Source organism: Micromonospora sp. NPDC047467 (assembly GCF_040643095.1).
GTDB lineage: Bacteria > Actinomycetota > Actinomycetes > Mycobacteriales > Micromonosporaceae > Micromonospora.
Genome location: NZ_JBEYTO010000005.1, coordinates 1 through 227085, shown reverse-complemented (window position 1 = coordinate 227085; position 227085 = coordinate 1). Strand labels below are relative to the sequence as shown.

Sequence of the window (227085 nt, the reverse complement as noted above, 5' to 3'; positions counted from 1 at the left end):
GCCGGCATCCCCGAGGCGTGTGCCGAGTTCGTCGACGTACCCGACGACGAACTGCGCGTCGCCCTGCTCACCCTCGTCCGACGCGGAATCACGCCCGTCGATGCAACTCTGCCCCAACCATCCACGACCGAGGACAAGGACTCCTGATGGCCACCCTGCTCTACCGGCTCGGCCGGGGCGCGCTGCGCCGGCGACGGCTCGTCGTCGCGCTCTGGCTCGTCGTACTCGTCGCCGCCGGTCTGGCCGCGGCGACCCTGCGCGGCCCGACGGCGAGCAACTTCACCATGCCCAGCACCGAGAGCCAGCGCGCCCTCGACCTGCTCGCCGAACAGTTCCCGGTAGCCAGCGGCACCACCGGCACCATCGCCGTCAAGGCACCGGCGGACGGCCAACTGGCCGGCGCCGAGGGCCAGACCGTGCTGCGGGAGCTGGTCCGGGAGGCCTCCGCGCTGCCCGGCGTGGTCGGCGCGGTCGACCCGCTCCAGGTCGGCGCGGTCTCGCCCGACGGCCGGTACGCGCTGGTCCAGGTCCAGTTCGCGAACGGCTTCGACGGGGTGACCGACGAGCAGCGCACCGCGTACGAGGAGGTCGGTGCCGCCGCCGAGGCGCAGGGTTGGCAGGTCGCACCGGGCGGCGAGGTGCTGGGTGGTGAGCCGGAAGTCGGCTCCACCGAGGCGCTCGGCGTACTGGTGGCCGCGATCGTTCTGGTCATCACGTTCGGCTCGCTCGTCGCCGCCGGGATGACCCTGCTCAACGCCCTGATCGGCGTGGGCGTCGGCATGGCCGGTCTGTTCGCGCTGAGCGGTGTCATCGAGCTGACCAGCACCGCGCCGATCCTGGCGCTGATGCTCGGTCTCGCGGTCGGCATCGACTACTCGCTGTTCATCACCTCCCGGCACCGGCAGAACCTGATCGACGGCCTCTCCCCGGAGGAGGCGGTCGGCCGGGCCGTGGGCACCGCCGGCTCCGCCGTGGTCTTCGCGGGCGCCACAGTGGTCATCGCCCTGGCCGGGCTGGCCGTGGTGAACATCCCGTTCCTCACCGTGATGGGTCTCGCCGCAGCCGGCACCGTCACCGTCGCGGTGCTCGTCGCGATCACCCTCCAGCCCGCGCTGCTCGGCTTCGCCGGCCGCCGGGTGCTCCCCCGCCGGCTGCGCTCGGCTACCGCTGCCGCGCCCGGCCCGGACCTCGACGACCACCAGCCCGCGGCCGCGACCGCGCCGACCGAGGACCGGTCCGCCTTCGGCTTCCGCTGGGCACGCCTGGTGACCCGGTTCCGGGTACCGGTCATCCTGCTCAGCCTGCTCGGCCTGGGGCTGCTCGCGCTGCCCACGCCGGACATGCGGCTGGCCCTGCCGGACCCGTCGACGGCGGCCGTCGGTTCGCCCGAACGGGTGTCCAGCGACCTGACCACCGAGGGCTTCGGGCCGGGCTTCACCGGCCGGCTCGCGGTGGTGGTCGCCGGTGACACGCCGCAGGCCACCTCTGCCGCCGTGCCGCAGGTCACCGCCCTCATCCAGGGCACCGAGAACGTCCTCGCGGTGGCGCCGCCGCAGGTCAGCCCGGACGGCCGGACCGCGCTGCTCGGGGTGGTGCCCAAGACCGGCCCGACCGACGAGGCCACCGAAACCGTGGTGAACGACATCCGCGACGCGGTGCGCGGGATCCCCGACGCCGAGGTGCTGCTCACCGGCGTCACCGCCGTCGGCATCGACGTCTCCGAGAAGCTCTCCGACGCGCTGCCGGTCTACCTGCTGCTGGTGGTCGGGCTCTCGATCCTGCTGCTGATGCTGGTGTTCCGCTCGCTGCTGGTGCCGATCAAGGCCGCGCTGGGCTTCCTGCTCACCGTCGCCGCCACGTTCGGCATCACGGTGGCGGTCTTCCAGCAGGGGCACCTCGCCAGCCTGGTCGGCCTGGACAGTCCCGCCCCGCTGATCAGCTTCCTGCCGATCCTGCTCATCGGCATCCTGTTCGGCCTCGCCATGGACTACGAGGTCTTCCTGGTGTCCCGCATGCGGGAGGACTACGTGCACGGCGAGACCGCCGGGCAGGCCACGATCAGCGGCATGGGGCACGGTGCCCGGGTGGTCACCGCCGCCGCCCTGATCATGATCTCCGTGTTCGGTGGCTTCGTCTTCCTCGAGGACCCGGTGATCAAGTCGATGGGCTTCGCGCTCGCCATCGGTGTGGCCATCGACGCCTTCGTGGTCCGCATGACCATCGTCCCCGCGGTGATGTCGCTGCTCGGCGACCGGGCGTGGTGGCTGCCGCGCTGGCTGAACCGCGCCCTGCCCAACGTCGACATCGAGGGCGAAGGCCTGCGCACCGAACTGCCAGACCACGTCCCAACCCGGGTCTAACCCCACCCCTGTCGATCATGGAGTTGTGGTGCCTGTTGTGCCCCGATCCGGGCCCTTCGTCCCGCACCACAACTCCATGATCGACACCAGCCTTGATCACACCCCGGCTGGGTAGGTTTCCATCTCTCCTGGGACGGCGGGAACAGCCAGCGGGTGCAGGGCGGTGGTCTCGTCGCACCAGATGAAGGCGTCGTAGCGTTCACCGAGCCGCGTCGGCACGTAGTTGCCCCAGGACTCGAAGGACGGGTCGTAGACCACCCCGATCGCCCGGTGGTCCGCGGTGTCGGTGACCCAGCCCGGCTGGTCACCGCCGAAGACAAGCACCGCCCGCTCCGGCATCAGCTCGTGCAACCGCCGCTCGACCGAGCCCTCCCGCGCCGGCGGCACCACCATCGCCTCCGGCGGCGAGCCCCACCGGGGAGCGGCGATCACCGTGCCCCGGTAGCTGCCGAACCCGATCAACGTCACCGCGTCGTCGCCGTACCGTTCCCGGGCCAACTGACCAATGTTGACCATCCCGTCCGCGGCCATGTCGGTGGCCCGCGCGTCACCGACATGTGTGTTGTGCGCCCAGACGATCCCGCGGGCCTCCGGGCCGTACCGTTGCAGCAGCCGGTCCAGGGTGTCCTGCATGTGGGTGTCGCGGATGTTCCAGGAATCCGGGCCACCGCCCACCATCGCCCGGTAGTAGCGTTCCGCGCCGGCCACCACCTCGGCGTTCTGCCAGGCCGAGAAGCGGCCCGGGCCGTCGGAGAGCGCATGCTCCCGGGTCCGCGCCAGCAGCCGGATCACCTCCTCCTCACACCGGGCGGAGACGAACCGGCTCGCCGCGCCGTAATCCTCGACCCGCTTGCCGTACGGCTCGAAGCACCGGTACGCGTCCTGCGCCGCCTCCAGCGAGGTCGGATCCTCCTCCCCCAGGTAGTCGAAGATCGCCTGCATCGACTCCCAGAGGCTGTACACGTCGAGCCCGTGGAAGCCGGCCCGCTGCTGCTCCGGCCGCTCCAGGTTCCACGCCCGCAACCAACTGCAGAAGCGCGCCACCTCGGCGTTCGCCCACATCCAGGTCGGCCACCGCTCGAACCGTTCCAACGCGTTCTGTGGATCCAGCGCCCCGCCCGGCGCGGCGGTGACCGAGCGGTGCACCCGGTCGCAGTCCGGCCAGTCGCCCTCCACGGCCACGAAGGAGAAGCCACACTCCGCGATCAGCCGGCGGGTGAGCTGCTCGCGCAGCCGGTAGTAGTCGTAACTGCCGTGGGTGGACTCACCGATCATCACCACCCGGGCGTCCCGGACGCGCTCCAGCAACGGGTCGAAGTCGCTCGGCGCGCCGAGCCGCTGAACCAGCATGGCAGCGGCTACCCGGCGACCGCTTCGACAAACCGTCGGCGCGCCGCCCACCGACACGCCGTCCACCCGGTCGCGCAGACCGGGCCGCCGGTCGCGCCACCCTTCGGCCGCGCGGTCTGTGGGCCGCGTGGGCCGGGCCGCCGGTCGCGCCGTCCGTGGGCCGCCGCCGGGTGGACGACACCGCCGACCGTCCCGGTGTACGCCCGGAGCGAGCGGGTAGCCGGCCGGCATGACCGTCACCGGGGTGCAGTTGCAGGAGTACCTGGCCGGGCTCGACTACCCGGTCTCCCGCGAGGACCTGGTCCGCTGGGGGCAGGAGAACGGGGCCAGCACCGCCCTGTTGCAGATGTTGCAGGCGTTGCCCGTGGAGCAGTTCGAGTCCCCAGACGAACTGGCCGCCGCGCTGACGACCCTGTCCTAAACCCCCACCGCCCCGCCCTCTGGGCCGCCCACCCCGACCACTCCCGTTGATCATGAAGTTAGTGTCCCGACACGCCGTGCCGGGCGTCGCTAACTTCATGATCAACGGGGTGGGGGTGGGGGTGGGGGCGTTAGGGGAGGGAGATTGTGCGGGAGGTGGTTCGGGCGGCTTCGGCGGCGGAGATGATGTTGACTACCTCGCGGCCGAAGCGGACGTCGCAGCGGTGGTCGCGGGTGCCGGCCTGCACCTGCTCGATGAGCTGGTCGATGGCCACACCGAACGCCGTGGCGGCGTCGTACTCGCCGAGCGGAACGGTCTCGATGCCGTTCTCGCCGTAGAACACGAACTCCCGGGCCATCGCCTCGGTCGGGGCGTCCAGGGAGAGCGAGGCGCTGCTGGTGGCGCCGCCCTCGTGGGTGAGCAACAGGTGCACCATCCCGCTCGGCCCGTCCATGGCGGCGACCTGGGTCACCCGGCCGAGCACCGGCAGGAGGATCGAGAGCGCGTGCGGGGCGATGTCCCAGAGCGCGCCGTGCTCCCGACGCCACAGCGACCCGCCGTACGGGCTGCCCTCCTGAAAGATCGACGCGAACGCGGTGGTCCGACCGTGCTGCCAGCCACCGGCGGCGGCGGTCGCGGCGAGGAACGCGGTGACGTTCGGCTGGAACCGCTGGGTGAAGAAGACGACCGAGGCGACCCCGGACGCGTCGGCGGCGGCGACCACCCGGTCGGCGTCGGCGTCGGTGAGCGCCAGCGGCTTGTCCAGCAGGAGGTGGCGGCCGGCCGTGGCCGCCCGGACCGCGATGTCGGCCTGGATGTCCGGCGGCAGCGCGACGGCGACCGCCTCACACTGCTCGATGAGGGCGTCGATGTCGTTGAACGTCGGCACCCCGTACATCTCGCCCAGGGAGGCGGCCCGCTCCGGGTTACGCCCCCACACCCCGACGAGTTCCGCGTCCGGGTGTGCGTGCAACGCCTTCCCGTGCGTCTCGATCGCCCAGTGACCGGTGCCGAACAAGCCGAACCGCAGCACGTGTACCTCCGCCGTCTTCCCGCGCCGCGGCGACGCCACGGGCGTGATCCACGCTAGTCGCCCCACCAGGCACGGCGGCGGCGGGTTGACCAACCGGAGTGTTCACGATGGCGGTGCCGGGCAGGCGGAGCCGACGCCGGCCGGGCCGCCCCGGCAGACGACAGCGAGGCAGCATCGAGGGGTACTACGACAGTTAGTAGGCTGTGCCGGTGACCGAGGCAACGACCAGGTGGGGCCGATGACCAGCGCTGCGGCGGCCAACTCGCCGGTGGACGGGCTCCTCGCGACGGTATCTATCGTGCTGTCGCTGCTCGTCGCGGTGTGGGCGCTGGTCATGGCGGTACGTCACCGGCCACCGGACCGGGTGCAGTTCGCCGGCCTGGCTCTCCTGGAACTGGCGCTGCTCGCGTTGGGCGTGCTCGCGCTGGTCGCGATCGGTGGCGGCGACCGCCCCGGTGAGCCGGGCGCGTTCTTCGGCTACCTGGTCACGCTGGTCTGCCTGCCGCCGCTGGCCTGGGTGCTGGCCCGGATGGAGCCGACCCGGTGGGGTTCCGGGATCGTCTGCGCGGTCTGCCTGGTGACCCCGGTCGTGGTGGTCCGGTTGCAGCAGACCTGGGAGGTGCTTGGTGGTTGAGACACAACCGGCGCGTCGTACCACGAACAGCGGGCCGGGTCGCCTGCTGATCGCCGTCTACCTGATCTTCGCTATCGCGGCGACCAGCCGGGCCGGCCTGCAGATCGCCACCAAGTTCGACGAGGCGCCGGTGGCGTACCTGCTCTCCGCGGTGGCCGCGCTCATCTACATCGTGGCCGCGGTGGGGCTGGCCCGCGCCGGGCACGCCGGTCGGCGGGTGGCACTGGCCTGCTGCACGGTGGAGCTGGTCGGGGTCGTCGTGGTCGGCGTCCTGAGCCTGGTCGACAAGGAGCTCTTCCCCGACGAGACGGTGTGGTCGCAGTTCGGCAGCGGGTACGGCTACATCCCGCTGGTGTTGCCGGTGCTCGGCCTGTTCTGGCTCTGGCGGACCCGCCGCGACCCGGCCTGACCAGGCGACGAGGACGCTCCCTGGTGGATGGAGCGCCCCCGTCGGGAGTACGGGTCAGGCCCGGGGGCCACCGGCGACGTAGATGACCTGGCCGGAGACGAACCCCGCGCCCTCGCTGGTCAGGAACGAGATGGTGTGCGCGACGTCCTCCGGGCGACCCGGACGGCGCACCGGAATCTCGGCGGCGGCGTGCTTCTGGAGATCCTCGAAGTCGACCTTCATCCGGGCGGCGGTGGCGGCGGTCATGTCGGTGACGATGAAGCCGGGGGCGACCGCGTTGACGGTCACCCCGAACGGCCCCAGCTCGATGGCGAGCGTCTTGGTGAAGCCCTGCAGGCCGGCCTTGGCGGCGGCGTAGTTGGCCTGGCCCCGGTTGCCCAGCGCGGAGGTGCTGGAGAGGTTGACGATCCGGCCCCACTTCGCCTCGACCATGTGCTTCTGAGCGGCCTGGCTGAACAGGAACGCGCCGCGCAGGTGCACCCCCATGACCGTGTCCCAGTCGGCGTTGGTCATCTTGAACAGCAGGTTGTCGCGGAGTACGCCGGCGTTGTTGACCAGCACGGTGGGCGCGCCCAACTCGGCGGCGATCCGCTCGACGGCCGCTTCGACCTGCGCACGGTCGGACACGTCGGCACCCACGCCGCAGGCGCGGCCGCCCGCGCCTGCGATGGCGTCCACCGTCTCCTTGGTGGCCGCCTCGTCGATGTCGACGACGGCGACGACCATCCCGTCGGCGGCCAGCCGCCGGGCGGTGGCCGCACCGATACCGCGTGCGGCTCCGGTGACGATGGCGACGCGGGGCTCCTCCGACATGACTACCTCCGGGTAACTTGGGGTGATCGGAGGAGCTTAGCGTCAGAACCCCCGACCCCGGCATAGGCGAATCCACCGGTATCCGTGCCCGGCGACCTTCACCGCGCCGAGCTTGCCCAACTCGCCGTAGCCACGGTCGGAGAGCACGTCGATCGGCATGTCGGCTTCCGGTTCGAGGCTGCTCAGGTCCACCTCGACGTCATCCGTACCGAGGTTGTGGACGAACACCATGGTCCCGGTCGGCCCGTCCGCCCGGTGGGCCAGCACTCCGGCCGGCATCGCGACATCGATGTGGGTGGTCGAGCCGGAGCCGATCTCCGGCGCCTCGCGCAGCGTCCGGATCATGCGTTCGAACCAGGCGAACAACGACTTCGAGTCGCTGCACTGGGCCGTGACATTGACCTTCTGATAGCCGAACTCACCCTTGTCGATGACCGGGCGGACCAGCTTCTCCGGGTCCGCCGTGGAGAAGCCGGCGTTCGCCGCGTACGACCACTGCATCGGCGTACGGATCGCCTCCCGGCCGGGCAACGACAGGTCCTCGCCCATCCCGATCTCCTCGCCGTAGCGCAGCACCGGCGTGCCGCGCATCGAGAACTGCAGGGCGTACGCCAGCTCGATGTGCCGCCGATCGTTGTTCAGCATCGGGGCGAGCCGGCGACGGATCCCCCGGTCGTAGATACGCATGTTCTCGTCCGGGCCGAACTGCGCGTACACCTGGTTGCGTTGTTCGGTTGTCAGCCGGGACAGGTCGATCTCGTCGTGGTTGCGCAGGAAGGTGGCCCACTGCCCGCCGACCGGCAGCTTCGGGGTGTCGTGCAACGCGTCGATCAGCGGCTCCGGGTCCTGCCGGGCCAGGGCGAGCACGAGTCGACCGTTCAGCATGAAGTCGAAGAGCATGTGGATCCGGTTGCCGGAGCCGCCGCCGTCGCCGAAGAACGTCGCCAGTTCGTCGGGTTCGACGTTCGCCTCGGCCAGCAGGACGGCGTCGCCGCGTCGCCACTGCACGTGCTGGCGTAGCTCGCTGAGGAACTCGAAGTCCTTTGGCGAGTTCGGGTTGCCCGGCTCGGTCAGCTCGATGATGAACGGCACCGCGTCCATCCGGAAGCCGGCGACACCGAGCTGGAGCCAGAACGACATGATCTTTTTAATTTCCGCGCGGACCTGCGGATTGGCGAGGTTGAGGTCCGGCTGGAACTTGTAGAACCGGTGGTAGAACCACGCCTTGGCGGTCCGGTCGTAACTCCAGGTCTCCTTCTGCTCGCCGGGGAAGACCATGCCCTGGTGTCGGTCACTCGGCTCGGTGTCGGACCAGACGAACCAGTCACGGTACGGCGAGTCCGGCGAGGAGCGGGCGGACTGGAACCACGGGTGCTCGTCGGAGGTGTGGTTGACCACCAGGTCGATGATCACGCGGATGCCCCGGTTCTGCGCCTGGTGCAGCAGCTCCGCGAAGTCGCCGAGGGTCCCGAAGCGCGGGTCCACGTTGTAGAAGTCGGTGACGTCGTACCCGTCGTCGCGGTTGGGTGACGGGTGGATCGGGTGCAGCCACAGGCAGGTCACGCCCAGCCGGGCCAGATAGTCCAGCCGGCCGATCAGGCCGCGGATGTCTCCGACCCCGTCGCCGTCGGAGTCGGCGTACGTGTCGATGTCGAGGCAGTAAACGACGGCTTCGGAATACCAACGGTCACCCATGCCGTCCAAACATCTCCGGTTGATCATCGCCGCAAACCCGACCGGTACCGTTCCCGTCATGGAGTTCGACCTCGTACCGCCGAGTGAACCGCTGGACTGGGCCCGGGGCGCCTGGCTGCACCCGCCCGTGCGCGTCGAGCACTCCCCGGCCGGGGAACTGGTGGTCGAGCCGGCGGCGGAGAGTGACCTCTGGCGGCGGACCAGCTACGGCTTCGTACACGACGACGCCCCGGCCCTGCTCGCGCCGCTGCCGGTCGGCAGCGCCATGGAGGTGAGCTTCGCCCTCGACCTGCACGAGCAGTTCGACCAGGCCGGCGCGCTGGTGTGGGTGGACGAGCGCACCTGGACCAAGGCCGGCGTCGAGATGAGCGACGGCGACCTGCAACTCGGCGCGGTGGTGACGCGGGAGTTCTCCGACTGGTCGGTGGCGCCGGTGCCGCAGTGGGCGGGCCGGGAGGTCACGATCCGGGTCAGTCGGGCCGGCGACGCGCTGACCGTCCGCGCCCGGGTGGACGACGAGCCGTGGCGGCTGGTTCGGCTGACGCCGCTGGACCCGGCGGCGCAGGTCACGGCCGGTCCATTCTGCTGCGCGCCGTCGCGGGCCGGGCTCACCGTGCGGTTCAGCGGCTGGCGGCAGGGGCCGGCCGACACGACGCTGCACCCGGAGGACTAACGGCCGGACGCAGCCGGGTGGTGTGCGTCGCGCGCCGATGGGTATGAGGATCTGATCCCCGTTGCCGCCACGGAAGGACGACCAATGGCGTACGCCCAGGCTGGCGACCCGTCCCAGTTCACCGGGCTGACCGGCTGGGTGGCCACGGTGATCGAGGGGACGGGTCCGCTCGGCGTGGCCCTGCTGGTGGCCCTGGAGAGCATCATTCCGCCCATCCCCAGCGAGATCGTGCTGGCGATGGCCGGCTTCCTGGCCCACGAGGGCCAGTTCAACGTCTTCCTCGTGGTGCTGGCCGCGACTGTCGGTTCACTGGTGGGCGCGCTGGTGCTCTACTGGTTGGGCGCGGCACTGGGCGAGGAGCGGCTCAAGCGGTGGCTGGATCACATCCCGCTGGTGGACCGCGACGACCTGGAGAAGGCCGACCGCTGGTTCGAGCGGCACGGCCGGTGGGCGGTGCTGATCGGCCGGGTGGTGCCGGTGGTCCGCAGCCTGGTCTCCGTTCCGGCCGGGGCCAACCGGATGCCGCTGGGCGAGTTCATCCTGCTCACCACGATCGGCAGCGGCGTGTGGAACGGCCTCATCGTCGGCGCCGGATACCTGCTGGGCAGCCGCTGGCAGGACGTCGAGCGGTACAGCGACTGGTTCAACTACGCCATCGTCGCGGTCTTCGTCGTCATGCTGGCGAGTTGGGTGGTCCGTAAGCTCCGCCGCCGCCGGGAGCGCGACGACCGGCGGTCGGTGACCGCCGGTCGCTGATCCGCGTCCCGTTCAGCCCGGCGGAGCGCCGGGCGGGTTGCGACGACTCAGGGCAGGGTGTCCAGGTGCGGGGCCACCGTGCGGGCGAAGCCGTTGCCGTTGCTGACGTCCCAGTTCACCGACCAGGTCATCGCGCCCCGGATGCCGGGATAGGTGCGCGGCGGCCGGAAGCTGCCGCAGTTGGTGCCCCGGGCCAGGCAGTCCAACGCGGCGTTGACCACGCTGGGCGCGACGATGCCGCCACCGGCCGCACCCGGGCCGGCGGGCAGGCCGAGACCGACCTGGTCGGGGCGCAGCCCGGCCTCCAGTTGGATGCAGGCCAGCGCGACGATGAAGTTCACCGTGCCCTGGGAGTACGCGGCGTTCTGGTCGCAGCCGAGCATCGCCCCGGAGTTGTAGAACTGGGTGTTGACCACGGTGAGGATGTCCTTGATGTCCAGGGCCAGCTTGAAGTAGCCGCCGGCCGGGGACTGCATGTCGATGGTCTGTGGGGCCATCGCGATGATCAGGCTGGCACCGACTTTGGCCCGGAGCGCTCGCAGCGCCTGCGCCATGTACGTCGGGTTGAGCCCGTTCTCCAGGTCGATGTCGATGCCGTCGAAGCCGTATCGGGCGATCAGTGCGGCGGCGGTGTCAGCGAACACGGTGGCCGACGCCGCGTCGTTGACCGTGACCCGGCCGACCTCGCCGCCGACGGAGAGAATCACGTGCTGACCGCGGCTGCGCAGCGTACGCACGTCGGCGGTGAAGTCCGCATCGGTGTAGCCGCCCAGCGCCGCGGAGAGCCCGGGGTCGACGCCGAAGGTGAGCGCGCCCGGTGTGGCGGTGGCCTCGGCGAAGGCGACCGCGACCAGGTCGTACTGGATCGGGACGTCGCGCAGTCGCAACTCGACGGCGGGGTTGTCGAAGTTGTGCCAGTAGCCGGTGAGCAGGTGCTTCGGCAACCCTCCGGTGGGCGGCGGCGTGGTCGGGGGTGCCGTGGTGGGGGGCGGCGTGGTCGGGGGTGCCGTGGTCGGGGGCGGGGTGGTCGGTGGGGTGCCGCCGCCGCACGGTGCGCCGTTGAGCTGGCAGCCGGTCGGCGAGCCGGAGCCGCTGGCCAGGAAGCCGAAGGAGACCGACGCGCCCGGAGCGATACTGCCGTTCCAGGAACGGTTGGTGAAGGTGTGCCGCTGGCCGGCGGAGGTGAGCAACGCGTCCCAGTAGCTGCCCAGGGTGGTGCCGGACGGCAGGTCGAAGACGAGGCTCCAACCGTTGATGGTCGAGCCGCCGCCGTTGGTGATGGTGTACTTCCCCTCCCAGCCGGCACCCCACTCGGCGGTCTTGACGAAGCTGGCGGTGGCTCCGGCGGCGAACGCGGGCAGCGCGACCCAGGCCGCCCCGAGCGTCGCGGCGAGTGCGGTGACCAGGGACAGGACAAGGGATCTGGCAGGCTTCATGCGGCCCTCCACGCCCGATTGGGCATCCATGGATGTCAACGTAGGCGCTAATTATTAAGACAGTTAACTGTTCCTGTCCAGAGGGCACGGTGTGAGGGCCCCCGCCCGAAGCAGGGGCCCTCACGCTCCTACGCGGTCTGCGGTGCCGTTGCCTGCGGGCGCCGGAGCACCACCTGCTCCAGCGCCGACCAGGCAGTCGTGGTCAACAGGTAGATCACCGCGGCGAGCGGCAGCACCAGCGCCACCAGCACGGTCGCGAACGGCAGCAGGGGCAGCAGCCGGCCGAGCGTGGCGGCGCCCGGCCCCTCCGTGGGCGTACCGGCCACCGTCCCGACCGCCGCCGACGCCCGGCGCGCACGCCGCGACGACCACCAGGCCAGCACGAGCAGCAGGACCAGCAGGACGGCGAAGAGCGGGCCGGCCGCCCCGGTCAACCCGTCGCTGATGTGGTGGCCCAGCGGCACCCCGGCCAGCCGCTCGTCCAGCAGGCCGGTGCCGCCCTCGCTGGTGCTGAAGAGCCGGTACAGGACCAGCAGGAACGGTGCCTGGAGCAGCAGCGGCAGGCAGCCCGCGACCGGGTTGGCGCCGGCCGACCGGTACAGCGCGAACACCTCACCCTGAAGCTTCGCCGGGTCGTTCGCGTACCGCCGCTGAAGGTCGCGGACCTGCGGGGCGAGCGCCGCGCGGCGCCGCTCCCCGCGGACCTGCGCCACGGTCAGCGGTGAGATCAGTAACCGCACGGCGATGGTGAACAGGACGATGGCGGCGGCGGTCGCCATGCCGCCGGCCAGCGGTTCGAGCAGATCGGTGAGCCAGGACAGCGCCGCGCCGGCCGCGCCGACGACGTTGTGCAGTGGTGCGAAGGCGAGCATGGGAAACCCCTCGGTCCGATTCCGGTGGGGTCCTCCCCCGGCGGCGTCCGCCGGGCGAAAGGACCGGTGACGGCGGGATCGGCCGCGTGGCGGTGTGGCGCTACGCGGCCGAGGGGTGCCCGGGTGCGCGGGGGCGGGGTCGCCCGGCGGCGTCCGGGTCGATCTGACGGGGCATCCGGCGGCCACGGGATCGGGCTCGCAGCCCGGCCCAACGGCGTGCGAAGCCCGGCCCACCGGAGGCGCCGGGCACCCGCGCCGCGAGCAGCGCGGTGAGCAGCACCAGTGCGGTCAGCGCGGCGCCCGCCAGCAGGTCGGTCGGGCGGTCCGCGAGCAGGGTGAGCTGGGTGAACGCGGACATCCACGCCACCCAGAGGAACCCCAGCGGTACCGGCACGGGCTCAGCATAGGACCCGGTGTCACACCAGCCGGCCAAACCGCGACGAGCGCTCGCAGGCACGCCGTTTGCCACGTTTCCCGGCATCGCCACTGCGGGTAACCAACCGACTGACCGACGCGGACCGACCGCGAACGGCTGGAACGGACGGTGGTGTCGCGATGACGGGCCAGGTGACGGAGGCGCCCAGCGGGACGACCGCGGGGACCGAGTTGCTCACCGTGGGTGTCGAGGAGGAGTTCCTGCTCGTCGACCCGCACACCGGGGCCGCGGTACCCGCCGTCGACCTGGTGCTGGAGCAGGTGCCGGCGGAGTTGCGCGGGCAGGTGGAGCGGGAGTTCCAGACCAGCCAGATCGAGATCGGCAGCCCACCTGGCCTGGAGCTGTCCTCGATCCGGCACTCCCTCGGCGTGCTGCGCAACGCGCTCGCCGACGCCGCCGAGCGGGCAGGCGTACGGCTGTTGGCCATCGGCACCGGGCCGGTGGACGGGCCGGTGCCGCCGGTGGTGGACAAGCCGCGCTTCGACCGGATGATCGAGCGGTTCCGGCTGCTCGTTCCCGGCCCGGGTAACAACGGCATGCACGTGCACGTGGGCGTCCCCGACCCGGAGACCGGTGTGCAGGTGCTCAACCACGTCCGGCCGTGGCTGCCGATGCTGCACGCGATCACCACCAACTCCCCGTTCGCCCGGGGCGAGGACACCGGCTACGCCAGTTGGCGTTCGGTGGAGTGGGAGCGCTGGCCGTCGGTGGCGCCGACACCCTGGCTGGAGTCGCACGAGCACTACCAGCGGCTGATCCGCCAGTTGATCTCCAGCGGGGTGATGCTCGACGAGGGGATGCTCTACTGGTACGCCCGGCTGTCGGCGAAGTACCCCACCGTGGAGCTGCGGATCGGCGACGTCTGCCCGTCGGTGGACGACGCGGTGCTGGTCGCCGCGCTGGTCCGCGCTCTGGTGGCGACCGCCATGGCCGACGTCGACGCCGGCCGCCCGGCCCTGCAGACCGATCATCACCTGCTCGTCGGCGCGCACTGGCGGGCCGCCCACGACGGCCTGGAGGGCCAGGGCGTCGACGTGACCACCGGGGAGCTGCGCCCGGCCTGGGAGCTGCTGGACCGGTTCGTGGAGCGCATGCGGCCGGCGCTGGAGCAGCACGGCGACTGGGACGAGGTGACCGACCTGCTGGGCGGACTGCGCCGGCACGGCACCGGCGCGGCCCGGCAGCGCGCCGTGTTCGCCCGCACCGGACGGCTCGTCGACGTGGTGCAGGACGTCGCACGGCAGACTCGCGGCTGATCAGCGTGACAGGATGAACCCGTGGCGCAACGTTTGATCGTCATTGGCGGGGACGCTGCCGGCATGTCGGCGGCGTCCCAGGCCCGACGCCGCCGGGACCGCACCGACCTGGAGATCGTGGTCTTCGAGCGGGGGCACTTCACGTCCTACTCGGCGTGCGGCATCCCGTACTGGATCAGCGGTCAGGTGCCCGGCCCGGAGCAGCTCATCGCCCGGACCCCGGAGACGTTCCGCTCGAAGTTCGCCATGGACGTGCGGATGCGCCACGAGGTGACCGCCATCGACCTGGAACGCCGCGAGGTGGTCGCACGGGACCTGGAGGGCGGCGGCGAGGTCCGCGAACACTTCGACGAGCTCATGTACACCGCCGGCGCCGTGCCGGTGAAGCCGCCGTGGGCGCAGACCGACGCGGGTGGCGTGTTCGGCATGCAGACCCTCGACGACGGTGCTGCGCTGCGCGACTGGCTGGACGGTACGCCGCAGCCGCGCCGGGCCGTGGTGGTCGGCGGCGGGTACATCGGCGTCGAGATGGCCGAGGCGCTCATCCAGCGCGGCCTCTCCGTCACCCTGGTCGAGGCGTCCGACCAGGCCATGTCGACCGTGGACGGCGACATGGCCGAGCTGGTCGTCGAGGCGATGCGCGGCCTGGGCGTCACGATCCGCACCGGCCTGAAGGTGACCGGCCTGGAGCAGCAGGACGGCCGGGTGTCCGCGGTGGTCACCGCCGAGGGGCCGATTCCGACCGACGTCGTGGTCCTGGGCCTTGGTGTACGCCCGAACGCCGCGCTCGCCGAGGCTGCCGGGATGCCCATCGGCCCGACCGGCGGGATCCGGGTGGACCGCCGCATGCGGGTGCCGGGGCTACCCGGGATCTGGGCGGCCGGCGACTGCGTGGAGACACTGCACCGGGTCAGCGGAATGCCCGTGCACGTGCCGCTGGGCACGCACGCCAACAAGCAGGGCCGGGTGGCCGGAATCAACATCGGCGGCGGGTACGCCACCTTCACCGGCGTGATCGGCACGGCGGTGACGAAGGTCTGCGACCTGGAGGTGGGCCGGACCGGCCTGCGTGAACGGGACGCGACCGAAGCCGGCTTCGACTTCATCTCGGTGATCGCCGAGTCGACCAGCCGCGCGGGCTACTATCCCGGCGCCCGACCGATGACCGTCAAGCTGATCGCCGAGCGGCCCAGCGGCCGACTGCTCGGCGCGCAGATCGTCGGCTGGTCCGAGGCGGCCAAACGGATCGACACGCTGGCCGTGGCGCTGTGGAACGGCATGACGGTGGATGACATGACGGCACTGGACCTGGGCTACGCTCCGCCGTACGCGCCGGTCTGGGATCCGGTGTTGATCGCCGCCCGAAAGGCGGTCGACGCGCTCGCCGCCGTCGACCGCTGACCCGCGCCCGCCGTGGAGGACCACCCCGTGACCCAGACCCCGACCCGGCCGACCGCGCGCCGCCGCCCGACGATGGTCGACGTCGCCCGGCACGCCGGGGTCAGCCTGAAGACGGTCTCCCGGGTCGTCAACGACGAGCCGGTGGGTCAGGAGCTGCTCGGGCGGGTGCTGGCCGCCATCACCGAGCTGGGTTTCCGACGCAACGACATCGCCCGCAACCTGCGCTCCCGGCAGCTCAACGCCACCGTCGGGCTGCTCATCGAGGAGATCGCCAACCCGTTCTACGCCACCATCGCCAGCGTCGCCGCCGAGATCGCCGCCGCGCACGGCACCATGTTGATCACCGCCTCGTCCGAGGAGGATCCGGAGCGGGAACGCGCCGTACTCCAGGATTTCACCCAGCGCCGGGTCGACGGGCTGCTGGTGGTGCCCGCCGGCCCCGACCATTCGTTCCTGCGCCGCGAGGTCGAGTTGGGCATGCCGGTGGTCTTCCTGGACCGGCCCCCGCAGGGGCTGCTCGCCGACGCCGTCCTGTTGGACAACCGTGGTGGCGGCCGGGCCGGGGTCGGCGCGCTGCTCGACGAGGGGCACCGGCGGGTGGCTCTCCTGCTCGGCGCGCCCAGCGTGTCCACCATGCGTGAGCGGCTGACCGGCGCACGGGCGGCGCTGGCCGACGCCGGCGTCGAACCGGACGAGTCGCTGATCCGCGACCGGCTGATCGCGCCGGAGGACGCCGCCCGCGCGGTCGCCACGCTGCTCGACCTTCCGGACCCGCCCACCGCGTTCTTCTGCGGCAACAACCGGCTCACCGTCGGCGCGCTTCAGGAGCTGCACCGGCGGGGTAACGACGCGGCGCTGGTCGGCTTCGACGACTTCGAGCTGGCCCACCTGATGCCCCGGCCGCTGACCGTCGTCGCCTACGACACCCGCGAGTTGGCCCGGGTCGCCACCGAGCGGCTGTTCCAACGGATCGCCGGCGACGACTCCCCGCCGTCGACGACCGTACTCCCCACCCGCCTACTGCGCCGCGGCCTGACCCCGCCGACCGCCGCCTGACCGTCCCGCACGGGCCGCCGCACGGGCCGCACGGGCGTTGATCGACTCCAGATCGCCGATGTTGCGGTATCCCCCAAAGGAGACACCGCAACATCGCCGACCTCGTGTTGATCAATCGGGAGCACCGCGCCTCACGCCACCACGACGTGCCGCCGCACGGGCCGCACGGGCGTTGATCGACTCCAGATCGCCGATGTTGCGGTATCCCATCAAGGAGACACCGCAACATCACCGACCTCGTGTTGATCAGGCGGGAGCACCGCGCCTCAGGCCACCGCGACCGCCAACCCCACCGCGCCGACCGCGCCCGAGGACCGGGCCCGCCACAGGACCGGGCCAGCCACAAGACCGGGCCACCCGAAGACCAGGCCAACCGAAGACCAGGCCGACCGAGCGCCGGGCCGCCCCGAAGACCCGGGCGGGCCGGCGCGGGTGGGCTCAGGTCGCGGGGTGGAGCAGTGCCTCGACCTCGGCACGGCGGGGCGGGTCGGCGCCACGGCGGGCGCAGGTCAGCGCGGCCACCGTCGCCGCCTGCCGGAGTACGGCGTTCCACTGCGGCTCGGTCACTGCGGCGAGCCGGTCGGCCGGCCGGTCACCGAGCGCGTCGAGGTCGGCCAGCGCGGCCAGCAGGCCGCCGGTGAACGAGTCGCCGGCACCGACGGTGTCGACCACGACGGTGCGTACCGCTGGTTCCTCGTGCAGTGATCCGTCCGGGGCGAGCAGCCAGGCGCCGTCCCCTCCTCGGGTCACCACCGCGCAGGACACCCCGGCCTCGCGCCATTCGGCCATCACGTCGGCCACCGACCGGTCCGGGTGGAGCCAGGCCAGGTCCTCGTCGCTGGCCTTGACGACGTGGGCGAGGCTCACCTGCCGGCGTACTCTCGCCTGCTCCGCCGCCCGGTCCGTGACGATGCTCGGGCGGAGGTTGAGGTCGATCGAGATGGTGAGCGCGTCCCGCTGACGCTCGCGGGCGAGCAGATCCTCCAGGACCTGCGCGCCGGGTGCCAGCGCGAGCGCGAGCGACCCGGTGTGCAGGGCGGTCGCCGACGACCCGGTCAGGTCGGGCAGTTCCTGCGGGGTCCACTGCCAGTCGGCCGCTCCGGCCAGCCGGAACTCGTAGCTGGCCTGGCCGGTGGCGTTCAGGGTGGCGACCGCGACCGAGGTGGGCTGTTCGGCGCGGACCGCCCAACCCAGGTCCACCCGGTTGGCGCTCAGGTGCTCGGTGAGCTGCCGGCCGTACTCGTCGGTGCCGATCCGGGCCAGCAGTCGTGCCGGCTGGTCGAGCCGGGCCAGGGTGACCGCGACGTTCGCCGGCGAGCCACCCGGCACCGCCCGCTGCCCGTCGGCGGTGACCACCAGGTCGATGAGGGCTTCGCCCGCCACCACGATCATGCGGTCACCTCGCCCGGGGTGAGCGGGCCGGGGCCGCCGAGCCCGTCGGCGGAACGGGACAACAGCACTGCCTGGTACGCGTGATAGACGTCCGGCCGGCCGTGCCACACCGTGTCCGAGGGCAGGTTCTGCGTGTCCAGCTCGTGCCGCCACCCGGTGCCGTCGATCAGGTTGCGGCGGGCGTACGCCCAGAAGACCTGGTACCAGTCGGCGTAGACGGCGTCCCCGGTGCGCCGGTGCAGGGTGACCGCCGCGCCGATGGCCTCGGCCAGCACCCAGTGCATCCGGGAGCGGACCACGGGCCGGTCGTCCCAGTCGATCGTGTAGACGAAGCCGTCGGCACCGTCGACCGCCCAGCCGCGTCGCACGGAGGCGGCGAACAGGGCACGGGCGTCGGCGAGCAGCCAGCGGGGCGGCTGCGGCAGGACGGCCTCCAGCTCCAGCAACAGCCGGGCCCACTCCAGCCAGTGCCCGATCGTCGAGCCGTACGGCCGGAACTGGTCGGCGGGCTGGTCCCGGTTGTAGTCGGGTAGCGGCGTCCAGTCGGCGGTGAAGTGTTCGGGCAGCCGCCAGTCGTGTCGGGCGGCCTCGCCGTGCACCAGGTGGGTGGCGATCCGCAGGGCGCGATCGGCCCAGCTCGCGTCGCCGGTGGCGGCGCTCGCGGCGAGGAACGCCTCGACCATGTGCATGCTGCTGTTCGCGCCCCGGTAGTCCTCGGTGACGGTCCAGTCCCGGTTCCACGATTCGCGGACCGCGCCGGCGTCGTCGTCCCAGAACCGGTCCCGCACCACGGCGAGCGCGTCGTTGAGCAGCTCGTCCGCGCCGGGCCGTCCGGCTCGGGCCGCGCCGGACGCGGCGAGCAGCACGAAGGCGTGGTCGTACCCGGCCTTGCGCTCGTTGGTCGGCTCGCCCTGCTGGTCCACGGCAGCGAACCAGCCGCCGTACCGGTCGTCGCGCAGAAGCGTGCGCAGCGCCGCCACGCCGTGGTCGACCAGGGCGGCGGCGTCCGGGTCACCGTTGCGGTGGGCGAGCGCGGCGACGTGGGTCATCCGGCAGGTGATCCACGTGAACAACGGTTCGTCGCGGTCGGGGGTGCGCTCGTCGGTCAGCCACCAGAAACCGCCCTCGGGGCGGAGGGCTCGGCGGGCCGTGTCGAGCAGCGTGCGGGTCTGGTCGGCGAGGAACACGTCGAGGTCGGGCAGATCTGGTGACCCTGGCGGGGCAGGGGCCGATTCGGCTTCGGATCGGGGCACGTCGGTCATCTCAGCTGCTCACCGCCGGGTAGGGAAGGGGCATACGGCCAGGATCGGCGGACGAACCGGGTTCGCGCCGGAAAACGACCCATGACATCGGGTACGCGAGGGGAGAACATGCATCATTTCCCCCTTTTGTCCGTTGACATCGTTGTCACCGCTCAACCCTGCTCCGGCAGCCGGCGACTGTCAATTCCGGTTACGTCACACCGAACCGCGAGCGACGTCAGCGACGTCCGATCGCACATTTGATTGACACGGAAACTATCTTGATGGATCGTTGCATCGATACGCATCGCTCCGGTCCAGCGCCGAACCGGGCGTCGGTCCCTTCCTCGAACGCCGTCCCGGAAGGACACGCATGCGAACATTCACCCACCGAATCGCCGCAGGTCTCGCCGTCGCCCTGATCACCACGTTGACCGCGACGCTACCGGCAGCGCCCGCAGCCGCTGGCGAGCCCTTCCAGAGCCCCGACAAGGGCCTGGTCTTCTACTCGAGCTACCCGACCGAAGTGGCCGGCAGGCAGGCCGCACCCGACGGCGTCTGCCGTCAGATCCCGGCCGACGCGACCTGGCTGCTCGCCTGGAGCGGCGGCTTCCGCAGCGTCCCCGGCTACCGGACCCCCGACTGCAGCGGCCAGGCATCCGAGCTCAACAACTTCCACAGCTGGCCGAAGGGCCGCTACCTCACCTACAGGGCCAGCTGACCAGGGTTCTCGGTGGTCGTTCGGGGACGACCACCGACGGACCGGAGCGATAGCCTTCCGTCATGGCGAGCGAACTGGATGAGTTGATCGTCGTCGACGGCGACGCGCTGCGGGCGTGGTTGTCGGTCAACCACGACACGTCGCCCGGTGTCTGGCTCGCCCTGACCAAAAAGGGCGGCACGGTCACGACGCTGACCTGGCAGCATGCGGTCGACGAGGCCCTCTGTTTCGGCTGGATCGACGGGCAGGCCCGTAAGCGGGATCAGGAAACCTCCTGGATCCGGTTGACCCCGCGCACGCGCCGCAGTTCCTGGTCACAACGCAACGTCGCCCACGTGGCCCGGCTGGAGGAGCAGGGGCGAATGCTGCCCCCGGGCCGCGCTGCGGTCGAGGCCGCGAAGGCGGACGGCCGATGGGCGGCCGCCTACGCCCCGCCGTCGGAAGCCGAGGTGCCGCCTGACCTTCTCGCCGCCATCGCCGCCAACCCCGCCGCTCAGGCCATGCTCGACGTCCTCACCAAGACCAACCGGTTCGCCCTCATCCACCGGCTCAATGCCGTCAAACGGGCAGAGACCCGCGAGCGGAAGATCGGCGAGTTCGTCGCCATGCTGGCCCGTCACGAGACGATCTACCCGCAGAAGGCCAAGCCTCCGAGCACGCCGTGACGGGTGCGGTGAAGCCCGAGGATGGCCGGATGGATCTGCCCGAGGGGCTTGACTGGGTACGCGGATCATCAGCCGGCCGCGTCTGGCTGGCCACACTCCCGACCTGGCTGGCGGAGTGCGCCGAGCGGTGGTCACTACGGCTCGGACAACCCTTCGAGTACGCGTACGCCTCCCTCGCGGTCCCCGCCGACCTGCCGGATGGCACGGCCGCGGTGCTGAAACTCCAGTACCCGGACGAGGAGAGCCGGCACGAGGCCGACGCACTGGATCACTGGGACGGCGAGGGCGCGATCCGGCTGCTCGCCCACGACCCGGAACGACGCGCCCTGCTGGTGGAGCGCTGCCGACCCGGCACCGCCCTGCACGAACTGCCCATGGATCGGGCGCTGGACGTGACGGTCGACCTGCTGCCTCGACTCTGGCGACCGGCCGGGGAGCCGTTCACCACGCTGGCCGAGGAGGCCGCCGGCTGGATCGACCGGATGCCGGGCAACTGGGAACGGACCGGCCGGCCGTACCAGCGACGGCTGCTCGACGCCGCCCTCGACCTGCTCGGCGGGCTGGTGTCGAGCCAGGGCGAGCAGGTGCTGGTCAACCAGGACCTGCACGCCGGCAACGTACTCGCCGCCGACCGCGAACCCTGGCTGGTGATCGACCCGAAGCCGCTCACCGGCGAGCGGGAATTCTCGGTGGTGCCGATGGTGCGTGGCCGGGAGTTGGGTCACTCACCGACGGCCGTCCAGCACCGGCTCGACCGGCTCAGCGGCGAGCTGGGGCTGGACCGGGAGCGGGTCCGGGCCTGGACGATCGGCCACACGCTGGCGTGGAGCATCGCCGACGACGCCGTCTTTCCACACCAGATCGAGGTGGTCCACTGGCTGCTCGACGGCACCCGACCCCGGGCATGATCGTGCTCGATCCAGGATTTAGTGGTCTGCCGCGCTCTGGGAGGCCACTAAATCCTTGTTCAAGCACGATCAAGCGCGCGGCACGCCGGGGTTCAGCCGGGCTGGCAGGTACGGCACCAGTAGAGGTTGCGACCGGCCAGCTCACCGCGGCTGACGTCGGTGCCGCAGATGTGGCAGGGCGCGCCGGGGCGGCGGTAGACGTACACCTCGCCACCGTGCCGGTCCACCCGGGCTGGCCGGCCCATCGCCTCCGGCAGGTGCGCGTCGCGCACGGTGTCGATCCGGCCGTGCTCGACCGCGAGCCGCATCAGCGCGACCAGGTCGCCCCAGAGCGCGTTCCAGCCGGCGCGGGTCAGTTGCCGGCCCGGCATCGTCGGCGGCAACCCGGCCCGGAACAGCGCCTCGGTCACGAAGATCAACCCAGTGCCGGCCACCACCGACTGGTCCAGCAGCAACGCGGCCAGCGGCGTCGGGCTGCGGGAGATCCGGGCGTACGCCCGCTCGGGGTCGGCATCGACCCGCAGCGGATCTGGCCCGAGACGGCCTCGCAGCGCGGCGACCTCGGGCGGGGTGAACAGTTCGCAGGCGGTGGGCCCGCGCAGATCCAGCCAGTGACGGTCGCTTGCCAGTCGCAGCCGCAGCTGGCCGACGGGCTCGGGTGGCTCCCCCGACCCGTCGGTGAACTTTCCGTACAGCCCGAGGTGCACGTGCAGGATCAACTCGCCGGCGTAGTGGTGCAGCAGGTGCTTGCCGTACGCCTCGGTGCCCTCCAGCACGCTGCCGGAGAGCCGGGCGGCGCCCTCGGCGAAGCGGCCCTGCGGGCTGGAAGCGTGCAGCTTGTCCCCGGCGAACAGCTCGGCGTGCCGGGCCGCCAGGCGATGAATCGTGTGTCCCTCTGGCACGAGGGCCAAGGATAGCCAGCCCGCTCGGAGCGGACGCCCGAGCCGCGTCAGCCCTGGCGCTGCACGCCGATCACGAACGCGGCGCCGTCAACCCCAGGCGCTGGCCCGCACGCCGGTCACAGACGCCGTGCCATACCCCCAGGCGCTGGCCCGCACGCCGGTCACGGACGCGGCGTCGTCACCCCCGGACGCCGGCCACGCACGCCGGTCACGAACGCGGCCCAGGCGGCCGGGGCGAAGGCCAGCGCCGGGCCGGTCGGGGCCTTGCTGTCCCGTACGCCGACGACGCCGGAAAGGTTGTCGGCCACCTCGACGCAGTTGCCACCGCTCCCGCCGCTGCGGGTGCTCTTGCGCCAGACGGCACCGGCAAGGTCAGTCATGATGCTCCTCGATGATCGAAGTGATCATTTTCTCTGATTCTGCCTCACTCGACGCGAGCGCTTCCAGATCAGACCAGACATGTTCGTAGGCGGCCACCTCCGCGGGCTTGTCCAGGTAGAGCGCCCCGGTGATGTTCTCGACGTAGACGGTGGTCGGCTCGCACGACGCCCTCCCGAACGCCTGAGGGAAGCCCAGCAGGACGAAGGTGCCCGTCTCGCTGGCCAGTGGTGGACCGGCGGCGAGCGGGAGCACCCGCAGGCACACGTTCGGCAGGGCCGCCACGTCGAGCAGGTGCCGCAACTGCCCCGCCATCGCCCGGCGGTCGGGGATCGTGCGCCGGAGCACGGCTTCGCTCAGGACGACCCGCAGGGCGGGTGCGGGGGGCAGCCGACGAACGAGGATGCCCTGCCGTTGCAGCCGGACCTCCACCAACTTCTCCCGGGCCTCACCGCTCATCGTCGGATTCTTCCGGCGGAACAGTTCGGTGGCGTACTCACGGGTTTGCAGAAGTCCAGGAATTAGCTCCGCGTCGTATTGACGCAGCGTGGTGGCGGACGATTCCAGGCCGACGTACAGCGAGAACCACGACGGGACGACATCGCCGTACGAATGCCACCACCCTGTGGCGCGAGTTTCCTTCGCGAGCCCGGCGACGATTTCCTTCATATCTTCCGGTACGCGATAGAGAGCGCACATGGCACGGGCGTCCACCACGCGCACCGGGACCAACCCCTTCTCGATGCGCCACACCTTCTGGCGCGAGCAGTCCAGCGCTTCGGCGGCGGCTTCCAGCGTCACCGAAGCGTCCTCGCGAAGCTGCGTGAGCAGCCGCCCGAGCTGCCGCCGAGGGACCGTGGACCCGCTTGTTTCATCCGTCATGCAACATCGCCGCGCCCTTCCTGCAACACCGCGTGTTTCGCTCCGCAACCATTTGTCTTCCATTCATCGTGCGTCAATACGGGCTGAGATTAGAACGGCTTGGCGCGTTGCACAAGGTGGCCAGCGTGGAACACGCTGTCACGCGTCGGAGCCTCCCGGGCAGTGGCACCGGAAATAGCGTCGGCAATAGTCCACTGTCGCAGCTGTCCGCGTTAGCGCGGTTGGCCGGGCGACGCCATTCTCCGGAAGGACGACGCGTTGCGGGTGTCGTACAACGAATATCTCTTGGTCACCGCGCTGACCCTCGCGCGTCGGCATCGACCCGTCTGGAGTTGGGCGCGCTGGCGCAGGGTGTGCCGCTGCGGCGCGGAGTTGCCCTGCCGAGCCCGCCACCGCATCCCGATCAGCCGTGGGCACTGGCCGACGTGACCGAGCTGAAGCCCGGCGACCTGCTGCTGATCGGCGAGGGGTGCTCAGTCCAGTTCGCCGGCGACCGGGCGCTACGCCTGCGGTTGGTGAGCGTGGACTCTCGCCCGACGTACCCGGGCTGGGTCTGGTTGACCGGCTACGTGCTCGACGGCAAGGGCCTGGCCGTCGACCGCCGAGAGGTGTACGTGCGGCGGGCCGGAGTGCGGGTGGTCCCCGCCGGGCCGTGATCGACACGGTTTCACAGAACCCGGGCTGTCCCTGCGACCGGGAAACACCGACTTCCAGGAAACCGAGTCGATCAAGGCCAGCCAGGCCGAGCAGGAGCTGGCCTGGGCCGAGAAAGGCCAGCACAGGCCGGGGAAGAGCCGGACGTACCCGGTATTGGTGTCAGGAAACGCCCAGCGGGGTATTTCACGGCGGTACCGCGTGGGTGCCACCCGATCCGTCGGCCACCACGCATTAACCAGGAGGTGTGTAGTGGTCAGGATTCCTTCGCTGTCCCGCCGGTCCGAGCCGGCGCAGGACGAGAACCTCGACGGCCGCGTCGACGGCCGCGACACCCAAGCGGTCAACGACCGGGGGAACACGGTGATGACCGGAGGCCGGTCGAATGACGGCGGCGCCGACCGCCCGGTGGTCGCGGACCGGGACGCCGACCAGACGACGTACCGCAGCGCCGCCGCGCCCACCGAGCAGGCCGGCGAGGCCGAGCGGCGGGCCGCCAAGCGGGCCGCGGTGGCCCGAGCCGCCACCGCCCGCCCGGCAGAGACCGAGCCGCGGCCGGGCACCGATCCGACCACGGCGCGCACCACCGACGGGGACACCGACCTCACCAGCACGACCCGGCGACCCGACACGACGGACCGGGCCGTGACGGACCGGAGCGTGACGGAGCGTCCCGTCGACTCGACCCCCGACCGCACCGAGGCCGAGCCGGCGGTGACGCGCGGCCCCAAGCCTCGGGCCAGCCTGCTCGCCACCCTCGGTCTGATCGTCGCCGTCGCCGGTGCGCTGTTCGTGCTGACCGGCACCCTGGCCGGGTACGGCATCGGGCTCGGCGCGTTCGGCGCGGTGCTCTCGGTGCTCGGCCTGATGGCCACCCGCCGCCGGCACGTCGCCGGCAAGACCGACGCGCTCTTCGGCGTGCTGATCGGGCTCTCCGCCGTGGTGATCGGCGTGCTGGCGATGACCGGTCAGTTCGTCTGGCCGACCACCGACGGCGACTGGGTGCAGCGCTTCCGCGAGTGGCTTGACTCACAGTTTGTCGACCGTTTCTAGCGGGCACTGTTCGGCTCGCCGGCGGTGCGCCGGTGAAAGACCCGGCGGTTCGCCGGCAGCCCGAACATCCGGTGGTTCACCGGTCGGGCGCCACTCTTTCAGGGGCGGCGGTTCGCCGCCCCTGAAGTGTGTCCGGGGTCCGGCAGGGTTCGGGCAAGCAGAGCAAAGGCCGCGCAAAGCCCCCCGCGACCAGCGCCCGACACGCCAATCAGGTGGCCCGAAACACAAACCGGGCTCACCAACCCCCGTGACGCAACGAATCGCAGCCGCAGACCGCTCAAACGCAACGAATGTTCGGTCCGCGCAACTCTCAGTGGTGGATCCTGCCGCTGACGCCGCATAACGTTGAGCAACGGCGCCAGCCCGTGGGCCACGGTGGCCGGGCGCGCCCGACCCCTGGGAGCAGGACAATGACGATGGACGCCACCAGCCAGCACCTGTTGATGTGCCGGCCGACGTACTTCGCCGTCGACTACGCGATCAACCCCTGGATGGACCCGAGCGCTCCGGTCGACGCCGCGCTGGCCGTCCGGCAGTGGGAGCAGCTGCGCCAGATTTACCGCGACCTGGGCCACACCGTCGAGGAGATCACTCCGGTGCCCGGGCTGCCCGACATGGTCTTCGCCGCCAACGGTGGCATCGTGATCGACGGTAAGGCGATGGCCGTGCAGTTCCGCGACCCGCAGCGCGCCGACGAGGCGCCCGCCTACCGGGCCTGGTTCGAGGCCGCCGGCTTCGAGATGTACGACCCGAAGCACGTCAACGAGGGCGAGGGCGACGTCCTGCTGGCCGGCGAGCACCTGCTGGCCGGCACCGGCTTCCGCACCGCCCACGCCGCGCACGCCCAGTTGCAGGAGGTCTTCGGCTACCCGGTCGTCACCATGCAGCTGGTCGACCCGCGCTTCTACCACCTGGACACCGCGCTGACCGTGCTCGACGAGCGGACCGTGGCGTACCTGCCCGAGGCGTTCTCCCCCGGCAGCCAGGCCGTGCTGCGCCGGCTCTTCCCCGACGCGGTGCACGCCACCATGGCCGACGCCGAGGTGCTGGGGCTCAACGCGGTCAGCGACGGGCGGCACGTGGTGCTGCCCGCGCAGGCCACCGACCTGGCCGCCAAGCTGCGCGACCGGGGCTACGAAACCATCGGTGTCGACCTCTCCGAGCTGCGTAAGGCCGGCGGCGGACCGAAGTGCTGCACGCTGCGACTCCGTCAGGGAAAGGCAAGCAAGTGATCGTGGATGACATCCTGCGGACGCCCGGGGCGGTCCGGGACGCCGAGCGCTGGACAGCGCACAACTACCACCCGCTGCCGGTGGTGATCTCCTCAGCGGAGGGCGCCTGGCTCACCGATGTGGACGGCCGCCGCTACCTGGACTGCCTGGCCGGCTACTCGGCGCTCAACTTCGGCCACCGGCACCCCCAACTGATCGCCGCCGCGCACGCGCAGCTGGACCGGCTGACGCTGACCAGCCGCGCGTTCATCCACGACCAGTTCGCCGACTTCTGCCGCGAGCTGGCCGAGCTGTGCGGCAAGGACCTCGTGCTGCCCATGAACACCGGCGCCGAGGCGGTGGAGACCGGGATCAAGGTCGCCCGCAAGTGGGGCTACCAGGTCAAGGGCGTGCCCGCCGGGCAGGCCAACATCGTGGTCGCCGAGGGCAACTTCCACGGCCGGACCACCACCATCGTGAGCTTCTCCACCGACGAGGACGCCCGCGCCGACTTCGGGCCGTACACCCCGGGCTTCACCGTCGTGCCCTACGGCGACCTGGCCGCGCTGACCGCCGCGATCGACGAGAACACCGTGGCGGTGCTGCTGGAGCCGATCCAGGGCGAGCAGGGCGTGGTGGTGCCGCCCGAGGGCTACCTGCCGGGCGTACGCCAGGTCTGCACCGAGCGCAACGTGCTCTTCATCGCCGACGAGATCCAGTCCGGCCTGGGGCGTACCGGCGCGACCTTCGCCTGCGACCACGAGGGCGTCGTGCCCGACATGTACCTGCTGGGCAAGGCGCTCGGCGGCGGCATCGTGCCGGTCTCCGCCGTGGCCGCGAACGCCGACGTGCTCGGCGTCCTCAAGCCCGGCCAGCACGGCTCCACCTTCGGCGGCAACCCCCTCGCCTGCGCGGTGGCGATCGAGGTGGTCCGGCTGCTCGCCACCGGCGAGTTCCAGCGCCGCTCGGCCGAGCTGGGCGAGCGCCTGCGCGCCGGCCTGGAAGGGCTGGTCGGCAAGGGCCTGGTCGCGGTCCGCGTGCGCGGCCTGTGGGCCGGTCTGGACATCGACCCGGCACTGATGAGCGGCCGGGAGGCGTGCGAGCGGCTCGCCGTGCGCGGTGTGCTCGCCAAGGACACCCACGGCTCCACCATCCGGCTCGCCCCGCCGCTGGTGATCACCGAGGAGGAGATCGACCTCGCGGTGGCACAACTCGCCGCCGTGCTGGCCGGCTGAACCGCAACGCGACAGGAGGCGGGCGTCGGGGTTCCGGCGCCCGCCTCTGCGCGTCAGGGGCGGGGCGTCAGGGGCGGGGCGTCAGGGGCGGGGCAGGCGCATCGCCATGGTGGGCGCCTCGGCCATCACCGACGTGGGCGTGAACGGGGCACCGGTGGGCAACTCCTCGGCCCGACCGATCTGCACCCCCGGGTAGAGCTCCACCATGTCGGCCTCACCCAGCACCCTCGACTGCTGCGGGGCCAGGGGGATCCGGTCCGACTCGGCCATCGAGCCGGACGGCCGGATGCCGGAGCCGTTGGTGCTGATGTCGGTGACGATGACCTCGCCGACCCGCAGCTCGAAATGGACGTGACCGCGGCTGATCCACCGCCGGGCCTCGTCGTTGAGCCACTGCCCGAGCATGATCCCGCCGTCCTGCTCCGGAGCACGACCGGCCACCACCGGCTGCTCCTCGGTGAGCACGAACCGCCGCCGGACCAGGCCGCCGACGCGCACGGCGAGCACCTCGCTGCGCGGCCGTGGGCCGCCGTCACCGAGGCGTACGCCGTGCCGGGGGCAGGTGGGCACACCGTTGCGCAGCGCGGGCGGTGGCTGCGCCGCCGGGCTGCGGTCCGCCCCTCCGGTCAGGTCGGCGAACGCGCCGCCACCACCGCCACCGCCGAACAGCGCGCAACCCGACTCCGGGCACCGCCACTGCCGGGCCAGCAGCTTCACGCCGGTCGGCGAGCGCTTGCCGGCAACGGGTGTGTGCCCGCCGCCGACGTGCGCGATGAACACCGGCCCACCAGCGCCGGGCACCGGGGCCACCACCCGACCGGGCTGCTCGACCAGCCAGGGGAACCGGCCGCGCAGGCCGTCGAAGCGGACCCGGCTGAGCACGGGCAGCCCGAGCAGGTCGGCGACCTCAAGCATCCGGTCACCGGGGTTGTCGAGCACCTCGACAAGCCCGTCGTCGGCCCAGCGGCGAACCACCATGCGCTCGTTGGAGGTGAGGTCCGCGTCGGAGAGCAGGGCGCGGTGCACCACGGCGTACACCTGGACGCTGTCCTCCTCCAACTCGCGGGAGAGCGCGTCGATGACCATGCCGAGGCGCAGCAGGCTGGCCGGACGGCCGCCGTCGATGTCCTGGTAGCGGATCACCTCGGCCAGGTCGAGCACGGCCCGGGCCAGCGACGGGTCCGTGCAGACCCGACCCTCGATGGCGTCGAGCACCTTGCTGATCTCGAACCTCACGAGGCGCTCCGAATGATCGCGTCCATGCGCCGACCCTACCGGTGCCGGCCGACGGCATCGACCAGCGGTAGCGGGGTGTCGATCGGCCCGACACGACGAGGTGGGACGGTGCCTCGTGGCACCGCCCCACCTTGTCGACTGCCAGCCCGGACGCTTATCCGCGCAGCGGCCGCCCAACCTCGTGCAGGTGACCGAGCGCCTGCCGGTACGACTCGACCAGCCCGGTCTCGGCGTACGAGACGCCCTGCTCGGCGCAGTACGCCCGAACGATCGGCTGCGCCCGGCGCAGGTTGGACCGGGGCATGTTCGGGAACAGGTGGTGCTCGATCTGATAGTTGAGCCCACCCAACGCGGTGTCCACCAACCGGCTGCCCCGCACGTTGCGGGAGGTCAGCACCTGCTTGCGCAGGAAGTCCAACTCCTCCTCGGCGGTCGGCATCGGCATGCCCTTGTGGTTCGGCGCGAACGCGCAGCCCATGTAGAGGCCCCACAGCCCCTGGTGCACGGCGGCGAAGAGCAGCGCCTTGCCCGGCGACATGACCGCCAGCAGCAACGCCACGTAGCCGGCGGTGTGCGCGACGAGCAGCCCCGCCTCGACCGCGCGGTGCCGCATCGGCGTGGTGTACCGGCCGTCCGAGCCCCGGCCGACGATCGCCCGGATGCTCGCCACGTGCAGGTTCAGCCCCTCCAGGAAGAGCATCGGGAAGAAGAGGTACGCCTGCCGCTGAGCCATCCAACGGCCGAACCCACGGGTCTCCAGCGCCTGCTCGGGCGTCCACACCAGGGCGCCCGCGCCGACGTCCGGGTCCTCGTCCTCGTGGTTCGGGTTGGCGTGGTGCCGGTTGTGCTTGTCGACCCACCAGCCGTAGCTGATCCCCACCGTCATGTTGCCGGCGACCAGCCCCACCAGCTCGCTGGGGCCACGCCGACGGAACATCTGGCGGTGCCCGGCGTCATGACCGAGGAACGCGACCTGGGTCGTGGCCACCGCCATCACCGCCGCGAGCGGCAGCTGCCACCAGGAGTCGCCGACCAGGAACACGGCGACCCAGCCGGCCACGAAGGCACCGAGGGTGAGCACGATCCGGGCGACGTACGAGGAAGGGCGCCGCTCCAGCAGGCCGGCCTGGCTGATCCGTCGGGACAACTGTGCGTAATCACTGCCTCGCCGTCGTACCGGCGGTTCTGCCACCGCTCCGAGCGCCATCGCTGCTCCCCGTTTCCGATCACACCCGTACCGGGGTGGCCCGGGCTCACCTTGAGTCTCCGGCAAATAGTTGCGCTGAGTAACCCTGGCAACCCCCGAGTGGGGGGTAGGGCGAGCCCTACCCCCCACTCCGGCTCGCGCTCAGCCCAGCCGGGCCACCGCGGCGCGCAGCCGGGCCAGGTCGCGACGACGCCGCTCGTAGCTGGCGGCGAGCCCGATCAGCGCCAACCCGCCGGCGCCCAGGTAGATCCACCGGGGCAGCAGGTCCCAGCCACGGGCCAGTTCGTGCAGCGCCAGGACCGCCAGCACCACGCCGCCGAGCAGCACCGGGGCCTGCCAGCGGCGGTTGGCTCCGGCCAGCACCGCGCCGAGGGCCACCGCACCGAGCAGCAACCGCCGCCACGGCTGCGGGTCCGACCCGACCACTACCGACACCAGGCTCGGCAGCAGCGCCGCGACCAGCCCCGGGCCGAGCGCCGGCCAACTCGTCAACCCGGGCCGGGTGCGCAACGCCAGCAGGCCCGCGCCGAGGGCGAGCGCCGCCGCCGGCACGGTGTACGCCTCCAGCACGGTCACCCCGCCGGCTGCCAGCAGCACCCACGCCCCGAGCAGCTCGCTGCCGGCCGCGACGACGGCGAACACCCACCGCCGGCCAGCCGACTCGCCCCGGCGCAGCAGCCGCAACGCGACGGCCACACCCCAGAGCACACAGATGGTCGCGAAGTGCCGCGCCGTCTCGACGGCCAGCAGCGCCGCCACCACCGCCACCGCCTGCGCGGCGGCGTCCAACACGGGACTGACCAGGGCACGCGGTGCCGACGGTGGGACAGCGGAAGCCACGGCCACCCCTCCGGGCCGCGGCCGTGCGGTGACCGCGGCGACGGCGAGGACCACTGCGGCCACCGCCAGCAGCGGGTACGCCGCCGCCCGCAACGGCAGCCCGCCAGCCAGCGGAGCGGTCACCGCCAGCGCGCACGCCGCCCCGACCGCCGCGAGGCAGCCGACGACGCGTACCTCGACCATCCGCGCCCCGACGGCGATAACCACCGCCGCCACGAGCAGCACCCCCTCCGCGGCGAGCGTGCCCGCCCGGTTGGCCAGGAGCCCCACCACCCCGGCCGCGACCAGCACCACCCCCACGGGTACGGCGATCGACGCGAGCGCCGGCCGGGGCGTGGCCAGGGCGGCGAACACCAGCGCGGCCACCCCGCTGAGCAGCACGGCGGCCGGCAGCACCGGCCAGGGCGCGCCCACCGCGACGAGCAGCACCGGCAGCGTGGCCGCGGCGAACGGCAGCGCGGGCAGCCACGTCGGGCGCACCCGTCGACCGACCAGTACGGCGACCATCGTCACCGCGACCAGCGCCAGCCCGGCGGGGAACCGCTCCGGCTCGGCGACGACGGCCGGCACACCGGACCAGACCCTCCCCCACCTGTCGTACGGCGCGACGAGTGCGGTCACCACCGCCGGCAGCGCGGCCAACACGGCGACCCCCGCCAGCACCACACCCGCCGCCGACAGCACCCCCGAAGGGCCGGCCGCCGGCTGCCCCCCGACCGCCGACGGCCCCCCGACCGCCGGCCCCGCACCCGACGTCACACCGGCTGCGGCCTGCTCCCCCGAGCCGACCGGGCCCGCACCGGACGTCGACAGGTCCCACCTGGCGACGAGCGCGACGCCCAACGCCGCCAGCGCGGCGTACAGCGTCACGGGCTCGTCCCCCGCCACGACCAGCGGCGCGAGCCCGGACGCGCCCACCGCGATCACGGCGCCGGTCACCGCGTACCCGGTCAGGCTCGTCCGGTGACGACGCACCGCGAGCACCCCGACCAGCGCCACCCCGGCGGCGACCAGCGCGGCGCGGGCCTGCCACCAGGTCGGCGCGCCCGCCGCGAACAACGCCACCACGGCGATGCCGGGCAGCGCGAGCTGCGCGACCAGCAGACCGGCACCCGCCACCCACTGGTACGCACCGACGGCCCGCCGCACCGCCAGTGCCACCCCGAGCACCGCGATGGTGCCGAGCACCACCAGGAACCCGGTCGGGGCGGCCAGGGCCACCAGCAGCGCGTGCGCGAACAGGACAGCGCCGCCGAGGGCCCAACTGAGCAGGGTGGCCGGGCGGGTGGCTGGGCGGGCCAGCACGGCGAGCAGCAGCACGACCCCGCCCGCCAGGTCCACGGCCACCACCGCCTGCCACGACGCCGTCCAACCGACGGGCACGGCGAGCAGCACCGCGACCGCGCCAGCCGACGCGAGCGGCACCCACACCCCCCGGGGCAGCAGCAGCGCCGCCGCACCGAACGTCAACGCCACGGCCGGGGCGACCTGCCAGCCCCAGGCCAGGTCCGGCCCCAGCCCGGCCCCGTCCCACGGCGGCAGCGACCGGCCGGCGGCGACGAACGCCAGCGCGACGGTGATCAGCAGCGCCGCCTGCGCCGTAATCGCCGAGACCAGTAGCGACCCGACGCGCGGGCCGGTCCGCCAACCGGCCGGCAGCAGCCGCACCGCACCGGCCAGCCCGAGCGCCACCGCCGCCGCCGCGACCAGCAGCAGCGACGACCGCAGCTCGCCCACCGGACGCAGCAGCGCGGCGGCGAGCACCGGCACCAGCAGCCCCGCGGCCACGGCCCGCAGCGCCAGGCCACCGATCAGCTGGGCCGCCCCGAGCGCGGCAAGCGCGACCAGCAGCATCGGCACCCCGGCCAGCAACGACGAGCCGGCCGCCCGCCCGACCAGCAGCGGCACCAGGGCAAAACCGGTGGCACAGACCAGCGCAGCGACGTGACCGATCCCGGCGACGACCTGGCCGACGAGCCGGGCCGACCCCGCCCCGCCGCGCAGCTTGAGCAGCACCGCCAGGTTCAGCGAGGCCACCCCGAGCAGGACAAACGTCCAGCCGGCCGCATCGGGACCGGCCCCGGCGGCGAGCAGCGGCAGCACCGGTTGGACGGCCAGCAGGGCCGCGAACCAGGGCCCGGTCAACCCGCTCCACCGGCCGTACCCCACGGCGACCGCCGCGCTGGCCCCCCCGACCAGCGCGGCGTACCGGCTCCCCGGCCAACCGGCCACCCCACCCAGGTTCACCGACCAGGCCGCGTACCCGTCGAGCAGCACGAGCAGCAACCCCACCGCGGCGAACGTCTCCGCCGTGCCACGCAACCCTCGACGGACCGCCACCAGCGGGACGGCGAGGGTGAGCGCGGTGACCGCCGCGAGGATCAGCGCCCGGCCGCCGACCCCCACCGACGCCCAGGCCACCGCCGTGAAGACCACCGCCGCGGTGCCGAGCAGGAGTCCACCCAGGACGAACAGCAGGCCCTGGACCGTCCGGGTCGAGGTCTCGGCCGCACCCGGGGTCGAACCCATCGTGACCACCGGCGCCGGCGCGAAGGGCCGCCCCGGCGCGGGCGCGACCGGCAGCCCTGGCGCGACCTGCGGCGCTTGAGCGACCTGCGGCCCCGACGCGACCATCCGCGCCGCGCGAACGACCGCCGCCAGCTCGGCCCGCCGCCGCGAGGCGGCCGTCAGCTGTCCGGCCAACTCGGTGTACGTCCGGCGAGCCCGCTCCACCTCCGGCTCCAGCCGGGCGACCTCCCGCCCCAGTCGGACCACCTCGGCCGCGACCGGGTCGGGTGGGCGGCGGCAGCCGGTGCAACCGGCCTTCAGATCAGCCGAGGCACCGCAGGCGGGGCAGGGGTAGCGGGTATCGTCCACGCGGCCATCATCCAGGCAAGATCGAAGGCTGCCCAGAGTGCGCGTACCTAGGGTCTTGTGTGATCGTGCACCCAGGTGGCGTACCCGGGGTCGCCGCTCTCCACCCTGGACACCAGGATCTCCGGCACCTCGTACGGATGGCTGGCCCGGATCTGGTCCACCAGCGCGGTGAGCCGATCCGGTGCGGTCTTGAACTGCACGGACCACTCGGTGCTGGTGTCCACCCCGGAACGCCACCAGTAGGTGCTGTCCACCTGACCACCGACCTGGGCGCAGGCGGCGAGCCGCCCGGCGACGGCCGCGGCCGCCAGCACGTCGGCGACCGAACGCGCATCCACCACCGTCGTCACCACGCAGATCTGGTCCACGACCGAACCCTACGCGGGACCGTCCCGATTGGCCGCGATCCAGGTGTCAATCTGCGCCCACCAGTCATAGAGCCAGTCGATGCGCTGCTGACGGCCGGTCGGCACCTCCTCCGGGGGCACCGACCAGAACCGCATCACGATCCGCTTGTCCATGGGCAGTTCCCGCCACACATCGGCGACGGTGAGCATCCGGTCCAGGCCGGTGTGGGCGACGAAGATGACCCCGGCGTCCGGGGCGGCGTCCAGCGCGGCGAGCATCCCGCCGGGCTGCGGGGCGAGCACGTGGCGCATCCGTTCGGCCCGCAGCGCCATCCGCTCCAGGCCGAGGGAGCGCAGCCGGGCGATGGCGCGCAGCCGCCGCTTGGGAGTGAAATTCCCACCCTCCGGGAAGATCACGAAGGCGTCGTTGTCGTCCAGGCCGGCGGCCAGGTGCCCGACCATGCGGACGGTCTCCTCGCCGCGCTCCGGCGTGGGGGCGATGAACCGGTTGGGCAGGCGGTTGAGCAGCACGTCGATCGCCGGGTCCCACTGGAGGCTGTCCTTGAGCACGATCCGCGGTTCCCGGTCGAACCAGTTGAACAGCCCGTGGATCAGGATGAACGAGTCGCCCGGCCCGGCGTGCCGGCACAGCACCAGCTCGGGCCGGCCGGGCAGCGCGGTGTCCGGATCCGTGCCGACCACGTCGATGCTGAGCCGCAGCGCCCAGCGGGCCTGCCAGAACAGCACCCGCAGGAACCAGCCGGCCAACACGTAGTGTGCGCGCTGGAAGGCCGGCGAGCGGGTGCGCCAGCCGAACCCGGAGGCGACCCACATGATGAAGAGCGCGAGCAGCGCGGCAGCGTCCCAGACCAGGTAGACGCAGCCGATCCAGAGCAGGCGCAGCGGGCGCAGCCGACCCTTGACCAGCGGAGACGCGGCCGCGGCGAGCAGCGCCCAGACCGGCAGCGTGGTCACCACGGCTATCGCCAGCAGCACCACGGCGGGGGCGATCAACAACCGGCGCAGCCACCTCGGGGGCAGCGGCATCACCGCTCCACGTTGGCGGCGAGGTACCGGCGGGACGCGGTGTACGCGCGGCTGATCCGCCGTCCCACCGCCGCCATGTCCCGGTACGCCCACGGTGTGTCGTCGCGGGGATTCAGCCCACCGGTCGGCAGGACGTGCACCTCGACCCCCTCGGGCAGCGCGGCCATCTCCCGGAAGAAGCGGTGCCGGCGGGAAATCTCGAACGCGACCTGCGCGATCTCCCACGGCCGCCGGGGCGGCGTCAACTCCCGCTCGATCCGACCCACCTGCAGGACGAAGATCTGGGTCGCGCCGACGGCCACCGCCTCGCCGATGGGGATGGAGTTGACGATGCCACCATCCACATAGTGCGCCCCGTCGATCTCAGTGGGTGGGAGCAGGCCCGGCACCGAGGCCGACGCCAGCACGGCCCGCACCACCGGGCCGCTGGTGAACCAGTGCTCGGCGGCCCGCTCGATGTGCGCGGCGCAGCAGCGGAACGGCACCCGCAGGTCGGCGAAGGTGGTGTCCACTCCCAACTCGGACTCCAGCAGCCGGCGCAGTGGCCGGGGCGAGTGCAGGTGGGTACGGGCGGCGAAGCGGCGCAGTTGCCGGGCGACCGAGTCGCCGTACACCTCGCTGGCCTCCGGTGACGCCCAGAGCCGGACCAGCCGGTCGGTCACCGCCTCGGTCGGGTCGGCGGCGACCAGCGCGCCGTTCACCGCGCCGATCGAGGTGCCGAGCACGATGTCGGGTTGGATGCCGGCGCGGAACAGGGCGCGCAGCATGCCCACCTCGACCGCGCCGAGCACTCCGCCGCCGCCGAGGACGAACGCCACCGGTCCCCCCGCCATGCCTCTCATCCTGGCACGGGCCCGCCGCCGGCCGGTGGGCCACCGTCGCAGGACGGTCGGCGCGCAGCGGGCACCACGCGCCGACGACTCGTGTGGTCGCCGTTGACAGGCAGGACACATTCGCGCAACCTGATACCGCTCCCACCCCAGAGGGCAGGTGCGATCCGTGAACGCAGCACTGCATCCGGGCCGATTGCTGGCCCGTAGGTACCGGCTCGTCGACCAGATCGGGGCCGGCGGCATGTCAGTCATCTGGCGTGCCCGCGACGAGGTGCTCGATCGGGTCGTGGCGCTCAAGGTGCTCGCGCCGTCGCTGGCCGCGGACGCGCGTTTCCGGGGCATGGTGCGGGAGGAAGCCCGAGCCGCCGCCCAACTGGTGCACCCGCACGTGACGTCGGTCCACGACTACGGCGAGACGGTCGACCCGGACGGGTCCATCACCTCGTTCGTGGTGATGGAGCTGCTCAGCGGCGAGGAGCTGGAGCTGCGGCTGACCGAGGGGCCACTGCCGTGGCCCGAGGCGGTCGCGCTCGGCGCCCAGGTCGCGGACGCGCTGGCCGCCGCGCACCGGCTCGGCATCGTGCACCGGGACATCACCCCGGCCAACGTCATGATGACCGGGGCGGGCGTCAAGGTGCTCGACTTCGGCATCGCCACCCGCATCGGCGCGCCGGACGAGGACGAGGACGGGGAGACCTTCGGCACCCCGGCGTACGTGGCCCCGGAGCGGCTCGACGGCGCACCCGCCCAGCCGGCCACCGACGTCTACTCGCTCGGCGTCCTGCTGCACGAGGCGCTCACCGGCCGGGTGCCGTACCCGGCGGACACCTGGGAGCAGCTCAGCGACGCGCTGGCCAACGGGCTGCCGCCGACGCTGGCCGAGCTGCCCGAGCTGCCGCCACCGGTGGCCCGGATCTGCCTGCGCAGTCTCTCCCGGGACCCAGCCGACCGGCCGACGGCCCGGCAGGTTGCCACTGTGCTGCGCGGCCACCTGTCACCGGCCGATCCGCCGACCGCCGCCGTCCGGGTACCCACCCTGACCATGCCAACGGCACCGGCCCTGCCGGCCACCGACCCGACGGCTGGGCAGGCGACCGGGGCTCCGGCAGAGACCGCGACCGGCGCGACGGTGGCGGCAGGTTCGGGTGGCGACGAGCCCGGCCCGTCGCGCCGACGCCTGGCGCTGCTGCTGATCCCGGCGGCCCTGGCGGTCGCTCTGACGCTGGTCGGTGTGGCCCTGCTGCCCGATCGGCAACCGGATCACCGGACGCAGCCCTCGACCGGCCCGGTGGCGCCCGCGCCGACCGACGCGCCGTCCGATCCGCCGGCCAGCGAGCCGTCCCGGCCGTCGCCGTCGGCGCTGCCGGCCACCGGTGGCCCCACCTCGGCACCGGGCACTCTCGTGGAGGCCGCCAACCGGGTCGATGGCCTGATCGAGGCCGGTCTGAGCGCCGGCGAGATCCGCTCCGACATCGCCCTCGACCTGCGCAACGAGCTGCGCAACCTGACCGCCGCGGTCAGCTCCGGCCGGGACGGGCTGGCCCCGCCGGTGGCCCGGCTGCGCGAGAAGGTCACGGTCCGGCTCGGCGAGGGCGGAATCAGCCCGGCGTACGCGCAGCGGCTCGACGCCGCCATCGCCGAGCTGGGCGCGGCCCGGGTCTGATCCCGGCCCGCCGCTACGGAGTGGGTCAGCGGGCCGCGACCTGGGCCGTCTCGCGGACCTCGGGCCGACCGAGGGCGACGCGCCGGAAAATGTCCTCGTAGCCGTACGCCATCCGCTCCACCGAGAAGTTCTCCGCGACGTGCGACACGCAGTCGGCGGGGTTCAGCTCGACCGACGCCCGCAGCGCGGCAGGCAGCTCGTCGGGCCGCTGGCAGACCAGCCCGGTCATACCGGGCAGCACCAGTTCGGGCACCGCGCCGCGGTCGAGCGCCACCACCGGCGTACCGGTCGCCATGGCCTCCAGCATCACCATGCCGAACGGCTCGTCCCACTGGATCGGCATGATCAGGCAGCGGGCGTCGACAAGCATCCGCAGTGTCTCGGCACGGTCGGCGTTGAGCACGACTGTCACGTCATCGTCGACCAGTGGCGCGACGACCTGATCGTAGTAGCGGCGCTCGGCCGGCTCGTTGCACTTGCCGGCCAGCAGCAGCGGCAGCCCAGCCTCCCGGCAGGCACGGATGGCGACCTCCGGGCCCTTGTCCGGGCTGAACCGGGCCAGCCACAGCACCGGCCCGGGGCCGGGCTCGGTCTTGCGCGGAAAACCGCGCAGGTCCAGTGCGTTGTGCACGGTGCCGGCCCAGGGCAGGGTCGAGTTCAGCCGGCGTTGGGCGTGCGAGATGGCCACCAGTGCCACGCCCTCGTCGACGTCGCCGAGCACATCGCCGTACTCCCCCACCGGGTTGCCGTGCACGGTCGCGACCGTCGGTACGGCCCGGCGGCCGGCCACCAACGGGCCGATCGTCGTGTGGTCGTGGATCACGTCGAAGTCGGACGCGCTGATCATGCGGTTGACCCGGGCCAGGTGGGCCAGCTCCGGCAGCGACTCGCCGAGCCGCTCGTACTGGACCTCGGCAACGGTGGAGACGAAGCCGTCGGCGTCGGTGCCGTGCTGGTCACCGGCACCGAAGAGAGTCACCGCGTGCCCGTGCGCGGTCAACGCGTCCACCAGGGCGGCGACCACCTGCTCCAGGCCGCCGTAGCCGGGTGGCGGCACGGACAGCCACGGCGGGACCACCATCGCGATGCGCAACGACCGCTGCGGCGGGCGGTCGGCAGGCGGGTGGTTCACGGCCACGAGTCCTCCCCGTTGATCCCCGGTCAGGTGTCGCCGCCGGTCGGCGCGTCCGCGGCGGTTTCCCCATGGCGTCGTCGGTAAACCGGACAAGACGGACGCTCACCCGCCCACCAGGAGCTGATCGTGGACGACCCGGACCCCCGGTGCGGACGAGGCCACCCGCTCGACCTGGTCCCGCTCCCACCAGGAACGCACCACCCCGGCGAGGACCAGCGTGTCGCCATCCACGTCCACCGTCACCCGATCGGCGCCGAGCGTCCGCGCCAGCGCCCGCTGGACGTCCTGCCGCAGCTCCTCGCCGGCCGGTGACGCCGACGGTCGTACCTCGACGAGGTTCGTGATGCCGCGTACGCCGTCCAGGCGGCGCAGCTCTCCCTCGGCGGCGCGGCGTTGCCACCCGAACTCGACCTCGCCGCGCAGCATCAGCCAGCCGTTGGCCACCGTCACGTCCAGCGCTTCGGCGGGCACGAAGCTGTCCCACTCCAGTGCCCGGGAGGCGGCGATGGCGAGATCGGCGTCGGTACGCCCTGGTGTCCCCGGCAGGCGTACCTCGATGGTGTCGGCCACCGCGCGGACCCCACGGACCCGCTGTGCGCAGCGGATCGCGGCCCAACCTCGCGCGGCGCCGTCCACGAACCCGGTCAGGGTCACCACGCCCCGGTCGACGGCCACGCCGATCTCGTTCGGTTGCAGCTGTGGATCCCAGGCCAGCTCGGCCAGGACATCGCGCTGGATCCGCTGGTCGTCGCGAACACCCACCGCCACCGTGCTCATGGCCCCCACCCCCGTACGTCGCCGGCTCGCCTGCCGAACGTGCCGGGCCAACGGGTGACGGCGGTTCACCCGATCCGGGTGAACCGCCGTCCAGGGCGAAAAAAGCGGCGGGTGACGGAGCCAACCCCCTTGGCTCCGCCACCCGCCGCCGGAGGGAGGCAGGTTGGTGTATCGGTTAGGACGTCTCGGCGAGCGTCACGGTTGCCGACTTCTCGGTGCCGTTGCGCTTGAACTGCACCTCGACCCGGTCACCGACCTTGCCGGCCTGGACCGCGCCGACCAGGTCGTCGGAGTCGTTGACCGCCTTGTCGCCGAAGCGGGTGACCACGTCGCCGCGCTGGAGGCCGGCCTTGTCGGCGGGGCTGCCAGGGGTGACCGAGGCGACCAACGCGCCGCCGCCCTCGGCCTGGTTGACGCCGACGCCGAGCGACGGGTGGCTGACCTTCTCGCCGCGCTGGAGCTTGCCGGCGACGTCCTTGGCCTTGTTGCTCGGGATGGCGAAGCCGACGCCGATGTTGCCGGTGCTCTGACCGGAGGTGGCGATGGCGGTGTTGACGCCGATCACCTCGCCCCGCGTGTTGACCAGCGCGCCACCGGAGTTGCCCGGGTTGATCGGGGCGTCGGTCTGCAGCAGGCCGGAGATGGAGCTGACCGCCTGGCCCTGCTGGCTCGGGTCCTGGGGCTGCTGGTTGTCACCGGCCCGGATGGTGCGGTCCCGGGCGCTGACGATGCCCGCGGTCACCGAGCCCTGTAGGCCGAGCGGGCTGCCCAGCGCGAGCACCTGGTCGCCGACCTGCATGGCGTCGCTGTCGCCGAAGGTGGCCGGCTTGAGGTCGCTCACGCCGTTGGCCTTCACCACTGCCAGGTCGGTCTTCGGGTCGGTGCCGACGATCTTCGCCTGGGCGTTCTTACCGTCGGCGAAGACCACCTGGACCATGTCCCCGGCGGCGGAGGCCACCACGTGGTTGTTGGTGAGCACGTATCCGTCGGCGCTGAGCACCACGCCGGAGCCCTCACCGCTGTTGGTGGCGATGGAGACGACGCTGTCCTGAACGGCGGCGGCGATCTTCGGCAGGTCGGCGCTGTTGAGCACCGGGGCCGCCGTGTAGGTGCGGGTGACGCCGTTGTCGCCGTCGAGCGCGAGCGCGAGCGCTCCACCGGCCACGCCGGAGCCGAGCATGAGGGCGAACACCGCGACACCCGCGCCGACGAACTTGGCGATCCGGCCCGGCCGTGGCCCGGTGCCGGGCGGCGTGACCTGCGGACCCCACGGCGGCACCGGCTGCCCCGGGTGCTGCTGGTGCTGCTGGTGCTGCTGGTGCTGCTGGTGCTGGGCGTGCTGCTGGTAGGCCATGCCCGGCTGGCCCCCGCTGGCCCAGCCGGACTGCTGACCCGCGTACCAGGCTGCGGCGGGGTACTGGCCGGCGGGCTGCTGCGGATAGCCGAGCTGGCCGTGCGCCGGGTGGCCGGAGACCGGGTACGGCGCAGCGGAGGGGGTGGCCGTCGGAGGTTCGTAACCGGTCGGTTGGCCGGCGTACCCGGGGGTGGGGGCCGGCGCGTCGGCAGCGGCGGAGGTCGCGGTGGTGTTCTCCGCGTCGCCGCTGGTCGGGACGGGGGTGGTCGGAGAGTCGGACTGCGCGCGCACGTCGCGTGGCAGCTCGGCGGTGGGGTGCGACGGCTCGGCGTCGGTAGGTGCCGGCCGGCGCTGCGGGTCGGACTCGAACTCGGTCATGGAACTACCTTCTCCCCGGGCACTGCGACCAACCTGGAATCGTCCTGGAAGTTGGCTGAAAGTCACTCCGCCCCGTCGTCGACCTGTGGCACCTGCGGCAGCCGGACCCGGAAGGTGGCCCCGCCGCCCGGCGTCTCGACAACCTCGACCGAGCCGTGGTGAGCGGCTACCAGCGCCGCGACGATGGCCAGGCCAAGGCCGGTGCTGGTGATCCCGTCGGCTCGCCGGGTCCGCGCCGCGTCGGCCCGATAGAACCGCTCGAAGACCCGCTCCGCCTGTTCCGCGGAGAGACCGGGGCCGGTGTCGGCCACCTCCACCACGGCGAGGTTCCCCGGTTCGGCGCGCAGCCGCAGGCTCACCTGGGCGTCGGGCGGGGTGTGGGTCAACGCGTTGGTCACCAGATTGCCGATGACCTGACGCAACCGCGCGTCGTCGGCGAAGACGACCAACGGCCCCGAACCGGGCTCGATCTCCAGCTCGATCCGCCGGTCCGGGGCGATCACCCGGGCCGCCTGCACCGCGTCGGAGGCGAGCACCGGCAGCTCCACCGGGGCCAGCGAGAGCGGCCGCTCCTGGTCCAGCCGGGCGAGCAGCAGCAGGTCCTCCACCAGCAACCCCATCCGGGCCGCCTCGTCCTCGATCCGGCGCAGCAGGCCGGCGGTCTGCTCCGGTGCCCGCGCCGCGCCCTGCCGGTACAGCTCGGCGAAGCCACGGATGGTGGTCAGCGGCGTACGCAGTTCGTGTGAGGCGTCCGCGACGAACCGCCGCATCCGCTCCTCGGAGCGTCGCGCCCGCGCCTCGGACGCCTGGGCGGCGGCAGCCGCGTCCCGGGCGCTGCTCTCCGCCGAGCGGGCGGCGCTCTCCGACGCGGCTCGGGCGGTGAACGCGGCCTCGATCTGGGTGAGCATCGCGTTCAGCGCGCGGGACAACCGTCCCAGTTCGGAGGTGGGACACTCCTGCCCCTCCTCCGGGTCGGGCACCCGGCGGGTCAGATCACCGCCCGCGATGGCGGCGGCGGTCCGTTCGATCTCCACCAGCGGTTTGAGGCTGGTCCGGATGATCGCCGCGCCCACCGAGGCGAGCAGGATCAGCACCGCGCCGCCCACCAGCAGGTCTATCCAGACGAGCTGCTTCACCGCCCGGTCCACCTCGGTCAACGGCAGACCCACGGCCAGCACCGAACCGTCCGGTTGGGCCGCGTAGTAGACCCGCCACCGGGTGTAGCCGTCACGGGACACGACCGTCCGCGGCTCCCCCTCCAATTCCTCGAAGCCATCACGGGTGGGGGGGAAGGTGGGCAGCTGAACGGGATCGAGACTGATGTCGTCGTAGATCGCCGGGTAGACCCGCTGCTCGTCAGCCACCGACACGACGTAGTCGCTGGGCAACATGGCGTTGACCTGTCCGCTGCGCAGCTTCGGAAGCAGCTGACCGACCCCCTGAGCGGTCGACCTGATCTGCCCGTCCACCTGGCCTTGCAGGTAGTTGCGCAAGAAGTACGCGGTCAGCGAGCTGATCACCAGCAGCGCGACGGCGACAAGCGTGAGCACCGAAGTGACAAGCTTCACCCGCAGCGGCACGCTGCGGACCCGCCCTTTCGCCTGCTGGACCGCGTTCACGCCGCCGGCTTGCGCAGCACGTACCCCACGCCGCGGAGGGTGTGGATCAACCGGGGCTGAGTTGTGTCGATCTTGCGCCGCAGGTAGGAGATGTAGGACTCGACGATGTTGTCGTCACCACGGAAGTCGTAGTTCCAGACGTGATCGAGGATCTGCGCCTTGGACAGCACCCGGTTGGCGTTGAGCATCAGGTAGCGCAACAGCTTGAACTCGGTCGGCGAGAGCTGCACCCGCTGCCCGGCCCGGTGCACCTCGTGGGTCTCCTCGTCCAACTCCAGGTCGGCGAAGGTGAGCCGGGACGGCGCCTGCTCGCCGGTCGTGGTGCGGCGCAGCACGGCGCGGATCCGGGCCGTCAACTCCTCCAGGCTGAACGGCTTGGTGACGTAGTCGTCGCCGCCCAGGGTGAGCCCACGGATCTTGTCGTCGGTGGCGTCCCGCGCGGTCAGGAAGACCACCGGGGTACGCGTACCGCCCTCACGGAGCATCCGGATGACCTCGAAACCGTCCAGATCCGGCAACATCACGTCGAGCACCACCAGGTCGGGCCGGTGGTCCTTGGCGGCGTTCAGCGCCGCGCTCCCACTTGTCGCGGTGGCCACGTCGAAGCCCGCGAAGCGCAGGCTCGCGGAGAGCAGCTCGAGGATGTTGGGGTCGTCCTCGACAACGAGCAGTCGCGCCTCGGTTTGGGTAGCCGGCATGGGCCCATCATCGGCGACCTCACTGCGCCACCGCTGGACGCTTCCTGAAAAATGCCTGTGAGTAACCGGTCGGCCCACACGCCGGCGGCGGCGCCGCCGTCAGCGCAGCAACCGGCGGAGCCCGTCCAGGGCGCCGTCGAGGAGCCGGGTCGCGGTGCGCAGCTGGGTGTCGCTGAACTGCCGGGCGCGCACCAGCTGGCGCACCTCGCCGGTGAACGCGGCCAGCCGCTTGTCGAACTCGTCGACCAGCGCGTCATGCGGCCCGGCGGTCGAGGCCGGCCCGGGCAGCGGCGCTGACACCTCCCACCGGGTACGCCGAGTCTGTCCGGTGGCCTCACTCAGCTCCCGTTTGAGGTCGCGGACCGGGCCGCGTACCTTGCTGCTGATCTCGCCGGCCCGGGTGGAGAGGTCCGCCACCGTGGCCGCGATGTCCGCCTCCAGCACGGTCAGTTCGTCGGCCCGCTGGCGCAGCTCCGCACGACCGGCGTCGGTGATCTCGTACGTCTTCCGGCCACCGGCGGCGGTGTGGCTGACCAGGCCCTCGACCTCCAGCCGTCGGAGGCGGGGGTAGATGGTGCCGGCGCTGGGGGCGTAGAGCCCGAGGAACCGGTCCTCCAGCAGGCGGATCAGCTCGTAGCCGTGCTTCGGGCCGTCGTCGAGGAGCTTGAGCAGGTAGAGCCGGAGCCGTCCGTGGCTGAACACGGCGGTCACGGCAGCTCCTTCTCGTCGGCCTCCACGGTGTGAGCGAGGAGCGCGATGCTCCCGGACGTCGCGAAGGCCCAGAGTTTACCCATCCCGGTGTTTCACGCCGCCAGATCCAGCTCGCTTCCCATGACGGGCGGTTCGACGACCAGCGTCAGGTGGGGTGCCGCGTGTCCTCGGCGGCCCACCGCGCCGTGCGTCGCCGGCAGCAGGTGTACGGCCGACTCTGCGGCCCGGGCCAGCAACCGCCGGTCGGCGTCACGGGCCGGGTGCAGCGCGGCGGCGATCGTCACCGAGACCACCAGTTCCCGCGCCGCGACCACCCGCCCCACCGACCGCAGCAGGGTGTCCGCGCCGAGGAAGGCGGCTGCCGTGGTGGTGGACCCGTTGGCCTCGCACCGGTAGGCGATCCGCAGCGGCACCACCGGGCTGCCCGAGTCGATGGCTGCCTGGAACATCGCCGGCCGGAACCCGCCGCCGGGGCGACATTGCGCCGCACGGTCGCCGGCACACCAGGTCGTACCCTCCGGGAAGACCGCGACCGACCGGCCGGCGCGCAGCGTGTCCGCGAGCCGGCGCACCGTGGTTGGCAGCGCCCGCGGCCGGGACCGGTCCACGAAGACCGTGCCTCCCGCCGCCGCGAGCAGGCCGAGCACCGGCCAGGAGCGAATCTCCCGCTTCGCCACCAGGCGGGTCGGCGCGACCGCCAGCACGGCCAGGATGTCCAGCCACGAGACGTGGTTGGCGACCAGCAGCGCACGCCGCCGGGGCAGCCGACCCTTGATCACCAACCGGACGCCGAACGCCCGCACGGTGGCCCGCGCCCAGCCGCACAGCAACGCCTGCCGTTCACGCGCCGGAAGCACCGGCAGCGCCACCGCCACACCCACCCCGGCCAGCAGCATGCCGGTCGCGGCGACCAGCCGGAGCACCCGGCGGGCGACCGGCACGGTCGGTACCTCACCGGCCGCCGGCAGGCACTGCTCGCCGCAGCCGGACGACGGCCGCCACAGATCGAGCGGTACGGCTGTCACTGCTCCGCCCCGCCCAGGAAGTGCCGCAGGTAGCGCGGGTTCATCCGGTCCAGGGAGAAGAGCACGTAGAAATCCGCGCACCCGAAGTCCGGGTCGTACGACGGCTCGCCACAGATCCACGCGCCGAGCCGCAGGTAACCCCGCAGCAGCGGCGGAACCGCGACGCGACCGGCCGGTCCGGCAGCGGCCGACGGGTCGAGCGCGGCCGGCTCGGCGAACCAGGGCCGCAGCGGCCGGACCCGCAGCGGCGGCGGCGACAGGTGCCGCGCCTGTGCCTGTGCCCACACCTCGGCGACCGTCCGACCGCCGTCGGCTACCGGGACGGAGGCGCAGCCGCCGAGCCAGCGGGAGCCACGCAGGTGCAGGTACCGGGTGATGCCCGCCCACATAAGGTTGATCACCGCGCCCGAGCGGTGGTCCGGGTGCACGCAGGACCGGCCCGCCTCGACGAGGTCGTCACGGAGCGGGTCGAGCGCGGTGAGGTCGAACTCGTCCTCCGCGTACCGCCGGTTGGTGCGCCCGGGCGGCAGCAACCGGTACGTACCGACCACCTCGCCGGTGCTCTCGTGGCGGACGATCAGGTGATCGCAGTGTGCGTCGAAGGGGTCCACGTCCAACCCGGCCCCGCCGGGGCGGAGGGTGGCGCCGAGTTCGGTGGCGAACACCTCGTGGCGCAGGCGTTGCGCGGCCGCGACCTGGGTGTGGTCGTCGGCGATCAGCAGGGTGTATCCGCTGGTCGTCAAAGGTGCGCCAGCGACATGCAGAACGGCCATGGGATCTGTGTAGGTGCCCCGGGTTGCCAACCTCGGTGACCACCGGTGTCGATCGGGTGAACGCCGGCCGGCAGGTGAGCCCCACCACGATCGTGCGAGGCTGCGGGACGGACCGGCGACGCCGCCGGCCATCGCCCCACGGAGGTCGACCATGCGTATCGAGTCCCGCTACAACGGGCCCACCGGCTCCGGCAACGGCGGCTGGAGCGCCGGTGTCTTCGCCGCCGCCGCGGGTGCCGCCGGGCCGGTGGAGGTGACGCTCCGTCGGCCACCACCGCTGGAGACCACGCTGAGCCTGGTCGACGGCGAGGTCCGTGACCCGGCCGGCGAACTGGTCGCCGAGGTCCGCCCGGCCGGCGACGTGGACGCCGTCGTACCCCCGGTCGACCGGGAGACCGCGCTGGCCGCGGCGACCCGCTACCCCGGCCTGGTCGAGCATCCGTTTCCCGGCTGCTACGTCTGCGGCCCGCAGCGGGCGGACGGCCTGCGGATCTTTCCCGGCCGGCTGGCGGACGGTCGGACCGCCGCCCCGTTTCGCGTACCCGAGCAGGTCAGCGGCGCTACAGTCTGGGCGGCGTTGGACTGCCCCGGCGGCTGGACCGTGCTCGCACCCGGCCGCCCGTATCTGCTGGGCCGGATAGCGGCGGTGATCACCGCCCTGCCGGCGCCGGGCGACGACTGCGTGGTGACCGGCGCGTTGATCGCCGTCGACGGCCGCAAGGCACTGGTGCACACCAGCCTGTACGGCCCGGACGGCACTCTGCTCGGCGCGGCCCGAGCCACCTGGATCGGCCGCTGACCTGTGCCGTCGTCCAAAGGTAGGACGCGCCTCCACCGCGAGGCGGACCACGCCGTACGGACCGCGCCTGATTGACCTTGTTGCAATGGGCGGTCACGCTGTGCCACGGCGTACCTCGACGCCACACACGGGAGGAGAACGATGACTGACGGGCAGCGAAGCCCCACCAGCGACGGTCAGATCGTGGTGTCCGGTCTGACGAAGCAGTACAAGAACGTCCGGGCGGTGAACAACCTGTCCTTCACCGTGGCACCGGGGCGGGTGACCGGCTTCCTCGGCCCGAACGGCGCCGGCAAGACCACCACGCTGCGCATGCTGCTGAACCTGGTCACGCCCACCGCTGGCACCGCCACCATCAGCGGTCACCGGTACGCCGACCTCACCGACCCGCTGCGGCACGTCGGCGCGGTGCTGGAGGCTTCCAGCGCGCACAAGGGCCGTACCGGCATCAACCACCTGCGGGTCATCTGCGCGGCAGCCGGGCTGCCTAAGCAGCGGGCCGACGAGGCGCTGGCCCTCGTCGGGTTGACGCCTGCGGCGAAGCGCAAGTTCAAGGGCTACTCGCTGGGCATGAAGCAGCGTCTCGGCATCGCCGCGGCGATGCTCGGCGACCCGCGGGTGCTGGTCCTGGACGAGCCGGCCAACGGGCTCGACCCGGAGGGCATCCGGTGGATGCGCGGGTTCCTCAAGAACCTCGCCCACGAGGGCCGCACGGTGCTGGTCTCCAGCCACCTGCTGTCCGAGATGCAGTTGCTCGCCGACGACGTAGTGATCATCGCCGCTGGGCAACTGGTCCGGCAGGGTCCTGTCGACCAGGTTCTCGGGTCGATGGCGCAGAGCGCTCAGGTCCGGGTCCGCACCCCGCAGGCCGAGGCGCTGACCGCCGCGCTCAAGGCCCAGGCGGCCACCGTCACCACCGACGAGCACGGCACCCTGCTGGTCGCCGGGGTGGACGCCCCGACCATCGGCCGGGCCGCCCTCGCCGCCGGCGTGGAGTTGCACGAACTGACCACCGAACGGCCCGACCTGGAACGGGTCTTCCTGGAGCTGACGGCCGGAAAGGCGGGCATCCGATGAACCTCGTCCGATCCGAGCTGCTCAAGATCCGTACGACGAACACGTGGTGGGTCTTCGCGCTCATCAGCCTGCCGCTCTGGGCGCTCACCCTGCTCATCAACTGGTTGCAGACCGACGTCCTGGCCAGCGAGGAGTTCGGCGAGGTGCCGGCCGACCAGGTCGACACGCTGACGGCCGCGGCAAGCCCGGACGCGCTCTCGTCGAACCTCTTCACCACCGGGCAGTTCTTCGGCCTGCTGATCGTGATGCTGCTGGGCATCATCGTGGTGACCAGCGAGTTCTTCCACCAGACGGTCACCACCACGTTCCTGACCAACCCGCACCGCACCGCGGTGATGGGCGCCAAGCTCGTCGCGGCGGGCGTGCTGGCGCTGCTGTTCTGGCTGGTCACCACCGCTTTCAACCTGGTCGCCGGTTCGGCGATCCTGAACTCGGTCGGGTTGGGCTCGCAACTGGGCAACGACGCGGCTTGGCGGGCGATCGGGTTGAACCTGCTCGCGTACCTGCTCTGGGCCGTGTTCGGCGTCGGCATCGGGGTGCTGATCCGCAGCCAGATCGGCGCCACGGTCACCGGCATCCTGCTCTACCTGGGCGGCTCGATCGGGGCCATCTTCGTGATCGCCGTGTTGGCCGACCGCTGGGGTGACTGGATCAACAACCTGCAACTGCTGGTGCCGTCGCTGGCCTCGTCGCTGATGGTCACCGGGGCGGACATCCCCGGCAACCCGCCGCGCTGGGCGGGCGCCGCCGTGCTCATCGGGTACGCGGTGGTCACCGGCGTGGTCGGCACGCTGCTGATGCGTCGGCGCGACATCTCCTGACCGGACGGCCCGGGGGTGGCGGCACGGCCGCCGCCCCGGGACGCTCCGGCCGTCGGTCTTGCTCCACACATCCGCACCGGTACTCAGTTGCTTACCAGTCGGTGACCGCTCACGCAGCGGTTACTGAACTTCTGGCATCTTCTGTGAATCCGACCACGCTACCGAGGCGGAAATGCCTTGTGGATTCGTACAGCGTAGCCTGGGAGTCGTCCTGTCCGTGCTTCCCCACTGGGCTCGGCGGACGCCCGCGTGACATCAACCCGCGTGAAAGAGGCGATTACCGGCCGTGTCGACCCAGCAGACTTCGCAGGAGAACCCACTGGCGGGTTTCGGCCCGAACGAGTGGATCGTCGAGGAGATGTACCAGCGGTATCTCGCCGACCCCACGAGTGTCGATTCGGCCTGGCACGACTTCTTCGCCGACTATCGACCGGCGCCGGGTGCCGGCACACCACGCGGGGCTGAGGCGTCGGGCAAGCCCGCCGCCACGCCGGAGCCGGACGGGCAGCCGGAGGCGACCGCCACGGTCAGCCAGCCGAGCGCCAGCAAGCCGGCCGCCGCGAAGCCGGCACCGGCCAAGGCCGCACCGGCCGCCGCTGCCAAGACAGCCCCGGCCAAGGCAGCCACACCGGCCAAGCCGGCCGCGAAGGCCGCCGCGCCGAGCGCGGACGGCCCGCAGACGACGCCGCTGCGTGGCGTCGCCGCGAAGATCGTCCAGAACATGGACGCCTCGCTGAGCGTGCCCACCGCGACAAGCGTGCGCGCGGTCCCGGCCAAGCTGCTTGTCGACAACCGCATCGTGATCAACAACCACCTCGCCCGTGGGCGCGGTGGCAAGGTCAGCTTCACCCACCTGGTGGGCTACGCGATGGTGCGGGCGCTCGTCCAGCACCCGGAGATGAACAACTCCTTCGCCGAGGCCAACGGCAAGCCGGCCGTGGTCCGCCCGGCGCACGTCAACCTGGGCATCGCGATCGACCTGGCCAAGCCCGACGGCAGCCGCAACCTGGTGGTCCCCTCCATCAAGGGCTGCGAGCAGATGGACTTCCGGCAGTTCTGGCAGGCGTACGAGGACGTGGTCCGGCGGGCGCGGCGCAACGAGCTGACCATGGAGGACTACTCCGGCACCACGATCTCGCTGACCAACCCGGGCGGCATCGGCACCGTGCACTCGATGCCACGGCTGATGCAGGGTCAGAGCGCGATCATCGGCGTCGGCGCGATGGAGTACCCGGCCCCCTACCAGGGCATGTCCGAGACCACTCTCGCCGAGCTGGCGGTCAGCAAGATCATCACGCTGACCAGCACGTACGACCACCGGATCATCCAGGGCGCGCAGTCCGGCGAGTTCCTCAAGGTGATGCACGAGCTGATCCTGGGTGAGCACGGCTTCTACGACGAGATCTTCACCTCGCTGCGCATCCCGTACGAGCCGGTGCGGTGGATGCGCGACGTGGCGGTCAACTCCGAGGGTCAGATCAACAAGACCGCCCGGGTGCACGAGCTGATCCACGCGTACCGGGTGCGCGGTCACCTGATGGCCGACACCGACCCGCTGGAATTCACCATCCGCAAGCACCCCGACCTGGACGTCCTCCAGCACGGGCTGACCCTGTGGGACCTCGACCGCGAGTTCCCGGTCAACGGCTTCGCCGGCCGCAAGCGGATGAAGCTGCGCGAGATCCTGGGCGTGCTGCGCGACTCGTACTGCCGCCGGGTCGGCATCGAGTACATGCACATCCAGGACCCGGAGGAGCGGCGCTGGGTCCAGGAACGGATCGAGCGCAAGTACGAGAAGCCGTCCCCCGACGAGCAGAAGCACGTCCTCAACCGGCTCAACGCCGCCGAGGCGTTCGAGACCTTCCTCCAGACCAAGTACGTCGGCCAGAAGCGCTTCTCGCTGGAGGGCGGCGAGTCGCTGATCCCGCTGCTCGGTGAGGTGCTGGAGTCCTCCGCCGAGGGTGGGCTGGACGAGGTCGTCATCGGCATGGCCCACCGGGGTCGGCTCAACGTGCTGGCCAACATCGTCGGCAAGCCGTACGAGAAGATCTTCTCGGAGTTCGAGGGTCACCTGGACCCGCGCTCGACGCAGGGCTCCGGCGACGTGAAGTACCACCTGGGCCAGAACGGCAAGTTCACCACGCCCGGCGGCGACCACTCGGTCAAGGTGTCGGTGGTGGCCAACCCGTCGCACCTGGAGGCTGTCGACCCGGTGCTGGAGGGCATCGTCCGGGCCAAGCAGGACCGGATAGACCTCAAGCTGGAGGGCTACACCGTGCTGCCGCTGGCGGTGCACGGTGACGCCGCGTTCGCCGGGCAGGGTGTGGTCGCCGAGACGCTCAACCTGTCGCAGTTGCGCGGCTACCGCACCGGCGGCACCGTGCACGTGGTGGTCAACAACCAGGTCGGCTTCACCACCGCCCCGGAGTACAGCCGGTCCAGCCTCTACAGCACCGACGTGGCCCGGATGATCCAGGCGCCGATCTTCCACGTCAACGGCGACGACCCGGAGGCCGTGGTCCGGGTGGCCCGGCTGGCCTTCGAATACCGGCAGACGTTCAACAAGGACGTCGTGATCGACATGGTCTGCTACCGGCGGCGCGGGCACAACGAGGGCGACGACCCGTCGATGTCCAACCCCCAGATGTACAAGATCATTGACTCGAAGCGCTCGGTCCGGAAGCTCTACACCGAGGAGCTGATCGGTCGCGGCGACATCACCGTGGAGGACGCGGAGGAGCTGCTGCGCGACTACCAGGCGCAGCTGGAGAAGGTCTTCAAGGCCACCCGCGACGCCGCGGCGGCGCCGCGTCAGCTCAACCGGCCGCGCCGCGAGGAGGAGCCGGAGCCGCAGGTCGACACCGCGACCGACGTCTCCGTGGTGAAGGCGATCGGCGAGGCGCACGTCAACCTGCCGGAGGGCTTCACCCCGCACAAGCGGATCCAGCAACTGCTCGATCGGCGGGCCAAGATGTCCGCCGATGGCAACATCGACTGGGGCTACGGCGAGATCATCGCGTTCGGGTCACTGCTGCACGACGGGGTCACCGTCCGGCTCGCCGGTCAGGACTCGCGGCGGGGCACGTTCGTCCAGCGGCACGCCTCGGTGGTCGACGCCCGCACCGGCGACGACTACCTGCCACTGAAGTCGCTCACCGGCGACGGCGAGCGCTCCCGGTTCTTCGTGCACGACTCGCTGCTCAGCGAGTACGCGGCGATGGGCTTCGAGTACGGCTACTCGGTGGAGAACATCAACGCGCTGGTCGCCTGGGAGGCCCAGTTCGGTGACTTCGTCAACGGCGCCCAGTCGGTGATCGACGAGTTCCTCTCCTCCGGTGAGGTCAAGTGGGGCCAGCGTTCCGCGCTGACCCTGCTGCTGCCGCACGGCCACGAGGGTCAGGGCCCGGACCACACCTCCGGTCGCCCGGAACGCTTCCTGCAGATGTGCGCCGAGGACAACATGCGGGTGTCCATCCCGACGACCCCGGCGAACTACTTCCACCTGCTGCGCCGCCAGGCCCTGTCGCCGAAGCGCAAGCCGCTCGTGGTGTTCACGCCGAAGTCGCTGCTGCGGCACAAGCTCTGCGTCTCGTCGGTGGAGGACTTCACCACCGGCACCTTCCAGCCGGTGCTGCGCGACACGGCCGCCCCGGCACCGGAGGCGGTGAAGCGGGTGCTGCTCTGCTCGGGCAAGGTCTACTACGACCTGTTCCAGGCCCGGCAGGAGCGCGGCGTCACCGACACCGCGATCATCCGGATCGAGCAGCTGTACCCGCTGCCGGTGGAGGAGATCCGGGCCGCCCTGGCGCAGTTCCCGAACGCGGAGGACTTCGCCTGGGTGCAGGAGGAGCCGGCCAACCAGGGCGCCTGGTCGTTCGTCGCGCTCAACCTGCTGGAGCACCTCAGCGACGTCCGGCTGCGGCGGATCTCCCGCCCGGCCGCGGCCGCCCCGGCGGTCGGCTCGGCCAAGACCCACGAGGTCGAGCAGAACGCGCTCATCGAGGCGGCACTCCCCCGCCCGTGACCTGACCGCACCGCGAGAGCCGGGGCAGGGCCGTCACCACGGCCCTGCCCCGGCTCTCATTGGACCCACCGACCACCGCCCGGCCGCGCCGGGCCGAGCATGAGGACGTACGCGATGTACTTCACCGACCGTGGCATCGAGGAACTGGTCGAGCGCCGGGGCGACGAGCAGGTGACCCTGGAGTGGCTGGGCGAGCGCCTGCGCGACTTCGTCGACCTCAACCCCGAGTTCGAGACCCCGATCGAGCGTTTCGCCACCTGGCTGGCTCGCCTCGACGACATCGACGAGGACTGAACGGTCCCGGAGTCGACGGACGGCTGACCGGCGCCGGCCGGTCAGCGGGTGCGGGAGGCGATCGGTTCCAGGCCGGTACGTCGCAGTTTCTGCCAGCCCAGCCGACCGCCGGTCAGTGCGGTGACCACCGACTGGATCATCACCAGGTACATCAACTGCCGGTAGACGAACTGCTGGAGCGGTAGCACCCACAGCACACCGAGCTTCTCCCGGTCCAGCCGGAACGCCACCACCGCGGTGAGCATCTGCACGCCGAGCATGGCCAGCCAGGCCACCGCCGTGGCCTTCCGGTCGAGGAAGAACAGGCCGTACAGGGCCAGCAGGTCGATCACCGGCGCGAGCAGCGGCAGCAGCACCCCGAAGAGGCTGAGGAAGAACAGGCAACGCCGGGTGAACCGCCCCGACGCGCCCCGGTCGAACACCGAGCGGCGGTGCTTCCACATCGCCTGCATGGTGCCGTAGCTCCACCGGTAGCGCTGTTTCCAGAGCTGGCCGATGCTCGACGGCGCCTCGGTCCAGGCGCGGGCCGTCTCCTCGTAGACGATCTTCCAGCCGGCCCGGCCCAGGGCGATGGTGACGTCGGTGTCCTCGGCCAGGGTGTCCTCGGTCATCCCGCCGGCGTAGCGCAGCGCCTCCCGCCGGAAGGCGCCGATCGCCCCGGGCACCGTCGGCATGCAGCGCAGCGTCTCGTAGAGACGCCGGTCCAGGTTGAAGCCGATGACGTACTCGATGTGCTGCCACTTGGCGATCAGGCTGCGCCGGTTGCCGACCTTGACGTTGCCGGCCACCGCGCCCACCCGCGGGTCGGCGAAGGGCTGCACCAGCCGGCGGACGGAGTCGCGCTCGAAGACGGTGTCGCCGTCGACCATCACGATCAGGTCGTGCCGGGCCAGCGCGACGCCGGTGTTCAGCGCGCTGGGTTTGCCGCCGTTGGGCTTGCGGACCACCCGGACGTTGGGCAGGCGCAGCGCCTCGACGATGTCCGCGGTCCCGTCGGTGGAGCCGTCGTCGACGACGACAACCTCGATCCCGCCCGGATGGTCGCCGCTGGCGAGCGAGCAGACCGCTGCGGCGATCCCCTCCTTCTCGTTGTAGGCGGGGACGATCACCGAGACCGGAGCGGTGACCGGTGGCCCCCACGTCCAACCCTTGGCCCGGCGGCGGCGGGCGTGCCGGCCGGCGAGCACGAACAACGCGGCGGTACGCCCCACCGTGAGCACACCGACGAGCACGAAGAGGATCCCGAACACGCTCAGCGTGTGGTCGGCGCCCCGCACCGCCCAGACCAGCATCCGGCCGCGCCAGCGTTCCCCGACGGAGGCGGCCACACCGACGTCCATCCGTTGCTCGGCACCGGCGGCGGCCAGGGCGAGGTTCAGTCCCTCGGTCACGGTGACGAAGCGGTATCCCCGTTCCTTCATCGTCGGGATGAACCGGTCGAGGGCGGCGACGGTCTGCGCACGGTCACCACCGGAGTCGTGCCAGAGGGTGATGGCGCCGGACGTGCCGTCCGGGGTCGCGTTCATGACGATCTTGTCCACACCGGGCAGCGCCCAGTCCTGGCTGTCGGTGTCGTTGAGCACCGTCAGGTAGCCGAGGTCTCCGGCGGCCTTCACCAACGGCCAGTCGTGGTTGTCGATGGCGTCGGCGTGCGAGGAGTACGGAAACCGCACCAGTGAGGTGCGTACGCCGGTGACGGCGGCCAGGGCGAGCTGCGTCTGGGCGTACTCCAGCTCTCGCCGCCATCCGGGCAGCTCGCTGAGCTGGGGGTGGGTGAAGGTGTGCACACCGAGTTCGTGGCCGCCGTCGACGAGCTTCCGGGCCGTGTCGAGGTGCCGGGACACCTGCGAGCCCAGCACGAAGAAGGTGCCCTTGACCTGGTGGGCTTCCAGGACGCGCAGCACCTCGGGGGTCCAGACGGGGTCGGGACCGTCGTCGAAGGTGAGCGCGATAGTCCGGTCCGGCAGCCGGTACGAGCGGACCTGCTCGCTGTTGGCGCTGATGATCGGTCCGCCGGTCACCACAGAGGTGGGGACCTCCCGTTGCCCTCTGCTGCTCTGCTGGTGATCCGGGGTGAAGGAAGCGTTGGTGTACGCGTTGACGAAGAGCACGCTGCCCAGGACGGCCAGCAGCATGCCGAGCAGGATCCAGCGTGGCTGCGGTACGGCCCGGCGGCGGGTCGACGGGGTGGTCGGCTCAACCATCGACGCGGAGGCCGCCGGCCTGGTCTGGCAGCGTCACGGGGGGCGACAACGGGTCCTGGGTCGGGACCGGAGCCGGGGCCGTCGGGGCCACCGAACCCGTCGGCCTGGGACCGGGCGAGGCCGGCGGGCCGGCGGGGTTGACGCTCGGCGGTCGGGTGGCGTTGGGCGGCCGGGTGGCGCTCGGCGGCCGGGTGGATGCGACCGAGCGGGGAGTCGGGACGACGGTGGGGGCCACCGTCGACGCCGGCCTGTGTGGGACGGCCGTCGACGGGTCAGGGTCGGCGACGGTCGCCTTGGGGGGCGGCGCGGGCCGCTCGGGCTGCTTGACCTCGTCGACGAAGGGCAGCACCGTGTGCGGTTCCACCACGCCCGCGAAGCTGATGCCCACCAGCCCGGTGTAGGTCAGGCCCAGCAGCCCCGCGGCGTACGCGAGCCAACGCAGGCGGGAGCGGCGTCGACCGCTGGGATCGACGAAGACCGGCGGCGGCTGGCGTACGGCGGCGATCAGCGCGGTGGGGCTGTCGGACCGGCCGATGACCATGGTCGGCCCGTCGAGTGGGCCGGTACGATTCGAGTCGGCGGCCGATCCGCGGCCATTCATGCCTGCGGGCATCGATCTCGCGATCGACGCATCGTCGCTGCTCACACGGTGGGCAGTCATGGGACGTGAGTCTAGGTGTGAGCCTTCCTCAGCTTTTCTGACATCCCGCAGGTGAGACGCCGAGCGCATCGCCGCATCCCCACGAAGACTGCCGTCATCTGACGAACACGAGCAGTGATCGACGGATCATCCGGTTGAGCGTCGGGCGTGAAACGACAGTCACGGCCGACCGACCGAAGCGGGGCCACGTCCCGGCGACCAGTCGACCCACCTGCTCGACCGGGCCACCCCGACCGCCCTGCCCGGCAGCCGGGCGAGCCGAACCGCCGCACGTTCCCGTCGCCTCGGATGGTTCGCACCCGATTTCCGGACTGTCCATTCGGCAGTTCAGGGTCGCCGGACCCGCGCGGGTCCGGCGGTGATCTTCTAGGGTGGGTGCGTGGCCCGCAGCGTTTATCTGACCAGCGTGGGGTCCGGAGGGGGCAAGTCGACCATCGCCCTCGGCCTCGCGGAACTCCTCTCCCGGCAGGTCGAGCGGATCGGCGCGTTCCGACCGCTGGTCTCCGGCACCCGCCCCGACCCGATCCTCGCCCTGCTGCACGACCGCTACCGGGTCGACCTGCCCGAGGCCGAGCTGACCGGCATGACGTACGCCGAGGCGGCGGCCCTGGTCGCCGACGGCCGCCGGGAGGAGCTGATCTTCCGGATCGTCGAGCGGTACCGGGCGATCGAGCGGCGCTGCCCGGCGGTCGTCGTGGTGGGCAGCGACTTCGCCGACGGTGGCGATGGCGCCGGCCCCCGCGAGTTGGCCTTCAACGCCCGGCTCGCCACCGAGTTCGGCAGCGTGGTGGTGCCCGTGATCGACGGCTTCGGGCAGGAACCGGAGACGATCGCGGCGGCGGCGCGTGGGGCGTACCACGATCTGGTGGACCTGGGCGCGACGGTGCTGGCGGTGATCGCCAACCGGGTGTCCGGGCCGATGACGCTGCCGGAGCTGCCGGTCCCCGCGTACGCCATCCCGGAGGTGCCGACCGTGTCGGCGCCGACGGTGGCCGAGGTCGCGGCGGCGCTCGACGCCACCCTGCTGGCCGGCGACGAGGCCGCACTCGGCCGGGACGTCCTCGATTACGTGGTCGGCGCCGCGCACGTGCCGATCCTGCTCGACCACCTGACCGAGGGGGCGCTGGTCATCACCCCCGGCGACCGCGCCGACCTGCTGGTCGCGGCGAGCACCGCGCACATCGCCGGGCAGGTCTCGCTGGCCGGCGTGGTGCTCACCCTTGGCGAACAACCCGACCCCCGGGCAATGCGCCTGGTCGAGCGGCTCAACACCGGCTTCGCAGTGCTCTCGGTGCCCAGCGACAGCTACGACACCGTCGCGGCGTCCAGCCGGATCGAGGCACGGCCCAGCCCCGCCAACCCCCGCAAGGTGGAGGCCGCGCTGGGCGCGTTCGAGGACAACGTCGACACCGCCGACCTGGCCCGCCGGCTGCGGGTCACCCGCTCCGAACGCGTCACCCCGATGATGTTCGAGTACGACCTGATCGACCGCGCCCGGACCAACCGCCGCCGGCTGGTGCTGCCGGAGGGCACCGACGAGCGGATCCTGCGCGCCACCGAGATCCTGCTCCGCCGGGGTGTCGCCGACCTCACCCTGCTCGGCCGCTCGGACGACGTCGCCCGCCGCACCCGGGAACTGGGCATCGACCTGACCGGCGCGGACGTGGTCGACCCGGCCGGCAGCCCCTGGCGGGACGAGTTCGCCGCCGAGTACGCGAAGCTGCGCGCCCACCGGGGTGTCACGGTCGAGCTGGCGTACGACATCGTGGCGCAGCCCAACTACTTCGGCACCATGATGGTGGCCACCGGGCACGCCGACGGGATGGTCTCCGGAGCCACCCACACCACCGCCGCCACCATCCGGCCGGCGTTCGAGATCATCCGTACCGTGCCGGACGTCTCGGTGGCCTCCAGCGTCTTCTTCATGCTGCTCGCCGACCGGGTGCTCGTCTACGGCGACTGCGCGGTCAACCGCGACCCGGACGCCGCACAGCTCGCCGACATCGCGATCTCGTCGGCCGACACCGCCGCCCGGTTCGGCATCGAGCCCCGGGTGGCCATGCTGTCGTACTCGACCGGCAGCTCCGGCGCGGGCGCGGACGTGGAGAAGGTCGCCACGGCCACCGCGCTGGTCCGGGAACGCCGACCCGACCTGCTGGTCGAGGGGCCGATCCAGTACGACGCGGCGATCGACCCCGCGGTGGCGGCGACCAAGCTGCCCGGGAGCCCGGTGGCCGGCCAGGCCACGGTCTTCATATTTCCGGACCTGAACACGGGCAACAACACGTACAAGGCGGTGCAGCGGTCCGCCGGGGCGGTCGCCGTCGGCCCGGTGATGCAGGGCCTGCGCCGGCCGGTGAACGACCTGTCCCGCGGTGCCACCGTGCCGGACATCGTCAACACGGTGGCGATCACCGCCATCCAGGCGGCCACCGAGGAGGCCTCGTGAGTCGGGTACTGGTGCTCAACTGCGGGTCGTCGTCGGTGAAGTGGCGGCACTACGACGGTGACCGGACCCTCGGCCAGGGCACCGTGGAGCGGGTCGGCGAGCCCGGCGGCGGCGCGGCGGACCACACCAGCGCCGTCCGGCAGATCCTGGCCGACCTGGACCTGACCGGGCTGACCGCGGTCGGGCACCGGGTGGTGCACGGTGGCCGGAAGTTCAGCACGCCGGTCCTGATCGACGACGCCGTGCTCGCCGCGATCAAGGACCTGGTGCCGCTCGCCCCGCTGCACAACCCGGCCAACCTGGCCGGCATCGAGGTGGCCCGGGCGGCCCTGCCGGACGTCCCGCAGGTCGCCGTCTTCGACACCGCGTTCCACCACACCCTGCCGGAGGCCGCCGCGACGTACGCGATCGACCGGGACACCGCGCAGCGGTACGGCATCCGCCGGTACGGCTTCCACGGCACCTCACACGCGTACGTCTCCCGACGCACCGCCGAACTGCTGGGCCGCCCGTACGAGCAGCTCAACACGATCACCCTGCACCTGGGCAACGGGGCGAGCGCCTGCGCGGTGGCCGACGGCCGCAGCGTGGCCACCTCGATGGGGATGTCGCCGCTGGAAGGGCTGGTGATGGGCACCCGCAGCGGTGACCTGGACCCGACCGTGATCTTCCACCTGCGCCGCGAGGCCGGGATGTCGGTCGACGACATCGACGACCTGCTCAACCACCGCAGCGGCCTGCTCGGGCTGACCGGCGTCAACGACATGCGCGAGGTGCTCCAGCGCCGGGCGGCCGGGGATCGGGCCGCCGCGCTGGCCTTCGACGTGTACTGCCGGCGGATCACCGGGTATGTCGGCGCGTACTACGCGCTGCTCGGCCGGGTCGACGCGATCACCTTCACCGCCGGCGTGGGCGAGCACGCCGCGCCCGTGCGGGCCGCCGCGCTGGCCGGGCTGGCCCGGCTCGGCATCACCGTGGACGAGACCCGCAACAACGGCGACGGCGATCGGATCATCTCGCCGGACGACGCCGAGGTGAGCGTCTGCGTCATCCGCACCGACGAGGAACGGGAGATCGCCCGCCAGACCCGGCACGTGGTCGACGGCGGCAGCCCACAGCGCTAGGCGACGAGCCAGACGACGAGGGCCACCAGGAGCACGACGACCGCCGCCGCACCGATGATCAGGGGGAGACGGGACGGCGACTCCGTCGCCCCGCCGGTCTCCGGCGTCTGGGTGAACGCGCGGAACGCCTCGGTGTTGCCGCTGGGGTCGGTGTAGTTCTCAGCCATGCGGGTGACCCTAGCGAAGACCGCGTCGGCGTACCGTCCCCGACCACACCGCCCGCCCGTGTCAACCCGGCCGGCGGAGTCGACCCAGCCGGGTGGCGGGCGCAGCCGGGCCGGAAGACGGGGTCGCGGCGCACCCCGGGCACCTACGGTAAAGCGATGGGGGCGGGGCGGCTGATCGCCGTACTGGTGACAGCGCTGCTGGCTGGCTGCGCGCCGGCCACCGCCGCGCCGGGCGGGTCCAGCGGCCCGCAGGCAGCGCGTCGGGCGCCCGAGGGGTCGTACGCCGTCGGCGTGCGTACGCTCACCCTCGATCCGCGCTCGGCGCGCCCCCTGCCGGTGACCATCTGGTACCCGGCGTCGACCGGCGAGGTGGCCGCCGGCCGGTTCCCGGTGGTGGTCTACAGCCACGGATTGCACAGCCGGCCCGAGCTGCACGCCGAGCTGACCACCCGCTGGGCGGCGGCCGGTTTCGTCGTGGCGGCCCCCGCGTACCCGCACACCCGGCAGGGTGCCGCCCGGTTCACCCGGGCCGACGTCCGCAACCAGCCCGCCGACGGTTGGCGGCTGATCCGGCACCTGAGCCGCCTCGACAGCGACCCCACCGATCCGCTCGCCGGCCACCTGGACCTCACGTCGATCGCCGCCGCCGGGCACTCGGCGGGCGGCTTCACCACCAGCGGCATGTTCACCGAAGGCCACCCGGCACGGCTGCGCTCCGGCATCGTGATCGCCGGCGGTGGGCTGCCCGGCAGCTTCGCCGGGCCGATCGCGCCGCTGCTCTTCGTGCACGGCACGGCCGACGCTGTGGTGCCGGTGACGGTCGGCCGGGCCGCGTACGGGCGCGTACCGGGGCCGGCCGCGTTCCTCAGCCTGCTCGGTCAGGGCCACGGCGAGTACCTGACACCGGGCAACCCGGGCTTCGCGCCGGTCCTCACCACCACCACCGACTTCCTCCGGTGGACCCTCTACGGCGACCGGGCGGCGGGCACACGCCTGCCCACCGGCGCCCGCACGCCCCTGACCCGCTACGAGTCCCGTCCCGCCCACTGACACCCGCCGGGCAGTCGGTGCCGACTCAGGGCCGGGCGGATGTACCCGCTGCGGATGCCGGGACGTCCCCGCCGCCCGAAGGACGCCGCTGATCCGGCTCAGCTTCGCGTCGGTCCTGGTCGAGCAGGTCCTCGTACAACCCGACCTTGAACGTGATCAGGTCAAGGCACTGGGCGAGCCGGCCCATCTGACCGGTGACGCGCTCGTGGTGCTCGCGCAGGAGCGCGAGCCGCTCCCCCTCGTTGCCGGCACCGTCGCGGACGAGATCGGCGTAGCGCCGGAGCGCCGGCAGCGGCATGCCCGAGGCACGCAGGATGATGCACACGGTCAGCCAGTCCACGTCGTCCTGGCTGTAGACGCGACGCCCACCAGGCCCGCGGCGTACGGGGCTGACGAAGACGCCCTCCTGCTCGTAGAAGCGCAGCGCGTGCACGCTCAGGCCGGTGCGCTCGGCCACCTGTCCGATGCTCAGAATCGCTGTGACGTCAGCCATGTCGTGCAGGGTAACGAGGGTTGACCTAGAGCCGGCTCTAGCTCCTACCGTGCCGTGTGATCGTCACCGAATCACAGAGGAGCATCGCCATGCACTACCGCGCTCTCGGCGGCACCGGCATCGAGGTGAGCACCCACTGCCTCGGGACCATGATGTTCGGTGCCGTCGGCAACCCCGACCACGACGACTGCGTCCGCATCGTCCACACCGCCCTGGACCAGGGCATCAACTTCGTGGACACCGCCGACATGTACGGCCAGGGCGAGTCCGAGCAGATCGTCGGGAAGGCACTGCGGGGGCGGCGGGACGACGTCGTACTCGCCACCAAGGTGCACTTTCCGATGGGTGAGGGGCGCAACCGCGGTGGGAACTCCCGGCGGTGGATCCTCACGGCTGTCGAGGAGAGCCTCCGGCGTCTGGACACCGACTGGATCGACCTCTACCAGATCCACCGCCCCGACCCCCGCACCGACATCGAGGAGACCCTCTCGGTGCTCACCGACCTCGTACGCCAGGGCAAGATCCGCGCCTTCGGCTGCTCGACGTTCCCGGCCGAGGAGATCGTCGAGGCGCACCACGTCTCCGAGCGTCGGGGCCTCGGCCGGCTGCGTACCGAGCAACCGCCGTACTCGATCCTGGCCCGGGGAATCGAGGCCGCGCTCCTGCCGGTCTGCCAGCGCTACGGCATGGGGGTGCTGGTCTGGAGCCCACTCGCCTTCGGGTTCCTCACCGGCAGATACCGCAAGGGTGAGCCCGTCGACCTGTCGACAGGGCGGGCCGTCCTGCGCCCGGCGCAGTTCGACCCCACGATCGCCGAGAACACCGCCAAGCTCGACGTCGTCGAACAGCTCGTCGACCTCGCCGCGCAGGTCAGCTGCACGCTGCCGCAGCTCGCCATCGCCTTCACTGTGGCCCATCCCGCGGTCACGTCGGCGATCATCGGGCCACGGACCAGCGGGCAACTGGAGGATCTGCTCAAGGGCGCGGCGCTCACCCTCGACGACGCCGTCCTCGACCGGATCGACGAGATCGTGCCGCCCGGAACCAACATGTACAACCCCAACGCCGCCTTCCCGCCGCGCACACTCACCGACACCACGCGCCGACGGCGACCGCGCTCCGAACGCGCCGCAGCGTGAGGTGGGTGGGTGACGGTGTCGGCACAGCACGCCCAACCCGGTGACCCCGGCAGGGCACAATGAGCCTCATGTCTCGTCGCGTCACCCCCACGCTGCTGGCCACCACTCTGCTCATGGCTAGTCTGGTCGGCTGCTCCTCGGACGCCCCGAAGAACGAGAGCGCACCGGCGCCGGCCACGTCACCGCCCGCCGCCACCGCCACACCGACACCGCAGGTCCCCGCCGGGACCGCGCCGGAGACCACCTTCGCTGTCGGCGTACGCCAGCTGAAGCTGAACCGGGACGGCCGTGCGCTGCCGGTCACGCTCTGGTACCCGGCGGCCGGGAAGGCCGGCGGCGTGGCGAAGCGGTCCGCGACGGCCGCCGAGGGCCGCTTCCCGGTGGTGATGTTCAGCCACGGCTTCACCGCCCACCCGGACGACTACGCCCCGTTGCTGACCCGATGGGCGACCGCGGGATTCGTCGTGGCTGCGCCGATCTTCCCGCACACCTCGCGGGGCAGCGACGGCAAGCTCGTCGACGTGCTCAACCAGCCGGCCGACGTGTCGTACGCGCTGACCCAGGTGCTGGCGCTCGACGGCAAGGCCGGCGACGGGCTGCGCGGCCGGCTGGCCACCGACCGGGTGGCCGCGGCCGGGCACTCGGCCGGCGCGGTGACCACCATCGGCCTCTTCACGGGCGGCCGGGACGAGCGGCTGGTCGCCGGGGTGGTGTTCGCCGGTACGGCCGTCGGCGTGGGGACCGCGTTCGCGGGGGTGTCCGCGCCGCAGTTGTTCGTGCACGGCGAGTTGGACGAGGTGGTCGAGTACGCGGCGGGCAAGGCCGCGTACGAGAAGGTGCCGTGGCCGAAGGCGCTGCTGAGCCTGCCCAAGGGTGACCACGGGCGGGCGCTGCTCAGCGACGCCAAGACGCTGCGGGTCGTCTCGGACACGTCCATCGAGTTCCTCCGCTGGTCGCTGTACGGCGACGCCGCAGCCAAGGAGCGCATCTCGACCGGGGCCACGCGCGGCGGCCTGGCAACCTTCGACAACCACCTCTGACGCGCGCCGACCTATTCAAGATCCGTGCAACATCCAGGAAATAGTGGCCTCAGCGTCGCCGGAGACCACTATTTCCCTGATGTTGTGCGGATCTTGAGCGCGGCGGCCAGCGCGTCAGGCCGTGTGGTCGATGACGATCTTGCCGAAGGCGTCGCCGGAGTGCAGGCGGGCGAAGGCGTCCTCGACCCGGCTGAAGGGGACCACGCTGTCCACCACCGGGCGCACCTCGTTCTCGGCGCAGAACGCCAGCAGCTCGTACAGCTCCCCAGGGGTGCCCATCGAGGTGCCCAGGATCTCCAACTGCATGGCGAAGATCCGGCGGAGGTTGATCGACGGCTGGTGCCCGGCGGTCGCGCCGGAGACCACGATCCGGGCCATCGGCGCGGCCGACTTCAGCGAGTGGTCGAAGGTGGCCGCGCCGACCGTCTCGATCACCACGTCGACCCGCTCCGGCAGCCGGGCACCCGGTTCCACGGCGGTGGCGCCGAGCGCGGTGATCCGCTCCCGCTTGGTGGCGTCGCGGCTGGTCGCGTACACCCGCTTGCCCATCGCGACGGCGAGCGCGACGGCCGCGGTGGCGACGCCGCCGCCGGCACCCTGCACGAGCACGGTGTCCGCGTCCGCGACGCGACCCTTGGTCGTCAGCATCCGCCACGCGGTCAGCCAGGCCGTGGGCAGGCACGCCGCGTCGGTCGCCGCCAGCCCGTCGGGCAGCGGGATCAGGTTCGATCGGGGTACGGCGACCCGCTCGGCGAGCGTCCCTGCGAAGTGCTCGGAGAGGATGGACACCCCGCGCGGGTCACCCGGCGTGACGACCACCGGGTACACGACCACCTCGTTGCCCTCGGGGTCCACTGCGACCGCGTCGCAGCCGAGGATCATCGGCAACTGCGCCTCGGTGAGCCCCACCCCGCGCAGTGACCAGAGGTCGTGGTGGTTGAGCGAGGTTGCCCGGACCTGCACGGTCACCCAGTCGTCTTCCGGGTGGGTCGGCTCGGGCCGTTCACCGACCGTGAGCGCGGCGAGGGGATCGGAGTCGTCGAGGCGGGAGGCGAAGGCGGCACGCATGATCGGCACGGTAACAAGCTGAGCGCCCGTTAAGAAGGGTCCTCCCACGCCCGGGGCGTGAGAAAGACCCTTCTCCTCCAGCGTGGGTCAGCAGCTCATCGGCGGGCGACGCCGTCACGACGGGCCGCTTCGGCGACGGCTTCGGCGACGGCCGGCGCGACGCGCGGGTCCAGCGGCGACGGGACGATCGCGTCGGCGGTCAGCGACTCGGCCACCACACCCGCGATGGCGTCGGCGGCGGCGACCTTCATCCCCTCGGTGATCCGGGTGGCCCGCGCGTCCAACGCGCCCCGGAACACCCCGGGGAAGGCCAGCACGTTGTTGATCTGATTGGGGTAGTCGCTGCGCCCGGTCGCGACCACCGCGACGTGCCGGGCGGCCACGTCGGGGTGCACCTCCGGGGTCGGGTTGGCCAGCGCGAACACGATCCCGCCCGGCGCCATCCCGGCGACCGCGGCCTCGGGGATCTGACCACCGGAGACGCCGATCAACACGTCCGCGTCACGCAGCGCCTCGGTGATGTCGCCCTGGCGGCCGGCGGCGTTGGTGCTCGCCGCCAACTCGGCCTTGGTGCCGGTCAGCTCGGTGCGGTGCCGGCCGATGATCCCCTTGGAGTCGCAGACGACCACCTGGTCGGGGTTGACGCCGCCGGCGATCAGCATCTTCGTCACGGCCACGCCTGCCGCACCCGCGCCGCTCACCGCCACCCGGAGGTCGCCGAGCTTGCGGTTGAGCAGGGTCGCGGCGTTACGCAGCGCGGCGAGCACCACGATCGCGGTGCCGTGCTGGTCGTCGTGGAAGACCGGGATGTCCAGCGCCTCGTCGAGCCGACGCTCCACCTCGAAGCAGCGCGGGGCGCTGATGTCCTCCAGGTTGATCCCGCCGAACGAGGGGGCCAGCGCCCGCACCACCGCGACGATCTCGTCCACGTCCTGGGTGTCCAGACAGACCGGCACCGCGTCCACCCCGGCGAACTGCTTGAACAGCACCGCCTTGCCCTCCATCACCGGCAGCGCGGCACGCGGGCCGATGTTGCCGAGCCCGAGCACCGCGGAGCCGTCGGTGACCACGGCGACGGCGTGCGACGCCCAGGTGTAGTCGTCGGCCAGGTCGGGGTTCGCCGCGATCGCCTCACACACCCGGGCAACCCCTGGGGTGTACGCGAGGGAGAGGTCTTCCCGGCTGGTGAGTGGCACCGTCGAGGCGACGGCCATCTTGCCGCCGACGTGCAGCTGGAAGACGGGATCAGCGGGGTCCACGGTGGACGAAGACATGGTGGTGACTCCAGGATCTGTCGAGCAGATGGGGCGGCCGGGCCCCGCCGCGAGGTGTGCGGCGAGCGGTGGCACGCGGTGCGGGGGTCACCCGGGCACTTTTCGAGCATAGTGTGGACGCCGCCACTCGGATGTGAGCAGGGTCATAACGGACGGCGGGGCACCCGTCCGGGGCGCGGCCAGTAGCGGGCCACCACCCTCCCCCGCACGTCGGCCACCCCGTACGCCCGGGAGTCGTCGGTGACCAGGTCGTTGTCGCCGCGCAGCCACCAGCCACCGTCCTGTGGCCGGACCGCCCGCTTCACGACCAGCAGTTCGGGGCGCGTGCGGAACACCGCGACCACCACGTCACCGGGACGAATCGGGCGGCCTCCCGGCCTGACCAGCACCGCGTCGCCGTGCCGTAACGCCGGCGCCATGGAGGGACCGGTGACCAGGACGGCGGTCAGCGGCCCCCGCAGCCGGGGTGCCTCTGCCGGTTGATCGGCGCGCACGGGTTTCACCTCCAGCCGCTCGGGGAGCATTCCCAGGAGTAATGTCGCCTTTGATCATCGCAAACCTGCCATGGAGGATCCCGATGCGACTTTCCCGCATCCTTGCGCCCCGCGTCACCGCGAGCGCTCACTGCGACCTGCCGTGCGGCGTCTACGACCCGGCCCAGGCCCGGATCGAGGCCGAGTCGGTCAAAATGATCTGCGAGAAGTACCAGGCGAACACCGACCCGGAGTTCCGCACCCGGGCGGTCATCATCAAGGAGCAGCGCGCCGAGCTGGTCAAGCACCACCTGTGGGTGCTGTGGACCGACTACTTCAAGGCGCCCCACTTCGAGAAGTACCCGAACCTGCACACCCTGTTCAACGAGGCCACCAAGCTCGCCGGCGCCGGTGGCGTCAAGGGCAGCCTGGACCCGGCCACCGCCGACAAGCTGCTCTCGAAGATCGACGAGATCGCGAAGATCTTCTGGGAGACCAAGCAGGCGTGACCTCTCCGGTCATCCCGACGATCCGGCCGGCACGTCCCGAGGACGTGCCGGCCGTCGTCGCCATGGTGCACGACCTGGCGGAGTACGAACGTGCTCCCGACCAGTGCCACCTCACCACCGAGCAGTTGACCTCGGCTCTGTTCACGACCACTCCGGCGCTCTTCGGGCACGTCGCGGTCGACGAGCGTGACGAGCCGATCGGCTTCGCCCTGTGGTTTCTCAACTTCTCCACCTGGGCCGGAGTGCACGGCATCTACCTGGAGGACCTCTACGTCCGACCGGCCGCCCGGGGCACCGGCGCGGGCCGCCTGCTGCTCGCCACCCTGGCCGACATCTGCGTCCAGCGGGGCTACCAGCGGCTGGAATGGTGGATGATCAACTGGAACCCGGCGGCCGGCTTCTACGCCTCGATCGGCGCCGAGCAGATGAGCGAGTGGATCCCCTACCGGCTCAGCGGCGACGCACTGCACGGCCTGGCCGCCCAGGGGCAGGGCCGCCATCACGCGCCCGAACCATCGACCGGGTAGAGTCCCCGACCGGAGGGATGAGGCGTGACTCAACTGACCGGCCAGCCAGCGACCGACGACGACGTGGTGCACCTCACGGTGCCCGCCGACGGCGGTTACCTCGGCGTGCTCCGCACCGCCACCGCCGGTCTCGCGGCCCGGTTGCAGTTCGCGCTCGACGAGATCGAGGATCTGCGGATCGCGGTCGACGAGGCGTGCGCCATGCTGCTCGCCATCGCCACCCGGGACGCCGAGTTGGAGTGCCGCTTCTCGGTGACCGACGACGCCCTGACCGTCGAGGTGACCGTGCCGACCGTGCGGGGTGCCACGCTGCCCGCCGAGTCGTCCTTCGCCTGGAAGGTGCTCACCGCCCTCACCACCTCGGCGTCCGCCACGGCCGCCGAGGGCCGGGCAACGATCTCGCTGCTCACCCGCCGCTCCAACGGCTAGCGACCAACCACCGCACCGCAACGGGTCAGCACCGGATCGCCGGGGCAGCCCGTCGGGGTGGGGTCACTCGAAGCCGAGGGCCCGCGTCGTCGGTGGGCTGACCAGCAACCAGCCGACGCCCAGGCCGAGCGCCATCAGCGGCACGCCCAGCCAGCCCAGGCCGGCCTGGATCATGAACCACCCGATCGGCAGCAGCATCAACTGGAGCACGATCGCGGGGGCCCGCGCGCCGGCCCGCCGGCGCACCAGCGCGCGACCCAACGCCCAGAGCGCGACGGCCGCCCCGATGGCGAACCCGGTGACCAGCAACGCCGACGCGAGGTCGGTGGTGGTGGCGGTGAGGTCGGCCCAGAGCAGCCAGGCGGCGATCAGCCCGACGACGACCGCCTCCGCCCACAGCAGCCGAACCGCCCAGCGGAGTGTGACGGGAATCGGAGCCGAGTCGATGGTCACGCGCGCCACGATACCTGGGCTACCGGAAGGTACAGTGCCGCCCATGCGGGCCGTCCTGGTGGTCAATCCGAAGGCCACCACTACCAGCGAACGCAGCCGGGACGTGCTTGTCCGGGCGCTGCGCAGTGAAGTCGACCTCAGCGTGCGCTACACCCGCCGCCGCGGGCACGCCATGGCGCTGGCCCGCGAGGCCGCCGCGGAGGGCGTCGGCCTCGTCGTCACCCTGGGTGGTGACGGCACGGTGAACGAGGTGGTGAACGGCCTGATGGCGGCCGAGCCGCCAGCGGGTGCCGAGGGCGCCTCGATGGCCGACCGGCTGCCCGCGCTGGCCACTGTTCCGGGTGGTTCGACAAATGTGTTCGCCCGCGCGCTGGGCCTGCCCCGGGAGTGGCCGGATGCGACCAGCATGATCCTCGAAGGGCTGCGCCTGGGCCGGCAGCGGACGGTCGGGCTGGGCCGCGCCGACGACCGCTACTTCACCTTCTGCGCCGGGTTCGGGCTGGACGCCGCCGTGATCCACCGGGTGGAGCAGGCCCGGCGGCGGGGCCGCGTCTCCACTCCGGGGCTCTACCTGCGCTCGATCATGAACCAGTACTTTCTCGCCTCGGACCGGCGGCACCCGGCGATCAGCCTGGAGCGCCCTGGCGAGCCGGTGGAGGGCGAGCTGGCCACCGTCATCATCCAGAACACCGCCCCGTGGACGTACCTGGGCGACCGGGAGGTCAACCCGAACCCGGACGCGTCGTTCGACCTCGGGCTGGACGTGCTGGCACTGCGTCAGCTCCGAGTGGCTAGCACAACACGGACTGTGACTCAGTTCCTGTCCCGGAAGCCGGATCGCAGCGGGCGGCAGGTGTTACGACTCCATGACACAGCGGAGTTCACCCTGCTCTCCAGCCGTCCACAGGCGTTCCAGCTGGACGGCGACTATCTTGGCGAGCGGGAGAAAGTCAGATTCACATCCATTCCCGCCGCACTCAGAGTAATCTACTAGGTCTCGGGTACTGCCCTAGGTCGACGCGGCACCGCAACCGCAACGACGGTCGCCGCCACACCGAGGGGCAGGTGCCGGAAATGTCAGCAATGTCTCGCGGACTGTACTATATTGATCCTCGACTGTGGCACGGCGGGTAACCGGGAAGGCACTGGAACCCGGACAAATGGGCTGTGGGCTTGCTCACCGCACAGAGTTTTTCCGAGCGTCACCCTTGACATCACGAGCGATCGTGAAAGTATTCACAAGCGAACTTGAGTTACCGGGACATTGCCTGGATATGCTCGTCAGGTTGAGCTGTTCCAGCAGGTCCCCGGGACTAACTGCCTGCTCACGCACCGCCGAATGGACAGACGCGAACGGTCACCATCGGCACGCGGACGCATATAGGAAAAGCACGACCAAGCAATTGTTGCCACCCATCCAGAATGAGGAGTGTTGCCGCCATGGACTGGCGTCACCATAGTGTCTGCCGCGACGAGGACCCGGAGCTGTTCTTTCCGATCGGGACGTCCGGACCGGCTCTCCTGCAGGTCGAGCAGGCAAAGGCCGTCTGCAGGCGCTGCTCCGTGACCGACCAGTGCCTGCAGTGGGCACTCGAGTCGGGTCAGGACGCCGGCGTCTGGGGCGGGATGAGCGAAGAGGAGCGGCGCGCTGTCAAGCGGCGCGGCGGTCTCCGGGTGCTGCGCGCTCACTCCGCCTGATCTCCCACGACACAGCAGTACGCCCCGGCGGGTCCGCCCGCCGGGGCGTTCAGCTTTCCCGGCAGCGTCAGACCGCCGCCGTTTCCGCTGGCCCCGGCTCTCGTCAGGCCGCTGACAGCATGGCGCCCTGGTCCTCGACCCGCCGCAGCACCAACCCGGCCAACTCCGGTGCGTCGGTCAACGGGGCCGCCACCGCCACCGCGCCGGCAGTCCGGGACGCCTCGGCTACCGCGTCGTGGAACAGGCCCGGTGCCAGGAAGTACGCGGCCACCGCCACCCGCCGTGCGCCGGCCGCCCGCAACCGGGACACCGCCACGCCGGTCGCCGGTGGGGCCGCCGAGGCGTACGACACCCGGCAGGGCACTCCGAAATCCGCGCTGAGCGCGGCCGCCACCTGCCCCACCGAGCCACGTGCCCGCGCGTCCCGGGTGCCCGCCGCGGCCAGCACCAGCGCGTCGAAGCGGCCCGGATCCGCCTGACCGAGCCGACGGCGCAGCCCGGCCAGCAGCAGCGGGTCCACCGTCCCGTCCGCCGGGCCGAGCACGTCGGTCACACGTACCGCCAGCGTGGGCTCGACCCGCGTCGCGGCGGCGACGGCCGCGGGGATGTCCACCCGGCGGTGGTACGCGGCAGTCAGCAGAAGCGGCACCACCACCGCGCGTCGGTGACCGGCCATGGCCAGCGCACGCAGCACCTCGGTCGGCCCCGGCTCGGTGTGGTCCAGCCAACTCGACCACACCTGAAGGCCCGGCCGGGCCGTCGACACCGCCCGAGCCAGCGCCCGGGTGGCCTCGGCGGCTCGCGGATCACGGCTGCCGTGGGCGACCAGCACCACCGGAGCCACCCCGCCGGCCGAGACTGCGCCGGTCGGGGTAGCCGAAGGGGAGGTCAGACGTGCAGCCCGCACTCGGTCTTCTCGAACATGGCCCAGCGGCCGGCCCGCGCGTCCTCACCGGCCTTGGTACGACGGGTGCACGGCCAGCAGCCGATCGAGCCGTACCCCTGCTTGAACAGCTCGTTGACCGGCACGTTGAAGCGGGCGATGTAGGAGTCCACATCCCCCTGCGACCAGGCCGCGATCGGGTTGACCTTGACCTTGCCGCGTCGCGCGTCGAAGGTCACGACCGGCGTGTTGGCACGCGTCGGCGACTCGTCCCGGCGCAGGCCGGCGGCCCAGGCGTCGTACCCGGACAGCGCGCGCTCCAACGGCTCCACCTTGCGCAGCTGGCAGCAGTCGTCCGGTGACTTGTTGAACAGCCGGGGGCCGTACTGACCGTCCTGCTGCCCGACGGTGAGCCGCGGCCGGATCGACCGGACGTTCACCGGGAGCGTCCGGGCCACCTCGTCGCGCACCCGGAGTGTCTCGGGGAAGTGCAGGCCGGTGTCGAGGAAGACCACGTCCACGCCCGGGGCGACCCGGGACACCAGGTGGGCCAGCACGGCGTCGGCCATCGAGCTGGTGACGCAGAAACGGTCGCCAAAGGTCTGCGCCGCCCACCGGGCGATCTCCAGTGCCGGGGCGCCCTCCAGCTCCTGAGCTGCCTGCTCGGCGAGCGCCCGCAGCTCGTCGGGGCCGCGCCGGGTCGGGTCGGCCGGCTGCGGCCCGCCTGGGCCGACCAGGCCCAGGCCGGCGGCGGAGACGAGGCTCATCCGAGCTGGCTCTTCGTTCCCGCCTGCGGGGCTCGCAAGCTCACTGCTCGCGCTCACCGGTTCACCGACCGCGAGAGCAACCCGGTGAACTTCACCGAGAAGACCCGGGTGCAGGCGTGGCACTCCCAGGCGCCGTGCCCCGCCTCGTGCGGCCGCAGGTCCTCCTCGCCGCAGTACGGGCAGTACAGAGGTGCCGCTCGGTTCTCGCTGCTCACCGCAGTTCCTCCTCGTCGACTCTGATCACCCAGTTGGCGAACGTCTCGCCCGCGCTCCGACCGGCCAGGTAACGGCGGGCCAGCCTTTCCACGTACTCCGGAAGCTCGTCGGCGGTGGTCTTCAGGCCGCGCAGCTTGCGACCGAAACCGGCGGTCTGCCCCTGCGCCATGCCCAGCCCGCCGCCCAGGTGCACCTGGAAGCCCTCCACCTGCCGGCCGTCGGGGCCGACCACCAGCTGCCCCTTGAGCCCGATGTCGGCCACCTGGGTACGCGCGCAGGCGTTCGGGCAGCCGTTGATGTGGATCGAGATGTCCGCGTCGAAGTCACGCAGCCGCTGCTCCAGCCGGGCCACCAACTCCTCGCCGCGGGCCTTGGTCTCGACGATGGCCAACTTGCAGTACTCGATGCCGGTGCACGCCATGGTGCCGCGTCGCCAGGCCGACGGCCGGGCCTCCAGGCCGATCCCGCGCAGCGCGTCGACAAGCGACTCCGTCCGCTCCGACGGCACGTCGAGCACCAGCAGCTTCTGGTACGGGGTGAGCCGCACCCGGTCGCTGCCGTGCGCCTCGACCACGTCGGCCAGTTGGCTCAGCTGCGCGCCGGAGACCCGCCCGACCACCGGGGCGGCGCCCACGTAGTGCCGCCCGTCGGCCTGCTCGTGCACGCCCACGTGGTCGACCGGCTTCGCCGGCAGCTCCGGTGCCGGGCCGTCGAGCAGCGTCCGACCCAGGTACTCCTTCTCCAGGACCTCGCGGAAGCGCTCGACACCCCAGTCGGCCACCAGGAACTTCAACCGGGCCCGGTGCCGCAGCCGGCGGTAACCGTAGTCACGGAAGATCCCCACCACCCCGGCCCACACGTCCGGCACCTCGGCCAGCGGCACCCACACGCCGAGCCGCTGGGCGAGCATCGGGTTGGTGGAGAGGCCGCCGCCGACCCAGACGTCGAAGCCGGGACCGTGCTCGGGGTGGTCGACGCCGAGGAAGGCTATGTCGTTCGACTCGTACGGGGTGTCGACCAGCCAGGAGATAGACGTCTTGAACTTGCGGGGCAGGTTGGAAAACTGCTTGTCCCCGACGTACCGGGCGACGATCTCGTCGACCGCCGGGGTCGGGTCGAGCAGTTCGTCGCGGGCCACCCCGGCGACCGGGCTGCCCAGCACGATCCGTGGGCAGTCGCCGCACGCCTCGGTGGTCTGGAGGCCGACGGACTCCAGTCGACGCCAGATTTCCGGCATGTCCTCGACCCGGATCCAGTGGTACTGGATGTTCTGCCGGTCGGTGATGTCGGCGGTGTCCCGGGCGAACTCCCGGGAGATGTCCGCGATCACCCGCAGCTGCGCCAGGCTGAGCTGACCGCCGTCGATGCGGACCCGGAGCATGAAGAACTCGTCCTCCAACTCGTGCGGCTCCAGCACGGCGGTGCGCCCGCCGTCGATGCCGGCCTTGCGCTGGGTGTAGAGGCCCCACCAGCGGAACCGGCCGCGAAGGTCCTGCGGGTCGATGGAGGCGAAGCCGCGGTGCGCGTAGATGGTCTCGATGCGGGCCCGGACGTTGAGCGGGTCGTCGTCCTTCTTGATGCGCTCGTTGGGGTTGAGCGGCTCGCGGTGGCCGAGCGCCCACTGACCCTCACCCCGGGGCTTACGCGGCGCCCGGGCCGGGCGGGCCGTCGAGTCTCCGGAACGGGCCGGGATGCTGCTGACCGCCATCGCGGCGTCCTCCGTTGTCTGCTGTGCCTCGGGGCGAACGCGGGGCGCGGCGGCCGGCCCGCGAGAGCGGGCGGGACAACGGTGTCTGAGACAGCCGGCGCGGAGCGCGCCCGAGACGGATTAGTCGGGCGTCGTCAGTGGGCCGGACAGATCGCGCTGCGCACGCGGCCGTAATCGACGTGGCGACGAGCCACGAAGCGGCGGACGACAGCGGCGGTCATGGGGCCCATGCTGCCACACCGGATGGGGGCCAGCCAATGTACGCGTGCGGGATCCCACATCACGGGCCGGGTCGGCTCCCCTCCCCCGCGATCTTGCACATCCTGCCGCGATATAAGAGGCATTCCACTCATATCGGCGACCGAAACTGCAAGATCGACGCGGTTGGTGAGGGCACGGTCGGCGTGGCACTGTTGCGGGCTGAGCTCGCGGGCGGTTGCGGCGTGGCAGGCTCGGGGCTGTGGGCGGATTGTCCGACAAGTCGACCAGGGGCCTGCCGATCCGGCTGGCCGGCCCCGTCTGGCTGCTGCCGGCGGTGCTGACCCTCGCGGTCACCGCCACCGGGCTGGGATCGGCCCAGCTGTGGCGCGACGAGTTGGCGACCTGGAGCGCCGCCACCCGGTCCCCCGGCGACCTAGCCCGGTTGGCGGGCACGATAGACGCCGCCACCGGCCCGTACTACCTGCTGATGCACGGCTGGATCGCGGTCGCCGGTGACTCCACGGTCGCCCTGCGCCTGCCGGCGGCGCTGGCGATGACCGTCGCCGCCGGGCTGCTCGCCGTGCTCGGGGAGCAGCTGGTCAACCGACGTACCGGCCTCCTCGCCGGGCTGTTGTTCGCGGTGCTCCCCAGCACCTCCCGCTACGGGCAGGAAGCCCGCCCGTACGCCCTGGCCACCGCGCTCGCGGTGCTCGCGACCCTGCTGCTGGTGACCGCGCTGCGGCGGCCGGGGTGGGCCCGGTGGGCCGGGTACGCCGCCGCCGTGGCCGCGCTCGGGCTCACCCACCTGATCGCGCTCACCCTGCTCGCCGCGCACGCGCTGGTGGTGCTGCTCACCTGGTGGCGCGGGACCGCCGCGGCCGGCATCAGCCCGGTGCGCGAAACCACGTACGACACCCCGGCTGGCGGCGTCACGCGCCGGGACCGGCGGTTGTGGCGGTGGGTGGTGGCGCTGGTGCCGGCCGCGCTGGTGGTGACCCCCCTGCTGCTGCGCGCCCGGACGCAGCGCTCCCGACAGCTGAGCTGGGTGGCCCCGGCCCGGTTGGACGACCTGAGCGCGCTGCCCGGCGGAGTGGCCCAGAGCAGTGTGGTGGGCGGCCTGGTGGTCGGGATCGCCGCGCTCGGCGCGGCCCGGCTCGGGCGGCGCGCCCTGCTGCCGGTGAGCGCGGTGCTCCTGCCTGTCGTGCTGCTCTTCGCCGCCGGGTCGGTCGTACCGCTGTGGGTGCCTCGGTACCTGGTCTTCGTGGTCCCCTTCGCCTGCCTGCTGGCGGGCGCGGCGCTGGCCGGGGTGGCCGTCCCGGCCGCGCTGGTCGTGGTGGTCCTGGCCGGGCTGCTCGGCCTGCCCGATCAGGCCGCGCTGCGGCGCACCCACGAGTGGCCACGCAGCGCCCCGGTGGACTACGCGGGCGCCGCACGGGTGATCGCCCACGGCCAGCAGCCCGGCGACGCGGTGGTCTACTCACCCCGGGACAGCTGGCTGTTCCTCGATCTGGGCGTCGATTACCACCTCGACGACCCGCCACGGGACGTGCTCGTCACCGAGGACGAGGTTCGCCGAGGTGACCTCTGGGCCACCGAGTGCTCGCGGCCGGCGCAGTGCCTCGCCGGCACCTCACGGGTGTGGCTGGTCGTCGCCGGGCGGCACGCCGAGCCGCTGGCCGTCGTGCAGGGGCCCAAGGGCGACGCGTTGCGCGCGGACTTCACTGTCGCGCAGGTCTGGCAACGCCCCGGCCTGACCGTCGCCCTGCTGACCAGCCGCTGACCCGACCGCGCCGTCGAGGCGGCGGGCCGCGTCAGATCTGTGAGCGGCCATCGGGGGCGGTGCGGGCCAGTGGGACGACCAGCAACGCCTCGGTGCCACCGTTGGCGCCGGCCCGCAGCTCGATGGTGCCGCGCAACTCCCCGGTGACCAGGGCACGGACGATCTGGAGGCCGAGTCGGCTGCCGCGTTCGGCATCGAATTCCGGCGGCAGCCCGCGCCCGTTGTCGGTCACCGAGACGTGCAGCATCTTGCGGAACCGATGCGCCGAGACCACCACCTCCGGCCGTCCGGACCCCTCGGTGTCCGCGACGACGGTCGGCACCAACTCCGGGCCGGCGGCCGGCACACCGCCGCCGGACACGGGTGCGCCCTCCGGTTCGTCGGCGGGCGGGAAGCCGTGCTCGACGGCGTTGAGCAGCAGTTCGTTGAGGACCATCACCAGCGAGGTGGCGATCTCCGCCGGCAGCACACCGAAGCTGCCCTGACGGCGCATGCCGACGCTCACCTCGGTGGCCGCGACCTCGGTGGCCGCGCTGGCCACCCGGTCGACGATGCCGTCGAACTCGACCGCCTCGTCGCTGGACATGGAGAGCGTCTCGTGGACCAGCGCGATCGAGGCGACCCGGCGAACCGACTCCTCCAGGGCGACCCGCGCCTCCGGCATGGACACCCGGCGGGCCTGCAAGCGCAACAGCGCGGCGACAGTCTGGAGGTTGTTCTTCACCCGGTGGTGGATCTCCCGGATGGTGGCGTCCTTGGTGATCAGCGCCCGGTCCCGACGACGAACCTCGGTGATGTCGCGAACCAGCACCAGCGCGCCGATCGGCACCCCGGCCGGCATCAGCGGCAGCGCCCGGGTGAGCATCGTGGCGCCGCGCGCGTCGATCTCCCGCCGGGGCGGCGCCTCACCGCGCAGCGCGGCCAGGATCCCGTTCGAGGCTTCGGTGCCGTCCAGCGGGTCGCCGGCCAGCCGGCGATGCAGCACGGCCAGGTCCTCCCCCACCAGGTGGGACGCATAACCCAACCGCCGGTACGCGGACTGCGCGTTCGGGCTGGCGTAGGTGACCTTGCCGCCAGCGTCCAGCCGGACGAGGCCATCACCGACGCGGGGCGCGGAGGTGGTCTCTCCCGGGTGCCGGGGCGGCGGGAAGGTGCCGTCCGCGATCATCTGGGCCAGGTCGTCGGCCGTGGTCAGGTAGTTGAGTTCCAGTTGGCTGGGGGTGCGCGCGGTGGAGAGGTTGGTGTCCCGACCGACCACGGCGATCACCTCGCCGGCCTCGCCGTCGGCGGTGCGCAGCCGGACCGGGATCGCCTCGTGCCGGGCCGGCACGTCGCCGTACCAGACCGGGTCGCCCTCCCGCCAGATCCGACCCTGGGAGTACGCGACCCCCAGGTGTGCCACCTCAGGCCCGCCGATGATCCGCCCCACCTGGTCGTCCTGGTACGCGGTGGGAGCGGTCGTCGGGCGGACCTGGGCGACGCAGAGGAACGTGCCGTCGTCGTCGACCGGCACCCAGAGCAGCAGATCGGCGAAGGACAGATCGGAGAGCAACTGCCAGTCACCGGCGATCCGGTGCAGGTGGTCGATGTCGGCCGGTCGGAGATGGGTGTGCTCCTCGGCGAGGTCGCGCAGCGTGGACACGGTGACCAGGGTGCCACGCCGCGCCTCACATCGTTGCGGTGACCTTCTTCAACCCGCGCGGCGCGTCCGGATCCTCGCCGCGGCTCAGCGCCAACGCCAACGCCAGTCGCTGCAACGGCAGGATGTCCAGCAGCGGCGCGTACCGCTCGTCGACCTCGGGGACGGCGAGCCGGGTGGCGCCCGGCACATCGGCGGAGCCGACCACCACGACGTCGGCGCGACGCTCACCGAGGCGGGGCAGCACCTCGCCCATCGACCGGCCACCCGGGCCGGACCCGACCACGGCGAGCACCGGGACCTCCGGGTCGGTCATCGCGAGCGGGCCGTGCAGCAGGTCGGCGCCGGAGAAGGCGAGCGCCGGCAGGTACGACGTCTCCATCAGCTTGAGCGCGGCCTCCCGGGCGGTCGGGTACGCGTACCCGCGCCCGGTGGTGACCAGTTGGCGGGCGAAGCGGTAACGCGGCGCGAGCTGGGCCGGGGTGTCGTCGGCGAGGGTCCTGGCGGCCAGCTCGGGCAGCGCGGCGAGCGCCTCCCGCTCGGCCGCCGGGAGCACGCCGTCGCCGGCCCGGATGCCCTCCACCAGCATCAGCAGGGCGAGCAGCTCAGCGGTGTACGTCTTGGTGGCGGCCACCGCCCGCTCGTGCCCGGCGGCGATGTCGATGCTCAGCTCGGCCGCCTCGGCCAACGGGGACCCGGGGGCGTTGGTCACCGCGAGGGTGAGCGCACCGGAGGCACGCGCGGCGCGCAACACCTCGCCCAGGTCGGGTGAGCCGCCGCTCTGGCTGACGCCGACGACGAGCGCGTCGGACAGGTCGGGGCGGGCGCCGAACAGGGTGACCGCGCTCGGCGACGCGAGCCCGGCGGGCAGGCCGAGCCGGATCTCGGTCAGGTACGCCCCGTAGAGGGCCGCGTGGTCGGAGGTGCCCCGGGCGGTGAAGACCACGTGTCGCGGCCGGCGCTCGGCGACGGCCGCCGCAACCCGGGCGATCGACCCGGCGTTGGCGGTGGAGAGCAGGCGGGCGTAGCCGTCCGGCTGCTCGTCGATGTCGGCGGCCATCCCGGCCCCTGCACGTGTCACGAACACTCCCCTCATGCGCGGTTGCCGCGCGTTTCCTGCTCAGCCTTGCATGTTTGCTTCGATCACAGCAACCGATCGAGCAGTAATGCGCAGTTGATCACCCAACTACCCCAATATCAACTACGCTGGGCCGGCTATGCAGCTGCGACGAGAGGACGACGTGCCCGAGGGAAGGGAAGACCCCGCGCTCTCCGCGACGGAGGAGCTGGCCCTCGCCCGGCTGGCACTGGACGAGGGCGACCTGCGCCACGCCGCCGACCACCTCGCCAGCGCCCTGGCACGGGCACCCACGCTGCCGGAGGTGCACGAGACCTTGGCCCGCCTGGCCGCGGCTGACGGCGGCGGGCTCGACCTCTTCCCGATCACCCACCACACCTTCGTCGGCGCGGTCGTGGCCCGCGCCCACCTGCTGGCCGCCTCCGGCCGCCCCGCGGAAGGGTTGGAGCTGCTCGCCGCGGCGACCGGCCACGCACCCGGGACGCAGTGGGCCGGCGTGCCGTGGGTGACCGCGTCCGAACTGGTCGAGCGGCTTGAGCCGGAGCACATCGCCCGGGTCCTCATGCAGGTCTGCGCCGTGCTGCCCGACCCGGTGCCCCGGGCCGGACGGGCCGCGCTCACGCCGTACCTCACGCTGGCGCGCAACGCGGCCACCGTCCACCCCGAACACGGCCTGCTGCTGGGCGCGGCGTCCGCGCTGGCCCGGCGGCTCGGCGAGGTCCCGCTGGCGATCCGCTGGGCCAGCCGAGGGGTACGGACCCAACCCTCGAAGATGGGCGAGGTCTGGCTCGGGTACGCGTACCGCAGCGCGGGCCGGACCCGCGACGCCCTCGCGGCCCTCTACCGGGCCGTCGACCTGGACCCCGACGACCTGGCCATCTACGCCGACATCGCGGGCACCCTGGCCGAGACCGGGCGACTCGACGACGCGCTGGAGTGGACCGAGCGGGCGCTGGCCCGGGACCCGTCCTTTGACTGCGCGGTGCACACGGCGCACCGCCTGCGACACCTGCGCGACGGCGACCTGGCCCACCTGGTCGCGCTCGCCGACTTCATCCGTGACCACCCGGACGACAGTCACGAGCACGGCGATCTGGCCCAGTGCTGCCGGGGCCGGCCCTGGCTGGGGCAGTTGACGCCGGCCGGCGGTCCGCTGGTCGACGCGCTGCGCCAGGCGGTCGCCGACGACGACAACGGTCTCGGCAGCGCCGTACGCCTCGCGGCGGCGGCCCCACCGAGCGCCCTGCGGACGGCCACCTCGGTGGCGCCGGGGCTGCGGATCGAGGTGGCCGGCACGCCGGAGCCGGACCCGCGCGAGCCCCGGCGGGCGTCCGCCCAGCGACTGTGGCACTTCGCGGAGAACGTGCCGACGCCCGCCCTGCCGGCCCCGTCGGCGGCGGCGGTCGAGCGCATCGGGCAACTGGCCCATCCGGCGTGGCCGCACCCGCCGGCCGCCTACGACGCGGCGGTAGGCCTGGCCGGGCTCGACCTGGGTGACCTGCTCGGGCTGCTGGTGCACCCGCCGGCGGCACCGGCCAACGCACTCGGCCGGCTGCTGGCCGCCCAGGACCCGTCGATCTGGGTACGCGGTGTGCAGGTGTGGGCCTGCCTGGGGCTGCTGCACCACCGCACGGACGAGCCGTGGGAGGAGTCGACCCGACGCCGGGTGCTGCTCGACCTGGTCTGGGGCGTAGAGGACTGGGTCACCGAGGCCGCGATGTTCGCCCTGGTCACGGCCGCCTGGGTGGATCCCTCCGTACGGCCGGACGTGGCGCGGGCAGTGGCGGAGCGACTCGCCGACGCGGCCGCCGTGGCGCGGGCCCGACCGGTCCCGATCGCTGTCTCGCTGGCGTACCTGGCGCTGGCCGCCCCGGAGTTGGACGCCACAACCGCGTCGCTGGCCACCAGCCTGATCGGTGACCTGTCCCCCCAACTCCCGCGCCCCCGCAACCCCCTACGCCGCCTCTGGCGTCGTCTCATCGCCCCCCGCCGCCGCTAACCCCCCTGGTCCCCCCGCCCTCGCCCCCCGGCTCCCGGCTCCCCGCTCCCCGCTCCCCGCTCCCCGCTCCCCGCTCCCCGCTCCCGCGATCTTGCACTTGCGGTCGCCGGTTTGTCGGGTATGGAAATTTATGTCGGGGCAGAGAGTGCAAGATCGCGGGGAGGGCGGCCCGGCACCGGCGCGGAGGGGCGGAGCAAGGGCGCGCCGCGCCGGCCCGGAAGGGCGGCGCGGCGCGATGGGTCCGGGGTTGGGTTAGGCGACCGGGGCCTTGCCGAGGGCGATCTCGGCCTCTTCCTCGGGAGTGGCCTGCGGCGGCGCCTCGTTGGCTGTACGCAGCGGGATCTCCTTGATGAACCAGGCGAGCACCGGGATCACGATGGTGAACAGCACCGCCCAGAGGAACACGTGCGAGATCGCGCCGGCGAGACCGTCGAGCACCAGCTCGCGCGCCTGGGCGGGCAACTCCTTGAGCTTCGCCAGGTCCATGCTGCCGCCGCCCTCACCGCCGAAGGCCGCGCCCCCGGCGGAGTCGGCGAGCCGATTGGCGAAGATCGCTCCGAACAGCGAGATGCCGAACGAGCCGCCGATCGACCGGAAGAAGGTCGCCGCGCCGCTGGCCGCGCCGAGGTCCTTCTGCTCCACGCTGTTCTGCGCGATGAGCATGGAGGTCTGCATGAGGAAGCCCATGCCGGCACCCAGCACGATCATGTACAGCGAGGACTGCAGTTTGCTGGTGTTGGTGTCGAGCATGGCGAGCAGCCCCATGCCCGCGGTCATCACCACACCACCGATGATCGGGTACGCCCGGTACCTGCCGGTCTTCGTGATCGCCCGTCCGATGACCAGCGAGACGACCAGCATGCCGAACATCAGCGGCAGCAGCAGCAGGCCGCTGTTGGTCGCCGAGGCCCCCTGCACCGTCTGCTGGTAGAGCGGCAGGAAGTTCATCGCGCCGAACATCGCGAACCCCAGCAGGAAGCCGATCAGCGAGATCAGCGCGAAGTTGCGGTTGGCGAAGAGCGCCAACGGGAGGATCGGCTCCGACACCCGGCGCTCGACAAGGCCGAACGCCACCAGCGCCACCAGACCCAGCACGGCCAGGCCGAGGATCTGCGGTGAGGTCCAGTCGTACTGGTTGCCACCCCAGGTGGTGATCAGCACGATCGCGGTGATGCCGACCGAGAGCAGCCCGGCGCCGAGCCAGTCGATCCGGTGCTCGGTGCGGTACCTCGGCAGGTGCATCGTGGTGATCAGCAGGAGCAGCGCGACGCCGCCCAGCGGCAGGTTCACGTAGAACGCCCAGCGCCAGGAGAGGTGATCGGTGATGAAGCCACCGACCAGCGGGCCGGCGACCATGGCGATGGCCATGATGCCGGCGATCATGCCCTGGTAGCGCCCACGCTCGCGAGGCGGGACCAGGTCGCCGATGATCGCCATCACGCCGACCATGAGACCGCCGGCGCCGAGGCCCTGTACGGCCCGGAACGCGATGAGCTGCACCATGCCGTCCTGCGGGCCGCCCAGCATCGCGGAGCCGGCCATGCCGCAGAGGGCGGAGCCGAGCAGGAAGATGCCGACCGAGGTCAGGAAGACCGACTTGCGGCCGTACAGGTCACCGAGCTTGCCCCAGATCGGGGTGGAGACGGTGGTGCCCAGGACGTACGCGGTGACGACCCAGGTGAAGTGGTTGAGGCCGCCGAACTCGCCGACGATCCTCGGTAGCGCGGTGCTGACGATCATGTTGTCGAGCATCGCGAGCATCATTGCGATCATCAGCCCAAAGAGGACGACCCGTACGTTGGGTCGCGCGCTGGCCTGGGTCACCTGCGTCATGGGTAAGCTCCCCCGAAGTGCTTGCACTACTTACTTGCCGACCGGCTAGTCACCTTACTAGCCGGACGGTAAGTTGGGCACGAACTGCCGGTCAAGTGAATTGGGAGACGTGGTGAGGGAGAGCACAGGCGGCACCCGGGAGCGGATCAAGGCCGTCGCGCTGGAGCTCTTCACCGAGCAGGGGTACGAGAAGACGTCGCTGCGCGAGATCGCCGAGCGACTCGGGGTCACCAAGGCGGCGCTCTACTACCACTTCAAGAGCAAGGACGACATCGTCGCCAGCTTCGTCGAGGAGCGGCTGGAGCGGATGGACACGCTCATCGCCTGGGCCGACGACCAGCCTGCGAACCTCGACACCCGGCGCACGCTGATCTCCCGGTACGCCGACTCGATGTTCGGTGGCGAGCAGCCATCGGTGATGCGCTTCTTCGAGCAGAACCAGACCGTGCTCAAGAGCCTCGTCGCCGGCCAGCAGATGCGCAGCCGGATGATGCAACTGGCCTACGCGCTCTGCCGGGGCGACGACTCCCCCGCCGCCCAACTGCGTGCCACGTTGTCACTCTTCGCGGTGCACAGCAGTTGGTTCGCGGTACGAACGCCGGGCATCACCGACGACGAACGCCGCCGGATCGCGCTCCAGGTGGCCGACGAACTGCTCGCCAGCATCGGCGAGCAGGACGCGACCGCGACCCCGACGGACGGCCCCCAGCACTGACCCGGGCGACCAACCCGGGCCTCGATCCCCGCCCGCCAGGCGTTGCCGCCCGGCGGCCACGCGCGTCGGCGAACCGCGTCGGCGCCGGATCAGGCGTCAGCCGCGACGGCGGCGGGTCAGGCGTTGCGCAGGTCGAGGCGCAGGCCGAGCAGGTCGACTCCGGGAGCCGGCGACCAGTCCTTCTCGGGCACCCGGACGAAGCCCAGCCGCTCGTAGAGCCGGTGCGCCGCGACGGCGAGCCCGGCTCGCACGCAGATCACGACCGCCGTGCAGCCCAACTCGGCCGCGCGGTCGACGCACGCCCGAGCCAGCACCGCGCCGACGCCCCGACCCTGGGCGGCGGGGTCGACCGCGAGCATGCGGAATTCCGCCTCACCCGGCCCGGACAGTTCGGCGAAGCGGGTCCCCGGCAACACGAACGTCACCGAACCGAGCGCCGCACCGGTCACCTCGTCCACGGCGATCAGCACCTCACCGCTGTCCGCCCGGGTCGACACGTCGGCCAGCACCGCCGCGTACCCGTGTTCGCCCTTGAGCTGGCCGTCCGCCTCGTACGCGGCCACGGTCAGCCGGGCCACCGCCGAGAAGTCGGACGCGTCGGCGGGCCGGACCCGCAGGCCGCTCAACCGATCACCGCGATGAGGTCGCCGTCCTGCACGACGTCACCCTCGTTGACGGCGAGCTGCTGGACCACACCGTCGGACTCGGCGATGACCGGGATCTCCATCTTCATCGACTCGAGGATCACCAGGGTGTCGCCCTCGGACACCGTGTCGCCCGTCGACGCGACGACCTTCCAGACGTTCGCCACCATCTCGGCGCGGATCTCCTCGGCCATGTCCACGGCCCTCCCTTTTCGCGATATGCCTGCCGACGTATCCAATCACGCGAGGGTCGGGCGTGGGTGTCGAGCGGCGCGGCCGGCATGACGGGACAGCCCCGGGGGAAGGCACTGGAGGTCGACCGCACTACCATCAACGGGTCGGACCCGACGCCGGGCGGCCGGTGGATGCACCGGCTCGTAGGCCGCGCGCAGCACGGATCCGACCCATCACGAGGAGGTCAGCATGGCGAAGAAGTCCCGCAAGAAGAAGGCCCGCAAGAAGAACGCCGCGAACCACGGCAAGCGTCCCAACTCCTGAACGTGCCGACGGGTCGACGGCCCGTCAACGGTCAGCCCGCACCGGCGGAAGCCGGATGCACCGGTGGCCCGGGTCGACATCGACCCGGGCCACCGGTTTACGTCCGTTCGGTTGCTCAGTCGGCCAGTTCACGGGAGTCGGTGGTCTCGAAGACCACCAGCTCGGTGAGCTTCACGCGCAGCCGCTCACGCAGTTGATCCGGTGCGGTCTCGTTGCCGCAGCACCGAGCGACAAGCGCCCGTACCTCCTGCTCGAGCCCGTACTCGCGCAGGCACGGCCCGCACTCGTCGAGGTGGTGCCGGATCAGCAGGCGCCGCTCGTCGGCGCACTCCAGATCCAGGTAGAGGTAGACCTCCGCGAGCACCTCGCGGCAGTCCGTCTCGTGTGGTTTTCCACAGCTCACGTCACACCTCCCGGCCGGCAGCGGCGGCGGTCGAGCCCTTCGCGGACCGGGCCGGGCTGAAGCCCCGCTCCGCGGCGTACTGCTCGAGCAGCTTGCGCAGATTACGACGGCCCCGGTGCAGGCGCGACATCACGGTGCCGATCGGCGTGCCCATGATGTCGGCGACCTCCTTGTACGAGAAGCCCTCGACATCGGTCAGGTAGACAGCCAGGCGGAACTCCTCCGGCAACTGCTGGAGGGCCTCCTTGACGTCACTGTCGGGCAGCCGGTCCAGTGCCTCGGTCTCGGCTGAACGCAGACCGCTGGAGGTGTGCGACTCGGCCTCGGCGAGCTGCCAGTCGGTGATCTCCTCGGTGGGCGCCTGGATCGGTTGGCGCTGCCGCTTGCGGTAGGAGTTGATGTAGGTGTTGGTCAGGATCCGGTAGAGCCAGGCCTTCAGGTTCGTGCCCTGCTCGAACTGGTGGAAGGCCGCGTACGCCTTCAGGTAGGTCTCCTGGACCAGGTCCTCGGCATCCGCCGGGTTGCGCGTCATGCGCAGCCCGGCAGCGTAGAGCTGATCGACGAATGGCATCGCGTCCCGTTCGAACCGGGCCCTGCGCTCGTCCGTCTTCTCGGTGGTCAACCGCACATCCCCTCGCGTCGGATGCTTTCCCGCCGAGGATACGCGCACGGACCTGCCCGCAGATTCACTTCCGGCTGGTGTGCCCGTGCTCACCGCACCCACACCGCCCGGTCCCGCTGCTGCGGGCCAGGCCGGAGCATCCAGCAGCCGTTTCAGCTGCTTGGCGTCCCGCTCGTCCCGTTCCAGGCTTCGTGTCTCGGTCGGCACCGGTCACCCCCTCGCAAAAGTCGTCCCGGGGGTAGTAACGCGAGATGACGGGTGAGGCATTCCAGCCCGCTCTCCCGTTCCTGGTCCCGGCCCCGGCGACGGCCGGCGCTGGGACCAGGAAGGGCCTGGGAGGACTGGCGTCGCCCGCCCGAACCGGGCCGGCGGCACCATCGGATGCAACGAATCGCGCCCGGCACCGGACACGGCCGGCCCAGTCGGCTGGCTCAGTCGGCCGTCCAGCCCTGCGCGCGCAGCCAGTCCCGCACCACGGCAGCGGTGCCGCCCGGATCCCGCCGCAGGTCGTGCGTCTCACCCGGCCGGGTCACCACCTGCACGACCGGCCCCGGCTCCGGCACCCCGAACGGGTCCCGGTCGCCGTTGACCACCAGCGTCGGCAGCCCGGTGTCCAGTTCGGCCGCCCGGGAGCGTTCCGGTCGGCCGGGCGGGTGCAGCGGGAAGGCCAGCGCGAGAACGCCGGCCGCGCCCACCGCCTGAGCCGTTCGGCAGGCCACCCGAGCGCCACTGGACCGACCGCCGACCAGCAGCGTCGGCACGTCGGCATGCCGATCGCGCAGCGCGGCGAGCACCGCCGTCCACGCCTCGTCGAGGTGCCCGGCGGGGGCCGGCGCACGCCGACCGGCGACCCGGTAGGGCTGGGTCACCCGAACCACCGCCAGGCCGGCCGCGACCGCCGCGTCCCGAACCGCGAGCAGATCGGGCGCGTCCACGCTGCCGCCCGCGCCGTGCCCGAGCACCAGCAGGGCAGCAGCCGGCCAGGCCGGTAGGTCGGTGTCGATCCGCGCCGGACCGCGCGGGGTGTTGATCTCTTCGCTGGGCAGCACCGACCCATTCTGCGCCGCCCCGGCCGGTCACCGGGATCGGTTCGTTCCGATGGTCAGCTCAGCGGCACCAGGGTGAGCAGACGGTCCCGCACCGGCGGGCCGGCGTCGTCGAGGGCGGCCGGATCCGGCTCGACCTCGCCCCGCCAGGCGACCAGCATCGCCCGCCGTTCGCGGGGCGTGGTGGCACCCCAGACCCCGTGGCAGTCACCCACCTCCAGTGCCCACGCCAGGCAGGACCCCTGCACATCGCAGCTGCGACAGAGTGCGACGGCGGCGTCCGCCGGCTCGTTCGGCGCCGGAAAGAACGTCTCCGGATCCACACTCTGACATGTCCCTCTGGTGCGCCACGCGTCGTCCTGTCGTCGCTCCCGCAAGGCCCGCAGCAGTCGCGGATCCTGCCGCGCCGCGGCCACCTCGTGCGGGCGTGGCATACGCGCCCGTGTCATTCCACCCACCTCCCCCGTGGGACCGGCAAGATCGGTGGATGTCGTCCGCCCCGTGCGAATCGACAGCCACTACCGGCGCTGTGTTGTATCGCACTTTGGGACACCGGGACAAGTAGCTGCCGGGAACCTGACTGAACAAACAGGTAACGAATCGATCGGAAACCTGTGAAATCGTCACCCGACGATATGCGCCGGCCTCAGAACAGCGTCAGCTCCTGCGGCGCGATCGTCGACGCGACGGGCACCCGGGCCGTCAACCCGGGCCCGTCGTTGCGGACGTCACCCACCGCCGGCCCGACCGGACGGATCTCCAGCCCGGCAAGCCGGTCGGCCGACGGCGGAGCGAGCAGCCGCTCCGGCTCGTCGCTCGACGCCAGCCACGACGACCACCGCTCGGGCGGCACCAGCACCGGCATCCGGTCGTGCACCTCGGCCAACTCGCCGAGCGCCGCGGTGGTCAACACGCTGAAGGTGAGCCGGGAATCGGCCCCGGACTCCCACACCGACCAGATGCCGGCCAGGGCGAGCACCGAGCCGTCGGCGGGGGTCATGTAATACGCCTGCCGCCCGCCCTCGGGCAGCCGGACCCACTCGTACCAACCATCGGCCGGGACCAGGCAGCGGCGGCGGGCGAACGCCCGCGCGTACGCCCGGCTGCTGGCCACCGTCTCGGCCCGCGCGTTGATCATGCGGGCCGCGCCGGCCGCGGACCGCGACCAGTGCGGGAGAAAGCCCCAGCGGCCCACGCAGAGGCTGCGGTGCCCTTCGGGGGTCATCCGGACCAGCGGGACCGGATCGGTGGGCGCGACGTTGTGATCGGGCCGGACCCGGTCGTCGGTGTCGTCGGACGACTCGAACAACGCGCTCAACTCGCCGGCGCCACGGGTCGTCGCGTACCTGCCGCACATACGCCAACGCTAACCTGTCGAGAGCCCCCCCGGCTGTCCCGCCAACCGGGAGTACGACCGCCGGTCGGTGCCGCCGACCGGCCGACACGGCAGAATGTAACCGTGGGGAACCTGACAGCGACCCGGCCGCCGCAGCCGTGGAGCGCACCAACCGCGTCCGACCCGGTGGCGGCCACGCTGCGCCTGCCTGGCTCCAAGTCGCTGACCGCGCGTGCCCTGGTGCTCAGCGCGCTGGCCGCCGGCCCGTCGACGTTGGCCGGGCCGCTGCGCGCCCGGGACACCGAGTTGATGGCCGCCGGCCTGCGCGCCATGGGCACGTACGTGTCGATCAGCGACGACGAGCGCTGGCTGGTCCGGCCGCACCCGCTGACCGGGCCGGCGCACGTGGACGTGGGGCTGGCCGGCACGGTGATGCGGTTCGTGCCGCCGGTGGCGGGGCTGGCCGACGGGCAGGTCACCTTCGACGGTGATCCGCATGCCCGCACCCGGCCGCTCGGTCCGCTGATCGAGGCGCTGCGCTCGCTGGGTGTCCGGATCGACGTCACCGGCACGGGCAGCCTGCCGCTGACCGTGCAGGGCGCCGGTGGGGTCACCGGCGGCGAGGTGGTGATCGACGCGTCCGCGTCCAGCCAGTTGGTCTCCGGCCTGCTGCTGGCCGCCCCCCGCTTCGACCGGGGTCTCGTGGTGCGCCACGTCGGCCCGCCGGTGCCCTCCGCTCCGCACCTGCGGATGACGGTGCAGATGCTGCGGGCCGCCGGCGCGGCCGTCGACGACACCACCCCCGACGTGTGGACCGTCGAGCCCGGCCCGCTCACCGGGCGCGGCTGGGAGATCGAGCCAGACCTCTCCGGCGCGGTGCCGTTCTTCGCTGCGGCCCTGGTCACCGGCGGTGAGGTCACCCTCCAGGGCTGGCCGCACAACAGCGCACAGCCGGTCGAGCAGCTCCGCTCACTGCTGCACCGGATGGGCGGCGAGGTCACCCTCACCACCAACGGGCTGACCGTCCGGGGCACCGGCGTGGTGCACGGCCTGACCGCCGACCTGTCCGACGTCAGCGAGCTGACCCCGGTGCTGACCGCGCTGGCCATGCTGGCCGACTCGCCGTCGGTCTTCACCGGTGTCGGGCACATCCGCGGCCACGAGACCGACCGCCTCGCCGCGCTGGCGCGGGAGTTCGCCGCGCTCGGGGCGGACATCACCGAGGCGCCGGACGGGCTGGAGATCCGGCCCCGGCCGCTGCGCGGCGGCGTGTTCCACACCTACCACGACCACCGGATGGCGCACGCCGCCGCGGTGGCCGGTCTCGCCGTGCCGGGCATCGAGGTGGACGACGTCGGCTGTACCTCCAAGACCATGCCGGAGTTCCCGGCACTATGGTCAGCGATGGTGACCGGCAAGAACTGAGGCGAGAAGAGGACACGTCCTGGCGACCAGACGGCGGGAGTACGACGAGGACGACGTACGGGTCCGGCCCGGGAAGTCGTCGCGTCCGCGTACGCGCACCCGACCTCAGCACGCCGACGCCGTGGACGGCTTCGTGATCGCCGTCGACCGGGGTCGCTACACCTGTGTGCTGGCCGGCGCCGAGCGCGGCGTGGCCGGTGCCGAACTGCCCACGGTCACCGCGATGCGGGCCCGTGAGCTGGGTCGCAAGTCGGTGGTGGTGGGCGACCGGGTCAGCCTGGTCGGCGACACCTCCGGCACCGAGGGTGCCCTCGCCCGGATCGTCCGGATCGCCGAGCGCCGCTCGGTGCTGCGTCGCACCGCCGACGACGACGAGACCACCGCCGAGGGCCGGCTGGAACGGGTCGTGGTCGCCAACGCCGACCAACTGGTGATCGTCAGCGCGTTGGCCGATCCGCCGCCGCGTACCGGGTTCATCGACCGCTGCCTGGTGGCCGCCTACGACGCCGACGTCGAGCCGCTGCTCTGCCTCACCAAGGCCGACCTGGCCGGGCCGGAGGAGGTGCTGGGCTACTACGCCGAGCTGGAGCTGCCGTACGTGCTGAACCGCCCCAACGCCGACCTGGCCGCGCTGCGCACGCTGCTCAGCGGTCGGGTGTCGGTGCTGGTCGGGCACTCCGGGGTGGGCAAGTCGACGCTCGTCAACCGCCTCGTCCCGGACGCCGCCCGCGCCGTAGGTGTGGTCAGCGCGATCGGTCGCGGCCGGCACACCTCCACGAGCGCGGTGGCGCTGCGGCTGCCACCGGTGCCGGGCGTCGACACCGACCCGGGCTGGATCATCGACACCCCCGGCATCCGCAGCTTCGGGTTGGCGCACGTCTCCGCCGACAGCCTGCTGCACGGCTTCCCCGACCTGGTCGAGGGCACGGTCGACTGCCCGCCGAACTGCCCCCACACGGCCGACGAGGCCGAATGCGGGCTGGACGCCTGGGTGGCCGCCGGCAAGGCCGACGCGCGGCGGCTGGCGTCGTACCGCCGGTTGCTCGCCTCCCGGGCCGGCGAGGGCGACTCGCGCGGCGACGCCGACCAGCGCGGGCCTGGCGAGGGCGACCGGCGCGGGCCGGACGAGTGAGCCGCCGGGCATCGGCTAGGTTGCCGGCATGACCGGGTACGCCGACGACCTCGACCTCGCCCACCTGCTCGCCGACCGGGCCGACGCCATCGCCACGGCCCGGTTCCGCGCGCTCGACCTCCGGGTGGAGGCCAAGCCGGACCTCACGCCGGTGTCCGACGCGGACACCGCCGTGGAGCGGGAGATCCGCGCGCTGCTGACCGAGCACCGGCCAGCCGACGGGGTGCTCGGCGAGGAGTACGGCGCGACGCAGAGCGCCGATGCGGACGGTCGCCGGTGGATCGTCGACCCGATCGACGGCACCAAAAACTTCGTCCGTGGCGTGCCGGTGTGGGCCACCCTGATCGCGCTCTACGACGGCGACCGGCCGGTGGTCGGCGTGGTGTCCGCCCCGGCGCTGGGACGGCGGTGGTGGGCGAGCGCGGGCGGGGGCGCGTACGCCGGACCGGGCCCCGCCGCGGGCGAGCGGATCAGCGTCTCGGCGGTCCGGCGGATCGCCGACGCCAGCTTCTGCTACTCCTCGCTGACCGGGTGGGAGCGCGCCGGGCGGCTCGACGCGATGCTCGACGTGATGCGGGCCAGTTGGCGCAGCCGGGCGTACGGCGACTTCTACGGCTACATGCTGCTGGCCGAGGGCGCGCTGGACGTGATGGTGGAGCCGGAACTGTCCTTGTGGGACGTGGCGGCGCTGGTGCCGATCATCACCGAGGCGGGTGGCACGGTCACGGATCTGGCGGGTCGACCGGCCCCGGCCGGCGCGCCCGGCACCGAGAGCAGCGTGGTAGCCACCAACGGTGTGCTGCACGCCGACATCCTCGCCCGGCTGGATCGACCAGCCGAGCGCTGACACTCGGCAACCTCTATCCTCGCCAGGTGGTCTCCTCCGGCTGGTGCTTTCTCGCGGCGATGATCGTCGCGTACGGCTTCGCCAACCTTCTCCAGTCGGTGGCCGCGGCCCGCACAACGGTCCACCACACCTTCGATCCGGGCCTGCTGCTGCGGCTCGCCGGGCACCGGACGTACCTGGTCGGCCTGGTCTGCCAGATCGGCGGCTTCGTGCTCGCCTTCCTGGCCCGACGGGACCTGCCGTTGTTCCTGGTGCAGGCGAGCGTGGCCGCCGGGCTCGGGGTGACCGCCATCCTCGGGGTGCTGGTGCTGAAGTGGCGGTTGCCCGTGGCGGAGGTGGTGCTGCTGGCGCTGCTCTTCGCGGGGATCACCGCGCTGGTGCTGTCGGCCCGGCCGGCACCGTCGCGGCAGCTCGGCACCGCTGGCTCGATCGCCCTGTTGGCGGCGCTCGGCGTCATCGCGGTGCTCGGCTTCTTCGCCGTCCGGCTGCACGGCGCACCTGGCTCGGTGGCCCTCGGCTCACTGGCCGGGCTGGCGTTCAGCTCGGCCGCCGTCGCCGCTCGGCCACTGGCGTCCGCGCCGTCCGCCGAGGCGTTCCTCGCCGACCCGCTGCTCTACCTGTTGATCGCACACTCGATCGTCGGCCAACTGCTGCTCGGCCTGGCCATGCAGCGCGGCTCGACGACGGCCGCGGTCGCCGCGATGGACGCCGCCGGTGCGGTGCCAGCGGCGATCGTCGGCCTGCTGCTGCTCAACGACAAGATCTGGCCGGGACGGGAGTGGCTGGCGGCCGTCGGATTCCTGGTCACCCTGGCCTCCGTGATCGGCCTGACCAGGTACGCCGAGCCGCAGCAGCACCGCCCGGTGGGCGCGCCGCAGCGACTCGGCAATGACGGGCGCCAGCCGGCCCGGCTGACGACCGGGGCCGCGGCACAGCCCGCTCAGGCCTCGACGGGCTTGCGGCGGCTCACCACCCGCTCGTAGAGGCGCTCCAACGCGCTGGCGGTGCGCTCCCACGTGTAGCTGCTGCGGACCCGGTCCACGGCGGCGTGGCCGTACGCGAACCGGCCGGCGTTGTCGGTGAGCAGCCGGCGCAGGGAGACACCGAGCGTACGCACGTCGCCGGGAGGCACCAGGCGACCGGTGACCTCGTCGACCACGGCGTCCGCCAGACCGCCCATCGCGTAACCGACCACCGGCACGCCGCAGGCCATCGCCTCCAGCGAGACCCGCCCGGCCGACGAGTAGTGCGGCGTGCAGGCCACCACGTCCGCCGACCGGTACCAGGTGGCCATCTGGTCGTGCGGCACCGCGCCCACCAGGCGCACCTGGTCGGCCAGCCCGGCCCGCTCGGCCAGCTCGCGCAGCCGACGCGCCTCCGCGTGGTTGGCCAGTTGACTGGCCGGCGGCCCACCGGCGATCACCAGCTCGGCGTCGCCGACCAGGCGCATCGCCCGGATCAGGTCGTCCTGGCCGTGGCCCGGGGAGAGCCCACCGACGGAGAGGATCCGCGCCCGCTGCTCGCGCGGCGCCGCCTCACCGTCCGGGTGGAACTGCTCGGTGTCCACTCCAGCCGGCACCATCGCCACCGAGCTGCGTTGCAGGCCCATCCTGGTCAGCTCGTCCACCTCGTCATTGCTCTGGGCGACCGCGATGTCCACCGCCCGGGTCAGCGCCCGTTCCAGCGGGATCCGTTGCCCCGGCCCGTCGTAGTGGCCGCCCAGGTGACGCAGTTGCTCGACGCCGAGTGAGTGGAACGTCTGCACGACCGGGATGTCGGTCTCCCGGACCGCGTGCGCGGCGGCCAGGCCGCCGATCCAGTAGTGCCCGTGCACCACCTCGGGCCGCCAGGCGCCACCCCACTCGTCGGCCAGCCAACGCCCGAACTCCGTCACGTGCGGAATCAACTCGGCGGTGGCCAGCGGCGTGGGCGGGCCGGACGGCACCCGGTGCACCCGGTAGCCATCGACGTCCGCCGTCACCGGCAGCCCTGGGTCGTCCCGGCGTTCGTAGATCCGGACATCGTGGCCGCGACCGGTCAACTCGGCGGCGACCCTCGCGATGTGCTGTCGGGTGCCGACCGGCGGGCCGTCGGCGTGCCGGTACGAACTGCTGTGCGCGCAGACGAGGCCGACGCGCATGGGTCACCTCCCTGCGTTCTTCTCCTCGGCGGTCCGGTCAGAGCGTCCCATTAACCTGGAGGCCGGGAGCCGAAACCTGGCAGATCGGGAAACACCGCCCCCGGGTACGCCGACACCTGCGCCCCGGCAACCACACGAGCCCGCCCGGCCGCACCAGAAGACGCCTCCGCGATGATCGTCCATCGGCCGGTGGTATGACCCGGCCCGGCCCGGGGTACCGCTCAGAAATGCCGCTGACCCGCAGCCTCGACGACTCGACCGTGGTGATCACCGGTGCCTCCAGCGGGATCGGCACCGCCACCGCGTACGCGCTGGCCCGCCGGAAGGCCGCCGTCGTGCTGGCCGCCCGCAGTGAGCCGGCCCTGCGACAGGTGGCGCAGCGCTGTCGGGAGTTGGGCGGTCGGGCGTTGGCGGTGCCGACCGACGTCACCGATCTGGAGTCGGTGCAACTGCTGGCCGACCGGGCGGTGGCCGAGTTTGGGCGCATCGACGCCTGGGTGAACAACGCCGCGGTGAGCGCGGTGGGTCTGTTCGACGAGATCCCGGTCGCCGAGTTCCGCCAGGTGCTGGAGGTCAACCTGCTCGGTACGGTGCACGGCCTCAAGGCCGCGCTGCCGTACCTCGGCGCGGCCGGCGGTGGCGTGGTGGTCAACAACGCCTCCGTGCTGGCCGAGGTGGCCATGCCGTACCAGTCGGCGTACAACGCCTCCAAGCACGGCATCCGAGGGCTGGCCGACACCGTCCGGCAGGAACTGCGGGTCACCGGTCGGGGTCAGATCTCCGTCTGCACCGTTCTGCCGGCCACCATCGACACCCCGTTCTTCCGGCACACGGCCAACCACAGCGGGCGTGAGTTGCTACCACCCCCACCGGTCTACCCGCCGGAGGTCGTCGCCGAGACCATCGTGCGGCTGCTGCGCCGCCCGCGCCGCGAGGCGTACGCCGGTGGTGCCGCCCGGTTGTTCGGCCTGCAGTGGCGGTTGGCGCCGGCGCTGGTGGAGCGCACCCTCGGCTGGTACGCCCAGCGCACCCAGTTCGGCCCGGGCGCCCGGTTGGACAGCAGCGGCAACGTGTTCCACGCCGACGCGCAGGCCAGCCGCGAGGGTGGCTGGCACGGCCGGCGGCGGCACCTGGTGCGGATGACGGCGGCGTTCGGCCTCGCCGCGGCCGGCACCGCCGTCGGCACGATAGCGGCGAAGAACCGCCGATCCCGGTTGGATCGCTGATGACCGGCATCGACCGGCCGGACACGCCGCACCTCGACGTGCCGCGCACCGACGCGGTGCCGCCCACCGACGGGCGCTGCCGGGTGGAGGTCGACGAGTCGTCGGCGGTGGTCCGGTTGACCGGCGTACTCGACCCCGCCGCGGCGGAGACGATCCGCGACGCGCTGCTCGCGCGGCTCTGCGACCGGCCCGGCCCGGTGGTCGCCGACGTGACCGGGCTGCGGGTCGACGAACCTCCCGGGCGGGGTGTCTTCGCCCAGGTCCGCCGGGAGGTCGCCGACTGGCCCGCCGCGGATCTGCTGCTCTGCGACCCCGCGGTCTCCGGGCCGGGTCGCGCCGACACCGCGTTGGCCGGCGTCCCGGCCTGGCCCACCCTGGACGGCGCGCTGGCGGCGCTCGCCGCGACGCCGCTGGCGGCCGTGCTGACCGTCGAGCTGCCCCCCAGCGTGGAGGCCGCCCGGCAGGCCCGCGAGTTGGTCGCCACCGGCTGCCGCCGCTGGGGCATGCCGACGCTGACCGAGCCGGCGCAGATCGCGGTCACCGAGATGGTCAACAACGTGGTGGCGCACGCCCGGACGCTGATGAGCGTCCGGTTGGCACCGCAGGACAGCACCCTGCAGTTGGCGGTCCGTGACCACTCCGCGCACCGGCCGGCGTTCGCTGGGCTGTCCCCGCCGACCCGCGCCGGCGGTCGGGGCCTGCTGTTGATCGACACGGTGGCCCGCCGCTGGGGCACCAGCATGGTGCCGGATGGCAAGGTCGTCTGGTGCGTGCTGCACCCGGACGACGAGGCTGACGCGCTCGGCTGAGGGTCTTTCCGGCACCGATGACCGGTTCGCTCCCGCATGAACGGCGGTGCTCCGGTTATGGCGGGAGGGCAGCGGGTAGTGATCAGACATGCGCGACAACGAGTACCCGACCCCCGTGTCCGACACCGAGGCGGAGGGGCTGCCCGACACCGCCGACGACGACTCGACCGCCAACGACGACGTCCTCACCGGGCGCGAGGCGGACGGCCCGGAGCCAGCCCAGATTCCCGGCGACCGGACCCCGGTGGCGGTGGACCGCTTCGGGACCACCGCCGAGGAGCAGCTCGACGGTGAGTCGCTGGACTACAAGCTCCAGCGGGAGAGCTTCGAACGACCGGTGGACGACCCGCTGGCCGGCCCGGTCGACCCGAAGATCGCCTTCGAGGCGGACAACGAGGCGGCCGCCGCGGAGGCCCAACTGGACGCCGACGTGATGGACCCGGGGCCCACGTCGGACCCGAACTCGCCGGTCTCCCTCTACGACCACGGCCAACTCGGCACGGTTGCCGACGCCACCGTGGGCCGTCTGGTGCAACCGGACGAGGGGGCACACACCAACCAGGAGACCGACTCCGTGGCGTACGACGCCGGATCGGCGGGCGGCGGGGCGACCGCCGAGGAGCTGGCCATCCACGAGACGGAGCCGCCGCGTTCGGTCTGAGGGGGCTCAGCCGTCCAGGCCCCGCTCGATGGCGTAGCGGGTCAGCTCCACCCGGTTGTGCAGTTGCAGCTTGCCCAGCGTGTTCTGCACGTGGTTCTGCACCGTGCGGTGGGACAGGCCGAGCCGCTGCGCGATCTGCTTGTACGACATCCCCTTGGCCACCAGGCGCAGCACCTCCGTCTCCCGGTCGGTGAGCCGGGGCGTGCCGGGCTCCGCGCCACCGGCCGGCCCGGGACCCTGCCCCGGCGCGGCCAGCCGGCGGTACTCCCCCAGGACCAGCCCGGCCAGACCGGGTGTGAAGACCGGATCTCCGGCGGCGGTGCGGCGCACCGCGTCGAGGAACTCGGCGGGCGCCGTCGACTTCACCAGGTAGCCGGTGGCCCCCGCCTTGACGGCGTCGAGCACGCTCTGCTCCTCGCCGCTGGCGCTGAGCATCAGCACCCGCACCTCGGGGAGCGCGGCGCGCAACCCGAGGACCACCTCGACACCGGAGATGTCCGGTAGTTGCAGGTCGAGGACGACCACGTCGGGCCGGGCGGCGGCCGCGACCCGGATCGCCTGCCGCCCCTCGCCGCTGGTGGCGACCACCAGGAAACCGGCCTCGGTGAGATCCCGGGCGACCCCTTCGCGCCACATCGGATGGTCGTCGACGACCATCACCCGGAGGGCGCTCACCCTCGGGCCCTCGGCACAACCAACTCGATCTCGGTGCCCGCCTCGGGTGCCGACATGATCCGCACCGTCCCGCCGAGGTCGGCCACCCGACCCTGGATCGACAGGGTCACCCCGAGCCGTCCCTGCGCGGCGGCCTCGGCCAGTCGGCCGTCCGGGATGCCCGGCCCCTCGTCACGGATCGACACGGTCACGCTGTCCCCCTCGTCCTCGATCAGCACCCAGGCCCGCCCGCCGGCGTGACGTCCCACGTTGTCCAGGGCCGCGCTGGTCGCGGCGGCCAACTCCCCGGCCACCTGCCGGGGCAGCGGCACCGGGCTGGCGGGCGCGGAGAGCGACACCGCCGTCGAGGCGTACCGGCTGAGCAGGGCACGCAGGTCCACCGCGTCGCCGTCGTCCAGCCGGCCGGCACCGACCGGGGTGGTGCCGGAGATCAGCGCGCGCAGCGCGGCCTCCTGCTCGCCGGCCAGCCGGGCCAGGTCGCCGGCCTCGCCGGGCAGGTCCGCGCCTCGCCGCTGCACCAGTGCCAGCACCTGGAGCACCGAGTCGTGGATGCCCCGGGCCAGCCGTTCCCGCTCCCGGGTAGCCGCCTCCAACTCCACCGCGCGTTGCAGCCGCTCCTCGGCGGCCACGGCGAGGCGGGCCACGTGCCCGACCACCACACCGGCGAGCAGCATCAGGATCACCCCGGTGAACGAGGACTGGCCGATCCGCTCGCGGGTGGCCAGGTCCGCGCCGGCGACGAGCAGCGCGGCCACCGTGCCCCGCCGCCGGCCGCCGGAGACGGCCCACGCCAGCACCGGGCCGGCCATCCAGGCCACCCCCAGAGTGGGTACGCCGTTGCCGAGCGCCTCCCGCCCGACGACCCAGGGGGTGGACAGCACGATGGCGATGACCACCCCGAGGTCGGCCAGCAGCAGTGGCCAGCGGCGCCAGGCCGGTCGGGCGTACGCCACGGTGGTCGCCCCGGTCCACGCGATCATCAGCAGGAGCAGGGCACCGACCGCGAACGGGTGGGCGTACCGGTCGGCGTCGCGGACCGCGAGCACGCAGACGTACGCCAGGGACGCCAGCCGGAACACGGTGAGCGCCCGCCAGAGCGGCACCTCGAAACCACGCGGCGGCGACGGCATGGCGGTCAGGATGTCACAGCCGAGCCAGCGGCGTGCGAGGCACGGAGTGCGATCCGAGAAACCCTGACGTACGGTGGAAAAGCCGCGAAACACTCCGGGATCCGCCGTCGGGACGGGGCCATGATGAACGCAGATCCGCACGCACCGCGTACGGTTGTGCCCATCGACCCTGCCCTCCTGATCGCCGAGGCCTTCGACCAGGCCCAGGTGACCGAGATTCGACACTCGGTCACCTCCTGCGCGCACGCCTCCGGCCTCGCCGGCCAGCGACTGGACGACTTCGTGCTCGCGATCAACGAATTGATCACCAACGCGGTGCGGCACGGTGGCGGGCGCGGTTGGTTGCGACTCTGGAGCGAGTCAGGCTCACTGGTCTGCGAGGTCACCGACCGCGGGCGCGGGATCAGCCCGCAGAGACTGGGCGACCGCAGCCGGCCGACCCCCGACACCGCTGGCGGCTGGGGCCTCTGGCTGGCCCGCGAGTTGACCGACGCCATGGAGGTCGTGACCAGCGCCGCCGGCACCACGGTCCGCGTCACAACCGCCGTCACCACCCCCAACCACACCCCCCGCTAGCCCTCTCGATCCCCGCACCCCGCACCCCGCACCCCGCACCCCGCACCCCGCACCCCGCACCCCGCACCCGCACCCCGCCCTCCGCACCCGCGATCTTGCACTTGCTGCCCCGGCGAAGCGCCCAAACCACCTCATTCCGGCGACCGAAACTGCAAGATCGCGGAGTCGGGGGGCGGGGCTGCGGGGGGTTAGGCGAAGAGGGCGGAGACGGACTCGCCGTTGTGGATCCGGCGCATCGCCTCGGCCAGGGCGGGGGCCACCGAGAGGACCTGAAGTTTGGGGACCCGCTTGGCGGCCGGGATGGGGACCGTGTTGGTGCAGACGATCTCCAGTACGCCGTCCTGGTCGCTGAGCCGCCGCAACGCGTCACCGGAGAAGAGGCCGTGCGTGCAGGCGAGCCGGATCGAGCGCACCTTCAGGCCGCGCAGGTGTTCCATCAGTTCGACGACCGTGCTGCCCTTGGCGATCTCGTCGTCCAGCACGATGACGTCCTTGTCGGCCACGTCGCCGATCACTGCGCTGATCTTCACGAGGTCGTCGCTGAACCGCTGCTTCGCCCCGGCCGCGACCGGCGTGCCGAGCAGGCGGGCGAAGGCGGCGGCCTCCTTGGCGTTGCCCAGGTCGGGCGAGACCACCACAGTGTTGCTGAGGTCGTACCGCCGGAAGTGCTTGGCCAACTCACGCAGCGCGTGCAAGTGGTCTACGGGAACGCTGAAGAAACCGTGCACCTGCGGCGAGTGCAGGGTCATCGCGAGCACCCGGTCCGCTCCGGCCGAGGTGAGCAGGTCGGCGACGAGTCGGGCGCCAATGGAGATGCGCGGCGCGTCCTTCTTGTCCGAGCGGGCGTACGCGTAGTGCGGCAGCACCACCGTGATCCGGCCGGCGGAGGCACCCCGCGCCGCGTCGATCATCAGCAGCAGTTCGACCAGGTTCTCCTGCACCGGTGGCACCAGAGGCTGGATCAGGAAGACGTCTCGCTCCCGGCAGTTGGCCTGTAACTGCACTTCCAGGCAGTCGTTGGCGAACCGGGAGACCCGCACCGGATGCAGCGGCACCCCCAGGTGGGCGCAGATCTCGGCGGCGAGGTCGGGATGGGCGGTTCCACTGAAAACGGCGATGTCGCGCACGTTCGCACATCGTAGGCGACGCCGCGCGCCGCCACCGGCGGCAGGCCGCAACCGGCGGTGACGACTGTCGCACCACGCGGCCGGTCCGGGTACGGTGCTGCCGTGACCCCCCAGTACGTCGCCGCCATCGACCAGGGCACCACCTCCTCGCGGTGCATCGTCTTCGACCAGGCCGGGGAGATCGTCGCCGTGGCCCAGCGCGAGCACCGGCAGATCTTCCCCCGGCCCGGCTGGGTGGAGCACGACGCCGAGGAGATCTGGGACAACGTCGAGCAGGTGGTCGCCGAGGCGCTGCGGGCCGCCGGCACCGACGCGGCCGGGCTGGCCGCCGTCGGCATCACCAACCAGCGGGAGACCACCGTCATCTGGGACCGGGCCACCGGTCGCCCGGTGGCCAACGCCATCGTCTGGCAGGACACCCGCACCGGGCCGCTGCTGCGCGAGCTTGCTTCGGCGTACGGCGAGGAGCGGTTCCGGGTTCGCACGGGCCTGCCGCTGGCCACCTACTTCGCCGGCCCGAAGCTGCGCTGGTTGCTCGACGAGGTCGACGGCCTGCGCGAGCGAGCCGAGCGCGGCGAGGTGCTCTTCGGCACCATGGACAGCTGGTTGATCTGGAAGCTGACCGGCGAGCACGTCACCGACGTGACAAACGCCAGCCGGACCATGCTGATGGACCTCACGACGCTCGACTGGGCCCCGGAGCTGCTGGACGCGATGGGCGTGCCGGCGGCGATGTTGCCGGAGATCCGCTGCTCCGCCGAGGTGTACGGCACCGCCACCGGCGTCCTCGCCGGGGTGCCGGTGGCCAGTGCGCTCGGCGACCAGCAGGCCGCGCTCTTCGGTCAGACGTGCTTCCAGCCGGGCGAGGCGAAGTGCACCTACGGCACCGGCAGCTTCCTCCTGCTCAACACCGGCGCCAGCCCGGTCCCCTCCACGCACGGCCTGCTCACCACGGTCGCGTACCAGATCAAGGGCCAACCCCCGGCGTACGCGCTGGAGGGCGCGATCGCCGTCACCGGGTCGCTGGTGCAGTGGCTGCGGGACAACCTCGGGTTGATCTCGACAGCGGCGGAGGTGGAGGAGTTGGCCCGCACCGTGGACGACAACGGCGGCTGTTACGTGGTGCCGGCGTTCTCCGGGCTCTTCGCCCCGCACTGGCGCAGCGACGCACGGGGCGTGATCGCCGGCCTGACCGGCTACATCACCAAGGGGCACCTGGCGCGGGCGGTGCTGGAGGCGTCGGCGTGGCAGACCCGCGAGGTGGTCGACGCGATGAACGCCGACTCCGACGTGGCGCTGCGCCGGCTCCGGGTGGACGGCGGGATGACCGCCAACGCCCTGCTCATGCAGTTCCTCGCCGACGTGCTCGACGTGCCGGTGGTCCGCTCCCGGATCACCGAGACCACCTGCCTGGGCGCGGCGTACGCGGCCGGCCTGGCGGTCGGCTTCTGGCCGGACCTCGCCACGTTACGGGCACAGTGGCGCTCGGACGCGCAGTGGACGTCGACGATGGCGCCGGAGCTGCGCGACCGGGAGCTGCACAACTGGCGCAAGGCCGTGCAGCGCACCCTCGACTGGGTGGAGTGAGGGCCGGCGGTCACTCCCAGCGGTTGCCGGTGAGCTTCTCGTAGACCTCGACGTAGCGGGCGCGGGTCGCCTCGACCACCTCGGCGGGCACATCCGGCGCCGGGGCCTGCTTGTTCCAGCCGCTACCCGTGGCCCAGTCCCGCACGTACTGCTTGTCGTAGGAGAACTGCACACGGCCCGGCTGGTACGACTCGGCCGGCCAGAACCTCGACGAGTCGGAGGTGAGCAGCTCGTCGGCGAGGACCAGGGTGCCGTCCGGCGCCCAGCCCAGCTCGATCTTGGTGTCGGCGACCAGGATGCCCCGGTCGGCAGCCAGTTCCGCGCCGCGCCGGTAGATGTCGATGGTGATCTGCCGCAGCCGCTCGGCGGTGGCCTGGCCCACCTTGTCCACCACGTCGGCGAACGTGATCGGCTCGTCGTGCTCGCCCGCCGGGGCCTTGCTCGACGGCGTGAAGATCGGTTCGGGCAGGATCGACGCCTCGCCGAGCCCTCGGGGCAGCGGCACGCCCGAGACCGCGCCGGTGCGCTCGTACTCCCGCAGGCCGCCGCCGGTCAGGTAACCCCGGGCGACGCACTCCACCGGGACCATGTCCAGTCGCTGGCAGCGGATCGCCCGGCCGGCGAACTCGGCCGGCACGTCGGTGGCCGAGATGACGTGGTTCGGCACCAGGTCGGCGAGCTGCTCGAACCACCAGAGCGAGAGCGCGGTGAGCAGTCGACCCTTGTCCGGAATCGGCGTCGGCAGCGCCACGTCGTAGATCGAGATACGGTCCGAGGCGACCAGGATCAGGTCGTCGCCGTCGGCGTAGACGTCCCGGACCTTGCCCGAGTGCAGAAGTTCCACGCGCCCTAGTACACCACGCGGCACCGGCGGGCCCGTTTTGGCCACCCACACCGGAGCCCGGTCGGGAGGGGTGACCGGACGGACGTTGACACCCAACTGCGACGCCTGCGTGAATGGTCCGACCCCGCCCGCAGTGCCAGGAGACCCCGTGCCCGTTGTTCGTCCTCCGTTCGCCCGCCTCGGCGCCGACCCGGGCCGGCGCCGAGTGCTGACCGCCCTGCTCGGCGCGCCTCTGCTGGCCACGGGCGGGCTGGCCGGGTGCAGCGACGAATCCGCCACGTCGACCGAGGACGGGCCGGTCGAGCTGTCGGTCTTCTGGTGGGGTGGGCCGAGACGGGCCGAGTTGACCGAGAAGGTTCTGCGGCTCTACTCGGAGCGCAACCCCCGGGTCACCTTCCGGGTCACCTGGCAGGGCGCCGACGGCTACTACGACCGGCTGGCCACCCAGGCTGCCGGCGGCAACGTGCCGGATCTGATCCAGCTCGACGACGCTGTGCTGGCCGAGTACACCCAACGTGAGATCGTTTTCGACCTCACCGAACGGGTCGTCGATCACCGGTTGGATCTGCGCGGCCTGCCGGACGGCCTGGTCCGCTGCGGCACCGTGGAGGGCCGGACGATGGCGGTGGCCGCCGGGCAGACCCACGCGGCCGTGGTCTTCAACCGTGACCTGCTGAGCGAGCTGCGGGTGCCCGAGCCACGCGCCGGGATGTCCTGGGCGGACTACATCTCCTGGGCCGAGCAGGTCACCGAGGCCAGCGACGGGCGGGTGGCCGGCACGGTCGACGCGTCCGGCGACTATCGCGCCCTCTGGCTGTGGCTGCGTTCGCAGGGCGGCGAGTTCTATCGGGGGCGGCAGGTCGGCTTCGGCGCCGACGAGCTGATCGCCTGGTTCGAGCTGTGGCAGCGGGCCCGCAGCGGGCGGGCCACGCCGGGCGCTGCTCTGGTCGAGCAGGTTGACGGTGGGGAGCCGGCCCGGCAGCCGGTGGTCACCGGGTTGACCGCCGCGTCCTTCGCCTGGTCCCACCAGCTACCGGAACTACAGCGACTCACCGACTCGGAGCTGGGCGTGGTGGGCTTTCCCGGCCCGCCGGGCGCGCAGTGGGCGAGGGCGTCGATGTACTGGTCCGCGTTCCGCGGCACCCGCCACCCGGACACCGTCATCGACGTGATCAACTTTTTGACCACGAACGGCGAGGTCGGCACCGTTCTCGGCCACGAACGCGGCCTCAACGCCAGCATCGCCGTGCGTCGGTACACCGAGGGCAGCATCACCGACCCAGCTCAGCAGCGCGCCTCCGCGTTCGGCGCCAGCATCGCCGACCAGCTCGGGCCGGCGCCCGCGCCGCCGCCGAAGGGGCACGCGAAGGTGCGTACCCTGCTGGTCGCCGCCGCGGAGAGCATCCGCGGCGGGCGGGCCGGCACGCGCGCGGCCACCTCGCGTTTTCTCGCCCAGGCCAACGCCGCCCTGGCGGCGTGACCACCGGCGGCTCGACCGGCACGGCCCGCCGCCCGGCGATGAGCTGACAGCCCGCACGGCGGCCGGCAGTCAGCTGCCATCAGCGGCAGGCCGCGCGGGCGACGGGTCAGCGCGGCGGGCCACCCCGGCGGCCGCGCGTCAGGCGCAGCAGCAGGAACACGATGATCGCCACCACCACGAGGCAGCAGAGCAGGCCGAGAAAACCGAAGCCACCCCGGGACCGCCGTCGGGCGGCCTCCACCACCAGCTCGCCGGTGCCCGTGGACGCCCACGCCGCGACGGGCACGAAAACCGCGAGGACAACCCCGCCAAGGACCGCGCTGAGCCGGCCCCACCACTTGCCGAATGAAGACATGTGCCCATCCTCGCCGAAGCGCGCAACCTGGGCACGTCGGTCCACGCCGAACCATGGGCGAGATCTTCCAGGGGTACGCCGGGTGGCGCGCAACAATCTTGCAACCTCCCGGCAAAGACGATGATCTTTACACGTATCGCCGCGGATGATCAGATCCGACCATGGTCAACTTTAGATGTCTGTTGCCGCCCTCTCTCACCCGGAGATCTGCGGCAGCAGCGGTCGGCGTCACCCTCATCGCCGCTCTCGTCACCCCCACGGCGGCGCACGGCGCCCCACCACCTCCGGTCACACCGACCGCAACCGCCAACGCGCACCGCACACCCGTCACAGTCACGCTGATCACCGGCGACAAGGTGACGGTGACCCCGGGCGTCAACGGTGCACCCCCCACGGTGGACGTCAAGCGCCCCCCGGGCGCCATGGGCTCCGTGCGCATCACCACCGAAGGCGGGGACACCTACGTGTACCCCGACCAGGCAACGCCCTACCTCGCGACCGGTCGACTCGACAAGCAGCTCTTCGACGTCACCCAACTGATCGCGCAGGGCTACGACGACGCGCGGGCCAGCGAACTCCCCCTGATCGTCACCCGTACGGCGGGCTCGGCGAAGCTCAGGACCGGCACCACACTGCCGGGCGCACGGACCACGCTGGACCTCTCCTCCGTCGGGGGTGAGGCGATCCGCACCCGCAGGTCGCAGGCCGCCGACTTCTGGTCGGCCCTCACCAGCGGCGGGCAGTCGTCGACGGGCCGGAGTGCTGCCACGTCGGAGCCCTCCTTCACGGCCGGCGTCGACAAGGTGTGGCTCGACGGCAAGGCGAAGGCAGCCCTCGCCGAGACCACCGCACAGATCGGCGCACCCGCCGCCTGGGCCGCGGGGGGCACTGGCAGCGGCGTACGGGTCGCCGTCCTGGACACCGGAGTGGACACCACCCATCCGGACCTCGTGAACCGCATCGTGGCGTCCCGGAGCTTCATCCCCGGCGACGACGTCATCGACCGCAACAGGCACGGCACGCACACCGCCTCGACCGTCGCGGGCACGGGTGCCGCCTCCGGCGGCAAGGAGCGCGGGGTCGCTCCCGGTGCCGACCTGGTCGTGGGCAAGGTCCTCGACCAGGACGGAGGCGGGACGATCTCGGGGATCATCGCGGGCATGGAGTGGGCGGCGCGGACCGAACGCGCCCGAGTGATCAACAAGAGCCTGGGCGTCAGCGCATGGCACACCCAGGACGACCCGCTGAGCCAGGCCGTCAACCAGCTGACCGCCGAGACGGGGGCGCTCTTCGTCGTCTCGGCCGGCAACAGCGGACCCGACCCGTACACCCTTGGTGCGCCGGGCACCGCGGACGCCGCGCTCACCATCGGCGCGGTGGACGCCTCCGACCGCCTGGCCGGCTTCTCCAGCGCCGGGCCGCGCATGAACGACGAGGCTCTCAAGCCCGACATGACCGCTCCCGGCGTGGACGTGCTCGCGGCACGCTCGCAGCACACGGACGGTGAGGGCTACTACTACGTCGACAGCGGCACGTCCATGGCGGCACCTCACGTCGCCGGGGCCGCCGCCCTGCTGGCTCAGAAGCACCCGACGTGGACCGGGCAGCAGATCAAGGACGCTCTGATGAGCACCAGCGCGCGTACGCCGGACTACGACGCCTACCAGGCCGGCAGTGGTCGGCTCGACGTCGCCGCCGCCTACCGGCAGGACCAGGTCATCGCGACCGGATCGGTGGACGCGGGGCTCGTCCCATCCTCGACCGGTACGCAGCAGCAGCCGATCAAGCGGAAGATCACCTACACCAACACCACGGCCAACCCGGTGACGTTGGACCTCTCCGTCGACAGTGGCACGTCCCCCGCACCGACGTTCGCGGCAGCCGCCAACCGCGTCACCGTGCCAGCACGCGGAAGCTCGACGGTCGACGTCGTGGTGAACCCCAAGGGACTCCCGGCGGGCCGGTACTCCGGCCAGGTCACGGCACGCTTCGCGGCCGGTACGGTGCACACGGCCGTCGGGGTCGCCATCGAATCCAAGAAGTACGACCTCACCATCCGCCTGAGGGACCGCGCCGGACGGGCCATGAGCGGCGAGGCGGAGATCGTCAGCGCCGACGGCGTCTCCACCTTCATGTGGGTCCGGGACGGAAGCCTCACCAGCCGCTGGGCGCCCGGCTCCTACACGGTCGTCACCGCCGCGGACGTGGAGGGCCTCAACGGCCCCCGCTCCCTCGGGCTCGCGATGCTGACCGCTCCGGAGGTCGACCTGACGACCGATCGGGTCGTGGAACTCGACGCCTCACGGGCACGGCAGGTCAAAGTGGCCACACCCCAACCGACCACCGTCGCCAACAGCAGGATCGACGTCTACCGCTCCTTCACCGCAAGCGAGCCGACGCCAACCGACTGGAACGCCCTGCGCGAGACGATCTTTCCCAGTGCCACGTACGACAGCCTGTGGGCACTGCCGACCAACAAGGTGAAGAAGGGCAGCTTCGTCTTCACCACCAGGATTCGCGCCGAGCAGACGCCGCTGGCGGTCACCTACGGCGGCCGTCGCCTAAGCGACCCTCTCGTGCAGCCTGGTTCACGGCCGCTGCCCGACGGCACCTCGCGCCTGGACGCCATCTTCGCTGGTAACGGCGCGAAGGCCGACTACGCCGGCCGGTCCGCCCGTGGCAGGGCCGTGGTCGTACGCGGCAACGAGTCGGTGAGCCCCACGGATCAGGCGGCGGCGGCGCACTCCGCCGGTGCCGCGCTGCTCATCGTGGTCAACGACCGTCCGGGCCGCAAGAGCGACTGGTACGGCAACCCCGACGGCGTGACGACCGGGCCGATTCCCGTCGCCTCGGTGACCCTGGACGAGGGCGAAGCGCTGATCCAGAAGATCACCGCTGCGGGCCGGCACACCGTACGGCTCGATGTGGTGGCCCACCCCGCGCCGAAATACCTGTACGACCTGGTCGACTACCACCGTCAAGGGGTGCCCGACGATCCCTCCGCCAAGACCGGTCCCCGCGATCTCGCCCGGATCGATCTCACCTTCAGCCCGCCCCCGGGGAAGCAGGCCACCGAGAACCGGGTGGACTTCCCGCCGTACGAGTACTCGGCGGGTCGCCCCTTCCCGACCGAGCCGGTCTCCCCCGGGCCGCGTACCGACTGGGTTTCCACGGGCAGCGACGTCAGGTGGCAGCAGTCGACCGCGGTTGTCAACTGGACGCAGTCGTACACGGAGGAGGTGAGCTACCGGCCGGGCAGCGTGCAGAAGGACCGCTGGTTCGGGCCCATCATTCGGCCGCGTCTGCTCAGCAACGACATCCCGGGCCGCGGTGACACCTGGCTCAGCGCGTACATCCAGGGGTTCAGCGACGCGGGAGCCGCGCACAGCGGCGGGTCCGTGCTGCCACAGAAGATCACCTTCTACCAGGGTGACAAGCAGTTGCGCCAGGCCGAAGGCGTGGCGGAGTTCTTCGTCGACTCGCTGGCGCCGGCCACGTTGCCATACCGACTGGTCGTCGACACGAAGGGCGATCCCAACTTCGGCCCGTACTCGACTGCCACCCACACCGAGTGGAGCTTCGTCTCCGGCGCCGCCGAGGGAGTGCAGGCCGTCCCGCTGCTCCAACTGGACTACGAAGCCGATGTGGACACCACCGGCCGGGCGAAGCGCAGGAGCGACTTGTCCATCGTGCCCGTGGTGGTGGGCGGCCCCGCCGCCCAGGACCCGGTCTCCTCGGTCAGGTTCGAGGTCTCCTACGACGACGGGGCCACCTGGCAGCGGCAGGACCTGAACGAGGAGAACGGCACCTGGCAGGCGTCCCTGAACGCGCCGAACCGGGCCGACTTCGTGTCCATCCGGGTCACCGCCAAGCAGCGCAACGGCGGCGGCGTCAGCCAGACCGTCACCCGGGCCTTCGGCCTCAGGTAACACCCGCGAGAAGGGGCCGGTGCCCGCCTCGGCGCGCACCGGCCCCTTCGAGGCCGCTCATCCGGCACAGGCACCACATGAGTCCGGCCCCCACATCGTGGGGGCCGGACTCATGTTATTTCCATTTGTAGCGGGGACAGGATTTGAACCTGCGACCTCTGGGTTATGAGCCCAGCGAGCTACCGAGCTGCTCCACCCCGCGTCGACTGGTTAAGACTAACCCATCGGATCCCCGCGATGATCAGTGGGGTCGTCATCGGCCGCGGACCGCCGGCGCGGCCCCGGAGCCGCCCGCTGTCGGCCCTTTGGCACGCGTGGGAAACACCGAAGGCCCGCCTCCGGATCCGGAGGCGGGCCTTCGACACTTCTCTCGTAGCGGGGACAGGATTTGAACCTGCGACCTCTGGGTTATGAGCCCAGCGAGCTACCGAGCTGCTCCACCCCGCGTCGGTTCACTAACCGTAGCGCACCGACCCGGGGCACCGCAAAGCGACTCCGATACCGCTGCCGCCGACACCTCTGACCTGGGCCGCTGTCAGTCGAGCCAGCTCTCGATCGCCGCCACCGCCCGTCGACTGTCGGCATCGACCCGGGCGCGCTCGGCGGTGGTGTGCTCCCAACCCTGCTCCCAGAGCACCGTCACCACGTCGCCGATCCGGACCGCCCGGACCAGCCGCACCTCCTCCGCACCCGGCTCGCCCATCCCGTCCGGATACGGAGACCGCATCTCGAACAGCACCGACTCGTCCCCGTACTCCCCGGAGGCCAGTAGCCGCTGCCGCCACGTCCTGGTGCCGTCGGACAGTTTCTGGACGGGACAGTCGCGAACGGCCTGCCGCAACTCCCGCAACACGTCGTCGGCCCGGCCGGCGCGGTAGATCGTGATGGTGTGCCGGTAGCTGCCGTCCGGCACACTCTCCGCCGGTGACTCCGGCCGCTTGTAGGCCAGGAACCGACCGCGGCGCTGGACCACGGCGGAGTCACTGGGATAGTTGGCCGCGCAGAGCTTCGGCAACACCTCCGACTTCGTCCACGACTCCAGACCTCGCTCATTGGCCGCCGCCAACGAGAAGAAGGCTCGGTCCGGGATCGAGGTGGGCGTTCGGGGCACCGCCGGGCCGGTTGTCGAGACTGGCGGGCTACCACCCGACGTGCTGTCCGGCGGTGTCGGTGACGCCGACAGCGTTGGTGGGACAGACGGCGACGGCCGGAGGGCCGGCCCGGTCGGCAGCGGGCCGGGCGTGTCGGCCGGTGGCGGCAGCGGCGCGGATCCGTCCGCCGAGAACGCCAGTCGTCCGCCGACGGCCACCCCGCCGAGCAGCACCACCACCGCGACGGCGGTGCTGGCGACCCGGATCCTGGCCCGCCGGTCGGCGCGCCGTCGGACCAACTCGGGGCGGGTCACCTCCACGCCGTCGGCGACGACGGTGAGCGACCGGTACAGGTCTGAGATCTCAGCTGACATCGTTCGCCTCCAGTTCCTCGGTGCGGAGGTCGGGTAGCAGCGCGGCCAGTCGGGCCCGGCCCCGGGACAACCAGGACTTGACGGTGCCGACCGGTACGTCGGTCTCCCGGGCGATCTCCTCGACCGGCATGTCGAAGAGGTAGTGCAGGGCCAGCGCCTGTCGCTGCGTGGCGGGCAGTTGGCGGAGCGCGCGGACCAGCAGCACCCCGTTCTCGCTCGGTGCTGGCGCGGTCGGTGGCGGCCCGGAACGACTGAGCACCACCCGCCAGCGGTGCAGGCGCCGCCAGCGGTCGTTCGCGAGCCGGGACACCACCAGCCGCAGCCACGCCTCGGGCGCCGGATGCTCCGACAGCCGCCCCCACTGCCGCCAGGCCCGGGTGAAGGCTTCCTGCACCAGGTCCTGCGCCTCGGTGTGGTCACCGGCCACCGCGTAGCCGTACCGCATCATCCGCCGGGCGGTGCTGCGATAGAACTCGTCAAAGCTCTGCGCATCCCTCACGACTGTTCCCCCTCGTCCGCGCCCCGTTGCAGTGAGGACGGCGGCCAGGTGTCGTGGGTTGCGGGTCGGCCGGACTAAAGCTGTCGGAGAGGCGACAGGCGGGCATACCGCGCGAACACGGCGGAGCCCCCGCCGTCAGGACCGGATGAGGTCCGACGGCGGGGGCTCCGCGAGGTGCTTCCCGGTAGGCGGTCAGCCGCCCGCGCTCGGGCTGCCGCTCGGCGACGGCGGCGGTGCGCTACCGCTCGGCGTACCGGCCGGGTTGACCGCCTGCTGTGCCTGCTGGAACGCGGTGAGCGCCTCGTCCAGAGCCTTGAGCGCGCGGCCGTACCGCTCGAAGTCACCGGACGTCTGCGCGGCCCGGACCTCGGTGATGGCGGTCTGCACCCGCTCGGCCGCGACGGCCAGATCGCCGGTCAGCGGCGGTTCCTCGCCACCGGGCGTGGGCGGCGTCGTGGGCGTCGTCGTGGGTGACGGCGTCGTCGGGTTACCCCCGGTGGTCGGAGGCGGCGTCGCCTGCCCGGCCCGCTTACCCTGGTCGACCAACTGTTTGATGCCGTCGTTGATGTTGTCGGCGAGCGCCACGAACGAGCCGCCGTCACCGTAGGAGAGCAGCACCTTCTGCAACAGGGGGTACGCGTCCTGCTGGTTGCTCTTCACATAGACCGGCTCGACGTAGAGCATGCCGTCGGCGAAGGGCAGCGAGAGCAGGTTGCCGTAATGCACCTGCGCCTGGTTGCTGGAGAGCAGGTTGAGCTGCTGACGGATGTTCGCGTTGTTGGTCATCTGCTGGTGCACCTGCACCGGGCCGGAGATTCGGGTCTGGTCCGGCAGCTCCAACACCTCCAGCCGGGGCTTCCCGTCGACGTACGACCCGGAGATCAGCGCGGCCAGGTTCTGCCTGCCGTTCGGGGTGACCGCGGAGGTGAGCTGGAACCGAGGGCTCTCCTGCCCCGGGAACTGGGTGAACAGGTAGTACGGGGGCTGCTTCTGGCCGCTGTCCGGGGCGTCCGGCACGTTGGGCACCTGCCAGAAGTCCTGTGCGGAGTAGAAGTCGCCCGGGTTGGTCACATGGAACTTGGTGAGCAGGTTGCGCTGCACCTTGAACATGTCCGCCGGGTAGCGCAGGTGCTCGCTCAGCTCGACCGGGATGTCCGCCTTCGGCAGGATCAGGTCGCCGCCGAACGCCTTGTTCCATGCCTTGAGCACCGGGTCGGTGTCGTCGTACTCGTAGAGCTTCACCGTGCCGTCGTACGCGTCGACGGTGGCCTTCACCGAGTTGCGCATGTAGTTGACGTTCTCCCGGGCCAGCTGGAAGGTGCCCCGGTTGGTCAGCTCGTCGGTCGTCTCGGTCTGGAGGTTGACCCGCTCGGCGTACGGGTAGGTGGCCGCCGTGGTGTAGCCGTCGACGATCCACTGCACCCGACCGTCCACGACCGCCGGGTACGGGTCGCCGTCCAGGGTGAGGAACGGCGCGACCTTCTCCACCCGGTCCCGCGGGTTACGCACGTAGAGCAGCTTGGAGTCCTCGTTGACCGCCTCGGAGAGCAGGAAGTTCGTCTCCTGCTCCTTGATGGCGTACAGCAGCCGCCGGGCGAAGGAGCCGATCTCGACGCCGCCCTCACCGGTGTAGGTGTAGGACTCGCCGCCACCCTCACCGACCGGCCGGTCGAACTCGGCCTTCTTGTTCGGGTCGGACTGGCCGACGATCGCGTAGTCGTCGGCCGCCATCCGCTCGCCGTAGTAGATGCGCGGCTGCTTGGCCGGGATCTGCTCGGTCTGCGAGGAGCACGCCTCCTGGGTGCGCTCGCCGAGGAAGCCGGAGACGAAGAACGGCTGCCCGCCGCAGACCACCTGGTTGGCCGGGGCGGCCACCAGCCCGAACCCATGGGTGTAGACGGTGTGCCGGTTGATCCAGGTGTTCTGCTGGTCGGTCAGCTCGCCATAGTTGATCTCTCGGACGCCGACCACGTAGTCGGAGACCTTCCCGTTCACCCCATAGCGGTCGATGTCCAGCTTGGGGCCGAAGTCGTAGAAGCCACGCACCTGCTGGAGCTGGGTGTACGTCTCGCTGACCAGCTGCGGGTCGAGCAGCCGCACGTTCGACACGACCGAGGTGTCGGTGGCCAGGCTCGCCGGTGGGTTGAGGTTGCTCGCCGCGTACGGGGTCGTCTCGGTGGCCCCCAGCCCGAACGCCGCCCGGGTCGCGTCGATGCTGCGCTGGATGTACGGCGCTTCCTTGTCCTTGAGGCTCGGCTTGACCTCGAAGGTCTGCACCGCCCAGGGGTAGATGCCGCCGATGGCCACCGCGGAGACACCGAGCAGGGCGAGCGAGATGCCCGGCCAGACCAGGTTCCGCATCCAGGCGTTGGAGAACACAATGATCGCGATGGCCACCACGATCGAGATGTACGCCAGGATCTCCTTCGCCGGCAGCAACGCGTTGACGTCGGCGTAGCCAGCGCCGTACAGCCTGGCGCCCTCGTTGTACTCCAGCAGCATCGCCCGCCGGTCCAGCACGTACGCGACGGCCTTGAGCAGCACGAAGGCCGCCACCAGGCTGCTCAGGTGAGCGCGTGCCGCGTTGGTCATGCGGTCCCCGACACCCTGGAGGCGGACCCCGCCGAAGAGGTAGTGCACCGCCAGCGCGCCGATCAGAGCCAACACCACCGCGGTGAAGCCGACGCCGAGCAGGTAACGCCAGAACGGCAGCTGGAAGACGTAGAAGCCGATGTCCACCCCGAACTCCGGGTCCTTGACCCCGAAGTCGCCACCGTTGCGGAAGAGCAGCCACTGGTTCCACCGACTCTGTGCCGACAGGCCGGCGAAGAGGCCAATCACGACGGCGGTCAGCGCGATCCAGGTGCCGAGGCGCGGGCTGAGCACCATCCGGTAGCGTTCCAGGGCGGCCTGCTCGACCGAGTGCGGGCGCAACCGCGGGCGCAGCCGGTGGGCCAGCCACAGGTTGCCGGCGACGATCACGGCCATGCCGAGACCGATGGCGAGGAAGAGCAGCAGCCGGGTGAACAGCACACCGGTGAAGACCTCGGTGTAGCGGACCTCATCGAACCAGAGCCAGTCCGTCCAGGCCTGAACACCCCAGCCCAGCAGGGTGAAGAGCACGAAGACCCCCACCAGGACGGCGATGGTGACGCGTCCGCGCCTACTCATCTTCGGTAGGGGGGTGCTGCTACGCATTACCACTGTTGGCTCCGCACGCTCGATGTGATCGGCTCCGACCAGGCACCCAGAGTACGGGGTGTTCCTGAACGTGTCCGGACACGGTCACGAGCGTCAGCAGCGGGTCGGCTGGCCCCCCGAGCGCAGCGTCTCCAGCGCGGTCATCGCCTCGTCCAGCGACCCCACCCGCAGCAGCGGCAGATCGGGCTGCGGATTGCGGACCGCCTCGGCGCAGTTGTCCGCCGGCACCAGGAACACCTTGGCCCCGGCGCGCTTCGCGCCAACCAACTTCTGGGCGATCCCGCCGATCGGGCCGACCGTGCCCTCGTCGTCGATGGTGCCGGTGCCGGCGATGATCTTGCCGCCGGTGAGGTCGGCCGGGGTCAACTTGTCCACGATGCCCAGGGCGAACATCAGCCCGGCGCTCGGGCCGCCGATGTCACCCAGGTCGATGCTGAGCGTGAACGGGTGCGGCTGCTGCTGGTCGATCTCGACGCCGATCCGCGGCCGGCCGTCCTGCTCACGGCTGGTCACCGTCGCGGTGGCCGGCGCGCCGTCGCGGGTGTAGCCGATGGTCAGGGCCGTACCGGCCGGCTTGGCCCGGATCAGCTCGGTGAGCTTCGGGGCCACCGGCACCGGCTGGCCGTCGACAGAGGTGACCACGTCGCCGACCTTCAGCAACCCGGCGGACGGGCCGTCCGCCGCCACCGTCTTGACCACCACCTGCACCGGGAAGCCCAACTCGCGCAACGCGGCGGTCTCGGCGCTGCTCTGCGACACCTTGAAATCCTCGGCGTTGCGCTGCTCGACCTGCTCCGTCGACTCCCCCGGCGGGTACACCAACTCGCGCGGCACCACCGCCTCGTCGTCGGAGAACCAGCCGGCGATCGCCGATCGCAGCCGCACGGTGGGCTGCACCCCCACCGTCGTCAGCCGGAGCTGACCGGCGGACGTGGAGGTCTCCCGTCCGGTGACCTGGATGACCTCCTTACCGTCGGCCGTACCGAGGGTGTTGACCGTCGGGCCCGGGCCGAGCACCACGTACGGGATCGGCACCCGGAGCACCCCGACGCTCAGCAGAGCGGTGAACAGGGCACCGAGCAGGACCGTCAGGCCACGACGTCTCATGCGGCAGAGCGTACCGATCGCCCGGGGCCGGTCTGCCGGATGCGCCACGCGACTTCGCCCTCAGCGCAACGCCAGGGGCGGCTACCTGGGGCTCGGCCCGCGTACCGTAGACGTCGTGCCTGATATTCCGTTCGGTTTCGCGCTCCCGGGTGGGCAACCACCAGACCCCAACGATCCCGCGCAGATGCAGCAGTTCATGTCGCAGTTGCAGCACCTGCTCTCCGCGCCGGGCAGCGGGCCGGTCAACTGGGACCTGGCTCGGCAGGTAGCAGCCAGCCAGCTCGCCGCCGCCGGCGACCCGGCGGTGTCGCCGTACGAGCGCAACGCCGTCGAGGAGGCATTGCGCCTGGCCGACCTGTGGTTGGAGCCGGCCTCGTCGTGGCCGACGGGCATCCAGACCCCGGTGGCCTGGAACCGCAATGAGTGGATCTTCAAGACGCTGGACGTGTGGCGCAAGCTCTGCGACCCGGTGGCCAGCCGGATGGTCGGCGCGATGGGCGACCTGGTGCCACCGGAGGCCCGCGCCCAGCTCGGCCCCATGCAGTCGATGGTGGCGACCCTCGGTGGCGCCCTCTTCGGCGGCCAGTTGGGGCAGGCCCTCGGCTCGCTCGCCGCCGAGGTGCTCTCCGCCGGCGACATCGGGCTGCCGCTCGGCCCGGCCGGCACGGCCGCGCTGATCCCGGCCAACATCCGCGCGTACGGCGAGGGTCTGGAGCTGCCCGAGGACGAGGTACGCCTCTACGTGGCGCTGCGTGAAGCCGCCCACCAGCGACTGTTCCAGCACGTCCCGTGGCTGCGCGGGCACGTGCTCAGCGCGGTGGAGATGTACGCCTCGGGCATCCGGGTCAACCGGGAGGCGATCGAGGAGGCGATGGGCCGGGTCGACCCGACCGACCCGGAGTCGATGCAGGCGATCGCCCTGGAGGGCATCTTCACCCCGGAGGACAGCCCGGCGCAGAAGGCCTCGCTGGCCCGGTTGGAAACCGCGTTGGCCCTGGTCGAGGGCTGGGTGTGCCACGTGGTGGACAGCGCCGCCAGCGAGCGGCTGCCCAACGTCGTCCGGCTGGGCGAGGCGTTCCGGCGCCGTCGCGCCGCCGGCGGTCCCGCCGAGCAGACCTTCGCCGCGCTGGTCGGCCTGGAGCTGCGCCCGCGCCGGCTGCGCGAGGCGGCTGCCCTCTGGGCCGCGCTCACCGAGCACCGCGGCATCGCCGGCCGGGACGCCGTCTGGGGTCACCCGGACCTACTCCCGTCCGACGACGACTTCGCCGACCCGGTGGCCTTCGCCATGAACGACATGGACCTGAGCGAGCTGGACAGCTTCGACTTCACCGCTCCCGGCGGTGCGGAGGAGAAGGCCCCGGGCCAGCCCGACGAAACCGACGGCGAGGGCGACGCCAAGTCCTGACGCCTGAGCCGGGTGCCCGCCGTCGATCTGTGCGGGCACCCGGCCTGGGCTCGGACAGCGGGTCGGCCGCTACTCCGTCACCGCGCGGAGTCGTGGCAGGGTCAGGCGGGTCGGCCCGAGCCCGACAGAAGGGCACGGGTCGCTTCCCAGCCCTCGAAGGCCTCGTCCAGCGTGGCCAGATCAGCCGGGCCGCGCAGCCGTCGCCAGCCGGCGGTGACGACCACGTCGCCGGGTCGAGGGGCACCGGCACGCGCGTCGACCGGCGTCGCAGTGTCCAGGTCCAGTGGGGGCAGCCAGCCCGGCACCGGCAGTCGCACAGCAACCCCGAGCAGGCCCGGGTCGGCACCCTCCGCCGGAGCGACCGCGACCGGTCGGGTGGTGAGCGGGCGCAGCAGCTTGCCGACGGTCAGCGCGGGCAGATTCGGCACGTCACCCGCGAGCACCGCCGCCTGGTCGTAGCCGTCCAGCAGCGCGAACACGGCGTTCGGCGACGGCTCAGCCACCTCGTACACGGCCGTGCCCGGCCACACCAGCGCGTCGGCCAGAGCACGATCGGCCGGGGTCACCGCGACCGCGACCTCCACCTCGTTGAGCGTGGCGAGCAGGTCGATGACGTCTTCCGCGAGCGCGGCTCGCCACTCCGCCCGGTCGACGCCGGGCGGCGACCAGTTGACCGGCCCGAGCAACGCCACCACTACCCGTCGTGCCACATTCCGACCCTAGCGCCCTGCCCGCCCACGCGCCGAACCCACCCGGCCCGCCCTCGCGCCGAGCCCGCCCGGCCCGCACCAGCACAGCACCGACCTCGGCTTGCCCTGCCCTGCCCTGCCCTGCCCTGCCCTGCCCTGCCCTGCCCTGCCCTGCCCTGCCCTGCCCTGCCCTGCCCTCGGGCGAGCATGATCGACTCCGTATCGGCGACATGGGGGTGTCCCAAGTCGCGGATACCCCCATGTCGGCGAAACGGAGTCGATCACCGAAGACGACCGCCCAGGCGGGGCGTCACCCAAACAGAGTCAGGGCAAAAGGGGCGGCAACAGACGTGGACGCGAGGACTGGCGGGCGGACGGCTGGAGCCAACGGGCCCACGGCGGGGGATCAGCGGGCCGCCGGCGCGAGGAACGGCGCGGACCGGCGGGAACAGCGCGGAACAGCGCGAACCGGCGCGGAACGGCGAGAGATCAGCGGGCCGACAGCGAGGTCAGCCGCCGACGGCGCGAGGACCAGCGGGGGGCCGGCGGGGCTGGTTGGGCACGGGCTTGCGGATGAGGTCAGGTGGGGACCGGGGCGCAGGAGGCGGCGGCGACACCTTCGAGGTAGCCGCGGGCTCGTTCGGTCCTGGGGTAGCGGCCGACCAGCGCCCAGAAGCGGGCGTTGTGGCTGGGCACGATGAGATGGGCCAGCTCGTGCAGCAGCACGTAGTCGATCACCCACTCGGGCATGTCCTGCACGCGGTGGGAGATCCGGATGCTGCGATCGGCGGGCGTGCAGGAGCCCCAGCGGCCGTTCTGGTTGGTGACCCACCGGACGCTGGCGGGCACCGCCTTCTCGCCGTACCCGCTGAGGTAGAGGTCGATCAGGCGGGTGGCCCGGGCTACCAGCTCGGCGTCGGAGCGGGCCAGCCGACCCTCGCGGGCGGCGAGTCGGGCCAACATCCGGTCGACCCACTCGCTCTCCTCGGCCCGGGAGAACTGGTCCGGAATGAGGACGACGACCCGCTCACCATCACGGTACGCAGACACCGTGCGTCGCCGGCGCTGGCTGCGCCGTACCTCGACGACCGGCTTACGCGTCCCCGCCATCACTGGCTCGCGCAGCCTCGGCTACGTGTCACGAAGGAAAGCTAATGCGTACTGACCAGGGGTCCGCAAGAGTCAACCACCCGACACGCGCCCAGAAAATGGCGATTGGTCGCCCGGCGTCCCGAAAATTTCTTGGCCAGGCCGTCGTCAGGCCATCTCGTCACCCTTGGTGAACACCGATGGCGACGCCGCGCGCCTCCCTCCACCGTAGGTGATCATCGTGCTCCGCAGTGCCGCGGGGGCACTCGCACGGGTGTCTGTGAGGGTTTGGTCGGCGTGTCCCCGCCAAACTGACTTATCCGACCTTATTCGCCATGCACACTCTCGACGTCGACTTGCTCACAGGCCGATGCACAGCTGACATGGAACCGCCCAGACCTGGGTAGGGTCCGCGGACCAGCGGTCACGAAGGTGGCTGCGAATGAGACCCAGCGCCGGCGCCCCGCGTGGCCCGCCGCCGGGCACCCCGCCGGGACGGCATTGACCGGCGGACGAGACGAGGAGGGGCACCGTGGCCGACCAGGCCCAGAGCTACAACGGTTACTGCGTGAAGTGCAAGGAGAAGCGGGACTTCGAGGGGCACGTGGAGGTCTCGAAGACCGGGATGAACATGGCCAAGGGCAAGTGTCCGGTATGCGGCACAACAGTGAACCGCATCCTCGGCAAGGCGAAGGTCTGACCGTACGGGTCAACGGGGGGCGGGGTGGCTCGATGGTCACCCCGCCCCCCGTTGCCGTACCGGCAGGGATCCTGTCGGGTGACCGACACCCCTACCGGCGGGTTGTGGATAACCCGGCAAATCCTGTGGACAGTGCTGGACACAGGCCCGGCCATCTGTGGACAACGATCGACTGAGCGCAGGGGCTCGGTCACGATTCGTCATCATGAGTCGTACCGCACTGCCCCGCCCCATGCTGCTTCCCGGCCTCAGCCGGCTCTGGCGGGACCGGCACACCCTCCAGCTCGGCATCGGCCCCGGGCCCGCCGTGCTGCTGGAGCTGGCCAACCCGCGCGCCGCCCACCTGCTCGACCTCCTGGACGGCACCCGCAGCGAACGCACCGTGCTGACCCACGCGAGCACGGCCCGGGTCACCGCCGACGACGCTCGTACCCTGCTCGACGCCCTCCGCGCGGCGGGCCTCCTGGTGCCCGCGCACAGCCTGCTCCCCCGCGACCTTGCCGGGCCGGTCCGTGCCCGACTCGCCGCCGAGGCCGGCGCGTTGGCCCTGGTCGCGGCCCGACTTCCGGGCACTCCCGCGCAGGTCCTGCGTCGACGGCGGGCGGCCCGGGTGCTGCTCGCCGGGGCCGGAGCGTTCGGCGGGCCGCTGGCGGTTGCGCTGGCCCAGTCCGGCGTCGGGCAGGTGATCCCGCAGCTCACCGGCTCGGTACGCCCGGTCGACCTGGTCGGCACCGGCATCCCGACGACCGAGTTGGGCCATCCGCTGGCCGGGGCGGTCCGGGCCGCGATCGACCGCGTCGCGCCGGGCACCGGCACCCACCCGGTCCGGGCCACGCGGGTGGACCTGGTGATCCAGCTCGGCGCGGACCGCCCGCCCGCGCTGCTCGCCGCCGGCCTTGCCCAGCGTCGTCAGCCGCACCTGCTGGTCACCCTCCGCGAGGGCGTACCGGTCATCGGGCCCCTGGTCCGCCCACCTGCCGGGCCGTGCCTGCACTGCATCGAGTTGCACCGGACCGACCGTGACCCGGTGTGGCCCCGGCTCGCCGCCCAACTCGCCGCGGCCGACCCCGTTGCCGCCGGCGCGACCGGCACCCTGCTCGCGGCCACCGGGTACGCGTTGTCCGAGGTGCTGGCGCACCTCGATGGAGGCAGCCCGGAGACGCTGGGCGGCGCTGTGGAGATCACCGGCGCGGGCCGCTTCCGCCGCCGGGGCTGGCCGCCGCACCCGGCGTGTGGGTGCTCGCGGGGCCGGCTGTCGGCACCAGCCCGGCCGCAGAGCAGCAGCGGGGCCCTCCGGTCGGTAACAATGGCCGAGTGACCGACATCCCGCGCCGGGCCGTGTCCCGGACCGCCAAGCTCGCCGCTCTGCCGCTCGGCTTCGCCGGTCGGACCGTCCTCGGCATGGGTAAGCGCGTCACAGGGCTCGCCTCCGACGTGATCTCCGCGGAGATCCAGCAGCGCACCGCCGAGCAGCTGTTCAGCGTGTTGGGCCAGCTCAAGGGCGGGGCGATGAAGTTCGGCCAGGCGCTGTCGGTCTTCGAAGCGGCGCTGCCGGAGGAGATCGCCGCGCCCTACCGGCAGGCGCTGACCAAGCTTCAGGAGGCCGCCCCGCCGCTGCCGGCCGCCAGCGTGCACAAGGTGCTGGCCGAGCAGCTCGGGCCGGACTGGCGCGACCGGTTCGTCGAGTTCAACGACACCCCGGCCGCGGCGGCCAGCATCGGCCAGGTGCACCGGGCGCGGTGGCGGGAGCCGGGGTACGACCCGTCGGGCGAGCCGAACAGCCGCGACGTGGCTGTCAAGATCCAATATCCGGGAGCGGGTGACGCGCTGCTCGCCGACCTCAAACAGCTCTCCCGCCTGGGCGGGATGTTCCGGGCCATCCAACCCGGCCTGGACGTCAAGCCGCTCCTGGTCGAGCTGCGCGAGCGGATCACCGAGGAGTTGGACTACGAACTGGAAGCCGAGTCGCAGCGCACCTTCGCCGCGGCGTACGCCGACGACCCGGAGATCTTCATCCCGGAGGTGGTGTCGGCGTCGCCCCGGGTGCTGGTCACCGAATGGGTGACGGGCACCCCGCTGGCCGACATCATCCGCGAGGGCAGCGAGGAGCAGCGGGACGAGGCCGGTCGGCTGATGGCGACGCTGCACCTCTCCGCGCCGCAGCGGGCCGGTCTGCTGCACGCCGACCCGCACCCGGGCAACTTCCGGCTGCTGCCCGATGGCCGACTCGGGGTGATCGACTTCGGTGCGGTGGCCCGCATGCCGGGCGGAACGCCGGAGCCGATCGGCCGCATCGCCGGCCGTGCGCTGCGCGGCGACGCCGACGGGGTGGTGGAGGGGCTACGGTCCGAGGGGTTCATCGGTTCCGCCGACCAGATCGACGCCGAGGGGGTGCTCGACTTCCTCCGCCCGATGTTGGAGCCCATCGCAGCTGACGGATTCCGGTTCACCCGGGCCTGGCTGCGGGGCGAGGCGGCCCGCCTGGCCAGCCCCCGCTCCCCCACCTACCAGTTGAGCCGGCAGCTCAATCTGCCGCCGTCGTACCTGCTCATCCACCGGGTGACGTTGGGCTCGATCGGGGTGCTCTGCCAGTTGGAGGCGAAGGCCCCGTACCGGAGCATCCTGGAGCGCTGGTTGCCCGGCTTCGCGCCGGTCGCCTGAACGTCGCGAAGGGCGGGTGCCGATTGGCACCCGCCCTTCTGCGTGGGGTGGTACTAGAGAATGCCCAGGTCGCGGGCCGCCTGGTTGCGGCTGTTCATGGCGACGGTACGGGCGGATCGGGTTGCCTCAGTGCTCGTGGTGGTACGACCGGCCTGAGGCCGCCGCATTCGAGCCCGGGACAACGCTTCGTGGAGTAGTTGCATCTCGAAGGCTCCAGTCGGAACGTTCAACATCGTCGTCTCTCTAACTGCCGATGTGGCACCGGCGTAGTTGGTACTGGTCGGGAACATGTCAGGCTGCCAGCCGGACCGCGCCACGCGCCTCGGAGAGCCCACTGGCCTCCAGGCGCGCCTCGGCCTCGACCCGAAGTGCGGCGTCACGAGCGACGTCCTCCTTACGCGGACGGCCACGGGGCCGCTTGCGCGGAACGACCGCGCCACGCTCGAAGATCTCGCCGCCCCAGACGCCCCACGGCTCCGCACGCTCCACCGCTCCGGCCAGGCACTCGACGCGCAGCGGGCAGTCCCCGCAGAGCGACTTGGCCAGCTCGAGCTCGGCAGGCGAGTCGGAAAACCACAGGTCGGGGTCGAACTTCCGACAGGGCAGGTTCGCCTCCATCTCGACGGTTAAGTCGACGGGGGCCAACGCCAGACTCATCGCCCGGTCACCTCTCTCTCACACTTCGATCTCGTGGATCGCATTCCGACGTACTTCGGCGGGGCAAAAAACTAAGGCCGCGGATCCCGGTATGCGGGTTCCGCGGCCTCAAGGTGAGCCGGTGTCTGATGGTCAGACCGGTCTACCTCGAGGTGGAACGCCGCGGATATCCATGCGCTTCTTGGCGACCTGGATGCCCTTGCCCGTGAAGCCACTGGTCCCCTCGACTCCGGTGGCCGGTGCAACGGTCAGGTTCAGCTCGGCCTGAACCTGGTGCACCTGCGGAACCGACGGTCGCGTGGCCGCGAGGGCCACCCAGACAGCCGACAGCGGAGCGTGGACAGACGGCATCGCCGCCAGACGCTCATAGGTGAAGATCTCCACGGGTGCCACCTCCCTCACGTTCCTCGAATCGACTGGACCGACCCCTTGAGCAGCCGGAATGGCGCCGCTCGCGTGGTGTGTTCTGAGGCTATTCCTCGCCCGGGGGCGAGGGCAAACGAATTTACGACGAGATTTCGAAAGTTTTCTCTGGGCAGACGTCGTCCACCCCCGCACCCCCCACGAGGGCCAGCACCGACTCGCCGTAGAGGCCCAATTTTCGGGGGCCGATGCCGGCGATGGCGATCAACTCCTCCGGTCGGCCGGGACGTCGCTCGGCCAGCGCGACAAGCGTGGCGTCGGTGAAGACCACGTACGCCGGGACCTTCTGCGCGCCGGCCACCCGCTGCCGCCACTCGCGTAGCCGTTCGTGCAGCTCATCGTCGATATCGGAGGGACAGGTGGGGCAGCGACCGAGCTTGCGGTCCGGGCCGGCGAGCAGGGTGGCGCCGCAGATCCGGCAGGACACGATCTGCGTCCGGCGCCGCTCCGGGCGACGCGCCGGGCCGGTGCCGGCAGAGGCCCGCTCGGTTCCGCCGGAGCGGTCCAGTTGGGGCAGGAACCGCGACGGCCGCCGGGCCCGACCGCCCGGCGAGCGGGCTGCGGCGTACGACAGCCAGAGCCACTCCCGAGCCCGGGTGATCCCCACGTAGAGCAGTCGGCGCTCCTCCTCGACCTGCTCGACGGTCTTGGCGTACGTGGTGGGCAGGGTTCCCTCGGCGAGGCCGACCAGAAAGACGGCGTCCCACTCCAGCCCCTTGGCCGAGTGCAGCGACGCGAGGGTGACCCCGTCCACCGTCGGTACGTGCTGTTGGGCGGCGCGGCGGGCCAGTTCCTCGTTGAAGTCGGTGAGGGTGACCGGGCGCTCCACCGACGCCGCCTCGCCGATCGGCACCACCTCGGGGCTGGCCGCGTACTCCTCGGCGAGCTGGACCAGCGCGGCGAGCGCCTCCCAGCGCTCCCGGGCGGCACCCCCGGCCGGAGGCGAGTCGGGGGCCCAGCCGACCGCGGTGAGCGCCTCGACGACGGCGACCGGCAGCGGGGTCTCGCCCGGAATCGAGCGGGTGGCGGCGCGCAGCGCGACCATCGCCTGGCGCACCTCCGTCCGCTCGAAGAAGCGCTCGGCGCCCTGCACCACGTACGGCACCGCGGCCTCGGTGAGCGCCTTCTCGTACGCCTCGGACTGCGCGTTGATCCGGAACAGCACGGCGATCTCCTTGGCCGGCGTGCCCGCGTCGATCAGCGACCGGCAGCGGGCGGCCACCGCGTTCGCCTCGGCCGGCTCGTCGGTGAAGATCCGCAGGTCGGGTTCGGGGCCGGCCGGGCGCTGCCCGCTCAGCTCCAGCCGCAGTCGCGCCTCGGTGCCACGGGCCTGGGAGATCACCGCGTTGGCCAGCCCCACCACCTGCGGGGTGGAGCGGTAGTCGCGGACCAGCCGGACCACGGTGGCGCCCCGGTGTCGGCGCGGAAAGTCGACCAGGTACGCCGAGGTCGCCCCGGTGAACGAGTAGATGGTCTGGCTGGCGTCGCCGACCACGGTCAGGTCGTTGCGGCCGGCCAGCCAGGCGTCCAGCAACCGCTGCTGGAGTGGGTTGACGTCCTGGTACTCGTCGACCACGAAGTGCCGGTACTGGGTGCGGATCTGCTCGCCGACGTCCGGGTGCTCCTCGATGCCCCACACTGCGGCGCGCAGCATGTCCTCGAAGTCGATCACCCCGTTGGAGCGCTTGAGCTGCTCGTACGCGGTGAACACCTCGGCGACCTTCGCCGGCTCGTGCGGCGTGTCGCGCAGCGCGCGGGCCGCCGACACCACGTAATCCCCGGGCTCGACAAGCGACGACTTGGCCCACTCGATCTCGCCGGCCAGGTCCCGTGCGGCGGCCCGGTCGGTGCGCAGGCCGACCCGGGCCGCGGCGAGGGTGACCAGCCGCACCTTGCTGTCCAGCAGCTCGGGCATGGCCCGCCCGGCCAGCAGCCGGGGGGCGAAGTAGCGCACCTGGCGCAGCGCCGCCGCGTGGAACGTCCGCGCCTGCACACCACCGACCCCGAGCACGGTGAGTCGACTTCGCATCTCGGCGGCGGCCCGGGCGGTGAAGGTGACGGCGAGCACGTGCCGGGGGGATATCTCACCGGAGAGTGCCCGATGGGCGATCCGGGAGGTGATCGCGCGGGTCTTGCCGGTGCCGGCGCCGGCGAGGATGCAGACCGGGCCGGCGGGTGCGGTCACCGCGGAGCGTTGCTCAGGGTCCAGCCCGGCAAGTACGCGTTCCGACGCTGAGTGAACCACCACAACCAGGAATCATCTCAGCTCCTCCGGATGTTGTAGCGGACAGCCTCGGCTTGATCCGCAAGCCGGCGGCTGGAGGAGTTGGAGGGTCCGACCATGCTGACGATGTATTCCACCCCCTGGTGCGGCTACTGCCACCGGCTGAAGTCGCAGCTCGACCGGGAGGGCATCGGGTACGAGGTGGTCGACATCGAGGAGGACCCGAAGGCCGCGGAGTTCGTGATGAGCGTCAACGGCGGCAACCAGACGGTGCCGACGTTGCGCTTCGCCGACGGCAGCGCCCTGACCAATCCCTCGATCACCCAGGTCAAGCAGCACCTGGCGACCCTCACCGCCTGACCGGCCGAGTCGCCTCTTCCTGAACGGCCGCCCCACCCGGGCGGCCGTTCGTCGTGCCCGGCGCCGGTCACCGCCGGGGCGTGCGGGGGGTTCCCGTCGCCACCGGCTGGTCGATCTCGACCTCGGCCGGGCGGCGGGGCGCCGGAATTGACGGGTTCGTCGGCGAGGTGGGCGGCAGGGGCGGACGTGCTCCGGCCGGCGCGCTCAGGTGCCGACCCCGCCACAGGTAAGCGCCCGCCGCGAGGGTGGCCACCCCGACGAGCACGAACAGCGTCCGGTAGTCCAGGACGCCGACCAGCAGCGCGCCCACGCCGATGGAGAACGCCTGAGGGCCGCTCACCACCGCCTGGGTCGCCGCGGCGACCCGACCGACAAGCGCCGGCGGGGTACGCCGCTGGATCAGCGTGTGCAGCCCCACCATCGTCAGCGGAAGCGAGATGCCGGCCAGCAACACCGCCGCGAAGGCGAGCCGCAGGTCGGGGTACGCGAGCGCTAGCGCCGCCGGCCCGAAGAAGGCCACGCCGGCAGCCAGCGTGCCGACCTCGCCGAGCCGGCGGACCAGCGCCGGTGAGCAGAGCCCGCCGAGCAGCCCACCCACGCCCTGCACGGTGACCAGCACGCCCACGAACGCGGCGTTGCGGTCCAACCCCTGGTCGACGTAGGCGAAGATCAGCGACTCGCTGAAGCCCATCACCAACGACCCCAGCCCGTAGCCGAGCAGTGCCCGGCGCAGGGCCGGCACACCGGCCAGGTGTCGCAGGCCGGCCCCCAGCTCGGCGGGCCAGCGCAGCCGCAGGGTCGGCGACGCCGGCTGCGGGCTGGGCACCGTGGTCACCACCGCGGCCGCGGTCATGAAGCCGATCATGCCGATCCCGGCCAGCGCCCACCCGCCGAGCGCCGCGTAGAGCGCCGCGCCGGCCAGCGGGCCGATCAGCCGAAGCCCCTGGCGTACGGTCTGCAGCGCGCCGTTCGCCTCGGCCAGCAACTCCACCGGCACGAGTTGTCGGATCAGCCCGCTGAGCGCCGCGCCTAGTGTGATCGACGACAGGCCGTACAGGGCGGCGACCAGGTAGACGAGCCAGATGTCGCCCGCGTCCCGGACCGTGAACAGCGGGGTGAGCAGCGCCGCGGTGGCCAGGTTCGCGCCCACGAAGAAGGGACGGCGCGGGTACCGGTCGACGAACCAGCCGACCAGTGGCGCCAACGTCATCGGGGCGACGACGGCGAAGATGGTGCCGCCGGCGAGCCCGTTGGAGCCGGTCAGATCCTTGACCCAGATCGCGAGCGCGAGCAGCAGGATCGACTCGGCGGTCATGCTGGCCAGCAGACCGCCGAAGAGCAGGCGGAAGTCGGGTCGGCGCAGGACGGTGCGCATGGGGTCCCTCCGGCGGGGATGGCGCGCCCGGGGTGGGCGTGGTCGACGGGGCCGCGACCGCAGGTCCGTCGTCGTCCGGCGTACCCGTGGTCCATTTTTCGCAAGACACGCCCCCGCCGAAACCTCCGACGCCGGTCGCGCCGTCCATACTGACTGTGGGGGGCGAATTTCATACAGTTACCGTCGCGTCTGCGGCGGTCGACGGGAAAGAGGACACTGTGCCTCCTGCCGCACCCAGCCCGATCATGCGTCGCCGCAGGTTGGGCCTAGAGCTGCGCCGCCTGCGTGAGGCCGCGGGCCTCACCGGTGACCAGGTCATCGAACGGATCGGTTGGGCGTCCGCGTCCAAGCTGTCCCGGCTGGAGAACGGTCGTAGCCGGCCAGACCCGCAGGACGTCGCCGTTCTGCTCGACCTCTACGGTGCCGACGCGGCCCTGCGCGAGGAGCTGCTCGGAATCGCCGGCGAGGCCGGCGACATGCGGGGCTGGTTGAAGAACTTTCCGGTGATGACGCAGCAGCAGCGCAGCTGGGCCGAGTTGGAGGCGGGCTGCGCGGAGATCTCCGAGTACAACCCGGTGCTGGTGCCCGGCCTGTTGCAGACCGCCGGGTACGCGCAGGTCCGCATCGTCTCGGCCCGCCAGGTCGCCGAAAGCGCCGGCGAACCGAAGCCTGGCGATGAGCCGGAGACCGAGGTGCGTGCGCGACTGGCCCGCCAGTCGCTGCTGACCCGGGAGCCGCACGCGCCGCGTTACACCGCCGTGCTGGAGGAGGCGGCCCTCGGTCGCCGGGCCGGGCCGCCCGAGGTGCTGCACGAGCAACTGCGTCAGCTCTGTGAGCTGGCCCTGCTGCCCAACGTGACACTGCACGTGCTGCTCCGGGACACCCAGATCGGCGATTGGTACCTTCCGCCGACCGCGTTCTCCCTCTACCGGTTCGCCGATCCGCTCGATCCGGAGACATTGGCCATCGAAGGGGGGTTCACCGACGTCATGTCGACCGAGGCAATCGCGCTAAATCGCTATAAAGTGGTGTTCGAGTGGCTATGCACGGCGGCACTTAACGCCTCGGACACCCTCTCCTGGCTGATCGAGGCGACAGGACGGGTGACCGAGGCGACGCCCCCATCCACAGTGGTGTTCGGCTCGGCAACCGCGCCGGTCCAACGCCGCCGGGCTTCGGGGCGGCTGACGGAACTGTGATCCACAGGGGACCTCCGTCGGGGCGTGCGGCACCACTCGTCCCATCGGATCGGTTCACATCAGGAGCAGAACCATGAACGACATCCACAACACGCCGTCCGTCTCCGCCAACTCGTTGGCGGACGCGCCATGGCGTACGAGCACGCGCAGCCAGACCTCCAACTGCGTGGAGGTCGCCCCGCTGGGCACCGGCCCGTCGGCCGTCGCGCTACGCGACAGCAAGGACCGGGGTGGCCCGGTGCTGCTGTTCAACCGGGCGGGGTGGCTCGACTTCATCGCGGGAACGAAGACAGGTCAGTTCGACCTGGACTGAGCCGTCGAAAGGGGACGGGGCCGCCGGCAGTTCGCCGGCGGCCCCGTCGCGTTACCCGCCGCCGACCCGCTGACCAGGCATCCACCGATCGGATGACTCGCAATCAATAGGTGCGTTTCACTTGCTGGGACGAACACGCGGCGTAACATGACCCTTGAATTCATAGAACTTCCACCGGCTCATCCGTCGCGGTTCATCCGGAGACCCCCATGCGTTTCCTGATCGTTCGCACCGACATCCGCACCGTCGCCGACGGGGACATCGCCGCAGCCTGGGCGGATGGCCACCGACTCCGCGACGAGACGACCACGCCCGAGCCGCGCCGGCAGACCGTGCACGCGGAGGACCGGGACGCCGCGCTACTGCTGGCCCGGGCCCTCTCCACGGTCGGCGCGGTCCGCGCCGGCAGGCAACGGGTCAAGGTCCTCCCGCTCGGCGAGCCCCGACCCGCCTTCCTGCGCCGCCGCACCGGCACCTGACCCACCAGACGTCCGTCGTGGTCGACTCGGCTCCCCCGCCGCGTAACTCGCCCTAACCGACCACGGCGGCCCGTGTTCCCGGCCCGTGACCGTCGCGGCAACGGCGGCCACGGGCCGGGACCGTGCTCACCGACCGGTGTCCACCCAGCCGTCCAACCAGCGGTGGATGAGGAAAAGCGCGATCGACGACGGCGGAGGAAGGATCAGCCGGGCTCCATCGCCCACGTCCACGGTCCGCCCGGCCAGCGCCGCACCGACCTCGTCCCGGGAGAACCAGCGGGCGTACGCGATCTCCGACGGGTCGACCCGCACCGGTTCCGTGGGGTCCGCGGTGGCCAGGAAGCCCAGCATCAGCGACCCCGGGAACGGCCATGCCTGGCTGCCGGCGTACCCGATCCGGTCGATCCCGATGCCCACCTCCTCGCGGACCTCACGCAGCACGGCGGCCTCCGCCGACTCCCCCGGCTCGATGTAACCGGCCAGGCAGGAGTAGCGCCGACCGCCCGGTGTGCCCGACCAACCGGCGTTGTTGCCGAGCAGGCAGCGGCCGTCCGGCCCGTCGACGCCGTCGTGCACCAGCACGATCATCGCCGGATCGGTACGCGGCCAGATCCGCCCGCCGTTGCGGTCCACCCGGGACCAACCGGCCTCGTCCATCGCGGTCGGCGCCCCGCTCGTCGCCGAGTAGCCGTGCCGGGTGTGCCAGTTGACCAGCGCGAGCGCGGTGGTGAAGATGCCCGCCTCCCGGTCGGCCAGCAGGTGGCCCACCTCCCGCAGGTTGACCGCCCGGGTGCCGCGGAGCGCCGGCAGCCGCGCGTCGACCGCGAAGACCGGCACCCCGTCCGGCTCGACACCGAGGAACATCGCGGTCGCCTCGGAGCCGGCCGGCACGTCCTCCGCGCCGAACAACACAAGGGCCGGGGGCGACACGTCGGTACGGGCCAGCGTCCGCCCGTCGGTCGAGTCGAGCAGCAGCACCCGACCGCGCAGCCACGCCTCGGTCAGCCACTGCGAGTCGCCGCGCCGGTGCGCGACCCGGTCCAGGGTGGACCGGGCCAGCGGCGGCATCGTCTCCCCGCTCACGCCACGCCCGCCGCAGCCGGTGTGACCGGTCGGCTCACGACTGCACCGGCTCGGTCCGGATCTCGGTCAGCGCGGTCAGCGCGGGGGTGACCCGCTCCGCGTCGCCGAGCACCACGACCGCCGCCCGAGCCGGCGCGAGGTACTGCGCCGCGACCCGCGCGACGTCGTCGACGGTGGCCTTCGCCAACCGGGCCGCGTACTCGGCGAGGAAGTCCAGACGCAGGCCGCTGCCGGCGTACGCGCTGGTCAACGCCGCCAGACCGGCCTGGGTCGACATGCCGAGCTGGAGGGTGCCGAGGGCGTACTGGCGGGCCTGCTCCAGCTCCTCCGGCTTCGGCGGGAGCGACGCCAGCCGGCCCAGCTCGTACGTCGTCTCCAGCAGCGCCGGGCCGGTGACCTCGGTGGCCACCTCGGCGGCGGCGACCAGCACCGACCCGGCCACCGAGTGTTCGATCACCGAGTGCGGGCCGTACGTGTAGCCCTTGTCCTCGCGGATGTTCTCCACCCAGCGGGAGGAGAAGTAACCGCCGAAGATCAGGTTGGCCAGTTGCAGCGAGGCGTGGTCCGGGTCGGTGCGCGGCACCGCCGGCAGCGCCACCCGCAGCGAGGACTGCACCGAGCCGGGCCGGTCGACCAGCAGCAGCGGCCCCGGCTCCAGCGGCGGAGTGGCCGCCAGGGTGGCCGTACGCCCAGCGCCGACCCAACCGCCGAGCGCCCGCTCGACCGCGTCCAGGGCCTTCTCCGGCTGCACGTCACCGACCACCACCAACTGCGCGCCGGCCGGATGCACCCGCTCGGCGTGCAGGGTGCGCAGCGCCGCCGGCCGCACGGCGCGGATCTGGCTCGGCTCCGGGGTCTGCGTCGCGTACGGGTGCCGCCCGTAGATCCGCTTCAGCAACGCCTCCCGGGCCAGGTGCGCCGGCTGGCTCTGCGCGACCTGGATCCGATCGATGAGCCGGTCCCGTTCGGTGGCCACCTCGTCGCTGGGGTAGCTGGCGCCGGTCAGCACCTCGGCCATCAGCTCCAGCATCCGGTCCAGACCGGTCACCAGGCCGGCGCCCGAGAGCATCAGGCGGTCCGGATCGACCCCCGCGGACAGCCCGCCGCCCACCTTCTGCAGCTCGGCGGCGATCTGCACGCTGGTCATCGACTCGGTGCCGGAGAGCATGGTCTGCGAGAGCATCGCGCCGCGCGCCAGATGTGCCCGGCCGAACGGCACCCAGAGCCGCAGCTCGACCAGCGGCACCGCCGGCCGGCGTACGGCGATCACGGTGAGCCCGTTGCGCAGGGTGCGCTCGGACTGCTTGGGCACCTTGAGCTTGCGGGTGGGGCCGAGCGGAGGCAGCGTACGCGGCCCGGCAGACACGGTCGCCGTCATCGGGCACCTCCGGGAATGACCTCGATCGTGGCGCGCCGCTCCGGGCGCAGGGTGGCCGCAGCGGCTTGGACCTGCTCCTCGGTCACGTCGCCGACCAGCCGGGGCAGGTCGTTGAGCAGGCCCGGTTCGCCGCGCTGCTGTTCCAGTACGGCCATCTGGAGCGCCCGGCCGAGCACCGCGTCGGTGTCGCGCAGCAGGTGGGTCGCCATCCGGGCCTGAGTCCGGGCCAGCTCGCCGTCGGTCAGCCCGTCGGTGGCCAGCCGGTCCAGCTCCTCGTCGACGGTGCGCAGCACCTTGTCCACGTCGCCGCCCGGCGGCAGGTGCGCCTGGAGCAGCAGCGCGGTGGGGTCGCGCACGTCGAACGGGTCGCCCATGAAGCCGAGGTACCCGCTGAGGCCGGTCACCGAGCGGTCGCGCTGGACCAGCCGCTCCACCAGCCGTGACGCGTCACCGTCGGTGAGCACCTCGGCCAGCACGACGTACGGCAGGTAGCCGGCGAAGTCGGTGATCGGGTCGGGCACCCGCCAGGCGCCGGCCACCGCAGGCAGCGGTGCCAGGGCGTCGGTGTACGAGGTGCGCCGCTCGGCGGTCAGGTCGGGCTCGGTGAAGTCGGGCCGCTTCGGCGCCGGACGGGCCGGCACGTCGCCGAAGTGCCGGGTGACCAGCTCGGTCGCCTCGGCCACGTCGATGTCGCCGCTGACCGCCAACACCGCGTTGCCGCTGGCGTAGTAGCGGCGGAAAAAGTCCGCCGCGTCGGCGACGGTGGCCGACTCCAGGTCGTCGAAGGAGCCGTAACCGTCGTGCGCGTTGGGGAACGTGTCGAACATGACCGGCGGGAGGGTCAGCCAGGGGAAGCCACCGTACGGCCGGTTGAGCACGTTGACCCGGATCTCCTCCTTGACCACGTCGACCTGGTTGCGCAGGTTCTCCTCGGTCAGCCGGGGGCCGCGCATCCGGTCCGCCTCCAGGAACAGCGCGCGCTCCAGCGCGTTGCTCGGCAGCGTCTCGAAGTAGTCGGTGTAGTCCAGGTGGGTGGAGCCGTTGAAGGTGCCGCCGGCGCCCTGCACGTGCCGGAAGTGGGCTAGCTTCTCCAGGTTCTCCGAGCCCTGGAACATCAGGTGCTCGAAGAGGTGGGCGAAGCCGGTGCGCCCCTCGGGCTCGGACCGGATGCCGACGTCGTAGACCACCGCCACCCCGATCACCGGGGCACTGCGATCAGGGGTGAGCACCACCCGCAGGCCGTTGTCGAGGGTGAACCGCTCGACCGGATACTTCGTCGCTGGAATTCTGGATCTCCGCGCCGCCACGGGAACGACCCTAGCGCGTCGGCACCCCCGTCATCCGCGACCTCCCCGGAGCAGCCGCTACCGGGGCGGTGACCCGGGGCAGCACCTCGGCGCCGACCCGCTCGGCCTCCTCCCGGTGCGGCCAGCCGGAGAGGATGAATTCGTCGACGCCGAGCGCGGCGTACTCGTCGATCCGGGCCGCCACCTCGGCGTAGCTGCCGACCAGCGCGGTGCCGGCGCCCTCGCGGACCAGGCCGACGCCGGCCCAGAGGTTCGGTGCGACGGTGAGCTCGTCGGTGCGGCCGGCGTTCAGCGCGGCCATCCGGGCCTGGCCGACGGAGTCCATCCGGCGGAACCGGGCCTGGGCGGCGGTGATCCGCTCCGGGCTCATCCCGGCCAGCAGCCGGTCCGCCTCGGCCCACGCGTCGGCGCTGGTGGGCCGGGCGATGACGTGCAGCCGGAGGCCGGTGCGCAGGGCGCGGCCATGCTCGGCGGCGAGCGCCCGGATCCGGGTGACCCGGGCCGCGATCGCCGCCGGTGGTTCGCCCCACATCAGGTACGTGTCGGCGTGCCGGGCGGCCACCGTCTCGGCGGCCGGGGACGCGCCGCCGAAGTAGACCGGCGGCGGGTCGGCCAACGGGGTGGCCAGGCCACCGCCGTCGACCCGGTAGTGCGTTCCGGCGTGGTCGAAGGGGCGGCCGGCCCAGGCGCGGCGCAGCACCTCGATGAACTCCCCGGTGCGCGCGTAGCGGTCGTCGTGCCCCAGGAAGTCGCCGTACGCGCGCTGCTCGGCCGGGTCGCCGCCGGTCACGATGTTGAGCGCCAGCCGACCACCGGAGATGGCCTGGAACGCCTCGGCCTGCTGGGCGATCAGGGTGGGCAGCGCGAAGCCGGCTCGGATCGCGACCAGCATGCCGAGCCGCTCGGTGTGCTGGGAGACCGCCGCGCAGACGATCCACGGGTCGGGGCAGCCGGCGCCGACGGGGGTGAGGACGGCGGCGAAGCCGTTGGCCTCGGCGGCGCGGCCCACCTCGGCCAGGTACGCCACGGTCGCGGCCCGGTCATGGCGCGCGGCCCCGGCGGTGACGGTGGCGGCGCCGACCTGGTCGCCGTCGCCGGAGGTGGGCAGGAACCAATGGAAGGTCATCGCTCCGGTCACCCGCCTACCCTAGCGAACTGGTAGGAAATGCCGACATATCTGAGACGCGTCTTCCCGCTATGTGGATGGGGCTTGACGCTGCCGCCACCCTGGCCCACTCTTCCTACCAACTAAGTAGGAATACTGCGGATTGGATAGGACGATGAGACGCCTCCCCCTGCGCCGGTTGGTCACCCTGGCCACCCTCGCCGCCGTCGGCACGGCCACCCTGGGCACCGCCGCCGCGTGCGGCGACGACAGCGAGGGCGCGGGCGGCAGCTCCGGGCCAGTGACCCTCCGGCTCGGCTACTTCCCCAACATCACGCACGCGCCGGCGGTGGTCGGCGTGGAGAAGGGCATCTTTGCCGAGAAGCTCGGCGCTGACGTGAAGCTGGAGCCGAAGACGTTCAACGCGGGTCCGGCCGCCATCGAGGCCGTCTTCTCCGGCGCGCTCGACGCGACCTACATCGGCCCGAACCCCACCGTGAACGCGTTCTCCAAGTCCAATGGGGAGGCGGTCCGGGTCGTCTCCGGCGCGGCCTCCGGGGGCGTGGCGCTGGTGGTCAAGCCGGGCATCAACGGAGCGCAGGACCTCAAGGGCAAGAAGATCTCCACCCCCCAGCTGGGTAACACCCAGGACGTGGCGATCCGCTACTGGCTCAAGCAGCAGGGGCTGACCACCACCAAGGAGGGCGGCGGCGACGTCAAGATCGTCCCGCAGGAGAACGCCCAGACGGTGGAGACGTTCAACAGCGGCGCCATCGACGGTGCCTGGGTGCCCGAGCCCTTCGTCTCCCGCCTGATCAACGCCGGCGGCAAGGTGCTGGTCGACGAGCGCGACCTGTGGCCGGACGGGAAGTTCGTCATCACCAACCTGCTGGTCAGCACGAAGTTCCTCAAGGCACACCCGGACGTCGTGCAGAAGCTGGTCGAGGGCCAGGTCGCCGCGAACGAGTTCGTCAACACCAAGCCGGACGAGGCCCAGCAGGCCATCTCCGAAGCGATCGGCAAGATCACCGGTAAGCCGCTGGACCTGAAGCTGATCAAGCAGGCGTGGCCGACGTTGGAGTTCACCAACGACCCGATCCCCTCCTCGCTCAAGGCCGGGCTCGACCACGCCGTCGAGGTCAAGCTGACCGACCCGGTGAACCTCGACGGCCTGTACGACCTGTCGTACCTCAACAAGGCGCTCAAGGCCGCGGGGAAGCCCGAGGTCGTCCAGCCATGACGTCGACCACGACGACGCCGGGAAGCGCGACCACCGCGGTCGCGCTCTCCGGCGTGACCAAGGTGTACGGACGCGGGGAGAGCGCTGTACTGGCCCTCGACGGCGTGTCCCTGGACGTGGCACCCGGTGAGTTCGTCTGCCTGGTCGGCGCCTCCGGCTGCGGCAAGAGCACCCTACTCAACCTGGTCGCCGGCCTGGACCGGCCCAGCGGCGGGCAGATCGACCTGGCCGGCGACATCACCCCTGGGCTGATGTTCCAGGAGCCGGCGCTCTTCCCCTGGCTGACCGTCGACGCCAACGTCGACTTGCCGCTGAAACTGCGCGGCCTGCCCCGGTCCAAGCGACGCGAACGGGTGGCTGAGCTGCTGCGCACGGTGCACCTGGGCGAGTTCGGCCGCAAGCGGCCGCACGAGCTGTCCGGCGGCATGCGGCAGCGGGTAGCGCTCGCCCGCACCCTGGCGCTGGACACGCCGGTGCTGCTGATGGACGAGCCGTTCGGCGCGCTGGACGCCATGACCCGGGACATCCTGCACGACGAGCTGGAACGCATCTGGTCCGAACGCAACCTCTCGGTGCTCTTCGTCACGCACAACGTCCGCGAGGCGGCCCGGCTGGCCGACCGCATCATCCTGCTCTCCAGCCGCCCCGGCCGGATCATCTACTCCACCGAGGTGAACATCCCCCGGCCACGGCGGATCGACTCCCCCGAGGTCGCCGCCATCGCCGCCGACGTCACCGAACGGCTCCGCACGGAGGTGGGCCGCCATGGCCAATGACACCCTGACCAGCACAGCGCGGACCGACGCGCAGATCTCCGGCCTCGACGCGCTGGAGATCGCCGGTCGGGAGCCGGAGGTCTCCCGGGGCAAGCGGATCTGGGCGGCCACCTGGCCCAAGCTGGCCGCGTTGGCCATCGTCATCGCGGCCTGGCAGCTGGTGGTCTGGTCGGGCTGGAAGCCGCCGTACTCGCTGCCCGGCCCACTGGTCGTCGGCCGCGAGCTGGTCAACCAGGCCCAGGGCCCACAGCTCTGGGACGGTCTGGTCACCACGCTGCGACGGGCCGCCCTCGGGTACGTCTTCTCCGTCGCCGTCGGTCTGCTGGTGGGCCTGGCGGTGGCCCGGTTCAAGGTCCTCCGGGCCGCCATCGGCTCGATGATCACCGCGTTGCAGACCATGCCGTCGATCGCCTGGTTCCCGCTGGCCATCCTGCTGTTCGAGCTGAGCGAGAAGGCGATCTTCTTCGTGGTGGTGCTCGGCGCGGCACCGTCCATCGCCAACGGGGTCATCTCCGGTGTGGACTACGTGCCACCGCTGCTGCAGCGCGCCGGCCGCAACCTGGGTGCCCGAGGGCTCAACCTCTACCGGTACGTGATCGCGCCGGCCGCGCTGCCGGCGATCGTCGCGGGGCTCAAGCAGGGTTGGGCGTTCTCCTGGCGGAGTCTGATGGCCGGCGAACTGCTCGTGGTCGGCATCTCGCAGACCTCGCTCGGTGCCCAGCTCACCTACTCACGCGAGCTGTCCGACGCGCCCTGGCTGCTCTCCACAATGATCGTCATCCTGACGCTCGGCCTGGTGGTGGACGCGGCGTTCGGCGCGGCGGACAAGTCGATCCGTCGGCGCTGGGGCGTACTGGACCAGGCTGGTCAGTGACGTGTACGTCTCCGCGCGCAGCGACTACGCGCTCCGGGCCATGCTCGCCATCGCCGCCGCCGTTCGCGGCGGCGGCGGTGGCGGTGGTGGTGACGGTGCCGAGTTGGTGAAGGCGGCCAGCCTGGCCGAGGTGCAGGAGATTCCGCTCAGCTTCCTCCAGGGCATCCTGCTCGACCTGCGCCGGGCCGGCCTGCTGCACAGCCATCGCGGCGCCGAGGGCGGGTACGCGTTGACCCGGCCACCCAAGGAGATCACCGTCGGGGACGTGCTGCGCGCGGTCGGCGGCTCGCTGACCACGGTACGAGGGCTGCCCGCCGAGCGAGCCGGATACCACGGGGTGGCCGCGGGGCTCACCGACGTCTGGCTGGCCGTGCACGGGGCGATCGCCACCGTGGTCGACAGCACCACCCTCGCCGACCTGCTCGACCGCGAATCGACCGACCGAGCACCCACCGCATCATGATCGCCTGGTCCGGCCGCCCACTGCGGTGGCGGTGTGGTCGGGCCGGTGCCCCGCCGGCCCGACCACACCTCGTACCGAGCTGACCGGGCCTGCCCCTCCGCCGGCGCCGGTCGGCCGGTCACTGCTCAGCCCACGTGCCCGACCGTCGGGCCAGAGCCCGGGTCGCCGGGGCTGCGCAGCTCCACCAGACCGGCGGGAGCGTTGCCCGTCGCGGTGGTCTGCCAGGGCATGAAGGCCGCAACCATGGCGAGCAGCAACCCGGCGAGCGCGACCGCGACCACCAGGGTCAGTTCCCGCAGCGCTCCCGAGCCGGCTTCGCCCGCCATGGCCACCCCTTCCGCGCCGAGCCCCCCGCCCGGCGTCCCCCCGGTGGTCAGCTTTGCCCACATCGCGCCGGAAAACAGTCGGCCAGCCGACCCAACCGAGGCTGATTGCCGACTCAGCCGAACAGCCGGGGCCGCGACCATCCGGCCGTTGACGCGGGGCCAGAACCGGACCACCCGGAAGACAAACCGACCCGCCCAGCCGAAGCGGGACGGGTCGGTCAGGATGTGAACGGTCAGACGGTACGCGGGCGACGCGGCCGGCGGGACCGACCCGACGCGCGGTGCGCCGGCCGGGCGGCGCCATCGGCGACCGGACCAGCGGCGGCGCGGCCCCGACCAGCGGCCACCGGCGGGGCCACAATGGTCACCGGCACGCCGGACGGCTCGCGGGCGCCGGTCACCCGGGCCAGCGACCCGTCACCCGGGCGGACCTGGACCGACTCGGGCCGGATGCCGGCGATGGACATCAGCCGAGACATGTCCCGGCGCTGCTCGGGCAGGACCAGGGTGACCACGCTGCCGGACTCGCCGGCCCGGGCGGTCCGACCGCCCCGGTGCAGGTAGTCCTTCGCCTCGGTCGGCGGGTCCACGTTGACCACCATGTCGAGGCCGTCGACGTGGATGCCCCGGGCCGCCACGTCGGTGGCGACCAGAGCGGTCACCTGGCCGTTGCGGAACTGCTCCAGGATCCGGGTGCGCTGCGGCTGGGACTTGCCGCCGTGCAGCGCGGCCGCGCGTACCCCCTTGGAGAGCAACTGACGCGCGAGCCGGTCGGCGCGGTGCTTGGTGCCCATGAACAGGATGGTGCGGCCCTCGCGGGCGGCGATCCGGGTCAGCGCGTCGGGCTTGTCGACCGCGTCGACGTGCAGCACGTGGTGGGTCATCGCAGTGACCGTGGCGGTGCCCGGGTCGACCGAGTGGGTCACCGGGTTACTCAGGAAGCGGCGGACCAGGCGGTCCACGCCGCCGTCCAGAGTCGCGGAGAAGAGCATCCGCTGCCCCTGCGGGGCGACCTGCTCCAGCAGCTTGGTCACCTGCGGCAGGAAGCCCATGTCGGCCATCTGGTCGGCCTCGTCCAACACGGTGATCTCGACCTGGTCGAGCCGGGCGTCACCGCGGTTGATCAGGTCGTGCAGCCGGCCGGGGGTCGCCACGACCACCTCGGCGCCGGCGCGCAGCGCGTCCGCCTGGCGCTGCAACGACAGCCCACCGACGATGGTGGCGCAGCGCAGCCCGACGGCGCGGGCGTACGGAGCCAGCGCGGTGGTCACCTGCTGGGCCAACTCCCGGGTCGGCACCAGCACCAGGGCCAGCGGACGACCCGGCCGGGCCTTGCGGCCGGCGGTACGCGAGAGCAGCGGAAGCCCGAAGGCAAGGGTCTTGCCGGAGCCGGTGCGGCCCCGTCCGAGCACGTCCCGACCGGCCAGCGAGTCGGGCAGCGTGGCCGACTGGATCGGGAACGGCTCGTTGATGCCCTGCGTGGTCAGCGCGCTGAGCAGCGCCGGCGCCAGACCGGTGTGGGCAAAGGACGGAATAACTGTGGTCACGCAGGAGCCTTCCTCGACGCGGCACGTGTCGAGGGAGGGCGCCGAAGTCGGCGCTGTCACCAGCGGAAAAGGCCGCCAGGACTCACAAGCACGAACCGATTAGGGTACGGGCCGGCCCGCCGCCGGGCCGCCGCCTGCCTAGGCAGGTCGACGGCGGGGCGGGCCGGTCCCGTCACCGTCTCACCCGGAGGGCGCGACGGGTAGTACCGACCGATCCGAAGATCAGATCGGACGGATGTTCTCCGCCTGCGGGCCCTTCTGGCCCTGGGTCACCTCGAACTCGACCCGCTGGTTCTCGTCCAGGCTCCGGTAGCCGGAGGACTGGATCGCCGAGAAGTGGGCGAAGACGTCAGCGCCGCCGCCGTCCGGGGTGATGAAGCCGAAGCCCTTGTCAGCGTTGAACCACTTCACGGTGCCAATAGCCATGTGTTTCGTCTCCTTGACGGAACGTCGGACCCGCACTTGTTGCCGGTCCGAAGAGGAGCGCTCCGCGCGGGAATGCGCGAATCGCCTGTCGCTTCTGGTCGCCCCGCCCGGAGAACTCCGGACACAACAAAGAGCGCCTGGGGCCACAATTCCCGCCAGGCGCACACAGAGTCTCTGGTAACCAAAACTGCAACCCGTTCAAGCTAGCACGGATTTCCCCGCAGCGGTCAACCTTGGGCGGAATGCTCTGGCAAATGCGCGATCAAGGCCGTGAGCCCCGCCACATCCAGCAGGTCGGCCGGCCGGACCGTCGCCCCGGCCCGCACGTAGTGGAACGCCGCGCCCACCCGATCGACGGGCACACCCGCCAACTCCGCCCACGCCAGCCGGTACACGGCCAACTGCACCGCCGCCACCTCCGCCGCCGGCCCGACGGGCTGCGCGCCGGTCTTCCAGTCGACCACGTCGAACCGGCCACCCGGGCGGGCGAAGACCGCATCCATCCGCCCTCGCACCACCACGCCGGCGATCACCGTGGCGAACGGCACCTCCACCTCCACCGGCACCCGGTCGGCCCACTCGCTGGCCAGGAAACGCTCCTGAAGCTCCACCAACGCCTCATCCGGCGCCGCGTCCGCGTCCGCCGCGCCGGGAAGCTCATCCAGGTCGAGCAGCCGGTCGGCACCGAAGCGCTGCTCCAGCCAGGCGTGGAAGGCGGTGCCACGACGGGCGTACGGGTTGGGCTCGGTCGGCACCGGGCGGCGCAGCGTACGCGCCAGCGCCGCCGGGTCACGGCGCAACGCGACCAGCTGGGTGACGCTCAACTGCCCGGGCAGGGCCACCTCCACCGCGCCCGACAGCCGGGTCAGCTCGGCCCGCTCGGCCAGCAGCAGGTCCGCCTCGCGCCGCCAGCGCGCCACCTCCGGATCCACCTCCGGCTCGGCCGGGCCACCGGAGACCACCACCTGCGCCGGGCCGTCGGTCATCAGTCGGCGGACCAGCCCCGCAGCCTCGGACAACTCCGGCCGACGGCCACCCAGCGGATCGGCCGGCCACTCCGCGCGCAGCACCACCTCCGCCGTCGGGTTCGTGGCATCCGGCGTGGGCTCCGGCGCCCACGCGTCGACCAGGTGCCCCGGGCCGCCGTCCAGGCAGGTGTCGTACACCTCACTCAGGAAGACCGACGGACCTCGCGGCCGCTTGGTCCCCTCCCCCCACCAGTACCCGGAGCAGAGCAGCAGCCGACGCGGCCGGGTCACCGCCACGTACGTCAGCCGGCGCTCCTCCCGCTCGTCGTGGGCCCGCCACGCGTCGGTGAAGTCGGTCACCGCCCGGGCCACCGCCCGCTGGTCGACCGCCTCGTCGAGCGCCAACTCGGGCAACCCGTCGGCGTCGCCGCGCAGCGGGAACGGCAACACGCCCAGCCCACCCAACCAGTGATCGGAGTTACGCACCGGCCCGGGCCACAGCCCACGACACAGCCCGGCCACCGCCACCACGTCCCACTCCAGGCCCTTCGCGGCGTGCGCGGTCACCACCTGCACCGCGCCCTCCACCACCTCGACCTCGCCCGGTGCCAGGCCACGCTCCTCGTCCTCGGCGGCGGCCAGGTAGGACAGGAAACCGGCGAGGGTCGCGCCGGGCGTCTCCCCGCTGAACCGGGCCGCCACGTCGCCGAGAGCGTCCAGGTGACCCCGGGCCAGACCGGCGTCGCCGGCGCCGTCCCGGCCGGCCCGCACCGCGACCTCCACGTCCAGGCCGATGGTCCGCTCGATGTCCGCGATCAGATCCGGCAGGGCCTGGTCCAGGCGGTAGCGCAACAACGCCAACTCCCGGCCGTACGCGCGCAGCCGCGCGAAGCCCTCCGCCGAGTACGCCTGCGCCGGGCCGAGATCGGCCAGCGCCTCCACCAGGGTCGCCTCGTCCAGGAGGTCAGGGCTGATCTCCGAGTTGTCGTCGGCGGCCACCTGGCGTCGGGCGTTGGCGATCGCCCGAGCCCGCCGGTGCAACGCCACCAGGTCACGCGGCCCGATCCGCCAGCGGGCGCCGGTGAGCAGCCGCAGCAGCGCCGCCCCATCGGTCGGATCGGCCAACACCCGCAACGTGCACACCACGTCCCGCACCTCGGGGGTGTCCAGCAGGCCACCCAGGCCCACCACCTCCACGGGCAGGCCACGCTCGCGCAACGCCGACTCGATCGCCGGGATCTGACTGCGGACCCGGACCAGCACGGCGGTGGTCGGCCGCTGCGCCACCGGAATGTGCTCGGGTGCCGCACCGGGCATCCGAGCCGCCCCCCGCCATGCGGCGAGCACGCTGTCGGCGATCCACGCCGCCTCGTCGGCGTACGTGGGCAGCAGCGCGCAGTGCACCGTGCCGCCGGCCGACCCCCCCGGGCTGCGATGCGGGATCGGGTCGCGGACGGTCAACGCGGAGCGCAGCTCCGGCACCCGCGCGCCGGCCGCGCGCAGCGGGGTGGAGAGCGCGTTAGCCACCCGCAGGATCTCCGGACGGTTACGCCAACTGGTGGTCAGCCCGAGCGCCGCGGCCGGCTCGCCGTCGGTCCGCGCGAACTCGGTGGGAAACCGGTCCAGGGTTCCGGCGCTGGCACCCCGCCAGCCGTAGATCGACTGGCACGGGTCACCCACCGCCGTCACCGGGTGCCCCCCGCCGAACAACGCGTTGAGCAGCACCACCTGCGCATGGCTGGTGTCCTGGTATTCGTCGAGCAGCACCGCCCGGAACCGGTCCCGCTCGATCTCGCCGACCCCCGGATGATCCCGGGCCACCCGGGCCGCCCGGGCGAGCTGGTCGGCGAAGTCCATCGCCTCGAAGTCCTCCTTGCGCCGGGCGTACGCCCGCACCAGCGGCAGCAGACGCAGCCGGGTCTGTTGGAGGGTGAGCGCCTTGCGCACGTCCGCGTAGACCCGACCCGGGCGGGACTGCACCTCCGCGAAGAACCGACCCGTCCAGGCGGCCAGCTGATCCGGGGCGACCAGGTGCTCGTCCAGCTCCCCGGCGAGCGCCAACACCGCGTCGGTGATGGTGCTCGGCATCCGGTCCACCTCGGACATGTCGCCGTCGTAGTTGCGCACCAGCAGATCGACCAACTGCCAGCGGGACGCCTCGGTGAGCAGCCGCGTGGACGGCTCGTACCCGGCCCGCAGCCCGTGCTCGGTGACGATCCGCCCGGCGTACGAGTGGTACGTGGAGACGGTCGGCTCACCGGCGAGCGGGTCGTCCAGCGGGTCCCGCCCCTGCCGGCCAACCCGGCGGATCAACTGGTCGAGCCGGGTACGGACCCGGTGGGCCAGCTCACCCGCCGCCTTGCGGGTGAACGTCAACCCGAGGATCTGCTCCGGGCGCACGTACGAGTTGGCCACCAGCCACACCACCCGGGCGGCCATCGTCTCGGTCTTGCCCGACCCGGCCCCCGCGACCACCAGCAGCGGCTCCACCGGGGCGGCGATGATCGCGGCCTGCTCCCGGGTGGGCGCCGGCAACCGCAGCAGCTTGGCCAGCTCCACCGGCGTGTACCGAGGGCCGGAGTCCGCGCGGCGCGGCGTCGGTGCCGGACCGGCCCCGAACAGGGTGGGCTGACTCACGGTGCAAACTCTGTTCGCGACTGCGGGGCTCGCAACACCGGCTCACTCCTCGCGCTCACGGTGCTATCGCTGTTCGCGACTGCGGGGCTCGCAACACCGGCTCACTCCTCGCGCTCACGGGTGCGCCGGACGGTCGGCGGCTCGACGACCTGGCGGCCCTGCCCGGAGACCGGGCAGCTGGTACGCACCGGGCAGACCCGGCACTTCGAGTTGGCCACCGCGGCGAACGTGGCGGCTGCCATCGTATCGGCGGTCCGCCGAACCAGCGCCGTCGCCCAGCCGGCCGCCGGACCCTCGCCCGCCGCCGGCTGGTTCTGCTCCCGGGCATCCTTCGCGGAGGTGCCGAGCTGCACGAGCGCCGCGCCACCGGACTCGTCGCCGAACTCGGCGAACGCCCCCGCCTCCACCGCCGCCTGGTAGGCGCCGAGCTGCGGATGCTCGGCCAACTCGGTGCCGGTGACCGCGGTGGACTTGCCGGTCTTCAGGTCGATCACCACCAGCCGCCCGTCCTCGTCGACCTCCAGCCGGTCGACCCGACCGGTCAGGTGGACCGGCCGGTGCGGATCGTCCAGGCGGACCGCGAACTCATGCTCGATGGCGAGCAGCCGGCGCGGGTTGGTGGCCAGCCAACGCAGCAGCTTGTCGACCATCGCCTCGGCGCGCTCCCGCTCCGGGCCGGCCATCCAGCGGGCGGCCAACTCGATCGCGTCGAACCGGGCGGCCACGTAGTCGAGCAGCGCCCCCCGGTCGGCGCTGGCGTCCTCGGCCAGCATCGCGGCGGCGTGCACCAGGTTGCCCACCCCCTGCGCCGTGCTGGTCGGGCCGCTGCCGCCGTGCCGTTCCAGCAGCCAGCGCAGGCTGCACCGCAGCGCGCTCTCCATCGCCGACGGGGTGACCCGGACCGGCTCCCCCTCGTCGACCAGCGGCCGGTCGTCGGAGAGCGCGCGCAGCCCCCACCAGTCGTCCGGGTGCGCGCCGGGCACGCCGGCGGCGGCGAGCCGCGCCAGTTCGGCCGCCGCCGCGCGCCGCCGGCCGGCCGGGGCGGCCGGGTCGGTGATGGCGGTACGCAGTTCCGCGACCAACGCCGGCAGAGTGAGCGCCCGGGGCGGACGGGTCACCGGCAGAGCCCCCGGCCGGTCCGGCCCATCGTCGCCATCGCCAGCCGAGCCGCCATCGCCAGCCGCACCGTCGCCGCCGGGCGTGGTGTGCGGGTCGTCGCCGTCGGGGGGACCAGCGGTCGGCGGGCCGGTGCGCGGGCCGGGCGTCGAGGGCGGATCGACCGGCCCGGAGCCGTCCGGCGGGGCCGGTGGGGTGATCGGGCGTAGCTCGTGGAGGAACCGGCTCGGCTGTTCCTCGTGGTCGTCCCCGCCGACCGCCGCCGACGCCACCGCGCTGACCAGCAGTCGGTGCCGGGCGCGGCTGATGGCGACGTGGAACAGCCGGCGTTCCTCGTCCAACAGCGCCGAGGTCTGTCCCACGACGTTCGCCGCGCGGGCACCCCCCACGGACCGGCCGGCGAGCACGTCGACCAGCCGTTCCGAGCCGAGCAGGCTGCCGCGCAGTCGCAGGTCCGGCCAGATGCCCTCCTGCACGCCGGCCACCGCGACCAGGTCCCACTCCAGACCCTTCGCGGCGTGCGCGGTGAGCAACCGGACCGCGGCACCCCGATCGGCGGTCGGCGCGATGGTGTCCGCCGGGAGGTCCTGGGCGAGCACGTGGTCGAGGAAGACCTCGGTACGGGCGCCGGGCAGCCGGTCGGTGAAGCGGGCCGCCGCGTCGAAGAGCACCAGCACCGCGTCCAGGTCCCGGTCGGCCGCCTCGGCCCGCCGCCGCCGAGCCAGGTCCCCCTCACCGGCCTCCGGACGCCCCTGGCCGATCGCGCCCGCCCAGCGCTCGGCCAGCCCGCTGTCATGCCAGACGGCCCAGAGCACGGTCTCGGCGGTCGCGCCGGGCCGGGCGGCGGCGTCCCGGGCGGTGGCGAGCAGCCCGGCCACCGCCTGGGCCGGCTCCGCCCACCGCCGGTCGATGCTGGCCAACTCGGCCGGGTCGCCCAGCGCCTCGACGATCAGCTCCCCGGACGGCCGTCGGTCACCACCGGCGAGCGCCATCGCGCGCAGGCCCTGCCGCAGCCGCCGCTCGGCCAGCGGGTCCGCTCCGCCCAGCGGCGAGTGCAGCAGCGCGACGGCCGCCTCCTCGTCCAGTCGCTTCGGCTCCAGCGCGCAGCGCAGCAGGAGCAGCAGCGGCGCCACCGCCGGTTGGAGATGCAGCGGCAGGTCCTCGCCGTGCACCACGGTCGGTACGCCGGCCGCGTGCAGCGCCCGTTGCAGGCTGGGCAACTGCAGCGCGGTGGAGCGCACCAGCACCGCCATCCGCGACCATGGCACGCCGTCGAGCAGGTGGGCGGAGCGCAGCGCGTGCGCCAACCAGGCGGCCTCACTGGTCGCCGAGCGGAACGTGTGCACCTCGACCACGCCGGCGGGCGCATCCGGCAGGGGACGCAGCCGGCGGTGCGCCGCAGGGCCGCGCAACCGGCGGCCCAGCCGGGCGATCGCGGCGAGCAGGTCGGGCCCGGCCCGGTACGACGTGGTCAGCAGCACCTGCGCGGCCGGCGCACCGGAGGCGGTGCGGAAACGGTGTGGGAAGGCGCTGACCGCGGCCGGGTCGGCGCCCCGGAAGGCGTACGTGGAGGAATCCGGGTCGGCGAACGCGACAAGCGACTTGCCGGCGCCGGCGATCACCGACAGCAGTTCGACCTGGGCGGGGTCGGTGTCGGCCAGCTCGTCGACGTACACGTGGGCGAGTCGGCGACGCTCGGCGGCCAGCAGTTCCTCGTCGTCGCGCAGCAGCCCGGTGGCCGCGCGGACCAGTTCCGCCGGGTCGTACGCGATCGAGCCCCGGTTGCTGACGTCGCGCAGCGCGAGCACCGCGACGTACTCCCGCAGGAAGCGCGCGGCGGCCGGCCAGTCGGCGCGGCCGAGCTTCTCGCCCAGCCGGGCCAGGTCGACCGGCCCGACACCGCGCTCGGCGGCGCGCATGAGCAGGTCGCGCAGTTGACTGGCGAACGCCCTGGTCCGCAGGGCCGGGCGCAGGTCGGTGGGCCAACCGACCGGGTCGTCCTCGGGCTCCTCGCCCACCACGTCCAACAGCTCGCGGATGATCAGATCCTGCTCGGGGCCGGTGAGCAGGCGGGGCGACGGCTCGCCGCGTTCGGCGGCGGCCCGGCGCAGCAGCCCGAAGGCGTACGCCGGGAAGGTGCGGACCAGCGGCTCGCGCAGCACCCGGTGGCCGTCCTGCGCGACCCGGGCCTCGATGCGCTGGCGCAGCGCGGTGGCGCCACGGCGACCGAAGGTCAGCACGAGGATCCGCTCGGGATCGACCCCCTCGGCGACCCGGGCGGCGACCGCCTCGACGAGGGTGCTGGTCTTGCCGGTGCCGGGGCCGCCGAGCACCAGCATCGGCCCGTCGGTGTGCCCGACGACCTCCGCCTGCGCCGGGTCGACCCGCCAACCCAGCCCTCCGACGGCAAGCACGGCCTCGGTGGCCTCGGTGGCCCCACCGACCCCGTACACCTCGGCCTCGGACACGGCATGACCCTCGGCCACGGCGTTGCCCGCGGACACGGCATGGCCCTGGGACGCACCGCTGCCGGCGGGCACGACGCCGCTGGCCGGCGCGCCCCCGCCCTCCGGCGCCGGCCCACCGGACCGCCGCACCAACCGGTACGCCTGCATCAGCTCATCCCATCACGCCCATATGACACCCACCCACACCACCCAACCACCCCATCTACCACCGTCGATCATGAAGTTAGCAGCGCGACACGCCGACAACGACGTCGCTAACTTCATGATCAACGGGGCGAGAGCACGGGGCGAGAGCGGGGGCGGGACCGGGCGGGGAGGGTCCAGCGGGTTAGGTTAGGGCGGATTCCAGGGTGTTTAGGGCTTCTGGGACGGTGGGGGCCACCGTTAGGAGGTCGCGGCCGCCGGGTTTGAGGAAGTTCTGGTCGGTGATCGTGTCGAGCCAGTCCAGCAGCGGGCGGTAGAAGCCGTCGGTGTCGACCAGCACCATCGGCTTACGGTGCAGGGCGAGGGTGGCGGTGGTCCAGACCTCGAACAGCTCGTCCAGGGTGCCCAGCCCGCCGGGCAGGGTGAGAAACGCGTCCGACTTGTCGATCATCACGGTCTTGCGGCTGGCCATCGAGTCGGTCACCAGCAGCTCGTCCGAAGCCAGGTCGGCGACCTCCAGATCGACCAGCAGCTGCGGGATCACGCCCACGGTGCGCCCCCCAGCGACTCGGGCGCCGTCGACCAGGGCACCCATCATGCCGACACGGCCACCGCCGCTGACCAGCGTGTGCCCGCGCCGGGCCAGCTCCGCGCCGGTCTCGTAGGCGAGGTCCAACCAGCGCTGGTCGAGGGTGCGCGACGAGGCGCAGAAGACACAGATCGCCGCCATCAGCTCTCCCGGGACTGGTCGGCGGCCTGCTCGGCGGCGGCCTGCTGGTCGGCACCGGTACGGGCGACGGCCTCGTCGCGGACCGCCTCCTGCTCGACGGAGAGCGCCGCCTCGGCCTCGACGATGTGGCGGACCGCCGCGTTGACGTCGTCGGTGACGCAGATCAGGTCGAGGTCGACCGGGCCGATCTTGCCTTCGGCGGCCATCGTGTCGCGCAGCCAGTCGAGCAGCCCCTGCCAGTAGGCGACGCCCATCATGACGACCGGGAACCGGGTGACCTTGCCGGTCTGCACCAGGGTGAGCGCCTCGAACAGCTCGTCCAGGGTGCCGAAGCCGCCGGGCAGCACGACGAACGCCTGCGCGTACTTGACGAACATCGTCTTGCGAGCGAAGAAGTAGCGGAAGTCGATGGCCAGATCGACCCAGTCGTTGAGGCCCTGCTCGAACGGGAGCTCGATGCCGAGCCCGACGGAGAGGCCACCGGCCTCGCTGGCGCCCCGGTTGGCGGCCTCCATCACACCCGGCCCACCCCCGGTGATCACCGCATAGCCGGCGCGGGCCAGCGCGGCGCCAACCTGCTCAGCGAGCTGGCACTCGGCGCTGTCCGGGCTGCTGCGCGCGGAACCGAAGACGCTCACCGCCGGCGGCAGGTCGGCGAGGGTGTCGAAACCCTCGACGAACTCGGACAGGATGCGCAGCGCACGCCAGGCGTCCCTGGTCTTCCAGTCGCCCCGCCCACGCGAATCCAGCAGTCGCTGGTCGGCGGTGCTGGTCGGGATCGCCCCCCGGCGCAGCGTGACCGCGCCCCGATGCCGCTCCTGACCTGGACCGCGACCGGCCTCCCGCGCGTTGCTCTGGCTCATGCAGCAACCGTAGTGGAGCCGTACCTGCCCGGTGCGCGGGGCAGGAACGGCGAGAAAAAGTTCATGATCTTGGGCAACTATTTGGCTTCCCCGTACGTCTTACTATTCACATACCGGGTATGCCCGGGCGCGCGCCTTCGGGGGAGGAGACAGCGTGATCAGCAACAGCGAGATGATCCGGATCCGTCGACAGATGCAGCGACGGATCCGAGATGTGGTGGCCGAGCGCCGCCGCACCCGCCTGCTGGACCCTGCCCTGTCGCCCGCCGCCTCCGGAACCGATCAAGAGGTTCGCGCCGCCGACAACGGGCCAGGCTGACGCGAACCTCTTGATCACCGGCGAGAGCCGGCGGTGGGCACGGCCGGGTCAGGCCGGGGCCAGCCAGCGGTGCAGGGTTGCCGCACCGTCGCGGATCTTGCTGATCTCGACGTGCTCGTCCTTGTGGTGGGCGAGGTTGGGGTCACCCGGGCCGAAGTTCAGCGCGGGGATGCCCATGGCCGCGAACCGTGCCACGTCCGTCCAGCCCAGCTTGCCGATGGGCGCCGCGCCCACCGCCGCCACGAACTCCTTCGCCGGAGCGGCCTCCAGCCCGGGAGGCGCGCCGGCCGCCGCGTCGGTCACCTTCACCTCGAAGCCAGCGAAGACCTCCCGCAGGTGCGCCTCCGCCGCCGCCGGGTCACGGTCCGGCGCGTACCGGTAGTTGACCTCGATCTCGCAGTGATCGGGGATCACGTTGCCGGCGACACCACCGTTGATCCGCACCGCGTTCATGCCCTCGCGGTAGTCGCACCCCTCGATGGTGACCCGGCGGGCCTCGTACGCCTGGAGTCGCCGCAGCACCTCACCGGCCGCGTGGATCGCGTTCACACCGTGCCAGGAGCGCGCCGCGTGCGCCCGCTCACCCGTCGTCGTCACGATGGCTCGCATGGTGCCCTGGCAACCCGCCTCGACGATGCCGTACGTGGGCTCCAGCAGCACCGCGAAGTCCGCCTCCAGCCACTCCGGGAACGCCTGGCCGACCAGGGTCAGCCCGTTGTACCGGGACTCGATCTCCTCGGCCTCGTAGAAGAAGTACGTCACGTCGTAGCGCGGCTCGGGCAACGTCACGGCCAGGTGCAGCGCGTACGCGACGCCGGACTTCATGTCGGAGGTGCCGCAGCCGTACATCAGGTCGCCGCGCATGGTCGACGGGAAGTTGTTGTTCAGCGGCACCGTGTCCAGGTGCCCGGCCAGCACGACGCGCTGCGACCGACCGAGGTCGGTGCGCGCCATGATCGTGTTGCCGTGCCGGTGGGTGGTCAGGTGCGGTACGCCCCGCAGCACCTCTTCGACGCAGTCGGCGATCGCCTTCTCGTTGAGGGACACGGACTCTATGTCGACCAGTACGCGGGTCAGCTGCACCGGATCGGCGAGGACCTCGGGGGTCAGCGGGTTCTCCATGGTTCGCACGGTACCTTCAGGTCTGTCAGCGCGAAGAGCGAGCTTACGGGCCACCGGGGCGAGCGTGGGAAGCCCCGCAGTCGTGCGCAGAGGCCGGCCCGGCCGCGACCGAGAGGTGAAACAGTGACGTCCGCAGATTCCGCCTGGGGCATCGGCCTGGCGACGGTGACCGCAGACGAGCAGGTGCTCGACACCTGGTACCCGACCGGCAAGCTGGGCCTGGGTGAGCTGCCGCTGGTCGCCGGTGAGGACCAGTCGGACGTGCTCGACCTGCCGCCGACGGCGCTCGGCGACCGGCCGCTGCCTGGTCTGCGTACCGTGCAGGTGGTCACCGTCATCGGCTCGCTGGACGACCCGATCAAGGACGCCCCGGACGCGTACCTCCGTTTGCACCTGCTCTCCCACCGCCTGGTGCGACCCAACCAGCTCAACCTCGACGGCATCTTCGGCAAGCTGGCCAACGTGGCCTGGACCTCCGCCGGGCCGTGCCCGCCGGAGCGGGTGGACGAGCTTCGGGTGATCGAGCGGGCCGCCGGCCGCCACCTGGCGGTGTACGGCGTGGACAAGTTCCCCCGGATGACCGACTACGTGGTGCCCTCGGGTGTGCGGATCGCCGACGCGGACCGGGTCCGGCTCGGCGCGCACCTGGCCGCCGGCACCACCGTGATGCACGAGGGCTTCGTCAACTTCAACGCCGGCACCGTGGGCACCTCGATGGTGGAGGGCCGGATCGTGCAGGGCGTGCTGGTCGGCGACGGCTCCGACGTCGGCGGCGGCGCCTCGATCATGGGCACGCTCTCCGGTGGCGGCACCGACAGGGTGAGCATCGGCGAGCGCAGCCTGATCGGCGCGAACGCCGGTGTCGGCATCTCCCTCGGCGACGACTGCGTGGTCGAGGCTGGCTGCTACATCACCGCCGCCTCCAAGATCACCCTGCCGGACGGCCGGGTGGTCAAGGCCCGCGAGCTGTCCGGCGTCGACGGCCTGCTGTTCTGGCGCAACTCGGTGACCGGCGCGTTGGAGGCCCGGCCGCGTACCGGCCGGGGCATCGAGCTGAACGCCGCCCTGCACGCCAACGACTGACGTACCCGCCGGGTCCGTGGCCCACGACCACGGACCCGGCGAGGGTACGCCTCAGCGCAGCCGGTACGCCTGGGTGATCCGTTGGGTCACCGTGTTGCCGGCGGCGTCCCGGGCGGTGGCCCGCAGGGACGCGTAACCGGGCCCGGCGGGATGCCGGACGGTGGCCGTCCAGCCGTGCCCGCCCTTGCGGACCTGGGCGGCCTGCCAGGTCTTGCCGCCGTCGTAGGAGACGTCGACAGTCAGCTTCTGCACCCGGGCGGCCGGCGCGCCGGGCTGCGGCTCCACCCGCACCGGGACGACGAAGCTCCGCCCGGCCGGAGCGCTGTTGTCGACCCACAGCGGAGGCGCGAAGCGCACCGCCATCAGGGGCAACCGGGCCGGCGCGTCACCGGCGACGTGCTTCGACCGGAAGGTCCAGCTGGACTCCACAGCGGTGCTCAGGTCGGTGAAGCTGCGCGTAGCCGACGCGCTGAGCCGGTAGTCCGCCGCACCCGGCGGCACGGCGAACTCGCCGTAGCCGGCGTACTCGCTCTCGCCGACCAGCTTCCCGTTGCGCCACAGGCTGGTTCGCTCGGTGTCGGTGAGCGATCCGCCCGGGTGCCCGGCGGCGTCGCTGAAGATCGGCAGCCCGACCAGGATGGTGTCACCGATCCGGGTGACGCTCTGCTCGGGCCAGCGCGGGGCCGGGAACGACGGCCCGTACGGCGCCTGGTTCCAGTCCTCTCCGACGGTCCGCCCGGCCCGGTACGCGGTGGGTGTGGAGGAGAGCAGCGCCTTCAGGTTCAGCCAGCCGTCCTCGTCCCGCGTCCCGAAGCCGATCTCGGACTCCCACTTCACGCCCCGGGTGTTGTAGTGCTCGACCCGCTGACCCGGTACGGCTGTGGGTAGGACCAACGCGGAGCCGCCGGTGTTGTACCCCACATCGGCCAGCACCAGCCGTTCGGCCTCCAGCCCTGGGTAGCCGCCCCGGAACTGGTGCACGACTGTGGCCAGGTCCCGCCGCGCGTAGTTCCGGACGAAGCCGGTAGGCATCCGGCCCGGGACCGCTTCGGCCAGCGCGTACAGGTAGGGGCTGGGCGCCGCGCCCGGCTTGATCCACTGACTGCTGACGGTGGCCACGAACCGGTCCGCGGAGGCCGGCTTGCCGATCGGGCCGGTGGTCAGGCCGGTGAAGGTGTCCGTCCAGAGCCCGATGCCGTACGAACTGCCGTCATCGGCGGTGAAGACCGTGCTGACATCGATCAACTCCGGGGTGGCACCCCGTTCCGGGATGGTCGTCCGGACCGGCTTCGCCCAGCGGGCATCGACGGTGATCCGCGTGTCGCGCTCCACGGTCAGCTCGGGCTGCGCCAGCATGGACAGCCCGGCCGGCTCATCGTCCGGCCCGGCCTCGAAGACCAGGCTGTTCAGGCCGTACTTCCCCTTGGGCAGCCGTACCGTGGCCACCCCGTCGGTGCCGTAGAGGTCCCAGAAGCCGAAGCCAGCCAGCCCGACCAGGAGCGTGGAGTAGTCCGCCGTTCGCACACCGGCGCGGTTCAGGTGCTCCACCGTCAGCGTGTAGCTCTCCACCTCCCGGTGCACGGCCAGCGGCGTGACCGCGACCGTCGACCCGGAGCGGGCGACGACCCGTCCGGTCCAGTAGCCGTCGACGTCGCCGAGCCGCGTGTCCGCGGTGACAGTGGTCGCGGCCGTGCCGCCCGCCGGCACGGTGAGCTGGCTCGCGCCGAGCTGGAACATGCCGGCCGGAAGCGCCCGCCCGTCGGGGCCCGCGCCCTCGACGCTCAGGTCCAGGGTGACCGGGCCGGGACCGTCGTTGCGCCAGGTCACCGTGCGGGTGATCGGGGCGTCGTCGCCGTGCGGCCAGAGGGCGCGCCCGAACGAGACACTCGCCGGCTCGGTGCTGACCAGCTGGGTGATCGTGTGAGCGATGTCGACCCGCCCGGCGCCCTGCTGGTAGGCGGTCTGCGTCGGGTGCGGCTTGGCGGCGGCCATCAGGGTCGCCTTGAGCCGCTCGGCCCGCCAGCCCGGATGCTGCTGGGCCAGCAGCGCCGCCGACCCGGCCACGTGCGGGGTGGCCATGGAGGTGCCGGAGATCGCGACGTAGCGCTCCCCCACCGGGTCGCCGATCACACCGTTGGCGGCTCGTGCGGCGACGATGTCGACGCCTGGCGCGGTGATGTCCGGCTTGATGGCGTCGTCCCCGACGCGAGGACCCCGGCTGGAGAAGTCGGCCAACTCGTCGTCGCGGTCCACCGCGCCTACGGCGAGCGCGGCGTCCGCGCTGGCCGGGGAGCCGACCGAGCCGTCCGCGCCGCTGTTGCCGGCGGCGGTGACGAAGAGGGCGCCGGTCTGCGCGGTAAGGGTCTGCACCGCCTCCTCCAGCGGGTCGACCTCCGGGGTGTCCCAGCCGCCGAGGCTCATGTTGATCACGGAGGCCTTCTTCTCCACCGCGGCCCACTGCATTCCGGCGAGGATCGCTGATTCGGTGCACCCGGCGTCCTCGCAGACCTTGCCGTCCAGCAGCGTCGCATCCGGCGCCACGCCCCGGTACTTGCCGCCGGAGGCCGCTCCGGTGCCGGCGATGGTCGAGGCCACGTGGGTGCCGTGACCGACCGTGTCCCGACCGTCGGTGACCTCGGTGAAGTTGCGTGCCTCGGCCACCTTGCCGGCCAGGTCCGGGTGGGTCGCGTCGACGCCGGTGTCCAGCACGGCCACGGACACTCCCTTGCCGGTGAGCCCGGCCGCCCACGCGGCTGGCGCGCCGATCTGCGGCACGCTGTGGTCAAGGGTCACCCGACGGCGACCGTCCAACCAGATCCGCTCGACGCCCCCCGCCGCGCCGAGCCGGGCCGCGCCGGGGCCGGTGGTGATCGTCGCCCAGACCGCGCCGAGGGAGGACTTGCCGGTGCTCAGGGCCGCGCCGCGGATCGCCGGCAGATCCTGGGTCACCCGGGCACCGGGCAGCGCGCCGGCCACAGTTCGGGCGGTGCCCGCCGAGCCGTACGAGACGAGCAGCGGCAGGGTGTTCCGGTGGGCGTCGTCGTAGCCCGATTCGACCAACTCGGTGACGTCGAAGAGTCGCGGGTCGACCCGGCCTGCGCGGAGCAGTGGCAACGCGTCCTGTGGCGTCACCGACAGGTGGCCGCGTTCGCGTCGAACGAGGAACCGTACGTCCTCGCGGCCGACGCCCGGTCGGACGGCGGCGCCGGACCCGCTGACGGTCACCCGGTCACCGGTGATGAGGGTGACCGTGGCCGATCGGTCGGCGATGGGCGCACCCGGGGTGGCCGGGCGGGTCGCCAGGCCCGCCCGGTCCGGCGTACCGGGCACAGCGGCGGAGGCGGGGGCGGGGACCGGCGCGGCGAGCGCCAGTACGGACACGAGGCCGAGAGCGGCCAATCTTCTGATGTGGTGCAACGGATCCTCCTCGGTGGAACGTCCTTACCACGGGAGACGCATTGACAGTCATCAGAGTTGCATACTGGGTATGCAGATGGAAGTCCCGAATATGACGATCTGAACAACCGTCGCGGACCAGGGACGGCATGATCGGGCGGTGACCTCCATGAAGGACCGCATGCTCGCCGGCGAGCCCTACCTCGCCGACGACCCCGAGATCGTCGCCGACCGGGACCGGGCCGCCCTGCTGATGGAACGCTTCAACACCAGCCCCGCGGCCGATCCGCAGGCACAGCTCGCGGCGCTGCGCGAACTGCTCGGTCAGCTCGGTGAGGACACCTGGATCCGGCCACCGTTCTACTGCGACTACGGCTGGCAGATCCGGATCGGGCCCCGCAGCTTCGTCAACTACCAGTCGGTCTTCCTCGACGTCGCCCCGATCACCATCGGCGCGGACGTCCAGGTCGGTCCGAATGTGCAGCTCCTCACCCCGACCCACCCGGTGGAACCCGACCCCCGGCGCGACAAGTGGGAGGCCGCCAAGCCGATCACGATCGGGGACAACGTCTGGCTCGGCGGCGGCGCGATCGTGCTGGCCGGGGTGACGATCGGCGCGAACACCGTCGTCGGCGCGGGCGCGGTGGTCACCCGGGACCTGCCCGCCAACGTCGTCGCCGTCGGCAATCCCGCCCGGCCGGTCCGCGAACTGGCCTGACGGCGTCGACCCCGACGGGCGGTCAGGCGGCTGGCGGCTCGGGCAGGCGGACCACCAGGTCGGCCTTGTCGGCGGTGGGCGTGATCAGGGCGGCGTTGGCCTCGTCGCTGCCCAGCGCCCAGGCCCGCGCCTCTTCCGGCGAACGCCCGAACGCCTCGTGCCGGGCGGTCAACCGGCGCAGACGCAGCTCGACGTCCAGGTCGAGGAACCACACCTCGTGCAACAGCGTCCGGACCTCCTGCCACGGGAAGTCCGGCAGCAGCAAGTAGTTGCCCTCGGTCACCACCAGGCGGACCGACGGCGGCACCTCGATCGACCCCGCCACCGGCTCCTCCAGCTCCCGGCGGAACTCCGGCGCGTACACCGAGGTCGGCTCCAGCCGGTGCAACCGGCGCAGCAGCGAGACGTACCCGTTGGCGTCGAAGGTGTCGACCGCGCCCTTGCGGTCGGCGCGGCCCAGCCGGACCAGCTCCGACTGCGCCAGGTGGAAGCCGTCCATCGGCACCAGCCGAGCGCTCGGCCCGACCTCGGCGACGACCCGCTCGGCGAGCGTGGACTTGCCGGCACCGGGTGCCCCGGTGATGCCGAGCAGTTGGCGCGGACCGGCCTCGGCCAGCGCCCGCGCCCGGGCCACCAGCTCGTCGAAGGCCAGCACCCGGGCCGGCGTCATCAGCCCAGCACCGGTTCGCTGATCGTGAACCGCGCCCGCACGGCAGCCTGGACGGTCTGCGGCTGAGGGTCCAGCTCCAGGTCGGGCACACCGCCACCCGCGCCGCCCCCGACCTCGAACGCCGCGCGGGCGAACATCGGCCGGTCGGCCGGGCCGGTGTCGGCCAGCTCGATCAGGGCGGTGACCCGGGCACCGAGCGCCTCGGCGTACTCCCGGGCGCGCAGCAGCGCGTCGCTGATCGCGGCGTGCCGCGCCTCGCGGTGCGCGGGGCTGTCCGTACGCAGCTCCCACCAGGGCCCGGCCACCTCGACCTGGTCCTGATCGGCCAGCCGGAGCATCAGCTCGCCGAGCGCGGTGAAGTCGGTGACCGTGACAGTGGTGGTGACGCTGCCGTGCCAGGCCACCACGCGCTCGCCGGAGCGCCGCGTCTCGGGCCAGACCCGCAGGTCGCCGGTCTCCCGCCGGGCCACCGTCTGCTCTGAGCCGTCCAGCAGCACCCGCACGGCGGCGGCCCGCTCGGCCAGCCGGGTCAGCGTCGTCTCCCGATCGCGGTCACGGGCCTTCGCGGTGACCGCGAAGCGGGCCAGCTCGGGCGGCACCTCCCGGTACGCCTCGCCGCGCACCTCCACCACCGGGCCGTCCATCGCCATGGCTGTCAGCTTAGTCAGCCACTGGCCACCAGGCGCTGTAGGAGACAGCGTCCGAGCCGATCCGGCACCCGGTCAGGTGCCCGCCGGCCGCACCCAGATCACCCAACCAGGCCACCTCGGCAGCATGGTCGCCACCGACCGGGAAATCCTGCTCCAGCCCGGTGAACCGGCGGCCCAGCAGCGCCGACCGGGCCGCGCCGGCCTCCGCGTACCCGCCGGTCAGGGCCGCCGCGTCGCCGGCCCGCAGCGCGGCTGCCAGCTCGTCCAGGAGTACGCGGACCTCGGCCAACTCGTGCAGCACCCGATCGCGGTTGCCGAGCAGCATGTTCGCCGTCCGCTCGGCCGGCGTGCCGGCGACCCGGGTGCCGTCGGAGAAGCTCCCCGCCGCCAGCGCCAGCACCGCGTCCCGCAGCGGCGACCGCTGGGCCGCCCCGGCCAGGGCGCCGGCCAGCAGGTGCGGCACGTGCGACGCGAGCGCGGCCACCGAGTCGTGTGCCGGCGCGGACATCGGCACCACCCGGGCGCCGAACAGGTCCACCAGCAGCCCGGTCAGCCAGCGGAAGGCGAGCGTCGCGGCGCCCGTCGCCGGGCAGAGCACCCAGGCGGCACCGGCGAGCAACGTCGGGGAGGCGGCCGTCAGACCGGCGGACTCCGCGCCGGCCATCGGGTGCCCGGGCACGAACCGGTCGGTGAGCCCGAGCCGCTCGGCCATCTCGGCCACCTCGACCTTGGTGCTGCCGACGTCGGTCAGCACACAGCCCGGCGCGGTCAACTCGGCCACCTGGGCCAGTGTCCGGGGCAGGGTGGGCAGCGGGCCGCAGAGGAAGACCACGTCCCGGCCTGCGACGGCCTGCTCGATCGTGGCCGGGGCCGTCAGCCCGCGCTCGCGCGCCTGGTCACGAGTCGCCGGGTCCGGGTCCCAGCCGGCGACGTCAAGCCCTGCGTCGGCGAGGCGCAGCAGCAGCGAGCCGCCGATCAGGCCGGTGCCGAGCACCGCCGCCCGCACTCCGGCGTACCGCCCGGTCATGCCGTCGGTCATCGCCGGCCGCCCGGGGTCAGGCCTGGAGCCGGCCGGCGACCGCGGCGACGTGCTCGTCGGACTCGGTCAGCGCCACCCGGACGTACTGCTCGGCGGAGGGGCCGTAGAAGACGCCGGCCGCGACCAGGATGCCGCGTCGGGCCAGCCAGTCGACCGTCTCCCAGCACGCCTCACCACGGGTCAGCCAGAGGTAGAGGCCGGCCTCCGAGTGCTCGACCGTGAAGCCTGCGCCGGTGAACGCGGCCTTCAGCACCTCCCGGCGTGCGCGGTAGCGCTCCCGCTGCTCGGCGGCGTGCCGCTCGTCCCGCAGAGCCGCCACCATGGCTGCCTGCACCGGCGCGGGCACGATCATGCCGGCGTGCTTACGGACCTTCAACAACTCGGCGACGAGCGCCGGGTCACCGGCCACGAACCCGGCCCGGTAACCGGCGAGGTTGGACCGCTTGGAGAGCGAGTGCACAGCGAGCACGCCGGAGTAGTCACCGCCGCAGACCTGCGGGGACAGCACCGAGACCGGCTCGGCAGACCAGCCGAGTGGCAGGTAGCACTCGTCGCTGGCGACCACCGCGCCGCGCTCCCGCGCCCAGTCGACCACCTTGCGCAGGTGCGCCGCGGGCAGCACCTGGCCGGTCGGGTTGCCGGGCGAGTTGACCCACACCAACCGCACTCGGGAGGTCGGCCCGACCGCGGTGAGCGAGTCGGCACGGACCACCGTCGCGCCGGCCAGCCGGGCGCCGTCCTCGTACGTCGGGTACGCGATCGACGGCACGACCACCACGTCACCCGGGCCGATGCCGAGCAGGGTGGGCAGCCAGGCGACCAGTTCCTTGGAGCCGATGGTCGGCAGCACACCGAGACCGTCGACCCCGGCACCGCAGGCGCGGGCGACCCACGCCGCGATCGCGTCGCGCAGCGCCGGAGTGCCGGCGGTCAGCGGGTAACCGGGAGCGTCGGACGCGTCAGCGAGCGCCCGACGGATCACCTCCGGGACCGGGTCGACCGGCGTGCCCATGGAGAGGTTGATCAGGCCCTCCGGATGCGCCGCGGCCAGCGTGGCCGCGGCGTCCAGGGTGTCCCAGGTGAACTCGGGCAGCCGCGACGAGACCGGCGCGGGCCGGTTCAGTGGCCCTCGCCGCGCGGCGGCTGCGCGGCGACGAAGGTGGCGTCCTTCTCCACCTTGCCGACCTTCGAGGCACCGCCGGGCGAGCCCAGCTCCTCGAAGAACTCGTAGTTGGCGCCGGTGTAGTCCTTCCACTGCTCCGGAACGTCGTCCTCGTAGAAGATCGCCTCCACGGGGCAGACAGGCTCACAGGCACCGCAGTCGACGCACTCGTCGGGGTGGATGTAGAGCATCCGGTTGCCCTCGTAAATGCAGTCGACCGGGCATTCCTCGATGCATGCCTTGTCGAGCACATCCACGCACGGCTCGGCGATGATGTAGGTCACCGGTCTTCTCCTCCGCAAGACACGCCGCGATCTCCCGCGACGGTAAGAGCCTAGTATCTCGCCGGGGAGGGGGTCGATCGTGCTCCGACAGCAGGATGTGGGACACCGGATCGTAGTTCGCCGGATTGTGGGGATTCGCGACGGCCGTCCGTTCTTCTCAGATGCTCTAGGTGAGCTCGTGGAGTTGAGCGAGACCCATCTCACGCTTGCCACCGCGCAGGGCTACCTACGGGTCCCGGTGGCCCAGGTGCACCGGGCGAAGCGCGTACCGCCGACCCGCCGACCCACCGCCGCGGCGGTGGTGGCGCTCGAGCGGGCCGCCGACGAGGCGTGGCCCGCGCCGACCCGGGGCCGACTCGGTGACTGGCTGCTGCGGTCGGCCGAGGGCTGGACCGGACGGGCCAACTCGGCGCTGCCGGTCGGCGACCCGGACCGACCGCTGCCGGCGGCCGTGGACGCGGTCGAGCACTGGTACGCCGAGCGGGGCCAACCGGCGATCATCAACACGCCGCTGCCGCTCGCCGCGCCGGTCGGTGCCGAGCTGGACGAACGCGGTTGGGCGACCCGCCCGCCGACACTGGTGCAGACCGCGCCACTCCCCCTGCTGGCCGGTAACGTCGGCGAGTGGAGCAGCGTCGTCGTTGAGCTGGCCACCGCGCCGAGCGAGGAGTGGCTGGCGGTCGCCGCCGGCCGTAAGGGCGGCCTGCCGGAGGCCGCCCGACACGTGCTCACCGCCGTGGACCAGGTCCGCTTCGCCCACGTGTACGCCGACGGCGCGCTGGTGGCGATCGGTCGGGGCACGGTGACCGGCCAGGGGCGCTGGTTGGGCCTCAGCCTGATCGAGGTGCTGCCGGTGGCCCGTCGGCAGGGGCTGGCGCGGGCGGTGATCGCGGCGCTGGTCGGCTGGGGGGCCTCCCTCGGCGCGACGCACGCGTTCCTCCAGGTCGAGCAGCGCAACACGGCAGCCGTGGCGCTCTATCAGCGGCTCGGCTTCAGCACCCACCACACGTACCTGACGCGGGTCGCCCCGCGCTGACCCTCGACCGCGCGCCCACCGCTTGATCGACTCGACATCACCGAAAGCGGGGTGACCGAGAGCCGGGATACCCCGACATCACCGAAAGCGAGTCGATCAACCCCCAGACGCAGACCGACGGCGGTCAGCGGCGGACGACGCGGCGGGGCTTGGCGGCCTTGACCTCGGCGAACCGCTTGAGCTGCTGGGAGCGGTGGTCGAGGCCGAGGGCGGTGGCCGCCAGGTATCCAATCAGCGTTCCGGCGCCGGTGGCGAGCAGGTAGAGCCAGATCGAGGCGAAGAACTCGCCGGCACCATCACCGAACGGGTTCTTGCCGACCAGCAGTGGCCCGATCAGCACGGTCAGCGCCATCGCCACCAGCACCACGACGACCATGTCGCCCGACCACGCGGCCAACGGCCGGCGGCAACCCCAGCGGAAGGCCACCACGGCCAGAGTCAGACCGATCACCACGAACATCGCCAGCGACACCCAGCCGGCGGCGGTGTCGTCATTGTCGAAACCGAACCGGCCGATCAGCCGGGCGACCACGTTGACCGCGAACAACGCTCCCGCGAGCACGCCGACGTCACGCCACCGTCTGTCCATCCGACGACCTCCTGCCGTACGCCCCGTTCCGCGGGGCCGCATCCCTGGCAGGAATATCTACCACCCGCACCTGTGTGGCGTCATCAACCGTTGAGCGTGGGAGGCGGGGCGAGGATCTGCCGGAAGCCCATCACGGCGAAGGTCATCGCGCCGGCCACGATCATGGCCAGGCCGACCCAGTTGTCGCCGGCCAGCAGGAGGTCACCCTCGCTGGTCCGGATCGCGGCCACCGCCATCAGGGCGAACCACGGCACGGCCGGCAGCGCCACCGCCCACCGGCGGCCGACCGCCTCGTGCGCGAACCAGCTCAGCGCGATGTTCGCGCCGATGGCGACCAGCACCGAGACACCGATGAGCTGCCCGCCGACGCGGAGCGTGGCGAGCAGCAACTCCAGCACACCGGTCAGGACCCCGGCCACCACCACGACGATCCCGCCGGTCACCCGCAGGCCCAGGTCCAGCAGTCGCGGCGGCGGCCCCGCCTCGGGCGGGGTGTCCTGATCTTCCACGACCGGCATCGGGGCGGCGGGCAGGGTCACCGGAGACCGGCCGCCGCGACCGGGGACCGGTCCGGATCGGTCTCCGCGGGCAGCCCCGCGAAGAGGTCGTCCTCCCAGCCGTACGGGCCGGTGCCCGGACCCTTCTCGCCGACCGCGAGGGTGAAGAACTCCACGCCCATGAACTCGCCGCCGAAGTTGCCGGCGATCGAGTAGAGCCAGGAGGTGGCCGGGATCTGGGTGGCGTGCGCCCGCATCGCCGCTTCCTTGGCGGTGTGCTGGTCGGTGCCGTCGATGCGGGCCGCGATCTGGTCGTCGGGGGTGCCGAAGGGCAGCTCGGCGAGATCGTTGATGTTGGCGAACGGGTTGTCCGAGGATTCGGCGAAGTGCGTCATGCCGGCTTCCAGCACGCTGAGCGGCATGGCCGTCCAGTACACCTTGAGCGGGGCGCACCCCTCGGCGGCGGCCAGCTCGACAGCACGCATCGCCACCCGGTGCGCCTGGATGTGGTCGGGGTGGCCGTAGAAGCCGTTCGGGTCGTACGTGATCAGCACCTGCGGGCGTACCTCCCGCATGATCTCCACCAGGTGCCCGGCGGCCTCGTCGAGGTCGGCCTGCCAGAAGGCGCGGGGGTGCTGGTTGGTGGCGAGGCCCATCATGCCGGAGTCGCGGTAGCGGCCGGCGCCGCCGAGGAAGCGGTGGTCGGTGACGCCGAGTGCGGCGCAGGCGGCGGCCAACTCGGCGATCCGGTACCCACCGAGCTGGTCGGCCTCGGCGGCGACGAGCTGCGACAGGGCCGGTACGTGGATCTCGCCCTCCTCGCCGAGGGTGCAGGTCACCAGCGTGACGTGTGCGCCGGCTTCGGCGTAGTGGGCCATCGTCGAGCCGGTGCCGATCGACTCGTCGTCGGGGTGCGCGTGGACCAGCAGCAGGCGGCGGTCGGGCAGCGTCGTCACGACGGTCACTCTAACTGGCGGTTCCGCCGGGGAGTCGTCGACGCGTCCGCCCAGGTCGGCCACATCACCCCCGGCGCGGCTCTACGATTTGGGCTGTGGACTTTCCGGAGCTGGCCGCCCGCACCCGCCGGTTCAGCCACGGCGCGCCACGCGCTGTCTCCGTGGCTGACGACGGCTCCCGAGTGATCTTTCTGCGCTCCGCCGGGCCGGAGGACCCGGCGGACGCGCTCTGGCTGCTGGACGTGGCGACCGGCGAGGAGCAACTGGTGGCCGACCCGGCGACCCTGCTCGGCGACGATGGTGACGTCCGGGCGCTCTCGCCCGGTGAGCGGGCGCTGCGCGAGCGGCTGCGGCTCACCGCCGCCGGCATCGGCTCGTACGCGCTGGACGCCGCCGGCCGGGTGGCGGTGTTCGCGCTGGCCGGGCGGTTGTTCCGGGCCGACCTGGTGCACGGCGACGTGGTGGAGGTGGCCGCCGTCGGCCCGGTGCTGGACCCTCGGCCGGATCCGACCGGGCAGCGGCTGGCGTACGTGACCGACGCGGCCGACGGTGTGCGCCGGGGTGAGCTGCGGGTGATCGAGGCGGACGGCACGGACACCCTGCTGGCCGGCGAGGACGCCGGGGTGAGCTGGGGGTTGGCCGAGCACATCGCGGCCGAGGAGTTCGGCCGGTACCGGGGCTACTGGTGGGCGCCGGACGGCCGGATGGTGCTCGCCGCCCGGGTGGACGAGTCCCGGCTGGAGCGCTGGCACCTGCACGACCCGGCCGAGCCGGCCAGCCCGCCGACCGCCGTCGCGTACCCCCGTGCCGGTGGCCCGAACGCCGAGGTCAGCCTGCATCTGCTGGACCTGGACGACGGCTGGGTCGACGTGCACTGGGACCGGGAGACCTACCCGTACCTGACTGGGGTCAGTTGGGTCGAGGGCAGCCCGCTGATCACCGTGCTGCGCCGTTCGCAGCAGCACGGGCTGGTGCTCGCGGTGGACCCGCGCACCGGCGAGACGCAGGTGCACGCCGAGCTGGCCGATCCGCGCTGGGTCGAACCGATCGACGGCACGCCGGCGCACCTGCCGGACGGCCGGGTGCTCGTCGGTGGGGAGTTGGCCCACGACGGGTACGACGCGCGCTGCCTGTTCGCCGACGGCACCCTGCTCACCCCACCGTCGCTGTACGTGCGTCGGGTGGTGGGTCGGCTGCCGGCGGTCAGCGGGCCGGCCGACCTGCTGGTCGAGGCGAGCGACGGCGAGCCGAGCGAGCGGCACCTGTTCCGGGTCCGCACCACGATCGGCGGCGGGGTGGACGCCCGGCGGCTCACCACCGACTCGGGGTGGCACACGGCGGCCGTAGGCGGGGACGTGCTGGTGGTCGGGACGGCCTCGCTTGATCACGCCGGGGTGCGGTGGACGGTGTCCCGCGCCGGCCAGGAGCTGACCGAACTGCGGTCACTGGCCGCCACCCCGCCGTATTCTCCGCTGCCGCTGCTGGAACGGGTGACCGACCGACGGCTGCCGGCGGCGGTGCTCTACCCGGACAACCACGTGACGGGCCGGCGGCTGCCGGTGCTGCTGGACATCTACGGCGGGCCGGGGCACCAGGAGGTCGTGGCGGCACGGGCTGCCTGGTTGGAGCGGCAGTGGTGGGCCGACGCCGGGTTCGCGGTGGTCACGATCGACAACCGGGGTACGCCGGGAGTGGCCCCGTCGTTCGAGAAGGCGATCCACCGGCGGCTCGCCGACGTGATCCTCACCGACCAGATCGACGCGCTGACCGCCCTCGCCGACAAGCACCCGGACCTGGATCTGGGTCGGGTCGGAGTGCGCGGCTGGTCGTTCGGAGGCTGGCTGGCCGGGTTGGCGGTGCTGCGCCACCCGGAGCTGTTCAAGTGCGGGATCGCCGGTGCCCCGGTGACCGACTGGGCGCTCTACGACACGGCGTACACCGAGCGTTATCTGGGGTTGCCGGAGGACGGCATGGACGTCTACGCGCACCACTCGCTGGTCGAGATGGCCGCCGAGCCGGTCACCGGCCCGGACCAGGCCCGCCCGTTGCTGCTGGTGCACGGGCTGGCCGACGACAACGTGGTGGCCGCGCACACGCTCCGACTCTCGGCGGCGCTGCTGAGCACCGGCCGCCCGCACGCCGTGCTGCCACTGACCGGGGCCACGCACATGGCCGCGAACGGCACCGCCGAACGTCTGCTCCCGCTGGAGTTGGACTTCCTCCGCACCCATCTGCTGCAACGGCCATGATCACCAACGCTCCACGAGGTGTTCCCGGCCCGGCGGCGGATCGTACGGTTCGGGCCAGTAGTCGATGACCTTGCTGATCAGCCCCTGCTCGGACATCTCAAGCCAGACACACGCCTCCTGCTGCTCGACGCCGACGCGAACGTCGAGCCACAGGGCTGCGAGGCGGCCGTCGGCGATCACCCGTCGCGGCCGGAGGTGCCAATCGCCGGGATACTCGGTGTTGAACCGCAGGAACGCGTCCTTGCCGCGAATGCGCTCCCGAGTCTGCGGCATCTCGTAGACCACGTCATCGGTGAGCAGGGCGGCCAACCTGGACCAGTCGCGGCGCTCTAAAAGATCAACGTAGGCGTGGGCGGTCTGCCGGGCCGTCGAGGTGTCATCCACGGCCCGGACCCTAGCCCCCGCCAGCGACAATCCGGCGGCCCTCGGCCCATCACCGGCCTTGCCCGCGCGGATGCCCGCAGCACCTGACCCAGCCGCACCCCCGCGCGGGCCAGCAACACCCGGTCACCGGCCAACCAAGCGAGGCTCATAGTGCGAACGTCCGAATCTGTCGCGAGTCACGCGGCTCGACAACCGTGTGTTTGCTCTCTCGGTGGTCGTCAGTCACCTCGCATTGGCGGGACCTCCATCTGGCCGGACGCGACGTGGAGCAGGTAGCCCCAGTGCCGCAGAACCTGGACGATTTTCGTAGCGCCGGCCGGGTTAGCAGAGTGGACGTTGATGACGCCGATGTCGAACGGGCCGGCGCTCCTCGAAGGCGGCCCGCTCCGATGCCTCCACGACCGGCCAGACCGTGTCGTCCTCACCCCAGTCATGGTCGGGTCATGGTCCAGACAAAACTCGTCCAGCCGCCGGTCTCGGTACCTGTCGAAGAGCTGGGCCCCCAGCCGCACTCGTGCGGGCCACCTCCGCATTGCGGCCATTTACGAAAGAACGGAGAGCATCAACCAGAACGGCTTTGTTCTGGCTGGCATCCGCCCAAAGATTGGGACTGAAGTCGCCGTTATTCGGCATCCGGAGCCGATGAGCGGACACCGAGAGGCCTCGGCTAAAGACAGCCTAGAAACCGAGCCAGCCGTCTTCGGCGCCTAGTTGACCATCGCGCAGCTCTTAGCTTGTGACTATCCGAAGCAGACATTCAGATGATCGCAGAAAGACTGCCAGCCGCCGCCCTTGGAAGGGTCGATCAGCACACCCCGATCAACTTCGAAGAGCCGCCATACGGCGTTGCCGTTCGCCGATCACTCGTTCCGGGGAACACGCAACGGCCGGAGCGATTTCCCGTGGGACCACGCCTGGCGTAGGTTCGCCGTCAAGGTGCGGAAAGGGCCTTCTCAATCGAACGGATCACTGGAGACCAGGCCTCCTTGACGTCGGCAAACTGGCGCTGGCCTTTTAGGGCCTTACCGCTGTACCGGTGCGCCTCCCATTCCTGCCGCAGGAAGACGATCTCGTCGTCTATACGCACGACCCTGGCCGCGATGAGCGCTTCAAGAGCAACGTTGAACTCTGACGACGTGAATGGCTGCCGACCCTGAAATTTCCTGATGAAAACCCCGCGCTCGCCAGAGTGCCCATGGGCACGCGTAAGATTCATCAGTTTGTTAAGGAATCGGATTACCTTCTGGTCGGGCAGCTCCTCGTCCACCAACTCCAGCCGATACTCATACCAGGGGTATCGGATTTTAATAGTGGACGGAACTCGCAGTTCGAACTCATTCGTGGGCGGCAGCTGCGTCGAGGTGAGAGGCAGTTGCAGCGCCTCGACGGCCTCGATTACGACAGACGGCTCCTGGTCGCCGGCGGCGTCCAGGTCGGGTCGACGCGCGAACTCCAGCGCGGGTCCTTCGAATCGGACTGCTTTCGCGCGGATGAACAGGTCCGGACCCAGCACGATCCCCTGGGGCTTTCCCGGCACGATGACGGTGCTGTCGCTGCGGATTGACAGCTCGGCTAATGGGCCGAGGACTTGCAGCTCGTTGAGGGTCCCGGTTGACAGCTCGAACTTGGTGACGCGGACACCTTCCCGGCCTCGTTTCATCGCAAACTCACCCTCGTACGTGAGTGTGTCGATCTGGTCGATGGACGTACTCGTCGTCGACTCCGTCCACTCGGAAGCGATAATGGAGGCGTGTAGCGCGGCAAACTGGGGCTCGCTGATGATGAGCTGCGGCTTGGCGCCCACGAAGTCGAGCAAGAGTCCGGACGTGTCTCCGATCTCGATGATGCGCGACGGCGAGAAAACGGAGTCGTCGAACTCGATCGACGCTACATACGCCTCGAACACAGGACTTGCCCACTTGCTCTCCGAGCGGAAGGGGTGGTCATCCGCGAACGCGGTGATGCGCTTCACGTACTCCTGCCGCACGGCTACATCGGTGATATGTGCAAGCTTTGGCGGTTCAGCCTTCTCCAGGAAATGACAGAGCCAGCCAATCTGCTCGCGCGGGCTGTAGACCTCATTAGGATCGAGTGCCAGCTCGTTGGCGAGGTCGGCGACCTTAGTCTGATCTCGCCGGAGCAGCCGATCAAGAATTCCCTGCAGAAGGTCGATGCGTCCCTCAGCCCGTGGTCCTTGATCCTCGAACTGCTGCCGTAGCGCCAGGAAGTTCGGCCGCTTGATGAGCATGGCCGCAACCGCGTCCAGCACGGGGGGATAGCCCGCGAACGCCTCAGCGTAAGCTCCCTCGGTGGCGCTGCGCAGTGAGTCGATCAGTGCATCCCGAGCGGCCAGGTATTCGGCGGAGGAGCAGTCCGTGCCGGGCTCGCGCTTCGCGACGACCCCGTCCACGTATTCGGTGCTCTGGGCCGGCGCGAGGTGGGAGATTTCCCACCACGCTACAGAGAGCCCAAGGTCGCTGAGTGTCGCCCACAGATCCTCCAGTGTGCGCTCGCGGCCGAACAATACGTAGTGCAGCCCACTGTGGGCGAGCCGCCCCAGCGACTCAATGAACTCCCGCCACGAAATCGCGGAAACCCGGGCCCTGGCCTCGTCGAGCGAGTCGATTACGATGAGCGGACGGGTCTCGCCGTCGATGCGTGTGATAACGTCGTGGCTTTCGAGGTACCGCCCGAGCGCGTACTCCAGTGATGTGGCACCGACAGCACTGTCGAGATCCAGCCGCCATAGCGGCGCGTCGAGCCGGTTGGCAAGCTCCTTCGCGGCCGTGCTCTTCCCAGCCGCGCCACGCGCTGACACCAGAGTAATCACCGGGTTGGTATGGTCGTCCTTCTCCAGAAGGATCGGCGGCACGAAGAAGTGCCGGGGCTCCATGGCCGGAAGCCCGAAGCTCTTCGACCGGTTGCCCGGCAACGGCGACGTCCTGAAGCCGCGGCAGAAGTCGTCGAAAGTCCGCGTCGAGTCGAGACTCAATGGAGGCTCCTCACCTCGCGACGGGTTCGCACCTAAGTACGACGGCCATCTGTCCACAGTACTGGTCGTGTTCCGCCCAGCGCATGGTGGGTCGTTTCAGCCCATTCGGGGCGGCATTACGTCCAGTCGAGCGAACAGTCCCAGCAACCGGCGTTTGGCTTCCTCCCGCTCGGCGGCGTCAAGCTGCTCGCCCGTGTTGTGCGTACCGGTGTCGTCCTTGTCGCTCACTCCCACCTCCGCTGGCAGGGGCGGCGGCGGTCACTACCGCCGCGCCCGGCTACGGGCAGGTCTGGTCTCGCCTTAGCGACCTGTTCGCACCGATCCCGCCCTCACTCACAGCATCTGGTGAACAGGGGGTGACAGAAAGCTAGCGACTGTCCGCTGGCCGCGCGTGCCGTCCGCTATCGAGTCACAGGCCGGTGCGCCTCGTACACCTCGCGAAACGCTGCCGCCTCCGCCGTCCCGGTGTGCTCGACCTGCCGGAGCACTTCCCGCGCCCGCCACCAGTTCGACGACACCACTCGCCCCGAACGGACCGCGTCGGCGGCCACGACGCTGGCCTCGTCCGGCTGGCCGGCGGCCAGCAGCGCCAAGGCGAGATCCAGACGAGCGGAAGCAGAGCGCCGTGGCCGCTCCCCGCCATCGCCGCGCGGGTCCAACTCCGCCAGGACAGTTCGGGCGATCTGCTCCGCAGCCGGGTCGCCCGCCCACGACAGCGTGGTCGCCATGTACGCCAACGCCTTCGTCGGGTCGTACCGGTAGTGGTGCTCAGCCCGCTCCGGCACCGGCAAGTTCGCCGTCAACCGCTCCAAACGATCAAGCGCATCACGCGTCCGCCGCACGTCAGCCAACCGCGCCCACACCCGCGCCTCCTGGGCGGTGGCCTGGAGGTGCGCCGAACTCCCCCGAGGCGCCACCCGCTGAGCGTGCCGCGAAAGATCCATGGCCCGCCGATAGTCACCCCGAGTGAGCCAGTCCCACGCCTGCGTCTCCAGGCACCACGCCTGAATCTCCGGATGCTCGGCATGTTCGGCAAGAGCCATGGCCGTGCGCAGATGAGCGCCTGCTGCGGGCTGTTGCAGCAGATCAATGTGCACCGTCGCCCGCAGCACCGACAGCCAACCACCGGCGACGACGAGCCGCCGACGCTGCGCCAACGTCCCTCGACCGTCGAGCAGTCGCTCTACATAGGCCAACTGTCGACGCACCCTCGGCAGCAGATCATCCGGCCGCGCGGTCGCGTACGCGCTCGCCAGGTCGTCCACCCCGATCTCGATCCGCGCGAGCGTCTCGGCGCTGACATCGCTGGCCCGTACCCGGGCAAGCAACTCCCCGGCCTCAGCGTCGTGATCAATGGGCTCGTCCACCAGGCGGACAAGTGCCCCGTCGGCTCGCAGCACGTCGTCGAGGTGCCGAGCCGTCTCGAGAGTGGGGGCCTTCGCCCCGGTCTCCAGATCGTGCAGGTGGCTCTTACCCCGATGGGCGAGCTGACCGAGCGCCCGTAGAGACAAACCCTGGTTGGTCCGCAGGGCAAGAAGCTGGGCACCGAAGCGCGGATCGACATGCGACACGACGATGCCCCAATCGACAAGCAGGACAGCTCGGACCGGATCGGCGGACCACTGCTACGGACAGTACATCGAGCAAACACGTAGTCGTGCTATTTGGACGCTCTCGTTGCCGCCGTCGCAAGGACAGTCATCATGGCCGCCCACCATCACCCCCGTTGGCGGAACGCGTCGACAACCTCAGCCGTCGCCCGCTGTCCACCATGACGCAAAGATGTCGCCTGGCGCGACACCTCAGGCGCACTCAAGGCGACATTAGAGTGACCCAGCGCTATCGTGACGGACATGAACGCCCCGAACACCGCCCTGCGCGCGGTCCGCACGGGGATGCGCAAGAGCCAGGACGACTTCGCCCGCGCGCTCCAAGCCGCTGGCGACCGCGTCGGCGAGCCCGATGACCAACACGGTGGCCACGACCTGACCTCGCCCATGTCCAGCCTGGCCACGCCGACACCCAAGCCACTCTCGGTCCACGGGTCGCACGAGGGCGTCTGGCTCAGCCGCTACCAATTCCATTCCAGCGGCCGGGGAGAGTCATTCGCCGGGCAGCACTTCGTGGTCGTACTCCAGCACGGCGACCGACTGACCGTGCGCAGCCTGCCCGGCTCGGCAACGTCGTCGCTGTCGCTGGATCTCACCGTCGACGGTGCCGTGGTTACCGGCACCTGGGTGGAGCAGACCGATCCAGCCGGCTACTACCGGGGAGCCCGGTACCACGGCGCAATCCAGCTACTGGTGGAGCCCACCGGCCGACGGATGGCCGGGAAATGGGTCGGATTCGGCAAGGACATGGACGTCAACACCGGCCCGTGGGAGCTCACCTTCCAGGACGCCTCCACGTCCAAGGCGACGCTCGACCAATACAACACGTCACCCGAATAGGACGTCGCCCATTGGCGGCACCGCGTCATGGGAAGCCGCCCTACCCCGCCGGCAGCGTCTGCTTCGACGCCGAGGCGCACGCTCATGCCGAGAACAGTGCACCTGATCATGACGGGAAGGGCTTACATGCCGATGGTTCCGTCGATCCGCTCGCGGAGCAGGCCTGCGTGGCCGTTGTGGCGGGCGTACTCCTCGATCATGTGGATGAGGACCCAACGCAGCGAAACGGTGCCGCGCCACATGTCGTGGCCCTCGATGTCGAGGTTGTGGGCGGCGGCGATGAACGCGTCGGCGAACGTGACCTCGTCGTGCCACGCCTGCCGGGCTGCGGTGACGAAGGCTGCGTCGGGCACGGCGTCGTCGAAGTCGCCGTCGAGGTTGGTCTGGGACGAGAACCGTGGGCGTGTTGACCTGCCAGGTCTGCGCATTTCAACGTCAGCGTGGTGTGTTGGGCTCGCAGCATGTCGTGCAGCATCTGCCGTTCGTTGCCGGTGGCGGCAGGGTCAGCGGCGGCCGTGTTCGATGTGGTGGCGGGCGCGGGAGCGGGCGGCGGCGGCCGGGGTCGAGCCGGTGGCGCGGGCGGTGCGCAGGATGTCGGTGAGGGTGTCGGCGATGCCCTGGACCCGGGCGGTGGCCTGGGCGGAGGTTTCCTGGTGCAGTTCGACGGCGGTGGCGTGGATGATGCCGCCGGCGCTGACGATGATGTCCGGCGCCCAGAGGATGCCGTGCTGGTGCAGCAGGTCGGCGGTGGCCGGGGTGTCGAGTTGGTTGTTGGCCGGTCCGGCGATCGCGGCGCAGTGCAGTGTCGGCACCGTGTGCGGGGTGAGCAGACCGCCGAGGGCGGCGGGCACGAGCACGTCCACGTCGGCGGTCAGGCAGTCCTGCGGGCTGGCCCAGGCGGCACCGGCGGCGTCGGCGAGCATTCGTCTACCCTCGTCGATGTCGGCGGCCACCAGGGTCGCGCCGGCGTCGGCGAGCATGCGCAGTACGTGGCCGCCGACGCGGCCGAGGCCGAGCACGGCGAAGCTGCGCGCGGACAGGTCGGCTGACCCGAATCGCTCGGCGCACAGGGCATGCAGCGCGGCGAGGACGCCGACGGCGGTGTGTCCGGAGGAGTCGCCGCTGCCACCGGCGTGCACCGGTCGGCAGAACGCATGCGGGGTACGCTCGGCGATCGTGACCATGTCGTCCGGTCCGGTTCCCACGTCCGGTCCGGTGGCATAGGCGCCGTCCAGCCCGGCGATCGCGTCGCCCACGTCGTGCAGCACCGCCCGACGGGCAGCCGCGTCGAGTGTCCTGCCCTGGGGCAGGGCGACGACGGTCTTGCCACCGCCGTTGGGCAGCCCGGCCAGCGCGCATTTGTCCGACATCGCGGCCGACAGCCGCAGCGCGTCGGTGAGCCCGTCACGCCAGTGCGGGTAGTGCGCGATCCGGCAGCCGCCGATGGCCTGACCGAGCGCGGTGGAGTGCACCGCGACGACGATCGGCAGGCCGGACCGTACGCCCCGCCTGACGACGACGTGTTCGTGCATGGACTCGGTGTCGAGGTGGGTCGCGACCATGATGGCTCCTGTCGTGTGCTCGCCGGAACGGGATCGACAGTAGGCAGATGGTTGGCATCGACCGGCTCAAAGCGGACATCGTTCGGAGACAATGGCAAGATTCCGGTCGTGGACGAACTTGATACGGCGATCATCCAGCACCTGCAGACACATGCGCGGCAGACCAACCGCGAACTGGCCCGCGCGGTCGGCATCGCGCCGTCCACCTGCCTGGAGCGCGTGCGCGCACTGCGGGAACGCGGCGTGATCATCGGCTACCACGCCGAGATCAGCCTGGCCGCCCTCAACCGCGGCGTCCAAGCATTGCTGCACGTGCAGGTCCGGCCCCTGAGCCGCACCGTCATCGACGGCTTCAAGAAATATGCGATGGAGCTGCCCGAGGTGCTCTCGGTGTACGTCGTGGCCGGCGGCGACGACTTCCTCGTCCACGTCGCCGTACCCAGCGTCGACAGCCTGCACTCCTTCCTCATGGACAAGTTCAGCGGACGCCGCGAGATCGTCGGGTTCCGCAGCTCCGTCATCTATCAACACGCCCGAAAGCAGGTCATCGAACCACTTGACCCGTAACGCACGGTCGCAAAGTCGGGACAGTGCACACATCTACCGCCGATCAGGCGCGGCGCGGTCGCCAGGACCGCTTGATCAGGTGCGCGCTCATGCCGCGATCCGTGCGCTACGCAGCGTCACGCCGAGCTGGCCCGGTTGCCGTCCGGACGTGCCGAATACAGGGCGTCCGGGTGAGGAGGGTCGGTGGGAGTTTGAGCGGTTCAGTGAGAATGCCGGTATGCCGCTGACGAACCCTTGGCTTGCCGGTCCAACTCCTGATCGAGACCTGCCGCGCGAGCAGCTCGAAGAACGCATCCTGAATCTGCTGTCGACTCACAACCTCGCTGTGATCGCCACAGTCAACAAGGACGGCAGCCCTTCCGCGACCCCGGTGCGCTACTACAGCCTGGGCTTCGAGATCTTCTACACCAGTTGGAATGCCTCGGTGAAGTCCCGGAACCTCAAGCGCGATCCGCGGATCTCGGCAGGGATCGTCGCGTCCCTTGTCGGACAGTCGAGCAGCCGCGGGGCGCAGCTGTTCGGCAGGGCACGGACTCTCGAGCGTGACGACCCCGAGGTTGAGCAGTACTGGGAGGCGTTCCGGTGGCAGTCGGACCACGTTGAGCAAGGACGCTCCCTGGGGGAGCCTCCCACCGACCCTCTGACGATCATCACCCCCAACCGCATCCTTTACACCGAGCACTGGCTGCGACGTGCTGGATACCGACCCCGGCAGACCTGGCGCCCTGCATAGGCTCTGGTACCCGCTTCTAGCCGCTGGTCGGGCACCCGCCTCTGCATCCCGGTCAGGAACGCGCGGCGCTGGCCTTGAGGCTCCGCAGCTGTTCGACCTTGCGCTCGGCGTCCTGCCGTGAGTACGAGCCGAGCGCTGAGAGAGGCATGGCGTCGTCACCGAGACGGAGGACGGGAGCGTAGAGCGGCAAGCCTCCCCGTACGTCGATCTGCACGCAGTCGACCGACTGGATCGCGCTCCACGGTGTGACCTGGTCACGGCTGTCGAAGCCGCGGGCACGGACACCCTCTCCGCTGATTACCACGCCGAGTCGAAGAGCCCGCCAGATCCCGGCCATGCCGCTCGTGACGAGTAGGCATCCCAGCACGATGCCGAACCAGTCGCGCTCGGCCAGTACGTCCCCGGAGGTGAAGTACGTGACGCCCAGCAGGGTCCACACCGTGAAGAGGACGACCAGGACCGGAATCTGGATGCGTGGCCTGATCACGATGCGGTGCATAGCGGAACATGCTAAGCGTCACGACCGCTGAAGCCAGGCGCCGTCCGGTCGTAACCGATGAGAGCTCGTGGGGGCGCTGCGAGGAGTAGGCGTCAGGAGACCGACGGCGGCCAGCGGTGAATGCGCCACCCGTTCCAGGTCGCGAATCCAGCCGGAGGGTCATCAATGGGTTCGCTGCCGTCGAGTTCGCCCGGCGTGGGGATCTCGATGGTGGCGGCCCACTCGGCGAGTTCCTCGTCGGACATGGGCCACGTCGTGTGTGGCGCTTCGGCTTGGCGCTGATCGAGTCGTCTGCGCTGCTCGGCTGGGGTGAGTTCGAAGTAGCGCATCTCCACCGTCGCGCCGAGGTCCGTTGCTGCCTGCCGCAGGGCGGAGCGCTCGTCCCGGCTCCAGAGGCCGTAGTCGATCACGACGTTGTTGCCGAGTTCGAGGGCGCGCAGCCCGATCTCGATGAGCCGTCCTTCGATCACGTCCTGAGCCGAAGGCGGATTCTCGTGCCCGTAGAGAGCCTTGACCCATTCGTCCTTCGTCAGACGAAGGGCGTTGCACTCGATCTCGATACGCCGAGCAGCGGTGGTCTTCCCGGTGCACGGGAGCCCCACCGTCAGGAACAGCGTTGGCTGCGTCATCGCCCCGCTTCCGATCGAACACCCCATCATTGCTGACATCCACTCATGCCGGCGATTCCAATGCGGTCAGCGTGTCCGGGTCTCCCAGACCGGCTGCTGGGGCTCGTCGTTGTGCACGATGACGTCGACGTGATCGGTCGGGCGCACCGTGTCGAAGTAGAGCCGTTGGGACGGGATGTACCGCTCCCGCCAGCGCCGTTCGACGTCGGCCCGAGATGACACCCGCCGCTCTCGGATCACGGCACGTTCCACGGTCTTCTCAAGCGCGATCGACACAAAGATTCTCAGGTCCCACCGATCAATCAGTTCCGGGCGCATGAGAAAGACGCCGTCGAACACCAGCACGGCGTCGGCGCGGGCAGTGTTGACCGTCGGGGACAGCACAGCGTCGGCGGTGCGGTCGTACACCGCGGGTTGGAAGTTTCGGTCTCCGCCAGGGCCGAGAGGATCGAGCAGAACACCGTTCAGTGCGCCGTAGTCGTGGGCGTCGAAGTAGCAGCCTTCGGCCGAGTACTCGCCGCGCGGATAGCGCTGTGCCCGGGGGAAGAGGAAATCGTCGATCGTGGCACGGATGACGTCGCGGCCCTGTTCGCGTAGTACGGCGGCCAGTTCATCGGCGAGGGTGGTCTTGCCGGCGGCGGGTGGACCGTCGATGGCAACCCGTACCGGGTGTGCGACGGTGACGGACCCAACCGCCTCAGACAGGCGGCCGAGCAGCTCCGAACGGCGCGACCCAGGCCGCTTCTCACTCACCGCAACTGGCAATCTTGGACAGTTTCCGTCATCGCTTGACGGTAATTGTCCAAGATCTGCCCTGCCAGCTCCATGTCAGTCTTCGATGCGTCCGGTGGTGGGGTCAACCATGGCCAGGAAGTCGCGGATGTTCTCCCTGTGCTCGTCGAGCGACAGGTCGAGAGTCGGGCTCATACCAAATCCGTAGCCGGGGTTCGGCCCGCTGAGCCACGTGTAGTCGGTGCCATTGCACTCGTTTCGGCGGAGAGCGAACGTCTCTCCATCGACGTCAAGAGTGAGCGACGTGGCACCTCCAGTCTCGGGGCGCAGGCCGGGCTCGGCCTCCGCACCGGCCCCCTGGTCGCCGTTGCCGTCATCTGGGTAGATCGCCTTCACAAGGCCATCTTCACAGCAAGGGTCCCCTCCCGGCGACGTTGTCGGGAGGGGGCCCTTGCTGCGGTGTGACTTACGGCTTGACGTACGCGTTGACGAACGACGGGTAGCCGAAGACGCTGGAGATGAAGATCCCGCCCGCCTTGGACCCGTGCACGTTGTAGGCCACGTCGACATAGAGCGGCACCACGGGCGCGTACTCCTTCATGATCCGCTCATCGAGCTTGGCCCACTCCGGGCCCTGCTCGGCCGGGGCCAGCGCCAGGATGCGGTCCATCTCGGCGTTGATCGTCGGGTCGTTGAAGTAGGACTGGTTGCTGTTGCCCTCGGCCTTGATGGTGCGGCCGTCATAGAGCACCGGCAGGATCGAGGCGCCACTCGGCCAGTCCGCCGCCCAGTTACCGATGTACAGGTCCCAGGGGTTGTCCTTCTTCTTGATCTCGTCGAGCTTGGCGTCGTCGGAGATGTTCCGCAGCGTGATCTTGAAGCCGGCTCGCTCCAGGTTCGCCTTGAGCTGCGCGCCCTGCTGCTGCTCGGTCGAGTTGTCGGCGACACCGAGGACCAGCTCCGGCGTCTGCCCGCCGAGCAGTTCCTTGGCCTTGGCGACGTCACCGTTGGGTCCCGCCGGGTACGCCTCGTACGCCTTGTAGCCGATGGTGGCCGGCGGCATGAGCGTGGTCAGCGGCGCGGCGACGGTCTGGCCACCGAGGGCCTTGATCATCCCATCGCGGTCGATGGCGTAGTTGAGCGCCTGGCGGATCTTGAGGTCCTTGACGCGCTGGTTGTTGATGACGAGCTGGTTGGCGCTCGGCGTCGGCGACAGGATGCTGCGCGACTTCAGCGACGCGTCACCGACCACCTTGGCGACGAGCGAGGCGGGCACGGCGTTGAAGGCGAGCGCGCTCTGGTCGGCGCCGTTGTCGGCGATCACCCGGTTGTTGGCGGCGTCGGCGGTGGGGCCGAAGGTCCAGACGAACTGGTCCGGGTACTGGTGCCGGACCGGGTCGGTCTTCGGGTCCCAGTTGGGGTTGCGGTCGAGGGTGATCTGCACGCCGACCTGGTTCTTGGCGACCTTGTACGGGCCGGACGAGAAGGGCTGCTTGTCCAGGTCGACGCCGGTGTCATTGTCGGGCGGCAGCGGCGCGGTGGTCGGCAGCGAGACCGCGAACGGCAGGTCGCAGCGGGGCTTGGCGAACTCGAAGCGCAGCGTCTTGTCATCCGGCGTGGTCAGGCCCGGCGGCAGCGACGTCTTGTTCTTCTTGAAGTCCCACGTGGTGTCGAACTGCGGGCTGTCGGCCAGCCACTCCTGGATGTAGGTCGGGCCGCCGGAGAGGTCCGGGTCGAAGGAGCGGGCGATGCCGTACGCGATCTCCTTGGAGGTGATCGGGCGGCCGTCCTCGAACTTCACCCCGTCCTTGACCTTGAATTCCCAGACCTTGCAGTCGTTGTTGACGTTCTTGCCCGGGGTCTCGGCCAGGTCGCCCACCAGGACCAGACCACCCTTGCCGTCGTCCTTCCAGGTGGTGAGGTAGCGGGCGAAGAGCGGGTTGGCCATCAGACCCGCGAACGAGTACGTCCGCTGCGGGTCCAGGTGGGAGATCGGCGACTCCCGGATGATGGTGAAGGTGCCGCCCTTCGCGGCGCCGCTCACCTCGGCCGCCGGGCCCTGCGAATCCTTGGGGTCGGTCGCGATGACCCCGGTCTGCTGCCGTTCGGTGTCCACCGTGGTGCCCTCGCCCGTGTTCTTCGAGCACGCACCCAATGCCACAACCAGAGCGATCGCGCCGCCTGCGGCAACCGCCACGCGTGGTCGCATGAAGTACCCCCTTCACTCATGTGCCGTGCGTTTGCGTCGGGGCGAGAACCGCCGACGTTCCGAGGATCGTAAGGAAGAAAACCTACGAGTTGTGTAACAGTTGTCGATAAATTTCGCCATCCGTGGGCGTGGCGGGCACGCTGCGGATCAGCGCAGCCGCACCCGGGGGTCGATGGCCGCGTAGAGCAGGTCCACCAGCACGTTCGCCACCACCACGAAGACGGCCGCGATCAGCACGGTCGCCATGATCGTGGGCAGGTCACCGGAGCGAACGGCGTCCACCGCCGTACGCCCCAACCCCTGGATGCCGAACGTCGTCTCGGTGATCACCGTGCCGCCCAGCGCCCCGCCGACGTCCAGCCCGGCGATGGTCACCACCGGGGTGATCGCCGCGCGCAGCGCGTGCCGCCCGTACACCTTGGGTTTGGCCAGGCCCTTGGCCCGCGCGGTGCGGACGAAGTCCTCCGACAGCGTCTCCAACATCTGCGCCCGCGACAGCCGGGCGTAGATCGCCGAGAACAGGAACGCCAGCGCCACCCAGGCGAGCACCAGCCCACTCGCCCACTTCAACGGGTTGTCGAAGATCGACGTGTAGCTCGGCACCGGCAGCCACCGCAGGTTGTAGACGAAGACCAGCAGCAGCACCGCGCCCACGAAGTAGAGCTGCAACGAGGCGCCGGTCAGCGAGAAGCCGATGGCGGCCCGGTCCAGCCAAGTGCCCCGGCGCAACGCCGACACCATGCCCAGCCCGACCCCCAGCAGCAGCCAGAGGATCGCCGCCGGGATCACGATGCTCAGCGTCACCGGCAGCACCCGGGCGATGGTGTCCGAGACGGCCTCGTTGGTGACGTACGACCAGCCCAGGCAGGGCGCGTCGCACCGGCCGCCCTGGGCGCTGCCCAGGTCCCGACCGGTCACGATGCCCTTCATGTAGCCGGCGTACTGGCTGATCAGCGGGTCGTTCAGACCCAGGTCGTCGCGGACCCGCTCCAGCCGCTCCGGGTTGCAGTTCTTCGAGCAGATGCTGCTCACCGGGTCGCGCGGCAGGGCGAAGAACATCAGGAACGTCAGCACGCTCACCGCGAAGAGGGTCAGCACCGCGGAGAAGAGTCGCTTGATCAGAAATCGCGTCATGGGGACCCCTACCGGGACGACTTCGGGTCGAGCGCGTCCCGCAACGCGTCGCCGAAGAGGTTGAAGGCGAACACCAGCGCGAAGATCGTGATGCCCGGGAAGAACACGTACGCCGGGTCGGTCTGGAGGAAGTCCAGGCTTCGATAGATCATCCGGCCGAAGCTCGGCGTCTCGTCGCTGAGGCCGACACCGATGAAGGACAGCGCGGCCTCGCTGGTGATGAACTGCGGCACCGCCAGGGAGAACGACACCAGGATCGGCGCCCAGATGTTCGGCAGCAGTTGCCGGAAGAGCATGTGCCCGAGCCCCGCGCCGCTGGCCTTGGCCGCCTCCACGAACTCCCGCTCGCGCAGCGCGACCACCTGCCCGCGGACCAGGCGGGCGGTGCTGGTCCAGCCGAAGATCGCGAAGACGGCGATCAGCACGCCCACCCCGAACGCGGACGACACCTGGCCCCGCTCACCGTAGAAGCGCAGCGTGATGGCGGGGGTGAGCGCCAGCGCGATGATCAGGAAGGGCATGGCCAGGGTCAGGTCGGTGATCCAGTTGATCACCGCGTCGAGCCAGCCGCCGAGGTAGCCGGCGAGCGCGCCCAGCACGACCCCGATCGTCGCCGTGATCAGGGCCGCCGCGAGCGCGATGAACAGCGACGTCCGCAGCCCGTAGATCAGCCGGATGAAGATGTCCCGACCCAGACCCGGCTCCAGGCCGAACCAGTGGTCCCCGGTGACCCCGCCGGCGTAACCCAGCGGCATCCCGAAGCCGTCCAGCAGGTTCTGGAACTGCTCGCGCGGGCCGACGCCGTAGGCCATCTCGATCAGCGGGGCGGCCAGCCCCAACACCATGAAGAAGATCAGGAGTACGCCGCTGACCACGGCGGTCCGGTCACGACGCAGCCGCAGCCAGGCGAGTTGGCCGGGCGAGCGGCCGACGACCCCCTTCGCCGCGGGCTCACCCACGCCGTCGCCGGACTCGATCTCGGCCAGCGCCACACCCTCCACCGGAGACAGGCTCACGACGACACCTCCTCGACGTCCACGTCGGCCCCGCGACTTCCTGCGACGGCCGCCGCCTCGGCGGGTTCCGGGAAGTGACACGCGGTGGCCTGGTTGCCGCCGTCGCGCGCCACCAGCGCCGGCTCCTCGGCGGCGCAGACGTCCTGCGCCTTCCAGCACCGGGTGCGGAACCGGCAGCCCGACGGCGGGTCGAGCGGCGTGGGCACGTCCCCGGTCAGCCGGATCCGGCCCGCCGGGCCGAGCTGGGTGACGTCCGGGATCGCCGAGAGCAGAGCCCGGGTGTACGGGTGCTGCGGGCGCTCGTAGATGTCGGCCCGATCGCCGATCTCCACGATCCGGCCCAGGTACATGACCGCGACCCGCTGGCAGAAGTGCCGCACCACGGCCAGGTCGTGCGCGATGAACACGAACGCCAGGCCCAGCTCCCGTTGCAGGTCGCGCAGCAGGTTGACGACCTGCGCCTGGATCGAGACGTCCAGCGCGGAGACCGGCTCGTCGGCGACGATCAGCTTGGGCCGCAGGGCGAGCGCGCGGGCGATGCCGATGCGCTGGCGTTGGCCGCCGGAGAACTCGTGCGGGTACCGGTTGTAGTGCTCCGGGTTCAGCCCGACCAGTTCCAGCAGCTCCTGCACCCGGGCCTTGATCCCGCCCGGCGGCTTGACCCCGTTGACCTGCAACGGCATGGCCACGATCCGGCCGACGGTGTGCCGGGGGTTCAGCGAGGCGTACGGGTCCTGGAAGATGATCTGGAGTTCCTGGCGCAGGGGGCGCAACTCCCGTCGACCGGCGTGGGTGATGTCCCGCCCGGCGAACTCGATGGTGCCTGCGGTCGGCTCCAGCAGCCGCACCAGCATCCGTCCGGTGGTGGTCTTGCCGCAGCCCGACTCCCCCACCAGGCCGAGCGTCTCGCCCGGCCGCACGTCGAAGTCGAGCCCGTCGACCGCCCGCACCAGGCCGGTGCCGCGCAGCCCCTGGCGTACCGGGAAGTGTTTGGTCAGGCCGCGGACCCGCAGCAGCGGCTCCTCGCTCATCGCGCCACCCCCACGGATGCGACGTCCTCGGCGTAGCGCTCGGTGCGCTCCTGCGCGCTCAGGTGGCAGGCGACCAGGTGGCCATCCGCGCCGGCCCGGCGCAACTCGGGCACCTCGGTGCGGGACCGGTCGCCGTTGCGGTTGGCGTAGCGGCAGCGCGGGTGGAAGGCGCAGCCGGACGGCAGGTTGATCAGGCTGGGCGGGTTGCCGGGGATGGGCAGCAGGTCCGCGTCCGCGTCGCCGTGCAGCGACGGCACGCTGGAGAGCAACCCCCAGGTGTACGGGTGCTGCGGCGAGCGGAGCACCTGCTCCACGCTGCCGTGCTCGACGGCTCGCCCGCCGTACATCACCAGCACGTCGTCGGCGACCTGGCCGACCACACCGAGGTCGTGGGTGATCAGGATGATCGCGGACTGGAACTCGGCCTGGAGGTCGGCGAGCAGGTCCAGGATCTGCGCCTGCACGGTGACGTCCAGCGCGGTGGTCGGTTCGTCGGCGATCAGCAGTGCCGGGTCGTTGACCAGCGACATGGCGATCATCGCCCGCTGGCGCATGCCGCCGGAGAACTCGTGCGGGTACTGGTCGAAGCGGCGCGCCGGCTGCGGGATGCCGACCCGGTCCAGCATGTCCACCGCCCGCTGGCGGGCCTCGCGGCGGCTGGCCTTCGGGTGGTGCACCCGGTACGCCTCGGCGATCTGCCGGCCCACCGTGTAGTAGGGGTGCAGCGCGGAGAGCGGGTCCTGGAAGATCATCGCCATGTCCCGGCCACGCAGTCGACGTACCTCCTCGTCGGCCAGGCCGACCAACTGCCGGCCGCCGACGCTGATCTCCCCGGTGATCGTGGTCCGCTTGGGGTCGTGCAGGCCGAGGATGGCCAGCGAGGTGACGCTCTTGCCGGAACCGGACTCGCCGACGATGCCGAGGGTGCGACCGCGCTGCACGGCGAAGGACACCCCGTCGACCGCGCGCACCACGCCGTCGGAGGTGTCGAAGCGGACCCGCAGGTCACTCACCCGCAGGTAGGCGTCCTCGTTGCCGCGCTGCGCCGGCACGGTGGGATGGTCGTCCGGTCCCCCGGACGGCGCCGGATCCGAATTGCCCACGGCCGCCTCCCTCAGTGACGAAGAGAACTTACAGGCAAGTCCCGAGGGTGAAAATAAGCTACAACGTCAGCACCTGTCAGCGGGCCCGAGCGTAACGAGTCGGCATCGACCCCGCAGCCCCGTCACCTCGCCATCCACGCCCATTCATGCCGCGACCGCACCTTGGGTGCGCTGTCGACGCCGCCGCGCCCCGCGCCCCGCGCCCCGCGCCCCGCGCCCCGCGCCCCGCGCCCCGCGCCCCGCCACAAGATCCTCACAACATCCCCGATGTTGCTGCCTCAGGTGCGGCGGAGGCAGCAACATCCCCGATACTGCGCGAATCTTGACGACGAACACCGCCCCCGACAGGCCGGAAGCGGAGTTTGGGGCGCCCACCGCCGCCAAGGTCACTCTCGAACCAGGATCTAGTGGCATCACCGACGCGCCGATACCACTACATCCGAGATCGAGCGCGATCTTGTAACTCAGCTGAGTTGTCTGCACCACCCCCGATGCGCCTTGCCTGCGACGGCAGGGAGTGCCGCGACTCAGGGGCGATCAGGTGAGGTGCAGATGGCCGTGGCCGTGGCCGTGGCCGGGGCCCTGCCGCTTCACCGACCGCGCGGTGTGACGATGACCTGGGCGCCAACGGCCACGATCTGCTCGCCAGTCAACATCGCTGGCGCCTGAAGGTGGAAGGCGGTCCCGTCGGGCAGCGGGACCTGCAGGAACCACCCGTTGAGCGTCTGCACCAGATCACTTTCCCTGCCGTTGACCTGCACCGTCTCAATCCGCTTCGCGCCACTCACCAAGCCCATCAGATTTCTCTCGGGAGCTTCGACGAGATTGACACTGAGTTCCTCGCCAGACACGGGGGCGCGCAGGGTAACGATCTTGTTGTCCTTGAAGGCTGCCAACCGCCAGCCCGCTGGAGCGAGACGCACCTGCAACGGCACCGGCTGGGCATCATCCGCCACGGTCGCGGCCAGCGCCCGCACCGCCGTTTCGCTGCCGAAGCGACCATGGCCGGTGAGCGTGACCCATTGACCGGACCGGCGCTGCCAACTCAGCACCACCGACGTGCCGGACTGTGCCTGATGTTCGACCACGAAGCCGGGCACGCCCTGCAACGTGACGGACCGGATCCGCTCAGGCGCGTCCTGTGGCACATACCGATCCCCGACGCCGAGGTAGACATCGCTGACGCCATCAGTCGCCGGGAAGACCGCCGTCATAACCGGCCGGTCGTTGCCCTGCTCGTCGCGGGCAACACCGCCACTGAAGGTCGGCGCCGCCAGGTCAGCGGGGCGAGGACGCAACCCGATGGGATACACCGGCGCGTCGAACGCGACGAGCTGCACGCCCGCCGACTGGCCCGCCGGAGCACGATGCTCCGACAACACGAATGAACCGCCAGCAGCCGCGGCGACCACGACCACAACGGCGAAGCTTAGGCCAACCCGCCGATGTTGAAGCGCCCACCTTGCACGTCTCCAGCCCCACCCAGGGTGGGCCGGCGCAACCGCGATCACCTCGGCCATCAGTCGGTGACGAGCACTGGACAAAGCCGCCGAAGACGCCGCCGGCGCGTCCGGACCATAGTCGCTTAGCAATTCGAGATCATTCATGGCAACTCCTCCTTGATCATCGCCGAGCTGAGGGATTCACGAGTCAGGCGTCGGGCCCGGTTCAGCCGGGACCGGACAGTGCCAACAGGTATGGCGAGCACCGCGGCGATCTCGACGTAGGACAACTCGGCCCACGCCGTCAGCAACAACACGTCCCGGTCCCCGCGCTTCAACCGCGCGAGAGCCGCAGCCAACTGCTGGCGCAGGGCCTGCGCGTCCGTGCGCTCGACTGCTTCATCGTCGCTCGACGTCAGATCGGTGGTGATGGCGGCCAACCGGGCCAACATGCGGTACCGGCGCTCCTCCTGCCGCGCTTGTCGGTGCAGCACATTCGTGGCGATGCCGTACAGCCAGGCCCGCGGATCAACGCCCTGCGATCGATAAGTCGCCCTCTGCCTAAACGCAATCAGGAACGTCTCAGCCAGCAGGTCGTCCGCCGCGCTACCGACCCGGCGCGCCAGATACCGGTGAACGGCCACAGCATGCCGGTCGAACAGGGCGGCGAACCGCTCAGGACACTCGACCGACTCGCGCATCAACAGGTCATCGCTCACCAGCTGCGACGGCTCCACGAGCTGCACCGGGGGAGGCCGCTCCGATCGAGGGCCGGCCGGCTCGCCCAAGGAAATATCCCTCACTTCGTACGTTGCGCTCACACCTGTTTATGCCCGCAGAGCGCCACCGGGTTCACGCCGCCGCCTACGGAACTCGGCGGCCCACACCACCAGAATCGAACTTTCAAGAAGGAGCTCTCCCGGTACTTCCAATCTCGCTCTGACGCAAATGAACCTTTGCGATCACAACGTCTGAGCGGGCATTTCATCTCGCGCTCGCACGTCGAGTGCGACGTTGGCGATCCCCATGAGTTGCACTGGCCGCATGCTTCACGACGGAATTCTTGACCGTGCGCTGCCCTGGACCGAGTCCGACTACCTTGCCGTCGGTGAGACGGCCCACCGGATCGAACTCCTCGACGGCGGACTGCTCATCGGACCATCACCGTCCGTCCGACACCAGGTGATCGTCCGTGGCCTGGCAACCGCGTTGGAACCAGGCTGCGCTGCGGCGAACCGTACCCTTCTCCCGGTCATCAACCTGCGGCTGAACCCGACGCGGATCCTCAACCCCGACCTCGTGGTGACGGCGGAGCTGGATCTCACGGCGGACTGCGTGCCGGCGGGCGCGGTCCTGCTGGTTGGCGAAATCACCGCGCCACACACCGCAGTCATCGATCGGGTGCTGAAGCCGCACCTGTACGCCGAGGCCAGCATCGAGTGGTACCTGCTCGTCGAGCAGGAGTCCCTGACCCTGCACCTCTACCAGCGACAGGGTTCCCACTACGTCGAGCGGTCGATGACCAGGGCCGGCGAGGTGTTGGAGCTGACGGAGCCGGTGCGGGCCACGATCCGGCCGGAGGATCTCGTCCCCTGACGGGTGTCGGTCGGCTGGCCTAGGGTCGGTCGCATGACCGAGTTCGACGCGGCCACCGCCGCCGTGCAGGCCGCCCTCGATGCGGGCGCCCGGTATGCCGACGCCCGGGTGATGCACCGCCGCTACGAGTCGATGACCGCGCGCAACGGCGACGTGGAGGAACTGACCCAGGACGAGAGCATCGGGCTCGGCGTCCGGGCCCTGGTCGGGTCGAGCTGGGGCTTCCACGCCGTACCCGATCTGTCGGACGCCGCCGCCCGCGACGCCGGCCGCCGTGCCGCGCGGACGGCCATGGCGAGCGCGCGGGTGCCCGGCCCGCCGGTCGACCTGGTGCCGGGCCAGCCGGTGGCCGCGAGCTGGGCGTCCGACTGCAAGGTCGACCCGCTCGGGGTGCCGCTGTCCGACAAGGGCGACCTGCTGGTCGGCGCGACCCGCACGATGGCCGAGCACGGCGCCGACCTGGCCGAAGGGCTCTACCAGATCTGGGACACCGCCAAGTGGTTCGTCTCCAGCGAGGGCCACCGGATCGACCAGCGGATCCGCGAGTGCGGCGGCGGCATCTCGGCCACCTCGATCGGCGACGGCGAGACGCAGCGGCGGTCCTGGCCGAGCTACCGGGGGCAGTACGGCACCACCGGCTGGGAGCTGGTCGAGTCGCTCGACCTGGCCGCGCACGCCGCGCAGATCGCCGAGGAGTCCCGGGCGCTGCTCACCGCACCGCCCTGCCCGGCGGGCGAAACCGATCTGATCCTCGGGGGCGAGCAGTTGGCCCTGCAGATCCACGAGTCGGTCGGGCACGCCATCGAGCTGGACCGGATCCTCGGCTGGGAGGCCGCCTTCGCCGGCACGTCCTGGCTGGACCTGGCCCAGCTCGGCTCGCTGCGCTACGGCTCCGAGCTGATGAACATCACCATCGACCCGACCATCCCCGGCGCGCTGGGCAGCTTCGGTTTCGACGACGAGGGCTCACCGGCGGTCAAGCGGGACGCGGTACGCGACGGGCGGTGGGTGGGCGTGCTCGCCGGGCGCGACTCGGCCGCCGTGGCCGGCCTCGACTACGGCGGGAGCGTACGCGCCGACGGGTGGGCGCGACTGCCGATGGTGCGGATGACCAACGTCGGCCTGGAGCCCGGCCCGCACACCCTGGAGGAGATCATCGCGGCCACCGACGACGGGGTGCTGATGGACCTCAACCGGTCCTGGTCGATCGACGACAAGCGCCTCAACTTCCAGTTCGGCTGCGAGGTCGGCTGGGAGATCAAGAAGGGCCGGCGGGGGCGGATGCTGCGCAATCCCACGTACACCGGGATTGGCCCGCTCTTCTGGCGTTCGATGGACATGCTCTCCGGCGAGACGGTGCCCTGGGGGACGCCCAACTGCGGTAAGGGCCAGCCCGGCCAGACCGGGCACACCGGCCACCCGGCCGCGCCGGCCCGCTTCCGCAACGTCCGGGTGGGAGTGTCCGCGTGAGCGCGTCGACGGAGGTGGAGCTGGCGGGGCAGGTTGTCGAGCTGGTCCGACGGCTCGGTGGTCCGGGTGCGCAGGCTGAGGCGGTGGTAACGCGGGCGGATCTGGCGCTGACCCGGTTCGCCAACTCGGCCATCCACCAGAACGTCGCCGAGTCGACCGTCGGGGTCCGGCTGCGGCTGCACGTGGATGGGCGGACCGCCGCGGGCAGCGGCAGCGTGGTCACCGCCGATGGGCTGCGCGCCCTGGTCGAGCGCACCCTGACGGCGGCTCGGCTCTGCCCGCCCGACCCGGGCTGGCCGGGGCTGACGCCACCCTCACCCGGGCCGGATGCCCCGCCGGTCGACGAGGCCACCGCGCACGCCGAGCCGGATCAGCGGGCCGATCGGGTCCGCGCGTTCGTGGCCGCCGCCGGTGACCTCACCACGGCGGGTTACTGCCGTACCGCGCACCGCTCGTCGGCGTTCGCGAACTCGGCCGGGCACACCGCGTACGGCCGCTCCGCGGAGGCGGCGATGGACGGCATCGCGCGCCGCGACGGCGCGGACGGGGTGGCGCGGCGCTGCGCCGACCGGCTGTCCGACCTCGACGGCGCGGAGTTGGGCGCGCACGCCGCCGCGAAGGCGCGCGCGGCGGCCGACCCGGTCGAGTTGCCGCCGGGGCGCTACGAGGTGGTGTTCGAACCGGCCGCCGTGGCGGACCTGCTGCAGAACCTGTCCTGGTACGGCTTCAACGGCAAGCGGTACGCCGAGCGGCAGTCCTTCGCCGAGCCCGGGGCGGCGCAGTTCGACCGGCAGGTGACCCTGGTGGACGATCCGCTGGGCGCGTCGGGGCTGCCGTTCGACGCGGAGGGCACCGCTCGGCGGGCGTTGACCCTGGTCGAGGCGGGCACCACCCGGGCGGTGGCGCACGATCGGCGGACCGCCGCCGAGGCGGGCGCGGAGTCCACCGGCCATGCGGTCGCGGGTGGTGCCACCTGGGGTCCGATGGCCCGCAACCTGTGCCTCTCCGGTGCCGCGGCCGGCCCGGCCAGCGCGGTGGGTCGGAGCACCACGGGCACGGCGGCCGGCGCGGTCGTCGACACGGACACCGCGGCGCTGGTCGCCGGGATGCGGCGCGGGCTGCTGGTCACCGACCTGTGGTACACGCGTGTCCTCGATCCGAAGAGCCTGGTCGTCACGGGGTTGACCCGCAACGGGGTCTGGCTCGTCGAGGACGGCACTGTCGTGCGGGCGGTCCGCGATCTGCGGTTCACCGAGTCGTACCCGAGGGCGCTCGGGCCGGGTGCGGTGCTGGGGCTCGGCGCGCGGCCGGTGCGTCAACCGGACCGGGTGGACGGTACGTGGTGGACGGCGCCGTCGGTGCGACTGGCGTCCTGGCATTTCACGGGAGGCGCCTCAGGCTGAGCGGCAGGGCGGGCAGTGATCTTCTTAACAACGTGCCATCGATCGGCGTGCCAGGCCTTTTCCGCAGGCCAGAGACACGGGACACTCCCTTGCGCGGACGGCTCGCAAAGATCGGCGTAACGTGTGTCACTTAGCTGCGCCGGTCATCCGGCGTGGTCGTTGGTGTGCGCATGACGTGGCAGCGGGTGCGGTTCGCCGGGCCGCGTGCCGACCGGAGATAGATCAGCCCGCCCGTACGGGCCCGCCGAGGAGACGACTCGAATGACTTCAACGGCAACGAAGCCGCGGGGAGCGCGGGCACGCGCCGCCATCGCGGCGAAGACGTTGCGTACCGACCGATGGTGGATCGCCCCGCTGATCACCGTGATCGGGCTCAGCGCCTGGGTCGCGTACGCGACGGTCCGGGTCTTCATGCACAAGTGGTACTGGGTGGACCAGTACCACTACCTGACCCCGTTCTACTCCCCCTGTGTGACGGACCGATGCGTCGAGGGGGCCTCCCACTTCGGCCGGTTCCTGCCGGGCTGGTGGATCATCCCGGACGCCGCGCTGACCCTGCCGTTCCTGCTGCTGTTCCGGCTCACCTGCTACTACTACCGCAAGGCCTACTACCGGTCGTTCTGGCTGTCCCCGCCGGCCTGCGCCGTCCCGGACGGCCACGCCTCGTACAGCGGCGAGACCCGCTTGCCGCTGCTCGGCCAGAACCTGCACCGCTACTTCTTCTACGCCGCCGCGATCATCTCGCTGATCAACACCTGGGACGCGATCCTCGCCTTCCACTCCCCAGAGGGCTTCGGCTTCGGCCTGGGCAACATCATCCTGGTGGGCAACGTGGTGATGCTGTGGGCGTACACCATCTCCTGCCACTCCTGCCGGCACATCATCGGCGGCCGGCTCAAGCACTTCTCCAAGCACCCGGTGCGGTACAAGGCCTGGACGTTCGTCTCGGCCCTGAACGTCCGCCACATGCAGCTCGCCTGGATCACCCTCGGCACCCTGGCGCTGGCCGACTTCTACATCATGGCGCTCGCGGCTGGCTGGTTCTCCGACCTGCGGTTCATCAACTAAAGGGCCCCTGACATGACCACTACCACTCGCATCGAACGACACCACTACGACGTCGTCGTCATCGGGGCCGGCGGCGCCGGTCTGCGCGCGGCGATCGAGGCCCGGCTCGCCGGCAAGAAGACCGCGATCATCTCCAAGTCGCTCTTCGGCAAGGCGCATACGGTGATGGCCGAGGGCGGCGCCGCCGCCGCGATGGGCAACGTGAACAGCCGGGACAACTGGCAGGTGCACTTCCGCGACACCATGCGCGGCGGCAAGTTCCTCAACAACTTCCGGATGGCCGAGCTGCACGCGAAGGAGTCGCCGCAGCGGATCTGGGAGCTGGAGACGTACGGGGCGCTCTTCGACCGCACCAAGGACGGCAAGATCTCGCAGCGCAACTTCGGCGGCCACGAGTACCCCCGGCTGGCGCACGTCGGCGACCGGACCGGCCTGGAGCTGATCCGCACCCTCCAGCAGAAGATCGTCTCGTTGCAGCAGGACGACAAGCGCGAGTTCGGCTCGTACGACGCCCGGATCAAGGTGTTCTCCGAAACCACCATCACCGAGCTGCTGCTCGACGGTGACCGGGTCGCCGGCGCGTTCGGCTACTACCGCGAGTCGGGCGAGTTCATCCTCTTCGAGGCGCCGGCCGTGGTGCTGGCGACCGGCGGGGTCGGGCGCTCCTACAAGGTCACCTCGAACTCGTGGGAGTACACCGGGGACGGTCACGCGTTGGCGCTGCGCGCCGGGGCGACTCTGATCAACATGGAGTTCCTCCAGTTCCACCCGACCGGCATGGTCTGGCCGCCCTCGGTGAAGGGCATCCTGGTCACCGAGTCGGTCCGTGGCGACGGCGGTGTGCTGAAGAACTCCGAGGGCAAGCGGTTCATGTTCGACTACGTCCCCGACGTCTTCCGCAAGCAGTACGCGGAGACTGAGGAGGAGGCGGACCGCTGGTACACCGACCCGGACAACAACCGCCGTCCGCCGGAGCTGCTGCCCCGCGACGAGGTGGCCCGCGCGATCAACAGTGAGGTCAAGGCCGGTCGGGGCTCCCCCGCCGGTGGTGTCTTCCTGGACATCGCGAGCCGGCGCTCGGCCGACGAGATCCGGCGGCGGCTGCCGTCGATGTACCACCAGTTCAAGGAACTGGCCGACGTCGACATCACGGCCGAGCCGATGGAGGTCGGGCCGACCTGCCACTACGTGATGGGCGGCGTCGAGGTGGACCCGGATTCGGGTGCCGCCTTCGGCCACGTACGCGGGCTGTTCGCCGCCGGTGAGGTCTCCGGCGGCATGCACGGCTCGAACCGGCTGGGCGGCAACTCCCTGTCCGACCTGCTGGTCTTCGGCAAGCGGGCCGGTGGGCACGCGGCCAGCTACGCCGACGGGCTGGACGCCCGGCCGAAGGTGGCCGTGGACGCGGTCGAGGCCGCCGTGGAGACCGCGTTGGCTCCGCTGCAACGTGACACCGGCGAGAGCCCGTACACCCTGCAGCAGGACCTCCAGGCGGTCATGGGTGATCTGGTCGGCATCATCCGGCGCGAGGGTGAGCTGGCCGACGCGCTCGTCCGGCTGGCCGAGCTGCGCGAGCGGGTGGCAAAGGTGAGCGCGGCCGGCGGCCGGCGCTACAACCCGGGCTGGCACCTGGCTCTCGACCTGCGCAACATGCTGGTGGTCTCGGAGTGCACCGCGAAGGCGGCGCTGGAGCGGCAGGAGTCGCGCGGCGGGCACACCCGGGAGGACTACCCGACGATGGAGCCGAAGTGGCGGCAGGTCAACCTGGTCTGCTCGCTGGACGGCGACGCCGTGCGGCTGACCCGCAAGCCGCTGCCGAAGATGCGTCCGGAGCTGATCGGTCTCTTCGACCGGGCGGAACTGGCCAAGTACCTCACCGACGAGGAGATCGCCGACTTCGACGCTCTCGTCGCCGACGCTGGAGAGGCGGACAACCGATGAGCGCGAAGCGTCAGTTCCGGATCTGGCGGGGCGACGAGTCCGGCGGTGACCTGCAGGACTACATGGTCGAGGTGAACGAGGGCGAGGTCGTTCTCGACGTCATCCACCGCCTGCAGGCCACCGACGCGCCCGACCTGGCGTGCCGGTGGAACTGCAAGGCCGGCAAGTGCGGCTCCTGCTCCATGGAGATCAACGGCAAGCCGCGGCTGGGCTGCATGACCCGGATGTCGACCTTCGGCGAGGACGAGACCGTCACGGTCACCCCGCTGCGTACCTTCCCGATCATCCGGGACCTGGTCACCGACGTCTCGTTCAACTACGAGAAGGCTCGGGAGACGCCGGCGTTCGCCCCGCCTGCGGACGTCGCCCCGGGCGACTACCGGATGCAGCAGGTCGACGTCGAGCGCTCGCAGGAGTTCCGCAAGTGCATCGAGTGCTTCCTGTGCCAGACCGTCTGCCACGTGATCCGCGATCACGACGAGAACAAGCAGGCGTTCTCCGGCCCCCGGTACTTCATCCGGGCCGCCGAACTGGACATGCACCCGCTGGACGCCCGGACCGACCGCAAGGAGTACGCACAGGCCGAACAGGGCCTCGGCTTCTGCAACATCACCAAGTGCTGCACGGAGGTTTGCCCCGAGCACATCAAGATCACTGACAATGGGATCATCCCCATGAAGGAACGGGTCGTCGACCGCAGGTACGATCCCCTTGTGTGGCTTGGTAGCAAGATCTTCCGTCGGGGCGAGACGCCCCAGACCAGCGTGTCCACCGCCCGTCAGGGCTCGGCGACGCCTGCGGGCACGAGCCGGCGCGGCGTGCACTCGCACGCGGGTGGCTCACACGACCCGCAGGCCGAGGCGCAGGCACAGAGCGGCGTCAACTGGCACCGGGAGGTGCCCCACCCGACCGCTCCAGCGGTCGACGAGCGGGGCAAGCTGCCGCTGACGGAGCTGACCTTCGACCGGGCTGCCGCGCCGTCGCCGTTCGGCGACGACGTGACCTTCCCGCTGCCTCCGGACGAACTCAACTTCGCCCACCCAGACCAAGACAAGCACTAAGCACGACCACGAAACGGGGGCTACCGGCACTGCCGGTAGCCCCCGTCCCCATACCCCCCTGTCCCCGTCCCCCCGGTTGCCACCCCCGTTGATCATGAAGTTATTGCCGGTCCGGCCGGCGTGTCGCAGCAATAACTTCATGGTCAACGCCGGTGACGGGTGGGGTGGGGGTGGGGTTAGGGGGTTTTTAGGAGGGGGCGGAGGGCGGCCACGATGGGGGCGTCGGCGGGGAGCCAGGTGACCGAGTCCAACTCGTCGGCGGCGAGCCAGCGCAGCGCCGAGTGCTCGAGCGCCTGCGGCTGGTCGTCGCCGACCAGGCGGGCGGCGTACACCTTGAGAACCGAACGGCCGTGGGCCATCCGCACGTTGCGGCCGACCCGGTCGCCGATCTCCACGCGTACGGCCAACTCCTCGGCGCACTCCCGGATCAGCGCGTCGGTCTCGGCCTCCCCCGGCTCGACCTTCCCACCAGGGAACTCCCACATGCCGGCAACCTCCGGTGGGGCGGCACGCGCGCACGCGAGCACCCGCCCGTCCCGGATGATCGCCGCCCCGACGATCACTTTCAGGTCCCGTCGTTCGGCCTGCCCGCCGCCACTAGCCCGTTCGGTCTGCACGGGCGTCCAGGGTGCCAGATCAATCGGCGGTTTGGGTGCCGTCGCCGTCCGCTAGGCCAATAGAACACGGAAGTGTGGGCGTGGACACCTCCAGCGAGCGGCGACAAACTAGAGCACACCGACAAGACACGGGATGGCGACGATTTGGCCACAAGCCGACAACGGCGCTTGGGGGGTGCGGTCATGCGCGTGTTGTTCAACAGCCGAGCAAAGCACGATTACCTGTCCGACGCGTTGACCTTGCTATCTGGTTGGACGCGGGAGGGCGAACAGATCCGGCGCACGCTCGTGATCGACGATACCCAACACGCGGCGCTAACTGAACGGGTGAAGGTGGTCGCCGATGCGCTGCATCTGCGCCCCGAGATCAGCCGTCGGTCCGACAGCACCCAGATCCGGGTCGGGCACGGCAACGGCGAGCCGCTGACCGAGGGTGAGGTCCTGCTGGCTGCCCGCATCGAGGACGCGTACCGGGCGGTCACCGAGTCCTGACGTCCCCAGCTCAGATGAAACAGGGCGAGTTCCGCCACCGCAGGTTGGTCCAGGTCTACGACGCGGAATGCCAGTGGGGCCCCGACGACGACTTCCTTCTCGCGATCGTCGACGAGACCCCGACCGCGCGGGTCCTCGACCTCGGCTGCGGCACCGGTCGTCTGACTGTCGCTCTCGCCGCCGCCGGCCACACCGTCACCGGCATCGACCCGGCCCGCGCCTCCCTCACCGCCGCCCGTGACCGATCGTGCGCTCAGCAGGTGACCTGGATCGAGGGCACCTCGGCGCTGCTGCCGAGCCGAGCGTTCGACGTGGCAGTGCTGACCAGCCACGTCTCGCAGTTCTTCGTAGCGGACGCGGAGTGGGCGCGTACCCTCGCCGACCTGCGGCGGGCGCTCGTGCCCGGCGGTCGGCTGGTCTTCGATGCCCGCGATCCGGCGGACCGCCGCTGGGAGCGGTGGAACCCGAGGGATTCGCAACGGCGGGTCCCGCTGCGCGACGGCGGCGAGGTCCGCGCGTGGACCGAGGTCACAGGTGTACGCGACGGAGTGGTGGACTTCACCCACCACTACCACTTTGCCGACGGCGAGGATCTGCTCAGCTCGGCGACGCTCCGCTTCCGCACCGAGGGCGAGCTGCGCGAGTCCCTGACCAGGGCGGGCTTCACCGTGGACCACATTTACGGCGGTTGGCACCGCGAGCCGGTGGGCCACGGTGACGGCGAGTTCGTCGTCCTCGCCCGCGCTGCCTCGTTGGCACCGGTTTTCTAGCCTGGGACGCATGGCGAACATCGCGTACGACCGCAAAGAGCAGGTCCAGCAGATCGAGAGCGGCCTCCTCGACGGCGAGCAGATCATCGCCGTCTACGACGCCGTGGGCACCGGCACCGGGTTCATCGGGCTGACCGACCGGCGGGTGATCATCCAGGACCGCTCCTTCGTCGGGAAGCGGTTCGCGATCACCAGCATCCCGTACTCGAAGATCACCAGCGTGAGCGTGGTCAGCAACAAGTCCTGGGGTGGCTCGTTCTTCTCCACCGGTTCGATCGCCATCCACGTCGGCACGCACACCTACGAGGTGGAGTTCCGTGGTGCGCAGAAGAGCCACCACGTGCACAACGTGATCCTGCACCACATCTCCTGACCCGTCCGGCCGCCGGCGGCCAGGCACCGCCTAAATGGGTTGCCCGGCCCCGGCGGCTTCTGGTGTCGTCACTCGACAGCCGCGCGAAGGGAGCAGCCGACATGCCCAACACAACGAAGTTCCTCCGACCCGACGTCATCCACACTGAGGAATCGAGACTTCGTGAGCAGCTCAGCTCCCTGACCACGGCGCTGTCGAGCGCCACTGACACCAACCGCGGAGGCCGCTGATGTCGGTCTTCGACGATCCCGGCCTCTTCGGCCGGCTGTGGGGCGCCGACTACGACGTCGGCGACACCAACCCTGACCCGATGCCCGCCGTGGACTTCCTGGCCGACCTGGCCGACGGCGGCCCGGTCCTCGAACTGGCGATCGGCACCGGCCGCGTCGCGCTGCCGCTGGCCGAGCGCGGCCTCACCGTGCACGGCGTCGAGGCGTCCGAGGAGATGCTTGCCCAGATGCGGGCCAAGCCCGGGGGCGACCAGATCCCGGTGGTGGTCGCCGACATGGCCGACGTACCGGTGGCCGGTGAGTTCCGGCTCGCGTACCTGGTCTTCAACACGCTGTTCAACCTGGTCGACGCCGAGCGGCAGGCGGACTGCTTCCGTAACGTCGCCCGGGTGTTGTCGCCCGGCGGCGCGTTCGTCATCGAGACGTTCGTGCCGGACCCGCGCGACTTCGACGTCGACGAGCAGGTGCAGGTCCATGCCGTCACCGAGGACTCGGCGACGATCCGACTGCACCGGTACGACCGGCCGGCGCAGCGCTTCATCCGGCAGACCATCACGTTCGACGGGGACGGCGTGCACCTGAAGCCGTTCGCCATGCGGTACGCCTGGCCGCACCAGATCGACGAGATGGCGCAGCAGGCGGGGCTCCGGCTCACCGAGCGGTACGCCGACTGGCACCGGCAGCCGTTCACCGCCGACAGTCCGGCGCACATCTCGGTGTACCGCGCGGAGTAGCGACGATTGGTCGGCTCTGGTTCCGGAAGTACGGGTGCGACCCCGACCCCAAGGAGCCAGAGTCGACCTCCGTTCGGCAGTCGGGCTGCCGACAGCGGGCCGCGCCGCACCGCCACGCGATCCTAGAATCGCCTCCCTGGTTCAGATCGAATCGCCCGGCTCGCAGGCGACCGTGTCAGGGAGAGTGATGGCAGCGGAGACGCAGGGCAGCCGAGGGCGCTTCAAGATCTCCGTGTTCTTGAGCTATCCCAAGCCGTGCATGCGGGAGCAGGCCGTGTTCATCGACCGGATGTGCGCGTACCTCGACTCTCGGGGGTTTGCCCCGCGCACCCTCGGCGTCACCGACTACGACATGGACGCCCCGCTGAAGGCGATCAGGCGGCTGATGCTGGAGTCGAACGGCCTCATCACGATCGCCCTGCGGCGGACCTACATCGAGACGGGCAGCGGCAACTTCCGGACCAACCTCGCGGGCCTGAAGAGCTACCGACTGGACGACACCTGGCTGACCAGCCCCTGGTCGCACATCGAACCCGCGATGGCGTACCAGCTAGGCCTGCCGATCCTGATCCTGCGCGAGAAGGCCGTCCTTGAGGAGGGCCTGCTCCAGAAGGGCGTGGTCGGCATGTACATGCCCGAGTTCGACCTCGACGGGTCGATCGAGAACTACTTCGACTCGCCCGAGTGGAACGACCTGATCTTCAAGTGGGAGGCGCAGGTCCGGGCCGTCGTGGACCGCAAGGGCCTGCCGCCACAGCTCTACTGAGTCTCGCGTCTGCTCCGCGGTCGGCGACCGTGTCACACCCCGCGCGCACAATGCGGCGCATGTCTGAGTCTTCTCCCCAGCGACACCACGCCATCGACTACGTGGAGTTCACGGTCGACGACCTCGCCCAGGCCAAGCGCTTCTACGCCGACGCGTTCGGCTGGCAGTTCAACGACTACGGGCCGGGGTACGCCGGAATCCGGAGCCCGCACGGTGAGTCCGCACCCGAGGTGGGCGGTCTCCGTGTGGACCAGGAAGTCCGGGCAGGCGGCCCGCTCGTGCTGCTCTACTCCAGCGACCTGGACCGGTCCGTGCAGGCCGTGAAGGAGGCCGGCGGTCACGTGGTGAACGGGCCGTACGAGTTCCCGGGCGGGCGGCGTTTCCACTTCACCGACCCCAGCGGCAACGAGCTGGGCGTCTGGGCCGAGCGGTAGCCGGCCGGGCGAGACAGCTCGCTCCCGGCTCTCCGTCGTGTAGTGCCTGATCAACGGGCTGGACTGCCGCGCGGCTCACGGAGCAACCAGCTGCCTGCGGGCAGTCCACTGCCGGACATTGCTTGACCAACGCGCGACCAGCAACAGCGGACGGCACAGCTACGATCATTGCGTGGTTGCGACCAGCGGTGTCACGGACGCGGAGCGGTTACGCCGCATTGAGGCCGTAACCGACGCGACGCTGTCTCGGCTCGACGCCGCCGACCTCTTCGACGAGCTGCTCGACCGGGTCCGCGAACTGCTGAGCGTCGACACGGCCGCCATCCTGCTGCTCGACGTGCACGCCCGGCAGCTCGTGGCCACCGCCGCCAAAGGGCTGGAAGAAGAGGTCCGGCAAGCCTTCCGGGTCTCCATCGGCCGGGGCTTCGCCGGCCGGATCGCCCTGACCCGGCGGCCAGTGATCATCGAACACGTCACCGCCGAGCAGGTGGTCAACCCGGTCCTGTTGCAGGCCGGGATCAAGTCTCTGCTCGGCGTGCCGGTCCTCGCGCGCGGTGACCTCATCGGCGTCCTGCACGTCGGGACCCTCACTCCACGCCGGTTCGCCCCGGACGACGTCCGGCTGCTCGAACTCGTCGCCGACCGGATCGGCGTGGCCAACCAGGCCCGTGTGCACAGCCTGGACCAGAACGCCGCGCTGGCCCTGCAACGGAGTTTGCTCCCCACCGAGCTGCCCAAGGTGCCGAATCTGGAGATGGCCGCCCGATACGTCCCCGGTCACGTCTCCGGTGTGGGCGGCGACTGGTACGACGTCTTCCCCCTGCCATCCGGGTGGCTGGGAGTGGTCATCGGTGACGTGTCGGGGCACGGATTGCAGTCGGCCGTGGTGATGGGACGGATCCGAAGTGCGCTGCGGGCGTACGCACTGGTCTCGGACGATCCGGCGGAGGCGCTGACCCTCCTCGATCGGAAGGTCAACCACTTCGAGACCGGCAGCCTCAGCACCGCGCTGTACGCGATGATCTCCCCGGACGGCGCGACCATCAAGGTTTCCCTGGCGGGGCACCTGCGCCCCGTGATGGTTGTGCCCGGGCAACCCGCCGTCCTGCTCTCCGCCAAGGTCGACCCGCCGCTCGGCATTGGCTACCGGACACCGCAACGGCGCAGTACGGGGGCGGACTTCCCGCCCGGCGCGGTCCTGATCTGCTACACCGACGGGCTCGTCGAACGTCGTGACGAACCGATCGACATCGGCATCGCCCGCCTGATGGCTGCCGCTCCGGTCGGGCCTGCCGACACCGTCTGCGCCGCCGTCATGGCAACCCTCGACACCGAAAACCCGAACGACGACATCGCCCTGCTCGCCATCCGCCGGACAGCCACCTGAGCGACGTGCGTCGGCAGGCCGGCCACCCGCGCCGCCTGGTGTGCCGTCCCAACTGATCTGCGACACCGCTGCGCGGCGTTCCCCGTACATGATCGGATCGGGCCTCTATGGTCGGGCACGGCCAGGGGTTCCTCGGCCAGGCTTGACGGCGAAGGGAGGCCTCGTGATCGCGGCACTCAACAGGCTTGTCGACCTGGTCGAGAAGCACCTCACCGAGGAGTTCGACGTCAACGGATTGGCGAAGGCACTCGGCACGACCGAATACCACCTGCGCCGGATGTTCTCGTCGTTGGCTGGCATGCCGCTGTCGGAGTACGTGCGCCGACGGCGCATGACCGTCGCCGCTGCCGACGTCGTTCGGGGGGAGGGCGATCTGCTGAGCATCGCCGTCCGCTACGGGTACGGCTCGACCGAGGCGTTCGGACGGGCGTTCCGGGCGGTCCATGGTGCCAACCCCGGTGACGTTCGCCGCGACGGAGGTCCCCTTCGCACTCAACCGCAGCTCAGGTTCCGCCTGACCGTCGAAGGGAGTATCCCCATGGACACTCGCATCGTGGACCGCCCCGCGTTCCGGCTCGCCGGCCACGCGGCCCGGGTCCCGCTCATCCACCAGGGCGTCAACCCACACATCCAACAGCACATCGCCGCGCTGCCGCCGCAGGAGCATCTCCGGCTGAAGGCCCTCAGCGACACCGAGCCCGGAGGCCTCCTCCAGGTCAGCGACGGGCTCGACCCCGACGCCGCCGAGGGCAGCGAACTGACCTACCTGCACGGGGTCGCGCTGTCCCAGGACACGCCGGTCCCCCACGACCTCGACGCCATCGAGGTACCGGCCGGCACGTGGGCCGTCTTCCGCACCTCCGGACCCCATCCGCAGGCCCTACAGGACACCTGGGCGGCGACCGCGACCGAATGGTTCCCGTCCAACCCGTGGCGTCTGCGGCCGGGGCCCTCGATCGTCGCCATCCTCGATCGCGCGGACGACTTCAGCACCGCGACCTGCGAGCTGTGGCTACCGGTCGAACCGGCGTAACGGGTCTGCGGGGATACGCACCGAACCGGACCGGCTGCCTCCTCTCGCCCGGCGAGGAGGCGGCCGGTGCCGGGACGTGGACGCTCCGCAGCACAAGCCCTGGCGGCGGCCATCCTCAAGGGCGGACACCAACCTGAGGGCCCGGCCGACAGCAGGCCGGATTCAGACGTTGATGTCTGCCGTCGTCAGGCGGCGGTGAGGCCGCCGTCGGTCGCGAGTGCGGCTCCGGTGATGAATCGGGTCTCGTCGCTGAGCAGGAAGGCGGCGAAGGCGGCGATCTCCTCCGGCCGCCCGAGCCGTTCGGTGGCCGGCGGCCTTCCTCGGCCCGGGTGGTTGCTGTCAATGCTGCTGTCGGCGGGCCCCCGCATACGGTTCAGAAAGCCAGTTGCCCTGCGTTGAGATGCCTTGAGCAGCGAAAAGGCCAGTCAGCATTCCTTGGCACCCTAGATCAGGGTGTGAACGCGGGCACGGACATCATTTAATGCGTTTTGCTGTCGTCCCACTTCGTCAAGCATGGCTACCCTGGCGCCCTGCCTCGTCTCCCGCCATTCCGCTAGTCGTCGTCGCGCTGCCTCTTCGCTGCCTCTCCGGCTCTGCGATTGACGCGCCGCCACTGCTGTCGGTCGGAATACCGCCGCCGAGTCCCTCAGTCCGGCCCAATCGTCACCTCGTCCCAAGCAACCATCGCCAGCTCTGACCTAAGTGACTGCCCGCTCAGGACAGTCACTCAAGGTGCACGCCAACTCCGCCCCTTCAGCCCGAAGATCCACACGTGGATGACGACGTTGAGGACCGCCGGCCCCGCCATCCCCAGCATGGCCAAGGCCACGGTTGAGTATGTGTAGGGACTGACCACATAGTGCAATGACCAGGGCAACCCGAGTGCTAACAGTGGCAGGCCCGATAGAGCCAAGGCCATACTCGCGGTCGGTCCAGCGTCCGAGGAGCGTAAGGCGAAAACCTGGAACACAAATATGACCAGCAGCACGGCCACCGTGGTGACGTGCACGAGCAGCCAGCGACCAGAGGGTGCCATGCGCCCAATCTAAGCATGGGACGGAGGCAAAGAACGGCCCACGTATGGCTCGGCTTCGCCTGTTCGGTCAACTCGGAGCTGAACTCGGCAAACAACTTGTCGTCAACGGATTCCGTCGGTCACCGCTGGTGCAGCAGATCCCGTCGGCGACAGCCGAATCGATCTGCGCTAGGACGGGTGGTCGCGGCTGGATTCAATCTCGGACGCCTACCTTCGCACGCCCTCCAGGGCCTACGGGACACGTGATTGAGCGGCGGGGATCAGACGTTGAAGCGGAACTCCACCACGTCGCCGTCCTGCATGACGTACTCCTTGCCCTCGATGCGGACCTTGCCCGCCGCCTTGGCCGCCGCCATCGATCCGTGCTCGACCAGGTCGTTGAAGGAGACCACCTCGGCCTTGATGAAGCCGCGCTGGAAGTCGCTGTGGATGACGCCCGCGGCCTCCGGCGCGGTGGCGCCGACCGGGACGGTCCAGGCGCGCGCTTCCTTGGGGCCGGCGGTGAGGTACGTCTGGAGGCCGAGGGTGCGGAAGCCGACCCGGACGAGCTGGTTGAGACCGGGCTCGTTCTGCCCGATCGACTCCAGCAGCTCGCGGGCCTCCTCCTCGGGCAGGTCCACCAGCTCAGATTCGATCTTGGCGTCCATGAAGATGGCCTCGGCAGGGGCGACCAGGGCACGCAGTTCGTCGAGGAACGTCTCGTTGGCCAGCTCGGCCTCGTCGACGTTGAAGACGTACAGGAAGGGCTTGGTGGTGAGCAGGTGCAGCTCGCGCAGGTGCTCCAGCTCGATCTTGGCGGCGGCGGCCCCGGAGTAGAGGGTGGTGCCGCCGTCGAGCACCTCGATGGCCGCCTTCGCGGCGGCGACCGCGGCCAGGCGGTCCTTGCGGAGCTTGGCCTCCTTCTCCAACCGCGGCAGCGCCTTGTCGAGGGTCTGCAGGTCGGCGAGGATCAGCTCGGTGTTGATCGTCTCGATGTCGTCGGCCGGGGAGACCTTGCCGTCGACGTGCACCACGTTCGGGTCGGAGAAGGCCCGCACGACCTGGCAGATCGCCGAGGCGTCCCGGATGTTGGCCAGGAACGCGTTGCCCCGGCCCTGCCCCTTCGACGCGCCGCGCACCAGGCCGGCGATGTCGACGAACGACACCGGCGCAGGCAGCACCTTCTGCGAGGAGAAGATCTCGGCCAGCTTGCCCAGCCGCTCGTCGGGGAGCCCGACCACGCCGACGTTGGGCTCGATGGTGGCGAACGGGTAGTTCGCCGCCAGCACGTCGTTCTTGGTCAACGCGTTGAAAAGCGTGCTCTTGCCGACGTTGGGCAGGCCGACGATGCCGATGGTGAGACTCACGACGGGCCAGCTTACGCCGGTGCCAACCGGACCGGTCCAGGCGGCTCCGATTCGGCCCGGACCGCGCCAGCCGTGGTCGCGCCCTAGCGCGTCCCGGCACTGGAGTCCCGTTGCTACCCTCTTCGATGTCACGTGCGACGTTAGGGGGCGTTGTGGACCAGGTGACGGAATTCGACCGACTGTTCCAGCAGACCCGACAGGCGCTGGCGTCGATGCGGTCGACCGGTCAGGCTCCCGACGACGGCGTGAGCGCCCAGCCGGCACGGGCCAGCGGATCCGCGGCGGGCGGGCAGGTCGAGGTCGTGGCGGTCGGCCAGCGCATCGAGTCGGTGACGGTGGACCCGCGCGCCCTGCGGATGGGCGCCGAGGTGCTCGGCGAGCAGATCACCCTGGCGGTCAACGCCGCGCTCGACGACCTGCGGCTCCAGGCCGGCGAGGCGGCGGACGCGCCCACGGTGGACCCGGTGGCCCTGGGCCAGCAGCTCGACGAGTTGCAGAACGAGTCGGTACGCAGCATGGCGGCGATGACCGATGCCCTCACCGACGCGGTGCGGCGCATCCAGCAGGCAGCGAGGTGACGACATGCGCGACGACCTGCAGGTGCATCCACCCGCGCTGCGGCAGGGCGGCGGTCACCTGACGGCGGTGGCCGAGCAGCTCGCCGCGCAGTGGGAGGCGCTGCGCGCACGGACGGCCTCGATGGGCGACATCTTCGGCGACGACGACGTGGGCGGTCTGATCGGCATGTCGTACCAGGTGGCCGAGGAGATCGCGGCGGAGTGCCTCGGGTCGGTCGTCGACGGGCTGCGCGGCTTCGGTGACGGGTTGAGCCTGATGGCCGACCAGTACGACCTGGTCGAGCAGGACAACGACGCCCAGTTCACGACAATGAGCTGGTAGGCGGGTCGATGGGCATCATGCTGCCCGGCGAACTCGCCGGCCTGCTCAACGAGCTGGGCTACACCTGGCCCAAGTCGGACGAGACAAAACTGTTCGAGCTCGGCCAGATGTGGATGGAGATGGCCGACTCGCTGAACAACGCGGCGGCGGAGGGCACGGCGGCCGCGCAGCGGGTGCTGGCCGGCAACCAGGGCGACGCGCTGACCGCGTTCCAACAGCGCTGGGAGGCCAACGGCTCGGCGATCTCGGTGCTGCGGGACGGTGGCACAGGCGCGCAGATGGTGGCCGCGACGCTCTTCGTGTGCGCGCTGATCGTCCTCGCCCTGAAGATCAACGTGATCGTCCAGTTGGTCATCCTGTTGGTGCAGATCATCCAGGCGATCGCGACGGCCGCGCCGACGTTCGGTGCCTCGTTGCTGGAGATCCCGGTCTTCAAAAAGCTCACCGACATCGTCCTCAACATGCTGATCGACCAGGCCATCGGGGTGGTGCTGGGATGACCTCTCCCCTACCCGAGCTGTACATCGGCGTCGACGTGGAGGCGGACGGGCCGATCCCCGGGCCGTACAGCATGATCTCGCTGGGCATGGCCGTGGCCGGACGCCCGGATCTGACCTTCTACACCGAACTGCGTCCCATCTCCGACGAGTTCGTCCCGGCCGCGCTGGCCGTGTCGGGTCTGGACCGGGACCGCCTGCTCCGCGAAGCGCCCACCGCACAGGAGGCGATGTCCGCGGCGGCGGCCTGGGTCAACGGGCTACGCCGGATCGGCCGTCCGGTCTTCCTCGCCGCACCCGCCGTCTGGGACGGCATGTTCGTGCACTGGTACTTCGTCCGCTTCGTCGGCCACAGCCCGTTCGGTGCCACCGGCTCCGGCGTCGACCTGCGCAGCTACTGGATGGGGCTGACCGGCAGCGAGTGGGTCCAGACCCGCAAGGGCAAGATCAAGCACGAGCTGGGCCTGCACGACGTGCCGCACACCCACCATGCCGGCGAGGACGCCGCCGAGCTGGCACAGGTCTTCGACGCGGTTCTACGCCACCGACGCCTGAACGACGACGCGGTACAGCGCCGCGGGCAGTCGGACGAGCCGGCGTGACAGGGCATCGGCGGGACCTGCCGGACGGCGCCACGACGGCTGCCCGGGGCATCGTGGCGCAGGCCGCCCGGAGCATGATGCGGCGGGCCGACGACGTGGCGGGCGAAGCGGCCGAGGCGGCGACCACCCGGGCCGCCCGCCGGATTCCGCAGGGTTTCACCGAACGACAGTGGACCCGGTTCACCCGAGGTGCCCGGCAGACGCAGCGGCAGGCCGGGCTGCCCGACGGTGACCTGGTCGCCCACGGCAGCCGGGTACGCGGCACCGCCCGCCCCGACTCCGACATCGACGTGGCGCTCATCGTCGACGACAAGACCTTCTTCGACCTCGCTGAACGTTCCCTGTCCCGGGCACCGGACGGGACCCGGCTGCGCAAGACGATGCTGCGCCGGATCAACGAGAACGGTCAGCTCGCCAGCTTCGACCTGGGCACCGACTTCACCCACCTGCGGCGCGAGCTGATGGACACGCACGTACCGCACAAGGTGCAGTTCTCGGTGTTGCGCCGGGGCGGCAAGTTCGACAACGGCCCGTTCCTCCCGCTCGATTGAGCGGATCCGCATCTGGCAGGGTGGCAGACGTGCAGACGACGTTGCAGTTCCTCATCATGGTCGACGGCCCGCTGACGGCGGCGGAGCTGTTGGACCTGATCCGCACCCGGCTGCCCGACGCGGTGCCCTACCGCCGGGACTCGGTGGACGTACGCGGCAACCTGCTGGAGATCAACCCCAACGAGGACGCCGACCCGCGGCTGGCCGCCACCGACGAGGACGACTACCTCTACTTCCGGTGGCGCGTGGAGCTGACCCCGATGGACAAGGCGGTCGACGAGGGGCACCAGATCGCCCTGGCCCGGGAGCTGCTGCGGGCGATCGAGGGGCCACAGGCGCGGGCCACCGTGTGCGCCGCGTTCGAGGACCGGGTCTGACCGGCGCTCAGCCGAGCAGGCGTGGGGCGATGACCGTCTCCTGAACGCTGCCGTCCGCGGTGCGGCTGACCTCGTACGCCGAGACGCCCTCGCGGTCGGCGACCGCCTCGACCAGCCGGGTCCCCCGGTAGACCAGGCCGACCCCGTCGTCGGTGCAGTGGCTGGTCGGCAGTGTCCCGTCGCCGACCAGCTGGTGCATCAGCGGTCGCCGCTGGTCTTCGCTGTCGTAGTGCACCCCGTTGCCGTACGGCAGCCAGCCCAACCCTTCGGTGAAGCCGCGCAGTCGAAGGCCGAAGCTGTCGGTGGCGCCGCCCACATGCCAGCAGATCGAGCCGGCGGAGACTCCACCCAGCACCACGCCGGCCTGCCAGCACTCGTGCAGGATCTCGCCGAGCCCGTGCACCCGCCAGACCGCAACCAGGTTGGCGACGCTGCCACCACCAACCCAGATCACGTCCTGGGCGAGCAGGTGGGCGCGGACGTCGTCGACGTTCGGCATCGGGAACAGCGCCAGGTGCGACACGCGGAACCGGGTGTCGGCGAACGCCCCGTAGACGGCGGTCAGCGAGGTGGGCTGGTCCCCGACGGCCTGCCCCAGGTAGCAGATCCGCGGCTGCGGGCCGGCCTCGGCCAGCTCGGCCGCCAGCTTGAAGACCGGGCCGGGGCGCAGATCCATCGGCCCCCGGTCGCCCCGGCGGAAACCCATGCTGGTGGCGAGGATGGTCGGTTCGCTGGCGGGCATCGGGCGTCCCTTTCGTTGGTGCGGTGCGGCGTCCATCCTGCCGCAGCCGGCCGGTGGCCGGCTGCGCGGCGCGCGTGCGGCCAGCGCAGCGTCGGTCAGTCAGGCCGCCGTTGGCGGGGCACCCGGGCCTCGGGCCAGTGCCCCGGCGGCAGCTCGTCGAGGGGCCGGTCGGCCGGGGGCAGTTGCGCGGCGGCGGCACCGGGCAGGGTGAACCGTTCGGCGGCGCCCGGCCCGGCCCAGACCGACTCGCGCAGCATCCAGCGCACCTCGTCGGCCGTCCAGCCCAGCCCGGGCCGGGCGGCGATCTCGCGGACAAGCCGCCGGCCGGGCCGGGTGTCGTCGTCGTAGAACCGCATGCACCAGTGGTGCGTCCACATGCCGAGCGCCCGCAGGCCCGCGTCGTCGAGGGAGCGAACCAGCCGGCCGCAGGCGGTATCGGAGAACGCCTGCTCGGGGTCGGCGGCCCGGTCCCGCTCGATGGCGCCGACGGCGGCTGGCGCGACAGCGCGCATGCGGCGGTAGAAGGACTGCACGACCGCCCGGGGCAGCGGCGGGAAAGCGCCAGGTGTCGACGCCGCCGCCCTACCCGCCACGCTCGCCATCGCCGCACCCCTTCTTGAGTTGGTGGCCGGACGCTACCCGGCACGACCGACACTTTCGGGCGGAAAACAATCCGTCGATCGTGGATAGCGACGATGACCTGGGGCGTCTGTAGGGGTGACAACGAAACGGGGGTGGTGGGTGGACGAGGACGAACGAGCCCGGCTGGCCGAGTTCGTCGGCAGCCGAACTCCGGCGCTGATGCGGGTCGCGTACCTGCTGACCGGGGACCGCACCGCGGCCGAGGACCTCTTCCAGTCGGCGTTGGCGCGGGCCATCCCGAAATGGGGAACCATCCGGCACACCGATCCCGAGGGATATCTGCGCGTCGTCATGTACCGCCAGCAGATCAGCTGGTGGCGGCGCCTGCGCCGGTGGCGGGAGACGCCGCTCAACCCGGCGGACGAGCCGGTCGGCGCCGACCCGAGCGGCGGGTCGGACGTGCGGTTGGCGATGCGCGCCGCGCTGCGGCACCTGCCGCCGGCCCAACGGGCGGTCGTGGTGCTGCGCTACTACGAGGACCTGCCCGAAGCCCGGGTCGCCGAACTGTTGGGCTGTTCGGTGGGCACCGTGCGCAGCCGTACCCACCGGGCGGTCACCCGACTGCGGGAACTCCTGCCGGAGATCGAACTGCTGGAGGTACGGCGATGACCGACTCCTTCGAGCACCTCATCCGCTCCACCCTCACCGACCTGGCCGAGGAGGCACCGATCGTGCATGACCTGTTGAGCCGAGCGGAACGGCGGGTGCGCCGCCGGCGTCGAGCCACTGTGACGTTGGGTGCGGTGGGCACCGTGGCCGCCATCCTGATCGCGGCACCCATCGCCCTCGCCGCTACCGGCTCGGACCAGCCCAGACCGGCCGTGCCCAGCCCAGCCGGCCCGGCGGCGGTGCCCAACCCGGCCGACCCGGCCGCCGTACCCGGACCGCCCGGCGTGCCGGCGCGACCGACCGTCGAACCCACCGTCGTTCCCGGGCCGCCCGGCGTGCCGAGCCCGGCCCAGCTGACCGTCGAGCCGAGCCCGCTAGGACCGCCCGGCGTGCCGGGCGGCGGACCGGTCGGCGCGCCGGGCGCACCCCCGCCGGGACTTCCGGCGGTCAGCCCGAGCCCGCTCGGACCTGCGGGGCAACCGGCCCGGTGAGTTGATCAGATCCGGTCAGGCCGGGCGGCTTCTCCGCTCGGCCTGGCCGGCCGGGCCGCCGTCGTCGGCCGGGTGGCCGTCGCGCCTCCGGTGACTCCAGTCGACCAGCGGCTGGAGCAGCAGCATCAACTCCCGGCCGTCCCGGGTCGGGGCGTAGAGGATCTGCACCGGCGACGTCGGAACGACAGTGCGCTCGATCAACCCGTCGGCCTCCAGCTCCCTGAGCCGCTGGGCGAGCAGCCGATCGGAGATCCCGGTCACCCCCGCCCGGTACTCCCCGAAACGACGTGCGCCGCGCATGGCGGCGAGCAGGATGGCTCCGGTCCACCGCCGACCGACCAACTCGAGCGCGTCCTGGAAGGTGCGGCAGCTGGAGTCGTCGATTCCCTGGTAACGCCGCAGAGCGGCGGCCTGCGCCTCGCTGGTCACTTACTGAAGATTAGTAGCTAACCCTCAGTTTGCCAAGGCCGCTGCCGCCGCCCACTCTTGACCCATGACCGATTACGGACAGCCGATCACCATCGGCGTGAGCCTCGATCCGTCTGCGGACAAACTGGGCGAGACACGACACCCGACCCGGGCGGCCGCGGGCGGACGGGCAGCGGTCCGTGAACAGAGGGGGCAGCGATGACCAACACCCTGGCCCGGGTGCCCGACTCGCTGACCGGGCAGATCGTCACCCCCGGCGACCGCCGGTACGCGCAACTGCGCTCGACGTACACCACGCCGGCTTCGCCGGCCGCCGTCCTCCTGCCGAAGAGCACCGCGCAGGTGGTCGACGCGATCCGCTACGCGCGGGAGCAGCGGCTGCCGATCGCCGTCCGCAGCGGCGGGCACGGGCTCTCCGGGGCGTCCTCGAACAACGGTGGGCTGGTCATCGACCTGTCGATGCTCAACCGCGTGCGGGTGCTCGACGAACGGTCCGGCCTGGTCCGGATCGAGGCCGGCGCCCGCTGGGCGAACGTCGCGACGGCGCTGGCCCCGTACGGCCTGGTGGTCAGCTCGGGCGACCACGGCAACGTCGGCGTCGGCGGCCTGGCCACCGGCGGCGGCGTCGGCTGGTTGGTGCGCTCCTACGGCCTCACCATCGACCGTGTCCGCGCGGTGGAGGTGGTGCTCGCGGACGGGACGCTGGTCCGCGCGGACGCGGAGCACGAGCCGGAGCTGTTCTGGCTCGTCCGGGGCGCGGGCGCGGGGGCGGGCATCGTGGTGGCGTTCGAGATCGAGGCCGCCGAGCAGCGCAACGTCGGGGTGACGCAACTCGTCGTCGAGGCGCACCCGGACGGCCGCACCCTTCGGGAGTGGTCGAGCTACCTGGCACAGGCTCCCCGGGAGTTGTCCGCTGCGGCCGTGGTGTTCGCGGAGGGACGCTCGACCCTCATGTCTGTCACCGCCGTGGCGGCCACCGAGAGTCTGCGCCGCGCCCGGCCGCTGGTGGAGCCGCTGCTGGCCATCGGAAAGGTGCTCGAACACCGCACCGACCTGCTGCCCTACCCGGCCCTGGTGCCGACCGCGCACCTGCACCCGAACGTCGGGCAGCAGCGCAGCACGACGACCAACGGCCTGTTCACCGAGCTGAACGACGCCGGCGCACGGGCCGTGATGCGTGCGGTGACCGGGCCGGGTCGAGCGGTGATCCAACTGCGCTCGGTCGGCGGGGCGGTCAACGACGTCGCCCCGGACGCGACCGCTTACCGCCACCGGCACCAGAACACCCTGGTCGTCGCCTCGGTGTTCCCGCCCCAGGGCGGCGCGGCCTTGGACGCCGCCTGGCGGGGCGTCGCCGCGCACGTCGACGGCGAGTACCTCAACTTCGAGAGCCGACCGGACACGGCTGCGTTCGCCCGGATCTACCCGGGCGAGACCGGCGTCCGGGTGCGGCGGCTGTGGAAGCGGTACGACCCGGACGGCGTCTTCCGGCCAGCCCTGCTGACCGCCGCCAGCCCGGCCCGATCCGGCCAGTCGGCCCGATCCGGCCAGTCGGCCCGGTCCGGCCGGTCCGGCCAGCCCCACCGACGCCGCCGCTGAACACTGGCCGGACCGGGGCCCGGTCCGGCCGGTGGGACCTCCGACGCCGCCGGTGGCGCCCCCGCCGGCAGCGGGCAGGCGGGCCGTGCGCCGCCGCGCACGCCCAGGTCCGATTCCCGCCAGCCGGCGGCCATCCGGGCGGGGCATCATCGGTGACGTGGAGATGGACTTCGAGCGGTGCTACCGGGCTGTGGACAGCCGTGACCAGCGGTTCGACGGCTGGTTCTACACCGGCGTGACGTCCACCGGGATCTACTGCAGGCCGTCCTGCCCGGCGACCACCCCGAAGCGACAGAACGTCCGGTTCTTCCCGTCCGCCGCCGCCGCGCAGGGCGCAGGTCTGCGCGCCTGCCGCCGCTGCCGGCCGGACGCCGCACCCGGCTCGCCGGAGTGGGACGCTCGCGCCGACGTGGTCGGTCGGGCGATGCGGCTGATCGCCGACGGGGTTGTCGACCGGGACGGCGTACCCGGACTGGCTGCCCGCCTCGGCTACACCGAGCGGCACCTGCACCGGATGCTGCACACCGAGATGGGCGCCGGGCCGCTCGCGCTGGCCCGGGCCCAGCGGGCGCAGACCGCCCGGATCCTGATCGAGACGACCGACCTGGGGATGGCCGAGATCGCGTTCGCCGCGGGCTTCGGCAGCGTGCGGCAGTTCAACGACACGGTCCGCGAGGTGTACGCGAGCGCACCGTCGGAACTGCGCACGGCCCGTGGCCGACCCGAGGCGACGGCCGGGGCGGGAACGATCACGCTCCGGCTGGCGTACCGACCGCCGTTGCACGCCGGGGCGCTGCTGGACTTCCTCGCGGTACGGGCCCTGCCCGGGGTGGACGAGGTCCGTGACGGGACGTACCACCGGGGTCTGCGGTTGCCGCACGGCACCGGCCAGGTGGCGCTGACCCCGGCGGACGGGTACGTGGCGGCGACGCTGCGCCTGACCGACCTGCGTGACCTGGCGCCGGCGGTGGCCCGCTGTCGTCGCCTGCTCGACCTGGACGCGGACCCGACCGCCGTCGACGGCACACTCGCGGCGGACCCAGCGCTGGCCCCGGTGGTGGCGGCAGAGCCAGGAATCCGTCTGCCCCGCGCGGTAGACGGCTTCGAGATGGCGGTAAGAGCCATCGTCGGCCAACAGATCTCGGTCACCGCAGCCCAAAAAACCCTCACGCGCCTCCTGACCGCCCACGACCGCGTTGATCATGAAGTTGTTGCCACTGACACCGGCGCGTCGGGACAACAACTTCATGATCAACGGGGCGACGGCGACGGGGGGCGGGGGACTGGGGCGGGGGACGGGGTGGGGGGGCTTCGGGGGTTTTTGGGCGCTGGGGATCTTTTGGGCTTGCCGGACTCGGGGTTTGGGATGCCGGCGGCGCGGCGGGAGACCTTGCGGGGGTTGGCGCGGGCTGTCACCGACGGGACGCTCGACCTGGCGCCGGGAGTGGATCGAGAGGACACCGTGCGGCGGCTGCTCGCCTTGCCCGGCGTCGGCCCGTGGACCGCCAAGTACCTCGCCCTGCGCGCCCTCGGCGACCCGGACGTCCTGCTCGACACCGACCTCGCGGTCCGGCGCGGCGCGGTCGCCCTCGGCCTGCCCGACACCACCCTCCACGCGCACGCCGAACGCTGGCGGCCCTGGCGGTCCTACGCCACGATCAGACTCTGGAGAGCGGCATGAGCATCGACAGCACCGTAATGACCACCCCGACCGGCCCGCTGAGCATCCTCGCCGGCCCGGACGGCGACGTCCTCGCGGCCGGCTTCACCCCGGACCCGGCGGCCCTGCTGCCCCTGATCCACCCGACGCTGCGCGCACCGCTGCGGCAGCGCGCCGACCTGGGGCTCGCCTCCGCTGCGGTCCGGTCCTACCTGGACGGTGATCTCGCCGCCATCGACGCGGTTCCCGTGCGGCAGCACACCGGCGGCGTGTTCATGGCGCACGCCTGGCAGGTGCTGCGCGAGGTTCCGGCCGGCACCCCGGTCACCTACACCGGGTACGCGGCGCTGGCCGGTCGGCCACCGGCGGTGCGGGCCGCCGCGGCTGCCTGCGCCCGCAACGCGGCGGCGCTGTTCGTCCCCTGCCACCGGGTCCTGCGGACCGACGGCACGCTCGGTGGCTACCGCTGGGGGCTGGACGTGAAGACGTGGCTTCTCGGTCATGAGCGCCGGTTGACAACAAGCTGACAGAAGCATCGCCATCCATTGACGCTACCGTCGGGTAGTGCCTGTGGAGAGCGACGGCGACCCGGCCCCCCACCCCGTGCACAACCTCTGGCGGCTGCGCCGCTACCTGCGCCCGTACGCCGCCGAATTCGTCTGGCTGCTGGTCGCGGGGCTCGCCGGCACGGCCGCCAGCATCGCCGTACCCCTGGTGGTGCAGCGGGTGGTGGACGGGCCGGTGGCCCGGCACGAACCCACCGGTCTGCTCCAACTCGGCGGCCTGGCGCTGCTGCTCGGCGTGGTCGAGGCGGTGCTCATCTTCATCCGCCGCTGGGTGCAGTCGTCCTCGGCGGTGGGCATGGAGGCGGCCCTGCGCGCCGACGTCTACGCCCACCTGCAACGGCTGCCGGCCAGCTTCCACGACCGCTGGCAGTCCGGCCAACTGCTCTCGCGGATCACCAGCGACCTGTCGGTGATCCGCCGGTTCCTGTCGTTCGGCGTCTTCTTCCTGGTGCTCAACCTGGTCACCTACGTGGTCGTGGTAGTGCTGCTGATCCGGCTGCACGCGGCGCTCGGGCTGCTGGTCGCGGCCAGCGCGGTGCCGCTGCTGCTGATCACCCGACGGTTCGGTCGGCACTACCACACCGCGTCCCGCCGGATGCAGGACCAGCAGGGCGACGTGGCGACGATGGTCGAGGAGACCGCGCAGGGCCTGCGCACCATGAAGGCGTACGGTCGGGGGCCCGAACTGGCCGCCCGCTTCGCCGGTGGCGCCCGGACACTGCACGACACCGGCGTCGGCAAGGGCCGGCTGCTGGCGAACACCGCGGCGCTGCTCGACCTGGTGCCCAACGTGACGCTGGGCGTGGTGCTGGTGGCCGGGGCGGCGGCCGCCGCGCGGGGTGTGCTCACCATCGGCGAGCTGGTCGCGTTCGCCAGCCTGCAACTGATGCTCATCTGGCCGGTGCAGTCGCTGGGCTGGATCATCGCCAACGGCCAGGAGGCGGCGACCGCCGCCGACCGGATCCAGGAGGTGCTGGACACCCCGCCCCAGATCGTGGACAACCCCGGGGCGCTCGCCCTGGCGCGGGACGCGGTGCACGGGAGGCTCCGCTTCGAGCGCGTCGCCTTCCGCTACCCGGGCACCGCCGCGCCGGTGCTGCGCGAGATCGACCTGACCATCGAGCCGGGCGAGACGCTGGCCCTGGTCGGCGCCACCGGCTGCGGCAAGAGCACGTTGCTCTCCCTCGTGCCCCGGCTGCACGAGGTGACCGGCGGCCGGATCACCCTGGACGGGCACGACCTGCGCGACCTTCGGCTGGACTCGCTGCGTCGACTGGTCGGGGTGGCGTTCGAGGAACCCACGCTCTTCTCCATGTCGGTGCGGGAGAACCTCACCCTGGGCCGCCCGGACGCCGACGACGACGAGGTCCGCGCGGCCCTCGCGCTCGCCCAGGCCGATTTCGCGTACGACCTGCCGTGGGGCCTGTCCACCCGTGTGGGCGAGCAGGGGCTGTCGCTCTCCGGGGGTCAGCGCCAGCGGCTGGCGCTCGCCCGGGCGGTGCTCGGCCGGCCGGCGCTGCTGGTGCTCGACGATCCGCTGTCCGCCCTGGACGTACACACCGAGGCGCTGGTCGAGGCGGCGCTGCGGCAGGTTCTGCGCAACAGCACCGCGCTGCTGGTGGTGCACCGGCCCTCGACGATCTCGCTGGCTGACCGGGTCGCCCTGCTCGACGGCGGGCGGATCGCCGCGATCGGCCGGCATTCCGAGCTGCTGGCCACCGTGCCCGCGTACCGGGCGCTGCTCGCCGCCGAGCCGCCACCGAGGCGACCGCCACCAACCGGAGCCACCGGCCCGCGCCCGTTCCCCTCGGACGGGTGGGGGTTGGTGCACTCGTGACCGTGCCGAGGCAGGCCGACCCCCCGCCGGAGGAAGAACCGGAGCTGACCCGCTGGCGCGGCACGGCCACCGACCCGGAGGCCGACCGGAGCCGGGCCGAGGAGACCACCCCCGAGGCCATGGCCCGACTGCGCCGGCACAGCCGGATCCTCCTGGCCGATTTGCTCCGACCGCACCGACGACGACTCGCCGGCGCGGTCGGCCTGCTGCTGGCCCAGAACGCCGCCGCGATGGCCGGGCCGTACCTGGTCATGGTCGGCATCGACCGGGGCATCGCGCCGCTGCGGGCCGGTGACGCCGGCCCGCTCGCCGCCGTCGCCGGGGCGTTCGCCGTCGCCGCGGTGACCGAGTACGTGGCCCGCCGCGGGTTCCTCGCCCTCTCCGCCCGGATCGGCCAGGCCGTCCTGCTGGACCTGCGGCAGCGGGTGTTCGGGCACTTCCTGCGACTGTCCGTGGGCTTTCACGAGCGCTACACCTCCGGCCGGATGGTCTCCCGGCTCACCAGTGACCTGGACTCGATCGCCGAACTGGTCGACGGCGGGATCGACAGCCTCGTGCTGGCCGCGCTGTCGATCCTGTCGGTGGCCGCCATCCTGCTCTGGCTGGACCTGCCGCTGGCCGCGGTGACGCTGCTCGCGTTCCCGTTCCTGTTCCTGCTCTCCCGCTGGTTCGCGCGGGCGTCGGCCGGCGCGTACCGGCGGACCCGGGAAGCCGTCGCGCTGGTCATCGTGCACTTCGTCGAGTCGATGCGGGGTATCCGCGCGGTGCAGACGTTCCGCCGGGAGCCGCGCAACCAGCGGATCTTCGTGGCGCTCGGCGACGACTACCGACGTACCAGCCTGCACGCGTTCCGCCTGATCGCCACGTACTCCCCCGCGATCAAGCTGATCGGCAACGTCACGATCGCGGTGGTGCTCTGCTACGGCGGCTGGCGGGTCCTCGACGGGCGGACCGAGGTTGGCGTGCTCGCCGCGTTCCTGCTCTACCTGCGCCGCTTCTTCGAGCCGATGCAGGAGTTGAGCCAGTTCTACAACTCGCTACAGTCGGCCACCGCCGCGCTGGAGAAGCTGGCCGGGGTGCTCGACGAGCGGCCCGGCGTCGCCGAGCCCACCCGACCGGTGCCGCTGCCGACCGGCCCCGGCCGCGGTGAGCTGGCCTTCCGGGATGTCTCGTTCGGCTACCGCGCCGACACCCCCATCCTCGCCGGGCTGGAGCTGACCGTGCCGGCCGGGCAGACCGTGGCGCTGATCGGGCCGACCGGCGCGGGCAAGTCCACCATCGCCAAGCTGGTCGCCCGTTTCCACGACCCGGACACCGGCACGGTCCTGCTCGACGGGGTCGACCTGCGCGACGTCAGCGACGTCGACCTGCGCCGCGCGGTGGTGCTGGTGACCCAGGAGAACCACCTGTTCAGCGGCACCGTGGCCGAGAACATCCGGTTCGGTCGGCCGGGCGCGGACGACGCCGCGGTGCAGGCTGCCGCGCGGGCGATCGGCGCGCACGACTTCATCGCCGCGCTGCCCGACGGGTACGCCACGCAGGTGCACCGGCGCGGCGGTCGGCTCTCCGCCGGGCAGCGGCAGCTCGTCGCGTTCGCCCGGGCGTTCCTGGCCGACCCGACCGTGCTGATCCTGGACGAGGCGACGTCCTCGTTGGACGTGCCGACCGAACGGCTGGTGCAGCGGGCACTCAGCACCATCCTGCGGGACCGGACCGCCCTGGTGATCGCGCACCGACTCTCCACGGTGGAGACCGCCGACCGGGTGCTCGTCCTCGACGGTGGGCGGGTCGTCGAGGACGGCCCGCCCGCCGTGCTGGCCGAGGCCGACGGCCGGTACGCGGCCCTGCACCGGCAGTGGCGCGACTCGCTGGTCTGAACCAGCGATGCGCAACTACGTGGCCCGGCACCCCGGCGGTGCCTACGATCGCAGGATGACCGATTCGGCGAGGACCGCCCGCACCAGTGTCCCCGAGCGCCCGACCCTGGACGGGCTCGAGGAGAGCTGGGCGCGCCGCTGGCAGGAGGAGGGCACGTACGCGTTCGACCGCTCCAAGAAGCGCGCCGACGTGTACGCCATCGACACCCCGCCGCCGACCGTGTCGGGCGAGCTGCACATGGGTCATGTCTTCTCGTACACGCACACCGACACCGTCGCGCGATACCAGCGGATGCGCGGCAAGGTGGTCTTCTACCCGATGGGGTGGGACGACAACGGCCTGCCCACCGAACGTCGGGTGCAGAACGTGTACGGGGTGCGCTGCGATCCGGCGCTGCCGTACGACCCGGTGTGGCGGCCACCGGCGACGCCGATCGACGAGGCGGCACGCCGCGACCCCACCCCGATCTCGCGGCGCAACTTCATCGAGCTGTGCGAGCGGTTGACGGTCGCCGACGAGCAGGTCTTCGAGGCGCTCTGGCGGCGGCTGGGGCTCTCGGTGGACTGGTCCCTGACGTACACGACGATCGGGCGGGTGGCCCGCTCGACGAGCCAGCGGGCGTTCGTGCGCAACCTGCTGCGGGGTGAGGCGTACCAGTCGGAGGCGCCGACGCTGTGGGACGTCGGCTTCGCCACCGCGGTCGCCCAGGCGGAGCTGGAGGACCGGGAGCGGCCCGGCGCCTACCACCGGCTGCGGTTCACCGGCCCGGCCGGGCGTGAGGTGCTCATTGACACCACCCGACCCGAGTTGTTGCCGGCCTGCGTGGCGCTGGTCTGCCACCCCGACGACGAGCGGTACGCCGACCTGGTCGGCGGCACGGTGCGCAGCCCGCTGTTCGACGTCGAGGTGCCGGTGCACGCGCATCCGCTCGCCGACCCCGCCAAGGGCACCGGCGTCGCCATGGTCTGCACGTTCGGCGACCTGAGTGACGTGACCTGGTGGCGTGAGCTGCGGTTGGCCACCCGGGTGGTGATCGGCCGGGACGGCCGGTTGCTGCCCGAGCCGCCGGCCGGGGTGCCGGCACAGCCGTACGCGGCGCTGGCCGGGCAGACCGTCAACGGCGCCCGCCGGGAGATCGTCGGGATGCTGGCCGACGCCGGTGACCTGATCGGCGAGCCCCGCCCGATCACCCACCCCGTCAAGTTCTACGAGCGCGGCGACCGGCCACTGGAGATCGTCTCGACCCGGCAGTGGTATCTGCGCAACGGCGGCCGGGATGCCGAACTGCGGGCGACGCTGCTGGCCCGGGGCGAGGAGCTGCACTGGGTGCCGGCGCACATGAAGCACCGCTACGACCACTGGGTGGGTGGCCTCACCGGAGACTGGCTGGTCAGCCGCCAGCGTTTCTTCGGGGTGCCGGTGCCGGTGTGGTACCGGCTCGACAACGCTGGCGAGCCGGACTGGTCCCACCCTCTCACGCCGGACGAGTCGGCGCTGCCGGTCGACCCGTCCAGTGATCCGGCGCCCGGCTACGACGAGTCACAGCGCGGCCAGCCGGGTGGCTTCGTCGGCGACCCGGACGTGCTGGACACCTGGGCCACCTCGTCGCTGACCCCGCAGATCGTCGGCGGTTGGGAGACCGACCCGGACCTGTTCGCGCGGGTCTTCCCGATGGACCTCCGCCCGCAGGGGCAGGAGATCATCCGGACCTGGCTCTTCTCCAGCGTGGTCCGTTCGCACTTCGAGCACGGGGTGCTGCCCTGGCGGGACACCGTGCTCTCCGGCTGGATCCTCGACCCGGACCGCAAGAAGATGGCGAAGTCCAAGGGGAACGTGGTCACCCCGCTGGCGCTGCTGGAGCAGCACGGCTCGGACGCGGTGCGCTACTGGGCGGCCAGCGGCAAGCCCGGGATGGACCTGGCCTTCGACCCGGCGCAGATCAAGGTCGGCCGACGGCTGGCCACCAAGCTGCTCAACGCGTCGAAGTTCGCCCTCGGGCTGGGTGCCGCGGACGCGTTGCGCACCCCGGCGACCGCCCCGCTGGACCGGGCGATGCTCGCCGAACTGGCCACCGTGGTCACCGCCGCGGGCGCCGCCTTCGACGCGTACGACCACACGGCCGCGTTGCAGGTGACCGAGGCGTTCTTCTGGCGGTTCTGCGACGACTACATCGAGTTGGTCAAGGAACGCGCGTACGGCACCGGAGCGGGGGCCGAATCGGCGCGGGCGGCGCTGGCCTCGGCGCTGTCGGTGCAGCTACGGCTGTTCGCGCCGGTGCTGCCGTACGTCACCGAGGAGGTCTGGTCGTGGTGGCGGTACGGCTCGGTGCACCGCGCGACGTGGCCCACCACGTACGAGGTGGCCCGGGCTATCGAGGGGACGGGCGAGCCGGCGCTGCTGCGGCTGGCCGGTGACGCGTTGAGTCAGGTGCGGCGGGCCAAGTCCGAGCGGAAGCTGTCGATGAAGGCGGAGGTGCCGCTGGCCGAGGCGCTCGGCCCGGCCGAACTGCTGGAACAGCTCACCCTGGTCGCCGACGACCTGCGCGCGGCCGGTCGGATCGGCAAGCTCGACCTGCTCCCCGACCGCACCCCGGAACTCGTCATCGCCTGCGCGTTCTGACCGGAGCGGGATCGGTCACCAGCCGCGCAGGAAACGCAGGCCGAGCAGGATCGCGACCACCGACGGCCCGACCAGCAGGGTGATGGCCTGAAGCCGGTACGGCATCCGGTGCCGGGTCAACTCGACCGCGTTACCCAGCACGATCGCCCCGGCCAGCATCATGAACCCGCCCCACCAGCCCGTCCTCAGACTGACCAGATCCACCCGGATCAGTTGCAGGGTCAGACCCAGCAGCGCGCCGGTGAGCGCGAGCAGAGCCACCGCCCGGTGCAGGCCACGGGCCAGCGGGTGGGCGGCCCGCCACCCGTAGGTGCCGGCGATCGCCAGGCAGGGCAACACCACCAGCAGCGGCCAGCCCGCGCCCATCACGCCGAACATCAGCAGCGCGCCCACCACGAACGTCAGCGTGCCGACGCAGGCGATGACGAACCCGGCGAAGGCCCGGCCGCCGCCCCGGGCCAGCAGCGGCCCGCCGCTGGCCGCGATCAGCGCTGCCGGGATCAGGATGAACCCGGCCCACCAGTGGAACCGGCCGGTGCCCTGGGCCGCCGTCGCCACCGTCGCGCTGGCCAGCCCGGCGACCGCCAGGCTGGTCAGCCAGGCCCGGCTGCTGCGGGAGTACGGCTCAGCCAACGACGTCCGCTCCGCTTCGACACCCATGTCCACGCTCACGCCCACCAGCGTGGCTGGCACCGCCCCGGCCAGTCCATCCGGCCAGCCCTACCTGCCTGCGGAGGCTGGCCGGAACAGTACCGCGCATCAGCCTCAGCTCGTCTCGCCGGCCACGCTGAACGAGCGCAGGCGGTCGACGGCCAGCACGGTGAAGCCGATGCTCACCAGCGCGGTCATGACCGATGCCACCGGCACCGACACCGTGGTCTCCAGCAGGCCGGTGGGGGCGATCCGGTCGGCCAGCGCGATCACGTACTGCTGGATGGAGAGCACCTTCGTGCCGCTGACGAAGTTGCCCAGCAGCCCCTCCCAGATCAGCACGTAGACCAGGCCGAGCAGCACCGGCCGCCGGGTGACCAGGCTGAGCGCGAGGAACAACGCCGAGTACGCCAGCGCGCCGAGCGCGGCCGAGACGGCGAGCGCCAGACCGAGGCGTACCGAATCGGCCAGCACGCCCGCGACGTAGAGCGGCACCGCGACGGTCACCGCGGTGACCCCGGCGGCCACCGCGAGCTTCGGCAGCACGATCTGCCAGCGCGGCAGCGGCTTGGTCAGGATGTGAACCACCGTGCCGTCGTCGATCTCGGCACCCAGCACGCCGGTGCCGATGATCAGCGCCACCACCGGCAGCACCACGGCCAGCCCGAGGCCGACCAGCACCGGCGGCCCCCACTGGCGCGGGTCGACGCCCAGCGACCGGCAGAGGACGGCCAGCCCGAGTAGCACCAGCGGCAGCGGGAGAAGCAGCAGGAACCGTCGCCGGCCGAACAGCCCACGCGCGGTGATCCAGGTAATCGTCGACATCTCAGCTTCTTTCGTTCGTGACTGCGGGGCTCACTCGCTGCGCTCGTTCACTCCTCGCACTCACCGGCTCAGGCCTCCACGAGGTAGGAGAAGACGCTCTCCAGGGACTCGTCGGACGGCACCAGTTGGCGCACCCGGATGCCCCGGGACAGTGCGATCCGGGGCAGCGCCCGGGTGAATGCTCCGTAGTCGCCGGCGCGCACGGTCAGGCCGGTGCGGTCCAGTTCGACGCCGCTCACCGACGCCTCGGCGATCAGCGCCACGGCCAGCGCCCGGTCGTCGGTGGAGCGCACCGCGAAGACGTGCGGACGGTTGGTCATCAGCCGGCGAATGGTCCGGAAGTCGCCGGAGGCGGCCAGTCGGCCGGCCACCATCACCTGCACCGTGCCGGAGACCTGCTCGACCTCCTCCAGAATGTGCGAGCTGAACAGGATCGTCCGGCCGGAGTCGCCCAGTTTGTGCAGCAGCTCCATCATGTGCAGCCGCTGGCGCGGGTCCATCCCGTTGAACGGCTCGTCGAGCAGCAGCACCTGCGGTTCGTGCACCAACGCGGCGGCCACCCGGGCACGCTGCCGCATGCCCTTGGAGTACGTGCCGATCCGCCGGTCCTGCGCCGACTCCAACTCGACCAGCTCGATGGCCCGCCGAGCCGCCGCCGCAGGATCGGCCAGACGGTGCAGCTTCGCGCTGGCCAGCACGAACTCGTGGGCGGTGAGGTAGCTCTGCACCGCCTCCCGCTCGCTGACCAGCCCCAGCCGCCGGTAGACGTCGGGGTTGCGCCAGGTCGGCTCGTCGTCGAGGGTGACCGTGCCGCGCGACGGGGCGAGGAACCCGGCCATCATGTGCAGCAGGGTGGTCTTGCCGGCGCCGTTCGGGCCGAGCAGGCCGGTCACGCCCGGCCCCAGCGCCATGCTGATGTCGTTGACCGCGACCACGTTGCCGTACCACCGGGACACCCCGGTCAGGCTCAGCGTGCTCATCAGGAGGCAACCTTCCGGTAGCGGGCCAGCAGGAGGGCGGTGGCGCTGGCGACCAGCAGCACCGCGGCCAGGGCGTAGACCGGACCGAACCCGCCGATCATCATCTCGCCCGGATCGCCCTCCACCAGCAGGTCGCCGAGCGACCAGATGCCCACTCCCTGCACCAGGGTGGAGGGCGAGGCGAGACCGGCCAACTCGTTGGCGCTACGCGACGGCAGGATGCTCAGCACCCCCACGATCGGCGTGGTCATCAGGAAGACGGCGACCACTCCACCGGCGGCGAAGGCGCGCTTGCCGGTCAGCGACGCGATCAGCAGCCCGACCGAGGCGAAGACCACCGCCCACAGCCCGGCGTAGAGCAGGCCGGGCAGCAGGTCGAGCAGCTCGTTCCAGACCCCGCGAGGGCCCTGCTTGGTGGTGAACGCGGCGCCCAGGAACATCAGCACCTGCGGGCCGCCGAGCAGCAGCCAGAGCCCCGTCATCAGTGCCAGCAGCTTGGCCAGCGCGTAGTCGCTGCGCGGCAGCGGCCGGGAGAAGTAGAGAGGCAGGACGCCGCTGCGCAGGTCCCGCGAGACCAGCTCCGGCGCGGCCACCGCGACGAAGAAGAGGACCAGCCAGCTCATCGAGTCGGCGAACTGGGCGTACGTGGCGACCGGCTCGCCCACCTGGCTGCGGATCGCGGTCAGCGCCGCCGCGACCAGGGTGACGATGCCGATCACCAGCCAGGGGAAGATCTTGGCCTTGGCGCTGCGCCCGAAGCCGAAGATGGTGCGCAGCCCGTGCACGTAGAGCGCGCCGAAGACCTGCCGCCGGCCTAGCATCGGGCCCGTGTACCGCTGGTAGCCGATGTCGTGGATGACGCCGGTCGGCGTGGACCGCAGCGCGGCGGAAGACGGCTCAGGCATGGGAGAGCTCCCTCGTGGCGAAGAGTTCGGCCACCCGGTGCCGGCGCTGGTCCAGTCGGTGCAGTGGCAGGTCCAGTTCGGCGACCGCGCCGAGGATCAGGTCGTAGGTGCCGTCGTCGGCGAGTGGTACGAGGAGCAGTCGCCCGTCCCGCGCGACCGGCAGCTTCAACTCGGCCAGGCGGGCGGCGAGTTCCTCGGTGCCCTCGCTGACCTCCACGGCGAGCACGTCGGTCGCCGACGTCATCGCGGAGATGTTGTCGGCCCGCAGCAACCGGCCGCCGTCGATGGCGATCAGCGTGTCGCAGATCCGCTCCACCTCGCCGAGCAGGTGCGAGCAGACCAGCACGGAGATGCCGAACTCGGTGCCGATCCGGTGCACCAGGGCCAGCATGGCGTCGCGGCCGGCCGGGTCCAGGCCGTTGGTCGGCTCGTCGAGCAGCAGCAGGTCAGGGTCGTGCACCAGCGCCTGGGCCAGCTTGACGCGTTGCTTCATGCCTGTCGAATAGCCGCCGACCGGGCGGTAGCGCTCCTCGTAGAGACCGACGTGCCGCAGCGCCTCCGACGCCCGCTCGCGGGCGGTCGTGCGGGGCAGGCCGCTCATCCGGCCGAGGTGGGTGACCAGCTCGGCGGCGGACAGGTCCGGCGGAAGGCAGTCGTGCTCGGGCATGTAGCCGACGCGGGCGCGGACCTGCGCCGGGTCCGCGGTCGGGTCGATGCCGAGCACCGACACCTGACCGCTTGTCGGTGGGATCAGGCCGAGCAGGATCTTGATCAAGGTGGACTTGCCGGCACCGTTGGCGCCCACCAGACCGATGATCCCGGGCTCGACGGCGACGGTGAGGTCGGCCAGCGCGGTGACCCGACCTCCGTACGTCTTGGTGAGCGACTGGGTCGCGATCAGTGTCACGACGTCAGCGTATGGAGTCGACGCCCTCCATGGACCCCGGCGCGCCCCCGGCGCTCCCCTGATCCTCGGAACAGGTCACCCCTAAGGTCCGTCGGCGGGCACGGATGATATTTGCGCCGGTCTGGCGGGCGGTCAGACCCCGCCGCCGAAATGGCCGGTCCCTGATGGCACGATTCACATTCCGTTCACCGGACAGTGTTCCCCAGGACATCCGGCCGCCGACGCGGGAGGAATCGTGATGGTCGAGGTTGGCGTCCCCAAGGTGAGTGTCGTCGTGCCGGCGTACAACACCGGCCGGAACATCGAGAAGCTTGTGTCGTCGCTGCTGCGCCAGTCGCTGCCCGCCGACGAGTTCGAGGTGATTTTCGTCGACGACGGCTCGACCGACACCACGGGCAAGCGGTTGGACCAGCTCGCCGACGCGCACCCGCACATCCGGGTGCTGCACATCGAGAACTCGGGCTGGCCGTCGCGCCCGCGCAACCTGGGCATCGAGCACGCCCGCGGCGAGTACGTCTTCTTCGCCGACGACGACGACTGGTTCGCCGATCAGGCGCTGGAGCGGCTCTACGACTGCGCGAGGACGTACGACGCGGACGTGGTGATCGGCAAGATGGCCGGGCACGGGCGCGGCGTGCCCCGGGAGCTGTTCCGGAAGAACCGCTTCGACGCCACCCTGGCGAACGCCCCGCTGATCGACAGCCTCACCTGCCACAAGCTGTTCCGCCGCTCGTTCCTCGACGAGCACGGGCTGCGGTTCCCGGAGGGCGGCAAGCGGCGGCTCGAGGACCACTCGCTGGTCGTGCGGGCCTACTTCAAGTCCCGCCGCACCTGCGTGCTGTCCGACTACACCTGCTACCACCACGCCCAGCGGGGCGACACCCGCAACATCACGGCGGCGCTGATGGAGCCGTCGAGCTACTACGCGAGCGTGCGGGACGCGCTGGACATCGTCGACGCCCACACCGAGCCGGGTCCGCTGCGGGACCGGCTGCACCGGCGGTGGCTGCGCAACGAGATGACCAACCGGCTGCGTGGCAAGCGGATGCTGGAGGCCCCCGACGACTGGGTGGAGCAGGTCGCCCTGGAGGTCCAGAAGATCATCACGGAGCGGTTCGCTCCCGGCGTGGCCGCCGGCCTACCGCCGCTGCAACGGGCCGTCGCCTACCTGGCCGGGCAGGGCCGGGTCGCGGACCTGCGCCGACTGGCCCGCTGGGAGGCGGGCGTCGCCGGGCACAGCAGGATCGACGACTTCCGGCCCGACGAGCACACGATCACGATGACCGTCGCCGCCGAACTGCGCTCCGAGGGCCAGCCGATCGGTTTCCGCGCCGACGACGAGCGGGACGTGCTGGTGCTCCCGGTCGACGAGATCGCCCCCGAGGTCCTCGACGCCACCACGCAGGTCCGCAAGGGGCGACTGGACCTGGTTGCCCGCCGCCGGGAGACCGGCGACGAAATCTTCCTCCCGGTGACCTTCGAGATCGAGCGGGTCGACGGCTCGGCCGCGGAGGGGACCGTCCACCTGGTGCACCGGGCCACCACCACGATCGACTTCCGCGCCCTCAACGGCGGCCGGACCCGGGGTAGCTGGCTCCTCAAGGCACGGATCACCAACGCCGGGTGGACGGAGGACGCGCCGCTGCCGCTGATCTTCGTCTGCCGGGCCGACGGCGCTCGCCCGCGGATCCGCGACGAGCGGAAAGTCTGGAACCGGCTGCGGTCGGCGGTGGGTCGCCGGGTCCGCCGCTGACCCGCCCATCCGGGTCGTGGAGTGGCGGCCTCGACCGATCGGCGGTGGGCTGCGAAACTGTGTGCCGATCACCGAGTGGGGGGTGTGGATGAGCAACGGCTGGGTGCTGCCCGACGAGGTGCTCCGGGACGCGCCGGCGTACACGCCGCGTCCCGGTGAGCTCGCTGATCTGGAGCTGCTGCTGACCGGCGCGTACGCCCCTCTGACCGGCTTCATGACCCGCGCCGACCTGGTGTCGGTGAGCCGTCGTGGCCGACTGGCCGACGGCACGCCGTGGCAGGTGCCGGTGACCCTCCAGGTGCCCAGCGCGCTGGCGCAGGGCTTCGATCCGCGCGACCCGGCCCGCCGGGCGCTGGTGCTGACCGACGGGGAGGGCGCGCCGGCGGCCGCCCTGGACGTGTCGGACGTCTGGCCGGTACGCGAGGGCGTGGCGGGAGTCGGCGGGCAGGTGCACCGGCTCGGCGACGGCGGCCACGGCCCGTTCCAGCGGTTGCGCCGCAGCCCGGAGGAGGTCCGCGCGCTGCTGCCCCCGGGCCGGGTGCTCGGGGTCATCGCCGATCGACCGCTGCACCGGCCGCAGCTCGCGCAGATCGCGCACGCCGCCCGCACCCTTGCCGCACACCTGCTGGTGATGATCCCGGTCGGTGAGGGCGGTGCCGGTGGGCTCGCACCGGAGGCGCTGGTGCGTGCGGTCTTCGCCGCCCGGGACCGGATGCCCCCGGCGACCCTGGTGGCCGTGCCCCTGTCGCACCGACGGGAGGAGATCAGCGACGCGCTGCTGCGCGCCCGGGTCTCCGCCGCGTACGGGGTGACCCACCTGCTCTCCACCGGGGAGATGCTCTCGGGCGCCGGGCTGCGGGTGCTGGTGCCGCGCGAGTTGGCATACGACAACCGGGACGGGCAGTGGCGCTGGCGGGACGACATCCCGCCGCGTAACCGCCGCCTCGCGCTCACCCAGAGCGAGATCGACGACCTGCTCGACCGGGGTTTCCCGCTGCCGGAGTGGCACACCCCTCCGGCGGTGGCGAAGGAGCTGGCCCGCGCCCGGCCGCCGCGCCGGCACCGGGGTCTGGTGGTCTTCCTGACCGGCCTGTCCGGCTCCGGTAAGTCCACCATCGCCCGAGGGCTGGCGGACGCGCTGCGCGAGAGCGGCGACCGCACGGTGACCCTGCTCGACGGGGACGTGGTGCGCCGGGAGTTGTCCGCCGGGCTCGGCTTCAGCAAGGCCGACCGGGATCTCAACGTCCGGCGGATCGGCTGGGTGGCGGCCGAGATCGCCCGGCATCGCGGGGTGGGCATCTGCTGCCCGATCGCCCCGTACGCGGCGGCGCGGGCGACCGCACGGGAGATGGCACTGGCCGCCGGGGCGGGCTTCACGCTGGTGCACGTCGCCACGCCGTTGGAGGTGTGCGAGCAGCGGGACCGCAAGGGCCTGTACGCGCGGGCCCGGGCCGGCCTGCTCACCGGGATGACCGGCATCGACGACCCGTACGAGGCGCCGACCGACGCCGATCTGGTGCTCGACACCACCGACCTGAGCGTGGCGGACGCGGTCCAGGCGGTGCTGCACCACCTCACCGAGACCGGCTGGGTGGAGCTCAAGCTCCCGTCTGCCTGAGGCGTCGCCCTCCCCTTCCTTCCATCGGTTCCGCGCACGCGCTAGTGTTCATCTTTGTTGGAACACGTTCGAGCACGTGAGAGTACGTGGACCCTTGGGAGGCGCGACGAATGCTCGCTCAGCAGCGGCAGGCGGCCATCCTGGAGCGGGTCCGCGCGGCCGGCGGTGTCCGGGTGAGCGAACTCGCCACCGAGTTCGGCGTCTCCGACATGACCATCCGGCGCGACCTGGAGGCGCTGGACGAGCGCGGCCTGCTGGCCAAGGTGCACGGCGGCGCCACCACGACCGGCCCGAGTTCGACCGACGAGCCGGGCTTCCACGCCAAGTCGGTCCGCCAACTGTCGGAGAAGGCCGCCATCGCGGACCGCGCGGCGCAGCTTGTCCGACCGGGTGCGGCGATCGCGCTGTCCGCCGGCACCACCACCGCCGAGTTGGCCCGCAGGCTGGTGGACGTTCCCGGCCTGACCGTGGTGACCAACTCGCTGCCGGTGGCCGAGATCCTGCACGCCGGCGGTCGGCCCGACCAGACGGTGGTGCTCACCGGCGGTGTGCGTACGCCGTCGGACGCCCTCGTCGGCCCACTCGCGGTCGACGCCGTCCGGACGCTGCACCTGGACCTGCTCTTCCTCGGCGTGCACGGCATCACCGAGCGGGCCGGCTTCACCACCCCGAACCTCATGGAGGCGGAGACCGACCGGGCGTTGGTGGCCGCGGCGGACCGGCTGGTGGTCCTCGCCGACCACACCAAGTGGGGCACGGTGGGCATCTCCTCGATCGTCGAGCTGGCAGCAGCGCACGTCCTGGTCAGCGACGACCGGTTGCCTCCGCCGGCACGACGGGTACTCGGCGACCAGGTGGGCGAATTGATCATGGTGAAGGCAACGGGGGCGGGTCGCGCTACGCGCACGCCGACGAGTGAGGGGACGGCGCAGTGAAGCGCACCGCGATCGACCTGGCCGACGGCCGGGAGCTGATCTACTTCGACGAGAACGACGACGCCGTCCGCGACCAGCCGGACCGCCGGGACCTGCCGCCACCGCCGCCCGCCTCGCAGTTGCGCTACGACCCGCTGACCGACGAGTGGGTGGCCGTCGCCGTGCACCGGCAGACCCGCACCTTCCTCCCGCCCGCTAACGAGTGCCCGCTCGACCCGTCGGTCGGCGACCGGCTGACCGAGATCCCGGCCACCGACTACGACGTGGTGGTCTTCGAGAACCGGTTCCCGTCGCTGAGCGGCCGGGTCGCCGACGAGCCCGGCGAGATCACCCCGTTCACGCCGGTCCGGCCCGGGCTGGGCCGGTGCGAGGTGGTCTGCTTCACGTCGGACCACAACGCGTCCTTCGCCAGCCTCCCCCCACGCCGGGTTCGCACGGTCCTGGACGCGCTCGCCGACCGCACCGAGGTGCTCGGTGAGCTGCCCGGTGTGGAGCAGGTGTTCTGCTTCGAGAACCGGGGCGTCGAGATCGGCGTCACCCTGCACCACCCGCACGGGCAGATCTACGCGTACCCCTTCGTGACGCCACGCACCCGGGCGCTGCTGGCTGCCGCGCGCCGGCACGCCGAGCGGACCGGCGGGGGCAACCTGTACGCGGACGTGCTGGCCGCCGAGCGCGCCACAGGTGACCGGGTGGTCGTCGAGAACGAGCACTGGACGGCGTTCGTGCCGGCGGCGGCCCGCTGGCCGTTCGAGGTGCACGTCGCGCCGCGCCGCGTGGTGCCGGACATCCCGGCGCTGGACGACAGCGAGCGGGACGCCTTCGGGCCGCTCTACCTCGATCTGCTGCGCCGCTTCGACGGGCTGTTCGACATGCCGATGCCCTACATCGCGGCGTGGCACCAGGCACCGATCCGGATCGACCGCGAGCTGGGCCACCTGCATCTGCAGCTGTTCAGCATCCGGCGAGCCGAGGACAAGCTGAAGTACCTGGCCGGCTCCGAGTCGGGGATGGGTGTCTTCATCAACGACATCGCCCCCGAGCGGGCCGCCGACCTGCTGCGCGCCGCCTGAGAAGGGCCGGCACCCGCGCGCCGCGGAGAAGGGCCGGCGCCCCGCACGTCGCGGAGAAGGGCCGGTGCCCCGCGCGTCGCCGGAAAAGGGCGGGGAACAGGGCGCGGGGGGCCCGGGACAGGGCCCCCCGCAGGGAAGGGACGGCTGGCTGTGCACGCCACAGCCGGGAAGGCTGCCTGATCGGCACGCATGCCGCTGGTCGACCGCGGTCAACCTTCCTTGGACGCGACTGGCATCTCGTCCACCCTGGTCAACGAGGCGCGCCGGGGGCGGTGACGCCGAAGGCGCGCCACCGCCAAACACGCCGAAGCCCGCCGGCGGGTGCCGGCGGGCTTCGATGATGCGGTACGCCTGGATCAGCCAGCGATCTTGCGGGCCAGGTTCTCGTCCAGGGCGTTCATGAACTCGTCGGTGGTCAGCCACGGGGCGTCGCGCGAGATGAGCAGCGCGAGGTCCTTGGTCATCTGGCCGCCCTCGACGGTGTCGACGATGACCTGCTCCAGGGTGTTGGCGAACTCGGTCACCGCCGGCGTGCCGTCCAGCTTGCCCCGGTGCGCGAGACCCCGGGTCCAGGCGTAGATCGACGCGATCGGGTTGGTCGAGGTCTTCTCGCCCTTCTGGTACTGCCGGTAGTGCCGGGTGACCGTGCCGTGCGCGGCCTCGGCCTCGACGGTACGGCCGTCCGGGGAGAGCAGGACCGAGGTCATCAGACCCAGCGAGCCGAAGCCCTGCGCGACGGTGTCGGACTGCACGTCACCGTCGTAGTTCTTGCAGGCCCAGACGTAGCCGCCCTCCCACTTGAGCGCGGCGGCGACCATGTCGTCGATCAGCCGGTGCTCGTAGGTGATGCCGGCGGCGTCGAACTCGGCCTTGAACTCGGCCTCGAACACCTCGGCGAAGATGTCCTTGAACCGACCGTCGTACGCCTTGAGGATGGTGTTCTTGGTCGACAGGTAGACCGGGTAGTTGCGGTCCAGGCCGTACCGGAACGACGCCCGGGCGAAGTCCCGGATCGACTCGTCGTAGTTGTACATGCCCATGGCGATGCCGCCGCCGGGGAAGTTGGCGACCTCCATCTCCATCGGCGCGCCGCCGTCGGCCGGGGTGTAGGTGATGGTCACCGTGCCCGGGCCGGGGACGACGAAGTCGGTGGCCTTGTACTGGTCACCGTGGGCGTGCCGGCCGATGATGATCGGCTTGGTCCAGCCGGGGACCAGCCGCGGCACGTTGGACATGATGATCGGCTCGCGGAAGACGACGCCGCCGAGGATGTTGCGGATGGTGCCGTTGGGCGACCGCCACATCTTCTTCAGGCCGAACTCTTCCACCCGGGCCTCGTCCGGGGTGATGGTCGCGCACTTGACGCCGACGCCGTGCTCCTTGATGGCGTTGGCGGCGTCGATGGTGACCTGGTCGTCGGTCTCGTCGCGGTGCTGGATCGACAGGTCGTAGTAGTGCAGGTCGACGTCGAGGTAGGGCAGGATCAGCTGCTCCCGGATCTGCTTCCAGATGATCCGGGTCATCTCGTCGCCGTCGAGCTCCACGACCGGGTTGTTTACCTTGATCTTCGCCATCGGCCGGCGCTCCTCTCGGGGGACACGTGCTCAAGCAGTACGAGCGTACTGCAAATGGGCCGGCAGCCCCCACCCGGCCTCGACCGGCCGGGGGAAACCAGGCTGCGCGGCGCAGGAGTTCCCTGGCACCATCACCCGATGCCTCTGAGCCGCACCCTCGGGTCTATCACGGTCACCGCACTCACCGACGGGGAGGGGCCCTTCTTCCAGCCCCGGGCCGACGCGTTCCCGACGGCCACCGCGGCGCACTGGCGGGAGGCCGACCGGCGCGACCCGAGCAGCGTCACCGCCGACGGGCAGTGGTGGCTGCAATTCCGCAGCTTCGCCCTGCGGGTCGGCGACGGGCCGGTCACCCTGGTCGACGCCGGCATCGGGCCGGCCGACGCGCCGGCCGCGAGCTGGGCGCCGGTGCCGGGCCGGCTGCCGGCCGAGCTGGCGGCGGCCGGCATCGACCCCGACGACGTGCACGCCGTCGTGCTCACCCATCTGCACACGGACCACGTCGGCTGGGCGGTGACCGGCACACCGGGGCGGCCGTACTTCCCGAACGCGAGCTACCTGGTGCAGCGGGCCGAGCTGGACGCCCTCCAGGTGATCAACCCCGGGCTGCGGGCCAGCCTGGTCGAGCCCTTGCGCGCCGCCGGCCAGCTCCGGGTGGTCGACGGCGAGACGAGCCTCACCCCGGCGGTACGTCTGCTGCCCACCCCCGGGCACACCCCCGGCCACCAGTCGGTGCTCCTGACCTCGGCCGACGAACGGATGCTGGTCACCGGCGACCTGCTGGTGCACGCCGTGCAACTCGTCGACCCCGACCTGGCGTACGCCCACGAGGAGGACCCGGAGGAAGCCCGCCGCTCCCGCCTGACCGCTCTGCGCACCCACTCCCCCACCATCCTCGCCACCCCCCACCTAGGCACCCCCTTCACCCCCACCCCCACCCCGCCCCCCGCCCGCGTTGATCATGAAGTTATTGCCCCGACACGCCGGTCGGGAGGGCAATAACTTCATGGTCAACGGGGCCGGCTGGGGCGGGCCTGGGATATATGCGGAAGGGGCGCGCCCCCGCGGGCCGGCCCCCCCCACGCGCGAGGGGGGGGTGGACACAAGAGGG

At 71.6% G+C, this 227085-nt stretch carries 213 protein-coding genes, 2 tRNA genes and 2 pseudogenes (1 of these 217 only partly in view); 100 read left to right on the top strand and 117 right to left on the bottom strand.

Annotated elements, in window-relative coordinates; all coding sequences use genetic code 11:
• Positions 1-147 carry the 3' portion of a helix-turn-helix domain-containing protein gene (locus tag ABZ780_RS16510; RefSeq protein ID WP_357007656.1) on the top strand. The gene continues 441 nt to the left of window position 1, outside the view, so the window shows 147 of its 588 coding nt (coding positions 442-588); its start codon lies beyond the left edge, outside the window; the stop codon is at positions 145-147.
• Positions 147-2360 (top strand): MMPL family transporter, encoded by a 2214-nt coding sequence (locus tag ABZ780_RS16505; protein ID WP_357486537.1) that lies wholly within the window; start codon positions 147-149, stop codon positions 2358-2360. Before ABZ780_RS16510 ends, ABZ780_RS16505 begins: the two co-directional genes overlap by 1 nt.
• A 96-nt stretch (positions 2361-2456) precedes the next feature.
• On the opposite strand, the gene ABZ780_RS16500 is transcribed toward ABZ780_RS16505, so the two are convergent.
• Positions 2457-3710, bottom strand: coding sequence for an erythromycin esterase family protein (locus ABZ780_RS16500; RefSeq protein WP_357486535.1), 1254 nt, complete (start codon positions 3708-3710; stop codon positions 2457-2459).
• A 229-nt stretch (positions 3711-3939) separates the two neighbouring features.
• Between ABZ780_RS16500 and ABZ780_RS16495 the strand changes: the two genes are divergently transcribed.
• Positions 3940-4131 carry a DUF2795 domain-containing protein gene (locus ABZ780_RS16495; RefSeq protein ID WP_357007648.1) on the top strand — a complete coding sequence of 64 codons (192 nt, stop codon included), beginning with the start codon at positions 3940-3942 and terminating at the stop codon, positions 4129-4131.
• A gap of 130 nt (positions 4132-4261) precedes the next feature.
• Here the strand turns inward: ABZ780_RS16495 and ABZ780_RS16490 are convergent, their stop codons facing one another.
• Positions 4262-5161, bottom strand: a complete 900-nt coding sequence (locus ABZ780_RS16490) for a Gfo/Idh/MocA family oxidoreductase (protein WP_357008218.1) — start codon at positions 5159-5161, stop codon at positions 4262-4264.
• Between the two features lie 241 nt (positions 5162-5402).
• Between ABZ780_RS16490 and ABZ780_RS16485 the strand changes: the two genes are divergently transcribed.
• Both ABZ780_RS16485 and ABZ780_RS16480 read left to right on the top strand, forming a co-directional pair.
• Positions 5403-5798 (top strand): hypothetical protein, encoded by a 396-nt coding sequence (locus ABZ780_RS16485; RefSeq protein WP_357007645.1) that lies wholly within the window; start codon positions 5403-5405, stop codon positions 5796-5798.
• Positions 5791-6207: a hypothetical protein gene (locus tag ABZ780_RS16480; protein ID WP_357007642.1), complete on the top strand. Its 417-nt coding sequence runs from the start codon at positions 5791-5793 to the stop codon at positions 6205-6207. The genes ABZ780_RS16485 and ABZ780_RS16480 overlap by 8 nt, the downstream gene beginning before the upstream one ends.
• 54 nt (positions 6208-6261) lie before the next feature.
• Here the strand turns inward: ABZ780_RS16480 and fabG are convergent, their stop codons facing one another.
• Both fabG and ABZ780_RS16470 read right to left on the bottom strand, forming a co-directional pair.
• Entirely contained in the window at positions 6262-7020 is a 759-nt protein-coding gene (fabG, locus tag ABZ780_RS16475) for a 3-oxoacyl-ACP reductase FabG (RefSeq protein ID WP_357486534.1), read from the bottom strand.
• Between the two features lie 42 nt (positions 7021-7062).
• Positions 7063-8715 carry an alpha-amylase family protein gene (locus tag ABZ780_RS16470; RefSeq protein ID WP_357486532.1) on the bottom strand — a complete coding sequence of 551 codons (1653 nt, stop codon included), beginning with the start codon at positions 8713-8715 and terminating at the stop codon, positions 7063-7065.
• Positions 8716-8773: 58 nt separating this feature from the next.
• Between ABZ780_RS16470 and ABZ780_RS16465 the strand changes: the two genes are divergently transcribed.
• Positions 8774-9388, top strand: coding sequence for a DUF1349 domain-containing protein (locus ABZ780_RS16465; RefSeq protein WP_357486530.1), 615 nt, complete (start codon positions 8774-8776; stop codon positions 9386-9388).
• Positions 9389-9472: 84 nt separating this feature from the next.
• Complete coding sequence (locus tag ABZ780_RS16460; RefSeq protein ID WP_357007630.1) at positions 9473-10144, top strand: DedA family protein; 672 nt, start codon at positions 9473-9475, stop codon at positions 10142-10144.
• A 47-nt stretch (positions 10145-10191) separates the two neighbouring features.
• Here ABZ780_RS16460 and ABZ780_RS16455 read toward each other — a convergent pair whose 3' ends face one another.
• From ABZ780_RS16455 to ABZ780_RS16445, 3 genes are all read right to left on the bottom strand, one after another.
• The gene (locus ABZ780_RS16455) at positions 10192-11580 is read right to left on the bottom strand and encodes a cellulose binding domain-containing protein (protein ID WP_357486528.1); all 1389 of its coding nucleotides are present in this window, start codon (positions 11578-11580) and stop codon (positions 10192-10194) included.
• 128 nt (positions 11581-11708) lie between these two features.
• On the bottom strand, positions 11709-12452 hold the full coding sequence (gene yidC / locus ABZ780_RS16450) for a membrane protein insertase YidC (protein WP_357486526.1): 744 nt from the start codon (positions 12450-12452) through the stop codon (positions 11709-11711).
• 100 nt (positions 12453-12552) lie between these two features.
• Entirely contained in the window at positions 12553-12846 is a 294-nt protein-coding gene (locus ABZ780_RS16445) for a DUF6412 domain-containing protein (RefSeq protein WP_357486525.1), read from the bottom strand.
• A gap of 161 nt (positions 12847-13007) precedes the next feature.
• Here ABZ780_RS16445 and ABZ780_RS16440 point away from each other — a divergent pair, with 161 nt between their 5' ends.
• The 3 genes from ABZ780_RS16440 to ABZ780_RS16430 all read left to right on the top strand — a co-directional run bounded on the left by ABZ780_RS16440 (position 13008) and on the right by ABZ780_RS16430 (position 16601).
• A complete protein-coding gene (locus tag ABZ780_RS16440; protein ID WP_357486523.1) occupies positions 13008-14144 on the top strand; it encodes a glutamate--cysteine ligase in 1137 nt (378 codons plus the stop codon).
• Positions 14145-14165: 21 nt separating this feature from the next.
• Positions 14166-15545 carry an FAD-dependent oxidoreductase gene (locus ABZ780_RS16435; RefSeq protein ID WP_357486522.1) on the top strand — a complete coding sequence of 460 codons (1380 nt, stop codon included), beginning with the start codon at positions 14166-14168 and terminating at the stop codon, positions 15543-15545.
• A gap of 72 nt (positions 15546-15617) precedes the next feature.
• Positions 15618-16601 carry a LacI family DNA-binding transcriptional regulator gene (locus ABZ780_RS16430; RefSeq protein WP_357008215.1) on the top strand — a complete coding sequence of 328 codons (984 nt, stop codon included), beginning with the start codon at positions 15618-15620 and terminating at the stop codon, positions 16599-16601.
• Between the two features lie 438 nt (positions 16602-17039).
• Here the strand turns inward: ABZ780_RS16430 and ABZ780_RS16425 are convergent, their stop codons facing one another.
• Together ABZ780_RS16425 and ABZ780_RS16420 are read right to left on the bottom strand one after the other, a co-directional pair.
• Positions 17040-17993 carry a carbohydrate kinase gene (locus tag ABZ780_RS16425; protein WP_357007616.1) on the bottom strand — a complete coding sequence of 318 codons (954 nt, stop codon included), beginning with the start codon at positions 17991-17993 and terminating at the stop codon, positions 17040-17042.
• Positions 17990-19255 (bottom strand): AGE family epimerase/isomerase, encoded by a 1266-nt coding sequence (locus tag ABZ780_RS16420; RefSeq protein WP_357486520.1) that lies wholly within the window; start codon positions 19253-19255, stop codon positions 17990-17992. Before ABZ780_RS16420 ends, ABZ780_RS16425 begins: the two co-directional genes overlap by 4 nt.
• A 352-nt stretch (positions 19256-19607) precedes the next feature.
• On the opposite strand from ABZ780_RS16420, the gene ABZ780_RS16415 reads away from it, so the two are divergent.
• From ABZ780_RS16415 to ABZ780_RS16405, 3 genes are all read left to right on the top strand, one after another.
• Positions 19608-19955 carry a hypothetical protein gene (locus tag ABZ780_RS16415; protein WP_357007611.1) on the top strand — a complete coding sequence of 116 codons (348 nt, stop codon included), beginning with the start codon at positions 19608-19610 and terminating at the stop codon, positions 19953-19955.
• 62 nt (positions 19956-20017) lie between these two features.
• Positions 20018-20620, top strand: a complete 603-nt coding sequence (locus tag ABZ780_RS16410; protein WP_357007609.1) for a YdeI/OmpD-associated family protein — start codon at positions 20018-20020, stop codon at positions 20618-20620.
• A gap of 29 nt (positions 20621-20649) precedes the next feature.
• Positions 20650-21528: an aminoglycoside phosphotransferase family protein gene (locus ABZ780_RS16405; protein ID WP_357486519.1), complete on the top strand. Its 879-nt coding sequence runs from the start codon at positions 20650-20652 to the stop codon at positions 21526-21528.
• 92 nt (positions 21529-21620) lie between these two features.
• On the opposite strand, the gene ABZ780_RS16400 is transcribed toward ABZ780_RS16405, so the two are convergent.
• The 3 genes from ABZ780_RS16400 to ABZ780_RS16390 form a co-directional block, all read right to left on the bottom strand.
• Positions 21621-22430: a DNA-formamidopyrimidine glycosylase family protein gene (locus ABZ780_RS16400; RefSeq protein WP_357486518.1), complete on the bottom strand. Its 810-nt coding sequence runs from the start codon at positions 22428-22430 to the stop codon at positions 21621-21623.
• A 161-nt stretch (positions 22431-22591) separates the two neighbouring features.
• Complete coding sequence (locus ABZ780_RS16395) at positions 22592-22810, bottom strand: DUF397 domain-containing protein (protein ID WP_357007603.1); 219 nt, start codon at positions 22808-22810, stop codon at positions 22592-22594.
• Positions 22803-23690, bottom strand: coding sequence for a helix-turn-helix transcriptional regulator (locus ABZ780_RS16390; protein ID WP_357486517.1), 888 nt, complete (start codon positions 23688-23690; stop codon positions 22803-22805). Before ABZ780_RS16390 ends, ABZ780_RS16395 begins: the two co-directional genes overlap by 8 nt.
• Positions 23691-24115: 425 nt before the next feature.
• Here ABZ780_RS16390 and ABZ780_RS16385 point away from each other — a divergent pair, with 425 nt between their 5' ends.
• The 4 genes from ABZ780_RS16385 to rocD all read left to right on the top strand — a co-directional run bounded on the left by ABZ780_RS16385 (position 24116) and on the right by rocD (position 27843).
• Complete coding sequence (locus ABZ780_RS16385) at positions 24116-24346, top strand: hypothetical protein (protein ID WP_357007598.1); 231 nt, start codon at positions 24116-24118, stop codon at positions 24344-24346.
• A gap of 250 nt (positions 24347-24596) precedes the next feature.
• A complete protein-coding gene (locus tag ABZ780_RS16380) occupies positions 24597-25397 on the top strand; it encodes a DMT family transporter (RefSeq protein WP_357486516.1) in 801 nt (266 codons plus the stop codon).
• A 416-nt stretch (positions 25398-25813) separates the two neighbouring features.
• Positions 25814-26629, top strand: coding sequence for a dimethylargininase (ddaH, locus tag ABZ780_RS16375; RefSeq protein WP_357486644.1), 816 nt, complete (start codon positions 25814-25816; stop codon positions 26627-26629).
• Positions 26629-27843, top strand: coding sequence for an ornithine--oxo-acid transaminase (gene rocD, locus ABZ780_RS16370; protein ID WP_357486642.1), 1215 nt, complete (start codon positions 26629-26631; stop codon positions 27841-27843). The genes ddaH and rocD overlap by 1 nt, the downstream gene beginning before the upstream one ends.
• A gap of 81 nt (positions 27844-27924) precedes the next feature.
• Here the strand turns inward: rocD and ABZ780_RS16365 are convergent, their stop codons facing one another.
• The 6 genes from ABZ780_RS16365 to ABZ780_RS16340 form a co-directional block, all read right to left on the bottom strand.
• Entirely contained in the window at positions 27925-29079 is a 1155-nt protein-coding gene (locus tag ABZ780_RS16365; protein ID WP_357007594.1) for an FHA domain-containing protein, read from the bottom strand.
• A gap of 154 nt (positions 29080-29233) precedes the next feature.
• Positions 29234-30286, bottom strand: coding sequence for an acyl-CoA desaturase (locus ABZ780_RS16360; RefSeq protein WP_357486515.1), 1053 nt, complete (start codon positions 30284-30286; stop codon positions 29234-29236).
• A 141-nt stretch (positions 30287-30427) separates the two neighbouring features.
• Positions 30428-34003 carry a hypothetical protein gene (locus tag ABZ780_RS16355; protein WP_357486514.1) on the bottom strand — a complete coding sequence of 1192 codons (3576 nt, stop codon included), beginning with the start codon at positions 34001-34003 and terminating at the stop codon, positions 30428-30430.
• A 47-nt stretch (positions 34004-34050) separates the two neighbouring features.
• Positions 34051-34371 carry a divalent-cation tolerance protein CutA gene (gene cutA / locus ABZ780_RS16350; RefSeq protein ID WP_357007586.1) on the bottom strand — a complete coding sequence of 107 codons (321 nt, stop codon included), beginning with the start codon at positions 34369-34371 and terminating at the stop codon, positions 34051-34053.
• A gap of 9 nt (positions 34372-34380) precedes the next feature.
• Complete coding sequence (locus ABZ780_RS16345; RefSeq protein WP_357007584.1) at positions 34381-35397, bottom strand: 1-acyl-sn-glycerol-3-phosphate acyltransferase; 1017 nt, start codon at positions 35395-35397, stop codon at positions 34381-34383.
• Positions 35397-36230: a patatin-like phospholipase family protein gene (locus ABZ780_RS16340; protein WP_357007581.1), complete on the bottom strand. Its 834-nt coding sequence runs from the start codon at positions 36228-36230 to the stop codon at positions 35397-35399. The genes ABZ780_RS16345 and ABZ780_RS16340 overlap by 1 nt, the downstream gene beginning before the upstream one ends.
• Positions 36231-36396: 166 nt before the next feature.
• Here ABZ780_RS16340 and ABZ780_RS16335 point away from each other — a divergent pair, with 166 nt between their 5' ends.
• Positions 36397-37893 carry a protein kinase gene (locus tag ABZ780_RS16335; protein ID WP_357486512.1) on the top strand — a complete coding sequence of 499 codons (1497 nt, stop codon included), beginning with the start codon at positions 36397-36399 and terminating at the stop codon, positions 37891-37893.
• 25 nt (positions 37894-37918) lie between these two features.
• Here ABZ780_RS16335 and ABZ780_RS16330 read toward each other — a convergent pair whose 3' ends face one another.
• The 8 genes from ABZ780_RS16330 to ABZ780_RS16295 form a co-directional block, all read right to left on the bottom strand.
• Entirely contained in the window at positions 37919-38974 is a 1056-nt protein-coding gene (locus ABZ780_RS16330) for a glycosyltransferase family 4 protein (protein WP_357486641.1), read from the bottom strand.
• 156 nt (positions 38975-39130) lie between these two features.
• Positions 39131-39805: a BON domain-containing protein gene (locus ABZ780_RS16325; RefSeq protein WP_357486510.1), complete on the bottom strand. Its 675-nt coding sequence runs from the start codon at positions 39803-39805 to the stop codon at positions 39131-39133.
• A gap of 175 nt (positions 39806-39980) precedes the next feature.
• Positions 39981-41537 (bottom strand): trypsin-like peptidase domain-containing protein, encoded by a 1557-nt coding sequence (locus ABZ780_RS16320; RefSeq protein ID WP_357486508.1) that lies wholly within the window; start codon positions 41535-41537, stop codon positions 39981-39983.
• Between the two features lie 62 nt (positions 41538-41599).
• Positions 41600-43156: a HAMP domain-containing sensor histidine kinase gene (locus ABZ780_RS16315; RefSeq protein ID WP_357486507.1), complete on the bottom strand. Its 1557-nt coding sequence runs from the start codon at positions 43154-43156 to the stop codon at positions 41600-41602.
• Entirely contained in the window at positions 43153-43854 is a 702-nt protein-coding gene (locus tag ABZ780_RS16310) for a response regulator transcription factor (RefSeq protein ID WP_357007568.1), read from the bottom strand. Before ABZ780_RS16310 ends, ABZ780_RS16315 begins: the two co-directional genes overlap by 4 nt.
• A gap of 99 nt (positions 43855-43953) precedes the next feature.
• Entirely contained in the window at positions 43954-44565 is a 612-nt protein-coding gene (locus ABZ780_RS16305) for a PadR family transcriptional regulator (protein WP_357486505.1), read from the bottom strand.
• 92 nt (positions 44566-44657) lie between these two features.
• Positions 44658-45590 (bottom strand): lysophospholipid acyltransferase family protein, encoded by a 933-nt coding sequence (locus ABZ780_RS16300; protein WP_357007565.1) that lies wholly within the window; start codon positions 45588-45590, stop codon positions 44658-44660.
• Positions 45587-46363, bottom strand: a complete 777-nt coding sequence (locus ABZ780_RS16295; protein WP_357007563.1) for a GNAT family N-acyltransferase — start codon at positions 46361-46363, stop codon at positions 45587-45589. The genes ABZ780_RS16300 and ABZ780_RS16295 overlap by 4 nt, the downstream gene beginning before the upstream one ends.
• 151 nt (positions 46364-46514) lie before the next feature.
• Here ABZ780_RS16295 and ABZ780_RS16290 point away from each other — a divergent pair, with 151 nt between their 5' ends.
• The 5 genes from ABZ780_RS16290 to ABZ780_RS16270 all read left to right on the top strand — a co-directional run bounded on the left by ABZ780_RS16290 (position 46515) and on the right by ABZ780_RS16270 (position 53378).
• On the top strand, positions 46515-47162 hold the full coding sequence (locus ABZ780_RS16290; RefSeq protein ID WP_357007561.1) for a hypothetical protein: 648 nt from the start codon (positions 46515-46517) through the stop codon (positions 47160-47162).
• 141 nt (positions 47163-47303) lie between these two features.
• The gene (locus tag ABZ780_RS16285) at positions 47304-48239 is read left to right on the top strand and encodes an ATP-binding cassette domain-containing protein (RefSeq protein ID WP_357007559.1); all 936 of its coding nucleotides are present in this window, start codon (positions 47304-47306) and stop codon (positions 48237-48239) included.
• Complete coding sequence (locus ABZ780_RS16280) at positions 48236-49060, top strand: ABC transporter permease (RefSeq protein WP_357007557.1); 825 nt, start codon at positions 48236-48238, stop codon at positions 49058-49060. The genes ABZ780_RS16285 and ABZ780_RS16280 overlap by 4 nt, the downstream gene beginning before the upstream one ends.
• A 286-nt stretch (positions 49061-49346) precedes the next feature.
• Positions 49347-53084, top strand: a complete 3738-nt coding sequence (locus ABZ780_RS16275; protein WP_357007555.1) for a multifunctional oxoglutarate decarboxylase/oxoglutarate dehydrogenase thiamine pyrophosphate-binding subunit/dihydrolipoyllysine-residue succinyltransferase subunit — start codon at positions 49347-49349, stop codon at positions 53082-53084.
• A 114-nt stretch (positions 53085-53198) separates the two neighbouring features.
• Positions 53199-53378, top strand: a complete 180-nt coding sequence (locus ABZ780_RS16270; protein WP_053660250.1) for a DUF6104 family protein — start codon at positions 53199-53201, stop codon at positions 53376-53378.
• Positions 53379-53419: 41 nt separating this feature from the next.
• On the opposite strand, the gene ABZ780_RS16265 is transcribed toward ABZ780_RS16270, so the two are convergent.
• Together ABZ780_RS16265 and ABZ780_RS16260 are read right to left on the bottom strand one after the other, a co-directional pair.
• Positions 53420-55582 carry a glycosyltransferase gene (locus ABZ780_RS16265; RefSeq protein WP_357486504.1) on the bottom strand — a complete coding sequence of 721 codons (2163 nt, stop codon included), beginning with the start codon at positions 55580-55582 and terminating at the stop codon, positions 53420-53422.
• Positions 55575-56183, bottom strand: coding sequence for a hypothetical protein (locus ABZ780_RS16260; protein WP_357486502.1), 609 nt, complete (start codon positions 56181-56183; stop codon positions 55575-55577). The genes ABZ780_RS16265 and ABZ780_RS16260 overlap by 8 nt, the downstream gene beginning before the upstream one ends.
• 439 nt (positions 56184-56622) lie before the next feature.
• On the opposite strand from ABZ780_RS16260, the gene pta reads away from it, so the two are divergent.
• Positions 56623-58692: a phosphate acetyltransferase gene (gene pta, locus ABZ780_RS16255; RefSeq protein WP_357486500.1), complete on the top strand. Its 2070-nt coding sequence runs from the start codon at positions 56623-56625 to the stop codon at positions 58690-58692.
• Entirely contained in the window at positions 58689-59816 is a 1128-nt protein-coding gene (locus ABZ780_RS16250) for an acetate kinase (protein ID WP_357007547.1), read from the top strand. The genes pta and ABZ780_RS16250 overlap by 4 nt, the downstream gene beginning before the upstream one ends.
• Here ABZ780_RS16250 and ABZ780_RS16245 read toward each other — a convergent pair.
• Entirely contained in the window at positions 59813-59983 is a 171-nt protein-coding gene (locus ABZ780_RS16245) for a hypothetical protein (protein ID WP_357007545.1), read from the bottom strand. The two genes, ABZ780_RS16250 and ABZ780_RS16245, sit on opposite strands and share 4 nt — an antisense overlap.
• Positions 59984-60139: 156 nt before the next feature.
• On the opposite strand from ABZ780_RS16245, the gene ABZ780_RS16240 reads away from it, so the two are divergent.
• Positions 60140-61033: an alpha/beta hydrolase gene (locus tag ABZ780_RS16240; protein ID WP_357007543.1), complete on the top strand. Its 894-nt coding sequence runs from the start codon at positions 60140-60142 to the stop codon at positions 61031-61033.
• A gap of 25 nt (positions 61034-61058) precedes the next feature.
• Here the strand turns inward: ABZ780_RS16240 and ABZ780_RS16235 are convergent, their stop codons facing one another.
• Positions 61059-61526, bottom strand: a complete 468-nt coding sequence (locus ABZ780_RS16235; protein WP_357007540.1) for a MerR family transcriptional regulator — start codon at positions 61524-61526, stop codon at positions 61059-61061.
• A gap of 89 nt (positions 61527-61615) precedes the next feature.
• On the opposite strand from ABZ780_RS16235, the gene ABZ780_RS16230 reads away from it, so the two are divergent.
• Together ABZ780_RS16230 and ABZ780_RS16225 are read left to right on the top strand one after the other, a co-directional pair.
• On the top strand, positions 61616-62665 hold the full coding sequence (locus ABZ780_RS16230; RefSeq protein ID WP_357007537.1) for an aldo/keto reductase: 1050 nt from the start codon (positions 61616-61618) through the stop codon (positions 62663-62665).
• A 68-nt stretch (positions 62666-62733) separates the two neighbouring features.
• A complete protein-coding gene (locus ABZ780_RS16225) occupies positions 62734-63705 on the top strand; it encodes a chlorophyllase (RefSeq protein ID WP_357007535.1) in 972 nt (323 codons plus the stop codon).
• A gap of 114 nt (positions 63706-63819) precedes the next feature.
• Here the strand turns inward: ABZ780_RS16225 and ABZ780_RS16220 are convergent, their stop codons facing one another.
• The 3 genes from ABZ780_RS16220 to ABZ780_RS16210 all read right to left on the bottom strand — a co-directional run bounded on the left by ABZ780_RS16220 (position 63820) and on the right by ABZ780_RS16210 (position 66541).
• The gene (locus tag ABZ780_RS16220; protein ID WP_357007532.1) at positions 63820-64782 is read right to left on the bottom strand and encodes a zinc-binding dehydrogenase; all 963 of its coding nucleotides are present in this window, start codon (positions 64780-64782) and stop codon (positions 63820-63822) included.
• 86 nt (positions 64783-64868) lie between these two features.
• The gene (locus tag ABZ780_RS16215; RefSeq protein ID WP_357007530.1) at positions 64869-66047 is read right to left on the bottom strand and encodes an NADP-dependent malic enzyme; all 1179 of its coding nucleotides are present in this window, start codon (positions 66045-66047) and stop codon (positions 64869-64871) included.
• 143 nt (positions 66048-66190) lie between these two features.
• A complete protein-coding gene (locus ABZ780_RS16210) occupies positions 66191-66541 on the bottom strand; it encodes a S24/S26 family peptidase (RefSeq protein ID WP_357007528.1) in 351 nt (116 codons plus the stop codon).
• Between the two features lie 83 nt (positions 66542-66624).
• On the opposite strand from ABZ780_RS16210, the gene sodN reads away from it, so the two are divergent.
• The 3 genes from sodN to ABZ780_RS16195 are packed head-to-tail and all read left to right on the top strand — an operon-like array spanning position 66625 to position 67985.
• Positions 66625-67029: a superoxide dismutase, Ni gene (gene sodN / locus ABZ780_RS16205; protein ID WP_357007525.1), complete on the top strand. Its 405-nt coding sequence runs from the start codon at positions 66625-66627 to the stop codon at positions 67027-67029.
• Entirely contained in the window at positions 67026-67556 is a 531-nt protein-coding gene (locus tag ABZ780_RS16200) for a GNAT family N-acetyltransferase (protein WP_357486498.1), read from the top strand. The genes sodN and ABZ780_RS16200 overlap by 4 nt, the downstream gene beginning before the upstream one ends.
• Positions 67557-67580: 24 nt before the next feature.
• Entirely contained in the window at positions 67581-67985 is a 405-nt protein-coding gene (locus ABZ780_RS16195; protein ID WP_357486497.1) for an ATP-binding protein, read from the top strand.
• A gap of 63 nt (positions 67986-68048) precedes the next feature.
• Here ABZ780_RS16195 and ABZ780_RS16190 read toward each other — a convergent pair whose 3' ends face one another.
• Positions 68049-68438, bottom strand: coding sequence for a hypothetical protein (locus tag ABZ780_RS16190; RefSeq protein ID WP_357007519.1), 390 nt, complete (start codon positions 68436-68438; stop codon positions 68049-68051).
• A gap of 43 nt (positions 68439-68481) precedes the next feature.
• Between ABZ780_RS16190 and ABZ780_RS16185 the strand changes: the two genes are divergently transcribed.
• Both ABZ780_RS16185 and ABZ780_RS16180 read left to right on the top strand, forming a co-directional pair.
• Positions 68482-69432, top strand: coding sequence for a diacylglycerol kinase family protein (locus ABZ780_RS16185; protein WP_357486495.1), 951 nt, complete (start codon positions 68482-68484; stop codon positions 69430-69432).
• A 446-nt stretch (positions 69433-69878) separates the two neighbouring features.
• Positions 69879-70136 carry a WhiB family transcriptional regulator gene (locus ABZ780_RS16180; protein WP_088950012.1) on the top strand — a complete coding sequence of 86 codons (258 nt, stop codon included), beginning with the start codon at positions 69879-69881 and terminating at the stop codon, positions 70134-70136.
• Positions 70137-70239: 103 nt separating this feature from the next.
• Here the strand turns inward: ABZ780_RS16180 and ABZ780_RS16175 are convergent, their stop codons facing one another.
• Genes ABZ780_RS16175 through ABZ780_RS16160 form a run of 4 tightly spaced genes read right to left on the bottom strand, consistent with a single transcriptional unit; the run spans position 70240 to position 73710 of the window.
• Positions 70240-70971, bottom strand: a complete 732-nt coding sequence (locus tag ABZ780_RS16175) for a CbiX/SirB N-terminal domain-containing protein (RefSeq protein ID WP_357486639.1) — start codon at positions 70969-70971, stop codon at positions 70240-70242.
• Between the two features lie 53 nt (positions 70972-71024).
• A complete protein-coding gene (locus ABZ780_RS16170; protein ID WP_357007514.1) occupies positions 71025-71786 on the bottom strand; it encodes a phosphoadenylyl-sulfate reductase in 762 nt (253 codons plus the stop codon).
• 53 nt (positions 71787-71839) lie between these two features.
• Positions 71840-72001: a hypothetical protein gene (locus tag ABZ780_RS16165; RefSeq protein ID WP_357007511.1), complete on the bottom strand. Its 162-nt coding sequence runs from the start codon at positions 71999-72001 to the stop codon at positions 71840-71842.
• Complete coding sequence (locus tag ABZ780_RS16160) at positions 71998-73710, bottom strand: nitrite/sulfite reductase (protein ID WP_357486494.1); 1713 nt, start codon at positions 73708-73710, stop codon at positions 71998-72000. The genes ABZ780_RS16165 and ABZ780_RS16160 overlap by 4 nt, the downstream gene beginning before the upstream one ends.
• A 460-nt stretch (positions 73711-74170) precedes the next feature.
• Here ABZ780_RS16160 and ABZ780_RS16155 point away from each other — a divergent pair, with 460 nt between their 5' ends.
• Positions 74171-75691 carry a glycosyltransferase family 39 protein gene (locus ABZ780_RS16155; protein WP_357486493.1) on the top strand — a complete coding sequence of 507 codons (1521 nt, stop codon included), beginning with the start codon at positions 74171-74173 and terminating at the stop codon, positions 75689-75691.
• Between the two features lie 31 nt (positions 75692-75722).
• Here the strand turns inward: ABZ780_RS16155 and ABZ780_RS16150 are convergent, their stop codons facing one another.
• Both ABZ780_RS16150 and ABZ780_RS16145 read right to left on the bottom strand, forming a co-directional pair.
• Positions 75723-77333, bottom strand: coding sequence for a histidine kinase N-terminal domain-containing protein (locus ABZ780_RS16150; protein WP_357486491.1), 1611 nt, complete (start codon positions 77331-77333; stop codon positions 75723-75725).
• Positions 77334-77358: 25 nt separating this feature from the next.
• Positions 77359-78390, bottom strand: a complete 1032-nt coding sequence (locus ABZ780_RS16145; protein WP_357486638.1) for an SIS domain-containing protein — start codon at positions 78388-78390, stop codon at positions 77359-77361.
• A 157-nt stretch (positions 78391-78547) separates the two neighbouring features.
• On the opposite strand from ABZ780_RS16145, the gene ABZ780_RS16140 reads away from it, so the two are divergent.
• Complete coding sequence (locus tag ABZ780_RS16140) at positions 78548-80407, top strand: tetratricopeptide repeat protein (RefSeq protein WP_357486489.1); 1860 nt, start codon at positions 78548-78550, stop codon at positions 80405-80407.
• Between the two features lie 252 nt (positions 80408-80659).
• On the opposite strand, the gene ABZ780_RS16135 is transcribed toward ABZ780_RS16140, so the two are convergent.
• Entirely contained in the window at positions 80660-82240 is a 1581-nt protein-coding gene (locus ABZ780_RS16135; protein WP_357486487.1) for an MDR family MFS transporter, read from the bottom strand.
• Positions 82241-82352: 112 nt separating this feature from the next.
• Here ABZ780_RS16135 and ABZ780_RS16130 point away from each other — a divergent pair, with 112 nt between their 5' ends.
• Positions 82353-82955: a helix-turn-helix domain-containing protein gene (locus ABZ780_RS16130; RefSeq protein WP_357007493.1), complete on the top strand. Its 603-nt coding sequence runs from the start codon at positions 82353-82355 to the stop codon at positions 82953-82955.
• A 116-nt stretch (positions 82956-83071) separates the two neighbouring features.
• On the opposite strand, the gene ABZ780_RS16125 is transcribed toward ABZ780_RS16130, so the two are convergent.
• The 7 genes from ABZ780_RS16125 to ABZ780_RS16095 all read right to left on the bottom strand — a co-directional run bounded on the left by ABZ780_RS16125 (position 83072) and on the right by ABZ780_RS16095 (position 87525).
• Positions 83072-83581, bottom strand: coding sequence for a GNAT family N-acetyltransferase (locus ABZ780_RS16125; protein WP_357486485.1), 510 nt, complete (start codon positions 83579-83581; stop codon positions 83072-83074).
• The gene (locus ABZ780_RS16120; RefSeq protein WP_203178709.1) at positions 83578-83799 is read right to left on the bottom strand and encodes a biotin/lipoyl-binding carrier protein; all 222 of its coding nucleotides are present in this window, start codon (positions 83797-83799) and stop codon (positions 83578-83580) included. The genes ABZ780_RS16125 and ABZ780_RS16120 overlap by 4 nt, the downstream gene beginning before the upstream one ends.
• Positions 83800-84212: 413 nt before the next feature.
• Complete coding sequence (gene rsrA / locus ABZ780_RS16115; RefSeq protein WP_053660297.1) at positions 84213-84500, bottom strand: mycothiol system anti-sigma-R factor; 288 nt, start codon at positions 84498-84500, stop codon at positions 84213-84215.
• Position 84501: 1 nt separating this feature from the next.
• Positions 84502-85329 (bottom strand): sigma-70 family RNA polymerase sigma factor, encoded by an 828-nt coding sequence (locus ABZ780_RS16110; protein ID WP_357007487.1) that lies wholly within the window; start codon positions 85327-85329, stop codon positions 84502-84504.
• 224 nt (positions 85330-85553) lie between these two features.
• Entirely contained in the window at positions 85554-86171 is a 618-nt protein-coding gene (locus tag ABZ780_RS16105) for an alpha/beta family hydrolase (protein ID WP_357007484.1), read from the bottom strand.
• A gap of 53 nt (positions 86172-86224) precedes the next feature.
• Positions 86225-86617 (bottom strand): WhiB family transcriptional regulator, encoded by a 393-nt coding sequence (locus tag ABZ780_RS16100; RefSeq protein WP_357486484.1) that lies wholly within the window; start codon positions 86615-86617, stop codon positions 86225-86227.
• Positions 86618-86814: 197 nt separating this feature from the next.
• Complete coding sequence (locus tag ABZ780_RS16095) at positions 86815-87525, bottom strand: SOS response-associated peptidase (RefSeq protein ID WP_357486482.1); 711 nt, start codon at positions 87523-87525, stop codon at positions 86815-86817.
• 102 nt (positions 87526-87627) lie between these two features.
• Here ABZ780_RS16095 and aroA point away from each other — a divergent pair, with 102 nt between their 5' ends.
• The 4 genes from aroA (at position 87628) to ABZ780_RS16075 (ending at position 91891) form a co-directional block, all read left to right on the top strand.
• The gene (gene aroA, locus ABZ780_RS16090) at positions 87628-88929 is read left to right on the top strand and encodes a 3-phosphoshikimate 1-carboxyvinyltransferase (RefSeq protein ID WP_357007476.1); all 1302 of its coding nucleotides are present in this window, start codon (positions 87628-87630) and stop codon (positions 88927-88929) included.
• Between the two features lie 121 nt (positions 88930-89050).
• Complete coding sequence (gene rsgA / locus ABZ780_RS16085) at positions 89051-90061, top strand: ribosome small subunit-dependent GTPase A (protein WP_357486480.1); 1011 nt, start codon at positions 89051-89053, stop codon at positions 90059-90061.
• 28 nt (positions 90062-90089) lie between these two features.
• Positions 90090-90908, top strand: coding sequence for a histidinol-phosphatase (gene hisN, locus ABZ780_RS16080; RefSeq protein WP_357486478.1), 819 nt, complete (start codon positions 90090-90092; stop codon positions 90906-90908).
• A 59-nt stretch (positions 90909-90967) separates the two neighbouring features.
• Positions 90968-91891: a hypothetical protein gene (locus ABZ780_RS16075; protein WP_357008200.1), complete on the top strand. Its 924-nt coding sequence runs from the start codon at positions 90968-90970 to the stop codon at positions 91889-91891.
• On the opposite strand, the gene ABZ780_RS16070 is transcribed toward ABZ780_RS16075, so the two are convergent.
• On the bottom strand, positions 91849-93048 hold the full coding sequence (locus ABZ780_RS16070) for a glycosyltransferase (protein ID WP_357486476.1): 1200 nt from the start codon (positions 93046-93048) through the stop codon (positions 91849-91851). The two genes, ABZ780_RS16075 and ABZ780_RS16070, sit on opposite strands and share 43 nt — an antisense overlap.
• Positions 93049-93275: 227 nt before the next feature.
• On the opposite strand from ABZ780_RS16070, the gene ABZ780_RS16065 reads away from it, so the two are divergent.
• The 3 genes from ABZ780_RS16065 to ABZ780_RS16055 all read left to right on the top strand — a co-directional run bounded on the left by ABZ780_RS16065 (position 93276) and on the right by ABZ780_RS16055 (position 95744).
• Complete coding sequence (locus ABZ780_RS16065) at positions 93276-94274, top strand: SDR family oxidoreductase (RefSeq protein WP_357007467.1); 999 nt, start codon at positions 93276-93278, stop codon at positions 94272-94274.
• Positions 94274-95083: an ATP-binding protein gene (locus ABZ780_RS16060; RefSeq protein WP_357486474.1), complete on the top strand. Its 810-nt coding sequence runs from the start codon at positions 94274-94276 to the stop codon at positions 95081-95083. Before ABZ780_RS16065 ends, ABZ780_RS16060 begins: the two co-directional genes overlap by 1 nt.
• Positions 95084-95171: 88 nt before the next feature.
• Entirely contained in the window at positions 95172-95744 is a 573-nt protein-coding gene (locus ABZ780_RS16055) for a DUF5709 domain-containing protein (RefSeq protein WP_357486472.1), read from the top strand.
• A 6-nt stretch (positions 95745-95750) separates the two neighbouring features.
• On the opposite strand, the gene ABZ780_RS16050 is transcribed toward ABZ780_RS16055, so the two are convergent.
• Together ABZ780_RS16050 and ABZ780_RS16045 are read right to left on the bottom strand one after the other, a co-directional pair.
• On the bottom strand, positions 95751-96401 hold the full coding sequence (locus tag ABZ780_RS16050; RefSeq protein ID WP_357486636.1) for a response regulator transcription factor: 651 nt from the start codon (positions 96399-96401) through the stop codon (positions 95751-95753).
• Positions 96402-96415: 14 nt separating this feature from the next.
• Positions 96416-97549, bottom strand: coding sequence for a DUF5931 domain-containing protein (locus tag ABZ780_RS16045; protein WP_357486471.1), 1134 nt, complete (start codon positions 97547-97549; stop codon positions 96416-96418).
• Between the two features lie 120 nt (positions 97550-97669).
• On the opposite strand from ABZ780_RS16045, the gene ABZ780_RS16040 reads away from it, so the two are divergent.
• Entirely contained in the window at positions 97670-98125 is a 456-nt protein-coding gene (locus tag ABZ780_RS16040; protein WP_357486469.1) for an ATP-binding protein, read from the top strand.
• Positions 98126-98313: 188 nt separating this feature from the next.
• Here the strand turns inward: ABZ780_RS16040 and ABZ780_RS16035 are convergent, their stop codons facing one another.
• Entirely contained in the window at positions 98314-99252 is a 939-nt protein-coding gene (locus ABZ780_RS16035; RefSeq protein ID WP_357486467.1) for a ribose-phosphate pyrophosphokinase, read from the bottom strand.
• Positions 99253-99354: 102 nt separating this feature from the next.
• Between ABZ780_RS16035 and glpK the strand changes: the two genes are divergently transcribed.
• On the top strand, positions 99355-100839 hold the full coding sequence (gene glpK, locus ABZ780_RS16030; protein WP_357486465.1) for a glycerol kinase GlpK: 1485 nt from the start codon (positions 99355-99357) through the stop codon (positions 100837-100839).
• A 10-nt stretch (positions 100840-100849) separates the two neighbouring features.
• Here glpK and ABZ780_RS16025 read toward each other — a convergent pair whose 3' ends face one another.
• Positions 100850-101683: a phosphoribosylaminoimidazolesuccinocarboxamide synthase gene (locus ABZ780_RS16025; protein WP_357007449.1), complete on the bottom strand. Its 834-nt coding sequence runs from the start codon at positions 101681-101683 to the stop codon at positions 100850-100852.
• Between the two features lie 148 nt (positions 101684-101831).
• On the opposite strand from ABZ780_RS16025, the gene ABZ780_RS16020 reads away from it, so the two are divergent.
• The gene (locus ABZ780_RS16020) at positions 101832-103163 is read left to right on the top strand and encodes an extracellular solute-binding protein (RefSeq protein WP_357007447.1); all 1332 of its coding nucleotides are present in this window, start codon (positions 101832-101834) and stop codon (positions 103161-103163) included.
• A 106-nt stretch (positions 103164-103269) separates the two neighbouring features.
• On the opposite strand, the gene ABZ780_RS16015 is transcribed toward ABZ780_RS16020, so the two are convergent.
• Positions 103270-103518: a hypothetical protein gene (locus ABZ780_RS16015; RefSeq protein ID WP_357007444.1), complete on the bottom strand. Its 249-nt coding sequence runs from the start codon at positions 103516-103518 to the stop codon at positions 103270-103272.
• A 161-nt stretch (positions 103519-103679) separates the two neighbouring features.
• Between ABZ780_RS16015 and ABZ780_RS16010 the strand changes: the two genes are divergently transcribed.
• Positions 103680-107447: a S8 family serine peptidase gene (locus ABZ780_RS16010; RefSeq protein WP_357486463.1), complete on the top strand. Its 3768-nt coding sequence runs from the start codon at positions 103680-103682 to the stop codon at positions 107445-107447.
• 128 nt (positions 107448-107575) lie between these two features.
• Here ABZ780_RS16010 and ABZ780_RS16005 read toward each other — a convergent pair.
• The 6 genes from ABZ780_RS16005 to ABZ780_RS15980 all read right to left on the bottom strand — a co-directional run bounded on the left by ABZ780_RS16005 (position 107576) and on the right by ABZ780_RS15980 (position 113719).
• Positions 107576-107649, bottom strand: a tRNA-Met gene (locus ABZ780_RS16005).
• 171 nt (positions 107650-107820) lie between these two features.
• Positions 107821-107894 (bottom strand) — tRNA-Met (locus tag ABZ780_RS16000).
• Between the two features lie 88 nt (positions 107895-107982).
• Positions 107983-108912 (bottom strand): hypothetical protein, encoded by a 930-nt coding sequence (locus ABZ780_RS15995; protein WP_357486461.1) that lies wholly within the window; start codon positions 108910-108912, stop codon positions 107983-107985.
• Positions 108902-109411, bottom strand: a complete 510-nt coding sequence (locus tag ABZ780_RS15990; protein ID WP_357486459.1) for a SigE family RNA polymerase sigma factor — start codon at positions 109409-109411, stop codon at positions 108902-108904. Before ABZ780_RS15990 ends, ABZ780_RS15995 begins: the two co-directional genes overlap by 11 nt.
• 192 nt (positions 109412-109603) lie before the next feature.
• On the bottom strand, positions 109604-112609 hold the full coding sequence (locus tag ABZ780_RS15985; RefSeq protein WP_357007435.1) for a UPF0182 family protein: 3006 nt from the start codon (positions 112607-112609) through the stop codon (positions 109604-109606).
• Positions 112610-112705: 96 nt separating this feature from the next.
• Positions 112706-113719 carry a PDZ domain-containing protein gene (locus tag ABZ780_RS15980; protein ID WP_357007432.1) on the bottom strand — a complete coding sequence of 338 codons (1014 nt, stop codon included), beginning with the start codon at positions 113717-113719 and terminating at the stop codon, positions 112706-112708.
• Between the two features lie 184 nt (positions 113720-113903).
• On the opposite strand from ABZ780_RS15980, the gene ABZ780_RS15975 reads away from it, so the two are divergent.
• On the top strand, positions 113904-115124 hold the full coding sequence (locus tag ABZ780_RS15975; RefSeq protein WP_357486634.1) for a zinc-dependent metalloprotease: 1221 nt from the start codon (positions 113904-113906) through the stop codon (positions 115122-115124).
• A gap of 101 nt (positions 115125-115225) precedes the next feature.
• On the opposite strand, the gene ABZ780_RS15970 is transcribed toward ABZ780_RS15975, so the two are convergent.
• Both ABZ780_RS15970 and ABZ780_RS15965 read right to left on the bottom strand, forming a co-directional pair.
• Positions 115226-115834: a hypothetical protein gene (locus ABZ780_RS15970; RefSeq protein ID WP_357486457.1), complete on the bottom strand. Its 609-nt coding sequence runs from the start codon at positions 115832-115834 to the stop codon at positions 115226-115228.
• 558 nt (positions 115835-116392) lie between these two features.
• Positions 116393-116923: a M48 family metallopeptidase gene (locus tag ABZ780_RS15965; RefSeq protein WP_357007424.1), complete on the bottom strand. Its 531-nt coding sequence runs from the start codon at positions 116921-116923 to the stop codon at positions 116393-116395.
• 511 nt (positions 116924-117434) lie between these two features.
• Here ABZ780_RS15965 and ABZ780_RS15960 point away from each other — a divergent pair.
• From ABZ780_RS15960 to ABZ780_RS15950, 3 genes are all read left to right on the top strand, one after another.
• Positions 117435-117602, top strand: a complete 168-nt coding sequence (locus ABZ780_RS15960) for a DUF5679 domain-containing protein (RefSeq protein WP_167517324.1) — start codon at positions 117435-117437, stop codon at positions 117600-117602.
• Positions 117603-117807: 205 nt separating this feature from the next.
• Complete coding sequence (locus ABZ780_RS15955) at positions 117808-118920, top strand: TOMM precursor leader peptide-binding protein (RefSeq protein ID WP_357486455.1); 1113 nt, start codon at positions 117808-117810, stop codon at positions 118918-118920.
• Positions 118917-120263: an AarF/ABC1/UbiB kinase family protein gene (locus tag ABZ780_RS15950; RefSeq protein ID WP_357486453.1), complete on the top strand. Its 1347-nt coding sequence runs from the start codon at positions 118917-118919 to the stop codon at positions 120261-120263. The genes ABZ780_RS15955 and ABZ780_RS15950 overlap by 4 nt, the downstream gene beginning before the upstream one ends.
• A 291-nt stretch (positions 120264-120554) precedes the next feature.
• Here ABZ780_RS15950 and ABZ780_RS15945 read toward each other — a convergent pair whose 3' ends face one another.
• The 3 genes from ABZ780_RS15945 to ABZ780_RS15935 all read right to left on the bottom strand — a co-directional run bounded on the left by ABZ780_RS15945 (position 120555) and on the right by ABZ780_RS15935 (position 123591).
• Positions 120555-120920 carry a WhiB family transcriptional regulator gene (locus tag ABZ780_RS15945; protein WP_357007417.1) on the bottom strand — a complete coding sequence of 122 codons (366 nt, stop codon included), beginning with the start codon at positions 120918-120920 and terminating at the stop codon, positions 120555-120557.
• 132 nt (positions 120921-121052) lie between these two features.
• Positions 121053-121304, bottom strand: coding sequence for a hypothetical protein (locus tag ABZ780_RS15940; RefSeq protein WP_357007414.1), 252 nt, complete (start codon positions 121302-121304; stop codon positions 121053-121055).
• Positions 121305-121425: 121 nt separating this feature from the next.
• Positions 121426-123591, bottom strand: coding sequence for an ATP-dependent DNA helicase UvrD2 (locus ABZ780_RS15935; RefSeq protein ID WP_357486451.1), 2166 nt, complete (start codon positions 123589-123591; stop codon positions 121426-121428).
• 93 nt (positions 123592-123684) lie between these two features.
• Between ABZ780_RS15935 and ABZ780_RS15930 the strand changes: the two genes are divergently transcribed.
• Entirely contained in the window at positions 123685-123927 is a 243-nt protein-coding gene (locus ABZ780_RS15930) for a mycoredoxin (protein WP_357007408.1), read from the top strand.
• Positions 123928-123994: 67 nt separating this feature from the next.
• On the opposite strand, the gene ABZ780_RS15925 is transcribed toward ABZ780_RS15930, so the two are convergent.
• The gene (locus ABZ780_RS15925) at positions 123995-125302 is read right to left on the bottom strand and encodes an MFS transporter (protein ID WP_357007405.1); all 1308 of its coding nucleotides are present in this window, start codon (positions 125300-125302) and stop codon (positions 123995-123997) included.
• A 218-nt stretch (positions 125303-125520) separates the two neighbouring features.
• Between ABZ780_RS15925 and ABZ780_RS15920 the strand changes: the two genes are divergently transcribed.
• The 3 genes from ABZ780_RS15920 to ABZ780_RS15910 all read left to right on the top strand — a co-directional run bounded on the left by ABZ780_RS15920 (position 125521) and on the right by ABZ780_RS15910 (position 127293).
• Positions 125521-126501, top strand: coding sequence for a helix-turn-helix transcriptional regulator (locus ABZ780_RS15920; protein WP_357007402.1), 981 nt, complete (start codon positions 125521-125523; stop codon positions 126499-126501).
• 73 nt (positions 126502-126574) lie between these two features.
• On the top strand, positions 126575-126814 hold the full coding sequence (locus tag ABZ780_RS15915) for a DUF397 domain-containing protein (protein ID WP_357007399.1): 240 nt from the start codon (positions 126575-126577) through the stop codon (positions 126812-126814).
• Positions 126815-127023: 209 nt separating this feature from the next.
• Positions 127024-127293 carry a hypothetical protein gene (locus ABZ780_RS15910; protein ID WP_357007396.1) on the top strand — a complete coding sequence of 90 codons (270 nt, stop codon included), beginning with the start codon at positions 127024-127026 and terminating at the stop codon, positions 127291-127293.
• Positions 127294-127419: 126 nt separating this feature from the next.
• Here the strand turns inward: ABZ780_RS15910 and nudC are convergent, their stop codons facing one another.
• The 4 genes from nudC to ABZ780_RS15890 are packed head-to-tail and all read right to left on the bottom strand — an operon-like array spanning position 127420 to position 132199.
• Positions 127420-128361, bottom strand: coding sequence for an NAD(+) diphosphatase (nudC, locus tag ABZ780_RS15905; RefSeq protein ID WP_357008194.1), 942 nt, complete (start codon positions 128359-128361; stop codon positions 127420-127422).
• 49 nt (positions 128362-128410) lie between these two features.
• Positions 128411-129754 (bottom strand): pitrilysin family protein, encoded by a 1344-nt coding sequence (locus ABZ780_RS15900; protein ID WP_357007393.1) that lies wholly within the window; start codon positions 129752-129754, stop codon positions 128411-128413.
• Entirely contained in the window at positions 129751-131061 is a 1311-nt protein-coding gene (locus tag ABZ780_RS15895; RefSeq protein ID WP_357007390.1) for a pitrilysin family protein, read from the bottom strand. The genes ABZ780_RS15900 and ABZ780_RS15895 overlap by 4 nt, the downstream gene beginning before the upstream one ends.
• Before the next feature lie 10 nt (positions 131062-131071).
• A complete protein-coding gene (locus ABZ780_RS15890) occupies positions 131072-132199 on the bottom strand; it encodes an LLM class flavin-dependent oxidoreductase (protein WP_357486449.1) in 1128 nt (375 codons plus the stop codon).
• A 142-nt stretch (positions 132200-132341) separates the two neighbouring features.
• Here ABZ780_RS15890 and ABZ780_RS15885 point away from each other — a divergent pair, with 142 nt between their 5' ends.
• From ABZ780_RS15885 to ABZ780_RS15870, 4 genes are read left to right on the top strand one after another with little or no spacing between them, the layout of a single operon-like run.
• Positions 132342-133406: an ABC transporter substrate-binding protein gene (locus ABZ780_RS15885; protein WP_357007384.1), complete on the top strand. Its 1065-nt coding sequence runs from the start codon at positions 132342-132344 to the stop codon at positions 133404-133406.
• The gene (locus tag ABZ780_RS15880; RefSeq protein WP_357007381.1) at positions 133403-134182 is read left to right on the top strand and encodes an ABC transporter ATP-binding protein; all 780 of its coding nucleotides are present in this window, start codon (positions 133403-133405) and stop codon (positions 134180-134182) included. The genes ABZ780_RS15885 and ABZ780_RS15880 overlap by 4 nt, the downstream gene beginning before the upstream one ends.
• Positions 134172-135056 carry an ABC transporter permease gene (locus ABZ780_RS15875; protein WP_357007378.1) on the top strand — a complete coding sequence of 295 codons (885 nt, stop codon included), beginning with the start codon at positions 134172-134174 and terminating at the stop codon, positions 135054-135056. Before ABZ780_RS15880 ends, ABZ780_RS15875 begins: the two co-directional genes overlap by 11 nt.
• A gap of 1 nt (position 135057) precedes the next feature.
• Positions 135058-135519, top strand: coding sequence for an Rrf2 family transcriptional regulator (locus ABZ780_RS15870; protein WP_357486447.1), 462 nt, complete (start codon positions 135058-135060; stop codon positions 135517-135519).
• Between the two features lie 125 nt (positions 135520-135644).
• On the opposite strand, the gene ABZ780_RS15865 is transcribed toward ABZ780_RS15870, so the two are convergent.
• From ABZ780_RS15865 to ABZ780_RS15835, 7 genes are all read right to left on the bottom strand, one after another.
• The gene (locus ABZ780_RS15865; protein WP_357486445.1) at positions 135645-135845 is read right to left on the bottom strand and encodes a hypothetical protein; all 201 of its coding nucleotides are present in this window, start codon (positions 135843-135845) and stop codon (positions 135645-135647) included.
• Positions 135846-136078: 233 nt separating this feature from the next.
• On the bottom strand, positions 136079-137392 hold the full coding sequence (locus tag ABZ780_RS15860) for a DEAD/DEAH box helicase (protein ID WP_357007370.1): 1314 nt from the start codon (positions 137390-137392) through the stop codon (positions 136079-136081).
• Positions 137393-137614: 222 nt separating this feature from the next.
• On the bottom strand, positions 137615-137818 hold the full coding sequence (locus ABZ780_RS15855; protein ID WP_101369720.1) for a cold-shock protein: 204 nt from the start codon (positions 137816-137818) through the stop codon (positions 137615-137617).
• 227 nt (positions 137819-138045) lie between these two features.
• A complete protein-coding gene (locus ABZ780_RS15850) occupies positions 138046-141423 on the bottom strand; it encodes an ATP-dependent DNA helicase (RefSeq protein ID WP_357486443.1) in 3378 nt (1125 codons plus the stop codon).
• Between the two features lie 101 nt (positions 141424-141524).
• The gene (locus ABZ780_RS15845; RefSeq protein WP_357486441.1) at positions 141525-145154 is read right to left on the bottom strand and encodes an ATP-dependent DNA helicase; all 3630 of its coding nucleotides are present in this window, start codon (positions 145152-145154) and stop codon (positions 141525-141527) included.
• 181 nt (positions 145155-145335) lie between these two features.
• A complete protein-coding gene (locus tag ABZ780_RS15840) occupies positions 145336-145881 on the bottom strand; it encodes a TIGR00730 family Rossman fold protein (RefSeq protein WP_357007362.1) in 546 nt (181 codons plus the stop codon).
• On the bottom strand, positions 145881-146744 hold the full coding sequence (locus ABZ780_RS15835) for a TIGR00730 family Rossman fold protein (RefSeq protein ID WP_357007359.1): 864 nt from the start codon (positions 146742-146744) through the stop codon (positions 145881-145883). The genes ABZ780_RS15840 and ABZ780_RS15835 overlap by 1 nt, the downstream gene beginning before the upstream one ends.
• Positions 146745-146898: 154 nt before the next feature.
• Here ABZ780_RS15835 and ABZ780_RS15830 point away from each other — a divergent pair, with 154 nt between their 5' ends.
• On the top strand, positions 146899-147063 hold the full coding sequence (locus ABZ780_RS15830; protein WP_357007356.1) for a hypothetical protein: 165 nt from the start codon (positions 146899-146901) through the stop codon (positions 147061-147063).
• 48 nt (positions 147064-147111) lie between these two features.
• Here ABZ780_RS15830 and dapE read toward each other — a convergent pair whose 3' ends face one another.
• On the bottom strand, positions 147112-148185 hold the full coding sequence (dapE, locus tag ABZ780_RS15825) for a succinyl-diaminopimelate desuccinylase (RefSeq protein ID WP_357007354.1): 1074 nt from the start codon (positions 148183-148185) through the stop codon (positions 147112-147114).
• 123 nt (positions 148186-148308) lie between these two features.
• Here dapE and dapD point away from each other — a divergent pair, with 123 nt between their 5' ends.
• Complete coding sequence (dapD, locus tag ABZ780_RS15820) at positions 148309-149268, top strand: 2,3,4,5-tetrahydropyridine-2,6-dicarboxylate N-succinyltransferase (protein ID WP_357007352.1); 960 nt, start codon at positions 148309-148311, stop codon at positions 149266-149268.
• A gap of 51 nt (positions 149269-149319) precedes the next feature.
• Here the strand turns inward: dapD and ABZ780_RS15815 are convergent, their stop codons facing one another.
• Positions 149320-152685, bottom strand: coding sequence for a S8 family serine peptidase (locus ABZ780_RS15815; protein ID WP_357486439.1), 3366 nt, complete (start codon positions 152683-152685; stop codon positions 149320-149322).
• 139 nt (positions 152686-152824) lie between these two features.
• Here ABZ780_RS15815 and ABZ780_RS15810 point away from each other — a divergent pair, with 139 nt between their 5' ends.
• Positions 152825-153382 (top strand): sugar O-acetyltransferase, encoded by a 558-nt coding sequence (locus ABZ780_RS15810; RefSeq protein WP_357007348.1) that lies wholly within the window; start codon positions 152825-152827, stop codon positions 153380-153382.
• A 22-nt stretch (positions 153383-153404) separates the two neighbouring features.
• On the opposite strand, the gene ABZ780_RS15805 is transcribed toward ABZ780_RS15810, so the two are convergent.
• From ABZ780_RS15805 to fdxA, 5 genes are read right to left on the bottom strand one after another with little or no spacing between them, the layout of a single operon-like run.
• Positions 153405-154052 (bottom strand): nucleoside/nucleotide kinase family protein, encoded by a 648-nt coding sequence (locus ABZ780_RS15805; protein WP_357007346.1) that lies wholly within the window; start codon positions 154050-154052, stop codon positions 153405-153407.
• A complete protein-coding gene (locus ABZ780_RS15800; protein WP_357007343.1) occupies positions 154052-154702 on the bottom strand; it encodes an SIMPL domain-containing protein in 651 nt (216 codons plus the stop codon). The genes ABZ780_RS15805 and ABZ780_RS15800 overlap by 1 nt, the downstream gene beginning before the upstream one ends.
• A 10-nt stretch (positions 154703-154712) precedes the next feature.
• Positions 154713-155741, bottom strand: coding sequence for a prephenate dehydrogenase/arogenate dehydrogenase family protein (locus tag ABZ780_RS15795; RefSeq protein WP_357007340.1), 1029 nt, complete (start codon positions 155739-155741; stop codon positions 154713-154715).
• Positions 155742-155757: 16 nt separating this feature from the next.
• On the bottom strand, positions 155758-156864 hold the full coding sequence (gene dapC, locus ABZ780_RS15790) for a succinyldiaminopimelate transaminase (RefSeq protein ID WP_357008191.1): 1107 nt from the start codon (positions 156862-156864) through the stop codon (positions 155758-155760).
• Positions 156861-157187 (bottom strand): ferredoxin, encoded by a 327-nt coding sequence (fdxA, locus tag ABZ780_RS15785; RefSeq protein WP_110563518.1) that lies wholly within the window; start codon positions 157185-157187, stop codon positions 156861-156863. The genes dapC and fdxA overlap by 4 nt, the downstream gene beginning before the upstream one ends.
• A 79-nt stretch (positions 157188-157266) precedes the next feature.
• Here fdxA and ABZ780_RS15780 point away from each other — a divergent pair, with 79 nt between their 5' ends.
• Positions 157267-158223, top strand: coding sequence for a GNAT family N-acetyltransferase (locus ABZ780_RS15780; protein WP_357007337.1), 957 nt, complete (start codon positions 157267-157269; stop codon positions 158221-158223).
• A 124-nt stretch (positions 158224-158347) separates the two neighbouring features.
• On the opposite strand, the gene ABZ780_RS15775 is transcribed toward ABZ780_RS15780, so the two are convergent.
• The 3 genes from ABZ780_RS15775 to mshB form a co-directional block, all read right to left on the bottom strand.
• Positions 158348-158812, bottom strand: coding sequence for a hypothetical protein (locus ABZ780_RS15775; RefSeq protein WP_357007334.1), 465 nt, complete (start codon positions 158810-158812; stop codon positions 158348-158350).
• Positions 158813-158895: 83 nt separating this feature from the next.
• Positions 158896-159330 carry a hypothetical protein gene (locus ABZ780_RS15770; RefSeq protein ID WP_357007331.1) on the bottom strand — a complete coding sequence of 145 codons (435 nt, stop codon included), beginning with the start codon at positions 159328-159330 and terminating at the stop codon, positions 158896-158898.
• A 17-nt stretch (positions 159331-159347) separates the two neighbouring features.
• Entirely contained in the window at positions 159348-160274 is a 927-nt protein-coding gene (gene mshB, locus ABZ780_RS15765; RefSeq protein ID WP_357007328.1) for an N-acetyl-1-D-myo-inositol-2-amino-2-deoxy-alpha-D-glucopyranoside deacetylase, read from the bottom strand.
• Between the two features lie 86 nt (positions 160275-160360).
• On the opposite strand from mshB, the gene ABZ780_RS15760 reads away from it, so the two are divergent.
• Positions 160361-162514 (top strand): prolyl oligopeptidase family serine peptidase, encoded by a 2154-nt coding sequence (locus ABZ780_RS15760; protein ID WP_357007326.1) that lies wholly within the window; start codon positions 160361-160363, stop codon positions 162512-162514.
• On the opposite strand, the gene ABZ780_RS15755 is transcribed toward ABZ780_RS15760, so the two are convergent.
• The 5 genes and pseudogenes from ABZ780_RS15755 to ABZ780_RS15735 all read right to left on the bottom strand — a co-directional run bounded on the left by ABZ780_RS15755 (position 162515) and on the right by ABZ780_RS15735 (position 167467).
• Positions 162515-162928 (bottom strand): nuclear transport factor 2 family protein, encoded by a 414-nt coding sequence (locus tag ABZ780_RS15755; protein ID WP_357007323.1) that lies wholly within the window; start codon positions 162926-162928, stop codon positions 162515-162517. It abuts the gene before it with no gap.
• A 188-nt stretch (positions 162929-163116) separates the two neighbouring features.
• Positions 163117-163531 (bottom strand): annotated as a pseudogene (locus ABZ780_RS15750) (cyclic-phosphate processing receiver domain-containing protein).
• A 298-nt stretch (positions 163532-163829) separates the two neighbouring features.
• Positions 163830-165890: a hypothetical protein gene (locus ABZ780_RS15745; RefSeq protein WP_357007320.1), complete on the bottom strand. Its 2061-nt coding sequence runs from the start codon at positions 165888-165890 to the stop codon at positions 163830-163832.
• A 96-nt stretch (positions 165891-165986) separates the two neighbouring features.
• Positions 165987-166118, bottom strand: coding sequence for a hypothetical protein (locus tag ABZ780_RS15740; RefSeq protein ID WP_357007317.1), 132 nt, complete (start codon positions 166116-166118; stop codon positions 165987-165989).
• A gap of 173 nt (positions 166119-166291) precedes the next feature.
• A complete protein-coding gene (locus tag ABZ780_RS15735; protein ID WP_357008189.1) occupies positions 166292-167467 on the bottom strand; it encodes a helix-turn-helix transcriptional regulator in 1176 nt (391 codons plus the stop codon).
• 276 nt (positions 167468-167743) lie between these two features.
• Between ABZ780_RS15735 and ABZ780_RS15730 the strand changes: the two genes are divergently transcribed.
• Positions 167744-168340 (top strand): XRE family transcriptional regulator, encoded by a 597-nt coding sequence (locus ABZ780_RS15730; protein ID WP_357007314.1) that lies wholly within the window; start codon positions 167744-167746, stop codon positions 168338-168340.
• A gap of 122 nt (positions 168341-168462) precedes the next feature.
• On the opposite strand, the pseudogene ABZ780_RS15725 reads toward ABZ780_RS15730, so the two are convergent.
• Positions 168463-168774 (bottom strand): annotated as a pseudogene (locus ABZ780_RS15725) (DUF664 domain-containing protein); the annotation flags it as partial.
• A gap of 69 nt (positions 168775-168843) precedes the next feature.
• Entirely contained in the window at positions 168844-169902 is a 1059-nt protein-coding gene (locus ABZ780_RS15720; RefSeq protein WP_357007311.1) for a Glu/Leu/Phe/Val dehydrogenase dimerization domain-containing protein, read from the bottom strand.
• Positions 169903-170010: 108 nt separating this feature from the next.
• On the opposite strand from ABZ780_RS15720, the gene ABZ780_RS15715 reads away from it, so the two are divergent.
• Complete coding sequence (locus ABZ780_RS15715; RefSeq protein ID WP_357007309.1) at positions 170011-170469, top strand: Lrp/AsnC family transcriptional regulator; 459 nt, start codon at positions 170011-170013, stop codon at positions 170467-170469.
• Between the two features lie 217 nt (positions 170470-170686).
• Positions 170687-171202 (top strand): pyridoxamine 5'-phosphate oxidase family protein, encoded by a 516-nt coding sequence (locus ABZ780_RS15710; protein ID WP_357007306.1) that lies wholly within the window; start codon positions 170687-170689, stop codon positions 171200-171202.
• Positions 171203-171254: 52 nt separating this feature from the next.
• On the opposite strand, the gene ABZ780_RS15705 is transcribed toward ABZ780_RS15710, so the two are convergent.
• The 11 genes from ABZ780_RS15705 to ABZ780_RS15655 all read right to left on the bottom strand — a co-directional run bounded on the left by ABZ780_RS15705 (position 171255) and on the right by ABZ780_RS15655 (position 181698).
• Positions 171255-171701 (bottom strand): hypothetical protein, encoded by a 447-nt coding sequence (locus ABZ780_RS15705; RefSeq protein ID WP_357007303.1) that lies wholly within the window; start codon positions 171699-171701, stop codon positions 171255-171257.
• 92 nt (positions 171702-171793) lie between these two features.
• Positions 171794-172330 (bottom strand): ATP-binding protein, encoded by a 537-nt coding sequence (locus tag ABZ780_RS15700; RefSeq protein WP_357007301.1) that lies wholly within the window; start codon positions 172328-172330, stop codon positions 171794-171796.
• Between the two features lie 66 nt (positions 172331-172396).
• On the bottom strand, positions 172397-173083 hold the full coding sequence (locus ABZ780_RS15695) for a uridylate kinase (RefSeq protein ID WP_357007298.1): 687 nt from the start codon (positions 173081-173083) through the stop codon (positions 172397-172399).
• A gap of 75 nt (positions 173084-173158) precedes the next feature.
• Positions 173159-173458 (bottom strand): hypothetical protein, encoded by a 300-nt coding sequence (locus ABZ780_RS15690; RefSeq protein ID WP_357007295.1) that lies wholly within the window; start codon positions 173456-173458, stop codon positions 173159-173161.
• A gap of 70 nt (positions 173459-173528) precedes the next feature.
• A complete protein-coding gene (locus tag ABZ780_RS15685) occupies positions 173529-175271 on the bottom strand; it encodes an ABC transporter substrate-binding protein (RefSeq protein WP_357007292.1) in 1743 nt (580 codons plus the stop codon).
• A 147-nt stretch (positions 175272-175418) separates the two neighbouring features.
• Positions 175419-176405 (bottom strand): ABC transporter permease, encoded by a 987-nt coding sequence (locus ABZ780_RS15680; protein ID WP_357007289.1) that lies wholly within the window; start codon positions 176403-176405, stop codon positions 175419-175421.
• An 8-nt stretch (positions 176406-176413) separates the two neighbouring features.
• Complete coding sequence (locus tag ABZ780_RS15675; RefSeq protein WP_357007286.1) at positions 176414-177421, bottom strand: ABC transporter permease; 1008 nt, start codon at positions 177419-177421, stop codon at positions 176414-176416.
• Complete coding sequence (locus ABZ780_RS15670) at positions 177418-178452, bottom strand: dipeptide ABC transporter ATP-binding protein (protein WP_357007284.1); 1035 nt, start codon at positions 178450-178452, stop codon at positions 177418-177420. Before ABZ780_RS15670 ends, ABZ780_RS15675 begins: the two co-directional genes overlap by 4 nt.
• A complete protein-coding gene (locus tag ABZ780_RS15665; RefSeq protein WP_357008186.1) occupies positions 178449-179504 on the bottom strand; it encodes an ABC transporter ATP-binding protein in 1056 nt (351 codons plus the stop codon). Before ABZ780_RS15665 ends, ABZ780_RS15670 begins: the two co-directional genes overlap by 4 nt.
• A 641-nt stretch (positions 179505-180145) precedes the next feature.
• A complete protein-coding gene (locus tag ABZ780_RS15660) occupies positions 180146-181162 on the bottom strand; it encodes a hypothetical protein (protein WP_357007282.1) in 1017 nt (338 codons plus the stop codon).
• Positions 181159-181698, bottom strand: a complete 540-nt coding sequence (locus ABZ780_RS15655) for an RNA polymerase sigma factor (protein ID WP_357008183.1) — start codon at positions 181696-181698, stop codon at positions 181159-181161. Before ABZ780_RS15655 ends, ABZ780_RS15660 begins: the two co-directional genes overlap by 4 nt.
• A gap of 343 nt (positions 181699-182041) precedes the next feature.
• Here ABZ780_RS15655 and ABZ780_RS15650 point away from each other — a divergent pair, with 343 nt between their 5' ends.
• From ABZ780_RS15650 to ABZ780_RS15625, 6 genes are all read left to right on the top strand, one after another.
• A complete protein-coding gene (locus tag ABZ780_RS15650) occupies positions 182042-182593 on the top strand; it encodes a Uma2 family endonuclease (RefSeq protein ID WP_357007280.1) in 552 nt (183 codons plus the stop codon).
• A 33-nt stretch (positions 182594-182626) separates the two neighbouring features.
• Entirely contained in the window at positions 182627-184063 is a 1437-nt protein-coding gene (locus tag ABZ780_RS15645; protein ID WP_357007277.1) for a TldD/PmbA family protein, read from the top strand.
• Positions 184060-185466, top strand: coding sequence for a metallopeptidase TldD-related protein (locus tag ABZ780_RS15640; protein ID WP_357007275.1), 1407 nt, complete (start codon positions 184060-184062; stop codon positions 185464-185466). The genes ABZ780_RS15645 and ABZ780_RS15640 overlap by 4 nt, the downstream gene beginning before the upstream one ends.
• 261 nt (positions 185467-185727) lie before the next feature.
• Positions 185728-186534: a hypothetical protein gene (locus ABZ780_RS15635; protein WP_357007268.1), complete on the top strand. Its 807-nt coding sequence runs from the start codon at positions 185728-185730 to the stop codon at positions 186532-186534.
• A gap of 12 nt (positions 186535-186546) precedes the next feature.
• Positions 186547-188475, top strand: a complete 1929-nt coding sequence (locus ABZ780_RS15630) for a fumarate reductase/succinate dehydrogenase flavoprotein subunit (RefSeq protein ID WP_357007265.1) — start codon at positions 186547-186549, stop codon at positions 188473-188475.
• Positions 188472-189536, top strand: coding sequence for a succinate dehydrogenase/fumarate reductase iron-sulfur subunit (locus ABZ780_RS15625; protein WP_357007262.1), 1065 nt, complete (start codon positions 188472-188474; stop codon positions 189534-189536). Before ABZ780_RS15630 ends, ABZ780_RS15625 begins: the two co-directional genes overlap by 4 nt.
• 176 nt (positions 189537-189712) lie before the next feature.
• Here ABZ780_RS15625 and ABZ780_RS15620 read toward each other — a convergent pair whose 3' ends face one another.
• Positions 189713-190153, bottom strand: coding sequence for a (deoxy)nucleoside triphosphate pyrophosphohydrolase (locus tag ABZ780_RS15620; protein ID WP_357007259.1), 441 nt, complete (start codon positions 190151-190153; stop codon positions 189713-189715).
• Positions 190154-190336: 183 nt separating this feature from the next.
• Here ABZ780_RS15620 and ABZ780_RS15615 point away from each other — a divergent pair, with 183 nt between their 5' ends.
• From ABZ780_RS15615 to ABZ780_RS15580, 8 genes are all read left to right on the top strand, one after another.
• Entirely contained in the window at positions 190337-190645 is a 309-nt protein-coding gene (locus ABZ780_RS15615) for a 4a-hydroxytetrahydrobiopterin dehydratase (RefSeq protein WP_053660437.1), read from the top strand.
• 14 nt (positions 190646-190659) lie between these two features.
• The gene (locus ABZ780_RS15610; protein ID WP_357007257.1) at positions 190660-191415 is read left to right on the top strand and encodes a class I SAM-dependent methyltransferase; all 756 of its coding nucleotides are present in this window, start codon (positions 190660-190662) and stop codon (positions 191413-191415) included.
• Between the two features lie 10 nt (positions 191416-191425).
• A complete protein-coding gene (locus tag ABZ780_RS15605; protein ID WP_282256748.1) occupies positions 191426-191788 on the top strand; it encodes a PH domain-containing protein in 363 nt (120 codons plus the stop codon).
• A 229-nt stretch (positions 191789-192017) separates the two neighbouring features.
• Positions 192018-192752 (top strand): class I SAM-dependent methyltransferase, encoded by a 735-nt coding sequence (locus ABZ780_RS15600; protein WP_357007255.1) that lies wholly within the window; start codon positions 192018-192020, stop codon positions 192750-192752.
• Between the two features lie 187 nt (positions 192753-192939).
• A complete protein-coding gene (locus tag ABZ780_RS15595) occupies positions 192940-193518 on the top strand; it encodes a hypothetical protein (RefSeq protein ID WP_357007252.1) in 579 nt (192 codons plus the stop codon).
• Positions 193519-193577: 59 nt separating this feature from the next.
• A complete protein-coding gene (locus ABZ780_RS15590; protein ID WP_357007250.1) occupies positions 193578-193952 on the top strand; it encodes a VOC family protein in 375 nt (124 codons plus the stop codon).
• Positions 193953-194124: 172 nt separating this feature from the next.
• Entirely contained in the window at positions 194125-195339 is a 1215-nt protein-coding gene (locus ABZ780_RS15585) for a GAF domain-containing SpoIIE family protein phosphatase (protein ID WP_357007248.1), read from the top strand.
• 163 nt (positions 195340-195502) lie between these two features.
• Positions 195503-196372, top strand: coding sequence for an AraC family transcriptional regulator (locus ABZ780_RS15580; protein WP_357007246.1), 870 nt, complete (start codon positions 195503-195505; stop codon positions 196370-196372).
• 185 nt (positions 196373-196557) lie between these two features.
• On the opposite strand, the gene ABZ780_RS15575 is transcribed toward ABZ780_RS15580, so the two are convergent.
• Complete coding sequence (locus ABZ780_RS15575) at positions 196558-196740, bottom strand: SDR family oxidoreductase (RefSeq protein WP_357007244.1); 183 nt, start codon at positions 196738-196740, stop codon at positions 196558-196560.
• A gap of 928 nt (positions 196741-197668) precedes the next feature.
• Positions 197669-198754 carry a redox-regulated ATPase YchF gene (gene ychF, locus ABZ780_RS15570; RefSeq protein WP_357007242.1) on the bottom strand — a complete coding sequence of 362 codons (1086 nt, stop codon included), beginning with the start codon at positions 198752-198754 and terminating at the stop codon, positions 197669-197671.
• Between the two features lie 161 nt (positions 198755-198915).
• Between ychF and ABZ780_RS15565 the strand changes: the two genes are divergently transcribed.
• Genes ABZ780_RS15565 through ABZ780_RS15540 form a run of 6 tightly spaced genes read left to right on the top strand, consistent with a single transcriptional unit; the run spans position 198916 to position 201681 of the window.
• Positions 198916-199332 (top strand): YbaB/EbfC family nucleoid-associated protein, encoded by a 417-nt coding sequence (locus ABZ780_RS15565; RefSeq protein WP_357007240.1) that lies wholly within the window; start codon positions 198916-198918, stop codon positions 199330-199332.
• Between the two features lie 4 nt (positions 199333-199336).
• Complete coding sequence (locus ABZ780_RS15560) at positions 199337-199654, top strand: hypothetical protein (protein ID WP_357007238.1); 318 nt, start codon at positions 199337-199339, stop codon at positions 199652-199654.
• 8 nt (positions 199655-199662) lie between these two features.
• On the top strand, positions 199663-200154 hold the full coding sequence (locus tag ABZ780_RS15555) for a hypothetical protein (protein ID WP_357007236.1): 492 nt from the start codon (positions 199663-199665) through the stop codon (positions 200152-200154).
• On the top strand, positions 200151-200753 hold the full coding sequence (locus ABZ780_RS15550) for an exonuclease (protein ID WP_357486437.1): 603 nt from the start codon (positions 200151-200153) through the stop codon (positions 200751-200753). The genes ABZ780_RS15555 and ABZ780_RS15550 overlap by 4 nt, the downstream gene beginning before the upstream one ends.
• Positions 200750-201304: a nucleotidyltransferase domain-containing protein gene (locus ABZ780_RS15545; RefSeq protein WP_357007232.1), complete on the top strand. Its 555-nt coding sequence runs from the start codon at positions 200750-200752 to the stop codon at positions 201302-201304. Before ABZ780_RS15550 ends, ABZ780_RS15545 begins: the two co-directional genes overlap by 4 nt.
• 29 nt (positions 201305-201333) lie before the next feature.
• Entirely contained in the window at positions 201334-201681 is a 348-nt protein-coding gene (locus ABZ780_RS15540) for a hypothetical protein (RefSeq protein WP_357007229.1), read from the top strand.
• Positions 201682-201688: 7 nt separating this feature from the next.
• Here ABZ780_RS15540 and ABZ780_RS15535 read toward each other — a convergent pair whose 3' ends face one another.
• Positions 201689-202423: a peptidase E gene (locus ABZ780_RS15535; protein WP_357007225.1), complete on the bottom strand. Its 735-nt coding sequence runs from the start codon at positions 202421-202423 to the stop codon at positions 201689-201691.
• Between the two features lie 95 nt (positions 202424-202518).
• On the bottom strand, positions 202519-203025 hold the full coding sequence (locus ABZ780_RS15530) for a hypothetical protein (RefSeq protein WP_357007222.1): 507 nt from the start codon (positions 203023-203025) through the stop codon (positions 202519-202521).
• 139 nt (positions 203026-203164) lie between these two features.
• Between ABZ780_RS15530 and ABZ780_RS15525 the strand changes: the two genes are divergently transcribed.
• Positions 203165-203674 (top strand): SigE family RNA polymerase sigma factor, encoded by a 510-nt coding sequence (locus tag ABZ780_RS15525; protein WP_357007219.1) that lies wholly within the window; start codon positions 203165-203167, stop codon positions 203672-203674.
• Entirely contained in the window at positions 203671-204165 is a 495-nt protein-coding gene (locus tag ABZ780_RS15520; RefSeq protein WP_357007216.1) for a hypothetical protein, read from the top strand. The genes ABZ780_RS15525 and ABZ780_RS15520 overlap by 4 nt, the downstream gene beginning before the upstream one ends.
• A 15-nt stretch (positions 204166-204180) precedes the next feature.
• Here the strand turns inward: ABZ780_RS15520 and ABZ780_RS15515 are convergent, their stop codons facing one another.
• Complete coding sequence (locus ABZ780_RS15515; RefSeq protein ID WP_357007213.1) at positions 204181-204594, bottom strand: helix-turn-helix domain-containing protein; 414 nt, start codon at positions 204592-204594, stop codon at positions 204181-204183.
• Positions 204595-204792: 198 nt separating this feature from the next.
• On the opposite strand from ABZ780_RS15515, the gene ABZ780_RS15510 reads away from it, so the two are divergent.
• From ABZ780_RS15510 to valS, 6 genes are all read left to right on the top strand, one after another.
• Entirely contained in the window at positions 204793-206193 is a 1401-nt protein-coding gene (locus ABZ780_RS15510) for an FAD-binding oxidoreductase (RefSeq protein WP_357007210.1), read from the top strand.
• 157 nt (positions 206194-206350) lie between these two features.
• Positions 206351-207874 (top strand): AlkA N-terminal domain-containing protein, encoded by a 1524-nt coding sequence (locus tag ABZ780_RS15505; RefSeq protein WP_357007207.1) that lies wholly within the window; start codon positions 206351-206353, stop codon positions 207872-207874.
• Positions 207871-208380: a methylated-DNA--[protein]-cysteine S-methyltransferase gene (locus tag ABZ780_RS15500; RefSeq protein WP_357007204.1), complete on the top strand. Its 510-nt coding sequence runs from the start codon at positions 207871-207873 to the stop codon at positions 208378-208380. Before ABZ780_RS15505 ends, ABZ780_RS15500 begins: the two co-directional genes overlap by 4 nt.
• Positions 208381-208417: 37 nt before the next feature.
• Positions 208418-210256 carry an ABC transporter ATP-binding protein gene (locus ABZ780_RS15495; protein WP_357007201.1) on the top strand — a complete coding sequence of 613 codons (1839 nt, stop codon included), beginning with the start codon at positions 208418-208420 and terminating at the stop codon, positions 210254-210256.
• The gene (locus ABZ780_RS15490) at positions 210253-212133 is read left to right on the top strand and encodes an ABC transporter ATP-binding protein (protein ID WP_357486435.1); all 1881 of its coding nucleotides are present in this window, start codon (positions 210253-210255) and stop codon (positions 212131-212133) included. Before ABZ780_RS15495 ends, ABZ780_RS15490 begins: the two co-directional genes overlap by 4 nt.
• Positions 212134-212188: 55 nt before the next feature.
• On the top strand, positions 212189-214753 hold the full coding sequence (gene valS / locus ABZ780_RS15485; protein WP_357007195.1) for a valine--tRNA ligase: 2565 nt from the start codon (positions 212189-212191) through the stop codon (positions 214751-214753).
• Positions 214754-214768: 15 nt separating this feature from the next.
• On the opposite strand, the gene ABZ780_RS15480 is transcribed toward valS, so the two are convergent.
• From ABZ780_RS15480 to ABZ780_RS15460, 5 genes are all read right to left on the bottom strand, one after another.
• A complete protein-coding gene (locus ABZ780_RS15480; RefSeq protein WP_357007192.1) occupies positions 214769-215425 on the bottom strand; it encodes a hypothetical protein in 657 nt (218 codons plus the stop codon).
• 93 nt (positions 215426-215518) lie between these two features.
• Positions 215519-216229 (bottom strand): ABC transporter permease, encoded by a 711-nt coding sequence (locus ABZ780_RS15475; protein WP_357007189.1) that lies wholly within the window; start codon positions 216227-216229, stop codon positions 215519-215521.
• A 68-nt stretch (positions 216230-216297) separates the two neighbouring features.
• Positions 216298-217209 carry an ABC transporter ATP-binding protein gene (locus tag ABZ780_RS15470; RefSeq protein ID WP_357007186.1) on the bottom strand — a complete coding sequence of 304 codons (912 nt, stop codon included), beginning with the start codon at positions 217207-217209 and terminating at the stop codon, positions 216298-216300.
• Entirely contained in the window at positions 217209-218114 is a 906-nt protein-coding gene (locus ABZ780_RS15465) for an ABC transporter permease subunit (protein ID WP_357486434.1), read from the bottom strand. The genes ABZ780_RS15470 and ABZ780_RS15465 overlap by 1 nt, the downstream gene beginning before the upstream one ends.
• Complete coding sequence (locus ABZ780_RS15460; protein ID WP_357007180.1) at positions 218107-219021, bottom strand: ABC transporter ATP-binding protein; 915 nt, start codon at positions 219019-219021, stop codon at positions 218107-218109. The genes ABZ780_RS15465 and ABZ780_RS15460 overlap by 8 nt, the downstream gene beginning before the upstream one ends.
• Before the next feature lie 238 nt (positions 219022-219259).
• Between ABZ780_RS15460 and ABZ780_RS15455 the strand changes: the two genes are divergently transcribed.
• The 4 genes from ABZ780_RS15455 to galT all read left to right on the top strand — a co-directional run bounded on the left by ABZ780_RS15455 (position 219260) and on the right by galT (position 224400).
• Positions 219260-220774, top strand: a complete 1515-nt coding sequence (locus ABZ780_RS15455) for a glycosyltransferase family 2 protein (RefSeq protein ID WP_357486432.1) — start codon at positions 219260-219262, stop codon at positions 220772-220774.
• 88 nt (positions 220775-220862) lie between these two features.
• Positions 220863-222392, top strand: coding sequence for an adenylyl-sulfate kinase (gene cysC / locus ABZ780_RS15450; RefSeq protein WP_357486430.1), 1530 nt, complete (start codon positions 220863-220865; stop codon positions 222390-222392).
• A 110-nt stretch (positions 222393-222502) separates the two neighbouring features.
• Positions 222503-223327, top strand: coding sequence for a DeoR/GlpR family DNA-binding transcription regulator (locus ABZ780_RS15445; protein WP_357486428.1), 825 nt, complete (start codon positions 222503-222505; stop codon positions 223325-223327).
• Complete coding sequence (gene galT / locus ABZ780_RS15440) at positions 223324-224400, top strand: galactose-1-phosphate uridylyltransferase (RefSeq protein ID WP_357486426.1); 1077 nt, start codon at positions 223324-223326, stop codon at positions 224398-224400. Before ABZ780_RS15445 ends, galT begins: the two co-directional genes overlap by 4 nt.
• A gap of 356 nt (positions 224401-224756) precedes the next feature.
• Here the strand turns inward: galT and ABZ780_RS15435 are convergent, their stop codons facing one another.
• Entirely contained in the window at positions 224757-225974 is a 1218-nt protein-coding gene (locus ABZ780_RS15435; RefSeq protein WP_357486424.1) for an NADP-dependent isocitrate dehydrogenase, read from the bottom strand.
• A gap of 138 nt (positions 225975-226112) precedes the next feature.
• Between ABZ780_RS15435 and ABZ780_RS15430 the strand changes: the two genes are divergently transcribed.
• Positions 226113-226976, top strand: a complete 864-nt coding sequence (locus ABZ780_RS15430; protein WP_357486423.1) for an MBL fold metallo-hydrolase — start codon at positions 226113-226115, stop codon at positions 226974-226976.
• Positions 226977-227085 lie beyond the last annotated feature (109 nt).

Coding starts and splice junctions, on each gene's coding strand:
- ABZ780_RS16505 (WP_357486537.1), top strand. CDS start 147: ATGGCCACCCTGCTCTACCGGCTCGGCCGGGGCGCGCTGCGCCGGCGA.
- ABZ780_RS16500 (WP_357486535.1), bottom strand. CDS start 3,710: ATGCTGGTTCAGCGGCTCGGCGCGCCGAGCGACTTCGACCCGTTGCTG.
- ABZ780_RS16495 (WP_357007648.1), top strand. CDS start 3,940: ATGACCGTCACCGGGGTGCAGTTGCAGGAGTACCTGGCCGGGCTCGAC.
- ABZ780_RS16485 (WP_357007645.1), top strand. CDS start 5,403: ATGACCAGCGCTGCGGCGGCCAACTCGCCGGTGGACGGGCTCCTCGCG.
- fabG (WP_357486534.1), bottom strand. CDS start 7,020: ATGTCGGAGGAGCCCCGCGTCGCCATCGTCACCGGAGCCGCACGCGGT.
- ABZ780_RS16470 (WP_357486532.1), bottom strand. CDS start 8,715: ATGGGTGACCGTTGGTATTCCGAAGCCGTCGTTTACTGCCTCGACATC.
- ABZ780_RS16465 (WP_357486530.1), top strand. CDS start 8,774: ATGGAGTTCGACCTCGTACCGCCGAGTGAACCGCTGGACTGGGCCCGG.
- ABZ780_RS16460 (WP_357007630.1), top strand. CDS start 9,473: ATGGCGTACGCCCAGGCTGGCGACCCGTCCCAGTTCACCGGGCTGACC.
- ABZ780_RS16455 (WP_357486528.1), bottom strand. CDS start 11,580: ATGAAGCCTGCCAGATCCCTTGTCCTGTCCCTGGTCACCGCACTCGCC.
- yidC (WP_357486526.1), bottom strand. CDS start 12,452: ATGCTCGCCTTCGCACCACTGCACAACGTCGTCGGCGCGGCCGGCGCG.
- ABZ780_RS16440 (WP_357486523.1), top strand. CDS start 13,008: ATGACGGGCCAGGTGACGGAGGCGCCCAGCGGGACGACCGCGGGGACC.
- ABZ780_RS16430 (WP_357008215.1), top strand. CDS start 15,618: ATGGTCGACGTCGCCCGGCACGCCGGGGTCAGCCTGAAGACGGTCTCC.
- ABZ780_RS16425 (WP_357007616.1), bottom strand. CDS start 17,993: ATGATCGTGGTGGCGGGCGAAGCCCTCATCGACCTGGTGGTCACCGCC.
- ABZ780_RS16420 (WP_357486520.1), bottom strand. CDS start 19,255: ATGACCGACGTGCCCCGATCCGAAGCCGAATCGGCCCCTGCCCCGCCA.
- ABZ780_RS16415 (WP_357007611.1), top strand. CDS start 19,608: ATGCGAACATTCACCCACCGAATCGCCGCAGGTCTCGCCGTCGCCCTG.
- ABZ780_RS16410 (WP_357007609.1), top strand. CDS start 20,018: ATGGCGAGCGAACTGGATGAGTTGATCGTCGTCGACGGCGACGCGCTG.
- ABZ780_RS16405 (WP_357486519.1), top strand. CDS start 20,650: ATGGATCTGCCCGAGGGGCTTGACTGGGTACGCGGATCATCAGCCGGC.
- ABZ780_RS16395 (WP_357007603.1), bottom strand. CDS start 22,810: ATGACTGACCTTGCCGGTGCCGTCTGGCGCAAGAGCACCCGCAGCGGC.
- ABZ780_RS16390 (WP_357486517.1), bottom strand. CDS start 23,690: ATGACGGATGAAACAAGCGGGTCCACGGTCCCTCGGCGGCAGCTCGGG.
- ddaH (WP_357486644.1), top strand. CDS start 25,814: ATGGACGCCACCAGCCAGCACCTGTTGATGTGCCGGCCGACGTACTTC.
- ABZ780_RS16360 (WP_357486515.1), bottom strand. CDS start 30,286: ATGGCGCTCGGAGCGGTGGCAGAACCGCCGGTACGACGGCGAGGCAGT.
- ABZ780_RS16345 (WP_357007584.1), bottom strand. CDS start 35,397: ATGCCGCTGCCCCCGAGGTGGCTGCGCCGGTTGTTGATCGCCCCCGCC.
- ABZ780_RS16340 (WP_357007581.1), bottom strand. CDS start 36,230: ATGGCGGGGGGACCGGTGGCGTTCGTCCTCGGCGGCGGCGGAGTGCTC.
- ABZ780_RS16330 (WP_357486641.1), bottom strand. CDS start 38,974: ATGGTGGTCCCGCCGTGGCTGTCCGTGCCGCCACCCGGCTACGGCGGC.
- ABZ780_RS16325 (WP_357486510.1), bottom strand. CDS start 39,805: ATGAGCACGGTGGCGGTGGGTGTTCGCGACGACCAGCGGATCCAGCGC.
- ABZ780_RS16320 (WP_357486508.1), bottom strand. CDS start 41,537: ATGACCGAGTTCGAGTCCGACCCGCAGCGCCGGCCGGCACCTACCGAC.
- ABZ780_RS16310 (WP_357007568.1), bottom strand. CDS start 43,854: ATGCCGGCTACCCAAACCGAGGCGCGACTGCTCGTTGTCGAGGACGAC.
- ABZ780_RS16295 (WP_357007563.1), bottom strand. CDS start 46,363: ATGGCCGTTCTGCATGTCGCTGGCGCACCTTTGACGACCAGCGGATAC.
- ABZ780_RS16290 (WP_357007561.1), top strand. CDS start 46,515: ATGCGTATCGAGTCCCGCTACAACGGGCCCACCGGCTCCGGCAACGGC.
- ABZ780_RS16285 (WP_357007559.1), top strand. CDS start 47,304: ATGACTGACGGGCAGCGAAGCCCCACCAGCGACGGTCAGATCGTGGTG.
- ABZ780_RS16280 (WP_357007557.1), top strand. CDS start 48,236: ATGAACCTCGTCCGATCCGAGCTGCTCAAGATCCGTACGACGAACACG.
- ABZ780_RS16270 (WP_053660250.1), top strand. CDS start 53,199: ATGTACTTCACCGACCGTGGCATCGAGGAACTGGTCGAGCGCCGGGGC.
- ABZ780_RS16265 (WP_357486504.1), bottom strand. CDS start 55,582: ATGGTTGAGCCGACCACCCCGTCGACCCGCCGCCGGGCCGTACCGCAG.
- ABZ780_RS16260 (WP_357486502.1), bottom strand. CDS start 56,183: ATGAATGGCCGCGGATCGGCCGCCGACTCGAATCGTACCGGCCCACTC.
- ABZ780_RS16245 (WP_357007545.1), bottom strand. CDS start 59,983: ATGGCTGAGAACTACACCGACCCCAGCGGCAACACCGAGGCGTTCCGC.
- ABZ780_RS16240 (WP_357007543.1), top strand. CDS start 60,140: ATGGGGGCGGGGCGGCTGATCGCCGTACTGGTGACAGCGCTGCTGGCT.
- ABZ780_RS16235 (WP_357007540.1), bottom strand. CDS start 61,526: ATGGCTGACGTCACAGCGATTCTGAGCATCGGACAGGTGGCCGAGCGC.
- ABZ780_RS16230 (WP_357007537.1), top strand. CDS start 61,616: ATGCACTACCGCGCTCTCGGCGGCACCGGCATCGAGGTGAGCACCCAC.
- ABZ780_RS16225 (WP_357007535.1), top strand. CDS start 62,734: ATGTCTCGTCGCGTCACCCCCACGCTGCTGGCCACCACTCTGCTCATG.
- ABZ780_RS16215 (WP_357007530.1), bottom strand. CDS start 66,047: ATGTCTTCGTCCACCGTGGACCCCGCTGATCCCGTCTTCCAGCTGCAC.
- sodN (WP_357007525.1), top strand. CDS start 66,625: ATGCGACTTTCCCGCATCCTTGCGCCCCGCGTCACCGCGAGCGCTCAC.
- ABZ780_RS16185 (WP_357486495.1), top strand. CDS start 68,482: ATGCGGGCCGTCCTGGTGGTCAATCCGAAGGCCACCACTACCAGCGAA.
- ABZ780_RS16180 (WP_088950012.1), top strand. CDS start 69,879: ATGGACTGGCGTCACCATAGTGTCTGCCGCGACGAGGACCCGGAGCTG.
- ABZ780_RS16170 (WP_357007514.1), bottom strand. CDS start 71,786: ATGAGCCTCGTCTCCGCCGCCGGCCTGGGCCTGGTCGGCCCAGGCGGG.
- ABZ780_RS16160 (WP_357486494.1), bottom strand. CDS start 73,710: ATGGCGGTCAGCAGCATCCCGGCCCGTTCCGGAGACTCGACGGCCCGC.
- ABZ780_RS16145 (WP_357486638.1), bottom strand. CDS start 78,390: ATGGCCGCCGACATCGACGAGCAGCCGGACGGCTACGCCCGCCTGCTC.
- ABZ780_RS16140 (WP_357486489.1), top strand. CDS start 78,548: ATGCAGCTGCGACGAGAGGACGACGTGCCCGAGGGAAGGGAAGACCCC.
- ABZ780_RS16135 (WP_357486487.1), bottom strand. CDS start 82,240: ATGACGCAGGTGACCCAGGCCAGCGCGCGACCCAACGTACGGGTCGTC.
- ABZ780_RS16100 (WP_357486484.1), bottom strand. CDS start 86,617: ATGACACGGGCGCGTATGCCACGCCCGCACGAGGTGGCCGCGGCGCGG.
- ABZ780_RS16095 (WP_357486482.1), bottom strand. CDS start 87,525: ATGTGCGGCAGGTACGCGACGACCCGTGGCGCCGGCGAGTTGAGCGCG.
- hisN (WP_357486478.1), top strand. CDS start 90,090: ATGACCGGGTACGCCGACGACCTCGACCTCGCCCACCTGCTCGCCGAC.
- ABZ780_RS16075 (WP_357008200.1), top strand. CDS start 90,968: ATGATCGTCGCGTACGGCTTCGCCAACCTTCTCCAGTCGGTGGCCGCG.
- ABZ780_RS16070 (WP_357486476.1), bottom strand. CDS start 93,048: ATGCGCGTCGGCCTCGTCTGCGCGCACAGCAGTTCGTACCGGCACGCC.
- ABZ780_RS16065 (WP_357007467.1), top strand. CDS start 93,276: ATGCCGCTGACCCGCAGCCTCGACGACTCGACCGTGGTGATCACCGGT.
- ABZ780_RS16060 (WP_357486474.1), top strand. CDS start 94,274: ATGACCGGCATCGACCGGCCGGACACGCCGCACCTCGACGTGCCGCGC.
- ABZ780_RS16055 (WP_357486472.1), top strand. CDS start 95,172: ATGCGCGACAACGAGTACCCGACCCCCGTGTCCGACACCGAGGCGGAG.
- ABZ780_RS16050 (WP_357486636.1), bottom strand. CDS start 96,401: ATGGTCGTCGACGACCATCCGATGTGGCGCGAAGGGGTCGCCCGGGAT.
- ABZ780_RS16045 (WP_357486471.1), bottom strand. CDS start 97,549: ATGCCGTCGCCGCCGCGTGGTTTCGAGGTGCCGCTCTGGCGGGCGCTC.
- ABZ780_RS16040 (WP_357486469.1), top strand. CDS start 97,670: ATGATGAACGCAGATCCGCACGCACCGCGTACGGTTGTGCCCATCGAC.
- ABZ780_RS16015 (WP_357007444.1), bottom strand. CDS start 103,518: ATGTCTTCATTCGGCAAGTGGTGGGGCCGGCTCAGCGCGGTCCTTGGC.
- ABZ780_RS16010 (WP_357486463.1), top strand. CDS start 103,680: ATGGTCAACTTTAGATGTCTGTTGCCGCCCTCTCTCACCCGGAGATCT.
- ABZ780_RS15995 (WP_357486461.1), bottom strand. CDS start 108,912: ATGTCAGCTGAGATCTCAGACCTGTACCGGTCGCTCACCGTCGTCGCC.
- ABZ780_RS15985 (WP_357007435.1), bottom strand. CDS start 112,609: ATGCGTAGCAGCACCCCCCTACCGAAGATGAGTAGGCGCGGACGCGTC.
- ABZ780_RS15980 (WP_357007432.1), bottom strand. CDS start 113,719: ATGAGACGTCGTGGCCTGACGGTCCTGCTCGGTGCCCTGTTCACCGCT.
- ABZ780_RS15975 (WP_357486634.1), top strand. CDS start 113,904: ATGCAGCAGTTCATGTCGCAGTTGCAGCACCTGCTCTCCGCGCCGGGC.
- ABZ780_RS15965 (WP_357007424.1), bottom strand. CDS start 116,923: ATGGCGGGGACGCGTAAGCCGGTCGTCGAGGTACGGCGCAGCCAGCGC.
- ABZ780_RS15955 (WP_357486455.1), top strand. CDS start 117,808: ATGAGTCGTACCGCACTGCCCCGCCCCATGCTGCTTCCCGGCCTCAGC.
- ABZ780_RS15945 (WP_357007417.1), bottom strand. CDS start 120,920: ATGAGTCTGGCGTTGGCCCCCGTCGACTTAACCGTCGAGATGGAGGCG.
- ABZ780_RS15930 (WP_357007408.1), top strand. CDS start 123,685: ATGCTGACGATGTATTCCACCCCCTGGTGCGGCTACTGCCACCGGCTG.
- ABZ780_RS15925 (WP_357007405.1), bottom strand. CDS start 125,302: ATGCGCACCGTCCTGCGCCGACCCGACTTCCGCCTGCTCTTCGGCGGT.
- ABZ780_RS15915 (WP_357007399.1), top strand. CDS start 126,575: ATGAACGACATCCACAACACGCCGTCCGTCTCCGCCAACTCGTTGGCG.
- ABZ780_RS15910 (WP_357007396.1), top strand. CDS start 127,024: ATGCGTTTCCTGATCGTTCGCACCGACATCCGCACCGTCGCCGACGGG.
- nudC (WP_357008194.1), bottom strand. CDS start 128,361: ATGCCGCCGCTGGCCCGGTCCACCCTGGACCGGGTCGCGCACCGGCGC.
- ABZ780_RS15900 (WP_357007393.1), bottom strand. CDS start 129,754: ATGACGGCGACCGTGTCTGCCGGGCCGCGTACGCTGCCTCCGCTCGGC.
- ABZ780_RS15885 (WP_357007384.1), top strand. CDS start 132,342: ATGAGACGCCTCCCCCTGCGCCGGTTGGTCACCCTGGCCACCCTCGCC.
- ABZ780_RS15880 (WP_357007381.1), top strand. CDS start 133,403: ATGACGTCGACCACGACGACGCCGGGAAGCGCGACCACCGCGGTCGCG.
- ABZ780_RS15875 (WP_357007378.1), top strand. CDS start 134,172: ATGGCCAATGACACCCTGACCAGCACAGCGCGGACCGACGCGCAGATC.
- ABZ780_RS15865 (WP_357486445.1), bottom strand. CDS start 135,845: ATGGCGGGCGAAGCCGGCTCGGGAGCGCTGCGGGAACTGACCCTGGTG.
- ABZ780_RS15855 (WP_101369720.1), bottom strand. CDS start 137,818: ATGGCTATTGGCACCGTGAAGTGGTTCAACGCTGACAAGGGCTTCGGC.
- ABZ780_RS15845 (WP_357486441.1), bottom strand. CDS start 145,154: ATGCAGGCGTACCGGTTGGTGCGGCGGTCCGGTGGGCCGGCGCCGGAG.
- ABZ780_RS15840 (WP_357007362.1), bottom strand. CDS start 145,881: ATGGCGGCGATCTGTGTCTTCTGCGCCTCGTCGCGCACCCTCGACCAG.
- ABZ780_RS15835 (WP_357007359.1), bottom strand. CDS start 146,744: ATGAGCCAGAGCAACGCGCGGGAGGCCGGTCGCGGTCCAGGTCAGGAG.
- dapE (WP_357007354.1), bottom strand. CDS start 148,185: ATGGAGAACCCGCTGACCCCCGAGGTCCTCGCCGATCCGGTGCAGCTG.
- ABZ780_RS15805 (WP_357007346.1), bottom strand. CDS start 154,052: ATGACGCCGGCCCGGGTGCTGGCCTTCGACGAGCTGGTGGCCCGGGCG.
- ABZ780_RS15800 (WP_357007343.1), bottom strand. CDS start 154,702: ATGGCGATGGACGGCCCGGTGGTGGAGGTGCGCGGCGAGGCGTACCGG.
- ABZ780_RS15795 (WP_357007340.1), bottom strand. CDS start 155,741: ATGACCGACGGCATGACCGGGCGGTACGCCGGAGTGCGGGCGGCGGTG.
- ABZ780_RS15775 (WP_357007334.1), bottom strand. CDS start 158,812: ATGGACAGACGGTGGCGTGACGTCGGCGTGCTCGCGGGAGCGTTGTTC.
- ABZ780_RS15770 (WP_357007331.1), bottom strand. CDS start 159,330: ATGCCGGTCGTGGAAGATCAGGACACCCCGCCCGAGGCGGGGCCGCCG.
- ABZ780_RS15730 (WP_357007314.1), top strand. CDS start 167,744: ATGAACGCCCCGAACACCGCCCTGCGCGCGGTCCGCACGGGGATGCGC.
- ABZ780_RS15720 (WP_357007311.1), bottom strand. CDS start 169,902: ATGGTCGCGACCCACCTCGACACCGAGTCCATGCACGAACACGTCGTC.
- ABZ780_RS15710 (WP_357007306.1), top strand. CDS start 170,687: ATGCCGCTGACGAACCCTTGGCTTGCCGGTCCAACTCCTGATCGAGAC.
- ABZ780_RS15705 (WP_357007303.1), bottom strand. CDS start 171,701: ATGCACCGCATCGTGATCAGGCCACGCATCCAGATTCCGGTCCTGGTC.
- ABZ780_RS15700 (WP_357007301.1), bottom strand. CDS start 172,330: ATGACGCAGCCAACGCTGTTCCTGACGGTGGGGCTCCCGTGCACCGGG.
- ABZ780_RS15685 (WP_357007292.1), bottom strand. CDS start 175,271: ATGCGACCACGCGTGGCGGTTGCCGCAGGCGGCGCGATCGCTCTGGTT.
- ABZ780_RS15680 (WP_357007289.1), bottom strand. CDS start 176,405: ATGACGCGATTTCTGATCAAGCGACTCTTCTCCGCGGTGCTGACCCTC.
- ABZ780_RS15670 (WP_357007284.1), bottom strand. CDS start 178,452: ATGAGCGAGGAGCCGCTGCTGCGGGTCCGCGGCCTGACCAAACACTTC.
- ABZ780_RS15660 (WP_357007282.1), bottom strand. CDS start 181,162: ATGAATGATCTCGAATTGCTAAGCGACTATGGTCCGGACGCGCCGGCG.
- ABZ780_RS15655 (WP_357008183.1), bottom strand. CDS start 181,698: ATGCGCGAGTCGGTCGAGTGTCCTGAGCGGTTCGCCGCCCTGTTCGAC.
- ABZ780_RS15650 (WP_357007280.1), top strand. CDS start 182,042: ATGCTTCACGACGGAATTCTTGACCGTGCGCTGCCCTGGACCGAGTCC.
- ABZ780_RS15645 (WP_357007277.1), top strand. CDS start 182,627: ATGACCGAGTTCGACGCGGCCACCGCCGCCGTGCAGGCCGCCCTCGAT.
- ABZ780_RS15635 (WP_357007268.1), top strand. CDS start 185,728: ATGACTTCAACGGCAACGAAGCCGCGGGGAGCGCGGGCACGCGCCGCC.
- ABZ780_RS15630 (WP_357007265.1), top strand. CDS start 186,547: ATGACCACTACCACTCGCATCGAACGACACCACTACGACGTCGTCGTC.
- ABZ780_RS15625 (WP_357007262.1), top strand. CDS start 188,472: ATGAGCGCGAAGCGTCAGTTCCGGATCTGGCGGGGCGACGAGTCCGGC.
- ABZ780_RS15615 (WP_053660437.1), top strand. CDS start 190,337: ATGCGCGTGTTGTTCAACAGCCGAGCAAAGCACGATTACCTGTCCGAC.
- ABZ780_RS15610 (WP_357007257.1), top strand. CDS start 190,660: ATGAAACAGGGCGAGTTCCGCCACCGCAGGTTGGTCCAGGTCTACGAC.
- ABZ780_RS15605 (WP_282256748.1), top strand. CDS start 191,426: ATGGCGAACATCGCGTACGACCGCAAAGAGCAGGTCCAGCAGATCGAG.
- ABZ780_RS15600 (WP_357007255.1), top strand. CDS start 192,018: ATGTCGGTCTTCGACGATCCCGGCCTCTTCGGCCGGCTGTGGGGCGCC.
- ABZ780_RS15595 (WP_357007252.1), top strand. CDS start 192,940: ATGGCAGCGGAGACGCAGGGCAGCCGAGGGCGCTTCAAGATCTCCGTG.
- ABZ780_RS15590 (WP_357007250.1), top strand. CDS start 193,578: ATGTCTGAGTCTTCTCCCCAGCGACACCACGCCATCGACTACGTGGAG.
- ABZ780_RS15575 (WP_357007244.1), bottom strand. CDS start 196,740: ATGCGGGGGCCCGCCGACAGCAGCATTGACAGCAACCACCCGGGCCGA.
- ABZ780_RS15560 (WP_357007238.1), top strand. CDS start 199,337: ATGCGCGACGACCTGCAGGTGCATCCACCCGCGCTGCGGCAGGGCGGC.
- ABZ780_RS15555 (WP_357007236.1), top strand. CDS start 199,663: ATGGGCATCATGCTGCCCGGCGAACTCGCCGGCCTGCTCAACGAGCTG.
- ABZ780_RS15550 (WP_357486437.1), top strand. CDS start 200,151: ATGACCTCTCCCCTACCCGAGCTGTACATCGGCGTCGACGTGGAGGCG.
- ABZ780_RS15535 (WP_357007225.1), bottom strand. CDS start 202,423: ATGCCCGCCAGCGAACCGACCATCCTCGCCACCAGCATGGGTTTCCGC.
- ABZ780_RS15530 (WP_357007222.1), bottom strand. CDS start 203,025: ATGGCGAGCGTGGCGGGTAGGGCGGCGGCGTCGACACCTGGCGCTTTC.
- ABZ780_RS15520 (WP_357007216.1), top strand. CDS start 203,671: ATGACCGACTCCTTCGAGCACCTCATCCGCTCCACCCTCACCGACCTG.
- ABZ780_RS15510 (WP_357007210.1), top strand. CDS start 204,793: ATGACCAACACCCTGGCCCGGGTGCCCGACTCGCTGACCGGGCAGATC.
- ABZ780_RS15500 (WP_357007204.1), top strand. CDS start 207,871: ATGAGCATCGACAGCACCGTAATGACCACCCCGACCGGCCCGCTGAGC.
- valS (WP_357007195.1), top strand. CDS start 212,189: ATGACCGATTCGGCGAGGACCGCCCGCACCAGTGTCCCCGAGCGCCCG.
- ABZ780_RS15475 (WP_357007189.1), bottom strand. CDS start 216,229: ATGTCGACGATTACCTGGATCACCGCGCGTGGGCTGTTCGGCCGGCGA.
- ABZ780_RS15470 (WP_357007186.1), bottom strand. CDS start 217,209: ATGAGCACGCTGAGCCTGACCGGGGTGTCCCGGTGGTACGGCAACGTG.
- ABZ780_RS15465 (WP_357486434.1), bottom strand. CDS start 218,114: ATGCCTGAGCCGTCTTCCGCCGCGCTGCGGTCCACGCCGACCGGCGTC.
- ABZ780_RS15455 (WP_357486432.1), top strand. CDS start 219,260: ATGGTCGAGGTTGGCGTCCCCAAGGTGAGTGTCGTCGTGCCGGCGTAC.
- cysC (WP_357486430.1), top strand. CDS start 220,863: ATGAGCAACGGCTGGGTGCTGCCCGACGAGGTGCTCCGGGACGCGCCG.
- ABZ780_RS15445 (WP_357486428.1), top strand. CDS start 222,503: ATGCTCGCTCAGCAGCGGCAGGCGGCCATCCTGGAGCGGGTCCGCGCG.
- ABZ780_RS15435 (WP_357486424.1), bottom strand. CDS start 225,974: ATGGCGAAGATCAAGGTAAACAACCCGGTCGTGGAGCTCGACGGCGAC.
- ABZ780_RS15430 (WP_357486423.1), top strand. CDS start 226,113: ATGCCTCTGAGCCGCACCCTCGGGTCTATCACGGTCACCGCACTCACC.